This window comes from Streptomyces aurantiacus, assembly GCF_027107535.1.
Taxonomy (GTDB): domain Bacteria; phylum Actinomycetota; class Actinomycetes; order Streptomycetales; family Streptomycetaceae; genus Streptomyces.
On the sequence record NZ_CP114282.1, the window covers coordinates 1 to 230686 of the forward strand.

191 protein-coding genes, 13 pseudogenes, 4 CRISPR repeat arrays and 1 riboswitch (1 of these 209 cut by a window edge) are annotated in these 230686 nt (G+C 67.8%); of the genes and pseudogenes, 98 read left to right on the plus strand and 106 right to left on the minus strand.

Annotation, left to right across the window (positions count from 1 at the left end; translation table 11 throughout):
• From O1Q96_RS00005 to O1Q96_RS00015, 3 genes and pseudogenes are all read left to right on the plus strand, one after another.
• Positions 1 to 1179: ISAs1 family transposase (locus O1Q96_RS00005; protein WP_269246216.1), on the plus strand; the 1179-nt coding region annotated here is incomplete at its 5' end.
• An 18-nt stretch (positions 1180 to 1197) separates the two neighbouring features.
• Positions 1198 to 1554: pseudogene (locus O1Q96_RS00010) on the plus strand (transposase); the annotation flags it as partial.
• A 62-nt stretch (positions 1555 to 1616) separates the two neighbouring features.
• Positions 1617 to 2036, plus strand: a complete 420-nt coding sequence (locus O1Q96_RS00015; RefSeq protein ID WP_269246217.1) for a DUF4259 domain-containing protein — start codon at positions 1617 to 1619, stop codon at positions 2034 to 2036.
• A 336-nt stretch (positions 2037 to 2372) separates the two neighbouring features.
• Here O1Q96_RS00015 and O1Q96_RS00020 read toward each other — a convergent pair.
• Positions 2373 to 2641: pseudogene (locus tag O1Q96_RS00020) on the minus strand (ISL3 family transposase); the annotation flags it as partial.
• On the opposite strand from O1Q96_RS00020, the gene O1Q96_RS00025 reads away from it, so the two are divergent.
• Complete coding sequence (locus O1Q96_RS00025; RefSeq protein ID WP_269246218.1) at positions 2634 to 2783, plus strand: hypothetical protein; 150 nt, start codon at positions 2634 to 2636, stop codon at positions 2781 to 2783. The pseudogene O1Q96_RS00020 and the gene O1Q96_RS00025 sit on opposite strands and share 8 nt — an antisense overlap.
• A 173-nt stretch (positions 2784 to 2956) precedes the next feature.
• Here O1Q96_RS00025 and O1Q96_RS00030 read toward each other — a convergent pair whose 3' ends face one another.
• The 11 genes from O1Q96_RS00030 to O1Q96_RS00080 all read right to left on the minus strand — a co-directional run bounded on the left by O1Q96_RS00030 (position 2957) and on the right by O1Q96_RS00080 (position 24391).
• Positions 2957 to 13726, minus strand: a complete 10770-nt coding sequence (locus O1Q96_RS00030; protein ID WP_269246219.1) for a non-ribosomal peptide synthetase/type I polyketide synthase — start codon at positions 13724 to 13726, stop codon at positions 2957 to 2959.
• The gene (locus tag O1Q96_RS00035; protein WP_331276005.1) at positions 13686 to 14963 is read right to left on the minus strand and encodes an MFS transporter; all 1278 of its coding nucleotides are present in this window, start codon (positions 14961 to 14963) and stop codon (positions 13686 to 13688) included. Before O1Q96_RS00035 ends, O1Q96_RS00030 begins: the two co-directional genes overlap by 41 nt.
• Before the next feature lie 846 nt (positions 14964 to 15809).
• A complete protein-coding gene (gene aepY, locus O1Q96_RS00040; RefSeq protein ID WP_269246221.1) occupies positions 15810 to 16976 on the minus strand; it encodes a phosphonopyruvate decarboxylase in 1167 nt (388 codons plus the stop codon).
• Complete coding sequence (gene aepX, locus O1Q96_RS00045; RefSeq protein WP_269246222.1) at positions 16973 to 17884, minus strand: phosphoenolpyruvate mutase; 912 nt, start codon at positions 17882 to 17884, stop codon at positions 16973 to 16975. The genes aepY and aepX overlap by 4 nt, the downstream gene beginning before the upstream one ends.
• A 2-nt stretch (positions 17885 to 17886) precedes the next feature.
• Entirely contained in the window at positions 17887 to 18795 is a 909-nt protein-coding gene (locus O1Q96_RS00050) for a transketolase family protein (RefSeq protein WP_269246223.1), read from the minus strand.
• Positions 18795 to 19595 (minus strand): transketolase, encoded by an 801-nt coding sequence (locus O1Q96_RS00055; RefSeq protein WP_269246224.1) that lies wholly within the window; start codon positions 19593 to 19595, stop codon positions 18795 to 18797. Before O1Q96_RS00055 ends, O1Q96_RS00050 begins: the two co-directional genes overlap by 1 nt.
• Entirely contained in the window at positions 19592 to 20356 is a 765-nt protein-coding gene (locus O1Q96_RS00060) for an aminotransferase class IV (protein ID WP_269246225.1), read from the minus strand. The genes O1Q96_RS00055 and O1Q96_RS00060 overlap by 4 nt, the downstream gene beginning before the upstream one ends.
• A 273-nt stretch (positions 20357 to 20629) precedes the next feature.
• Positions 20630 to 21814 carry an MFS transporter gene (locus tag O1Q96_RS00065; RefSeq protein ID WP_269246226.1) on the minus strand — a complete coding sequence of 395 codons (1185 nt, stop codon included), beginning with the start codon at positions 21812 to 21814 and terminating at the stop codon, positions 20630 to 20632.
• 65 nt (positions 21815 to 21879) lie between these two features.
• A complete protein-coding gene (locus tag O1Q96_RS00070) occupies positions 21880 to 23127 on the minus strand; it encodes an enolase-like domain-containing protein (RefSeq protein ID WP_269246227.1) in 1248 nt (415 codons plus the stop codon).
• Positions 23128 to 23186: 59 nt separating this feature from the next.
• Complete coding sequence (locus tag O1Q96_RS00075) at positions 23187 to 24059, minus strand: phytanoyl-CoA dioxygenase family protein (RefSeq protein WP_269246228.1); 873 nt, start codon at positions 24057 to 24059, stop codon at positions 23187 to 23189.
• Between the two features lie 173 nt (positions 24060 to 24232).
• Positions 24233 to 24391 (minus strand): hypothetical protein, encoded by a 159-nt coding sequence (locus O1Q96_RS00080; protein ID WP_269246229.1) that lies wholly within the window; start codon positions 24389 to 24391, stop codon positions 24233 to 24235.
• Positions 24392 to 25336: 945 nt separating this feature from the next.
• Here O1Q96_RS00080 and O1Q96_RS44380 point away from each other — a divergent pair.
• The 3 genes and pseudogenes from O1Q96_RS44380 to O1Q96_RS00095 all read left to right on the plus strand — a co-directional run.
• On the plus strand, positions 25337 to 25537 hold the full coding sequence (locus tag O1Q96_RS44380; protein ID WP_419586403.1) for a hypothetical protein: 201 nt from the start codon (positions 25337 to 25339) through the stop codon (positions 25535 to 25537).
• Between the two features lie 132 nt (positions 25538 to 25669).
• Positions 25670 to 25939, plus strand: a pseudogene (locus O1Q96_RS00090) (helix-turn-helix domain-containing protein); the annotation flags it as partial.
• A pseudogene (locus O1Q96_RS00095) lies at positions 25918 to 26583 on the plus strand (transposase); the annotation flags it as partial. The pseudogenes O1Q96_RS00090 and O1Q96_RS00095, both read left to right, overlap by 22 nt.
• Positions 26584 to 26684: 101 nt before the next feature.
• Here the strand turns inward: O1Q96_RS00095 and O1Q96_RS00100 are convergent.
• Complete coding sequence (locus O1Q96_RS00100) at positions 26685 to 26987, minus strand: transposase (RefSeq protein ID WP_269246497.1); 303 nt, start codon at positions 26985 to 26987, stop codon at positions 26685 to 26687.
• Between O1Q96_RS00100 and O1Q96_RS00105 the strand changes: the two genes are divergently transcribed.
• The 6 genes and pseudogenes from O1Q96_RS00105 (at position 26889) to O1Q96_RS00130 (ending at position 30433) form a co-directional block, all read left to right on the plus strand.
• Positions 26889 to 27134 carry a hypothetical protein gene (locus O1Q96_RS00105; protein WP_269246513.1) on the plus strand — a complete coding sequence of 82 codons (246 nt, stop codon included), beginning with the start codon at positions 26889 to 26891 and terminating at the stop codon, positions 27132 to 27134. The genes O1Q96_RS00100 and O1Q96_RS00105 overlap by 99 nt on opposite strands.
• A gap of 28 nt (positions 27135 to 27162) precedes the next feature.
• Positions 27163 to 28285 (plus strand): annotated as a pseudogene (locus tag O1Q96_RS00110) (IS630 family transposase).
• Between the two features lie 55 nt (positions 28286 to 28340).
• Positions 28341 to 28910, plus strand: coding sequence for a maleylpyruvate isomerase N-terminal domain-containing protein (locus O1Q96_RS00115; protein ID WP_269246230.1), 570 nt, complete (start codon positions 28341 to 28343; stop codon positions 28908 to 28910).
• Positions 28911 to 28970: 60 nt separating this feature from the next.
• Positions 28971 to 29399, plus strand: coding sequence for an NUDIX hydrolase (locus tag O1Q96_RS00120; protein ID WP_269246231.1), 429 nt, complete (start codon positions 28971 to 28973; stop codon positions 29397 to 29399).
• Positions 29400 to 29537: 138 nt separating this feature from the next.
• A complete protein-coding gene (locus O1Q96_RS00125) occupies positions 29538 to 30227 on the plus strand; it encodes a hypothetical protein (RefSeq protein WP_269246232.1) in 690 nt (229 codons plus the stop codon).
• Positions 30224 to 30433 (plus strand): hypothetical protein, encoded by a 210-nt coding sequence (locus O1Q96_RS00130; protein WP_269246233.1) that lies wholly within the window; start codon positions 30224 to 30226, stop codon positions 30431 to 30433. Before O1Q96_RS00125 ends, O1Q96_RS00130 begins: the two co-directional genes overlap by 4 nt.
• A 66-nt stretch (positions 30434 to 30499) precedes the next feature.
• Here O1Q96_RS00130 and O1Q96_RS00135 read toward each other — a convergent pair whose 3' ends face one another.
• From O1Q96_RS00135 to O1Q96_RS00160, 6 genes are all read right to left on the minus strand, one after another.
• Positions 30500 to 35584 carry a S1 family peptidase gene (locus O1Q96_RS00135; protein ID WP_269246234.1) on the minus strand — a complete coding sequence of 1695 codons (5085 nt, stop codon included), beginning with the start codon at positions 35582 to 35584 and terminating at the stop codon, positions 30500 to 30502.
• A gap of 46 nt (positions 35585 to 35630) precedes the next feature.
• Positions 35631 to 35945, minus strand: a complete 315-nt coding sequence (locus tag O1Q96_RS00140; protein WP_269246235.1) for a trypco2 family protein — start codon at positions 35943 to 35945, stop codon at positions 35631 to 35633.
• A 163-nt stretch (positions 35946 to 36108) separates the two neighbouring features.
• Positions 36109 to 36531 (minus strand): hypothetical protein, encoded by a 423-nt coding sequence (locus tag O1Q96_RS00145; RefSeq protein ID WP_269246236.1) that lies wholly within the window; start codon positions 36529 to 36531, stop codon positions 36109 to 36111.
• Entirely contained in the window at positions 36528 to 38657 is a 2130-nt protein-coding gene (locus O1Q96_RS00150) for an integrase (RefSeq protein WP_269246237.1), read from the minus strand. Before O1Q96_RS00150 ends, O1Q96_RS00145 begins: the two co-directional genes overlap by 4 nt.
• Positions 38654 to 40402, minus strand: coding sequence for a hypothetical protein (locus O1Q96_RS00155; protein WP_269246238.1), 1749 nt, complete (start codon positions 40400 to 40402; stop codon positions 38654 to 38656). The genes O1Q96_RS00150 and O1Q96_RS00155 overlap by 4 nt, the downstream gene beginning before the upstream one ends.
• Positions 40399 to 41982: a site-specific integrase gene (locus tag O1Q96_RS00160; RefSeq protein WP_419586404.1), complete on the minus strand. Its 1584-nt coding sequence runs from the start codon at positions 41980 to 41982 to the stop codon at positions 40399 to 40401. Before O1Q96_RS00160 ends, O1Q96_RS00155 begins: the two co-directional genes overlap by 4 nt.
• A 31-nt stretch (positions 41983 to 42013) precedes the next feature.
• On the opposite strand from O1Q96_RS00160, the gene O1Q96_RS00165 reads away from it, so the two are divergent.
• On the plus strand, positions 42014 to 43240 hold the full coding sequence (locus O1Q96_RS00165) for a hypothetical protein (RefSeq protein ID WP_269246240.1): 1227 nt from the start codon (positions 42014 to 42016) through the stop codon (positions 43238 to 43240).
• A gap of 520 nt (positions 43241 to 43760) precedes the next feature.
• Here the strand turns inward: O1Q96_RS00165 and O1Q96_RS00170 are convergent.
• Positions 43761 to 46292: a tetratricopeptide repeat protein gene (locus O1Q96_RS00170; RefSeq protein WP_269246241.1), complete on the minus strand. Its 2532-nt coding sequence runs from the start codon at positions 46290 to 46292 to the stop codon at positions 43761 to 43763.
• Between the two features lie 235 nt (positions 46293 to 46527).
• Here O1Q96_RS00170 and O1Q96_RS00175 point away from each other — a divergent pair, with 235 nt between their 5' ends.
• Positions 46528 to 46959 (plus strand): hypothetical protein, encoded by a 432-nt coding sequence (locus O1Q96_RS00175; RefSeq protein WP_269246242.1) that lies wholly within the window; start codon positions 46528 to 46530, stop codon positions 46957 to 46959.
• Positions 46960 to 47491: 532 nt separating this feature from the next.
• On the opposite strand, the gene O1Q96_RS00180 is transcribed toward O1Q96_RS00175, so the two are convergent.
• Positions 47492 to 47737 (minus strand): hypothetical protein, encoded by a 246-nt coding sequence (locus O1Q96_RS00180; protein WP_269246243.1) that lies wholly within the window; start codon positions 47735 to 47737, stop codon positions 47492 to 47494.
• Entirely contained in the window at positions 47734 to 48021 is a 288-nt protein-coding gene (locus O1Q96_RS00185; RefSeq protein WP_269246244.1) for a hypothetical protein, read from the minus strand. The genes O1Q96_RS00180 and O1Q96_RS00185 overlap by 4 nt, the downstream gene beginning before the upstream one ends.
• 232 nt (positions 48022 to 48253) lie before the next feature.
• On the opposite strand from O1Q96_RS00185, the gene O1Q96_RS00190 reads away from it, so the two are divergent.
• The 4 genes from O1Q96_RS00190 to O1Q96_RS00205 all read left to right on the plus strand — a co-directional run bounded on the left by O1Q96_RS00190 (position 48254) and on the right by O1Q96_RS00205 (position 53298).
• Positions 48254 to 50248 (plus strand): ATP-dependent nuclease, encoded by a 1995-nt coding sequence (locus O1Q96_RS00190; protein ID WP_269246245.1) that lies wholly within the window; start codon positions 48254 to 48256, stop codon positions 50246 to 50248.
• Positions 50235 to 52103 (plus strand): ATP-dependent helicase, encoded by a 1869-nt coding sequence (locus O1Q96_RS00195; protein WP_269246246.1) that lies wholly within the window; start codon positions 50235 to 50237, stop codon positions 52101 to 52103. Before O1Q96_RS00190 ends, O1Q96_RS00195 begins: the two co-directional genes overlap by 14 nt.
• A gap of 210 nt (positions 52104 to 52313) precedes the next feature.
• Entirely contained in the window at positions 52314 to 52868 is a 555-nt protein-coding gene (locus O1Q96_RS00200) for a hypothetical protein (RefSeq protein ID WP_269246247.1), read from the plus strand.
• A 70-nt stretch (positions 52869 to 52938) separates the two neighbouring features.
• A complete protein-coding gene (locus tag O1Q96_RS00205; protein ID WP_269246248.1) occupies positions 52939 to 53298 on the plus strand; it encodes a hypothetical protein in 360 nt (119 codons plus the stop codon).
• A 15-nt stretch (positions 53299 to 53313) separates the two neighbouring features.
• On the opposite strand, the gene lexA is transcribed toward O1Q96_RS00205, so the two are convergent.
• Both lexA and O1Q96_RS00215 read right to left on the minus strand, forming a co-directional pair.
• Positions 53314 to 54018, minus strand: a complete 705-nt coding sequence (gene lexA / locus O1Q96_RS00210) for a transcriptional repressor LexA (protein WP_269246249.1) — start codon at positions 54016 to 54018, stop codon at positions 53314 to 53316.
• An 818-nt stretch (positions 54019 to 54836) separates the two neighbouring features.
• The gene (locus O1Q96_RS00215) at positions 54837 to 55469 is read right to left on the minus strand and encodes a hypothetical protein (RefSeq protein ID WP_269246250.1); all 633 of its coding nucleotides are present in this window, start codon (positions 55467 to 55469) and stop codon (positions 54837 to 54839) included.
• A gap of 356 nt (positions 55470 to 55825) precedes the next feature.
• Between O1Q96_RS00215 and O1Q96_RS00220 the strand changes: the two genes are divergently transcribed.
• Both O1Q96_RS00220 and O1Q96_RS00225 read left to right on the plus strand, forming a co-directional pair.
• Complete coding sequence (locus O1Q96_RS00220) at positions 55826 to 56680, plus strand: IS5 family transposase (protein WP_269246251.1); 855 nt, start codon at positions 55826 to 55828, stop codon at positions 56678 to 56680.
• A complete protein-coding gene (locus O1Q96_RS00225; RefSeq protein ID WP_269246252.1) occupies positions 56677 to 57075 on the plus strand; it encodes a hypothetical protein in 399 nt (132 codons plus the stop codon). Before O1Q96_RS00220 ends, O1Q96_RS00225 begins: the two co-directional genes overlap by 4 nt.
• A 33-nt stretch (positions 57076 to 57108) precedes the next feature.
• Here O1Q96_RS00225 and O1Q96_RS00230 read toward each other — a convergent pair whose 3' ends face one another.
• The 4 genes from O1Q96_RS00230 to O1Q96_RS00245 form a co-directional block, all read right to left on the minus strand.
• Positions 57109 to 58692 carry an IPT/TIG domain-containing protein gene (locus O1Q96_RS00230; protein WP_269246253.1) on the minus strand — a complete coding sequence of 528 codons (1584 nt, stop codon included), beginning with the start codon at positions 58690 to 58692 and terminating at the stop codon, positions 57109 to 57111.
• A 910-nt stretch (positions 58693 to 59602) separates the two neighbouring features.
• Entirely contained in the window at positions 59603 to 60823 is a 1221-nt protein-coding gene (gene fxlM / locus O1Q96_RS00235; protein ID WP_269246254.1) for a methyltransferase, FxLD system, read from the minus strand.
• A gap of 94 nt (positions 60824 to 60917) precedes the next feature.
• Positions 60918 to 62078, minus strand: a complete 1161-nt coding sequence (locus tag O1Q96_RS00240) for a lanthionine synthetase C family protein (protein ID WP_269246255.1) — start codon at positions 62076 to 62078, stop codon at positions 60918 to 60920.
• Positions 62078 to 62860, minus strand: a complete 783-nt coding sequence (locus O1Q96_RS00245) for a thiopeptide-type bacteriocin biosynthesis protein (protein ID WP_269246498.1) — start codon at positions 62858 to 62860, stop codon at positions 62078 to 62080. The genes O1Q96_RS00240 and O1Q96_RS00245 overlap by 1 nt, the downstream gene beginning before the upstream one ends.
• A gap of 224 nt (positions 62861 to 63084) precedes the next feature.
• Between O1Q96_RS00245 and O1Q96_RS00250 the strand changes: the two genes are divergently transcribed.
• Positions 63085 to 63888: an HsdM family class I SAM-dependent methyltransferase gene (locus O1Q96_RS00250; RefSeq protein WP_269246256.1), complete on the plus strand. Its 804-nt coding sequence runs from the start codon at positions 63085 to 63087 to the stop codon at positions 63886 to 63888.
• 217 nt (positions 63889 to 64105) lie between these two features.
• Here O1Q96_RS00250 and O1Q96_RS00255 read toward each other — a convergent pair whose 3' ends face one another.
• The 28 genes from O1Q96_RS00255 to O1Q96_RS00390 form a co-directional block, all read right to left on the minus strand.
• Positions 64106 to 65980 (minus strand): DNA/RNA helicase domain-containing protein, encoded by a 1875-nt coding sequence (locus O1Q96_RS00255; RefSeq protein ID WP_269246257.1) that lies wholly within the window; start codon positions 65978 to 65980, stop codon positions 64106 to 64108.
• A gap of 428 nt (positions 65981 to 66408) precedes the next feature.
• Positions 66409 to 67299: an IS3 family transposase gene (locus O1Q96_RS00260; protein ID WP_269246499.1), complete on the minus strand. Its 891-nt coding sequence runs from the start codon at positions 67297 to 67299 to the stop codon at positions 66409 to 66411.
• 23 nt (positions 67300 to 67322) lie between these two features.
• Positions 67323 to 67610 carry a transposase gene (locus O1Q96_RS00265; RefSeq protein ID WP_269246258.1) on the minus strand — a complete coding sequence of 96 codons (288 nt, stop codon included), beginning with the start codon at positions 67608 to 67610 and terminating at the stop codon, positions 67323 to 67325.
• A 170-nt stretch (positions 67611 to 67780) separates the two neighbouring features.
• A complete protein-coding gene (locus O1Q96_RS00270) occupies positions 67781 to 69583 on the minus strand; it encodes a DNA cytosine methyltransferase (protein ID WP_269246259.1) in 1803 nt (600 codons plus the stop codon).
• Positions 69583 to 69714 (minus strand): hypothetical protein, encoded by a 132-nt coding sequence (locus tag O1Q96_RS00275; protein WP_269246260.1) that lies wholly within the window; start codon positions 69712 to 69714, stop codon positions 69583 to 69585. The genes O1Q96_RS00270 and O1Q96_RS00275 overlap by 1 nt, the downstream gene beginning before the upstream one ends.
• Before the next feature lie 156 nt (positions 69715 to 69870).
• Positions 69871 to 70245, minus strand: a complete 375-nt coding sequence (locus tag O1Q96_RS00280; protein WP_269246261.1) for a hypothetical protein — start codon at positions 70243 to 70245, stop codon at positions 69871 to 69873.
• The gene (locus O1Q96_RS00285; RefSeq protein ID WP_269246262.1) at positions 70223 to 70528 is read right to left on the minus strand and encodes a hypothetical protein; all 306 of its coding nucleotides are present in this window, start codon (positions 70526 to 70528) and stop codon (positions 70223 to 70225) included. The genes O1Q96_RS00280 and O1Q96_RS00285 overlap by 23 nt, the downstream gene beginning before the upstream one ends.
• A 149-nt stretch (positions 70529 to 70677) precedes the next feature.
• Complete coding sequence (locus O1Q96_RS00290; protein ID WP_269246263.1) at positions 70678 to 71169, minus strand: WhiB family transcriptional regulator; 492 nt, start codon at positions 71167 to 71169, stop codon at positions 70678 to 70680.
• 61 nt (positions 71170 to 71230) lie between these two features.
• Positions 71231 to 71512, minus strand: coding sequence for a hypothetical protein (locus tag O1Q96_RS00295; protein WP_269246264.1), 282 nt, complete (start codon positions 71510 to 71512; stop codon positions 71231 to 71233).
• A complete protein-coding gene (locus tag O1Q96_RS00300; protein ID WP_269246265.1) occupies positions 71509 to 72210 on the minus strand; it encodes a GGDEF domain-containing protein in 702 nt (233 codons plus the stop codon). Before O1Q96_RS00300 ends, O1Q96_RS00295 begins: the two co-directional genes overlap by 4 nt.
• Before the next feature lie 218 nt (positions 72211 to 72428).
• Entirely contained in the window at positions 72429 to 73370 is a 942-nt protein-coding gene (locus O1Q96_RS00305; RefSeq protein WP_269246266.1) for an ATP-binding protein, read from the minus strand.
• Between the two features lie 113 nt (positions 73371 to 73483).
• Positions 73484 to 74008: a hypothetical protein gene (locus O1Q96_RS00310; RefSeq protein WP_269246267.1), complete on the minus strand. Its 525-nt coding sequence runs from the start codon at positions 74006 to 74008 to the stop codon at positions 73484 to 73486.
• 109 nt (positions 74009 to 74117) lie between these two features.
• Positions 74118 to 74516, minus strand: a complete 399-nt coding sequence (locus tag O1Q96_RS00315) for a Pycsar system effector family protein (protein WP_331276016.1) — start codon at positions 74514 to 74516, stop codon at positions 74118 to 74120.
• A gap of 121 nt (positions 74517 to 74637) precedes the next feature.
• On the minus strand, positions 74638 to 77859 hold the full coding sequence (locus O1Q96_RS00320; protein WP_269246268.1) for a patatin-like phospholipase family protein: 3222 nt from the start codon (positions 77857 to 77859) through the stop codon (positions 74638 to 74640).
• A 451-nt stretch (positions 77860 to 78310) separates the two neighbouring features.
• Positions 78311 to 78475 carry a hypothetical protein gene (locus tag O1Q96_RS00325; protein WP_269246269.1) on the minus strand — a complete coding sequence of 55 codons (165 nt, stop codon included), beginning with the start codon at positions 78473 to 78475 and terminating at the stop codon, positions 78311 to 78313.
• Positions 78476 to 78489: 14 nt separating this feature from the next.
• On the minus strand, positions 78490 to 78951 hold the full coding sequence (locus tag O1Q96_RS00330; RefSeq protein WP_269246270.1) for a DUF6197 family protein: 462 nt from the start codon (positions 78949 to 78951) through the stop codon (positions 78490 to 78492).
• Positions 78948 to 81164: a type IV secretory system conjugative DNA transfer family protein gene (locus O1Q96_RS00335; protein ID WP_269246271.1), complete on the minus strand. Its 2217-nt coding sequence runs from the start codon at positions 81162 to 81164 to the stop codon at positions 78948 to 78950. Before O1Q96_RS00335 ends, O1Q96_RS00330 begins: the two co-directional genes overlap by 4 nt.
• A gap of 13 nt (positions 81165 to 81177) precedes the next feature.
• On the minus strand, positions 81178 to 81570 hold the full coding sequence (locus tag O1Q96_RS00340) for a hypothetical protein (protein ID WP_269246272.1): 393 nt from the start codon (positions 81568 to 81570) through the stop codon (positions 81178 to 81180).
• Positions 81571 to 81587: 17 nt separating this feature from the next.
• Entirely contained in the window at positions 81588 to 82058 is a 471-nt protein-coding gene (locus tag O1Q96_RS00345; RefSeq protein WP_269246273.1) for a hypothetical protein, read from the minus strand.
• A gap of 685 nt (positions 82059 to 82743) precedes the next feature.
• Entirely contained in the window at positions 82744 to 82962 is a 219-nt protein-coding gene (locus tag O1Q96_RS00350) for a hypothetical protein (protein ID WP_269246274.1), read from the minus strand.
• A 1-nt stretch (position 82963) separates the two neighbouring features.
• A complete protein-coding gene (locus tag O1Q96_RS00355; protein WP_269246275.1) occupies positions 82964 to 83599 on the minus strand; it encodes a hypothetical protein in 636 nt (211 codons plus the stop codon).
• Between the two features lie 169 nt (positions 83600 to 83768).
• On the minus strand, positions 83769 to 85964 hold the full coding sequence (locus tag O1Q96_RS00360) for a coiled-coil domain-containing protein (protein WP_269246276.1): 2196 nt from the start codon (positions 85962 to 85964) through the stop codon (positions 83769 to 83771).
• Positions 85965 to 86004: 40 nt separating this feature from the next.
• The gene (locus tag O1Q96_RS00365; protein WP_269246501.1) at positions 86005 to 86235 is read right to left on the minus strand and encodes a DUF5999 family protein; all 231 of its coding nucleotides are present in this window, start codon (positions 86233 to 86235) and stop codon (positions 86005 to 86007) included.
• A gap of 133 nt (positions 86236 to 86368) precedes the next feature.
• Positions 86369 to 86584 carry a hypothetical protein gene (locus tag O1Q96_RS00370; protein ID WP_269246277.1) on the minus strand — a complete coding sequence of 72 codons (216 nt, stop codon included), beginning with the start codon at positions 86582 to 86584 and terminating at the stop codon, positions 86369 to 86371.
• Positions 86585 to 86747: 163 nt separating this feature from the next.
• On the minus strand, positions 86748 to 86924 hold the full coding sequence (locus tag O1Q96_RS00375; RefSeq protein WP_269246278.1) for a hypothetical protein: 177 nt from the start codon (positions 86922 to 86924) through the stop codon (positions 86748 to 86750).
• Positions 86917 to 87039 (minus strand): hypothetical protein, encoded by a 123-nt coding sequence (locus tag O1Q96_RS00380; protein WP_269246279.1) that lies wholly within the window; start codon positions 87037 to 87039, stop codon positions 86917 to 86919. The genes O1Q96_RS00375 and O1Q96_RS00380 overlap by 8 nt, the downstream gene beginning before the upstream one ends.
• 141 nt (positions 87040 to 87180) lie before the next feature.
• On the minus strand, positions 87181 to 87477 hold the full coding sequence (locus O1Q96_RS00385; RefSeq protein WP_269246280.1) for a hypothetical protein: 297 nt from the start codon (positions 87475 to 87477) through the stop codon (positions 87181 to 87183).
• A 576-nt stretch (positions 87478 to 88053) separates the two neighbouring features.
• Positions 88054 to 88866, minus strand: a complete 813-nt coding sequence (locus O1Q96_RS00390; RefSeq protein WP_269246281.1) for a hypothetical protein — start codon at positions 88864 to 88866, stop codon at positions 88054 to 88056.
• Between the two features lie 345 nt (positions 88867 to 89211).
• On the opposite strand from O1Q96_RS00390, the gene O1Q96_RS00395 reads away from it, so the two are divergent.
• The gene (locus O1Q96_RS00395) at positions 89212 to 89760 is read left to right on the plus strand and encodes a GntR family transcriptional regulator (RefSeq protein ID WP_269246282.1); all 549 of its coding nucleotides are present in this window, start codon (positions 89212 to 89214) and stop codon (positions 89758 to 89760) included.
• 3 nt (positions 89761 to 89763) lie between these two features.
• A complete protein-coding gene (locus O1Q96_RS00400) occupies positions 89764 to 90528 on the plus strand; it encodes a GntR family transcriptional regulator (protein ID WP_269246283.1) in 765 nt (254 codons plus the stop codon).
• Positions 90529 to 90611: 83 nt separating this feature from the next.
• Here O1Q96_RS00400 and O1Q96_RS00405 read toward each other — a convergent pair whose 3' ends face one another.
• On the minus strand, positions 90612 to 90902 hold the full coding sequence (locus O1Q96_RS00405; RefSeq protein ID WP_269246284.1) for a hypothetical protein: 291 nt from the start codon (positions 90900 to 90902) through the stop codon (positions 90612 to 90614).
• 222 nt (positions 90903 to 91124) lie between these two features.
• Between O1Q96_RS00405 and O1Q96_RS00410 the strand changes: the two genes are divergently transcribed.
• The 6 genes from O1Q96_RS00410 (at position 91125) to O1Q96_RS00435 (ending at position 97640) form a co-directional block, all read left to right on the plus strand.
• Entirely contained in the window at positions 91125 to 92447 is a 1323-nt protein-coding gene (locus O1Q96_RS00410; RefSeq protein WP_269246285.1) for an NsdA family TPR-like regulatory protein, read from the plus strand.
• Between the two features lie 10 nt (positions 92448 to 92457).
• Positions 92458 to 93000, plus strand: coding sequence for a GNAT family N-acetyltransferase (locus tag O1Q96_RS00415; protein ID WP_269246286.1), 543 nt, complete (start codon positions 92458 to 92460; stop codon positions 92998 to 93000).
• Complete coding sequence (locus O1Q96_RS44385; RefSeq protein ID WP_419586405.1) at positions 93000 to 93638, plus strand: GIY-YIG nuclease family protein; 639 nt, start codon at positions 93000 to 93002, stop codon at positions 93636 to 93638. Before O1Q96_RS00415 ends, O1Q96_RS44385 begins: the two co-directional genes overlap by 1 nt.
• Positions 93639 to 93708: 70 nt before the next feature.
• Positions 93709 to 93987: a helix-turn-helix domain-containing protein gene (locus tag O1Q96_RS00425; protein WP_269246288.1), complete on the plus strand. Its 279-nt coding sequence runs from the start codon at positions 93709 to 93711 to the stop codon at positions 93985 to 93987.
• 1435 nt (positions 93988 to 95422) lie between these two features.
• A complete protein-coding gene (locus O1Q96_RS00430; RefSeq protein WP_269246289.1) occupies positions 95423 to 96967 on the plus strand; it encodes a helix-turn-helix domain-containing protein in 1545 nt (514 codons plus the stop codon).
• Positions 96968 to 97067: 100 nt separating this feature from the next.
• Positions 97068 to 97640: a transcriptional regulator gene (locus tag O1Q96_RS00435; RefSeq protein ID WP_269246290.1), complete on the plus strand. Its 573-nt coding sequence runs from the start codon at positions 97068 to 97070 to the stop codon at positions 97638 to 97640.
• Between the two features lie 293 nt (positions 97641 to 97933).
• A CRISPR array of direct repeats spans positions 97934 to 98813; the repeat unit is 25 nt; unit sequence CCATCCCCGCGGGTGCGGGGAGCAG.
• 168 nt (positions 98814 to 98981) lie between these two features.
• Positions 98982 to 99678: a CRISPR direct-repeat array (repeat unit 25 nt; unit sequence CCATCCCCGCGGGTGCGGGGAGCAG).
• Between the two features lie 127 nt (positions 99679 to 99805).
• A CRISPR array of direct repeats spans positions 99806 to 100379; the repeat unit is 25 nt; unit sequence CCATCCCCGCGGGTGCGGGGAGCAG.
• Positions 100380 to 101849: 1470 nt separating this feature from the next.
• A CRISPR array of direct repeats spans positions 101850 to 102119; the repeat unit is 25 nt; unit sequence CCATCCCCGCAGGCGCGGGGAGCAG.
• 1019 nt (positions 102120 to 103138) lie between these two features.
• On the opposite strand, the gene O1Q96_RS00440 is transcribed toward O1Q96_RS00435, so the two are convergent.
• From O1Q96_RS00440 to cas3, 4 genes are all read right to left on the minus strand, one after another.
• Complete coding sequence (locus O1Q96_RS00440; RefSeq protein WP_269246291.1) at positions 103139 to 104341, minus strand: hypothetical protein; 1203 nt, start codon at positions 104339 to 104341, stop codon at positions 103139 to 103141.
• The gene (locus O1Q96_RS00445) at positions 104338 to 104949 is read right to left on the minus strand and encodes a DUF4365 domain-containing protein (RefSeq protein WP_269246292.1); all 612 of its coding nucleotides are present in this window, start codon (positions 104947 to 104949) and stop codon (positions 104338 to 104340) included. Before O1Q96_RS00445 ends, O1Q96_RS00440 begins: the two co-directional genes overlap by 4 nt.
• Before the next feature lie 332 nt (positions 104950 to 105281).
• On the minus strand, positions 105282 to 105479 hold the full coding sequence (locus O1Q96_RS00450) for a hypothetical protein (RefSeq protein WP_269246293.1): 198 nt from the start codon (positions 105477 to 105479) through the stop codon (positions 105282 to 105284).
• A 1523-nt stretch (positions 105480 to 107002) separates the two neighbouring features.
• Positions 107003 to 109969, minus strand: coding sequence for a CRISPR-associated helicase Cas3' (gene cas3 / locus O1Q96_RS00455; protein ID WP_269246294.1), 2967 nt, complete (start codon positions 109967 to 109969; stop codon positions 107003 to 107005).
• A gap of 194 nt (positions 109970 to 110163) precedes the next feature.
• On the opposite strand from cas3, the gene O1Q96_RS00460 reads away from it, so the two are divergent.
• The 8 genes from O1Q96_RS00460 (at position 110164) to O1Q96_RS00495 (ending at position 116866) form a co-directional block, all read left to right on the plus strand.
• Positions 110164 to 111636, plus strand: coding sequence for a type I-E CRISPR-associated protein Cse1/CasA (locus O1Q96_RS00460; RefSeq protein ID WP_269246295.1), 1473 nt, complete (start codon positions 110164 to 110166; stop codon positions 111634 to 111636).
• Positions 111633 to 112172, plus strand: coding sequence for a type I-E CRISPR-associated protein Cse2/CasB (gene casB, locus O1Q96_RS00465; protein WP_269246296.1), 540 nt, complete (start codon positions 111633 to 111635; stop codon positions 112170 to 112172). The genes O1Q96_RS00460 and casB overlap by 4 nt, the downstream gene beginning before the upstream one ends.
• Positions 112169 to 113497 (plus strand): type I-E CRISPR-associated protein Cas7/Cse4/CasC, encoded by a 1329-nt coding sequence (locus O1Q96_RS00470; protein WP_269246297.1) that lies wholly within the window; start codon positions 112169 to 112171, stop codon positions 113495 to 113497. The genes casB and O1Q96_RS00470 overlap by 4 nt, the downstream gene beginning before the upstream one ends.
• Positions 113494 to 114324 carry a type I-E CRISPR-associated protein Cas5/CasD gene (gene cas5e / locus O1Q96_RS00475; RefSeq protein ID WP_269246298.1) on the plus strand — a complete coding sequence of 277 codons (831 nt, stop codon included), beginning with the start codon at positions 113494 to 113496 and terminating at the stop codon, positions 114322 to 114324. The genes O1Q96_RS00470 and cas5e overlap by 4 nt, the downstream gene beginning before the upstream one ends.
• Entirely contained in the window at positions 114321 to 115031 is a 711-nt protein-coding gene (gene cas6e / locus O1Q96_RS00480; RefSeq protein WP_331276007.1) for a type I-E CRISPR-associated protein Cas6/Cse3/CasE, read from the plus strand. Before cas5e ends, cas6e begins: the two co-directional genes overlap by 4 nt.
• A gap of 410 nt (positions 115032 to 115441) precedes the next feature.
• Entirely contained in the window at positions 115442 to 115675 is a 234-nt protein-coding gene (locus O1Q96_RS00485; protein ID WP_269246300.1) for a hypothetical protein, read from the plus strand.
• Positions 115675 to 115947 carry a hypothetical protein gene (locus O1Q96_RS00490; RefSeq protein ID WP_269246301.1) on the plus strand — a complete coding sequence of 91 codons (273 nt, stop codon included), beginning with the start codon at positions 115675 to 115677 and terminating at the stop codon, positions 115945 to 115947. The genes O1Q96_RS00485 and O1Q96_RS00490 overlap by 1 nt, the downstream gene beginning before the upstream one ends.
• A 151-nt stretch (positions 115948 to 116098) precedes the next feature.
• Positions 116099 to 116866, plus strand: coding sequence for a hypothetical protein (locus O1Q96_RS00495; RefSeq protein WP_269246302.1), 768 nt, complete (start codon positions 116099 to 116101; stop codon positions 116864 to 116866).
• 434 nt (positions 116867 to 117300) lie between these two features.
• On the opposite strand, the gene O1Q96_RS00500 is transcribed toward O1Q96_RS00495, so the two are convergent.
• On the minus strand, positions 117301 to 118524 hold the full coding sequence (locus O1Q96_RS00500) for a C40 family peptidase (protein ID WP_269246303.1): 1224 nt from the start codon (positions 118522 to 118524) through the stop codon (positions 117301 to 117303).
• A gap of 711 nt (positions 118525 to 119235) precedes the next feature.
• Here O1Q96_RS00500 and O1Q96_RS00505 point away from each other — a divergent pair.
• Positions 119236 to 119622 carry a DUF6009 family protein gene (locus O1Q96_RS00505; protein ID WP_269246304.1) on the plus strand — a complete coding sequence of 129 codons (387 nt, stop codon included), beginning with the start codon at positions 119236 to 119238 and terminating at the stop codon, positions 119620 to 119622.
• Between the two features lie 264 nt (positions 119623 to 119886).
• Here the strand turns inward: O1Q96_RS00505 and O1Q96_RS00510 are convergent, their stop codons facing one another.
• The gene (locus O1Q96_RS00510) at positions 119887 to 120336 is read right to left on the minus strand and encodes a DUF4231 domain-containing protein (RefSeq protein ID WP_143644703.1); all 450 of its coding nucleotides are present in this window, start codon (positions 120334 to 120336) and stop codon (positions 119887 to 119889) included.
• 451 nt (positions 120337 to 120787) lie between these two features.
• On the opposite strand from O1Q96_RS00510, the gene O1Q96_RS00515 reads away from it, so the two are divergent.
• A complete protein-coding gene (locus O1Q96_RS00515; protein ID WP_269246305.1) occupies positions 120788 to 122161 on the plus strand; it encodes a hypothetical protein in 1374 nt (457 codons plus the stop codon).
• A gap of 244 nt (positions 122162 to 122405) precedes the next feature.
• Here the strand turns inward: O1Q96_RS00515 and O1Q96_RS00520 are convergent, their stop codons facing one another.
• The 4 genes from O1Q96_RS00520 to O1Q96_RS00535 form a co-directional block, all read right to left on the minus strand.
• Positions 122406 to 123593: a phosphotransferase family protein gene (locus tag O1Q96_RS00520; RefSeq protein ID WP_269246306.1), complete on the minus strand. Its 1188-nt coding sequence runs from the start codon at positions 123591 to 123593 to the stop codon at positions 122406 to 122408.
• Between the two features lie 200 nt (positions 123594 to 123793).
• Entirely contained in the window at positions 123794 to 124651 is an 858-nt protein-coding gene (locus O1Q96_RS00525) for a winged helix-turn-helix domain-containing protein (RefSeq protein ID WP_269246307.1), read from the minus strand.
• Between the two features lie 388 nt (positions 124652 to 125039).
• Positions 125040 to 125780, minus strand: a complete 741-nt coding sequence (locus O1Q96_RS00530) for an HAD family hydrolase (protein WP_269246308.1) — start codon at positions 125778 to 125780, stop codon at positions 125040 to 125042.
• A 395-nt stretch (positions 125781 to 126175) separates the two neighbouring features.
• Entirely contained in the window at positions 126176 to 126796 is a 621-nt protein-coding gene (locus O1Q96_RS00535; protein WP_269246502.1) for a restriction endonuclease, read from the minus strand.
• A gap of 494 nt (positions 126797 to 127290) precedes the next feature.
• Here O1Q96_RS00535 and O1Q96_RS44725 point away from each other — a divergent pair.
• The 3 genes and pseudogenes from O1Q96_RS44725 to O1Q96_RS00550 form a co-directional block, all read left to right on the plus strand.
• Positions 127291 to 127438 (plus strand): annotated as a pseudogene (locus O1Q96_RS44725) (Tn3 family transposase); the annotation flags it as partial.
• 1039 nt (positions 127439 to 128477) lie between these two features.
• A complete protein-coding gene (locus O1Q96_RS00545) occupies positions 128478 to 128930 on the plus strand; it encodes a MarR family transcriptional regulator (RefSeq protein WP_269246309.1) in 453 nt (150 codons plus the stop codon).
• Entirely contained in the window at positions 128927 to 129238 is a 312-nt protein-coding gene (locus O1Q96_RS00550) for a replication initiation protein, RepL2 (RefSeq protein ID WP_269246310.1), read from the plus strand. The genes O1Q96_RS00545 and O1Q96_RS00550 overlap by 4 nt, the downstream gene beginning before the upstream one ends.
• A 285-nt stretch (positions 129239 to 129523) precedes the next feature.
• On the opposite strand, the gene O1Q96_RS00555 is transcribed toward O1Q96_RS00550, so the two are convergent.
• Together O1Q96_RS00555 and O1Q96_RS00560 are read right to left on the minus strand one after the other, a co-directional pair.
• Positions 129524 to 132778, minus strand: a complete 3255-nt coding sequence (locus tag O1Q96_RS00555; RefSeq protein ID WP_269246311.1) for a tetratricopeptide repeat protein — start codon at positions 132776 to 132778, stop codon at positions 129524 to 129526.
• A 105-nt stretch (positions 132779 to 132883) separates the two neighbouring features.
• On the minus strand, positions 132884 to 133213 hold the full coding sequence (locus tag O1Q96_RS00560) for a trypco2 family protein (protein ID WP_269246312.1): 330 nt from the start codon (positions 133211 to 133213) through the stop codon (positions 132884 to 132886).
• 245 nt (positions 133214 to 133458) lie between these two features.
• Between O1Q96_RS00560 and O1Q96_RS00565 the strand changes: the two genes are divergently transcribed.
• A complete protein-coding gene (locus O1Q96_RS00565; protein ID WP_269246313.1) occupies positions 133459 to 134031 on the plus strand; it encodes a transcriptional regulator in 573 nt (190 codons plus the stop codon).
• Positions 134032 to 134126: 95 nt separating this feature from the next.
• A complete protein-coding gene (locus tag O1Q96_RS00570; protein ID WP_269246314.1) occupies positions 134127 to 135164 on the plus strand; it encodes a hypothetical protein in 1038 nt (345 codons plus the stop codon).
• Between the two features lie 181 nt (positions 135165 to 135345).
• Here O1Q96_RS00570 and O1Q96_RS00575 read toward each other — a convergent pair whose 3' ends face one another.
• The 5 genes from O1Q96_RS00575 to O1Q96_RS00595 all read right to left on the minus strand — a co-directional run bounded on the left by O1Q96_RS00575 (position 135346) and on the right by O1Q96_RS00595 (position 141917).
• A complete protein-coding gene (locus tag O1Q96_RS00575) occupies positions 135346 to 138567 on the minus strand; it encodes a tetratricopeptide repeat protein (protein ID WP_269246315.1) in 3222 nt (1073 codons plus the stop codon).
• 57 nt (positions 138568 to 138624) lie between these two features.
• Complete coding sequence (locus O1Q96_RS00580) at positions 138625 to 138954, minus strand: trypco2 family protein (protein WP_269246316.1); 330 nt, start codon at positions 138952 to 138954, stop codon at positions 138625 to 138627.
• A 713-nt stretch (positions 138955 to 139667) separates the two neighbouring features.
• The gene (locus O1Q96_RS00585) at positions 139668 to 140261 is read right to left on the minus strand and encodes a hypothetical protein (protein ID WP_269246317.1); all 594 of its coding nucleotides are present in this window, start codon (positions 140259 to 140261) and stop codon (positions 139668 to 139670) included.
• A 270-nt stretch (positions 140262 to 140531) separates the two neighbouring features.
• Positions 140532 to 141224, minus strand: a complete 693-nt coding sequence (locus tag O1Q96_RS00590) for an NYN domain-containing protein (protein ID WP_269246318.1) — start codon at positions 141222 to 141224, stop codon at positions 140532 to 140534.
• A gap of 246 nt (positions 141225 to 141470) precedes the next feature.
• The gene (locus O1Q96_RS00595) at positions 141471 to 141917 is read right to left on the minus strand and encodes a hypothetical protein (RefSeq protein WP_269246319.1); all 447 of its coding nucleotides are present in this window, start codon (positions 141915 to 141917) and stop codon (positions 141471 to 141473) included.
• Between the two features lie 431 nt (positions 141918 to 142348).
• Here O1Q96_RS00595 and O1Q96_RS00600 point away from each other — a divergent pair, with 431 nt between their 5' ends.
• The 9 genes and pseudogenes from O1Q96_RS00600 to O1Q96_RS00640 all read left to right on the plus strand — a co-directional run bounded on the left by O1Q96_RS00600 (position 142349) and on the right by O1Q96_RS00640 (position 150350).
• The gene (locus O1Q96_RS00600; protein ID WP_269246320.1) at positions 142349 to 142630 is read left to right on the plus strand and encodes a ribbon-helix-helix domain-containing protein; all 282 of its coding nucleotides are present in this window, start codon (positions 142349 to 142351) and stop codon (positions 142628 to 142630) included.
• Positions 142631 to 142842: 212 nt separating this feature from the next.
• Positions 142843 to 143208, plus strand: a complete 366-nt coding sequence (locus O1Q96_RS00605) for a PadR family transcriptional regulator (RefSeq protein WP_269246321.1) — start codon at positions 142843 to 142845, stop codon at positions 143206 to 143208.
• Between the two features lie 873 nt (positions 143209 to 144081).
• Positions 144082 to 144807 carry a hypothetical protein gene (locus O1Q96_RS00610; RefSeq protein ID WP_269246322.1) on the plus strand — a complete coding sequence of 242 codons (726 nt, stop codon included), beginning with the start codon at positions 144082 to 144084 and terminating at the stop codon, positions 144805 to 144807.
• A 451-nt stretch (positions 144808 to 145258) separates the two neighbouring features.
• Positions 145259 to 146058, plus strand: a protein-coding gene (locus tag O1Q96_RS00615; protein ID WP_269246503.1) for an IS5 family transposase whose coding sequence is annotated in 2 segments (ribosomal slippage) — positions 145259 to 145598 and positions 145598 to 146058 — 801 coding nt in all. Because the reading frame shifts where the segments join, the coding sequence is not laid out codon by codon here.
• 122 nt (positions 146059 to 146180) lie between these two features.
• Positions 146181 to 146804 (plus strand): RNA polymerase sigma factor, encoded by a 624-nt coding sequence (locus tag O1Q96_RS00620; protein WP_269246323.1) that lies wholly within the window; start codon positions 146181 to 146183, stop codon positions 146802 to 146804.
• The gene (locus O1Q96_RS00625) at positions 146801 to 147469 is read left to right on the plus strand and encodes a hypothetical protein (protein WP_269246324.1); all 669 of its coding nucleotides are present in this window, start codon (positions 146801 to 146803) and stop codon (positions 147467 to 147469) included. Before O1Q96_RS00620 ends, O1Q96_RS00625 begins: the two co-directional genes overlap by 4 nt.
• A 335-nt stretch (positions 147470 to 147804) precedes the next feature.
• Positions 147805 to 148025 (plus strand): annotated as a pseudogene (locus tag O1Q96_RS00630) (transcriptional regulator); the annotation flags it as partial.
• A 262-nt stretch (positions 148026 to 148287) separates the two neighbouring features.
• Positions 148288 to 149469, plus strand: coding sequence for an ISAs1 family transposase (locus O1Q96_RS00635; RefSeq protein WP_269246325.1), 1182 nt, complete (start codon positions 148288 to 148290; stop codon positions 149467 to 149469).
• A 275-nt stretch (positions 149470 to 149744) separates the two neighbouring features.
• A complete protein-coding gene (locus tag O1Q96_RS00640; protein WP_269246326.1) occupies positions 149745 to 150350 on the plus strand; it encodes a DUF6461 domain-containing protein in 606 nt (201 codons plus the stop codon).
• A gap of 57 nt (positions 150351 to 150407) precedes the next feature.
• Here O1Q96_RS00640 and O1Q96_RS00645 read toward each other — a convergent pair whose 3' ends face one another.
• The gene (locus O1Q96_RS00645; protein WP_269246327.1) at positions 150408 to 151763 is read right to left on the minus strand and encodes a hypothetical protein; all 1356 of its coding nucleotides are present in this window, start codon (positions 151761 to 151763) and stop codon (positions 150408 to 150410) included.
• 276 nt (positions 151764 to 152039) lie between these two features.
• Here O1Q96_RS00645 and O1Q96_RS00650 point away from each other — a divergent pair, with 276 nt between their 5' ends.
• Together O1Q96_RS00650 and O1Q96_RS00655 are read left to right on the plus strand one after the other, a co-directional pair.
• On the plus strand, positions 152040 to 152495 hold the full coding sequence (locus O1Q96_RS00650; protein WP_269246328.1) for a hypothetical protein: 456 nt from the start codon (positions 152040 to 152042) through the stop codon (positions 152493 to 152495).
• Positions 152496 to 152564: 69 nt separating this feature from the next.
• Complete coding sequence (locus O1Q96_RS00655) at positions 152565 to 152936, plus strand: hypothetical protein (protein ID WP_269246329.1); 372 nt, start codon at positions 152565 to 152567, stop codon at positions 152934 to 152936.
• A 2-nt stretch (positions 152937 to 152938) separates the two neighbouring features.
• On the opposite strand, the pseudogene O1Q96_RS00660 reads toward O1Q96_RS00655, so the two are convergent.
• A pseudogene (locus O1Q96_RS00660) lies at positions 152939 to 153241 on the minus strand (transposase family protein); the annotation flags it as partial.
• A gap of 107 nt (positions 153242 to 153348) precedes the next feature.
• Here O1Q96_RS00660 and O1Q96_RS00665 point away from each other — a divergent pair.
• Positions 153349 to 153624, plus strand: coding sequence for a hypothetical protein (locus O1Q96_RS00665; protein WP_269246330.1), 276 nt, complete (start codon positions 153349 to 153351; stop codon positions 153622 to 153624).
• Between the two features lie 304 nt (positions 153625 to 153928).
• Here the strand turns inward: O1Q96_RS00665 and O1Q96_RS00670 are convergent, their stop codons facing one another.
• A complete protein-coding gene (locus O1Q96_RS00670; RefSeq protein ID WP_269246331.1) occupies positions 153929 to 155200 on the minus strand; it encodes an acyltransferase family protein in 1272 nt (423 codons plus the stop codon).
• A gap of 232 nt (positions 155201 to 155432) precedes the next feature.
• On the opposite strand from O1Q96_RS00670, the gene O1Q96_RS00675 reads away from it, so the two are divergent.
• Positions 155433 to 159125: an nSTAND1 domain-containing NTPase gene (locus tag O1Q96_RS00675; protein ID WP_269246332.1), complete on the plus strand. Its 3693-nt coding sequence runs from the start codon at positions 155433 to 155435 to the stop codon at positions 159123 to 159125.
• 531 nt (positions 159126 to 159656) lie between these two features.
• Here O1Q96_RS00675 and O1Q96_RS00680 read toward each other — a convergent pair.
• Both O1Q96_RS00680 and O1Q96_RS00685 read right to left on the minus strand, forming a co-directional pair.
• Entirely contained in the window at positions 159657 to 159986 is a 330-nt protein-coding gene (locus tag O1Q96_RS00680; protein WP_269246333.1) for a hypothetical protein, read from the minus strand.
• A 76-nt stretch (positions 159987 to 160062) separates the two neighbouring features.
• The gene (locus O1Q96_RS00685; protein ID WP_269246334.1) at positions 160063 to 160932 is read right to left on the minus strand and encodes an IS5 family transposase; all 870 of its coding nucleotides are present in this window, start codon (positions 160930 to 160932) and stop codon (positions 160063 to 160065) included.
• Positions 160933 to 161016: 84 nt separating this feature from the next.
• Here O1Q96_RS00685 and O1Q96_RS00690 point away from each other — a divergent pair, with 84 nt between their 5' ends.
• Positions 161017 to 161856: a pentapeptide repeat-containing protein gene (locus O1Q96_RS00690; protein ID WP_269246335.1), complete on the plus strand. Its 840-nt coding sequence runs from the start codon at positions 161017 to 161019 to the stop codon at positions 161854 to 161856.
• A gap of 310 nt (positions 161857 to 162166) precedes the next feature.
• On the opposite strand, the gene O1Q96_RS44395 is transcribed toward O1Q96_RS00690, so the two are convergent.
• The 3 genes from O1Q96_RS44395 to O1Q96_RS00710 all read right to left on the minus strand — a co-directional run bounded on the left by O1Q96_RS44395 (position 162167) and on the right by O1Q96_RS00710 (position 164198).
• Positions 162167 to 163239 (minus strand): IS630 family transposase gene (locus tag O1Q96_RS44395; RefSeq protein ID WP_419586407.1). Its coding sequence is split into 2 segments (ribosomal slippage): positions 162167 to 162759 and positions 162759 to 163239, totalling 1074 coding nucleotides; the frame shifts between segments, so codons are not numbered across the junction.
• A 372-nt stretch (positions 163240 to 163611) separates the two neighbouring features.
• The gene (locus O1Q96_RS00705) at positions 163612 to 163827 is read right to left on the minus strand and encodes a hypothetical protein (RefSeq protein ID WP_269246338.1); all 216 of its coding nucleotides are present in this window, start codon (positions 163825 to 163827) and stop codon (positions 163612 to 163614) included.
• The gene (locus O1Q96_RS00710; RefSeq protein WP_269246504.1) at positions 163827 to 164198 is read right to left on the minus strand and encodes a DUF6233 domain-containing protein; all 372 of its coding nucleotides are present in this window, start codon (positions 164196 to 164198) and stop codon (positions 163827 to 163829) included. Before O1Q96_RS00710 ends, O1Q96_RS00705 begins: the two co-directional genes overlap by 1 nt.
• On the opposite strand from O1Q96_RS00710, the gene O1Q96_RS00715 reads away from it, so the two are divergent.
• The 4 genes from O1Q96_RS00715 (at position 164079) to O1Q96_RS00730 (ending at position 165327) form a co-directional block, all read left to right on the plus strand.
• Positions 164079 to 164345 carry a hypothetical protein gene (locus O1Q96_RS00715; RefSeq protein ID WP_269246514.1) on the plus strand — a complete coding sequence of 89 codons (267 nt, stop codon included), beginning with the start codon at positions 164079 to 164081 and terminating at the stop codon, positions 164343 to 164345. The two genes, O1Q96_RS00710 and O1Q96_RS00715, sit on opposite strands and share 120 nt — an antisense overlap.
• A gap of 17 nt (positions 164346 to 164362) precedes the next feature.
• Entirely contained in the window at positions 164363 to 164602 is a 240-nt protein-coding gene (locus O1Q96_RS00720) for a hypothetical protein (protein ID WP_269246339.1), read from the plus strand.
• Positions 164599 to 164823 carry a LexA family protein gene (locus O1Q96_RS00725; protein ID WP_217459455.1) on the plus strand — a complete coding sequence of 75 codons (225 nt, stop codon included), beginning with the start codon at positions 164599 to 164601 and terminating at the stop codon, positions 164821 to 164823. Before O1Q96_RS00720 ends, O1Q96_RS00725 begins: the two co-directional genes overlap by 4 nt.
• Positions 164824 to 165000: 177 nt before the next feature.
• Positions 165001 to 165327: a hypothetical protein gene (locus O1Q96_RS00730; RefSeq protein WP_269246340.1), complete on the plus strand. Its 327-nt coding sequence runs from the start codon at positions 165001 to 165003 to the stop codon at positions 165325 to 165327.
• A 265-nt stretch (positions 165328 to 165592) separates the two neighbouring features.
• Here the strand turns inward: O1Q96_RS00730 and O1Q96_RS00735 are convergent, their stop codons facing one another.
• On the minus strand, positions 165593 to 166483 hold the full coding sequence (locus O1Q96_RS00735; RefSeq protein ID WP_269246341.1) for a replication-relaxation family protein: 891 nt from the start codon (positions 166481 to 166483) through the stop codon (positions 165593 to 165595).
• Between the two features lie 527 nt (positions 166484 to 167010).
• On the opposite strand from O1Q96_RS00735, the gene O1Q96_RS00740 reads away from it, so the two are divergent.
• Positions 167011 to 167664, plus strand: a complete 654-nt coding sequence (locus O1Q96_RS00740; RefSeq protein ID WP_419586408.1) for a hypothetical protein — start codon at positions 167011 to 167013, stop codon at positions 167662 to 167664.
• Here the strand turns inward: O1Q96_RS00740 and O1Q96_RS00745 are convergent.
• Positions 167615 to 168414 (minus strand): IS5 family transposase gene (locus O1Q96_RS00745; protein ID WP_269246503.1). Its coding sequence is split into 2 segments (ribosomal slippage): positions 167615 to 168075 and positions 168075 to 168414, totalling 801 coding nucleotides; the frame shifts between segments, so codons are not numbered across the junction. The genes O1Q96_RS00740 and O1Q96_RS00745 overlap by 50 nt on opposite strands.
• 135 nt (positions 168415 to 168549) lie before the next feature.
• Here O1Q96_RS00745 and O1Q96_RS00750 point away from each other — a divergent pair.
• Positions 168550 to 169350 carry a pentapeptide repeat-containing protein gene (locus tag O1Q96_RS00750; RefSeq protein WP_269246342.1) on the plus strand — a complete coding sequence of 267 codons (801 nt, stop codon included), beginning with the start codon at positions 168550 to 168552 and terminating at the stop codon, positions 169348 to 169350.
• A gap of 215 nt (positions 169351 to 169565) precedes the next feature.
• Positions 169566 to 169673, plus strand: a pseudogene (locus O1Q96_RS44150) (transcriptional regulator); the annotation flags it as partial.
• 45 nt (positions 169674 to 169718) lie between these two features.
• Here the strand turns inward: O1Q96_RS44150 and O1Q96_RS00760 are convergent.
• Positions 169719 to 169874 (minus strand): hypothetical protein, encoded by a 156-nt coding sequence (locus tag O1Q96_RS00760; RefSeq protein ID WP_269246344.1) that lies wholly within the window; start codon positions 169872 to 169874, stop codon positions 169719 to 169721.
• Positions 169875 to 170109: 235 nt separating this feature from the next.
• On the opposite strand from O1Q96_RS00760, the gene O1Q96_RS00765 reads away from it, so the two are divergent.
• The 5 genes and pseudogenes from O1Q96_RS00765 to O1Q96_RS00785 all read left to right on the plus strand — a co-directional run bounded on the left by O1Q96_RS00765 (position 170110) and on the right by O1Q96_RS00785 (position 173394).
• Positions 170110 to 171384, plus strand: a complete 1275-nt coding sequence (locus O1Q96_RS00765; RefSeq protein WP_269246345.1) for a hypothetical protein — start codon at positions 170110 to 170112, stop codon at positions 171382 to 171384.
• 392 nt (positions 171385 to 171776) lie between these two features.
• Positions 171777 to 172010 carry a hypothetical protein gene (locus O1Q96_RS00770; protein WP_269246346.1) on the plus strand — a complete coding sequence of 78 codons (234 nt, stop codon included), beginning with the start codon at positions 171777 to 171779 and terminating at the stop codon, positions 172008 to 172010.
• The gene (locus O1Q96_RS00775; RefSeq protein WP_269246347.1) at positions 172010 to 172282 is read left to right on the plus strand and encodes a hypothetical protein; all 273 of its coding nucleotides are present in this window, start codon (positions 172010 to 172012) and stop codon (positions 172280 to 172282) included. Before O1Q96_RS00770 ends, O1Q96_RS00775 begins: the two co-directional genes overlap by 1 nt.
• Positions 172283 to 172307: 25 nt before the next feature.
• Positions 172308 to 172454: pseudogene (locus tag O1Q96_RS00780) on the plus strand (transcriptional regulator); the annotation flags it as partial.
• 277 nt (positions 172455 to 172731) lie between these two features.
• Positions 172732 to 173394: a hypothetical protein gene (locus O1Q96_RS00785; protein WP_269246348.1), complete on the plus strand. Its 663-nt coding sequence runs from the start codon at positions 172732 to 172734 to the stop codon at positions 173392 to 173394.
• Between the two features lie 282 nt (positions 173395 to 173676).
• Here O1Q96_RS00785 and O1Q96_RS00790 read toward each other — a convergent pair whose 3' ends face one another.
• Positions 173677 to 176142: a preprotein translocase subunit SecA gene (locus O1Q96_RS00790; RefSeq protein WP_269246349.1), complete on the minus strand. Its 2466-nt coding sequence runs from the start codon at positions 176140 to 176142 to the stop codon at positions 173677 to 173679.
• 161 nt (positions 176143 to 176303) lie between these two features.
• The gene (locus O1Q96_RS00795; protein ID WP_269246350.1) at positions 176304 to 178460 is read right to left on the minus strand and encodes a P-loop NTPase fold protein; all 2157 of its coding nucleotides are present in this window, start codon (positions 178458 to 178460) and stop codon (positions 176304 to 176306) included.
• 250 nt (positions 178461 to 178710) lie between these two features.
• Between O1Q96_RS00795 and O1Q96_RS00800 the strand changes: the two genes are divergently transcribed.
• Together O1Q96_RS00800 and O1Q96_RS00805 are read left to right on the plus strand one after the other, a co-directional pair.
• Positions 178711 to 179997, plus strand: coding sequence for an ATP-binding protein (locus O1Q96_RS00800; protein ID WP_269246351.1), 1287 nt, complete (start codon positions 178711 to 178713; stop codon positions 179995 to 179997).
• 82 nt (positions 179998 to 180079) lie between these two features.
• Complete coding sequence (locus tag O1Q96_RS00805; RefSeq protein ID WP_269246352.1) at positions 180080 to 181030, plus strand: hypothetical protein; 951 nt, start codon at positions 180080 to 180082, stop codon at positions 181028 to 181030.
• Here O1Q96_RS00805 and O1Q96_RS00810 read toward each other — a convergent pair.
• The 4 genes from O1Q96_RS00810 to O1Q96_RS00825 form a co-directional block, all read right to left on the minus strand.
• Complete coding sequence (locus O1Q96_RS00810; RefSeq protein WP_269246353.1) at positions 180981 to 181511, minus strand: hypothetical protein; 531 nt, start codon at positions 181509 to 181511, stop codon at positions 180981 to 180983. The genes O1Q96_RS00805 and O1Q96_RS00810 overlap by 50 nt on opposite strands.
• A gap of 157 nt (positions 181512 to 181668) precedes the next feature.
• Positions 181669 to 182412 (minus strand): AAA family ATPase, encoded by a 744-nt coding sequence (locus O1Q96_RS00815; protein WP_269246354.1) that lies wholly within the window; start codon positions 182410 to 182412, stop codon positions 181669 to 181671.
• The gene (locus O1Q96_RS00820) at positions 182412 to 184235 is read right to left on the minus strand and encodes a transposase family protein (protein ID WP_269246355.1); all 1824 of its coding nucleotides are present in this window, start codon (positions 184233 to 184235) and stop codon (positions 182412 to 182414) included. Before O1Q96_RS00820 ends, O1Q96_RS00815 begins: the two co-directional genes overlap by 1 nt.
• 82 nt (positions 184236 to 184317) lie before the next feature.
• On the minus strand, positions 184318 to 185604 hold the full coding sequence (locus tag O1Q96_RS00825) for an ATP-binding protein (protein ID WP_269246351.1): 1287 nt from the start codon (positions 185602 to 185604) through the stop codon (positions 184318 to 184320).
• Between the two features lie 250 nt (positions 185605 to 185854).
• On the opposite strand from O1Q96_RS00825, the gene O1Q96_RS00830 reads away from it, so the two are divergent.
• The 3 genes from O1Q96_RS00830 to O1Q96_RS00840 all read left to right on the plus strand — a co-directional run bounded on the left by O1Q96_RS00830 (position 185855) and on the right by O1Q96_RS00840 (position 191314).
• Complete coding sequence (locus O1Q96_RS00830; protein ID WP_269246350.1) at positions 185855 to 188011, plus strand: P-loop NTPase fold protein; 2157 nt, start codon at positions 185855 to 185857, stop codon at positions 188009 to 188011.
• A 161-nt stretch (positions 188012 to 188172) separates the two neighbouring features.
• Positions 188173 to 190638, plus strand: coding sequence for a preprotein translocase subunit SecA (locus tag O1Q96_RS00835; protein WP_269246349.1), 2466 nt, complete (start codon positions 188173 to 188175; stop codon positions 190636 to 190638).
• Between the two features lie 289 nt (positions 190639 to 190927).
• On the plus strand, positions 190928 to 191314 hold the full coding sequence (locus tag O1Q96_RS00840; protein WP_269246356.1) for a helicase associated domain-containing protein: 387 nt from the start codon (positions 190928 to 190930) through the stop codon (positions 191312 to 191314).
• Between the two features lie 104 nt (positions 191315 to 191418).
• On the opposite strand, the gene O1Q96_RS00845 is transcribed toward O1Q96_RS00840, so the two are convergent.
• On the minus strand, positions 191419 to 191598 hold the full coding sequence (locus O1Q96_RS00845; protein WP_269246357.1) for a hypothetical protein: 180 nt from the start codon (positions 191596 to 191598) through the stop codon (positions 191419 to 191421).
• A gap of 608 nt (positions 191599 to 192206) precedes the next feature.
• A complete protein-coding gene (locus O1Q96_RS00850; RefSeq protein ID WP_269246358.1) occupies positions 192207 to 192734 on the minus strand; it encodes a hypothetical protein in 528 nt (175 codons plus the stop codon).
• A 327-nt stretch (positions 192735 to 193061) separates the two neighbouring features.
• Here O1Q96_RS00850 and O1Q96_RS00855 point away from each other — a divergent pair, with 327 nt between their 5' ends.
• Both O1Q96_RS00855 and O1Q96_RS00860 read left to right on the plus strand, forming a co-directional pair.
• On the plus strand, positions 193062 to 194429 hold the full coding sequence (locus O1Q96_RS00855) for a tetratricopeptide repeat protein (RefSeq protein WP_269246359.1): 1368 nt from the start codon (positions 193062 to 193064) through the stop codon (positions 194427 to 194429).
• Between the two features lie 597 nt (positions 194430 to 195026).
• A complete protein-coding gene (locus O1Q96_RS00860; protein ID WP_269246360.1) occupies positions 195027 to 195920 on the plus strand; it encodes a replication-relaxation family protein in 894 nt (297 codons plus the stop codon).
• Positions 195921 to 196128: 208 nt separating this feature from the next.
• Here O1Q96_RS00860 and O1Q96_RS00865 read toward each other — a convergent pair whose 3' ends face one another.
• Entirely contained in the window at positions 196129 to 196650 is a 522-nt protein-coding gene (locus tag O1Q96_RS00865; RefSeq protein WP_269246361.1) for a hypothetical protein, read from the minus strand.
• Positions 196651 to 196930: 280 nt separating this feature from the next.
• Here O1Q96_RS00865 and O1Q96_RS00870 point away from each other — a divergent pair, with 280 nt between their 5' ends.
• Genes O1Q96_RS00870 through O1Q96_RS00880 form a run of 3 tightly spaced genes read left to right on the plus strand, consistent with a single transcriptional unit; the run spans position 196931 to position 198812 of the window.
• The gene (locus tag O1Q96_RS00870) at positions 196931 to 197176 is read left to right on the plus strand and encodes a hypothetical protein (RefSeq protein WP_269246362.1); all 246 of its coding nucleotides are present in this window, start codon (positions 196931 to 196933) and stop codon (positions 197174 to 197176) included.
• Positions 197173 to 197748 (plus strand): RNA polymerase sigma factor, encoded by a 576-nt coding sequence (locus tag O1Q96_RS00875; RefSeq protein WP_269246363.1) that lies wholly within the window; start codon positions 197173 to 197175, stop codon positions 197746 to 197748. The genes O1Q96_RS00870 and O1Q96_RS00875 overlap by 4 nt, the downstream gene beginning before the upstream one ends.
• Positions 197745 to 198812 (plus strand): hypothetical protein, encoded by a 1068-nt coding sequence (locus O1Q96_RS00880; RefSeq protein ID WP_269246364.1) that lies wholly within the window; start codon positions 197745 to 197747, stop codon positions 198810 to 198812. Before O1Q96_RS00875 ends, O1Q96_RS00880 begins: the two co-directional genes overlap by 4 nt.
• Positions 198813 to 198850: 38 nt before the next feature.
• Here O1Q96_RS00880 and O1Q96_RS00885 read toward each other — a convergent pair whose 3' ends face one another.
• Positions 198851 to 199258: a DUF6292 family protein gene (locus O1Q96_RS00885; protein ID WP_269246365.1), complete on the minus strand. Its 408-nt coding sequence runs from the start codon at positions 199256 to 199258 to the stop codon at positions 198851 to 198853.
• Positions 199259 to 199334: 76 nt separating this feature from the next.
• Positions 199335 to 200348 carry a DNA polymerase Y family protein gene (locus O1Q96_RS00890; protein ID WP_269246505.1) on the minus strand — a complete coding sequence of 338 codons (1014 nt, stop codon included), beginning with the start codon at positions 200346 to 200348 and terminating at the stop codon, positions 199335 to 199337.
• A 92-nt stretch (positions 200349 to 200440) separates the two neighbouring features.
• On the opposite strand from O1Q96_RS00890, the gene O1Q96_RS00895 reads away from it, so the two are divergent.
• A complete protein-coding gene (locus O1Q96_RS00895; RefSeq protein WP_269246366.1) occupies positions 200441 to 200815 on the plus strand; it encodes a DUF6233 domain-containing protein in 375 nt (124 codons plus the stop codon).
• Between the two features lie 58 nt (positions 200816 to 200873).
• Positions 200874 to 201086 (plus strand): hypothetical protein, encoded by a 213-nt coding sequence (locus tag O1Q96_RS00900; protein WP_269246367.1) that lies wholly within the window; start codon positions 200874 to 200876, stop codon positions 201084 to 201086.
• Between the two features lie 108 nt (positions 201087 to 201194).
• Here O1Q96_RS00900 and O1Q96_RS00905 read toward each other — a convergent pair whose 3' ends face one another.
• The gene (locus O1Q96_RS00905; RefSeq protein WP_269246368.1) at positions 201195 to 201572 is read right to left on the minus strand and encodes a hypothetical protein; all 378 of its coding nucleotides are present in this window, start codon (positions 201570 to 201572) and stop codon (positions 201195 to 201197) included.
• Between the two features lie 122 nt (positions 201573 to 201694).
• Positions 201695 to 201781, plus strand: a riboswitch (ZMP/ZTP riboswitch).
• A 21-nt stretch (positions 201782 to 201802) separates the two neighbouring features.
• Between O1Q96_RS00905 and O1Q96_RS00910 the strand changes: the two genes are divergently transcribed.
• Entirely contained in the window at positions 201803 to 202669 is an 867-nt protein-coding gene (locus O1Q96_RS00910) for a bifunctional 5,10-methylenetetrahydrofolate dehydrogenase/5,10-methenyltetrahydrofolate cyclohydrolase (protein WP_269246369.1), read from the plus strand.
• A gap of 37 nt (positions 202670 to 202706) precedes the next feature.
• Here O1Q96_RS00910 and O1Q96_RS00915 read toward each other — a convergent pair whose 3' ends face one another.
• The 4 genes from O1Q96_RS00915 to O1Q96_RS00930 are packed head-to-tail and all read right to left on the minus strand — an operon-like array spanning position 202707 to position 205039.
• Entirely contained in the window at positions 202707 to 203564 is an 858-nt protein-coding gene (locus O1Q96_RS00915; RefSeq protein ID WP_331276009.1) for an IS5 family transposase, read from the minus strand.
• A gap of 40 nt (positions 203565 to 203604) precedes the next feature.
• Entirely contained in the window at positions 203605 to 204018 is a 414-nt protein-coding gene (locus O1Q96_RS00920; RefSeq protein ID WP_269246370.1) for a hypothetical protein, read from the minus strand.
• A gap of 3 nt (positions 204019 to 204021) precedes the next feature.
• Entirely contained in the window at positions 204022 to 204669 is a 648-nt protein-coding gene (locus tag O1Q96_RS00925; protein WP_269246506.1) for a DUF6192 family protein, read from the minus strand.
• The gene (locus O1Q96_RS00930; protein ID WP_269246371.1) at positions 204563 to 205039 is read right to left on the minus strand and encodes a hypothetical protein; all 477 of its coding nucleotides are present in this window, start codon (positions 205037 to 205039) and stop codon (positions 204563 to 204565) included. The genes O1Q96_RS00925 and O1Q96_RS00930 overlap by 107 nt, the downstream gene beginning before the upstream one ends.
• Before the next feature lie 1123 nt (positions 205040 to 206162).
• Here O1Q96_RS00930 and O1Q96_RS00935 point away from each other — a divergent pair.
• The 4 genes from O1Q96_RS00935 to O1Q96_RS00950 are packed head-to-tail and all read left to right on the plus strand — an operon-like array spanning position 206163 to position 210883.
• Positions 206163 to 208367: a hypothetical protein gene (locus O1Q96_RS00935; protein ID WP_269246372.1), complete on the plus strand. Its 2205-nt coding sequence runs from the start codon at positions 206163 to 206165 to the stop codon at positions 208365 to 208367.
• Positions 208367 to 209512, plus strand: a complete 1146-nt coding sequence (locus tag O1Q96_RS00940) for a hypothetical protein (protein ID WP_269246373.1) — start codon at positions 208367 to 208369, stop codon at positions 209510 to 209512. The genes O1Q96_RS00935 and O1Q96_RS00940 overlap by 1 nt, the downstream gene beginning before the upstream one ends.
• A 31-nt stretch (positions 209513 to 209543) precedes the next feature.
• A complete protein-coding gene (locus tag O1Q96_RS00945) occupies positions 209544 to 210416 on the plus strand; it encodes a hypothetical protein (protein WP_269246374.1) in 873 nt (290 codons plus the stop codon).
• Between the two features lie 47 nt (positions 210417 to 210463).
• A complete protein-coding gene (locus O1Q96_RS00950) occupies positions 210464 to 210883 on the plus strand; it encodes a hypothetical protein (protein ID WP_269246375.1) in 420 nt (139 codons plus the stop codon).
• Here O1Q96_RS00950 and O1Q96_RS00955 read toward each other — a convergent pair.
• Both O1Q96_RS00955 and O1Q96_RS00960 read right to left on the minus strand, forming a co-directional pair.
• Positions 210880 to 211443 (minus strand): annotated as a pseudogene (locus O1Q96_RS00955) (integrase core domain-containing protein); the annotation flags it as partial. The gene O1Q96_RS00950 and the pseudogene O1Q96_RS00955 overlap by 4 nt on opposite strands.
• 231 nt (positions 211444 to 211674) lie before the next feature.
• Positions 211675 to 215022 carry an nSTAND1 domain-containing NTPase gene (locus O1Q96_RS00960; RefSeq protein WP_269246376.1) on the minus strand — a complete coding sequence of 1116 codons (3348 nt, stop codon included), beginning with the start codon at positions 215020 to 215022 and terminating at the stop codon, positions 211675 to 211677.
• 38 nt (positions 215023 to 215060) lie between these two features.
• Here O1Q96_RS00960 and O1Q96_RS00965 point away from each other — a divergent pair, with 38 nt between their 5' ends.
• Both O1Q96_RS00965 and O1Q96_RS00970 read left to right on the plus strand, forming a co-directional pair.
• Positions 215061 to 215228 carry a hypothetical protein gene (locus O1Q96_RS00965; RefSeq protein ID WP_269246377.1) on the plus strand — a complete coding sequence of 56 codons (168 nt, stop codon included), beginning with the start codon at positions 215061 to 215063 and terminating at the stop codon, positions 215226 to 215228.
• Positions 215229 to 215662: 434 nt separating this feature from the next.
• Complete coding sequence (locus tag O1Q96_RS00970) at positions 215663 to 216871, plus strand: GTPase (protein WP_269246378.1); 1209 nt, start codon at positions 215663 to 215665, stop codon at positions 216869 to 216871.
• Between the two features lie 358 nt (positions 216872 to 217229).
• Here O1Q96_RS00970 and O1Q96_RS00975 read toward each other — a convergent pair.
• A pseudogene (locus O1Q96_RS00975) lies at positions 217230 to 218235 on the minus strand (IS5 family transposase).
• Positions 218236 to 218332: 97 nt separating this feature from the next.
• Between O1Q96_RS00975 and O1Q96_RS00980 the strand changes: the two are divergent.
• A complete protein-coding gene (locus O1Q96_RS00980) occupies positions 218333 to 218515 on the plus strand; it encodes a hypothetical protein (RefSeq protein WP_269246379.1) in 183 nt (60 codons plus the stop codon).
• A 32-nt stretch (positions 218516 to 218547) separates the two neighbouring features.
• Here the strand turns inward: O1Q96_RS00980 and O1Q96_RS00985 are convergent, their stop codons facing one another.
• Positions 218548 to 219234, minus strand: a complete 687-nt coding sequence (locus tag O1Q96_RS00985; RefSeq protein ID WP_269246380.1) for a hypothetical protein — start codon at positions 219232 to 219234, stop codon at positions 218548 to 218550.
• An 807-nt stretch (positions 219235 to 220041) separates the two neighbouring features.
• Here O1Q96_RS00985 and O1Q96_RS00990 point away from each other — a divergent pair.
• The 3 genes from O1Q96_RS00990 to O1Q96_RS01000 all read left to right on the plus strand — a co-directional run bounded on the left by O1Q96_RS00990 (position 220042) and on the right by O1Q96_RS01000 (position 223340).
• The gene (locus O1Q96_RS00990; RefSeq protein WP_269246381.1) at positions 220042 to 220287 is read left to right on the plus strand and encodes a hypothetical protein; all 246 of its coding nucleotides are present in this window, start codon (positions 220042 to 220044) and stop codon (positions 220285 to 220287) included.
• 213 nt (positions 220288 to 220500) lie between these two features.
• Positions 220501 to 222033, plus strand: a complete 1533-nt coding sequence (locus tag O1Q96_RS00995) for a pentapeptide repeat-containing protein (protein WP_331276010.1) — start codon at positions 220501 to 220503, stop codon at positions 222031 to 222033.
• Between the two features lie 437 nt (positions 222034 to 222470).
• The gene (locus O1Q96_RS01000; RefSeq protein ID WP_269246383.1) at positions 222471 to 223340 is read left to right on the plus strand and encodes an IS5 family transposase; all 870 of its coding nucleotides are present in this window, start codon (positions 222471 to 222473) and stop codon (positions 223338 to 223340) included.
• Between the two features lie 111 nt (positions 223341 to 223451).
• On the opposite strand, the pseudogene O1Q96_RS01005 reads toward O1Q96_RS01000, so the two are convergent.
• A pseudogene (locus O1Q96_RS01005) lies at positions 223452 to 223679 on the minus strand (transposase); the annotation flags it as partial.
• Between the two features lie 494 nt (positions 223680 to 224173).
• Here O1Q96_RS01005 and O1Q96_RS01010 point away from each other — a divergent pair.
• The 4 genes in view from O1Q96_RS01010 to O1Q96_RS01025 are tightly spaced (at most 9 nt apart) and all read left to right on the plus strand, a layout consistent with a single transcriptional unit that may run on beyond the window.
• Positions 224174 to 225100, plus strand: coding sequence for a hypothetical protein (locus tag O1Q96_RS01010; protein ID WP_269246384.1), 927 nt, complete (start codon positions 224174 to 224176; stop codon positions 225098 to 225100).
• A gap of 9 nt (positions 225101 to 225109) precedes the next feature.
• Positions 225110 to 228178, plus strand: a complete 3069-nt coding sequence (locus O1Q96_RS01015; RefSeq protein ID WP_269246385.1) for a hypothetical protein — start codon at positions 225110 to 225112, stop codon at positions 228176 to 228178.
• Positions 228178 to 229827, plus strand: a complete 1650-nt coding sequence (locus O1Q96_RS01020; protein WP_269246386.1) for a hypothetical protein — start codon at positions 228178 to 228180, stop codon at positions 229825 to 229827. The genes O1Q96_RS01015 and O1Q96_RS01020 overlap by 1 nt, the downstream gene beginning before the upstream one ends.
• A gap of 4 nt (positions 229828 to 229831) precedes the next feature.
• Positions 229832 to 230686, plus strand: the 5' portion of a protein-coding gene (locus O1Q96_RS01025) for a hypothetical protein (RefSeq protein ID WP_269246387.1). It continues 180 nt past the right edge of the window; the window shows 855 of its 1035 coding nt (coding positions 1-855); its start codon is at positions 229832 to 229834; its stop codon lies off the right edge, out of view.

Genomic DNA, 230686 nt, shown 5'->3' on the forward strand with positions numbered 1-230686 from the left:
ATGTGCCGCCAGTCTGCCACTGTCTGCCTGACCAAGTCGCCCACCGCCGTCCAGCGCGGCGCGAACGGTGTTGCCGAACGGCTGGCCGTTCTTCGTGATCCACGAGATCGCCGGGGACGGCGCCATTCGCTGGTATCGGTCCTGCTCACCGCCTGCTGCGCGGTGCTGGCCGGGGCTCGCTCCTACCTGGCCGTGGGCCAGTGGGCCCGCCACGCGCCCCTGGACGCACTCGCCCGCCTCGGCGTGCGCGCCGCCGGCCCACTGGGCGTGCGGCGCGCACCGTCCAGCTCCACTATCCGCCGTCTCCTGACTCTCGTATGTCCCGGCGGGCTTGCCGACCTGCTCGGATGCGACCCTGCAGGCAGTCGGCACCTGGCCGTGGACGGCAAGGTTGCCCGCGGCTCGCGCACGGACACCGGCCCGGCCGCCCACCTGCTCTCCGCCGTCCTGGAAGACGGACGCACCGTCAGCCAGCTGCGGGTGCCGGACAAGACCACCGAGGTCACCGGCTTCACGAAGCTGCTGTCCCCGTTCGACCTGGCCGGTGTCGTGGTGACCGCCGACGCCCTGCACACCCACCGTGACCACGCCAGGTGGCTGGTCGAGGCGAAGGAGGCGCACTACCTGTTGGTGGTCAAGCGGAACCAGCCGACGCTGCACAACGCGTTGCGGTCGCTGCCGTGGAAGAAGGTGACCGCCCGCCGTTACGACCGCGAGGCGGGGCACGGGCGGCGTGAGACCCGCTCGATACGCACGCTCACCGTCACTGGTCTCGGGCTGGACTTCCCGCACGTGGCGCAGGCCGCGAAGATCCACCGGCACCGCACCGACCTCAAGACCGGCAAGATCACCCGACAGACCGTCTACGCCATCACCGACCTGACGGCGCGTGCAGCCTCTCCCCAAGCCATCGGCCAACTCGCCCGCGCAATGGGGCATCGAGGCCGTGCACCACGTCAGAGACACTACGTTCGGCGAAGACGCCTCGAAGATCCGCACCGGGCACGGACCGGAGAACATGGCTACACTGCGCAGCTTCGCGATCAGCATCCTGCGCACCGCCGGACACCACAGCATCGCCGCGGGCCTGCGCGAGGTCTCCTACGCACCCTTCACCCGTCCGCTGGACTTGATCGGACTGCCCTGACCAGCAACACCGCACGACCACCAGGACTTTGAATCAGCCCTGTCACGCACCCCGACGCGCTACCCGAAGGCGACCGGATCCACCTCAAAGCCGCCTTGGCCAACTGCCCCGAACTGACAGCACTCGCCGAGCACGTGCGCTCCTTCGCCCACATGCTCACTCACCTGCAAGGCGACCGACTCCCCGAATGGATCGAAGCAGCCAGCGCCACTACCGAACTGCCCAGCCTCCGCCACTTCGCTCAGCACCTCCTGCGCGACCTCGACGCCGTCACCGCCGGTCTCACCCTCCCCTGGAACTCCGGCGTCGTGGAGGGCCATGTCAACCGGATCAAAATGCTCAAGCGCCAGATGTTCGGCCGTGCGGGATTCCCCTTGCTTCGCAAACGAGTCCTCCTGGCCACCTGAGCGTTTGTCAGTGTCTGCTGGAATGCTGGCTTCGTCCGCGAGAGCGATACCAGGAGCCGTGCATGGGAACGTGGGGAACAGGCCCATTCGACAGCGATCTCGCTGCCGACTTCGTCGATGAACTCGAGGGACTGACTTCTCAGAAGGTCGTCGAAGTGCTCGAGCGAGCATTCCAGCGAGTCACGGATTCCGGAGCACGCGTGGATGGCGGCGACGGCACCGAAGCGGTGGCCGCCGCGGCTCTCGTTGCCAGCACAATCCCGGGCAGCGGAATTGTGATCGACCCTGATGACGGACCCAGAGAACCTCTGCCGCAGCTTCCGTTGGCTCTCCGCTCGTCGGCCGTGCTCGCTCTGCAGCGTGTACTCCAAGACGGATCGGAACTGCTGACCGGCTGGGTGGACAGTGCCGACGCCGCTCAGTGGCGCCACGAAGTCCAACGGATCGCGGAAGCCCTGGGAGCGATCGGGCACGAGCAGTAACCGCGCCACAAGAATTGGACCAGAGCCAGTTCGGGTTCTGGCCCACTTTCTGTGGAGCAGGCCGAGCACGTGCTCCCTCGGCAGCGGCAGAACCAGTGCGGCGCAGGTCAGACGCGCCCACCAGACTCACGCAGCGGAGTTCCTGCCCTGCTCCACAGAAAGTGGGCCAGAACCTGACTTCGGGAGTCACTGCGGCTTCCTCGCCGGCCGAAAGCGGCCGCCTCTCGCCGCTGCGAAATTCGGGCGGATAGCTGCGGGGCATCACGGCCTCCGAGGGGTTGCTGGATCGTCAATTGTCCAGCAACCCGACTCCATCAGAACCGGGGCATACCATCCCTACCGAACCCGGAACGGTTCAAGGACGCGTTTGCGAAGTAAGGCGCATCCCGCACGGCCGAATCTCTGACGCTTGAGCATTTGATCCGGTTGACATGGCCCTCCACGACGCCGGAGTTCCAGGGGAGGGTGAGGCCGGCGGTGGCGGCGTCGAGGTCGCGCAGGAGGTGCTGAGCGAAGTGGCGGAGGCTGGACAGTTCGGGAGTGGCGCTGGCTGCTTCGATCCATTCGGGGAGTCGGTCGCCTTGCAGGTGAGTGAGCATGTGCGCGGACGGTCTCGTCTCGGCAGACGACGCCTTCGCGCCTGCGGCCGGCGTGCTGCATGTCGAGGGCGGCCTCGCCAAGTCGGCCGTGGAACTGGCGCTGCTGCCGCCCGTGAGCGGCAGCAGCGCCAGCCGCTCTACTCCATAACGGCGTGCAGGGTGGTCACGGCCGTGCCGAACGCTCCGAGTGCGGCAAGCGGTCGGGCGAGACGGTGCTGGGTGTGGGCGACGACGACCAGGAGCCAGGTCCAGCGGTGGTATGCGCACGGGCGGGGGTGGCACCACCGCGCGCCGACCGCTGTACGGAGGCTGCTCCTCCGCTCAGCGGAGGAGCAGGGTCCGCAAGTGGAGTCCTGGGTCGTCCATTGCGACTCGCAGGAGTTCGGTGAAGGCTCTGCCCCACTTCTCGACGGTGGCACGGGTGAACAGGTCCGTGGAGTATTCGAAGGTGACGGTGATGTCCTCCTCACCGGGTACCAGGACCACGTACAGCTCGTTGCGTGCCACGCCCGCCACGGGAAGGCTTCGCACCGAGGCAGACACTGATCGCAGGTGCAGCGCGGGCGGTGGTGTGGTGACGACCGTGAACCTCACGGTCGGGAACAGCGAGTCGCCGATCTCTGGGGAGACGAGTCCGACCACATCGCTTAGCGGCAGTTCCTCGTGGTCGAGCGCGGTGAAGAGCGTCTCGCCGAGCTGTGTCACCAGGTCGGCGAAGGTCTCGGACTCGCCGATTCGGGCGCGCAGCAGGACGGCGTCGCCCAGCAACCCGACCACGTCAGACCGTTCGTGCCGCATACGGTTCGCGCTGGACGCGGCGAGCACTATGTCTGCGGGCTCGTCGCACAGCCTGGCCAGCCAGGTTGCGAAGGCCGCGGCCAGTACTGAGTACGGGGTCGTGCCCAGGCGGGCAGCGGTGTCTGCGACTCTGTGGGGGGTGTCGTCGTCGATGACCCAGGTGTGCAGGGCGCCCCGTCCAGACAGCTTCTGGGGCCGGGGCTTGTCGTACGGGAGGGTCGGGCGCAGGGGTACGCCGTCGAGCTCGGCGCGCCAGAACCGTTCGAGTTCCGCCCTGCGGTCGTCGTCCAGCACCCGCTCCGCTCGCGCGAAGTTCGTGAACTGTGCCGCGGGCGGAGGAAGCTGGCCGTTGTTGCCGTCACAGCGGGTGTTGTACAACTCCTGAAGCTCGCGCCAGATGATTCCCATGGACCAGCCGTCGCAGACCGCGTGGTGGAAGACTGTCATCAGCACCCAGTGGTCGGGTTCGAGCTTGGCCAGCCGGAAGCGGAACAGGGGTGCGCGTTCCATCGCGAACGCCTGGGAGGCGTGATCCTGACACCAGCGCTCGACGAGCGCGGCGTCTTCTGCGTGTGCGGAGAGATCAGTGACCGGCAGGTCCACCGGCACGCCGGCCAGCACCTCGACGAGGTACTGTCCGTCACGCGTCGCGGCCCGGCTGCGCAGCGCGTGATGGCGCTCGACCAGGTCATAGAAGGCCCGTGCCAGGACCTCGGGCTCCAGTGCGCCCTGCAAATCGATGCGGTGGGCCACGTTGTAGACGCTCGGGTCGGTGCGTTCGTGCTGGCGGTGCCAGAGTCTGCGCAGGGTGGAGGTCATCGACACGGTGTCCACCACATGGTCCGTCGCTAGGGGCCGTGCGCAGTGTGCCGCTACCCCCCTGATGGTGGGGTTCCGGAAGAAGTCGGCCATGGACAGGTCGACCTCCAAGTGGTCCGTCATCCGGTTCAGCAGTCTGATCGCGCTCAGGGAGTGGCCGCCCAGTTCGAAGAACGACCGGGTCACGGGCACCTGGGGTGTGCCGAGTTCCTCGCACCACAGTTCGTGCAGCGTCTTCTCCAGCCTGGTGACGGGCCAGGCGTCCGGCTCAGGGGACACGTCGTCGGAGCCGGGTTCGGGCAGCCGGGCCCGGTCCAGCTTGCCGGAGGTGTTTACCGGGAGTCGTTCCAGCCACACCCAGCGGCTGGGCACCAGGTGGTCCGGGAGCCGAGCGGCGAGCGCGGCACGCGGCTGGTGGAAGTCGCTTGCCGGTGTTGCGGGTACGACGTAGGCGACGAGTTCTGTGTCGCCGTGATGGTCGCGGCGGGGTACGACCGCCGCGTCACGGATGCCGGCAAGCGCGGCCAGAGCGCTCTGGACCTCGCCGAGTTCCACCCGGTGGCCGCGGATCTTGACCTGATCGTCGGCGCGGCCGCAGTACTGGAGGGTGCCGTCCGTACGCCATCGCGCCAGGTCCCCCGTGCGGTACAGCACGCTCCCAGAGCCGTCGTCGATGAAGGCCGCCGCTGTCTCCTCTGGCCGGGTGTGATAGCCGTACGCGACGGGCGTGCCGCCCACGTGGATCTCACCGACGGCGCCCACGGGCACCTCCCGCCCGGACGCATCCAGCAGCCGGATCCGTGCGCCCGGCACCGGAGTGCCGATCGGCGGCCACTCCTCGCCGTCGGGATCGACCGGGTGAGAGGTGACGATGATCGAGGCCTCCGTGGGCCCGTACTGGTTGTACAGCGCGCAGCGTGGGTGCGCGGCGAGGAAGCGGCGGAACGCGTCGGTGACTTGAAGCGCCTCACCGGCCGAGAACAGCTCGCGAAGGGACGGGAGTTCGGGGCCGGTTTCGATCAGATACTTCAACGGGGTGCAGGGCATGAACATCCGCTGCACCCCGTGGCGGCGTACCGTCTCAGCCACGGCCGCGGGGGCGTGCCGGGCCTCGTCGTCGATCAGTACGAGGGCGGCTCCGGAGGCCAGCGTAGTGAAGATCTCCTGCACGCTGACGTCGAACGCGGGTGAGGTCCATTGCAGGGTGCGCAGCGCGGAATGTCGCTCGAGGTGTGCGCGGACGAGGCCTGCCGGGCCGCGGTGGGGTACGACGACGCCCTTGGGGCGGCCGGTCGAGCCCGAGGTGTAGATGCAGTACGCCGGATCGTCGGGACGCGCCCCCTCGTCCAGCGGACCGTCCGCCAGGGTGGGGTCTGTTTCCTCCACCAGGTGCACGGCCGGCAGCGCCGCGAGTTCCGGGTGCCGGGTGAGAACAGCCGCCGAGGTCAGCAGCAGGACTGGGGTGCTGTCGTCTAGGAGCGATATGAGCCGCGGGGTCGGCACGGCGGGGTCGAGGGGCAGGTACGCGGCCCCGCTCTTGAGTACGCTTATCAGGCCGGTGATCAGTTCCGGGCCGCGTGGCAGCAGCACCGCCACGCGCTCTCCGCGTGCCGCGCCCCGGTAGTGCAACTGCCGGGCGAGCCGGTTCGCGTGCGCGTCCAGGTCGCCGTACGACACGTGCTGTGCGCCGCTGATCAGCGCGACGGCGTCCGGTGTCCGCTGCGTCTGCTGCTCGAACAGGCCGTGCAGGGTGTCCTTCGCGGAGGGTAGCGGCTTGGCCAGGCGCCCCAGCCGGACCAGGGCCGTGTGGTCGGAGTCCGTGACGGCGGTCAGTACGCCGAGTGAGGTGCCGGGGGCGTCGAGGGCGCGGCGCAGCACCTGCTCCACGTAGTTCACGAGGCGGCGCACGGTGCTCTCGTCGAAGAGCGCCGTGTCGTACTCGACCACGAAGCGCACGCCATCGCGATGGTGCGTCAGATAGATGCTGAGGTCGAACGGGGCGCGGGCGCTCGGTACGTCGAGCAGTGTGGCCGTGAGCCGGGGCGGGGCGAAGTCCACCTCGCTCTCGTTCTCGTACTCCACCATGACCTGGAACAGCGGGTTGCGGCCGGGGTCCCGGCGCGGGTTGAGCGCGTCGACGAGTTCGTCGAAGGGAACCCCGCGGTGCTCGTAGGCTGCCATGCTGCCGTCGCGCACCCTGTGCAGCAGCGTCGGGAAGTCGGGGTCGTCGGTGAGGTCCACGCGCAGTGGCACGGTGTCGAGGAACAGGCCGACGTGGTCCTCGGCACCGGCGGGGCGGGCGGCGACCGCGGTGCCGAGCACCACCTCCTCCTGTCCCGCGAACCGGCCGAGCACCGCGCCGACGGCACTGGTGAGCATCATGAAGAGGGTGGCGCGATGCGCGGCGGTGAACGTGCGTAGCCTGCCGACGAGTTCGGCGTCTAGGGAGTGAGTGAGAATCGCGCCCGTTCCTGTCCTGACCGGTGGGCGGGACCGGTCGGTGGGCAGGTCGAGGTCTGGGGCGCCGTAGAGTTCACGCCGCCAGAAGTCGAGCGAGACGGCGAGTTCGGCGGGGTTCGGCCGGTCGGCCGGGGGCAGTTCGGTCAAGGGCGACAGCCCGGGGTCGCCGTGCGACCAGGCTCGGTAACAGGCGGCGAGGTCACGGGCGAGCACCGCCGTGGAGGATGAGTCGAAGACGATGTGGTGGGCCAGCAGGAAGAGCAGATGCCGCTCCTCGGACAGGCGCAGCAGCCGAGCAGTGACCAGCGGCCCCGTGCCCAGGTCGAGGATCCGGCGCCCCTCGGTGTCGAGTACGGCATGCAGGGCCTCTTCCTCTGTCGCCCCGGTGCGGTCGTCGACCGGGCAGTCGAGCCGCATGTGGTCGTGTATCTCCTGGTACGGCACGCCGTTGGTGTCGCCGAACACTGTGCGCAGTGCTGGATGCCGGTCCGCGGTCCGCTGCAGCGCCCACCGCAGCGCGGGAACGTTCAGCGCGCCGTCGAGGCGGATCGCCTTGGGCTCGTGGTACATGCTGGTCCTCGGATGCAGTTGTTCCAGGAACCAGATACGGCGCTGCGCTGGCGTGAGCGGCATCCGCTTGGGCACACTTGCTGTCCGCTCCCCCGTCCCGCGTTGCCTGCGGCGGCGGAGACGGTCGAGCACCGGCAGCGCCGCCAGGACCTTGTCCTTCGGCACGCCGAAGTCCACGAAACAGGCAATCTCGTCGGCCCCGGCCTCCACCAGGCGACCCACGGTCTCGGCGGCCGTGTGCTCGTCGCCGATGAGGGCGCGCGAGGCGCAGTAGCGCTCATAGGCACGCCCCAGCAGGAACTCGACGTCCTCCTCGGGAGTGTTCTCCAGATCGACGTCGAAACCGAGGCTGTTCGTCACCTGGTCGAAGAGGGAGAGCGAGGACCGCAGGTACGACACGAACGGCGGGTACGCCTCGGCCCGCGCCCGCTCCTCGTCCTCACCGAGGTACGTGTGCACCAGGACCACCACCCGGCCCGCCGCCGGGTCGAGGCCGTGCTCGGCGCGGGTGCGCCGGTACAGCGCGATGTTGTCCGCCAGTTGTTCGACGGTCTGCGTCATCAGGTTGGTGACCACACCTAGGTCCTCGGCGGCCGCGCGCCGGTAGCTCTCCGGGTTTCCCACGACGGCCGCGTACAGGGGGAGTCGCTCCTGTACGGGACGGGGATGCAGTCGTATCTCGACGGGCTCGCCGTTGCCCGCGGTCATCCCGAGCGGTTGCCCCGACCACAACTGGCGTACGGTCGCCAGCTGCTCGTACATCGCCTCGCGGTGCCGTCCGAAGTTCTCCGGGGCGAGCGCGAAGTCGGTGGCGTGCCAGCCGCTCGCGACGCACATTCCGGCCCTGCCGCCGGAGATGTTGTCGACGACCGACCACTCCTCAGCGACCCGCACCGGATGGTGCAGCGGCAGCACGACGGAACCCGCCTGCAGCCGGATGCGCCGGGTCCTCGCCGCGAGCGCGGCGGCGAGCACGGAGGGGTTGGGGAAGAGCGCACCGAAGGAGTTGAAGTGGCGTTCGGGGAACCAGAGGGCGTGGAAGCCGTGCCGGTCGGCGAACTCCGAAGCCTCCATGATCAGGGCGTACTTGTCGTGGTCGGCGTCGTCCGGGTAGTCGCCGAAGAAGTACAGGCTGAAGTCGCAGTCGGTGGGGAGTGCCGGGCCGGATACCGTTGGTACGGCGTCGTAGGCGGGCACTCGGGCCAGCGTCGTCTCCGGTTCGGGCACGGTTGCGGACATCGTTGTGGGCTTCGCCGGTGGGGCGGGCGGTGCGGAGGCCGAAGTCAGGATGTCCAGCTGGCGGGAGAGCACGCCGCCCACTTCGTCGACGAGTCGCTGGGCCAGTTTCAGTTGCTGGGCGAACAGGTCCTGGAGCTCCGGCGAGGTCCCGGGCTGCGGTGTAGGTACGGACGCGGGGATGGGCGGCACGGGCTCCGACGTTGCCGGCGCCGGTGACTCCTGCGGCGGTCCGGCCGTGTCGCCCCGCAGCCGCGCCAGACGTTCGGCCAGCAGGCGCGGGGTGTCGACTGAGTCGAACAACTCCCGGACCGGGACACGTACGCCATGGCGCTGTTCGAGCTCCGTCGTCATGCCCATCAGCGACAGGGAGTCCGCGCCCAGCTCGAAGAACGAAGAGTCGGGCGTGACGTCCGTCATCTCCCTGCTCAGTTTGGCTGCAGTCAACTCTCGTACTGAGTTGAGCAGTTCACTCGAAACAACGGACCCGTGCACCGTGGCGGGGGCGTCCGCCGCGGCGTGCGGGTTCGGCGGGAGCTCAGGAACCCGGGCGGCCTGGAAGGCCACGGGGCGCCGTCGCAGCGGATGCCCCGGCAGTGGCACCCGGCCCCCGCCGCTGGTGACCGTGTGCCACTCCAGCTCGGCGCCGGAGCGGTAGAGCGAGCCCAGCGACATCAGGAACCCTCGCACCTGTTCGATCGGGGTGCCCTCGCCCTGCCCGCTCAGCCAACGGCTGGCGGGGACGCAGTGCCTGCCGAGACCGGTGAGGGTGTCTCCGGCTCCGATCTCGACGAAGTCTTCGCACCCCTGCTTGACGGCCACGCTCAGGGCCAGGCCGAAGCGGACCGATCGGCGCGCTTGGCGGCACAGGTAGTCGACGTCGATGGTCCATCCCTCGGGGCGCGGCTCGCCATCGGCCGCCGTAACCAGCGGCGTGTGCAGCGGACGATACGTCACTTTCTCGGCGTGGGAGCGGAACTCACGCAGCGCCGGTTCGACGGCGGCCGAGTGGAACGCCCGGTCCACGGGCAGCGCCCGCCACCGCAGCCCCTCCTCGTCGAGCAGTCGCGCCGCCTCTTCGATGGCTTCGGGCGGGCCGGAGATCACCTGGGCGCGTGGTCCGTTGAGCGCGGCCAGTTCAGCCCCGGCGGCCCGCGCGATGCGCTCTGCGTCCGCCCGGCTGGCACGGACGGCGAGCATGCCTCCGGGCGGGCAGGCCGTGTGCATCAGCCGCCCGCGCCACGCGGTGAGCCACAGCCCGTCCTCCAGGGTCAGGGCTCCCCCCGCGTACAGGGCCGCGTACTCGCCGATGCTGTGCCCGAGCAGCAGCGCGGGGCGGATTCCGGCGGCACGCCACTGCTCGGCAAGCGCAGCCTGGTGGGCGAACAGGGCGGGCTGGGCCGACTCCGTGGGCCAGACACCGTCGCTGACGGCGGGCTCGTCCGGGCCGTCCAGCAGGAGCGGGAGCAAAGTGCCCCCGAACTCGGCGGCGTAGATCTCCTCGCACCGGTCGAGCGTGCGCCGAGCGGTGGGATACGCGGCGTACAGACCGCTTGCCATGCCGGGGCGCGCACTCCCCTGCCCGGAGAAGGCGAAGGCGAGCGGCCCGAGGGGAGCGTGCGCCGCGGGTTGGGGCTCCGCCAGCGCGTCAGCGAGTTCCGCGGCGGTGCGGCCGACGGCCGTGGCCCGGGCCGCGCGGTGCGGCCTGCCGAGGGCCAGGGTGGTGGCCACGTCGGTGGTCGCGGGTTCCGGCCGCTGCCGCAGGCGTTCGCGGAGCCCGCCGGTGAGTTCGTTCAGGGCCTGCGGGTCGTGGGCCGACACCGGTACGAGCACGGGCAGTTCGGGAGTGGGCGGCCTCGGGGACGTGGGTGGGGCTTCCTCTAGGACCACGTGTGCGTTGGTGCCGCCGACGCCGAGTGCGCTCACCCCGGCCCGGCGCGGCACACCGTTCTGTGCGGGCCACGGCCGTAGCTCGGTGCTCAGGGTCAACCCGGCTTCGCCCAGGCGGAGTTCGGGATTGGGCCGGGTCAGGTGCAGCGTGGGCACCAGGGTGCGGTGCCGCAGCATCAGAACCGCCTTGATCAGTCCGGCCATGCCGGCGCAGCTGTCGAGGTGCCCGATGTTCGGTTTCACCGAGCCGACCGCGCAGGAGGCCGCGCGCCCGGTGCCCACGCGGAGGGCCCTGCCCAGCGCCTCGAACTCCACCGGATCACCGAGCGGGGTACCCGTCCCGTGCGCCTCCACGTACGAGATCGTGTCCGCGGGGATGGCTGCCCTGCGCAGCGCCTGCCGTACGACCTCGACCTGCCCGGCCATGCCGGGGGCGCTGAAGCCGACCTTGCCGCCGCCATCGTTATTGACGGCGGAGCCGAGGATCACCGCGTGCACGGTGTCGCCGTCGGCCAGCGCCCGGTCGAGCCGTTTGAGCAGCACGGCGGCCACGCCGTTGCCGCCGACCGTGCCGTCGGCTTCCGCGTCGAAGGCCCGGCAGCGACCGGTGGGCGACAGGATGGATCCAGGGTGGCTGCGGTAGCCGGTCTCCTGGGGCAGGTGCACGGCCGCGGCGCCCGCCAGCGCCAGGTCCGCGTCGCCGTTCAGCAACGCCTGGGCCGCGAGGTGGACGGCGACCAGTGAGGTGGAGCAGGCCGTCTGCACGCCGATAGCGGGGCCGGTGAGGCCGAGCCGGTAGGCGACCCGGGTGGCGAGGAAGTCCGGCTGCTGTCCGATCGCGGTCTGCATACTGGTGGCCGGGTCCGACCCAACGCCCCGGGGACCGGCGGCAGGCGGCTGCTGGTGGTCGTACAGGTTCATGCCCGAGCCCGCGAAGACCCCGATCCTGGTGCCCGGTTCGCAGGCCTCGTATCCCCCGTCCTCCAAGGCCTGGTGACAGCACTCCAGGAACAGCCGGTGTGCGGGATGCGTGAGCCCGACCTCCTTCGGGCTCATGCCAAAGAAGTCACCGTCGAACGCGTCGACTCCGCCCAGGACTCCGGCAACGGGCACCAGGTCTGAGGCGCGTCGCTGCTCCGGGGTCAGGCCCGCTGCCGCCAGCTCCGCCGCGCCGAAGACTTGGACACTGTCCACGCCGTCGCGCAGGTTGGCCCAGAACTCCTCGGCCGAGTCCGCGCCCGGGAAGCGCAGCGACAGTCCGACGACGGCGACACGCTGATCGGCCGGTGGCCCGGAGGAAACGTCCTTCGCGGGCGTGGCGGCGGGCACGGACGTCGGCCGGTCCTGCTGGGCCCCGGCGGACAGCCGCGCCCCGAGTGCGGCGGCCGTCGGATGTTCGAAGAACGCGGTCTGGGCGATCCGTGTCCCGAGCCGTTCCTCCAGGCGGGCCCGCAGACGGACGAGCAGCACGGAGGTCAACCCTAGTTCGTAGAACGGCAGGTGGGCGTCCACCCAGCGCCCCAGTACGGCGCTGATCTCCTCCTGCACCACTCGTGTCACCGCGTCGGGAACCGTCTCCGCACGCGGGGCCGGATCGGTGCCCGGGTCGAATCCGCCATCGATCAGTCGGTCCCGGAGCTCGGCGCGGCGCACCTTACCCGCGGGAGTCCTCGGGAACTCGTCCTGCGGAACGGGCAGGACGCGGGCCGCGGTGAGACGGAGCCGGGTGAACAGGGCCGCCTTCACCTCGGCGGCGATCCGCGCGTCTGCGGCGGCGCCGCAGCTCACGAAGAACACGGCCAGTTCCTCTGTCCCCCGGTCCGAGTCCGGAATACCGCACGCGGCGACCCCACCCTGCTGGATGCCCATGACGGTGGCGGCGGCCTCCTCGACCTCGTGGCAGTACACGTTGTGGCCGTTGAGAATGATCAGATCCTTGCGCCGGCCGGTGATCACGACCTGGCCGGCGTCGAGGAAGGCCAGATCCCCGGTGTCCAGCCAGTCGCGTCCGGTGGGAAACGCCGCGGCGTCCGCCTCCGGGTTGTTCACATAACCAGGGGTGAGACGGGCGGGCGAGTGGACCTGGAGGCGGCCGATCCTGCCCTCGGCGGCGAGTTTGCCGCCGTCGTCCACGATGCGAAGGGTGGCGCCGTGCGCCGGAGCCCCGGCCGCGACAAAGGTGACGCAGTCCCCTTCCGGGGTCCGCTCGTCGGCCCGTACCAGGTCACCACTCAGGCTGCTCTTGAGTAGGCGGTGCACCGTGCCCGGCCGGTCGAACCGTCCGTAGGTGACGGCCGTGACCGTCTCGGCCATTCCCCAGACGGGAACGATGTGGTCCTCACGGATCCCGTAAGGCGCCGTCGCATCGAGGAAGCGGCGCAGCACCGGCAGCGTGATCTGTTCGCCTCCGCACACCAGGGTTTTGAGGCCGCCGAGGTCCCAGCGGCCGTCGGGGTTGCTCTCGGCAAGTGCGTCCGCGACAAGCCGGTAGGCGAACGTAGGCGCCCAACTGTGCTGCGCCCGGTGCTCGTGGAGGAGGTCGAGCCAGCGCAGTGGGTCGGCCAGGACGCTCTCCGTCGGCGCGTGAACGTTCGTGCACCCGGTGAAGACCGCGAGCAGGTGGTACAGCAGGAACGCACCGCTGTGGTCGACCGGGAGCCAGTTCACCATGGTGTCGCCGGGGCGGACGTCCAGGATCCGCCGCGAGCTCGCAGCGAAGTCCGCCAAACCGGCGTGCGTCAATCGCGCGGCCTTGGGCACTCCCGTGCTACCGGACGACAGCATCAACAGGGCAGTGTCAGACTCGTCCGGCTCAATGTGGTGAGCAGAGGGCGACGCGCTCAGGCAGTCCTGCGCGACCGCAACGCGCAGTTCGGGATCGACGGCCATGAGCACCACTGCCCCGTCGGCGTCACTCAGCACCAGCGGCCGGTCCAGCAACGCGCAGGCGTGCCGTAGGCGTTCGAGCGCCGGTGAACCCGGCGCCGGGTGGTCCGCGATGGCCACGGGCCGGGCACCGCCGAGGACGCAGGCCCAGAAGGCGGGGAAGAAGTCGGCGAGCGGTAGCCCGCAGAGCACCACCGCGTCGCCGGTGCGCAGCCCGTGCTCACGCAACCCTGTGAGTAATCGCTGTGCCGTGTCGAGCAGTTCGGGGTAAGACTGGGAGGTCGACGATCCATCCGCGTCGACGGTGACGACAGCCGCGTCCGAAGCCGAGTCGGCCGCCCGCAGCAGCGCCCGAAGCGCGTCGCGCGCGTCGTCCTCCGTGCGGTTCGGCTCAGGGCCCCGGCAGAGAGCTTCGCCGCGTACGCGTTCCATGCGTGTCCTTTCCTTCTCCCTGTCGTCCGCCCGGGGGCGGCTTCTTCGGCCGACCGGTGCGGTGACGACCGACGGTGAACAGCAGCAGAACCAAGGCCCCGCACACCGCCGCACCATGGAAGGCACCCACGACGGCCAGGGCTGGCAACGTCTCGAGAGCCGCTGCGGCGGCGACCGTGCCCAGCGCAAAGCCCGACTGTTCGGCGGTGGCCGACAGCCCGAACAGCCGGTTGCGCTGCCGGTCGGGGGCGGCCTGTAAACGTGAGGTGTAGACGATCTCGGTACAGCCGTCCGCGAAGCCCGCGGAGACGGCTGCGGCCACCAGGGCCCAGGCCGGCGGTCCGGTGAACGCCGCCACGAAGGACAGCGACATCGCACAGGTGCCGACGGCGAACACGCGCTCACCCCACGCCGTGCCGCCCTGCCCGCGCTTGAGCACCTGGTGGGCCAGGATGGTGCCTACCGCCCATGCGACCCAGAACCGGGTCATCAACACCGCCGGCCCGGACGGGGCGGTGTCGTGCGCGACGACGGGCAGAGCGACGTTGTGAGAGGCGGACGCCAGGGCGTCGACGCCTCTGAGGAGGATCATGCCGAGCAGCACCGCGGGGAGCCCCACGACGCCGCCCCACTGGGAGCCCGTTCGTGAACGGGATGCGGTGCTCTCGCGGCTGCCCGCCTCGGCCGGTGCGTCGTCTCCCTCGCCGTCCGTGCGGGACCGCAGCGCCAGCAGTGCCGCGGCGGATATCGCGAAGCTCACGCCGTTCACGGTGAAAGCGAGCGTGTAGCCGCCGAATGCGACGACCGGAGCCGCCGAGGCGAATCCGAGCACCGTCGCCGAGGATCGCGCCGTGACCAGCAACCCGTTCGCGCGCGCACGGGCCTCCCGGCCAACCATGACCGGCACCGCGCTGCGCAGGGCCACGGAGAAGAACGTGTTGCCCGCACCCAGGACCACGACCGCACAGGCGAGCAGCCACAGCGGTGTGTGTGGGGCACTGAGCGCCAGTACGCCCATAGCGATGCCCTGGGCGACATCCGCGCAGATCATCACGGTCCGGCGGGTCACTCTGGCCGACAGCGCCCCGACGACGAGCCCGGCCAGGAAACCCGAGCCCAGCCGTGTCGCCATCAGCGCACCGACACCGAACGCGGTGCCGGTTACTTCGTAGGAGAACAGGCTCAGCGCGATCAGATTCAGGTAGTTCCCGTAGGCGGAAACCGCGGTGGCGGACACGAGCACACGAAACCGGCGTTCCACACCCCCCACAGCTCCCCCTCACCGATCTGCACGGATTACCGGCCCAGCATTCGTATGATCGCAACCAGCATGATGATCAGCGCAGCCATCCACTTTCAGACACACAGCTCCAAAGCCCGGTGGTCTGTCGGCGATCGTGATGGACCGCCTGCGCGTTTCCGCGATGGCGGCGCCCCAGCGCCCGGCCCAGACGGGCATCCCACCCACGTGTCTATTAGCTTGGGATGCATGAGGTTAGATAGACAGGTCTAAGCGAAAAAAATTTGTCAGAAACTCGATCAATACAACCGGAAACGCCGCCCCATTTCCAGTTGACGCAATAGATTCGCTTCTAGCGGATGAACTCAAGCCCTTACGGCATGTCAAGTCCGGGAACCCCAGGGCTGGTTGTCTCGGTGGAAGAGCGAGCGGCGACCCATATCGTCCATGCCGAGTCGCTTACCCTGTGCGCCCACTTGCGACCGAAAGCCCCTGGCCAGCCCACCCCTTCCTCGTGCGGGGCGAAGGCATCGATTGCGTCTGCCAGGTCCTGCCTGGGCTCGAGGAATGTCATCCAGGTGCCAGCGGCCAAATCACGAATCGCGGTTGCACTTCCGGCCGCTGCGGCACGTTGTGTGAGGGCGGCTCGGAGCACATCCCGCGCTTCCCCAGTCTGATACCGCTCAATTGCCTTAAGGAATCTCTCCAGGCGCTCACCTCCTGCAGCACAGCCGAGGGCTGCGTAATGATCCATGAGTGATGTGAGGGCGTTCTGCACATCACTACGCGCAAGCCAGGCTTCCCCAGACACAACGGCACGCTCCTTCCGGCAGCTCAGTCGCTCTAAGAGGTTCGTGAGGGCTCGGCCACAAGTTCGTTGGTGAGGAATTCCTGAAACCGACGGGCGACATCGCGGGGGTGGACGTCGGGGCGAGCCAGCTTGGGAAGCGAGCCCGGGCTGATCTTCATGTACACCAACGAAGGGCCAGCGTCGCGCAGACATTCCTGCAGTGCTGCCATGAACTCACCTGTGTCGCCGCAGTCGTAGACGCGCCGGTAACCGCAAGCTACGGCTATGGCGGGGAAGTCGGCATACGCGGCAAGACTGAGCTGACCGCCGGTCGAATCGTGTACGCCATTGTCGAGAAGAACGTGCGTCAGTCCCGGGCCAGCCTGTGAGCCTATCGCGGCGAATGTACTCAGACGCATGAGTGCGGCACCGTCTCCGTCGACGACGACAACGGGTCTCGTTGTGTGCCGCGACACTCCCAGACCCACGGCGCTCGCGGACCCCATGGCGCCGACCAGATAGAAATTCTGGGGTCGGTCGGCGATGGTGAAGAGTTCCCTGCTGGTCTTACCGGTGGTCGAGATGACTGCAGCGTGCTCCGGAAGCGTTTCCAGCAAGGCGTTTAGCACTGCAAATCTGGTGGGGCTTTCTGCTGGCGCATCCTTCACCACCTTGTGAGGGGCAGGGAGGCGAATAGGCGGCGGTTCGTTGAGCTCTTCGGCCACTACGGTGCCATCGCGCAGTACGAACGCGAACGGTACGGAGTTGTCTTCCATTTCCTCCCACCCTTGCCGTAGCACCTCTTCCGCCTCGGATACCGCGCTAGGCAGCACGGCGTTGGGGACGCGCATCAAGGACAGCAGATCCGGCGTGATTTCGCCCATGAGCTCGTGCTGTGGTTCGTCAGGACGGCCGGGCTCGCCGCGCCATGTCACGATGATGGGCACGGGAATCCCTGCGGGGCTGTTCAGGGACGTCAAGGGATTGACCATGTTGCCCAGCCCCGAGTTCTGGGCGATGACGCATGTCGTGGCACCAGCCAGCCAACTGCCCGTAGCTGACGCCACGGCTTCTCCCTCGTGCGTCGCACGGAGATAGCGCACCGCAGGGTCCGTCGCCACCTTGTTGATCACTGGGGTGAGGTAAGAGCACGGCACACCTGTGATCTCCGAAACCCCGCGTTTCGAGAGCTGTTTGAGGAGGAACCTGGCAGAAATCACAGCTGATACCGTTCCTCATCCTTCGCCAACTGGTCGTACTCCAGTAGCTTGAACACCTCAGCGAGAGGGGCAATCGTATCCTCCAGGGCGGTCGGTCCTTTCGCGTACATCAATCGGCAGGCCTCGCGCATGGCCGTCACCGCAGCACGCATGCTTTGATTGGCCCAGATGACGCCACCTATCCCCATGTCCTCATAGGTTTGTTGCGGGGTGCGGTAGTAGGTGGTGGGGGCTATGACGACCGGAAGACGATCGCTCCACTCCCGCATGAAGGCCGCTATTTCATCGACCGTCGTCTTGCGCGAGTGGATGAAGATGGCGTCCGCGCCGGCCTGACGGTAGGCCTCAGCCCGGTGCAGTGCCTCACTGAGGTCCAGCCCTGCGATCAAGGCTTCCGTTCGGGCCACGACAACAAACGACGGATCACGCAGGGATTCACGGCAGGCGCGCAGTTTGCCGCAGAACTCGGGAACCGAGGCGAGTTTGTGGTCGTTCCCGACGAACGAGTTCATCTTCGGGAAGACCTTGTCCTCGAGGCAGATACCCGCGGCCCCGAGGCGCTCCGCGTGGCGGGCGAAGCGCCGGGCAGTGTTGAAGTTGCCGTAGCCGGTGTCTCCGTCGACCAGGACGGGTACCGGGGTTGCCTCGACGATCCGGGAGGCTACGGCCAGCAGGTCGGTCCAGGAGGCCTCGTCGCTGTCGCGCACGCCCAAGGCCGAGGACATACACAATCCCGAAGCCCAAAGGGCGTCGAAACCGGCGTCGGCTGCGATCCGTGCGCTCAGGCCGTCATGTGCGCCCATGATCTTCGCTGGGGTGCCCTTAGTGAGTAGCTGACGCAACCTCACTCCAGGGTGGATGGTGCGGGCGATGCCCTGTTGGTCGATGTAAGAGGGGAAGATGGTCATGGTCACCTGCCGATGTCGTTGACCGCAGAGGCAATGTTCTGGGGAGTGAGGCCGTAGCGGGTCATCAGGTCGTTATAACTGCCGGAGACTGTGAACTCGTGAGGGAGTCCGATGCGGCGGCATCGTGGGCCGCCGTGCTCGGCCGTCCATTCGGCTACGGCGCTGCCCACGCCGCCTCGCAGTGAGTGCTCTTCAACTGTCACCAGAGCCCGCGCCCGCGCGGCCACCATCCGCAGCGCGTCGTACGGAAACGGGGAGAGCACCAAGGGGTTGAAGACGCCGGTGCGTACGCGGGTCAGCCTGAGGGTTTCGAGCGCAAGGCTTGTGGTCGGCCCAGCTGCCACCACGATCGCCTCGGGTTCGTACGGCCCCCAATAGCGCCAACCGGCGGCGATGCCACCACAGTCGGGGAGCGGCAGATCTGCAAACGCCTCCCTGCTGAGTCTCATATAGTGGGGTGTACCTGACGTGAGCGCCTGCTGCAGCAACGGCTCGGTGTCGCTGTCGCAGGCAGGGGCAAGAAGAGTCAGGTGCGGTACGCCGCGCAGCGCCGCGATGTCGCTGATCGAGTGATGACACGCCCCTTCTCGACTTCCGGAGATGCCGGCATAGTGGCCTGCCAGCACCACACCCAGGTTCTGATAGGCCACCGAGTGAGTGATCTGGTCCAGTGCCCGGTTGACGAGCATGGAAGCGAAGGCGCAGACCACTGGCCGGCAGCCGGACAGGGCGAGCCCGGCCGCGACGCTCACCAGGTTCTGCTCGGCGATACCCACGTTGAAGAAGGACTGCGGGTGCTGCGCGGCGAATATGTCAGTCCTGGTCGAGGTCGCGTTGTCACTGTCCAGGACGACGAGGTGCTCGACCTTCTCCTTGAGCACGATCAGCGAGTCGCCAAATGCTGCCCGCATCAGTCTTCCCCCTTCGTGTCGAGCTGACGGACGTAGCGGCGCAGCAAGTCGGCGTCCCTAACCGAGTGCCAGGGGGAATCGCCCTCCATGAAGGGCACCCCGTGCCCCTTGTGTGTGTGAGCAATGACCACGCTGGGCCCACATGGACGGGCGAGCGCAGCGGTCTTGATGGAGGGTCCGTCGTGGCCGTCGATCTCCTGCACGTGCCAGCCGAATGCCCTCCACCGGTCCGCCAGGGGCTCAAGCGCCATGACGGCTTCGGTGGGGCCGTCATGCTGATGGCGATTGCGGTCGACGATGGCAGTGATGTTCCGGAGGTTGTAGTGGGATGCCGCGGCTGCGGCTTCCCAGACCTGTCCTTCCTGGAGTTCGCCGTCGCCCAGGAGGACGTAGATATGCGCAGGGTTGTCGCGCAGGCGCATGCCCAGCGCCAGCCCGACGGCTTGAGACAGCCCTTGGCCCAGGGAACCCGAGCTGGCTTCGACGCCCGGCGTACGCAGGCGGTCGGGGTGGCCCTGAAGGATCGAGTCGGGTTCTCGAAGTCGGCGGTCCCCATCTTCCGGAAACAGTCCTTGCTCTTCGAGGCAGACGTACAAGGCTGGTGCTGCGTGGCCCTTCGACAGCAGAAATCGGTCGCGTTGTTCGTCCTGCTCTCGAATGCCGCGCAGGACCTGCCGGTACAGCACTTGGAGGATATGCAGGCAGGAGAGGGAACTGCCTGGATGCCCGGAACCTGCGGCGGCGATGAGTTTCAGGACGCGGTGTCGGAGGTCCGTGACATCGTTTTCGGTGTCCGTCACAGAGCCCCCTCGAGTGACGACGCCGACTCGCCGTGTAGGGACGTGAGGCATTCGTGGTCGGGGTGTTCCCCGGGCAGCCGCGTGTAGCGCCGCTGCATTCGTTCCGCCAGAGGGGAGGGGGCGAAGCGGCGTCCGTCCAGGGAGTCAGCCACCACCACGCCTAGGGAGGAACTGGTGAGCAGGAGCGCCTCTGCGTGTTCCAGTTCCTCGCGATGAATCGGCCGCTCCTCCCAGGGGATTCCGTCCTCGGCAGCGAGCCGCCGCAGAATCCGTTTGGTGATGCCTGGCAACGCGCCCTCATTGAGTGGCGGCGTGCACAGGCTTCCATCCTTGACCATGACGATGTTGGAGCGCGTGGCTTCGGAAACCCGCTGGTGCTCGTTGAGCACCACGAGGTCGTCGTATCCCGCTTCTCGTGCAGCGACCACGTCACGCCGCACGCGCAGGTACGTACTGGGGCTTTTGAGGGCGCGGGGTAGCTCGCCTTCGGCCCTGCGGACGGTTTTCGCGGTCATGAGGCGCGGTGCGGCGGATGCGTAGCCGGCCACGGGCAGGGCGAAAACGCTGAGCGAGGCTCGCCGCGATCCGATGTCTTCGCCTGTCCCGTAGGCGAGCATGCGTACGCGGACGAACGTGCGGCCGCGGCACCGGCGCAGCACCTCCCGGATGCCGGCGCGGATTTCGGCGTCTGAGGGCAAAGCCAGGAGGGCTTCTTCCGCGGATTTTCTGAAACGTTCGATGTGCTCGGCCAGTCCATACACGAGGCTGGTCGTATCAGCGTGCCAGGCCCGGCAGTTGTCGAAGGCCGAGGCGCCGTAGAGTGCTGCGCTGGTGTGCAGCGCCAGAGTGGGCTCCCGAACCCATCGTCCGTCTACCCAGGCTCCAGCCTCTCGGTGAGCGCCTGTCACTGGCTTCGCAGTTTCGTCCGCCTGCACGTCGTCCTTGCCTCTCAATTGTTCGTCACGCCGCCTCACCTGCCGCCTCCCGTGCGAGTGGCGCGGCTTGTTCCTGCCTGCGCCACCCGATAGGAGTGCTCACGTTGTCGCCTGGCGCGGCTCCGTGGTCTGCGCGTCGCCCAGTACCTGGGCTCCCGCATCGGCGGAAGTCCAGTCGAAGGGGCGCCTACTCAAGGCCAGTCCGAGAGCACAGGCAACGCCCAGCAGGCCGACTCCGAGGAGCAGCCAGCTCACACCCAGCTCGGCGATGGCGGCGCCAGAGAGCATGGTGCACACGATGACGAGAACATCCTGACCACTGCGGGTGCTGGCGGTGACGCGTCCGCGCAGGGAGGGAGGCGCGCCCTCATGCAGGGTGGCCATCAGCAAGATGAACAAAACATTGATCGACCATCCCGTCGCCGCGCGCAGGGGCCCGGCCACAAAGAGCGAGCTAACCACCGGCAGTACAGCGATGGCGAGGGAACCGATGCCCATTGCGAGAGCGGCGCCGAACTGGACCGGCAACCGTTTGCCAAGCCACCCGGCGGTGAGCGTGCCCAAGACCGCTCCGACTGCACTGAAGGTGGTGAGAACGCCGTAGTCCTCGGCTCCGCCGTGGAGCACCTCGCCGGTGAACACGACGATGGATACGCTGCTAACCCCCGCCAAGACGCCGGTGACACTGTTCACAATGAACGAGGTGCGAACGGCGCGATTGTGCAGGATGTAAGACACGCTGCCGCGTTTGGAGGCGCCGCGCTCGATGTCCAGGGAACCTGGAGGTACGGCGATGTAAGCGGTGATCCCCGCGGCGATAAAGGTAGCTGCGTTGATCGCGTAGACCCAGTCAAGGTTGTCCGTGGCGACGAGGACTCCGGCCAGGCCGGGACCAGCGAGTTGGCCAATACGCCGGAACAACATGACGGTGGAGTTGGCCCGCAGACTGCTCTCAGGGTCAACCAGGGGCAGACAAGACTGCTGGCCAACGAGCATGGCTCGCGATGCCATGCTCACAAGCCCCGCAAAGAGGATGACCACAGGCAGACGGTCTGTGAGCGTGTTCGACAGTACGAGGCATGCCGCCAGCACGTTCCCCACGAACATCCAGTTGCGGGGCGTGAGCTTGTCGATCAAGGTGCCGCCGGCCCAGGCTCCGGCGAGACTCCCCAGTCCATAGGCGGCCATGCCGTAGCTGACGTGTGTCGCGGAGCCGCCATTCATGTACAGCGAGGCGGTGAGACTGACGAGGAATGCGATGTCGCCAAATTCCGCGATGCCCATGCCAATGGAAGCGGTAAGCAGCCGTGGGTGAAGGGCGAAGCGGCTTTTTGCTGGCCTAGGTGGTGTCATGCCGTGGCCCCGACTCGTAGGAGTTCGTTGATCTTGGCGATTCGGTCGATCCGGGTGGGGCCGCCGACTTTCAGGTAATGAGCGCCGGCAGCTAGAGCCAAGCTGCTGATGAAGGATCCTTCGTTTTCGCCGCTGCGCTGGGAAATAAGGAGCGTGGCTCCGTAGTCGAGGGCCGCGCGTGCTGCCTTGAGCGTGTCAGTGACGGTGCCCGCTTGATTGGGTTTAACGACCGCCGTGTTGGCCCAGTGGCGCAACGCACCTTCAGTGATGCGGGCGGTGTTGGAGGCGTAGAGGTCGTCTCCTGCCACCATGATGTCGTCACCGACCGCCTCCATGAGCTGAACGAACCAGTCGGTTTCCGATGAGGCAAAGCCGTCTTCGATGTAGCACACCCCATACTCCTGGACCCAGGACCGGTATCGCCTCAGGAGATCCTCAGGCTTCAGCGGACTTTCCGCCCAGGGAAAGGCGTAGAGCCCGCTGTCGTGCACATCGGACGCAGCCATGTCCAGGCCCAGTCGGCAGCCTTCGGCGTCCTCCAGGTCTGACAGGACTTCGAGTAGGAGCTCGAGCCCTTCTTCACACGACTGCAGCGGGGCAGACACTGCTCCCTGCTGACTCGCGCCCCCCTCGTATCCGCGCTGGTAGCAAGCTTCGAGAACACGATCCCGGGCGCGAACGCCCGTTTCGACCACCTCTGCGAGGGGGGCACCAGGGGCGGGAAAGAGCAGGAATTCGATGTGAGGAACCTTCGACTTAGGCCCGAGGCCCCCGTCTATGAGGTTGAACGCAGGTCTGGTCGGTGCACTCGCAGTGGGGCGCCCGGCCACTGCCTGCAGATACGTATGGAGAGGTATCCCCTGCTGCAGCGCGCCGAGTTGTGCCACGGCCATGGAGGTAGCGATCGTGACATTGCCCCCGACACTGTCCCGGCTCAGCCGAGGGTCCAGTTCGTTGAGAACGGTGTCCACGCCTGTCAGGTCGGAGGCGTCCCGACCCCGCAGCGCTGGTGCCACTCGCTCGGACACGCAACGGAGTGCCGGTGTCGCAGCGGCCAGTCCGGGCTGGACTCCGGCGTCTTCCAGCTGCCGAGGTTCGTAGTCCCCTACGCTGGAGCCCCGTTGGGCGATGGCGCGAGCTGTTCGACCGGCTTGGTCCAAAACCTCGACCTCCAGCGCGACTCGCCCGTTAGAGTCGTACAGAGCCCGTGAGATGACATCGACGATGGTGCGATCTGTGCTCACAGTTCTTCCTCATTCTCCGTGCTCTTGGCAGCTGGCCAGCCGACGATCCTGTGACGGGGCTACAGCGGAAGAGCCTCGCCCGCCATCACGTCACCCTGGCCCACCGGCTTGTAGAAGTCAGAGGGATGAGGGCGCTCGCCAAAGTCTCCGAACATCCGACGCAGCCGCGGCGACATGCGCTCGAGTACCGGGGCGGGCTGCGTCAGGTAGTCATGCGGCCGGTGCCACAGATTGCCGTACCGGAAGATGAAGGTCTTCCGCACCCGCTGAGTGTTCGGAGCTACCGCATGCCACAGGGAGTACGGGAAAAGCAGCACGTCACCGGGGGCGGCCTTCACCTCGATCGCGTCGTCGGGGAGGACTCCCCGACGCAGCGGCTCGTCGAGGTCCTCCATGTAGCACAGCGCATTCTGCTCGGCGGGGACACGGAGATGACTGCCAGGTATTAGCAAGAAGTTTCCGCAGTTCGGTTCCGTAACGTCGGTGAGGAATATCTGCGCCTTCACCTGCAGGCTTGGGCTTCCCGGTGTGAGCTGAATACCCTGCATGTACTCGCCACCGTCGGTGTGCCAGTATTCCAAGGCGTGATCCGCCAGGGACCGAACGAAGACCTCAGTGCCCAGCACCTGCACACTATTGTTGAGCAGCGACATGAGAGGGCCGATTAGTTTCGGGTGATCGAGGAAGTAGTCGAGACCCGGAAGGAAGCTGACAGCGTCGCGCACCCGGACCGTGTGGTCATAGTCCGCGAAGGATGCGTGCTCAGAGACATGAGTGTTGTCGGCGGCCAGCGCCTCGTCGACCACCTTCAGCCCGCGATCTACTTCATCTGCAGTGAAAAGGCCCTTGAGGTGGAGGTAGCCCTGCTCTTCGTAGAGTTTTCGCTCTTCGTCGCTCAGCGGTGACCAGTCCCGCTGGCGGCTCGTCTCCATGGTAGAACCCTGGGAAGCCTGCATCATCCCCATAACAAACACCCTCTTCTTCTCGCTTTAGCGCTCACCAGCCGACGGGACGACTTGAATAGGAGGCAGCGGACCTCACCGCTGTGGAATGACAAGACGGTGGCGTGGGGGCCGACCGAAAAGGTCGGCCCCCACGCGTCAGGTCACTTGGCGATGACCTCGTCGTACTTGCCGGCCTTGACGTCCTGGATGAGCGCCTTGAAGCTCACACAGTTGACGCGGAACGGGCCCTGGTCGCCGAACTCGCCCGAGTCCTCGCGCATCTCGTAGGCCTCGTCCGTCTTCGCCACGGTCATGCTCATAGCAATCTCCTTTTCCGGACTGGTAATCAGGGGAATAGCGTCACGGACAACACCTGTACCAAGGGAGGAATTCCGCTCAACGCATTTCCCTGATCGCTTACGATCTCGATCCTTGCACCCCCGATCAATCTCGGTCAAGCCCCTCTGGCAGATTCACAGGGAATGCATTTTTATCGAATTTGGGCATGCCAAAGTTGCGACCCTATTTAGGCCGCCAAGACATTCCGCAGGAGCGCCTACCGACAGAGGTGGTGCCACTGTCGCACTTGCTCTTCAACACGTCGACGTGCAGGCCGACCGAGAGCCTTTAGGACACGCAAGGCGAGCATTCGGTGAGCGGCCAAACGCGAGCATGACGTGGAACTTGTTAAGTCTGCGTTACCGAAAATATCGACGACACGAGTAATGCGGATAGGTCGATAGTTAACTTCTCATGGAGTATGCATGGCTGCAACACCCACTCGATCGTTTGGCTTGAACAACGCCCACCCAGGCCACAGTGACAGGCCGCTCCAGGCTGCCCACTCGGACGTTTCGACCTGCAAATCGCCTGGTCGCAGTAGTCAAACTGTGGGTTTACATCATTGGGAGCACTTGAGGTTGAATGCCCGTTTGGTGTCGATTTATCTTGGCTTTGTTTTCGCCAAGACGCCTGGCAAGCAATGCCCTGGCCATGCAGGGCCGCACACTTTCGGACTGCAATCCTGCATCCGGACTGGAGGGGCAGCGTGTAAATCTCGCCACGATGGGGCTGGATTCCATCGGAACCCTGATGTAATCCCCTAGTTCGGTAAAGCTATTGCCATCTATTGATCCGAGATGGTAAGCGTTCCGGATCGTTGAATGCTGCGTCAGTGAACTGATGGGGGGCGCACGGCAGTTTCGCCGTAGTCACAGGCAGCGTTGCGGCTGCCCGTCTGCGTGGGTGAGCATTAGGGTGCGTTGGTGGCCGCGCTCGGTGTAGTCGACGTGCAGCACCCGTTCAAGGAATGCGGTAACTGGGCCGTCAACTTCACGTACCACCAGATCAGTGGCTACTACGGCGCGGATCGTGAGATCACTGTGCTGCCACCACGACATCTGGATCCCCTGCACCAGCTGAGTACCGCGTGGGACCCTAACGAGCTCGTGCACGACAAGCGGTGAGACGTCGGGCCCGCGATGGTTGATCATGGTCGGGTGGTGGAGAACAGGGCTCGCGCAGTGATCATCAGCAACCGTCGGATCACGGGTCTGACAAGCGATGTGGTCGCTGAACTCGTAGCCGAGATAGGTCCGTTGTGGCATGAGCGTCACCAGGCCAAGCTGGCCTCCCGGCCGCGGAGGCGGGCCGTGGGCGGCGGGCCGAAACACCGCCTGGTGTTCGTCGACCGCTTGCTGGCCACCCTCGTCCATCTTCGGCACGGCGCCACCCACGACGTACTGGCCTGCTGGTTCGGCGTTGACCGCTCGACCATCACACGAGCTGTCAACGAGGTGCGGCCTCTGCTCGCCGAGCGAGGCTGCACCGTCAGCCCCGACATGCGGCTGCGAAGGTGCGGCGGGGTCGGCCGTGGAGGCTGCCGCTGGAGGATCGGGTGTTGCTGGTCACGGCTTACTGGCGCACGAACTTGACGCTGCGCCAGCTTGCCCCACTCTTTGGGGTATCGAAGTCCGCGGCCGACCGCGTCATCAGACACCTCGGCCCCCTGCTCGCGCTCAGGCCGCGCAAGCGGTTCCGCAGGAACACTGTGCTCATCGTGGACGGAACCCTGGTCCCCACACGCGACCACACGGTGGCCGAGCAGTCGAAAGACTACCGATACTCCACGAATCACCAGGTCGTCATCGACGCCGACACCCGTCTCGTCGTGGTGGTCGGCCGGCTCGTGCCCGGCAACCGTAATGACTGCAAGGCATGGGACCTGTCCGGCGCGAAGGCCGCCGTCGGCAACACGATGGTGATCGCGGACGGCGGCTACCGGGGCACCGGTCTGGTCATCCCGCACCGTCGCGAACGCGGGCAGCACGAACTGCCCGCCTGGAAGGAGGAGCACAATGCCTCCCACCGCCAGGTCCGGGCCCGCGTCGAGCACGCCTTCGCCCGGATGAAAACCTGGAAGATCCTTCGCGACTGCCGATTGAAGGGCGACGGCGTACACCACGCGATGAGCGGCATCGCTCGCCTGCACAACCTCACCATCGCCGGATAGGCAAGCGGACCGAACACCGGCCGGCCTCGCCGCACCCGTCCGAAGATCCTTTACGGGACAAGCCTTAGCTTGACTCTGTCGGGGATCTTGGGCCACCGAGATCAGCTGCCCAGGGTTCGCCAGGACTTCGGCCGGGGTATCTCGCGCTGGTCGAGGTAGTTCTGGAAGGCAGTCGGCCGGCGGGGCGCTTCCTCAGCCGGTGGCAGTCCGCTGAGGCGCTCGATGTTGACGGCGATGGCCGTCAGGACGTGCTGGATGTGGGCCTTTCCCTGTCCGCGGCAACGGCAGCGCCGCATGCCGTGTCCGTGGGCGAACTCGTTGACCGTCCCCTCCACTCCGGAGCGGACCGCATAGCGGGTCTTCCACTCGGGTGTCTGTTGCTCGGTGCGGACGCGAAGTTGCAGGTCGCGGAGTTCTCGTGGGGAAAGCCCACGATGCGGGTGCTTTCGCGGGAGGTAGTGCACTGGGTGCGGGCCGGGCAGGGCTGGCACTGGCTTTTGGTGAACCTGGCCACGATGAGCGGGGCCGCGGTGGGTGAGGAGGTCGGGTAGGGGCTCCGATCCGATCGTTGGAGGTGCGGTGGCCGAGCCTGTCCGTGTGCGCAGACTGACCGACCGGGAGGGGCAGAAGCTGCAGCAGATCGTGCGCCGGGGCAGCACCAGTTCGGTGCGTTACCGGCGGGCGATGATGCTGCTGGCCTCGGCCGGCGGGAACCGGGTGCCGGTGATCGCCCAGCTGGTGCAGGCCGACGAGGACACCGTCCGGGACGTGATCCATCGGTTCAACGAGATCGGCCTGGCCTGCCTGGACCCTCGATGGGCGGGAGGCCGTCCCCGCCAACTCAGCGATGACGACGCAGACTTCGTCATCGCGACGGCCACCACCCGACCGGTCAAGCTCGGCCAGCCCTTCACCCGCTGGTCGCTGCGCAAGCTGGTCGCCTACCTGCGCAGAGTGCACGGCCGGGTGATCCGTTTCGGCCGCGAGGCGTTACGGTGCTGCTCGCCCGCCGCGGCATCACCTTCCAGCGCACCAAGACGTGGAAGGAGTCCCCGGACCCCGAGCGCGACGCCAAGCTCGACCGCATCGAGGAGAAGTCCTGGACCGCTTCCCGGACCGGGTCTTTGCGTTCGACGAGTTCGGCCCGCTCGGGATCCGGCCCACCGCGGGCTCGGGCTGGGCCGGACAAGGGCGTCCCGACCGGCTGCCGGCCACTTACCACCGCACCCATGGGGTCCGGTACTTCCACGGCTGCTACTCGGTCGGCGACGACACGTTGTGGGGCATCAACCGCCGCAAGAAGGGCGCCGTGAACACACTGGCCGCACTGAAGTCGATCCGCGCCGCCCGCCCGGACGGCGCCCCGATCTACGTGATCATGGACAACCTGTCCGCCCACAAGGGCACCGACACCCGACGCTGGGCGAAGAAGCACAAGGCCGAGCTGTGTTTCACGCCGACCTACGCCTCGTGGGCGAACCCGATCGAGGCCCACTTCGGACCGCTGCGGCAGTTCACCATCGCCAACTCGAACTACCCCAACCACACCGTGCAGACCCGGGCCCTGCACGCCTACCTGCGCTGGCGCAACGCCAACGCCCGCCACCGCGACGTCCTGGCCGCCGAACGCAAGGAACGCGCCCGTATCCGCAGCGAGAAGGGCATCCGCTGGGGCGGACGTGCCAGATCCCTGGCGGCGTGAAGGAACGACAGCCGCCACAGCCCAGTCTCACAGCACGAACCGCGAGGAGTTCCGCATGAACCATCAGGACGTCGACGCCGCCGTGGCAGAGATGCTGCGGATACTCAGCCCTCATACCGCCGCGGACTGGACGGTGCCGGCGGGGCCGCTCGAATGGACCTGCTGGCAAACAGCAGCGCATATCGGCCATGACCTGCTGGCCTACGCAGGACAGTTGGCAGCACAGCCCGCCGATGCCTACCTTCCCTTCGATCTGAACGTCCGCCCCACAGCCTCACCGGCTGAGGTGCTCCAGGCCGCCACCGCCTGCGGCAGGCTACTCAGCAGCGCGTTGGCCGCGGCCGACCCGACCTTGCGTGCCTGGCACTGGGGTCCGTGCGACCCCGAGGGGTTCGCAGCTATGGGCGTGGCCGAAACGCTGTTGCACACCCACGACATCACGCAGGGGCTGTCCGTGGACTGGCTACCACCAGCGCCGCTGAGCGCAGCCGTACTCAACCGGCTCTTCACTGCCGCCCCACCCGGAGACCCCACCCAGGTACTTCTCTGGTGCACCGGTCGCGGGGACCTCGACGGCCTCCCTCGCCAAACCTCATGGCGGTGGGAAGCAGCACGATCGGACTGATCAAGTGGCCCCGGCGAACCTATCCGGTCACAGCACTAGCCCACCAACCGAGAGGCGAACATGACCGAGACCGAGACCGAGTCGTTCGAGACGATCCGCTACACCGCCGACGTGGTGGCCCTGACGCCCGACGGCAGCGTCCTGCTGATCAAGCGCGGATGGCCGCCGCACGAGGGCACCTGGGCCTTGCCCGGCGGCCACGTCGACCCCGGCGAGACGAGCCTCGCGGCCGCGGCCCGAGAGCTCGCTGAAGAGACCGGCGTCCACGTCACCGCCGACAGCCTGCGCCCGATCGGCGTCTGGGACGCGCCCGACCGCGACCCGCGAGGCCGGTACGTCACCGTCGCGTACGCGGCCGTCGTCCCCGCCGACACCCAGATCGTCGCCGGGGACGACGCCCGCACCGCCCGCTGGTGGCCCCTGACCAACCTGCCGGAGCGCCTGGCGTTCGACCACGCCGACATCCTCCGCGCGACCAGGGCCTCCTGAGACACCGGCACGAGACACCACAGCGCCGCGCCCCGGCCTTCCGGTCGGGGCGCGGCGCTTCCCCGTTCTCCCCCTTCACCAGCACTCCGAGGAGCCCCGCGTGTTAGCCACCCTCATCACCGACCAGGAGACCGCCCGATGACCCGTCGTATGTTCCGCCGCTGTGGCCACGCCCCCGGCGCCCTCACGCCCGAGGACCAGGCCGTCGTCGACCAGTTCCGCGCGATGCTCACCGCCATGCGCAAACCGCAGCCCTGGACGCCTGGCCACGCCCAGGCCACCGCCGTACGGGTCGGCCCGTTCCTCGAGCGCGCCCAGCCCCGCCCCGGCGACGACCACGCCCCCGACCTGATCGCCGTCTCCCTGGTCCACCCCGACACTCCGAACGCCGCGGCCTACCTCCACGGCCACCAGCTCGGCTACACCAACAGGGGCTGGCTGCGCTGCGAGACGGCCGCGATCCTCGGCATCTGGCAGCCGGCCTACGCGATGCTCACCCACGCCGCCGCGAACCTGCCCCTGCCCGACGACGTCGGCATGGACCCGGCGCACTACGCCCTCTACGTCGAGGCCCGCAAACGCGACGACAGCCTCGACGGCTTCACCCTGCTGCGCCTCGGTCCGTACACCCAGACCCGGCACGCCCAGCAGGACTACGACCGGCTCACCGCCGCGCTGGACGGACGGGAGACCACCCTCGTGCCCGGGTTCCGCGTCTCCGCGCGGTACGCGCCGTTCGACGTCAGTGACCATCAGCTGTTCGCCGACCCGTACGAGGCCGACGCCGTGGCGCTCCTGGACGCCGCCGTGGCGGGAGTGAGCGCGTGACCGCCCCCGCCCTGTACGAGATCGAGACCAGCGAAGCCGACGACGGCACGACGGTCCCCGCTGAAGGCATCTGGACGCCGGGCGAGGACGCAGCCGACAACAGGTTCGTCGTCCACCACGGCCTCTACGTCACCGGCATCGCAGCTCCGAACGACGACGGCCTTTACCCGGACAGGTTTGTCTTCCTTGGCAAGTCAGCGTGTTGAGTCGGTATGCCGGAGCTGAGTGGCAGGTGACCTTACGGCGGCTCCAGGGGGCCGCTGTCGCATTTTCTACACGAGTTCTCCGAGGACTCGCTGCGCGGCCTCGGAAAGGGCACGCGGCGCGACGCGCCCGACGGCCTTGAGTAGTGGCGTTACGCCGAACCTGGGTACCGGACGAAGCCAAGTAGGGGCGGTCAGGGCTTCGGTGAGCAACAGCCGACGCTTGCTTTCCGACAGCCCGTCGCGGGTGGCTATGGAGGCCAGGGCCTCGGCGCGCTCTTCCGGTTTGGTGATGGTGCGGGCAAGAGTGACTGCTTGCTCGTGCCGTCCTGCCTGGGCTAGGGCGCGTGCGATGTCGCTCAGGGCCTCGGCCTGGTGCTCCTCGTTGAAGGAGGCGGCGAAGTCGACGGCCTCCTCGTATTTGGCCGCAGCGGTTAGAAAGCCAATGACCTGTCGCTGTCCCAACCACTTCTGGGAGTGCGTGTCAGACATAGTGGTGGTGATGTCTTTGGCCTCCTGGCAGCGGTCGGCACGGACCCAGACTTGAGCCAGAGCGGTAAGCACACGTGCACGGTCGTATGGCTCGACAACCGTAGACACCAGATCAGTGATCTGTTCTGCCAGACCGATGGCCTCGCCATGCTGGCCCTGCAGCGCGAGGATGTTGGCGATCTCGGCCGTTACCCACAGGCGGTGGCCGACATCGGTGATCTTCCTAGTGAGGTCCGCGGCTTCCTGATGGCGTCCAATGTGAGACCACGCCATCGCCACTTGCCCAAGAACGTTGTCCCGTTCATCGGCGCTGGTGACGGCGCCGACCACCTCGAGGGCTTGCGCGCTGAACTCGGCCGCTTCGGGAAGCTGGCCCCGCTCAGCCACGGTACGGGCGAGGTAGGCGAAGATCCACGCCCTGAGGTCAGGAAAGGAGATAGTGTGCGCCAGGTCGACCGCCTTCTGGTACTGGTCTGACCGCGTCAGGGATTTGGCCACCTTGGCCAGTGCAGCCTCCTGCTCGCCGGGGTCGGCGATGGACAGCGCGAGCTCGATTGCCTGCTGGTCCTTCTGTGCGTAGGTGAGAACTTCCGCGATCTCGATCAGCGAACGGTCCCGCTCTCGTGCGTCGGTGAAGGCACGCGCCCGGTCGACGGCCTGCAGGGCCACCTCACTCGCTTCGGGAAGTCTGCCCTCCTCGGCCATGACATCCGCGATGATGATCATTGCCTCGACGATTTCCCGCTCGCCTGCGCCAGAATCGCGTACGAGGTGAAGGGCCTGCGTCTCGTGTCGGTCCCGGGCGAGCGCTTGCACCACCTGCTCCGCCCCCAGCTCGTTGAAGAAGCCTGGAACGATCTGGGCGATTCTGACTGCCAATCCGCTCATTCCGGCTTCGGCCAAGGCGCCGGCCAGGGCCATTAGCTCGCCGCTGCGTCGGTCCGTGTTCGTGATGCCCAGCGAGGCCGCTGCGGCGGCTTGGGCAAGGTCGGCGCCGAGCTGCGGCTTACCAGACTGGACTGTGACGTCCGCGATGGTGGCTAGGGCATCGGCCCGTTCCTTTTGGTCGGTGATGGTGAGGGCCAGGTCGGCAGCCTGTTGATGTTCACCTGCCTCTGCCATGGACTCCGCGATGGAGGCCTGTGCCCAGGCCTGTCCTGCCGGGTCCGTGATGCTACTGACCAACTCCAGAGCCGGTTCGAACGCTCCGCTGGCTGCCCAGGCGGCGGCGATGCGGGTGAGGGCATTGGCCTGCTCCTCTTGGTCGGTGATGGTGAGGGCCAGGTCGGCGGCCCGCCGGTGTTCACCTGCTTCCGCCACGAACTTGGCGATGGAGCCCTGAGCTTTGGCCTGCCGCGCTGGGTCCGTGATCTTGCTGGCCAGCTCCAGCGCCAGCTCGAACTGCCCGGCAATGGCCAAAATGTCGATGATGCCCACGAATGCGCCGTCCCGCTCCTCGGGAGCGGACATCGTCAACGTCAGATCGACTGCTAGGTGTTCTTGCCTTGCCGCGGCCAAGGCGTGCACGAGGTGCGTTTTCAGCAGAGTCGAATTCTCGACAGCCAGCTCAGCACTGGCCATGGCGCGGGCCTGCTTGTACTGGCCAGCTTCGACCAGGTGCTCCACTGCTGAGGAAACGTCGATTGCCTCGAGGCGACCGGTACTCTCCTGTACCGCGAGAGCCGCCTCCTTGGCCAGGGCGGCGGCCAGATCGTCCTGGCCTGTGCAGGCGGCAGTACGGGCGGTCTCGGCGAGCATCCGCACCCGCTGCCCGAGAGGGCCTACATCACGGGCGGCCTCTGCTGCCTCAGTGGCGATCTGGGTTGCGAATTGATCCTCGCCCGAGTGGGCCAGACAGGCTCGGCCCTCGCCCATGTGAGCCAGATGATCAGCGAGATCGGCCAGGGCCGAGGCCCTGAGGAAGAGATCGGAAATGCGGCGGGCCATCTCAGCGGCGAGCGCGTAGTCGCTCGCGCGTGCCAGTCCGAGGGAAGCCTCGAGCAGTGCGGTATCCGCCCACTTCAAGTCACAGGTCGTGTCTGCCACGTCGGCGAGTCGGCCTGCGAGGTTGACTGCCTGCTGACACCAGCCCGCCTCGACCGAGCTCAGGAGCATGGCCGCCAGTATCGGCACCTGCTCCTCGGGGCCGGTAACGCTGGCCAGCAGGTTCAGGGCGTCCGGTTGACAACCTGCCTTGGTCAGGCTCCCCGCCACGTTGGCCAGCGCATCTGCACGTGTCGTGGGGATGCCTATGAGCTGTGCAGTGGCCGCCGCTTCCCGGTGCCTGCCTGCGGAAGCGAGTGCCTCCGTAACTCCGGTCAGGGCATGATCTTGCGACTCCCGGTCGGGGATGATGCCAGCGAGGTCGGTCGCTTCCCGGTAGCGCTCAATCATGGCCCAAGCCTGGGCGACGCCGCACAGTGCCCACGACCGCGCCTCAGGATCGGTGATGCCTTGCGCGAGAGCGATTGCACGGTCGTCATCGCCAATGCGGGCGAACAAGCGCGCCATGTGGGAGTGGAGATCGTCGCCCGGAACCTCCCTGGCTGCCTTTTCTGCCTCGACCAGCACGGGGTGCGCCGCACCTGCGTGACCGTGGGACATCAGGGTCTCCGCGAGTTCGGCCAGCTGCCTAGCTCTGGTCTTTGGATCAGGGTGGCTCTGCGCCAGCGCTACAGCCTTCTCCGTTGCCCCGAGCCTGGCCCACACATCCAGCAGTCCCGACGGCACCTCTGTGATCTTGTCGTGGAGGGTGTTCCGGCACATTGCCAGGCGTAGCGCGGCGGCCAGATCGGGGCCATCCGCCCCGACCGCCGTGGTCTGCTCATCCGACGCGAGCAGGAGGTCGAAGGCTGAGGAAATCTCCTCCAGTGCCGCCTGGTGTCCTCCGCTACGCTGCCACAGGCGCTCGTGCCGCCGAGGATCGGTAGCCAGCTCGACCAGCCGAGCCGTATCACCTTGTACACGCAGCATCTGAGAGTAGCCGCGCAGCGCGTAATCCGGCGTGCGAAGTGGCCAGCCATCCTGGCGATGGCGGGCGACGAAAGCGTGGATGCGGTCTCGGGCAGCGTTGAGGGCATCCGGGGCCAGCAACTCAAGGGCGCTGGCGAGAAGCTGCTGGTGTGCGAAGGAGAAGAGGCCGTTGTCCAGGCCGGGCGTGGGGGCGACACGACGTTGGAACACCCGGCCGGCAATCCCTCCGAGTTCCAGCTCGACCTTGCGTGCTGACATCCCCGTGAGTTCGGCGAGGTCGGCAGCGCTCAGGCCTCCGCTGGCGGCCGCCGTCAATGCAACCAGTTCCTCGCCGAGCCCCCCGCCAGCCAGCAGTGCGTCGAGGCTTCGCTCCGCCTCCTCTTGGACAGCCTGGGCCACTGACGACTTTTCCAGCCAGTGGTCGATCGCGTGGCTCCGCAGTGGATGGCCCGCCGAGACGTCACCTGGTACCGGGGGGTTGGGCCGTCCCGCCACGAGAACCCTTAGCTCGGAGGGCACCTGTCGGGGCAGCAAGGCCGCGATACTGTGGCCGGATACAGCGCTGACGACCCCGGTGTCCTCGTCCAGTCCGTCGACAAGCAGAACCAAACAGTGGCCGTTCTCCTCGGCATGCTTGGCCGCCCGCCGCAACCCGACCAGGAACTGTCCCTGGGTCCTGCACTCAAGCTCGCGGTCGTGCAGGTGTTCACGCAGTTGCCGCTCCATGGCGGAGAGGAAGGCAGTGCGGTCGGAATTTCCGCCGTGGCGGTGGGTGATGAAGAAGGCGAGCACGCTCACACCCGGTGGTGGCTGCAGCGCGAATTGGGCCATCAGCGCCGTCTTGCCCGACCACGGCTCGGCCAGCCACCGCCAGTAGGCACTTTCACCCTTTGGCGACTCAAGGGGCTCGGCGCAGAACGCAGCCATCGCGGCCAGCTCCTGCGCACGGCCCTCGAAGCGCTCTGCGGCGAGTTCACGAACCTCCAGAAGGTATCCGGAGCTCGGTACCGCAGGCTGTCCCCCTACCCCCACAAGAGCGGGCGCCACGCCCCCGTGACAATTCAGCAGTTCGACGAAGGCAGAGTCTGTGGCGAACTTGCGGACTGGCAGCGCGTGCAGGCGGCGGTTCTCGTGCTCCTCGTCGTCCTGCAGAACGACGCCCACGAGGTGGCCCTGACAGAAGACCGCTGCCCCGGAGACCCCGCCCCACGCTTGCCGCTGGTCCGTCCTCAGACGTGGGGCGGCATCCTGGTCAAGGGTGTGCAGGTCGTGCCTGCCTTCGCCCCCAGCCAGGGGGGAGAGCATGCCACGCAGGTGCTCGACCCGGCGGTGCCCGTCTGTGGCTCTGGTCTGAAGCGGGTACCCCAGACCCGCATACGGGAGGGCGTCGCTGCCCACCGGTCGGCCCCAGCGCACCGTTCCCGGAACATGCACGGGCGCGTCCAAGCGCAGCAGGGCCACATCCAGGTCGTCGGAGCCGGTCCAGCAGACGGAGGCTTTCCGGCGGTACACGCTCCCGGACTGCGGGTGACCCACCCGAACGGTGATCCTGGGCCAGACCTCGCCGGCTTCGTCGACGAGGACATGGCGGGCGGTCAGCACCAGCTGCGGAGCGACGAGATAGCCAGATCCAGCCTTACGGCGGCCCCTGCCATCGCAGCGGACATCAGCCAACCTGCGCTCGTCCACGGAGTTGTCTCAGCCCATCCCCTGGTCAGCCTTCCGCCTGCCCGAATTAGTCCTCGTCCCAGGAGCCGGCTTCCTCGACCCCGACGTCGACCTGCCCATCTCCGGTGGCGCGGTCCTTGACTTTCAGTTTGAGGGTCAGCTTGTGAGCGCGCGTCGATCCCACCGAGCCGCTTGCGTCCACAGTGGCCACGCCAAACGTCAGCTTCCCCCCACCACGGCCCTCATTGCGCAGCTCCAACAAGAGCTCAAGCTGCGCCTCCTCGATCTCGAAGGCGAGCTGCTGCCCCGCTCCCGCGCTCTGGGCCAGGTACAGCTCCTGCCTTAGCTCCTCGATCGCTACAGCCAGCCCGATATCCGCCACCGTATGCCCGCGCCCCTTGTCCAGCGAGGCCGTCTGTGCGACCCCGGACCGATCCCGACGGCCGATGGTCTCAGCCGATCCGGCTAGTCTGCCCAAAAGGCCTACGCCGAGCCAATAGCACCCTCGTCGCGGTCAGTTGGTGGGAGGGGAGTGAAGCGCTCAGTCACAGCTGATCGTCAAACATGCGTTTCGGCCGAAGGGGGACGACGTTCGGCGTCGGCAACTGCAGCTGTTCGCGGAGTACTTCGTTCTCGGCGGCAAGCTGGTTGAGCACTCGGACAAGCGCGGGCACGTCCACCCGCAGGCGGCCGAGTTCCTCGTTCTTGTTCGCGATGGTCTCCTTCAACTGGACGATCTTCGCGCGGAGGCGGGTTTCAACGTCGGGGACAGCACCTCGCTCCTTGACCTGTGTGTAGAACTCATTGCGCAGGTCGGGGTGGCGCTGGGTGAGGGCGTTGCGGGGAACCTGAGCCTCGATGGCGAGGGCGACGACGGTCAGAGCGCCGTTGGAATGTTCGGGGGTGCCGGTCAGGATGCGGTGCATGGCCGCACGGATGCGGTTTCGTTCATCGTGCGCTGGGCTCACGTGTGCAGCTCCTGGCAGGTGAAGCGGGCGCGGTCGTGGGTGTCGGCGAGGCTGCGCAGCCGGTCGGCCGCAGTGAGGAGGCGGCTGGAGATCGGCTGGGGGTGATGGAGCGCCTGACGGGCGAAACTGTCGGCCCGGGCGCGTAGCTGCTGGGCGTGGAGATCAGTGCGGACCGTGTTGCCGCAGCCGGGAACGCAGCGGTCCAGGGCTGGAATGTTGCTGTCGGTGGGGCGCTCGCACAGGGCCAGGTCGCGTTTGTAGCGGCAGAGCAGCAGGGCGTGGGGGTTGTCGTAGAGGACGGTCCCGTCGCGGGCGAGGTACTTGCGGGCGAAGTCGGCCTTCACGGTGGTGCCTTCGAACCGCAGGACGGTGCTGGCCTGGTGCAGGGCCTGGCGGGCGGCGGGTCCGGAGACACCTTCCCCTCGGTTGTAACGCTCGTTCAGGTCGGCCGCGGTCTCGGCGGTGCTCAGGGCGGTCTCGATGTCGATGAGGTCGTGGATGCCGCGGCGGGAGCGGGTGCCGTAGCCGCCGGCGACGTCGGTGTCGAGGACGGTCCGCAGGTGGCCGTACTGGATGGCGAGGGCGACTAGGCCGCCGGGCTGGCGGGCGATGTGCCAGGCCAACGACCGGCGGAAGCGCACCGCGGTGATGGGCCCGGCGGGGTCCGCGGGGATACCTTCGTGGCTGAGGTTGTGGCGGGCGGCTTCCTGGTTGGCCCAGGTGATGAAGTCGGTGATGCGTTCGCGGATCCCGTCGCTGCCCATGGCCTTGCCGCGGTGTCGGACGGCGCCGCGGTGGTAGTCGCTGGCGAAGAGCAGTTCCCCTTCGGGGACGATCTGTTCCAGGACGCGGATGGCTGCGACGACGGGGGCGATGGCGACCCAGGGGACGTCCCGCTCGACGCCGGCGGAGAGGTGGTTGCCGTCCTCGTCGACGGCGGTTTTGAACTGGCGGGTGCGGATCAGATGCCAGGGCTCCTTGCGGCCGTCGGGCGGGTCGGGACAGCAGCCCGAGCGCATGGCGAGGACTTCTTCGGGGCGCATGCCGGTCAGGTAGGCGCAGACGATGAACGCGGCGGTTCCCAGATGCCGCAGGAGCGCAGAGGCCTCGGTGAAGTCGAAGCGGGGGCGCCACGGTCTGCTGGCGATGGTTGCCGTCACCGGCACGTCCAGGGGGCACGGACCGGGCCGCTCGGCTGCCGCCCGCGTCAGCCCGTGCACGCGGGCGATCCGGTCGACCTGAGGCATGGAAACGCCTGCGAGGCCGGCCAGATAGGCACGGGCCACGGTCGTTTTGCCGCCGTTGCGGACCGCGGGGACCGGTCCGCCGGCGGTGAGAGCAGGTTCCAGAATCTGTTCGAGCGCGGCGCGGCCCTCCCCGCTCGCGGGGTTGGCGACCGCTGCCTTGGCCAGGCGGGACGTTTCGGCCGCAGCGGCCAAGATGTCACCGGCGAGGTCTTCCACCAGGCGCACCGCCCAGGTGAGCAGGGGCGCCATGGTGGCCGTGGCGATGGGTTCCGTGGTGTTCTCGCCCCGCTCGCTTCTGTCCGCGGGCAGATAGTCGGCGACCAGGTCGGGTTCGTCCCACGGCGGGCGGGCCAACCCGGTGGGGCGGGCGGTGATCTGGTCGAAGGCCCACAGGCGGCACACGTCCCGCAGTACGTCCCGTGTCCGGTCCGCGCTGGCCCCGACGTCCTTCAAATACCGGCCGTAGGCGTCAAGGAGTGGGATGTCGCAGTCCGTCAGGGAGGTGATGCCCCGTTCGCTCAACCAGCGGGCCATGCGCATCCACTGCAGCACGGTGCCAGCGGTCGAACTGCCGCTCTGGCGGCTGCGCATGCGGATACCGCGCTCGCGCAGATACGTCGCCGGAAGCTCCCCGTTGATCATCGTCCATGCGATCAGCCGCAGCTGAGGACGCATCGGCGCCGGGCAGTTGCGCCAGTGGATGGAGCTCCGGGTACTGCTCGGGTTGGCGATCAGCGGCGCCAGGGACCACGACCCGTCTCCGTAGCGGCTGTTGAGATGGGCGTGCTGGGGCGCCTGGACGCGGTGGGCAAGAACCACCGGGCCGGCCGCCTCAGGTACGGGCAGAGCATCGGGTGCGGGCAGGGCGTGGGCCGTCACGGGTTGAGGGCTCCGTTCAGCAGAAGGTCGATGAGGGCGCGGTCCGTGTCGGTGACCTGCGCCAGAGCGGTGCGCTGCTGGCCCGCGCCCAGGCGCCGCCACAGGTCCTGAAGGCGTTCGTGGTGCTCGGCCCACTCCCTGTGCCACACCGGCGCGGGCAGGACGGAGTGCAGGTGGGACAGCGCCGCCTCCAGGTGGGCGAGCCGCGGATGATGGCCGGTGTGGACACGGGCGTTGGGGCAGCCCAGGCACATCAGGAACGACGCTCCGCAGCCCCCGCCGGCGTCGGGCCAGGGGCTGGCCTCGGCGTCATGGCAGTCGGCTGTCGCGGTCGGGGCGTCCGCCGGATCGCCGGTCTTCCGTAGCTGCGCGGCCAGCACCGCGGTGCGGGCATGGTCGAGAGCGGCCAGCGCCCCGGCCGCGATCACCGGCCGGGCCTCCTCCTGGACCTGGGCGTCGGGCAGCACATAGCGCCGGTCATGGGTGGCTTGCGAGTGCTGGAGGGGGCCGCGGTGCACGCGGGTCACTACCGTGCGCCGACCGCGCTGGAACGGTGAGCCGGTCAGCTGATGCTGGCGTGCCCAGAAGCGGACGTCGTCATGGCAGATGCCGAAGGCGAACCGGCCGACCGGAGCGCGGCGGTCCTTGTCGCCGCTGGGCAACCCCGTCTTCGCGGTGCGCGAGACGATCAGCACGTCGGCCTCGGGATCCATGGCGGCGACGGCCGCCCGGGCGAAGCGGGTGGCCGCCAGCGCCTGCGTGATCAGCCGCCCGCTAGAGCCCGCTCCGGTGTCGGTGACGTTCTCCGTCTCGTACCAGCGTCCCGCCCCGCGACGGCGCTTTTCGACCGGCACCCGATAGGTCGGCCGTCCGTCCCGGCCGGGGTCGGGGCTGGCCCGGGGGACCTTGGCCCGGTCGATGACCGAGAGGTTCCACCCGAACTCGGCAAGCAGAAGCACGCTGAGCGACACCGCTTCGGACCGGGACAAGAACAGCCGCTTCCAGGTCTGCACCCGCGCGCCCCCGCCCAGCGCCCGAAGCCACTTCGCCGGAATGTACTCGCGGCCGCTCGCATCGATCGCACGGGGGACATCCCCGGTACGGGCCAGGAAATCCAGCGCCTCACCCAGCATCCAGCGGTCGTCGTCCGGGCCGATCACACCGCTTCGCCACTGCTCCAGCAGGCGGCTGTTGTCCTCGATCCGCAGCAGCGCAGACCTGAAGTCCTGGCGGGCAGTGCGGACGATGTGATTGAACGAGGCCGTGTCGTAGGACTGGACACAGCCCCGCGAGCCGGGCACCCGGCGCGCGAGAAGCTCGGCCACCGGCCCGCTCTGCAGCCGGCCGTCCTCGCGAAGGAGATTACTGACCGTGCGGACCTGCTGCCGGCCACCGGGCGAGGCGAGCTTCGCCAGCCGCCACCGGCGCAGCAGATCGGCCGTCACCCCACCGAGATCGCGCGGACAGTCCGGCTGGTCCGCGAGGAACGCTGCGAACCGCCTGATCTCCCGCCACACCCCGCGGGAGGTGGAGTGCGCCGACCAAGCCGTGGAACGGCACTGACCGGCGAACAGAACCGCCAGAGAATGCTGCAACGGCTCTGCCACGGGCAGGAGAGCGAAGTCGTAGGCGGCGGTGTGTCCGTCATGGTTCCGATGCTCCACCACCAGCCCGTCCGGGACGGACGGTTCGGGGAAGTCCAGGTCGCCGGGAGGAAGAGCCGCCTTGCGGCCGCGCCCGCTCACACCCCCTCCCCCGCCGGAGTCAGCGCGGCTTCGATGTCCTGGACGCCGCTCGCCGCCCGCGCCACCTGGGCGAACAGGTTGTCCATGTCCGGCACCGGGCCGCCCATGGGCGTCGGAGCCGAGCTCAGCAACGACTCCAGCTGCAGATGACGCACCGGCGCGAGATAGTGCCTGATCGTGGTCTCCCGGGAGGAATGACCGAGGAGACCCTGCACCATGAACCACGGATCGCCGTACAGCAGCCGGAAATCACGACGCTCCTCGGGACTGAGCCCGTACCGTCGGTCCATCACATGGTTCAGCACCACCAGCATGAACAGCGCGAAGGAGTGACGCCCGGCATGCGGAGTCGCATACGGGGCGTACGCCCGGTGCGGATCCCGCCGCCCCGGCGGCGTGAGCACCTGCCGGCACCGCTGGTTCGCCGTACGGAAAACCCCGTTCCACGAGTGCGGATAGAAGGGCAGCCCCCGCTCGCTCAGCCACAGCCACAGCGGTTCCGGACCCTCCGGCCCCTCAATGAACAGCGTGGCCCGCTCCTGCCAGGTCAGCAGATCCAGCGCCCGCTCCCCCCGCCCACCAGGCCCCTGCCAGCGCACCCGCGGCTTCAGCCCTCCAACAACCTCGGAGACCAGCCGCATGGGCGCCCGGTCATACCTCCCGCGCGCCTGGGCCTGCCGAACCGCCCACGCCCGCGAGGAGTCCACATAGTCCTGTATCTGATCAACCACCCGGACCGAGGTGTAGAACGACCGGGACCTCTTTCCTCGAGAACTCTCCGACGCCACCGTGCCGTGGCAGTACCGACCGCCGGCCAGGCGCTGCACGGGTATCTCGATCGTCAGCAACGCAGCCGCTTCCTGGCGCCGCAACCCGGACGAGGTGAGAAGGTCGACGAACGAGGTGTTCCGGTCCTCCAGACGCCCCGCCCACCCGGGTGCCGGCGTCCCGTCCCGGTCGAACCCCCGCAGCCCGACGTCCGACCACAGCCGCCAGGTGCGCGGCGTCAGCCAGTGCACATTGCTCGGCCGACTGTCCTTGGCCCGAGCCACCGGTACCGCCACCAGATGACCGCGATACCCGACAACCTGCCGCGTGGCGACCGGAGACCGCATGATCAGCCGTTCCCGCAGCGCCCACCGGTACAGGCCGCTGAACGCGGCCAGCTCACGGTTCCACTTCGACCCGCCGACCCGCTCCGGATTCTCCGGAGCTCGGGTCCGCCAGTACTCGAAGTCCTCCAGATCCCGGTCCAGGGCCTCACACCAGCTCTTCCCTCTGCCCCACAGGAACGTCAGGAGCAGAGCAATGTCAGTCGCGTAGTTGAGCTTGGTCGACATGGCATGCGAACGGAAAGACCAGGACCGCACGTACCGGGTCAGCAGCGGGTCCACTCGATAGTCTGGCGACAGGAAGACGGGGTCGCCGGGCCGAACCCCCGACTCCTGCTCCCGTTCCGCCAATCCCTTCAACCAGGTCTGCAGCTCGGCTGACACTGCTTGCGGCCCGGCCGCCCGTACCCAGAAAACACGCCATGCCTTCACAGACCAGCCCTTCAGCAGCCGCTTCAACACGCGCATTCAATAGGGAATTTGTCGCACTGGGGGCCCGATGACCGGCTCCGGGAACGCCCGCAACATGGCCCCACTCGTCGCCGCGTGGAAACAGGCCTTCCACTTGGCCACCGGCGGGTCCGGCTCCTACGGCAAGGGCCTCAACCTCTCACGCAACGGCGCCGTCGCCCAGATCCATGCCCAACCCGGCCGCCTCGCCGCTGCGGTCGCCGTGAAGAGGGCCACCCACCACGCCATCCTGTTCGTTCCCGAGCTGGCCGCCACACAGTGGGACGCCCTGGCCGGCCGCCTCGCCGGCAGCCCCCAAGCCGTCGCCGACCTCCTCGCCAACCGGGTTCCCGCCGCCATCGCCGATCCCGGGCACGCCGGCGGCATCACCATCGTCCCCGGAGCCGAAGAGATCACCTTCTCCTGCTCCTGCCCCACCGGTCATGCCGGCCGTCTGTGCGACCACAGCGCCGCGCTCGGCCACGCGGTCACCGAACGACTCGCCACCGCCGCCTCCGTTCTGCTCGGCGCCCGCGGCATGACCGCCCGCACCCTCGCCTCCCTCGTGCGCGATCTCGTGGCCGACACCGATCCTGGCGCCCTTCCGGCAGACACCGACGGAACAGTCCGTGCCGACCAGCTCTACTCCTTGTCGGCCCACCGATCCCCGCCGCCCGCGCCCCGGTTCCGCCTCGACACCGTCACCCCGATCACCGCCACGCTCGACGACCCGCCCATTCCCGGCCCTCGGGCCCAGGACCTGACGTGGATGGTCGAGGACGCCGCAGACCGCGCCCGCGCGCTCTTGTCCGGAGGCCCAGGCCACCCCCACGACGACCTCGCCGACACGGTGCGGATCCTCGCCAGCCCCGACGGCGTCGACCGGCTCCCGGCCGCCGCCCACGCCACCGGCCATACCCAAAGCGCTCTGCGCGCCATGATGATCGGCTACCGCCACGACGGGCCGGCCGGCGCCCATGCCACCCTCGCCGCCGCCCCGGCCCTGCCGGGCACGCTGGAACAGGCCCGAGAGGCCATTCGCTCCTCCCGGGCCGCCACTCTGGGCATCTTCGAGATCGATGGCGACGCGCTGACCGATGCGACCGCTGGCATCCAGATCCGGCTGGGGCCCGACGGCCGTTGGTTCCCCTTCACCCTCTACCAAGGAGACTGGCGCACCGGAGAGTGGCGCCCCGCACCCGGAGCCTCCGACGATCCCGCCCAGGCATACCGGGCCGCCCGACGAGCCCGCGCCGCACGACCGGCCAGGAGGTGACGCGCCAGCTCCGTGTGATGAGGGGGGTAGACCAGCCGCTGCCGGCAGCGAGACCGGTTATGTCGACTGGCAGTTGAAGGCGAGGCGTGGAAGAGAATGGGCAAGGCACGGAACGCTCGTGAGCTGCCATGTTCGGGGACATGGCGCGCAGCAGGTCCCCGATCCCCCGCAAGGACATCGTGCCGCCGAGGGTATGCCTGTATCGGCGACCGAATCCTAGATAACCTGGTGTGAGGCGGCGCAGCACGCCAATTCGCTGCGCACCCAGCCGACGCGGAGGAGCGGGCAGGCGGACGCCCCGGCGGTCGCCGCCTCCTGACCTACTTGCCCCACGTCAGCCCGCCCGCCCGGGCGCGCGGCCCCGACGCCACTGGTCACGATTGCCGATCCACCCGTCCCGGAACGGATCACTGCCCCCAGTAGACGCAGCAGGCGTCACTTTCCGAACCGGGGCAGACGACGACGGACCACCCCAGGCCCGCCGGGCAACCGGTTGAAGTTGAGCCCGCGGCGTGCGTCCTTACTGGTCAACGCTTTCGTCGACCTCGTCGAAGACGCGCTGCAGGGCTTCGACAGCACGGTGGTGTCCGGCTGCCGAGAGTTCGCTGGCCATTCCCTGGACGACGAAGGCATCGCCGCCGTCGATCACTGTGCGCGCGAGAGCCGTTCCGAGGACGAGCGTGTCTGGCCGTTGCAGCCGATGCCACAGCAGGAACTGAAGTGGCCCCACAGTACGGCCGCGGTCACGGGCGGTGAAAGCGAGCTTGTCGGCCTTGGCGTGCTCCCCCTTCTCCTCGGCCCGCATCATGGGAGCACTGGTCTCGCCCGCCTCGATCGCCTCCGCGCACAGGCGGCAGGCCCCTTCGATGTCCCCTTCCTGGTAGTGCAGTCGGATCAGCTCCTGGTAGCAGTCCACGAGCCCTGCGTCGATCGCCTTGCGGAAGTAGACCTTGGCCTGCGCGAGATCGCCTGCCCGCTCATAGCGGTAGGCCAGCCGGGAGTAGGCGTAGATGTCTCCGCTCTCTGCGGGCCGTGCGATCCGTTCGGTCCACTCGGCGGCTTCGTCGAACAGCCCGTCCTCGGCTAGCAGGAACACCAGTTCCTGCATGGCGTCGTCGTCACCGGCCTCGGCACCGCGCCGGAACCACCGCTCGGCTTCCGTCCGCCGGCCGAGCTCCAAGTGATAGCCCCCGACGTGCACGTAGGCATCTGGGTGGCCCTGGTCTGCGAGCTCACGCCAGACGGACACGGCCTGCTGGTGCTCCCCACGCTGGTGAAGGTGGTGTGCTTCCTCGCGCCGGTAGAAGTAGGCGAGGACGGCATTGCGCTGGAGTTCCCCGGATGCCCGATGCGCGTCGATCGTGGCCAGAGCGCTGTCCGTACGTGCTCTGTCGGCCTCCTGCCCCAGCAGGTAGGAGGAGCCGCGGTCGTACAGACCGAACAGGTCCCTGCCGTCTGAGACCGAAGCGGACAGGCGTACCCGCCCTCGCTCGTACGCGGACGTGGCGAGGGCCCGGCGGTCCTCGTCGGTGTAGGCATGCTGCAGGGCGGCTGCCCAGAACGCCGCGGGTGGGCAGTCGTGGCGGAACTCGTAGCGGCCGATTTCGAAGAGAGTGCCGGACAGCTGGTAGAGCGGCTGGTCCGGTGGGGGAGTGCCGGGCCTGGGCCGGACCGGGCTCAGGAGGCCGGGGACGCCCCGGCACGGGGCGGAAAGGTACTCCAGGGCGCTCTCGAAGCACCCAGGATGACCGTGTTCATTCCAGATGTGGTCAGGGGCGAGAGAAGCCGCAGTTGCTTCCAGCCCGCGCAGGGGCAGCATCGGGCCGTGGCCGAGGCGGCGCAACTGCACCGCGGCGATGACGAGATACCGGGCCATCTGCGAGGCGAGCCCGACGCGCTCCAGGAGTACCGGCACGCCCGCGAGGTACTGGGTGAGCCGCCCGTCAATGGCGAACGCGGAGGCCTCGGCGACACGCGGATCGGCTTGTGCCGCCTCCTCAAGGGCCGCGGGATCACAGACGAACTGGTCCGGGATCCGCGCGCGGACGCAGGCTCCGGTGAGCAGGGCCCGGGCCTGGGGGTAATCATCGCGGGGCGCAGAAGTGGCGGTGAGGCGGGCCCAGTCCTCTGGGTGGGCGGTCGCGAGCGCGAGGACGGGACGACGCTCAGGCGTGCGCAGCAGTTCACGCAAGCCGGCAGCGACCCGCTCGCCGACGGCCGGATCGCTGGTCAGGAGATAGTGCTGGACCTCGTCGAGCCAGAGCACGGTGTGCGACCCGACCTCTTCCAGGCCCGCGAGCACCGCATCGGTGTGGCTTGGTGCGATCGGATGCCACAAGCGCCACTCGTCCGGCAGAAGTTGGACCGCCTCCCAGCAGGCTCGGGTCTTCCCGGTGAAAGAACCACCAATCAAGGTCACCAACGCGCTGCGCCCGTCCGCGGCGCCGAGAACCGCCTCACGCAGCAGCGCATCGTGTTCGCGCTCCACGTACACCGGCAACACCGGCAACACCGGCAAAGAGTCGGAGACGTCATCGCTGGAGGCGTCGATCGCCCGCTGGACCCCCAGATCGAATGGATCACGGAGATCGCGCACCAGCCAACCCGCGAGCCGGGCGACCTCTTCGGTACGAGGGACGGATGCCGGTGCCTCAGGCCGACGCTGCGCACGCTCCTGCGATCTGCTGTCGACGAGCTCGTCGAGGAGGCGGCAGGCTTCGGTGCACCGCCTCCGGAACTCCTGCTGGGACAGGCCGGCTGCCTTGGACGTGATGAGCAGGAATTGACGGGTGAAGGGCTTAGTCGGACGAGGGATATCCCCTTTTAGGAGGCGGTCGATGGTGGACTTCGAGTAGCGCATGCCACTGACCGGGTACTGAGGAGAGGGCTTGTCTGTGGCTGCGTCCTCCTTTTGCTTCCTCGCCTCCTCCTCGAAGCGGTCGGCGATGGCACGGGCTCCGAGTCCCGCTTCGTCCGCCTGCCGCGCGAGGAAGCGGGCGTACCGCTCCTGCGGCGTTCCGCCATGCTCTTCCCGCCCCTGAATCACCGTCATTCCCACCCCGTCCCCGCGCGGTTCGTCCCAGGACCGCCCGCCATGTCCCACAGCGGAAGACACCGTACTGCGATCACCAGCCCCCTTGCGACCGCCTCTCACTGTCCCACCGTGTCCCGACCTGTCCCAGCAAGTTCCAGGCGCAGTTGGGGACACGACGACGTCGGCTCATGGTCTGTCTCACCACGCCGGGCCGATTCAAGTGCCCGGCCTTACGGGAGCGGATAACAACACCGTGTTCACCTGTTTCTCTTTCCGTCCTGCGGCCGCCGAGGCATCCGCCTCCCCCGGACTGGGCCAGGCTGCGGAGTCCCTGCTGATGGCCGCGATGCCCGAATTCCTCGGAGCCCTCGGCGCCGGGCTGGTGATCGCCATCGTCACCACCGCCTGGCGGCGTCTGCGCCATCGCACCTCCACGCCCGATGAGAGCCGGCCAGGGCCTGGACGCCCCGGCCATCACCCCGCGTACATCCAGTCCTGGCGCGATGCCCACGAACTCAGCCAGGAGTACGCCACCGCTGTGCGGGCGGGCAACACCGATGAGGCCCGCCGCTGCCTCGACGCGCTCATGACCGTGGCCGACCAGTGGAAGAGCCACTCTGACTTCCCCGCCGCAACCAACGCCGTCCGCGCTGCACACGACGCGGACCTCATCCCGGAGCGGTGACCGTGAAATCCTTCTGGTTCCTCATGTCGGGCATGGTCAACTGGGTGGGTTGACACCCCAGATGCTTACGTGTGTGCACCGTCAGTGCACACACGTAGGGTGCCTAAAATGGATGCACATTCCGCTGGTTCCTCGGACACCCCCATCTACAGCCAGCTTGTCGCCGAGCGAGGTGACGTGCCCAGCCGGACACGCGATGAGGCCGAGCGACTGCACCGCATGCTGGAACCCGTTTTCGGCACGAGTACCCCTGAACGTCCGCAGAGGGCCATACCGCAGGGTTCCTTCTTCGGCGCTGGACCTCGTCCGTGACGGCGGTGCGAGAAGGCCGGAGCGGGTCTCGTTCAAGAACGGACGGTACGCGACGAAGCGGCGGGACGTATGACAGGTGGCGGATGCAGATGACGTGAGGCGGCCACCGCCGCCTGACCTCTAGCGTGTGCCGGAACCAGGCTCACTCGACGATCACAAGCCCCTGAGCCCCGTGTCCGGCAAGAGGCACCGCGTCCGGCTGGACCTACGCCGCCTTGGCCTAGCCGGCGTAGGCGATCGCCAGGACCGTGATGTTGTTCGTCTGCTCGTTGACCAGGATGACGATCGCGGCGCGGCCGCGGGCGACTGTGCGGACGATTCCATCGTCCTCCCCATATGGCTCGCTAGCAGCGAGAGGGTCCTGGACGGCATCGACGAGGCAGACCGCGATGTCACGGCGAGCCTCGTCGGGCAGGTTCTTGTAGATGTCGTACTGATCGGCGGGGATGTGGAGCCTGAAGGTCACGCGGCGCCCCGCCGCCCTTGCGCGTCATCCACGACGGTGTCGGTCATGTCGGGGGCGGTCTCGTACTCGGGCGGCACAGTGCCGTGCTCCTTGACGTACGCGCGTGCGGCTTCGATGCGCGGGCGGGCTGCATCAAGCGTCTCCGCGGCCGTGGCCCATCCCTCCAGCCGCGCGGGCAGCTCCTCGAGAGGAGTCAGGTTGACGTCCGCCAAGAGCTGCTGCCGAAGAGAACTGTGCGGCAGGGCAACGTGCAGCTGGTCCACGGTCCACTCGCGCGGCGCCATGTCCTCACCCTCCTTCGACGGCGGTATGCCGGATCCCAGCCTAGCGGTACAAGCCGAGTGCGGGGAGGCGCCCATCCTCTTCGCTCGGGTCAGGGGTGCCGTCCCCTGTCCCGCCCCCGGACTCATCGAGACGATCATCGGAGCGCGGACTGTCTGGCGAAAGGGCCTGTCCTGCGCGGAGGGCCCTGGAATGATGAATCACCACATCACACCAGATCGCCAAAGGGGACGAATGGGCCTGCACATTTCGCGGATCGAGATCCGGAACTTCCGGAACTTCCGGCATCTGGTCATCGACGGCTTCCCCGCCCACGCCGTGATCGTCGGCGAGAACGGCGTCGGCAAGTCGAACTTGCTGGAAGCGATCCGCCTGGTCCTCGACCCGTCTCTGTCCGACGCCCGGCGGATGCTGCGCGAGGAGGACATCTGGGAGGGAGACCCAGCAGGCCTGGCCGGCGGTGCCGAAGTGAGCATCGTGGTGGAGCTACGGGGCTTCGACGAGGACGCTGACGCCAAGAGCATCCTGTCGACCGCCGTCGTGGCCTTTGACCCCTATGTAGCCCGGCTGACCTACCGCTTCACTCCCCGGGCCGAGGTGGCGACCGCCGCCGGCCCCCGGGTGGAGCCCACCGGCCGGCCGCTGACCGCGAAGGACTACGACGCCGTCGTCTTCGCCGGTGCCAGCGAGACCAACGACGTGCGCGCCATCCGCCGCGAAGTCGCCCTGCGCGTCCTGCCGGCTCTGCGCGACGCCGAGGCAGACCTGCACAACTGGCGGCGCAGCCCCTTGAGGGATCTGCTGGAGCGACTGCCTCTGGACCCGGTGAACCTGGAAGCCACGGCCTCGGCGATCGCGACCGCAGTCGACCAGCTCACCAAGGACGACAACATCACCAAGCTGGAGGGGCACCTGACGGACCGGCTGGGAGCCATGTTCGGGCCACGCCTGGCCGTACAGCCCACCCTCGGCTTCGCCTCCTCCAAGCCGGACGAACTGATCCGCGCCGTCCGCCTGTTCTTCGACACGGCCCGCCGCAGGGGCATCTCCGACGCCAGTCTGGGCAGCGCGAACGTCATCTACCTCGGCCTGCTGCTGGAAGCCCTCAGCCAGCAGCAGCTGGACGAGGAATTCATCGCCACGCTGGTCGCCGTGGAAGAGCCCGAAGCCCACCTCCACGTCACCCTCCAGCGGCATCTCTTCAAGTACCTGCTGCGCACCGGACCGTCACTCATCCTCACCACCCACAGCCCGCACATCGCCGCCGTCGCCCCGGTCCGCTCCTTCATCGTGCTGCGCGCGACGGAGGACGGCACGACCGGCGCCACGACGTCCGCCCTCCCCGTCAGCAGCGAGGAGGCCGCGGACCTGGAGCGCTACCTCGACATCAGCCGCGCCGAGATCCTCTTCGCCTCCGCCGTCGTGCTGGTCGAAGGCCTGGCAGAGCTGTACATCCTTCCCGCCCTGGCGCAAGCCGCGGAATTCGATCTCGACGCCTACGGCACCGTGGTGGCCAGCGTCCACGGCACCGACTTCAAGCCCTACCGCGCGTTCCTCGGTCCCAAGGGACTCAACACCCCCCACGTGGTCATCACCGACGGAGACGCCGCCCGCGACAAACTCGGCCGGCGGGAAGCCGGCCTCAAGCGAGGCGCGAACCTCCACCCCGAGGAAGCCCGACGAAAGGCCCTTCTGGATCAGATCGCCCAACTGCCGGGACCCGATCAGACCAGCTACCACACGGCCCGCGATCCCCTCGCTGCCGATCTCCTGGGCATCGGCGTCTACGTCGGCGCCCAGACCCTGGAGACCGACCTCTGCCCCCTGTTCGGCGAGGAGATCATTCAGGCGTTCAAGGAACTGAGCGGCAACGCCACCGCGATCGACGAGGTGACCCGCGGCGTCGCCAACGAGCGGAACGCGACGATCGACCCCGACATCCGCAAGCAGATGCTCAAACGGATCTCGGCCCTCGGCAAGGGCCGCTTTGCGCAGCGCCTCGCCGCCCACATCGCCCAGGTGGACCTGGACGCCCGCATCCGGGCCGCAGCCCAGATCACCAGGGACGACGTGCCACTCGACGAGCAGGCTCTGCGCCGCCTGGGCACCGCCTCCTACCTCTTCCTGGCCATGGAGGCCATCAGCCGCGCGGCCCGTGGAACCTCCTTCCTGACCAAGCACGCGACCCCGTCAGAGGTCAGCCGGCAGGGCAACGATGCAGATCAGTGACACCCTCCTCGCCGAGCTCGAGGAGCTGCACCTCAAGCAACGCACCGCCGTCCTCCACGACGGCAACGTTGTTCTGAGGGCCGGGCCCGGCAGCGGCAAGACCCGCACCCTCGTCGCGCGCATCGCCTACCTGCTCCAGACCCAGATCTCTGCGTTCCGCGGCGTGGCCTGCATCACCTACACCAACGCGGCCGCTGAAGAGATCCGCCGCCGCGTTCTGCGCAGCGGCGTGCGCGCCGAAGGGCGGATCACCTGTTCCACCGTCCACGCCTTCTGCCTGAACGAGATCCTGCGAGCCTTCGCCCACCTGACCGGCCAGCCGGCACCTCAGGCAGGACAGGTCCTCAGCAAGACGGCAACCGAACTGCTCCTGCAGCGCTGCTTCGACCAGGCCGGCATCGGCGAAACCCTCGCCCAGCACCGCGTGCCCCAGAGCACCCGCATCCGCCGCGCCCTGGCCTGCAACGAGAACCTGGACAGCTTCGACCCGCGGGAAGTCCAGGCGGCCCGCCTCTACGAAGAACAGCTCCTCGTCAAAGGAGAGATCGACTTCGAAGCCATGGTGACGCGGGCCGTACGCACCGTCCGCGAGCACGAACACGTCCGCGACATCCTGCGTGCCCGCTTCCCCCACCTCATCGTGGACGAGTACCAGGACCTCGGCGGCGTCCTCCACGAACTCGTCGTCGCCCTGCGCGACCTGGCGGGCATCACCGTCTTCGCCGTCGGGGACACCGACCAGTCCGTCTACGGATTCACCGGCGCCGACGCCAAGTACCTGACAGAGCTGGCAGCCCGGGAAGACTTCCGTGACCTGGAACTCAAGGTCAACTACCGCAGCGGCCAGGACATCATCACCGCAGCCGAAGCCGCCCTCGGACTGCCCCGAGGGCGCCTGGCACGCGAAGGCGCACCTCCCGGCGACGTCAATCTCGAACAAGTCGAAGGAGGGCTCGCGGACCACGCCCGCGTGGCCTGCGACCTCGTCCAGCAGGCCCAGAACAGGCAGATCAGCCCGGAGCAGATCGCCATCCTCTACCCCGCACGCGGCCCTCTGCTCGACGCCGTACAGCGCGAGCTCACCCGACGCGAACTGGACTTCAGACACGAGGGCGACGACAAACTGCCCGCCGGCAGCCTCTCTCGCTTCATCCAGCGGTGCGCGAGCCGCGCCGTCACCAACTACCAGATCCACATTGCACCCGACACCGTCCGCGCCGACATGCTGCGCCGGACGCAAGCACCGTCCCTGGCCGCCTTGGCCCGAGCGCTCACCACGCTGCGCACCGACGCCCAGCTCGCTCCGCCCTCCTCGCGACTGTCCCTGCCCCGGGCTCTACAGAACTGCCTCGATCCCGAGTCGCTGTACCCCGCCGACGCACCCGCCCTCGACTGGCTGCAGCATCTGCGCACCGGCCTGGCCCTCGACGAGGTAGCCGCGGCGCACCCCGATCAGGACAACACCAGCAGCCTCGATGCCCTCGCCAGCCTGTGCAGGTCCAAGAATCTCCTGCTGCAGGACCTCGCGCGCGGCGAGGAAGTCATCGGGAAGGTCCTCCTGGCCACCTACCACGCGGCCAAGGGCCGCGAGTTCGACACCGTGATCCTGCCCGGCCTGCTCAACGGGCTCATCCCGCGGGACATCCGTGACCGGGGGCGATGGCGCAGACCCACGGAGACGGAACTCGCAGAACAGCGCCGTACCTTCTATGTCGCCCTCACCCGTGCGGAGTCGAGCGTGAACCTGATCGTCGGCCCCGGGTACGAGACGAAGAACGGATACTGGATGTCCTTCGGGCCTTCACCTTTCGTGATCGAGATGGTGCGTCGACTGTTTCCGCCAGAGCAAGCATGACCACACTGACCCACCTCTCGTGGACCGGCTGGCATCGTCCAACCTCTGCTCGTGCCCGAAATAGAGGAGTGAAACGCACTCATCTGCGGAATTGTCGGATGAACAGCCCGTCGCCGTTGTACGTTGACGCACAGTCCTCCTGGGCGTCGCGTCCCCCCGTGCGCGGCGCCCAGGAGCACTCCCTCCACGGGCGGTGTCTACGCTGGTCCGATGCCCGAGTCACCGATCCCTCTCGCCTACCAAGATGCCGTCACCGACCACCCGGCCATCGAGCAGTGGTGCTCCACCGTCCTGGCCGGCCACAGCGCCCGCCTGCTCCTTCTCGGCCCGCACTGGTCCGGCAAGTCCCACGCTGCCTACGCCGCCCTGAGCCGGCTCATCGCGGCCGGGTACGCCAGCGAGAGCATCACCGTGCACCAGGCCCACGATCTGAGCCGTACCTACCAGCCAGACATGGTCGAGTACGCCACCCCGGTGACGGTCGTTGACGATCTGACCCTCTCCGTCGACCTGGCGCGCGAGCCCGGCGGGCCTCGGCAGGCGGACACCGTCGAGGTCCAGGCGATGATGGCGCTGGAGGCCGGCGCGCTGGCCGAAGCGGTCGACCGGCTGACCGCCCGACCCAACCGCTCGTGGATCCTCATCGCTTCCTGCGCCGAGCACCTGGTCGAAACGGTCGGTCACGAAACGGCACACCGAATCCTCGCCGTCGCCGAACAGGCCGAGTTGCCCCCGCGCGCCCGGCCGACCCTGCCGTCATGGTGAATGCCGTCCGGATCCAGGAACCTGATCGCTAGGCTGGCCGGAGACCAAGACCAAGGAAGAAGGGGTAGCGGTGGGGGAGCGTCAGCCGTTCAAAATGCGGCAGGCCAGGGACGCCACCGGCCTCGTGGTCTCGGCCCGTCAGATCGGTCAGAAGCCCGAGCCGTTCACCCGGCCCCTGCGCTGCCCTTACTGCGAACACGAGGTCACCGCACAGCCGGAACAACCGCGTGTCTCCACCAAGGGCAAGGCCTTCACCCGCGGCGCGCACTTCGCGCTGGCCAAGGAGAAGGAGAAGGGCCGCACCGCCGAGCATCTTGCAGGCTGCGCCCTGCGCACCGATCACACCCTCCACGCCATCGCTCGCCGCTCCCAGGGCCTGGCCGAGCTGGGCCCGAGGTACCTCCAGACGCTCTGGCCCTGCCTCCGGTGATTTCGTACCCCATGGTCACAGGCTGCGCATGACCGCTACGACCTTGCCGAGGATGGTGGCGTCGTTGCCGCAGATCGGCTGAAAGGCGTCGTTCTCCGGCATGAGCCACACGGTCGAGCCCTCCCGCTTGAGCCGCTTGACCGTCGCCTCCCCGTCGATCATGGCCGCGACGATCTCGCCGTTCTCGGCGTCCGGCTGCGCCCTGACGGCGACCGTGTCGCCGTCCATGACGTGGGCTTTGATCATCGAGTCGCCGGACACGGTGAGCGCGAACAGCTCGCCGCTGCCCACAAGTTGCTTCGGCAGTGCGAGTACGTCCTCGACATGCTGGTCGGCGGTGATGGGAGCGCCGGCGGCGATGCGGCCGACGAGCGGGGTGTGGACGACCGAGGAGTCGGACGCGAGGTGGTCGGGGCCTGCGGCCAAGGCGAGGGCGGCCTCTGTGCCGACGGTCGTGGTGGGGACGTAGGCGCGCGGGCGCTTCGGATCCTGACGCAGAACGCCCTTCTTCACCAGAGCGCCGATCTGGTGCGCTACGGACGACGTACTGGCGAGCCCGGCGGCCTGCCCTAGTTCCCGCATCGAAGGCGGGTAGCCGCGGTCCCTGATGCTGGACCGGATGGCGTTGACGATCCTGCGCTGGCGATCGGTCAGCCCGTCTTCACGGGTCACGATGCCCGGCGGGCGTCCGAGGTACCGGGATGCAGCAGTGGCCTCCATGATGTCCCCCTTCGTCCACTACAGAGTTGAACCGTAACCCGAGATTCCGGACAAGGGAACGGATATTCGACCTTTGTCCGCTGGTCAGGTCGGCGTCTCGCGGCACCACCAGCCCGCCACAACACCACGGATCAACTACCCATTCGGGGCGGCGTGGCGCCCCGCCACGTGCAGCTTCCCGCCGCTAAATTGCCGCACTGCGGCACCGGTCTGCTGCTCCTCACGCGAACCTCGGCCCCACGGGTTCCAGGCGGAGGCGAAGAAGCAGGGCTTCGACCAGCTCCACCCCACCGACCACCAAGCAGCACACCGTGCCTGTTCCTCATGCTCCGCGGGCCGACGGAGCAGAGTGAGAGGTGCTTGAAGCCATGTCAGCCACCCAGACCAGCAGCCGGGCCCGGACGTACGCCCTCTACACCGGCGCCCCCCGCCAACTCGCGTGCGACGTTGTCGCTGCCCTGCCACCAGGTGCGCCCCTCATCCCGGCACCGGCCCACCAGACGCAGCTCCTGCTCGAGTCTGAGGCGTTCTACTGGATCCTCAACTGCCAGCGGCACTTCTTCGAGTACCCCTTCGGTATCCGGTACGTGCAGCCCACCACCCAGGGCGTGAGACTCCACCTGGAGAGCCACGCGAGCCTGCTCGGCGGACTGCTGATGCGGATTCTTGAAAACGGCCAGAGCTGGTCGTCGCCCCACTCCGTCCGGGGTTCAACGGGCTGGGGAGCTTCAACGAGCGTCGCGCGGGTGGTCGGCCGGGGCCGCCGCTCGCGATCTCAACGTCGTGCGCGGCACTTGGCGTGGTCGCCGTGGCAAGAGCTACACGGACTCGGGGGACTCGTCCGCGTCAGGTTTGTCCTTCTCCTCGGGCAACGGCCAATTCTGCAGGATGGAAGTCCAGCGTCGCGCTCGTTCCTCCCTCTCGTTATCGCGCACCCATTTGACGGCCCTCTCCCAGTCGTCCGATGCTTTCGGGGGAGACTCACCGCGCAGGTTGGCGCCAAGGCAACCCAGGACATCCCTGCATGCCACGTACACCGGGTCGTCATCCATCAACTGTCGGAGCCAATGTGGGATCAGGTCCGCCTCTGTGATCAGTAGGAATGACTCTGCAAGCCGCTGGCGAAGCCCAGAGTCGCGGAACACCAGCACTGCGGGCTCAGCATCCCCGAGCACACTCCAGGCGTGTTCCGGCCAGTCATAGACATGCTCGCTGCGGCGGTCTATCCGGTCGGGCCCCAAAGGAAACTCATGGCGCAATTGGATGCAGGCAGCACTGACCACCGCCGTCGCCTCGCGCTCCTCCGTCCGCCGTCGCGCCTTCTTCGTGTCCGAGAGAGTTCTCAGTGCCGCCACAGATGTTGCGGAAGCACCGACGGCTGCGCCGACTCCCCCGAGGAGAGCGTTGACCCACCAGCTGCTGCCTGCTTGAGCCGCGATAAGCCATTCCATGACACCACTGTGTATGCAGCGGACTGACGTCGCCTGTTGGGATTCTGGACTGGCCACCATGGTCCTGGTGCTGGTTGGCTATCGCCCCTCCTTTGTGGCGCCCGATCGCAGGGCAGCGCTTGGTCTGCCTGGGGAATCAAGCCGAGCGACTCCGGGGCCACCCTGATCAGGGGGTGGGGAGATTCAAATATCCCCATCAACTGCTGCCCTGCCGCGCCCCAATGCGCACCGGACGGGACCAGATCTACGGTCTCAGTGGACGTTAAGTCCGATCTTCCTCGGTTCGTGATCGCTCGATCGAGGTACTGATCGTCGGGCAGGCCATCCGCTGGGCATGTGCATGCTGAGATGCGGGCATGGAGCGAGAGCCGTACCCCAGCGACTTAGCGGACGAGCAGTGGGCGTTGATCGAGCCGATGATCACGGCCTGGAAACAGGACCGGGTGGCACGGTCAGCGACCGGAGATCCCGGATCCTGCGATCTGCGGGAGGTCGTGAACGCGATCTTCTACCAGAACCGGACGGGCTGCCAGTGGCGCTACCTGCCCCATGACCTGCCAGCCTGGTCGGCGGTGTTCTACTACTTCACACTCTGGCGCCAGGACGGCCTTGACCAGCGGATTCAGGAACTCCTGCGCTGCCAGGTACGGGAGAAGGCCCGGCGATTAGAGGACCCGTCCCTCGTGATCCTCGATACCCAGTCCGTGCGCGCGGCCGCGGGTGTCCCGAAGACCACGACGGGCCTGGACGCCAACAAGAAGGTGTCGGGCCGCAAGCGGGGCCTGGCCGTCGACGTTCTGGGGCTGATCATCGGCGTCGTGGTGCTGGCCGCATCCGCCCACGACAACACGGCCGGCACAGCCCTGCTCGACCAGGCCGCCGAGCGGTGCGGGATGCGTCTGGAGAAGGCTCTGGTGGACCAGGGCTTCAAGGACGAAGTCCTCATCCATGGCGCGTTGTTGGACATCGACGTCGAAGTCGTCCGCCGCAACCCGGCCGACCAGGGCAAAGGCTTCGTCCCGCAGCCGAAAAGGTGGATCGTGGAGCAGGTCAACGGCACGCTGATGCTGCACCGCCGCCTGGCCCGCGAGTACGACCACCGCCCCGAAACCTCCACCTCGCGTGTCTACTGGGCTTCCATCGCGAACATGACCCGCCGCCTCACCACACCGAGTCCAGCCTGGCGCGACACCCTCGGACTGGCCGCGTGAACGTCATCGAGCTCCTGGCCGACCTCCAGGCCCAGCACGACAAGACCGCAGCCCGTGCCGACGAACTGCGTGACCAGATCCATCACTTGACCGCCGCCCTGACCGAGACCGAAGCGCGACTCGCGAATCTGGTTACCACCCGGAAGGTCATCGCCGAACTGGCACCGGCTTCAGGCCAGCCCGCACCGTCCGAGACGAACACCGCCTACCAGGCCATCGTGAACACCTTCAACCAGCATCCCGATCAAGAGTTCCGAGCCCGTGAGCTGCACGAACGCATCGGCATGCCCATCGACGAGGCATCCGTCAACATCACCCGCAGCCGCCTCGGACGCCTCACCCGCCAAGGCTTCCTCACTCAACCCGGACGTGGCCGCTACCAGAAGCGGACTTAACGTCCACTGAGACGGTCGGGAGACCGGTTCCTTCTACGGGGCCTGCAGGATGGGTGCAAGTTCAAGCGTCGCGGCATCGCTGGCCAAGCCGTTCCACCGCAGCGTTGCCTGGGTGGGGCCTTCGACATCTCCAGGCACCGTGAACACGATCTCGGAGGCATCGCCGTTCGTGACGGTCGCCATTCGAGCTCGGCCGCCGACTACTACGGTCACAGGCGCGGTGATTTCCTGCTGGGGAGGCAGTCCGGTGACTTGCAGGTGGCCGACTTTGCCGGGCTGCGGCGCGGCGCCAGCCCATCCGATGATCTGCAGCCCGACCACGGCCACCGTGTAGCTGTCCGACTCCGTGCCCGTCGCCGTGACGATGCTCAATGTGCTGATGTTGGGGTCCATGCCAGGTGGTGCAGTGAACCGGACGGTCGTTGCGTCGCGCTTCGTGCCCGCTGTCTGTGCGCCTCCCACTTTGATCTGAACGGTGTTGTTGGTGGAATCCGGGAACAGGTTCTGTCCAGACACATCGATGGGTGCGCCTGGGGTGATTCGGGATGGTGCGACCGCGCGGATGGTGGGCCGATTCGTTTGCAGCGACTTGTTGAGCACGAATGCGCCAGCCGCTGTGCTGGTCAGCCCGACCAGCAGCGGGGGAATCGTTGGCAAGGTCCCCCGCCCAACGAAGACGGCCGCGACATAGGCCACCGCGATCATGTTGAACAGGAGGTACTGGATGTCGGCGAGGTCAGCGTTGCCGTGATCGTCGCGAGCCAAGTCTGCCGGGTTAACTCCAGCGTTCTCGGTGGCTTCGGTCTTCTGCACGATGCCGTTGGCTACCTTGTAGGCGGTAATACCCTTGGTGACCACCGCGGCTGCTGCTGGCACCCCGAGCAGCAGCAGGTAGGTGTCCCAGTGCTCCGGCGGCACACAGTTCTTCGTTGACGCTCCGGGGCTTTCGGTTTTGCACGCGAATGGTGTGCCCGCGGTCGAGGATCGCGCCGCAATGTAGGCCAGCACGAAACCGATCAGGAACGTCCAGGCCACGTACTGGAACTTTGAAGTAGAAGCCCGCAAGTCCGCGCCGACAAAGAGCGTGACCAACCCGCTCTTTCCTTCGGCGGACCCCTTGCCAAGAAGATGCGTCAGACAAAGGAAGACGACCAGAGTCAACACCGCAAACCCGTAGCTGCGCACGGTGTACAAGGTCTGTGAGTTCCACCAGTCGCCCCCGCCCCAGTTGACCAGTAGCCCACAGGCCGCTGCAACGTAGCCGACGAGCAAGGTCAGGAGGCGAGCCGCGTGCGGTGTAGTGAACCACCATCGCGGGCGGGCCGTTAGAACGATCTCAGCTGGCTGGTCCACGACGCGCTGATCGTCAGGGACGAAGCGGTAGGCGCCGCTTTGCGCGAAACTGCGCGCCATAACCACCGACAGTTCGGCTCCTGTAGACCCGTCGAGCGTGCTGCTGGCTGCGGAGCCGTTCGGCAGGTGTGTCCAATGTCCGGCAGGAGGTGCGTCGGGCGCTGCAGTGTCCTTGGCGTGTAGCGTCACCGCATCTCCGGCGCGAACGGCCAGCCGTGCCCCGCTCCGGCCGTTTTCGATGTTCGCCGACAACTGGATACTCACGGACGCTTTCCTTCCGGATAGCCCAGGCGCCCATTTTGACAGTTCGGCAGCGTGAGGAGAGTCGACAAGGTCGCTGCCATCCGGGTGATTGAGCAGTGGCGCCGTTCGACGTCGTCGTGAGTGAGTAGTCGATGCCCATGTCAGCTGCGCCGCGTCCAAGCGCGGCGATCATAGTGCCGCTCGCTTGGACACGAACATCCTGACGAAGGCCGACATCGGTAGCGCCACCCTTCACGGGGAACACGTTTGTGGCATGGGCGAGGTCAGCACCTGCGATGCCACCACGCCAGCTCTGGGTCTGCCATCGGCTCGTGATGTGTGCGCCCGAGGAGCACCACGTCCAAGCGCTCCACCTGCACCCGGAGTTCGGCGGCGGCTCTTGGCGGAAGCATGAACAGAGCGTCTTGCAGTTTGTCCCGGGCCCAGCCTTCACCGCAGCAAGGGCAGGTGAACTCAGCCTCCCACCGTCTCCAACGGCGTTTGGTGCCATGGACGCGCACGGACCACACGCTCAACGCCACTGCCACGACGCCCGGAGACAATCGTTCCCGTTCGAGCACCCGGACGGCGGCATTTGCTGCTCCCGACAGTCTGGGGACATCGCGATACCGCACGCAGTGTCTTCCCCAGCCGCGTTCCCGCGACCGAAGTGAAGCTGGTGTTCTACGCGGCACGGCCCCTTCGCATGCATGTCATGGACCGCATCCTCCCACAGGCCATGATCAGCCGGGCAGGATCCTTGGAGGCGGCAGTGGAACGGGCCGGGTACTCGTCGGCCACGTGGAGGTCTTTCCCATGAAGAACGAGGGCCGCTCGAAGGCCTTTTGCATACGGGGAGAGCCGCGTCAGCCGCGGCGTCTGCTGCAGCTTCGGCCGCCGATTGCCTGCTCAGCGGCCGAAGCCGGGTCGTTCAGTAGGTGATGACGAGGCGTACGGAAGGCTTGTTGATGAGGTGACCGCTGGCCAGTTTCTCGTCGGGTGTCCCGTCTGGGTAGGCGATGATCGACGGGGGCAGGGTGCGGTCGAGGTCCCATGCGCGTAGTTCCTCGCACAGCCGCTCGGTTAGTTCGGCTCCTGTGGGTCCGTATCCGGCCGCGCCGAGGCGGTATCGCTTGTTGCCTTGGACTTCTACGGGTTCGAGGATCAGGTAGGCGAGGGAGTCGCCCTCGACGAGTGCGGGGCTCAGGGCGGGGATGGCGGGGCGGTGTAGGCTCCCGGCGCTTGCGAAGGCTTCGGGGCGGACGGTGATGCGGCAGGTCGCTGGGTCGGAGGCGCTCAGGCGGAGCCAGATCCCATCGAGCGGTTCGTCCGGGGCGACTGCAACGTTGGTCCACAGGAGGTGTTCCTTCACCTCGGCGAGGCTCTGGCGCAGGCTCAGAGGCTGAATGGTCTGATCCGCGTCCCAGTAGAGCTTGATTGAGCGGTCCGGGTCGACGTAGCCCTCACGCTCGCCGTCCTGGCCGATCATCGGGAGGAAGCCGCAGGTGGCGACGGACTCCGAGCGGAGGCAGTCGGCTTCACGGACGAAGGCGACACTGCGCGTCAGGCCGCGCCAGCGCAGGGGGAGAACGAGCCGGCCGCCGATGGAGAGCTGATCCCACCAGGTGGCGGGCAGGTCCCAGATTCCGACGGTGGCGATGATCCGGTCGTAGGGGCCGTACTCGGGGGCGCCGATCGCGGCGTCGCGGGTCAGGACGCGGACGTCGGTGAAGCCGGTGTTGTCGAGCCGGTGCCGGGCGTGGGCGGCGACGTCGTCGTGGATGTCGAGGGTGGTGACCCGGCCGGAGGGGCCGGCGAGGTGGCGCATGAGGGCTGCGTTGTAGCCGGTGCCCGCGCCGGCTTCGAGGATGTTGTCGCCTGGCTGGATGTTGAGCTGGGCGAGCATGAAGAACACGACGTCGGGCTGCGAGGCGCAGCTGAGGGGCAGGGCGTCCGGGTTGGGGTTGTCCTTGATGGTGACGGCCTGGTTGGCGTAGGCGTCTTCCAGTGAGGCGCCGGGGATGAAGTCGTGCCGGGGCACGGTGCGCATGGCCTGTTCGACACGCGGGTCGTAGAGGCCGGCGACGTTGGTCTTCACGATGCGGTCGACCAGGCGGTTGCGCAGTTCCTGTGGGGTGTTCGGTTCGGTCATGTCGATTCCTTCCGGGGATGCCCGGCCGCCTCGTGGAGCGGGGAAGGGGCAGAGCCTAGCTAGGTCGTGGTGGTGCACTGCCTGTTTGCGTGGGTCAGCCGCTCAACAGCAGGCAGAGGTCCCAACTGGTGTCGGGCGTGGCTGAGTTACGGTCGGGCCGGATCAATAGCGGTCCGGCGTTTCCCTCCATGAGGCCGGGGCTGTCGGGCATTCCGTGGCGCTTGAGATGCGCGACGGCGCCGGCCTGTACGCGGGGGAGAAGCTCTGAGAGCTGGCCTCCTTTCTCATCGTGGGCTGCGCGTCGTGTGACCTGTAGGAGTCCGGCCCACCCGTGGCAGAGGGAGGCATCGGTGAGCAGGGCGAGCTGGTGTTCGTTGCGGAGGCATCCGGCCAGTGCCAGCCCTGCCTGGTCCTGGATGGCGGTGTCGCCGAGGGCGAGTCCGGCGAGTTGTTGGGCGCGTGCGATCCCGGGAGTGCCGTAGCACCACGAGGGGCGCCGGGGGTTTGTCTGCTTGCTCTGGCCGCGGCGGAGCTCGGCCCTGCTGATCCACTCCGGCCAGCGCGCATCTTCGCGAAGGCCGATCTGCCACTGGTCGAGCCAGTGGCAGATCCGGGTGATGGCGCTCTTGTGGCCGGGCGCCGTGTAGCCGTGCCGGGCGGTGGTTGCCAGGAGTGCGAGAGGTCCGGCGATGCCGTGGGCGATGCCGAAGTTGCCGTGGCCTCCAGTGTCTTCTGGTCGTGGTGTTCGGATGCTGCCGGTGCTCCACCAGCCGGGCAGCGTCTGCCGTTGGGCGGTGATGGGTTCGGTGAGCCGGATCAGGTAGGTGAGGATGTCGCGGACCTCGGTCTTGTTGTTCTTGCGGAGGTGGTAGACGCCCAGGCCGGTGAGTCCGCTGATGAGGTCGAATTCGCTTGTGTCGGCCAGGGCGGCGCGGTCGATGCGTGCGTGGGCCCGGTCAAGCCGCTGAGCGGTCAGCCGCCGTACGTGGCCGTCGAGTTCGGCAAGTCTGCGGGCTGCGGCAGGGCTGTTGAGGAAGGTGAGTACGTAGGCGACGGCGGGAGCGCCCTCGTACAGGCTGGTTGCTTCGGTGGCCACGATCGGGCTGCGGAGCATGGCCGTGGCCCACGGCTGCATCGTCTGTGTGCCGCTGGCATCGGTGCGGGCGGCCGTCGCGGCGTGCATCAGTGTGATGCCGGCGGCGCCGTAGTACAGCGACTGTCCCCAGCCGGGAGCTTCATCGTTGGGGCGGTTCATCAGCTGTCTGTCCCCGTCCAGGCGAGGCAGGAGAGGGCTGCCTGTCGGGCGATGCGGCGGCACGCTTTCTCGTCGTCGCGATTGACCCCGCGCAGTCGGTTGTGGTGCATGTGCAGCAGGGACTCCAGAACTGCGTTCATGTCCATAGCGCCGTAGCGTTCGCGGTACATGGCCAGGGCGCCGGCGCGGTGGTGCCAGGCAGTGGTGAGCGCCGTCTGCCAGCCGCGGGCAGCGGGCGTTTCCGCGCGGACCAGCGCGACGGCCTGATCGGTCACCGTGCGCGCTGCGGCGGGGGCCTGCACGGTGCGCTCGGCCAGCCAGCGCAGCCCGTTGTCCGGCCCGAGGAGGTTGCGGGCGATGTCGACCAGGCCCGTGGCCACGAGCGCCTGGCCGTTCACGCCGGTCAGCCCGGAGCCGGTGAGGGCTGCCGCGGCGAAATACGAATCGGCGACGAACACCGCCTCGGCGCCGGACAGCGCGGGGCCGGAACCATAGCGGCCGATCTCCGGTGAGTAGGTGTTCAAGCTGAGGTCGCTGATCAGACCAGCCTGGCGCAGCACCGTGCCCCAGGCGCCGACGGCGGCCGTGTAAGCGCCGCGCTGGGCCGGGCCCGCAACCTGGATCCGCATCCGGATGTGGTCCGCGTCGTGAGGGCTGCGGTAGCGCACGAACCACCACGCGGGGGTCCCGGGAAGTTGGCCGGCCAGGACTGCCAGGTGGTTGGAGATCAGGTCGTCGTGTTGATCGGCTCGCTTGGGCGTCGTAGGCCTCGCCCAGGACATCAGCACCGTGCGCGCTCCACGTCCCCGCATCGAAGAGGTCGCGCACAAGGCGGCCCAGCAGCCCTGCGTCACGGATGTGGTTCTGCGCACCGGCGAAGACGCCATCCAGCACTGTTCCGGTACATGGACCTCATTGACCCGGTGTCCTGCCGCAAGGCTGCCGGGCCCTTTGAAAGTCTGCCTCCCGGCACGGTGCCCAGGTCGTCGAGGTAGCCGGTGCGGATGTGCTCGGCCCGTCGGTGCTGTGCCGCGCCAACTCCCCTGACCATGTCGGCGCGACGGTCCAAGTCGTAGCATGCCGCCCGCGCCTGGCGCACAAGGGAATCGCAACGTGGACCGATGCAGCCCTCTTCGTCGGCGTGAACGAGAGCGTCGCCCACAGTGATCAGTGCCGGCTGCTCGGCAGAAGCGCGCGAGCAGACTTCGTGACCGGATCGATCGACAAGCAGGTCAACTTCCTGCAACACGTCATGTCGCTGACAGCGAGGCCGGGGCGTGCAGCCATCGTCGTACCGGACAACATTCTCTTCGCCACGGGCGCAGCCGAGACGGTGCGACGGCATCTGCTCGAGCACTTCGACGTCCATACCGTGCTCAGGCTGCCTGCCGGGATCTTTTACAGTGGCGGGGTCAGGGCGAATGTCGTTTTCTTCGACCGACCGTCACACCGCACGGACGACCGCCCCCGAACCGCCAAGGTCTGGGTCTACGACCTGCGCTCGGGCCGGCAGTTCGCACCTGACCACGCCCCACTTCTCCGGACTGACCTGGACGATTTCGTTTCTGCGTATCTGCCGGGCCGACCGCGTACGGACCGGGTGGAGACGGACCACTTTCGATGCTTCGACGTCCAGGATGTGCTGGACCAGGACCAGGCACGCTTGGACCTCACGTGGTCCCCGGAGCCGACCGGCGTTGGTCGGCCGGCGCCTCCCGAGGAGATTGCCCGGGACGTGGTACATGATCTGCGCATGGCCCTCAAAGAGTTCGAAGAGCTCGCCGCGGAGTTGCGCGACGAAACCGACTGATCCCCAACTGGTGGTTCTGCAGGTTGCCGGGTCTGTTGACGGTCCGCGAGCCGTCCACGGCGGCGCGCAGGCGGTCATCGCACGTTGGCCAGAGCCTTTTGACACCGTTACTGGCAGCATGCGAGAGCCACCGGCGACAACTACATCCAGAGTTCTGACCCTCGCGCTGGCGTCCTGCCGACGACGAGCAGCGCCGCCACGGCCGGGAACGGAGGCCTCAGATCTTGGGAACGCCCAGATCAGCGAAGAGCTGACGGGTGGCCGGATCTACTGAGTACAGCACGGTGCCGCGAATGGAGCGGGTCATGAGAACCCCGTACGCGTTGCGGACCCGCTCCGCCAACTCGTCGTCGGAGCGGACCCGGCTGGCCTTGCTGTGCACATGCTGGCGGTTCAAAGCCCAGGAGTCTGAAGTCCAGGTGAGATCGGGTCCCATGATGACGCCGCCCCACTCGTACTCGAGGCCTTGTGCCGTGTGGACACAGCCGATCTGTCCGAAGCCCCCCGGGTCCGTGGCCCAGAACCGGCGCTTGGGCACACCGGGCGTCCTGTGGTTGTCGCCGGCATTCCATGGCCTTGCCCAGCCCTCCTCCGGCGCGACATCCGGGGCAGTGCCCGTGTCATCGGTCCACTTCCAGCACATCCCGGCAGACATCCGGGCACTCAACCCCGCATCCAGCTTCGACTGCAGGAACTTTTCCATACGAGCAGCGCTATCGGTGTAGTACAGCTCGAACGGTTCCCGGTCCTCTCCTGCATCGGGGTTCCACAGCAGGGGATCGCCGAGAACGAGACGCTGAACCCAAGTGTCGTAGGTGGAACTTCCGACCGCGCGCAGGGCGCGATCGAGATGAATCGGCACCACCTCCGCCCTCAACTCATGGATCGCGTCGATGAGTTCCCTCTCGGACCAGATCTCCTCCGCGAACAGTCGCTGGTCGCCGTCGATGAAGAAGACGGGAACCTTGGCACGGCTCACGATCACAGACACCGAGGATTCGCCGGGCCGCATGGAGAACGAGCCCGTCATCGGGCGTTCGGTAAGCCGGTGCGCTTCATCGCACAGCAAAAGGTCAAGTTCGTTGGGGCCCAGCTTGTCCGCCGCCTGGTTCAAGGTCGTAAAGGCCTTGCCTTTGCCCCGGACGCCGCGTTTGAAGTTCTCCCGCGAGGCCACGCCCCCTGACACGAAGCGGGCGTCGGCGCCCTCGTTGAGGGCTTGGCCCAGCACAGTCAGTGCCACCAGCGACTTCCCCGTGCCTGCCCGGCCGCTGACGACATACACCTTCTTCGCGCCGGGTGACGGGGTCCGGACCGCGGCCATGATGCCATCGACTGCTTCGCGCTGCTTCTCCAGCAAGCTGAACTTCGTGTAGCCGTTGACGATCGCCCCTGCTTCGGACGTCAGCAGCGAAGTCGAGCGGCGCCTGGCCAAGAGCTCCTGCGCCGCTGTTGCGTCCGGCGTAGGGCTGAAGTGGCTTTTCAGGAACTTGCGAAGGTCCGCCGGCTGGCGGGCAGTGAACGTCGAAATGCCTGCAGCCGGCCGGACCCTGCTGATCCACTGGGACTGTGGGTCCTTGAGGTTGTGCAGGTATGCGGCCCCGACAAGGTGTACGTACCGGTCGTCGAACATGCTGTGATGGCGCCTGAGTGCGTCCAAGTTGTCTTGGACCTGTATGGCAGGGTGCTTCTTGTGGCGACCGTAGAAGGGCGCAAAGACTCTCTCCACGGCACAGTCGTCGCACAGCGACGCCGTGACGGCGCTCCTGCACTGGGCGCATAGCCCGTCCTTCGCCTTGGATGGATCGGGACGTTCGGCCTCGCTCCACTGCTTCAGTTCGATTGCGGCAAAGCTGAGCCCACCGTCCGGATGACCACCGGCGAGCACCACGTCGATCGGGTTCATACTCGGATGGACGCGGTACTCCACGAAGACGTACACCTGCCCGAGCCCGAGATCCGACAACGCCGTGGCCAACTCGTAGACGCTTTCCCGCCACGAATCCTTGTCGCTCGCTGAGGGCTGCTTCCCCTGAGGGTGCGCGGCCTCGTAGCAGGCCACAATCTTGGGTATGAGCCGGTCCCGGTCCCGCACCAGCTCCTCAGCCGGCCAGAACGCCTCTAGTTCTGACCATTTACCCCCGCCAGCCATACCCCTACCTGCTTCCGATGCCCACCGTCTGCCCCGGACCCCCACGCTCTTTGCAGCAACGATGCTAGGGACCAAGAGGTGGACCAGTATCTCAGGGGCCCAAGCGAGGACAGCGATAACCGGCCGAACAGCGGCCTGCTACGGTCGCGTTACGGTGGCGCGGATATGCGACCGAGCGCAAGCTCACCGACTCGCTTCCGCGCCGCCGGCACCCCTGAGGGACCGCAGAGCCGGCCATGGCCGCAGCACCGCAAAGCCACGCCCGATCGCTTGCGACCTGTACGGATCGTCAAGAAGTCCTGCGGGCATTCCGTTGAAGCGATGCCTCTAGGAGCGATTGAAGTTCCCCCCGCGAACTGGACAGCGGGTGTTTACGCTGCCGGGACGAGGCTCTGCCTGAGCAAGGATCTCGTTTCGAGCGGGGTGACGTACCCGTAGTCGGGGTGCCCACGGAGCCGACTGCGGTTGTACTCGACCTCGACGTAGCGGAAAACGTCGGCCCGGGCGGCCTCGCGGGTCTCCCACATGGTCGTCCCGATCTCCGCTTTCAGGAGGGCGAACCAGCTCTCCGCGGCGGCATTATCGTAACAAGAGCCGACGCGCCCCATCGACTGCTCCATGCGCAACTTGCGTATTTCTGTGCGGAATTCGTCACTCGTGTACTCGCTGCCGCGATCCGTATGCATGATGCAACCGTGTTCCAGGCCGCCACGCCCGGCCGCCATCCGCAGGGCATTGACCGGCAGCTCGGCGCGGTGGTGGTCGGCCACCGCCCAGCCGACCACCTCCCGCGTCGCGAGATCGATACAGGTCGCCAGATACAACTTCCCTTCCAGCGTGCTGAGTTCAGTCATGTCGCCGACGAGCCGCATCCCGGGCCGGGGCGCGGTGAAGTCCCGGCCGATCAGGTCGAGCGCGAACACCGCCCGCTTCGCCTGCCGGGTCAGGCCCCGCCGCCGGCGGCGGGTGATCCCGACGATCCGGTGCCTGCGCATCAACCGCTCGACCTTCTTGGAGTTCACCACCCGCCCGGCCCGCCGCAGGGCGGCGTGGATCCGCGGGGCCCCGTAGGCACCGCGAGATCCGGCGTGAAACACCCGGATCTCGCCCACCAGTACCTCCTCGGCCCGCTCCCGCACCGTCCGGGCCGGCCGTGACGCCTTGTGCGCGTAGTAGGTGGAACGGGGCACTCCCAGCACACGGCACAGAAACGCAATGCTTTGACCTGCAGGATTACCCTCCGATGCCTTCTCCGCATCGATGAAACGACACCGTGCCGCGGTGTCTACCTCATCTTGTCCTGAGCGAAGAAGGCGGTCGCTTTTCCCAGAACCTCGATCGTGGCCTCCTGCTCGCGAACCTTCCGCCGCAGCCGGACCAACTCCTCACGCTCCGCAGTGGTCAAAGCCCCGGCGGGCCCCTCACCGCGGTCGGCCTTCGCCTGCTTCACCCACCCGCGCAGCCCTTCCGGACTCACGCCCAGATCCCGCGCGACCTCAGTGACCGTCTTCTCCGAGGACAACGCCAGGGCGACCGCGTCCCGCTTGAACTCGGCCGTGTACCGCTTGCTCATGTTGCTCTTGTTACCCACTACCTCTGACTGCTTCCTCCGGGACCATCCGTCCCAGTATCAAGCTGTCCGGCCGACAGGGGGAACCTCACTGTCCCGATGGACGATGAGCAGGGCGGACCGCGCTGGTACGGCGGTGGGCGCGGCCCGTTGGGGGCGGGTGGTGAGGGTGGTCAGCCGGAGGTAGGGGCGGGGGTGTGGAGGACGGCTCGTAGCCGGGTCCCGATCCAGGTTCCGACCTGCGGGGATACGGCGTTGCCGAATCCGTCCACCTGGTCGCGGGCGGAACCCCAGACGGTGAAGCTGCCGCGGTAGTCGCGGAAGTTGACGTCGAAGCCGCAGCCGCGGCCGACTTCGTGCGCGGCCATCATCCGGAAGTAGCAGTCCTCCAGCGGCAGGCCCGCGAGGACGGCCCGCCACTCGGCCCTGAGCTGCGCTTCGAGCCCACGGTTGATCGTCCCGGTGGCCGTGAGCAGCCCCGGAATCTGGTCCGCGGTGACCGTGGGCATTGCTTCGCCGTGCACGGCGGGCAGGGTGTTCTGCCGGTAGGGGATCACTCCGGAGGACACCACGGCCAGGGTCTCCGAGCCGACCTGGGTGGGCAGCGGGCTGCCGACACCACGCGGGCCGCCCTGGTAGTTGTCCACCGCGAGCAGGACCGCCTTCTCGTGCGTGGAGGTCACGGTGTCCATCGGCCGCGTGATGTGCTGCCCGTCCCCGTTGTGCCGGTGCGCGGCGATCACGCTGCCGGTGGCGACCGCGACCGAAGGCGTGATCAGGCCGGTGGTGTTGGTCGCGGGCTGAGCCCACAGCGGCTGGTCGAAGCCGCGCGAGCGGCAGTTCGATCCCGGGCGCTCGAACGTGTTGCCCGCCGCCGCGATGATCGCGCCGGTCGCCAGGATCGAGGCCCCCGGCCCGCCCGCCTGAACCGCCGCCGGCTGCCAAGGATGTTGCTGCGCACCGTGCACGGTCTCCGTCGGCAGGAGCACCGCGGGGAAGTCGGCGAACCGCTGACGGCAGCGCTCCGCCCGGGCCATCGTCGTCCCGGCGAGCGGCTTCTTCCGGTCACCGATACGCGTCCCGAGGTCGGCCAGGTCGAGCGCGGCCAGCGACGGCGGCATCGCAGGAACCACCGGAGTGCGGCACGAGGGACACCGGTACTCGTACTGCTTGCCGTAGCGCACCGACCCGGACGGCGGCACCCCGGTCTTCCACGACCACACCGCCTCAACGTCCCTTTCGCAGCGCAGGCACCGCGACACCGGTCGGTGCTCCAAGTCCGGGGCGGGCAGGGACTGGTCCCAGAACACGAGGTACAGCCGGTCGCGGGACTGCGGCACGCCGAAGAACTGCGAGTTCAGATACAGCACCTTGTGCCGGTAGTTGAGCAGGCCGAACTGCTTGAGCCACCACCGGTAGGTGCTGCCGTCGCCGACCTTCGGACGGTTCGGCAGTGCGGGCCCCCACGAGGTGAGCTCGGTTGTGCACTCGATGAGGATCAGCCGCGGGTGGTGCTGCGCCGCGTAGTGGAGCACACAGCTTGCTGTCGCACGGTCGCGCTCGGAACGTGTGACCCGCTCCTCGAAGTCGGGATCATCCATGCCGAACAAGGTCAGGCCCTGCGCGTAGGCCTTCACGGTGTTGGCGATCGAGTGGTTGGTGCAGCTCACGCCCGCAACCAGCAGATCGGCTGCGGGAAGGTCCCGGGCGGAGTGGTAGTCCGCCGCGTCGGGGTCGACCAGGTCGGCGATCCAGTGCTCGGCTTCCGGGTGGTTCGCCTCGTGGACCTGGACTTTGTAGGGATTGTGGTTCGCGGCCATGATCGTGGTGAAACCGGCCCGCTTGACGCCCTCGGTAAGCCCCCCGAAGCCACTGAAGAGATCAACTGCAACGTAGTCGTCGTGACGGAACCGGCGGCGCCTGGCGGCCGGCCGGTGCGTGGCGGTACGGCTCCTCTTCCTGGACGCGAGGGCCATCAGACGGCACTCCTCTCGATGGCGTCCAGGAGCAGTGCAGCCAGGACCGGGACGGGCGGCCGGGCGGGGAGGCTGTGCGCGGCGTATCCGGCGGCAGCGGCATGGTCAGTGTGGTCGACGGTGAACTGCACGAAGGCGTCCTCATCTGTGGCGTCGGCGTGTTTGTCGGTGCCGGTGGCGAGTTCGTTCAGGGCTGTCCGTCTCGGCCGTGGGAGCGTGAAAGGGCCCGGGTGGGCTGCCTGGGTGCAAGGCAGCCCACCCGGGCCGTGAGAGCCGAGGCAAGTGCGTCAGGAGTCGTGGGGGTCGCTGTCCGGGTCCGGACGCATCCAGCACCACTGCTCCAGCTCGTAGGCGGCCAGCGCGCACAGCGGGATCTGGTGGCGCTGTCCGTACGGGTCTTCGACGGTGAGCTGGTCGGTGTCCCGGCGGATGATGACCAGCAGGGCGGGGGCCGGTTCGGTGACGTCGGAGCGCAGTGCCCATCCCTGGCCGGGCTCTGCCAGCAGCCACGGGTCCCCGGCGAGGACGCCTTCGCAGACGATCCGGTACGCGACGGTCTCCGGCAGCAGATCGTCCGTCATCAGTTCGCGGACCAGAGGCTGAATGACGCGGGCGGCACGCTCGGGGCCGATGAGACGGTCAACGATGGAGAGCGTGCTCATGGGCGGGTTCCTTCCTCGATGGCGGCATGTGCTCATGGGCCGATGGGAGGCGGGGCGAGGGGATCTCGCCCCGCCTCCCGGCTGCTGGCACGGCGGGGCCGGTGGGTGCGGGGTGGGGGAGTTGGAGGTGCTGTGCGAGGGCGTGGCGGGCGGTCAGGTCGTGGGTGGGGTCGTGGATGAACGCGGCGACCGCGGCCATGTGGCCGCGCAGGCGCTGGAGTTCGTCTTCGGCGATGCGCAGGAGCTCCGGGGCGGTTGTTGCCCGGGCAGCGCGTGTGGTCATCTCGTGGGGCCTCCCTCGTGAGGGCGGTGGTGGGGCGTGCCGGTGCTGTGGTGGCGAGGCGCGCCCCACGTGTGTGAACAGGGGTGGCAGCCGGGGCAGCCGGGCGCGTGGCCGGCGGCTGCCCCGGGCCGGTCAGAGGGGCGGGCCGGTCAGGCCTGGAGGTGCAGCAGTTCGCGGTTGCGCTGCTGTTGGCCGGGGGTGAGCGGCTCGCGCCAGGGCTGGTAGTGGCTGGTCCACATGGGGCTCGCGGCCGGTACCGGGTCGGGGGCCGGCGGGCGTGCCTGGTTGCGGCGGGCGCGGTCGCGGTCGGCCGCTGCGACAACGCCGACCCAGTCGAGTCCGTGCCGGATCTGGAGGCGGCGGCGCAGCCCGGCTCGGTCCCAGGAGGTGGTGGCAGCCCAGATGCCGGTGGGGGTCAGTTTCGGGTTGGCGAGCGCCCACTTGAGGCAGCCGGCGGCGATGGGGCAGCCGCGGCATGCGGTGCGGGCGCGCTCGATGCGGTCCCGGTCTTCCTTGCTGCTGGTCTGGCCGTGCTCGTGGACGAACAGAGCGGGGTTCGTGCGGCAGGCCAGGACCGTGTTGGTGTGGGGGAAGGGGATCCGGGGGTCGGCCTCGGGGGCGGGGGTGGTCGCAGTGCGCATGGATGAAGCCCTCCTTGCGGAGTGATCGAAACGGGGGAGAGTGCAGGGGGACGTCGTGCCGTCAGGCGTGGTCGTCGGAGGCGTTGCCGCGCTTGGGCTGGTCGTCGGAGGCGAACCGGCCCTGCCGGGCTTTCACCGGATTCGTGGTGATCCAGTCCTCAGCGCAGGTCTTGTGAACGGGCTCGCTGAGGTGGGAGCGCATCGGCGTCGGCTTCTTACACAGCACGCAGGGCAGGTCCTGCCAGCGGTCGAAGTGGCGGCCGTCCCGCCAGTCCAGGAGATCGCCGGGAGCCGGGACCAGACCCGGCTCGAACGGCTCCGGCTTACGGGCCCGGGCAGTCATGCGACGGGCAGGTGGGTGCCGGGACGGCCTGGGCGGCGGCCGTGGACCGCGGGCGTGTAGGCATCCTGCCGGGTCGCCACATAGCCGGGCGGCTGCTGGCCGGTCTTGACCCGGTACATCGCCACGTCCGCACCCCGCAGAAGCCGCGAGGCACCGGCCCCGTCCGGCAGATCGGATGCGCAGGCGATACCGATCGACACCGCCGGACGCAGAATCCGCCCCTCAAGGTCGCGCAGCGGCTGCCCGTCGTGATGGACGGGCTGCGCCAGCAGCTCGCGCAGCGCGAGGACCTCACGGACCGCTGCGGCGCGCGGCAGCAGCAGAGCGACGCCGAACTCGTCACCACCCAGGCGCGCGGCGAGCCCGCTCCGGGCGGCGGCCCAGGCGCTCAGGCGACGGCCGGTCGTGGCGATCAGGGCGTCACCGGCGGCATGCCCAAGGGTGTCGTTGACGGTTTTCAGGCCGTCGGCGTCGGCGACCAGGACGTGCAGGAGCTCGCGGCGGGCTCGGGCGAGCCGGTCGATGCGGTCCATGAGGATGTCGCGGCCGGGCAGGCCGGTGAGCGGGTCCCGGCGGGCGGTGTGCAGCTGGCGGCGTACGCGGACGTCGTCCGCGAGGACCGCCAGGGCCAGCGGCACGGCGGCCGCGGTGATGACGAGTGTGCGGGACGGCAGCCGTAAGGCGCCGGATCCGGGCATGATGGTCTCCGTTCTCGCCCCTTTGCGGGCGGGCATGGGAGAGGCGCACCCCGGGCTGTCCAGGCGGTGGGGTGCGCCTCTTGTCTTTGATCATTGATTCCTGGTCCGACCAGGCGGTCGGGCATGCTGGATGGTGCGTCCGTCTCGTGACGGGGACGGGAGCATCCCCGGGACGGCCGGCCTGCCTCTTAGCCGATGCTGCGGCCGCCCCGGGGCCCTCAGACAGGCATCGCCTCGCGGGACTCCTGCAGGGCGTGGTCGTCGTCCTGGTCGTCGTCGCTATTCGGGCCGTGGACGGTGCAGACGATGTCCTCGTCACCGTCCAGGTCGCCGTTCAGCGCCCGGAACAGGCAGGTGACGCTGTAGGCGGGCGCCCACGCGTAGCCGGTGCATTCGTCGTCGTGCGGGCACGGCAGCATCACGTCGAACCCGATGTCCCCCTCACCGTCCACGTCGGTGCGCAGCGCGAGGGTGAGGTACATCTGACCGAGGCGGATCTGCGCGACGCGGTCACCGCCGGCGGCGTTCGAGCCGGGCTTCCACCGCCACAGCGGCACGATCTCCGGTCCGAAAATGCGGCGTACCAGCAGCAGATCGCCCAGGCCGTCGCCGTCGCCCTGCCCGAGGTCGGCGGCCCGGACGCCGCTCAGCCGTTCCAGGAACGGCAGCAGCCGGTAGAGGCTGTCCGCGAAGACCACCGCGTGGAAGCCTTCCGCCCGCAGCGCTGGATGGGCGTGGACCATCGCCTTGTGCTGCTGGTGGACCGTGTCGTCCGGCACGGTCCGGTTGGCCGGGCGCGGGCCCTGGCGCTCCACACACACGGAGGCCGGGGTCGCTACGACCACGGCGGTGGCTGGCATGCCATGCCGTTTGGCTGCGGCGACCAGCGGCGCCCGGGCCTCGCGGCTGACGTTCGTCGCGTCGATGACCGTGAACAGCCGCCGGGCCATCCGGCGTTCCAGGAGCAGGTGCAGGGCATCGACCGCGTCGGCGGTCGCCTCCTGGTCGCTGGCGTCGTCGCTGACCGCTTCACGCAGTGCGTCGAGGGACAGGACCTGCGAGGCGGGCCAGGTCGCGGCGAGCGTCGACTTTCCGGCGCCGGCCGGACCGATGAGCACCACCAGGCCGTCCGGTAATTCGGGAGAGAGCAGCGAGGTCATGCGTGCTTCCTTTCGCGTCGTGCGAGGGACATGGAAAGAGGCGCACCCCCGGGACTGTCCCGGCTATGTGGGTGCGCCTCGTGCTGTACGGGCTGTGAGCAGGTGTTCTGCCCCTACTCGGGTAGTCCGCGGTGGCCACCCAGCGGAGGCAGGGACTGCACGCTTCGCCAGCCCGGCGTGCGGTCGTCGTGCAGGGACAGGCCGTGAGTGGGCCGGAGCTCCGCGAGCAGTTCCATGAGGACGTCTTCCGTGTCGAGGACGATGTCGGTGTAGCCGTGCCCGCAGGTGCACGGCACGATCAGCGTCAGCACGTCGCGGGCGCCGTCGTCCTCGCTGATGCGCAGGGTGTGGTGCAGCCACAGGCCGCCGTCCAGCCAGGCCACCGCGCTCGGCTCGAACGGGCCAGCGCCGGTGCCGGTGCCTGGCAGGGCCGGGTGGCCCTGCCAGTCCAACGCGTCGACCACCGTGGCGAGGGTGTCCGGGTAGGCCGTGTAGACGTGGTGCGCGGCAGTGGTGACGGCGTCCTCGCGCTGCTCGTCGGCGTCGGGTGCGTCGAAGGCCTGCGCCATGTCGAGCAGGTGCGCCAGCGGGGAGTCCGCCGCGTAAGCGCGTGCGGGCGAAGTCAGGGTGTCGGGCATGTGGAGCTCCCTCCCAGAAGAGGTGTGCCGGGCCGGGCTGTCCGGTCCTGCGCCCCGTCCCGCACCAGCCGCCCTGATGGGGTGGGGTGCGGGGCGGGACGCGGAACCGTCAGGCCAGGGCGCCGAGCGCGGCCAGGAGCAGCAGGGCCAGGGCGGTCAGGATCAGGTCCACCGCACGCCGGAGACGGCGGTACTTGCCGAGCGCGATCTGGGACAGGACCCGGATCCGGGCGGCCCGGGTGTCGCCGTGCATGCACGCGCGGATCTCGGCTTCCGTCAGGCGTGCCCAGTACGGGAACGAGGCCCGGTCACTGCCGCCTAAGCGGGGGCGGACGACCAGGAGCAGCAGCACGGAAGCGGCGGCCAGGGCGAGGGCGCCGGCTGCGCCGAAGGCCTGCGTGACGGCGGGCAGTTGGCGGTCGGCGAGCGAGGCAAGCCCGGCGAGGGCCGCGCCGGTGAAGGCGAGCAGCAGGCTGGACTTGCCGTCGGTGCGGGCGAAAGCGCACAGGTTCGCAGATTCTCACGCTTGAGAGCAGCGGAACCTGCACGCGGTCAGCTTCTAGGGGCCGACAACGCGCGGGTTCGAGAGCTGCGAATGTGTCGCCGCGTCAAGCAGACCGCGTGGCCAGCTACGGCTCGCGGGGCGGGCGTGGAGTCAGGTCCGCCGCCTGCGTTCCCATGAAGTGGCCGAGCGCCCGGTATGCGTCGAACTGGGTGTGGTCGAACCACTGGTCCATCGTGGAAATGCGCGGGAACGCCTCTTCCTCCACGGCGTAGCTCAGCAGCTCGTAGGGCATGTCTGAGGTGAGGTTGGCCTTGGCGAAGATGATTGTGCCCTTGTCGTCGGGCGGCTTCCCCTCGGAGAACGGAAGCCGTTCGGGGTAGGTGATCGTCCCGCGTACCGCGCACCGCTTGGAGAACCTGGCGTTGAGTGCCTTCATGGGCTCCTCGGGTCCCCGGGGTGTGCCGCTGCCCGGCACCAGGTCCAGCGGGTCGAGGTCGTCCGGGCCGTCGAACGTGATCCGTACGCCGAGCTCCTCGTAGGCCAGGGTGACGGCCTGGGCCAGTGTGGTGGCCAGTGGCGGGTCGTCCCCGCTGGCGTCGATCACGAAGACCGTCCGGCAGCGTAGCCGGAGTAGCTCCACCAGCCCCAGGTTGTCGAAGTGGCCGCCGTCGGTGCACAGCAGCAGGGGGGTGGTGTCGGAGTATCGGTTGACCAGTTCCTGGAGCTGGTATCGCAGCCGCCGTACCCAGGGCAGCCGGGGCAGCCTGTGGTCGGGGCCCTGCGCAACCAGCTCCGCGAGGTAGAGCGGATTGGGGATCCAGGTGCCCAGCCGCAGGTTCGTCAGCGCTAGGAGCCGCTCCATGAACGTGGTCTGGGTGCCCATCGCGGAGGCGAACGCGGCCCCTGAGGCGGCCACGGCGGACTGCACGGTCAGGTCCCGGGCGATCAGCGGCGGAGCGGTCTTCTCCATGGTGTCGGTGCGCACCCAGCCGGTGTCGGGGCCGCCCACGTAGTCGGCGGCGAAGGTGAAGGGCACCGCCGGGCGGCCGGGTGCGGTCCGGTTGCGGGTGGACACGGCCGCCGAGGCCACGAACAGCACCTGCGGGAAGGTCTCTTTCTCCTTCTCCACCCGGGCCGCGTACCGGCTGAGCGGGGTGCCCTCGGCAAAGTAGTCGTATGGGAGCACGCCGACCGAACCGTCCCGGAGCACTGCCCGCCGCAGGGAGAAGGCCCCGGCCAGCCGCCGCCGGTAGAAGGGGTGCAGGCTGAACACGGTCTGGTCGATGCTCACCGCCAGCACGATCAGCACCACCGGCACTCCCGCCTGCCAGGCCCAGTGCCACCGACCCGAGTGGACCACGGTCCAGGACATCAGCGCGAGGCCGAAAAACGCCACCAGCAGCAGGACCAGCCAGCAGACCACGGCACGGATCCAGCCGCGGGAGCCCACGCTGGCCAGCAACGTCTTACCGCCGCTGCGCAGCGGCGCCTTCTCCCCGGTGGGCAGCACCTTCTTCACACCGCGGTAGGCGGTAACGAACAGGGTGCCGAGCGCGGTCGCCGCGGCGGTGACCGCGCCCAGCAGCCCCAGCGCCCGTCCGCCGTTCCCCGGCACCCACTGCCAGCCGGCCAGCCAGGTGAAGAACCAGATCACCGCCGGCAGCACGATCACGTAGATGGACACCGCCGCCGCCAGCCCGACCACCGCCGTGACCGTGCTGCGCTGCCAGGGCCGGCGGGACTTCACATCGCGCAACTGTGATCGGCCGGAGGCGTGCCAGGGCCGGCGGAACATCAAGCCGTAGACCTGCCACAGTGCGAACACCACCGAGAGCACCCCGGCGAGCCCGAGCAGGGCGAGGACCGATACCCAGGCATGCGGGTACAGCTTCAGGGCTGGGAACACCAACTGCTCGCGGAAACAGGCGGGTTCGACTGGCACGCGGCAGGTCGGGGTGAACTTCGGGGCCCGCCAGATGAACCGGCTCAGGTCGGTGAGCGGCAGGTGCGTATAGAAGAGGCGGAGGTACTGGCCGAGCGCGGCGAAGGCCAGGGTCAGCAGGCTGAAAGACAGGGCCAGACCGCGCAGCACGGTGCCGGCGGCCACCAGGTATTCCTTGGGACTGTCCGCCAGGTACTTGGCGTGCCGGCGGACGTGGTCTTCCTCCGGGCTGCCGGCCGCGAACGCATCCGCGAGGGTGGCCAGATGCTCCTGCGGCCGAATCGGGTTGCCGTCCTGGCCGGTGGGCTGTGGGGTGAGGGCGAGTTGCAGTGCGCCAGCCGTATAGCCGCCGCCGGACACCGCCACCAGATACCGGGACTTCAGCAGGTGTCGACGCAGGGCTTGGAGCGCGCCCATGGTGACGGCGGCGGAGCGGATTCCGCCGCCAGAAACGCAGAAGCCCGACTCGGCCGGCTTCCGTCCGGGCAGTCGGTAGGCACGGGTGCGCCAGCGGGCCAGGGCACTGTCGCCCAACTGTGTACCGCTGTTTCCCGTCGGAGGCTCGCTGTCTTTCGCGACGCCCGGATTTGTGCTCCTGTCCCCGGTCTGCGGTGTGCTGTCCGTCGGTTTCGCGGCGTCCGGCTCCGTGCCGCTGTCCCCCTTCGGCGGCGGGGCGGTCCATTTGCCGCGCGGTACCCAGTCGTGCGGGGCCAGCGGCGGAACGATTACATCGGGCCTGTCTTCGCCGCTCGCCGTGTCAGCGGCGACATCGTAGGTGTACGAGATCTTCGGTTTGGTCCGGCCCGTCTTTCCGCTGATGACCTTCTGCGGTGGGCGGAGGCCTCTGGCCAGCAGGAGCCCCAGGACCCAAAAGGCCGTGACGGCCAGCGGCACTGCAAGAGTCCACTTCAGCAGGGCGAAGCAGGCGGCCGCCGCGAGTGGCAGATCGGGATATGTGTCGTTCTTGATTCGGCCGAGGGCCTCGGCGAGGAACAGGTTCTCGCCGGCCGCGTCGGCCAGTGCCATGACCCCGGTCAGCACGAGGCCGCGCAGCGCCCACAGCCGAGCGGAGTCGCGGTAGAGGAGGAGGCGGCCCAGGCTGAAGGCCCCGGCGAGGAGCAGGGTGTACCCGGGGATGAACATCACCCAGTCCTGCCAGATGCCCTCCAGGAACAGTGGCGCCTCCTGCTTGGTGAGGACCTCCCGGGCCCTCGCACCGTTCCCGGCGAGCTGCAGGCCCACCTCCCCGGCCTTCGGCCGGTTCCACCAGAGCGGGTGGCACAAATAGACCAGTGCCCACCCCAGCCCCAGAGCGGTCGCCGTGGCGCACAGTCCTACCTGCAGCTTCGAAACATCAGGCAGCTGCTGCGTGTACCGCGTCGGCTCCGTCGTCCCACTTGGCATCCATGCACGGTAGTGAGACGCGCACAGTATGTCAGTGGACGCGCGGGGGCTTTCACGATTGCCATGACACCGTCCAATCGGTCGCCCTAATCCTTGAACTTTAGACATTGACACACCGTTGAAGCCCAGTGACGACAGCGACGCCCGGTAGCCCGTCCTTGCTAGCCGCCGCTGCCCGGAGAGGCAGCGATGGGTAGCACCGCGCGCGGGACGGGGAGAGTCTGCCGGTGGGTCTCGCCCACGGCGGTCAGGGCCTCGATTTCGTGGACGACGGGGCTGGTGGTGCGGCAGACGGTGCAGCGGTAGCGGTATCGGCGCACGGTGGTCGGTCTCCCGAGAGATGGTTGATGTGCGGGCAGGGAACAGCGACGCCCCGCCCGGAGGGATCCGGGCGGGGCGCGAGGTTCGAGCTGGGTGGGGTCTGTTCTCCGCGTTCTGGGCGGGGAGGCGGTCAAGTGTTGATCTGACTGCGGACGTTCGCGACGAGGCGGAGAATCTCGTGGGCCATGTCGGTGATCGTCTGGAGCTGCCTGTCGATGTCGGCCGGGTCTGAGCCGGTGAACGAGAACGACTGGTCATCACGGTCTGGCTCGGGGTTGGTGAACGAGAACGACACGGGCAGCTCCAGCGTCAGATGTTCATGTGGTGGGCGCGCCGGATGGCGGCCTTCCACACGCTACGCACCTGCGCTCCGGTGTGGGAGTCGTTCCAGGAGGGGATCGACTGCCACCGCTTGCCGTGCTGGCGGCGAGCCTCGTCTAGGAGGAGATTTCCGGCATCGCAGTAGGCGGCGTTGCGGGCGCCCGCCGCGGCGCGCAGCGCGCCGATGGAACAGCGGGCACCCTCGGGGTGGATGAGGGTGCGCCTGGCCCAGCCGTGGGTGTCGAGGAAGGTGAGGGCGTCGGTGAGGGTCTTCTCGACCGGCCCGGTCAGGCGCATTGGCGGGGCGGCGGCGTGGGTGAGGTGGACCTGCGCGGGAGCCGCAGGGGCCGCAGGGGCGGTGGGTTCCGGGGTGGGGTCGAGGAGTTGGAATGCTTTCGCGTACAGGTCCTGGTCGACGGGGGTGAAGTCGGTCTTGGTAGGGGTGTTCATGCTGCCCTCCACAGGCCGTTCTCGTTGGTGACCTCGTCCCGCTTCTTCAGCTCGGACAGGCGCGGCTTGATGTTTTTGGCGGAGGTGCCCAGCTTTCGGGCGATGGTCTCGGCGGTCATCGGAATGGACTGCTCCCGCAGGAGTTCGATGATGCGTGGCTTGATCAGCTCCTGTCCGTCAGGCGCCCCCGCGGCTGCGCCAGGAGCACCGGGCCTGCTGGGTCCGGCGGTTGGCTGGGGGCCGCCGGGGTGGTGGGGCGCCTCCTGCGAGGAGGGGGCGCCCTCCGCTGCGGCGAGGAGGTCGGCGAGGCTGCCGATCAGGTTCTTGCCGCGGCGGTCGACCATGGGGGTCTGGGTGATCGCGTCGCGCTCCCGCCAGGCGTCGCAGTCCTCGATCCCGACCGGCTGCTCGCCTCCGGCGAGGGAGGCGGGTGCGACGTTCAGGTGCAGGGAGCGGAACTGGACGGCCTGCGAGCCGGGGGTGAGGAGGTAGCCCAGGCCGAAGGTGCCGTCCTCGGGGGCGGCGGCGGCCTCGGTGGCGAGGCCGCTCATGTCCCGGTCGGCGACCTTGGCGTACTGGCCCGGCCACTGCGAGGGGATCATCGACAGGTCGATGCCCTCCGCGCCCTCCACTGCGTTGGCGCCGACCAGGGAGCCCTGGCCCCTGGCGCAGCGCAGGAACACTGCGCCGCCGCCGATCAGGAGTTGGGAGCGGATGACGGTGGAGTTGCCGAGGTCTTCGGCCAGCGGGGTCTGGGTGGCCAGGACGACGCCGATGCCCCGCTTGAGGGACCGGCGGGTCAGCTGCTCCACGATCGCCTTCGCCTCCAGGTGGTAGGGCGAGGAGGCCGAGAGCAGCATGTGCGCTTCGTCGATGACGACCAGGACCAGCGGGTCGGTGAAGGGGAAGGCGGGGGAGCGGTAGCGGGCTTCGCGGTCGAGCATCATCGCGTAGGCCAGGCGCAGTGCGCCCATCGCCTCGTCCAGGCCGTCCCCGAGGTAGGCGGACAGCGAGGCGCCTGCGATGGTCCCGGCCTGCGGGGAGGCGAGGATCACCGCGATGCCGGAGCGGTGGGCGGAGAGCAGGATCTGCTCCAGCAGTCCGGACTTGCCCGACCTTGATCCGCCGACAAGGTAGAGGTGGCGGGCGCCGGAGCCGGGCTGCGCCAGCGGCAGAAGGGCAGCCCGGCCATCCACGTAGGTGCCGGCTCGGACGTAGCCGCGGGAGTCCATGGGCAGTTCGTCCAGGACCGAGGAGAGCATCGTGCCGTGCATCAGGGCGTGTTCCCTCATCACTCGGATGCCCATCTGTGAGGGCTTGTCGCCGGGTGCGAGGGCGATCTGGATCGTCTCCAGGTCGAGGTTGCCTGCGAGGTCCTGGAGGTTGACGGTCCCGATGGCCCTGCGGTCGCGGGTGGCGATCCCTTCCCAGTCCAGCGGCCCGTCGTAGCGGGTGACGGTCAGGGTGGTGCCGGGCATCGCGCCCTCCGGCACGCCCACGTACGCGGCCCACATCTCTGCGGGAGTCGTCGGGGTGCCGGCCGCGATCTGCGGCTGCACCGCCGGCACCTTCAGGTGCACGGTGACGGGCAGGGCGTTCGGCGCGTAGTGCTTGGGGTCTCCCATCTCGACCTGGGAGACGGGGATCTGGTAGACGGCGGCGATGTCGGCGGCCCGGACCCGCACCTGCTGCCCCTGGGGCAGGGTGATGATCCCGGTGAACGCCACGTGGTCGTCGTCGGCCTCGAGGGCGAGGTGCTCCAGGTTGGCCCCGGGCTGGATGAGCTTGCGGTCCTCGGTCTGGGTGGGGCCGGAGATGAACTCCTTCCACCAGGCGGTGATGAGCTGTGCCTGCGATGTCAGCCCGCCCGCCGCGCTCGTGCCCGTGGTCGCGGGCGTGAGCGCGGCTGCGGGGAGGTGGCCGGCGATGTTGCGGTGGTGGGCCAGGGCGGCCGCCCCGGCCGGGACCGCGAGCCCGAGGGCGATCAGCGGGTTCCCGCCCGCGGCGAGGACCTCGTTGGCGGCGATGCCGCATCCGGTGGCCGTGAATCCGCATGCGATCAGGGACCGCAGAACGGGAGCGGAGGTGTTGACGGCCCACGCTCCTGCTCCGGCCGCTGCGGCGGCGAGGGCGGACCAGGGGCCGGCGACGAGAGGCACCACCGCGAGAGCGGCGGGTGTGTACTGGATGAACTGTGCTCGGGTCGGCCCCACGGTCCTGATCTCCTTAACTCTGGGTGTAGAAGGCGGCTTCGGCCATGTCGACGGGGGAGGAGTCCACCGCGTCGGCGATCCCTCCGTGGTCGTTCTCGGTGGTCGTCTTCGCGTCGTCGGCGGCCGCGGAGGCGCTGTCGGCGGCGGAGGTGTAGGCGCCGGCCGCGTCCTTGACGCCGGTCATGGTCAGCGCGGCGTCGGCGAACTCGCTGGTGGTCGCGTCGTCGACGGCCAGCGCCTTCATCGTCTCGGCGGCGTCCAGCATCTGCTCGGCGGCGTCGTCGACGTCGGAGGCGAGCGTGGTGACGGTCTGGGCGTGGGCGTGGACCTTGTGCGTGAGCCAGGCCAGCTTGGTGCGCAGGGCCGCGTAGTTCGCGGCGTCCTTCAGGGTCTCGGTGGCGCTCATGCGGGGCCTCTCCTCTTCTATCGGGCGTTGTAGAAGTCGCGTTCGGCGGGCTTGGTCAGGGGGGAGTCGGCGACGGCCCGAAAGATCGGCCCGTGGCGGAGCTCCGCGTTCGCGGACGCGGTGCGGCACGCTTCCTCGCCGCCCTGGATCTTGTCGTGGAGGTCCTTGGCGGCGGCGGCCTGGAGGTCGAGCTGCTCCTTGAGCACCTCGCACTTGCCGATCAGGTTCGCGCCGACACCCTTCGCGGTGATCTCGGCGATGAGCCCGTCGCAGTCTGTGGCCAGCTCCGCGGCCTCGTCCGTGAGGTCCAGGCAGGTCTCGGTGCTGGACTGGCACAGGGTGGCCGAGCCTTCGGCGAGGTCGATGACCTGGGTGAGGGTCATGACTTCACCGCCGCTGTAGGTGCGGGACTTGCCCGCGGCGGTCGTGACGTGGATGCCCTTGTCGTCGACGGTCGCGGAGTGCGGTACGGGCGGGTTGGGCTGCATCGCGGGGTCCTTCCGGATGTGTTCGGGCAGCGGGACGGTGCGGGGCGGCGGGACAGTGCCCGCCGGGGGAACTGCCGACCCCGGCGCTCCCACCGTCGGCGGGGTCGTCGGCGGCGGAGGTGTTGTCGGCGGGGCAGTCGTTGGGGGCGCCGTCGGTGCGGTCGGCGGGGTGGTCGGGGGCGGGGGTGCGGTGGGCTTGGGCGGCACGGTGGGCTTGGGCGGCACGGTGGCCGCGGAGGGCCCTGGAGTGGGCCCGGCAGAAGTGGAAACGGAAGGCTTCCCACTCGGCTTTTTCAGATATGCCGAGCGCCATCCGTCGCGCAACCCACCGGCGACATGGGCACCCGCCATAATCCCGTAATGCGTTTTCGCCGCGAGATTGTACGGCGCGTTCCGGAATGTTTCCGGGGACCGGGTCGGTGCCCATTTCTCTTTCGGTTTAGCAGGGGGTTTTTTGATTCCCGCCTGCTCATATTTCCCGTGCGTTTTTTCCACGCCGAACAGGTAGCTGATGGCGAGGAGTACGAGGAGTTCCACGGCCCTCCCTTCTGTGACTCTGTGTGGTTCCGGACGGTTACCGGTTACCGGTTACAGCCCAGTAGGACACCGGTTCGCGCCGCCTGGCGGGCGGTTCCGAGGGTGTCCTGGGGGCTGTAACCGGTAACCGGTAACCGCTGGCATGTACTCAGCGTGACGAATAGCCGATGTTGTTCACGGTCGTGTTCGCCGTGTTGAACACCGACTCCAGCGTGGTCCGGATCTCCTCGCTGAACGGCGTGTACGGCAGGAAGATCCCGGAGACGATCAGCATGATGCTGATCGCCATCTGCTTCCCCTTCGTCTTCTTGAAGGTGAAGAACAGGGCCCAGCAGAACAGGGCGAGAGCGAAGAACTGAAGCGTCATGTCATGCGCCCTTCTCGAAGGTGAATCCCTTGTCGTTCATGGGGGTTACCGCGCCCGAACCGGAGGGCACGGAGAGCCTTTTGTAGGCGATGAATCCGCCGCCTCCGACGAGCGCCACCCACAGCCACGGGCTGGAGGTGATGCCGCCGCCGGAACCGTCACCGGCGGACTCCTGGGCCTTGGAGGCCGCACCGCCGAGGGCCGGGGCGTCGCATTCGGGGATCTTCGCGATGTCGTACGAGGCCGCCTTGGCGACCGCCTTCGCGCGGAGCTTCATGCACTCGCGGTAGACGGTCATCTCCCGCTCGTACGTGACCTTGGCGGCGGCCTCCTCGGTCTGCGCCCGCTCCTTGTCGGCCTCCGCCTCGACCAGGGCGTTCGCGGCGTTCTCCTTGGCGCGCGCACGCTCCTGGGCGGCCTGCTCGGCCTGCATGCCGGTGACGGCAACGACCGTGCCGCACACGGCGACGACGGCGATCGTGCCGCACACAGCGAGCGCCGCCGTGTTGCGGCGCATCCCTCCGACCGCGGCGGACAAACGCGAGGTCGCGGGCTTCTCCGGCTTCTCCGGTGTCTGGGGGGCGGGGCTCTGGGGGTCCATGCGGCTGAACTCCTTGTCCCAGTCGATTCCGGACATGGGCAGCTGACTCCTTTTCGGTGTGGTTCGAGCCCGCCCAGGCATGCCGGAAGCGGGTCTGATCAGGGGAAACGTGCTGTACTGGACGGGTGGCTGCTTCCGGCAGTCGCGGCAAGGGCCAGCCCACTTCCGATGGGCTGGCCCTCACTGCTGTGTGCCGGACGGTGCATCACTTCAGGTACTTGTCCGCGTCGTCGGGACGCAGCAGGCCGGCCTCCTTCAGCAGCCGGACTGCGCGGGGCTGGTTGACGCTGAGCCTGGTGCGGGCCTGGTAGAGGGTGACGAAACCGTCCTTGTCACGCGGGAGGTTCTGTACGAGCGGCAGGAGTTCCGCGTCCGTCCGTACAGGCGTACCAGTACGGTCCGTGCCCGCCGTACCGCCGGTTCCGGTTGCGGGAAACGGTGCGGTGGCTGTACCTGTACGGGCACCCGGTACGCCGTCGCGGCCGGACTGTGTACGGGCGCTGACCGTGCCGGTACGCCCCTGTACGGCCGCACCGGCTGTACCTGTACGCCCGGCAGCCGGTGTACCTGTACGCGAGCCCCCGTCAGGGGCGGTATGTACGCCACCTGTACGGCCACTGTTCGCCCTGGTCGCCGCCGCTTGGGTGCCGCTGTCGTACGGCGGGTGGGAAGCGGCGCGTCCAGGGTCCGCACTGCCGCGTCCGGCGCCCGTCCTGTCCGCCCGTACCGAGCCGGGAGCTGCGTACAGGTCATGTCCGCCAGCCCCTGTACGGCTGGACGAGGTGCCGTCCGTCCCGTCTGTACGGTGGTGCGTACCGGTACGGGCGGGCGTTCCGTTTCCGCTGTCCGTACCGGTACGGCCGCCCGTACCGGTCGTCGTGTCCGTACGGCTGTGTCCGTCCGTACCGGTGCCGTGCATGAGGGCGTGGACACGCCAGATGACCGCCACGAAGATCAGCACGACGAAGGTGGTCAGCTGCCACGGCGCCGGGTGTCCCTCCCTGACGACCTCCGCCTGCTCGCACAGGTGGTAGATCACGTTCGCCGACGCCATCAGCGCGAGAGCCGCGGGGATGTCCTTCTTGGCACGGAACGCAGTCACGCAGTAGATGTCCAGCGACACCGGCAGCAGCGGGGCCACATACGGGTTGATGCCGACCATGGTGGCCAGCGCGTACTCACCCGAAGCGGCGAGCCCGACGCCGGCCGCGAGCGCGACCCACGGCGCAAGCGTCCACGCCTTGCGGCCGATCCTGCCCTGCCAGCCCCGGAATCGGGAGTTGGCCTTCTTCGCCTCGCGGGCTTCGTCCAGCATCCGGCGGGCCCGCGCCTCATCGGCCTGCGCCCGGTCGGTGACGGCCCGCGCCTTCCTCTCCGCGTCGCTGACGATGCGCACGGCCTCCTTCTCCGCAGCCTCCTTCAAGGCGGCGGTGACTGTGACGGCCTCACGGCGCAGCTTGTCGCGCTGCTGGTCGCACGCCGTGCGCAGCTTCGCGAGGTCGGCGTCCAGGGCGGCACGCTTGTCGGCGGCCTGACGGTCGAAGGCCTCGCCCATCTCGCGCAGCTGCTCGCGCAGGGCGGTGCGGGCTTCTTCCACCTCGCTCTGCGCGGCGGCGACCTGCTGGTCGGCCTCGCGCCGGCGGGCGTCGGCGGCGGCGAGGGTGTCGGTGTAGAGGGTCTCGGCTTCCGCGCGGCGGGCGTCGTAGGCGGCGGCCGCGGTGCGGGCCAGCTGGTCGGCCCGCTCACGTGCCTGCTCGACCTCGCCCTGCGCGGCGGCCACCAGGAGGTCGGCCTGCTCGCGGGCACGGGTGAGGATGGCGGCGGCTTCGGTGCGCCGCTGGTCGACCAAGGCGCCGATCTCAGCGAGGTCGCTCTCGGCGAGACGGCGCAGTTCGGCGACCGCGGTGCCCATCGCCTGGTGGTCGGCGGCAGCCAGCTCGGTCAGCTCGGCAACCTGCCTACGGGCCTCGGCAAGGATCGTGGCAGCGCGTTCGCGGGCATCAGCCAGCAGCTGGTCGGCCTCGCCGCGCGCGGCCGCCAGCTGGCCGTCGGCTTCGCGCCGGCGGGCGGCGGCGTCCTGGTCGGCGTCGGCAGTGATGCCCGCGGCGCGCATCTGCGCATCGGACATCAGCACGGTGACCTGCTCGTGAGTGTCGGCGATGGTCCGCGCGGCGTCGCGTTCGGCCTGCGTCTGCAGGGCAACAGCCTGCTCGCGGGCGAGGTCGACGACGTCTGCGGCCCGGTCCCGAGCCTCCGCGAACAGGGCCTCCGGAGCGGTGTGGCTGGCCGGGCTGTCGGCGAGGGTCAGGGAGATGGTGGCGGGGGCGGCAGGTGCGGAAGCCGGCCCCTTGCGGGTGCGGGCGGGGGCCCTCTTGCTGTTGCGGGGGCGGTTGGCGGCCACGGCGGGTCCTTCCAGGTCGGCGTGCGGGGGCGAGCGGCCGTCAGGCGGTGGCTGTGAGGGGACGGTGCGGGGCGATGACCTGGCCGTCGGGCAGCAGCTCGCCGGTGTCGTCGAACAGCAGGACCCCGTTGCACAGCAGGGTCCATCCCTGCTCGGGGTGGGCGGAGACTGCGACCGCGGCTTCGTGGTCGGGGCTGTCGGCACTCGGACAGGGCTGCTTGTGCGTGCACCGGCTGCGGGGCTGACGGGCCTGTGGGGTGAGGGTGCGCATCAAAACCTCCGGGAGGTCGACGACGGGGGGCGAGGTCGCGCGTGGCTGCACGGCTCCCCTGGACCGCGCACGGACCGACCGCTGCGCGCAAAGCAGCGGCAGGCCCATGCGGATCAGGCAGCCGACAGACAGGTCAGGGGCGCTGCTGGCGCCGGGACGAGGACGGGGCCACAAGGCCGGTGCGTCCCGACTGATCGAGCCAGCGCTGAGCGTGCTCTCGGTCATGAGCGCCAGCGATCGGGGCGAGGCCGTCAGCGGCGGTGACCAGCACGGACCATGTCGTACCGTCACCTTCGGTTTCGGCCTGGGCAGCGGTGATCTGGCTGTTCAGCCAGGGAGGCAAGGGCATGGACATCTCCTCTTCCGGAGTGCTTCAAATTCCAAGACGGTGCGCGGCTGCGCAGCTCCCCTGGACCGCGCACGGCCCGGCCACCGCGAAGAGGGGTGCGGTGGCCGGGCCGTGCGGGTCAGGCAGCCGACAGAGGTGGCGGTGTCGGGCTGTGCGAAAGCCGTCAGCGCCGTTGCGCGCGCTGACGGTTGAGGTAGGCGTCCTGCAGTTTGGTGAAGGAGGCGTACAGCCGCTGCCCGACAGGGCAGCGGCACGTGTCCGAGCACGTGGTGCAGGTGCCGCGGTGAGAGCGGTGCGCGGCGTACGCATTCTGGTAGCGCTGGTACAGGTCCTCAGCCACGCGGCCGGTCCTCAGACCGCTTGTTGGCTTCCTTGACCTTGCGCGACAACTCCTCGCGCTCCGCGTCGGTGAGGCTGGTGACAGCACGGGGCCGTGTCATGATCTGAGCGGTCATTAGGGACTCCGAATCCTGAGTGACCGGACGGTCCCGGAGTTGCACCTCCGGGGCCGTCGCCTTTGGCGGGCCGGACGGCCGGCCACGGCCCGTCTCCCACCCGTGTGTGGAGCGGAGGGGGAGAGGGACCGTGGCGGACCGTCAGGCCGCCGCCACGTAGACCGGAGTCGGCTTGCCCTCGCGGATCAGGTGATCGCTGGTCGTCCAGACCGACCCGATCGCGAAGGGCTGCCCGTCCGGGCGCAGCGTGTCGCGCACAATGACCGCCCACCGCGCACTGTCGCGGCGCAGCAGCTTCGCCGCCTCGCGCGGATCGGTGACGAGCGCCAGGACCTCGAAGCGCCCGTCGATGTTCTGGTAGATCGCGCCGGGGCGGCGGGGGCCGACCTCGCGGTCGACCGAGGCGGCGACCAGGGCGGGGATGACGGTCGGGTTCATGCTGCAACTCCGATCAGGCGGGGGCGGTGGCGCACGGCGAGGTCCTCGCGGACGGTGACAGCGGCGCGGCGTGGGTGAGGGCGTGGGCTCGACGGCGTGGGGCGGTCCGGTGTCCGCTCGTGCGGGACAGGACGCCGCGGCAATGGCGGGCGGGTCGCAGCAGTGACGGCCACGGAAGCGACAGTCATGATGGGCATGCGGTGGGGTCCCTTTCTGTGCCAAGGGGCCCGCCACACCAAGAACCCCCAGGGGCGCAATCCCTGGGGGTTCACCAGTGCGGCGGGGCAGTGCGTCCTGCGCACTCCGCCGCCGACCGAGCCCGCGGTGAAACGGGGCCGGTCGACGACGGGCAGCACAGGCTGCGCTCAGCTCTCCGGGTCGTCGGTCTCCTCCATGAACTGCACGTACTCGGCCTGGTCCGCCTCCTCGTACCTGGCACACAGTTCCTCAAAAGAGAGGCCGTCTTCTTCTGCGGTCATCTGGTGTCCTCCACTTCGTGGCCGTACGAGCCGCCACGGCCCCGGCCGTCCCCTCTACTGCGGGGCGACCGGAGCCGTGGTCGTTCGTCAGGCGGTGCTACCGGCTGAGCTGCTCCTCTTGAACCGCAAGGAGCGTGATCGCGCTCATGAGGTCGGCGCGCTCCCAGTCGGTGAGCTGCGGTGCGTCACGCTTTGCCGGGTTGAGCGTCTTGATCAACGCGGCCAGAGCGTCGCGAACCCGCTGGAGATCGGCGTCGGCGACCGGACCCGAGACCTTGTCCCACTGCTGCCCGTGCAGTAGGCGCAGGCCCCACTCGCGCCGGTCGTTCCAGTCCTCCAGCTCCATCTGCTTCTTGCGGCGGGCGGGACCGACGCGCTTGGTGTGCGCAGCGAGCTGGGCGAGACGACGGCCGTCGGCACAGCGGGATTCGGCGCCGGGAGAGCAGTCCCTGCAGCCCTTGACGTGCGCTTCGTCCAGCTTGCGCGCGGTTTTGTCGTCGACCAGGGTGCTCACCATCTGCATGACGGCGGGGACGGAGCTGGTCTTCGGCTTGCGTACCACGCGGGTGGAGCGGCGTCCGGTGGTCTCCGCGACACCCTCTTTCAGGCGTCGGCGCCAGCGCTCGACTTCGACGTCGATGACGACCAGGCGGTGGCTTCCCGGACAGCGGACCGCATCCTCAGCGCCGGCGGTCTCCGTGTGATGGGGAACCAGCTTCGGCCGTAACGTCCCGCTGATCGGCACCCAGGTCCGGCAGGTGGGACAGATTAGTGAGATGCAGGCGGGCTCAAGGTCGTACTCGTGCGGCTTGAGGCTGGAGACCGAGACGGCGGGGAGATGACTGACTGTGCGGGACCGAGTCCGGCGTACACGCTTCTGAGCGGTGCGTTCGAGGGTCTTTGCAGACATAGGAGCTCCTCAGTGCGGAGTGACAGGGGGCGTCGCGGGTGCTCTCTCCGCCCGCCAGGCGCATGGGTTGCCCCGGCGTCCTGGAGGACGGACAGCGCATCAGCGCTGCGACGTGCAAGCAGGAAGTCGAGAACCCGGAGGATTTGGTGGTGCATCAACCCCGGCCGCCCCGAGGGGCGGACAACTTCCCGCGGTCTTGCGTTGTTCAGTCCGCCCCTTGCAGGGCGGCACATGTGAGACCATAAGGCCTTACGCCTTAAGGTGACAAGCCTTAAGGTCGAACCATGCGGGCTGAAGTCGCAGGGCACTAGGGTTGCGGCAGGTCACGACAGACCGAGGGGACACATGGTGAGCAGCAACGACGCTTGGATGGGTGAAGCCCAGCCGTATCTCGCACCGCGCCGGACAGGGGAACGTGACGCCTGGAGCGCTGAAGCCGCAGCGCACAACCGACGCGGCAGCCAGCGTCTGCTTGCAGTCGAAGACGTGGACCCTCCGGGCCCCGTGCGTGACTTCCTCAATGTGGGACCGGGCGAGAAGGTCGTAGTCCGTCGACGACTGATCCTGCTCGATGGCGAGCCAGTTGAACTGGCCGACTCGTACTATCCGGCCCACATCGCCCATGGCACCCGCCTGGCCGAGCGCGGCAAGATCCCTGGAGGTGCGGTCACACTGCTCGCCGCACTGGGATTCATTCCCGAAGACGACCCGCTCGAAGATGTCTCCGCAGATACGGCCACGCCCAGCCAATGCGAGGCCCTGGGCTTGGCGTCCGGCGCGCCCGTGCTGGTACTGACGCGATTCACCACGTCCGCTGCCGGAGAACCGATGGAGGTCAGCGTTATGACCATGACGCGACACCTTCAGTATCGACAGAGGAAGCAGGCCGTCTGAGACATGGCTAGATCGTTCGAAGACAAGCGGTCGGCCCACCAGAAGATCGCTGCGGGGCTGCGGCGCCAGATCACACGAGGAGACCTCGCGCCAGGGGCGCAGCTTCCATCCACTCCCGTCTTGATGGAGCAGTACGGGGTCGCCGGGACCACAATCCAGAAGGCCCTCCTTATGCTGAAAGAAGAGGAGCTTCTGCTTGGGCAGCCAGGCAAGGGCGTTTTCGTCAAGGGGAGTACGCAGCAAGCCATTTCGCCTGCGGTCTACATGCCACCCGCTTCTGCAGGAGAGCCTTACCGGTGGATCAGCGAGGCCGAGAAGCGTTCGCAACGCGGTTCGTCGAAGCTGCTCGAGGTGGCAGTGGTGACCCCGCCCTACGAGGTGGCGCGGGCGCTCGGGCTGGAGGAGGGCGGCCAGTCCCTGCTTCGGAAGCAGATTCTGCTCCTGGACGAGGAGCCCACCGAGCTGACCCGGTCGTACTACCCGCTTGAGCTGGCCGAAGGCACGGCCATGATGGAGCACCGAAGGATTCGCGGAGGGACACCTACGCTCCTCAGTGAATTGGGCCACCCACCTCGGGAATTCGTGGATGAAGTTTCCTCGGAGATCCCCACGGAGGAAGAGGTGGTAGCCCTTGAGCTCCCCAAGGACATGCCCGTGATGCTGACGTTTCGCATCGTCTTCTCGGATGATGAGCGCCCGATCGAGGTGTCGCTCCTCGCGAAAGCCGCGCACCGGTACCGCATGCGCTACCGGCTGGTCGTTCCCTGATCCCATGCCAAACAGGTTGACGCTCTGGGCAAAATCACCAGTCGGTTGTCTGCCTTCGTAATGCCGTACCCCAACCATCGCGCTCACCGGTCCTGCTGGGCAGACGATGCGAAAAGGACCTTGAGGAGCCAGCCCGTGACGCCGCTTCCGGCCACCGCCACGGCGATGTCCCGGACCACGAGGAGCAGGACCGAGAGGAGCAGCCCAGTGGTCAGGATCGCGGCGATGGCTACAGCTGCCCTGGCCCAGTGCCGCTCCCGCGGCGCGGCCGCATCTGCGCGCCCGCCACACCGGCAACCGGTGACTGGGGCTGTGGACGTGAGGTCAGTCCGGCGACCGTGTGCGTCGGTCACCAAGCGCCGTTCGTCGATCATGGTGCCCCTCCTCAACTCGCCGTCGGATCATGTGAATTTGCTGATCACAACCGTCGGATGGGAGAGCATGACCAGACGAGGTCCCTCAGCGGCCCGGTCCGGGACCTGGGCCGGACATGAACCGGACCAGAGGGGGACCAGGCCCTGTGCACTGCTGATTTGTTGTCGTGACGGCACGACACTGAAGTCCGCAGAGCACGATTTCGTGACTCGGGAGGAGCGGTGGCCGGAAACGCCCATCAGGGAGATCCGCGCACCACGTTGGAGTTTCTGCTGCGGGAGCAGCCGCGGACGTACGACGAAGTCACTCAAGACTTCGCTCGGCTTGCGGGGGAGTTAGGGGAGGACGTCACCCTCAGCACCCGGCATCTGCGGCGGCTGGCAAGCGGCGAGCGCACCAACACGACTCCCGTCATGCGTCGCGTCCTGCAGGCCATGTTCGGCAGGCCGCTGGAGGATCTCCTCGCTCCATGGGACGGGGTCCTACCAGCGGCGACTGCCGGATCGACCGGGCTGGTCCTGGCCACGGGTCAGCCCACCGCGGACAAGGAGCTCATTGAGATGGCTGCGCGACGTGCGAAGAGCTTTGCCCTGGCAGCAGGCCAGACCGACCTCACCACCGACGTGCTGGAGCAGGTACACGAGGACGTGCAGCGGCTGGCGACCGACTATCCCCAGAGGCCACTCACTGAGCTGCTTCCTGACCTGTTCACCACCCAGGACACCCTCTTCACCCTTCTTGAGCAGCAGCGCCGACCGACCCAGGCCCGTCAGCTCTACTTCCTGGCCGGAGTGACCGGCGGACTGCTCGCGAAGGCCTCACACGACCTCGCCGACCCGTACGCCGCGCTCACCCAGGCCCGGACGGCTTTCGTCTGCGCGGACAACGCGGACCACAATGGCCTGCGCGCGTGGATCCGCGGCATCCAGAGCCTGGTCTCGTACTGGGCAGGCCGCACCCGCGAGTCCGTCAAATATGCTCAGTCCGGTGCCGCGTTCGCACCGAACAGCACCGCCAGCGTGTGGCTCCCCGTCAGTGAAGCCCGCGCCTGGGCTGCCCTCGGCAACGCCAACGCAACCAGGGCCGCCATCGAGCGTGCCGAGACCGCCTGGGATTCCGTTGAGGAGGACGAGGTCGACGAACTGGGTGGACTCTGCACGTTCGGCCGAACCCGTCAGATCTACTACGCGGCCGAAGCCCTCTCCTGGCTGCCCTCCCAGACCGCGGCCGCAGCCGACTACGCCGCCCGGGCCGTCACCGCATACGAGGACACCAGCTCTCCCGAGTGGGCATTCGGAGACCAGGCCGGCTCCCGCAGCGCCCTGGCCATCACCCGGATCCGCACCGGCGAACTGGAAGGCGCCACGGAGGCGATCCAGCCCATGCTCGAACTCGTACCGGAGCAGCGGATCAACGGCATCGTCCACTGCGCTCAACGCGTTCACCGGGCGCTGGGGGAGTCACCGCACGCCGAAGCCGGCGGGGAGCTCCAAGAGCAGATCGAGGCTTTCACCCGCACGCCGCTCAAGTCCCTCCCCAGCTAGGAGTTCACCGGTGCCGTATCCGATCCGCATCGTCGGTGACCAGGTCGTCCTGCGCGAGGTCACTCTCGATGACGTCGACGATGTCCTGGCAATCATCGGCGACGACGCCGTCACGACGTGGCTGAGCTTCGACAGCCGCGACCGTGCTCAGGCCGTCACCATGATCGAGGGCGTGATCAAGCGCGCTCAGCAGGAGCCCCGGACCGAGTTCTACCTCGGGGTGACCAAGCACAACGACGACCGCGTGATCGGATTCGCCCGGATCGGGCTCAGCGGCGTCCAGGCCGGGAAGCTCGGCTACGCCATCGCAGCAAAGGAGTGGGGCCACGGCTATGCCACGGACGCAGCCCGCGCTCTCGTCACGTACGCGGTCAAGGAGATCGGTCTCCACCGGATCAGCGCGGCGATCGGGCCGGACAACGCCGGCTCGATCTCCGTCGTGCAGCAGCTCGGTTTCACTCGCGAAGGCACGCTGCGGGACCACGTCTTTACGAACGGACAGTGGCGCGACAGCGTTCTGTTCTCTGTTCTCGCCCACGAGTGGAGCTGGTGATGACCCGGTCAAGGGCTCTCTTCCTCTACGCCATCAGCAGCGCTGAGCAACCAGCTCCTGTCAAGATCGGCAAGACGGTTGATGTCGCCAAAAGACTTCAGCAGCTGCAGACAGCCTCGCCGCTCCCGCTGCAAGTGTGGTGGAGTCGGGAGACGACTGATCCAACGCTCGAAGCCAAACTGCACCGTCACTTCGCCGATCGTCGGATGTCTGGTGAGTGGTTCCGTCTTGAAGGCTCTGACTGGCCAACGCGGGTTGCTGAGATAGCTGAGTTCCTTGAAGAACCTCACGACGGCCCCCTCGAAAGGCCCTCACGTCGGCCTACGCGCCAGGAGATGGGCATCACCGTGACACACGGCCATCGCCCTCCCAGCGGTCTTCCCGAGTACTCCCGGGAGGGAGCAGGCACAGGAGATCGCTGCCTTTGCGGCCACTCTGTGGCCTCGCATGTCGGCTCCTCTCCCTACACCTGCACCTCTACGAACACGGGGTGGGCGGCTTGCGACCCGTGTGAGTGTTCGTCGTTCCGAAGCACCGTGCCGTGGTCGCTCGCAGCCTGGTTGGCATACACACAGGGCTGCCTTCGATGTCAGGCAGCCCTGGAGAGCTCTCAATCCGAACGAGCCCGCCTCGGCTGACACAGCCTCATATGCACCATCAGGCGCAGCAATCCATGTACAGTTTGGCTCTCACGTGGAAGGGGGAGTGGTGACCGATCTGTTTGAGGCCGTGGACGCGCTGCTCAGCCGACCCGCGGATGTTCTTCCTCCGCCTGATGTTCGGGCCCGGCTTCGCAAGACGTCCGGTCTGACGCAGGAAGAGGTTGCCGACGCGTTCGGTGTCCATCGGATGGCTTTTCTGCGTTGGGAGAACGGTCAGTCCATGCCGCGTCCCAAGCACCGTGCTGCTTACCTGCGACTGCTCAAGGGGTGGGCTGCAAAGCATCCTGAGGCCGCAGAGGGCTTCACGCTCACGGAGGCGTGCTGACGTGTACGTAGCTGCCCGATCACCGTAGAAACGCCGAAGCGGCCCCGTCGCCACAACGGGACCGCTTCCCAGCATTCGACTCGCGCCCGCTAAAGCTTCGAGTCGTGAGCAGCGAGGTGACCTCGTCTGCCGGGTGATGCCCGTAGGCCCGAAGGCCTGCGTGGTCACCTGTACCCAAGGATAAGCGCGTTATCTCGCGCTACGCCACTATCCGCGTGTACTACCAGGTCACATCTGCTGATCGCGGCTCCCCGACCTGGGGAGATGACCCAGTTGCACCGCCCGTTCTATCGTCCGCCAAAGTCGACCGCCTCGCCCGGTCGCAGCGTGCCGCCGCTTCGAGCCTTCTGCCTCAGCAGCGCCGCCCGCCCCTCCCCGGCTTCTGCCGACGTCGGGATGCCGGAGGTTGGCCTGTGATTCAGCACATGAACATGGTCTTCCAAGCCGGGAAGCTGAACGTGGGAGAGGGTGCCTTTCTGATGGCGTGCTGCAACCACACCGACGCGAAGGGGTATGTCATCGCGTCCATGCAGCAGCTGGCGGACGAGGCGAACATGTCGCTCCGGTCCGCGCGAGACCAGAAGGCCCGCCTCACCGAGCGCCAGCTCCTCAAGTCCTCGCCGCGGTACAACCCGAAGAACAATGCGCAGATCGCCAACCTCTTCCGCGTGAATCTCGACCTGCTCGCCAGTTTGAAGAGGCCGCGCAAGGACTACGGTCCGACCTTTGTTGAGGAGTTGACTTTCGAAGAGGTCCCCTCAGAAACAACCAGGTCAGACCCCCCTGCGAGATCTGCCGCCCCCCTCGCGGCCCCCTCGGCAGGTCTCGCAGCCCCCCCGGCAGATCTCGCAGGGACAGGGGGTGCGAAATCTGCACCCCTTCTCCTTCCTTCTTCTGAACCCTCTTCTCTCCCTCCCCGTACGCGTGAGGCTGCCCGTGCGAGAAACGCCCCCTCGGACGAAGAGAGAGAGACTCAGGCTCCCTTCGAAGAACATGACCACAACCACCCCGGTACCGAGCTGCCACAGCAACGGGAACGCACAGACCAAAACGCAGCAGCACGAGACCGGATCGTGGCCGCGTACACCGCTGCCCTCGGACGGCCCGTACTGAACGGGACCCGGGCAAAAATGGAACGCGACGCCACCAAACTGCTGGCTAAGGGCCTGCCGGAAGCCTGGCTGTGCGATCGGGCACGAGAAATGCCATCACGCGGTTGGAAAGACCTCATGCACCACGTGGACATGTCTACGGAACCGCTGACGTCGGTCGCCACCAAGCCTCGCCGGTCCGGTCTGCCTGAGTGGTGCACCCAATGCGGGCCCGGCTCACCAGCGGCACGCCTCAACCCGCGGTTCCGGACTCTTGGGGAAATGGGCAGCGGGGAGAAGTGCCCGCGATGCCACCCGGCCCGAGTCAACGAAGGGTGATCACGGTGAGTGACTTCCATGCGATCGATACCCTGCTTGCGGCCTCGCCCTCGGACCTAACCCCGTTGCCGCCAGCTCAGGAGCGGCGCCGGCTGCGCGAAGGCCTGCACCTCACGCGCGCGGAACTCGCGCAGGCCCTGAAGGTGAGTCCGTCGGCCGTCGGTGGATGGGAGGCAGGCCGCGACCCCAGCGGCAAGGAGGTGCGGGAGGCGTACGCGTACTTCCTCGAGGGAGCCCGCACCAAGCTGGACGCCGCGGCAGCGGCCGACGGCCAGCTAGAGGACGACAAGCTGGCGGAAGCCGAGCAGACCGCCGGCCAGGACGACGCCGCCGTTGACGTCCTGGCCGCCCCTCAGCCGTGTGTGCTGTGCGGGCAGCCGGCCCGGCATCAGGTCGAAGGGTTCCCCCAGCACTTGGATCCTGCTGAGTGCGTCCCGGCCGCGTCCGCGTCTGCACCCGCGCAGGCACAGAAGCCCGCGCCCCGCCCGGCATCGCAGAAGCCGGCTCAGGCCAGGAAGCCGGGGCAAGCAGCTGGCAGTGTGAAGGTGATGCCGGTGGGCCGCCGGGCGCAGGCGGCCTCCGACACCCCGGACCTGATCGGCTCCGCGGTGGCGGCCGCGCTCGCCGAACACGCTGGCGACGTTGACGCCGCGACGGCCGCGCTCATCAAGCGGGCGATCCCGGACGCGATGGCGCTCCTGGATCACACCCGTAGGGGCGGACGCTACGACGTCGTCGCCCATCCGTGGCTGCCCGACATCCTGCGCAAGCAGACCGCCCGCGGCGCCGACCAGGTCTGGGAGGCCCGCCCGAAGTGGAGCCGGCCGGAGCTCCCCGCGGGCGAGCACGAGATCACGGCGCTGGACATCAACGGCGCCTACCTCTCCGCGTGGAAGACGCACCTGCCGCTCGGCCAGCTCGAACACACCACCGGCAACCACCACGACCGCCGCCGCGCCGGCCTGCACCTGATCACCCCGCCCGTGTGGGAGCACGAGGCGGTGCTGCCGAACCCGGTCGGCAACCGCGACGAGCCGGGCCCCCTGTGGGTCACCGAGCCCACCCTGCGCCTGCTGCTGCGCCTGTCGGGGCCGAAGTACGGGCTGTGCGACCCGCCTCAGATCCACGAGTCGTGGACGTCCGGGGCGACCGAGGGCCTGCTGGAGAAGTTCCGCATCGCACTGAAGGACGCCCGGGACCGGGCCATCGCCGAGGACGACACGGTCACCCTGGAGTACGTGAAGGCGATGTACTCGAAGTTCGTCTCGACACTGGGGGAGTCGAACTACAACCGGGAGCTCTACCGCACCGACTGGATGCACCTCATCCGCTCCCAGGCGTTCGCCAACCTGTGGTGGAAGGCCCACCGCGCCTACGACCACGGCCTGATGGTCGTCCGCGCGATGGGCACCGACGAACTCCACGTCACCGGCGACTGGCGGGCCGTCTTCCCCGAAGGCCGCGGCGTCACCGAAGTGAAGGTCAAAGACGTCTACACCGTGGGCACCGGCAACGGCCCGGCCCACGAGCCTCCTGAGGGCGTCTCCTAGCGTCGATCACCCGTCCTGGCGTCAAATTCCTTCGCCGGGACGGGAGAACGCCGTTCCCAGCCCCGTACAGTGATCCACCACTCTGGATTCGGAAGAGACCATGCCTGAGCGGAACATCGAGTTCGGCAAGTACGGCGCCCACGGCATCAAAGGCCACGAAGCCGTCGCCCGGCAGCTGGACGCCCTCGCCGGCTACATCGCCACCCCGGTCACCGCACGGCGAGGCCTGCTCGCCCGGCTCCACTACCTCACCCGTACTGACCACGCCCGCCAGGCCGCCCGCGCGGCCGGACTGACCGTCACCGACCGCACCCTGCGCGCCTGGCAGACCGGAACCCGCACACCCTCCCGCCGCAACCTCGCCGCGCTCGAGCAGGCCTACCGCACCGTGCGCCGCGAAAACGTCGCCCGCTACCTCACCGCCCGCCTCAACAAGGACGGCCGCGGCACCCGCGTGGAAATCCACCCCATCAACCAGTCCCGAGTCGACCGGCCCCGCCAGCGCGCCGTCGAGTTCCGCACGATGAACGTCCGCCGGTGGGAGCGCATCGTCGCCGCGTGGGCAGCCGGCAACAACCAGGAACTGGACGAGGCGTGGGTGGACCAGGTCGTCGACCTCGGCTCGCAGTGGGGCCAGTACGAGTACGTGACCAACGTCGGCTTCGCCGCATGAAACGGTGACTCGGGGTTGCTGGTGAGCCATCGATTAGCGATAGCCGCAGAGGCCAGCCCTAATTCGGTACTGCCGGGGAACATCCCCGCAGGTACGGGGAGCAGCACCGTTCGTGCGAAGGCGAGATCGGCACAGCGGGACCATCCCCGCATGTGCGGGGAGCAGACTGCGTCACCTGCGAGTTTCCCTCAAGACCGGGCCCCCTTTCATCACTTCCGCAGATTCCGGCATTGCGGTCAATATCTATATTTAAGCTCCGTCGTGTTGGCCCCGCCGACGGTAGCGCGCGGGAGCCATCCCCGCGGGTGCGGGGAGCAGCTCGACGTCCGCACCGACGGCTACCTCGAAGTGGGACCATCCCCGCGGGTGCGGGGAGCAGGCTCACCGGGAGTCCACCATCCGGTATTCGCGGGGACCATCCCCGCGGGTGCGGGGAGCAAACGGCGCCTGGCATGGCCTTGAGCTGCCAGCCGGGACCATCCCCGCGGGTGCGGGGAGCAGGTGCCTGCGGTGAGCAGGACGGTGGCCGACTTGGGACCATCCCCGCGGGTGCGTGGAGCAGTTGCGGAGGCGGGTGCCGGCGGATTCCCAGTCGGGACCATCCCCGCGGGTGCGGGGAGCAGAGCAGGGTCTCACCGGGCGAAGGGACCTTGCTGGGGCCATCCCCGCGGGTGCGGGGAGCAGTCCGCGGCGCGGGCGACACGCCTTGTCACCGTGGGACCATCCCCGCGGGTGCGGGAAGCAGGTGAAGGGCGAGCTGTCTCGGACGTACGTTCCGGGACCATCCCCGCGGGTGCGGGGAGCAGGAGGAACGCGGCCCCGTCGCCGACGGCCCACAGGGGCCATCCCCGCGGGTGCGGGGAGCAGCCGCTGCCGGCGACGCGGACGGTCACTGCGTAGGGACCATCCCCGCAGGCGCGAGGAGCAGGCTGGCTGCCGCCCGGACGCGCTGCTCACCCGGGGACCATCCCCGAAGGCGCGGGGAGCAGAGGCATCGACGACATCGGGCGGGAACCAACTCGGGACCATCCCCGCAGGCGCGGGGAGCAGCAGACCGAGAAGATCCGCGGGACAGTCGAGGAGGGACCATCCCCGCAGGCGCGGGGAGCAGGACGAGTACCCGGGCCTTGAGCCCCTCGACACGGGACCATCCCCGCAGGCGCGGGGAGCAGACTGCGTCACCTGCGAGTTTCCCGCAGGACCGGGGCTGTTTTCATCACTTCCGCCGATTCCGGCATTACGGTCAATATCTTCCCCTTACGCCCCGTCACGTTGACCCAGCGGACGGCAGCGCGCGGAGAGCAGCCGTGCCGGTCAAGGAGCGGCGCGAGCAGTGCAGGACCATCCCCGCGGGTGCGGGGAGCAGGTGTTCTCAGGCTAAAGCCTGGTGGGGCAGGTGGGACCATCCCCGCGGGTGCGGGGAGCAGCTGCTGCGTGGCGACTCCAGTGCACGGGCGACGGGACCATCCCCGCGGGTGCGGGGAGGAGCTGGAACCGGTGCCGTCCCAGTAGCTGTGGGCGGGACCATCCCCGCGAGTGCGGGGAGCAGCAGACGAGGGCCGTGTACGCGATGTCGATGTAGGGACCATCCCCGCAGGCGCGGGGAGCAGACCCGGGTGGTGCGGCGGGACTGGGTGCTCGGGGGGCCATCCCCGCAGGCGCGGGGAGCAGGGGTTCGGCAGGCTGGAGATGTCGCCCGATGCGGGACCATCCCCGCAGGCGCGGGGAGCAGGCGGTGGCGACGTCCGTGACGTAGGTGAGCGGGGGACCATCCCCGCAGGCGCGGGGAGCAGGGCGGCGGATCCGCGTACCGGCTCACCAGCCAGGGACCATCCTCGCGGGTGCGGGGAGCAGCACGGCGGCACGCCCGGGGTCGACAAGACGTGGGGACCATCCCCGCGGGTGCGGGGAGCAGGCAACCTTGTTCCAGACGCCGACGATGCCCTTGGGGCCATCCCCGCAGGTGCGGGGAGCAGGAGCCGCACTCACGCCGTTGGCTCTCGTCGCTGGGACCATCCCCGCAGGCGCGGGGAGCAGACTTCGTCACCTGCGAGTTTCCCGCAGGACCGGGGCTGTTTTCATCACTTCCGTTGATTCCGGCATTGCGGTCAATATCTTCCCCTACGTCCCGTCATGTTGACCCAGCGGACGGCAGCGCACGGGGGCCATTCCCGCGGGTGCGGGGAGCAGGGCCGGGAGATCGAGGGCTTCACGGCCCGCATGGGACCATCCCCGCGGGTGCGGGGAGCAGAGCGTCGCGGCGACGATCAAGCGGGCGAAGGAGGGACCATCCCCGCGGGTGCGGGGAGCAGCAGCTGTCGTCGGACGTCGGCCGCACCACCCAGGGACCATCCCCGCGGGTGCGGGGAGCAGGTCGACGGGCAGCTGCGCCTCCTCGACGAGCCGGGACCATCCCCACGGGTGCGGGGAGCAGGCCCGGTACCGGCGCGCCTTGGCCACGGCCTCGGGACCATCCCTGCGGGTGCGGGGAGCAGGCTTGCAGCCCTTTCCACTCCAGGCCCCAGTTGGGACCATCCCCGCCGGTGCGGGGAGCAGCTCGCGGCACTTCCGGCAGGTGGGCGGGCACTCGGATCATCCCCGCGGGTGCGGGGAGCAGGCCACTCCTGCGTCGTATGGGGGTGTGGGGGCGGGATCATCCCCGCGGGTGCAGGGAGCAGGCCAGGCCGGTGCGCATCATCTGCGACACGGCGGGACCATCCCCGCGGGTGCGGGGAGCAGTCCGCGAGCTCCCGAGTGCTACGCAGCTTGTCGGGACCATTCCCGCGGGTGCGGGGAGCAGGGCTACGGCGAGGATCAAGCGGACTGCTACCCGGGGCCATCCCGCGAGTGCGGGGAGCAGCCTTTCAAGATCGTGGATGAGGGTCGGAGACCGGGACCATCCCCGCGGGTGCGGGGAGCAGCAGCACGTGCTGGCGAAGGGCTGGACGCTGCAGGGACCATCCCCGCATGCGCGGGGAGCAATCGGCGGCGTCCATCCTGTTGCCCGTGCGACGGGACCACCCCCGCGGGTGCGGGGAGCAGCGGTCGAACCTGATCGTCCGGGCGCTGGAGAAGGGACCATCCCCGCGGGTGCGGGAGCAGACTGCGTCACCTGCGAGTTTCCCTCAAGGCCGCGGCTGTTTTCACCACTTCCGCCGATTCCGGCATCGCGGCAATATCTGCACTTACATCCCGTCACATTGGCCCCGCCGGCGGTTGCGCGCGGGAGCCACCCCTGCGGGTGCGGGGAGCAGTTGTAGACCCGGGCCGTGGCTTCGAGGAGCCGGGAGCATCCCCGCGAATGCGGGGAGCAGATCCACTCCTCCCGGGCGCCGCTCATGCCGCGAGGGCCATCCCCGCGGGTGCGGGGAGCAGCAGCACACGGGCCGGTGCGAGGAGCACCTGTCGGGACCATCCCCGCGGGTGCGGGAGGCAGGCCGGGCGCAGGGCGAACTCGCCGCTGACCGGGGACCATCCCTGCAGGTGCGGGGAGCAGACGAAATTCGCGACCAACGACTACACCGCCCTGGGACCATCCCCGCATGCGCGAGGAGCAGACTGCATCACCTGCGAGTTTCCCGCAGGACCAGGGCTGTTTTCATCACTTCCGCCGCTTCCGGCATTGCGGCAATACCAATACTTACGCCCCGTCACGTTGACCCCGCCGACGGCAGCGCGCGGGAGCCATCCCTGCGGGTGCGGGGAGCAGCCTCCCACGCGGCCTGGGGCACGATCCGCCACGGGACCATCCCCGCGGGTGCGGGGAGCAGCGCGTGGCCGACCTCGACCTGGACCTCATGGTGGGACCATCCCCCACGGGTGCGGGGAGCAGGACCTGCGGTCAAGCAGCGGCGCGTTCCTGTCGGGATCATCCCCGCGGGTGCGGGGGTCAGAAGCCGCTGCACCCGCACCAGTTCCGGCACACGGGACCATCCCCGCAGGTGCGGGGGGGGGGGCAGCCACCCAGGCCAAGGCCCGCGCCCAGGGCCTGGGGACCATCCCCACAGGTGCGGGGAGCAGGAACTCGCCTCAGCGATCCCCGGGCATCCCCCGGGGCCATCCCCGCAGGCGCGAGGAGCAGACTGCATCACCTGCGAGTTTCCCGCAGGACCGGGGCTGTTTTCATCACTTCCACAGATTCCGGTATTGCGGTCAATATCTATATTTACGCTCCGTCGTGTTGGCCCCGCCGACGGTAGGGCGCGGGAGCCATCCCCGCGGGTGCGGGGAGCAGCACACGAGCCATCTACTCAGCGCTCGCGTCCAGGGGCCATCCCCGCGGATGCGGGGAGCAGGCTGGCCTTCACTGGTGGTGCCGGACGAGGTGGGGACCATCCCCGCAGGTGCGGGGAGCAGCAGTCCACTGAGATCAACTCGTGGGAGGGCACGGGACCATCCCCGCAGGCGCGGGGAGCAGCCACGCTTCTCCAGGCCCACAGCCTTCCCCACGGGACCATCCCCGCAGGCGCGGGGAGCAGGCTGCGTCACCTGCGAGTTTCCCTCAAGGCCGGGGCCGTTCACCACTTCCGCCGATTCCGGCATTGCGGCCAATATCTGCACTTACGCCCCGTCACGTTGACCCCGCCGACGGTAGCGCGCGGGAGCCATCCCTGCGGACGCGGGGAGTAGGCCGACAGCAACGGCGGAGACGGCCTGGAGCCGGGGCCATCCCGCGGGTGCGGGGAGCAGTTCGCGTTCGTGCTCGCCCTCGTCCTGGGCCTGGGGTCATCCCCGCGGGTGCGGGGAGCAGAGTCCGACCTTCGGTGGTGTGGATGACGCCGCAGGGGCCATCCCCGCGGGTGCGGGGAGCAGGGAACGACCGCCGGGAACTCGGCAAACACGACGGGGCCATCCCCGCAGGCGCGGGGAGCAGGCGGGCAGGAACGGGGGCAGGCCCAGCATCCAGGGACCATCCCCGCAGGCGCGGGGAGCAGACTGCGTCACCTGCGAGTTTCCCGCAGGACCGGGGCTGTTTTCATCACTTCCGCAGATTCCGGCATTGCGGTCAATATCTATATTTACGCTCCGTCGTGTTGGCCCCGCCGACGGCAGCGCGCGGGAGCCATCCCTGCGGGTGCGGGGAGCAGAGGGTCGCCGCGACCAACGGACTGATGTCGACGGGACCATCCCCGCATGCGCGGGGAGCAGTGCAGTTTCGAGAACTGGCATTTCGTCGGAGATGGACCATCCCCGCAGGTGCGGGGAGAAGTAGCAGAAGAGGACGCCAGCGTCGAAGACGAAGCAGGCGGGGTGCGGGGGAGCAGGTCATCGAGGGCTCGGCCGACCTGCAGGGACCATCCCGCGGGTCCGTGAGCGGGGCCACATGGATGCCGCCGGGAGTGCTTCCGCTCCTCTGCTGCTGGGCCCCGACACCATGCGGCGCAACGCCCAGCTGGGCGACGGCATCATGGAATATGCCTACGGGCCGACGTCTTGCGGCGGTGAATGGGGGCATTCGCGGTAACCCGCACCCCCACTCTGTCGATTGCCCTTATCCGCTAGGAAGAGTTCTCGGGCCCTGGCTGACCCCTCGTCGCGTGACGCAGGAAACTCGAGTCGACCACGAGGTCACCCGTCAGGTGCCACGCTCGCCGTTCGAAGCCCAACATCCCAGTAACGGTGAACGGCAGCTTGCGCTGGTACGCGATGACGGCCCAATTGTGATCTTCACCGGACAGGGTCATGTGGACCCTGCGCAGCTTGCCGTGCACGTCGGCGGTCAGCACGACTGACGCAGTCTCTTCGTCATCAGTGGACGCCTCATCGCGGCTAAGTGTCTTCACCAGCCCCACCAGCGTCTCTTGTCTAGGTGGCTCTTCCTGTCGGACGAGACGTTCCCGGACCCTGGGCAGTTCTGCCATGACGTCGCGATCAAGCACGATCGTGGCCAGCCCCACATCAGGCCGTGGCGCGGCAGCAGCCCACTCGAAGGAGAGGTCTACGGAACGCAGGTGCGGCGCGGCGATGTCTTCAAGCGATTCGATCAGACTGGCGCTTACTCCCTGGCTCCCGGGGGCGTCAATCACTCGCTCATCCCACTGTCGACTTAGCCGTTCAGTGGTCTCCAGCCCTCGGGCCAGTGTTTCCATGACTCGCCTAGGAAACCGCTGGGGGGCATCCGCTGGCTCGACGTCGCCCTCGACCTCAGCCGGGAGTAGGGACTCGCCCAAACGAGTCACGATCGTGAATACGAAGCTTCCGCTCTTGGTGTGCCCAAGTCGCACGTCCTCGTCCAAGAAGTCCGAGACCCCAGACGGCAGCCGGCCACGATGTGGATGCGAAGGAGAGGCAGCGGTGGTCGCTGCCGCCCTCATCATCTTGTACAGCGCTTGGATGGTCTTCTCGGCCTGATGGAACGGGATCGTTCCATCCGTCATAGTTTGGTCAAGCCGGACGAAAAAGAGATCCGCGTGAGTACCGATGATGTGCTCGTGAAGCTCTTGAGCATCCCAGTTATGGATGTACCCCAGCGACTCCAGGGTCTCCTGGAACCGCTGTTGGAAGTCTGTGTACGCAGTGGCGAGCGGGACCATGATGCGACCTTCTAGAGCGCCGCTGCTGGAAGTGAGGCGCCAGATCTCGCGGATCTGTTCCTGACGGGTCTCAAGTTCCCAGTCGTGCGCGGCCAGGAACTGAGACACCGCGCTAGGCGTAAGCGTCGAGGCGGCCTCACGGTAGCTGCTCAGCTCAGCAACGCTCACCTGGCACCTCCCTCGTTGTTCCCGATGGTCTCCATGATGCGGAGCAACTGCTCAACCGTGAACAGGTTACTTCTGGGTAGGTGGACTGTCTGGGTCAACTGCGACGTCGTCTCGCCCGGGAACTCTGACGCTGCCTGCCAGAACATGCGACTCTCGGTGATCAGACGGTTCTCATCGACGTCTACCCACTTGGTCGCGTCTTCTGGAAGTAGTAGCACTCCCAGATATGCAGGGATGTGCCGTTTACCGTTGTTACCCCTCACCAGCTTGCGAAAGGGCTTGACCTTCATCGGCCACGCCAAGTGCTCCTCGGCGAGGCGACTGTGCTGGATCGTGGCCTTCAGTTGCAAATCAAACTGCGGACCAAGGATCCTCTTGTACTCCACAGACGACGTGATGGTGAGATCCACGCCCTCATAGTCCGTATCGTGCGTCTTGACGGCACAGCCAGCGGCGTACGTGATCATCCGAGTGAACGCGAGGCTGATCTGCTCTTCCCGCGCACTCATGGGCAGCTGCCCATCTACCAAGTCTCGCTCATCACTCTCGCGGGCATCGAGGCGCGCAAGACCCGCCGGGGTCGACGGGTCATCGATGTCGCCTGCCATCTCCCCCCCTGCCGTGAGGGGATGAATCTAGCGGGACTCCTGACATATGGGGAAGCTGCTGGACCGTGTCGGACCTCAACTGGGCGCATAGCAGAGCCTGAGAGGCCGACGCAGGCAAGCGTGGGCGGATTGCGACGAGCTCTCAGTGCCCAGCGAGCCCAACGACGGCGCCTTCGGGGAAGCTCATCTGCGCCTAAGCTACGGCCCCGATCAGCTCACACGACCCATCGGACAGCCCCTAGATCGGTACAGGAAGTCCTCAGCCGCCTTTTCCTGCATACACGGCCGCCATACTGCCGCGCAGAACCGTACGGCGGCCGGCTGCCCCGGGATCAGGGCCCATCCTGCAGCGTCGATAGTGCCGCAGGGCAGGTCAAGTTTCGCTCCAGCCAGGTCTTCGTGGCAGCCTTGATCTTGGTGTCCTGGTAGAGCTGGTCAGGGGTGCCCGTGAAGTTGCGGACGGCGTCGAGAAAGGCGCGGTCGCCGCAGCCGGTGAGCTTCGGGTCGATTAGGTCGAGCAGTCCTCCCACTTCTTTCGCGGCAGGCCGTCCTGGAGCCTGAGCCTGATATGCGAGTGCGCGAAGCTGGGACCATCCCCGCAGGCGCGGGGAGCAGCAGCCGGCCAGGAAGACGAAGATCAGCTTCTTGGGACCATCCCCGCGGGTGCGGGGAGCAGCCGGACTCGGCACAGCCGTCCGAGATCATCGAGGGACCATCCCCGCGGGTGCGGGGAGCAGCTGGCGACCGACAGGGTCTGCGTCTCGTCGCAGGGACCATCCCCGCGGGTGCGGGGAGCAGCTGGCGACCGACAGGGTCTGCGTCTCGTCGCAGGGACCATCCCCGCGGGTGCGGGGAGCAGGGGTCGATGGACTCCGTCGTCGAGCTGAGGAAGGGACCATCCCCGCGGATGCGGGAAGCAGGTTTGCTTGTCCTCCGCCGCGGCCACGGCGATGGGACCATCCCCGCAGGCGCGGGGAGCAGCAGTCCAGCGACGCATTGCCGAAGCTGGGGATGGGACTATCCCCGCAGGCGCGGGGAGCAGCCACGCTTCTCCAGGCCCACAGCCTTCCCCACGGGACCTTCCCCGCAGGCGCGGGGAGCAGACTGCGTCACCTGCGAGTTTCCCTCAAGGCCGGGGCCGTTCACCACTTCCGCCGAGTCCGGCATTGCGGCCAATATCTGCACTTACGCCCCGTCACGTTGACCCAGCCGACGGCAGCGCGCGGGAGCCATCCCCGCGGGTGCGGGGAGCAGCTCACTGAGGGCGGGATGACGTTCCCGCTGATGGGACCATCCCCGTGGGTGCGGGGAGCAGCGGTCGAACCTGATCGTCCGGGCGCTGGAGAAGGGACCATCCCCGCAGGTGCGGGGAGCAGACTGCTTCACCTGCGAGTTTCCCTCAGGACCGGGGCCGTTTCATCACTTCTGCCGATTCCAGCATTGCGGTCAATGTCGCGGGTGCGGGGAACAGTTGAGGTTCGCGAAGAACCCCTTCACGGGCTGGGGACCATCCCCGCGGGTGCGGGGAGCAGCGGGAGCGGATGCAGGACCTGCGCGCAGCCGGGGGGCCATCCCCGCGGGTGCGGGGAGCAGGTGGCGCCTGCGGACTCCACACCGATCAGGACGGGACCATCCCCGCGGGTGCGGGGAGCAGCCGGTCGGCTCGGCAGGCTGGTCGTCCGGGTTGGGGCCATCCCCGCAGGCGCGGGGAGCAGACTGCGTCACCTGCGAGTTTCCCTCAAGGCCGGGGCCGTTTTCACCACTTCCGCCGATTCTGTCATTGCGGTCAATCTCTACACCTATGCCCCGTCACGTTGGCGCAGTGGAAGGCGGGTTGGGAAGCCGGCGGCCTCACCATGGGGCCGTCCCTGCGGTGCAGGGTGCTATCGACTGTTTCGGTGCGGGGTGGATGGTGGCGGTGCCCAGGGGGGTGGCCTTTAGGGTGGAGGGGTCCCGCTGGTGCGGGTATGGCTCTCATAACTACAACGGAGTGCCATTGCCCCGCGTGTGCGGGGATGCGGGGTGTCTCTTCCTCTATTTCGGTGTTGTGCTGTCAGTGCTTGGAAAGGCCGGTGGTGGGGTTGTACGTGATGCGTCCGGCCGGTCCGGATATGCAGGTGCCGTCCGGGGCCAGGAGGATCACGTGCGCGCGGGTGAGTGTCGGCTCATTGGGGACCGGCCATGTCTCGGGTGAGGGCAGGGGCCGGGTGCCGCGGAACCAGGTGGCGGGGATGGCGAGGGTGTTGAGGAGCAGGTCCCGCTGTTGCTGCCGGTGGGCTGCTGTTCCGCTTGCTCGTGTGTCGGTGAGGTTTGCGGGCAGGGAGCCGGCGGGGTCGTAGCTGAGGCTGCTGTTGGGCTGTTGGTAGAGGCAGATGGCGGTGATGGATGGGTCGCCGAGGCGGGAGACGGCGCGGATGCCGGCGAGTCCGCCTTCGTCGCCGTCGCCGTGGGCTGTGCCGGAGGCCAGCTCTTTGATGCCGACGGGTGTTCGTTTCCGGGCGGTGTAGGGGTGGACGGCGCGGGCAGTGGCCTCGGCTTTTTCTGCGCTGAGGTTGTTTTGCCAGTTGGTCCAGGTGCGGTCCAGCAGTGGTGCCCAGGCGTGTTCGGGTTCGGGGCGGGGGCCGTAGACCGCTTCGATGAGGGTGCTCGAGTCGCGTGGGGTGGAGAGGTGTACGCGGTTGTCGGGTCCGCGGCGGTTGTGGAGTTGGCGGTAGGTCGCGGCGAGTGTGTAGGGGGAGTAGACGTATCCGTCGGCGTTTCCGGGTTTGCCGGGGGCTGGGGGTTCGACCTGTGGCAGGCCGGGGGCGGTGGGGTCGGGGAGGTAGAGGATCCGCATGCCGGGCTGGTTGCACCAGTTGGGGCGGTGGGGGTCGTTGACGGGGTGGCGGTGGACTCGGCCGCGTCGCTGGATGAGCAGGTCGATGGGGGCCAGGTCTGCGGTCATGTGGTCGAAGTCCAGGTCGAGGGATTGTTCGATGACCTGGGTGGCGATGACGAGGAGGCGGTGGGGGCGGTGCGGGTTGGGCTGCTGCTGGCGGCGGGCTGTTTCGGGGCCGGGGCCCAGCAGGTGGGTGAGGTGTTCTTCGATGGGCTGGCGGTGGCGGGGCATGAGCTGGCCGTGCAGGAGTATCAGCTCGTCGTCGTGCCAGCCGTGCTGGGCGGCTTGGGCGCGGACTTGCGCGTAGAGGGCGACGGCTGAGGTGACCCGGGTACGGATGACGCCGGTGCAGCCGCCGTCTGCGGCGTGGCGCAGGAGCTGGGCGGCCAGTTTTTGGGGGCCTGGGTCGTTGTCCAGCTGGATGGCGGTGTGGAGTTGTGGGCTCTGGTCGGCTGGGGGGCCAGTGCGGCGGAGGCGGCCGGTGCTGTCGACGACGGTGATGGGCCCGCGTTCGCCGGTGTCCTGGAGGGGGTTGCCCAGGCCGGTGCACCATGCGGTGGTGAGGGCCTGGCGGACGGAGGCGGGCAGGGTTGCGGACAGGACGACGACGGAGGCACCGGCGTCGGCGAGCCATTCGATGGCGGTGGTCAGCAGATCTTGCTGGTAGAGCTCGTAGGCGTGAGCTTCGTCGATGATGACGGTTTTGCCCATAAGGCCGAGCATTCTGAGGAACCAGTGCCGGGATTTTTGGGTGGCGAGGACGAGCTGGTCGATGGTGCCGATTCCGAAGGTGGCGATGAGGCCGAGGCAGCGGCGCAGGTACCAGGGGTCGAGGACGGCCCGTCCTGCTGGGGTGTGGTGTTGGGGGGTGTCGGCGGGGCGGGTGCAGGTGTCGAGGGTGTCCGTGACGAATCCGAGGAGGTCTTCGATTGCGCTGCCGGCGGCTTCGTCGGGCGGGGCGGGGCGGGCGGCGTCGATGAGGCGGTGCACGGTTTGTGTGGCGGCGGCTGTGCCATGCACGATCGCCAGATTTGCGGTGTCGGTGTGGACGGACCGGTTCATGAACGCTTCGATCTCGGCGGCGGTCTGGTTGGTGGCTGCGCGGGTCGGCATTGCCATGTAGAGGCCTTGGTAGCCGTTGCGGACGGCCAGGTGGTGGGCGCACCACAGGGCCAGGCGGGTTTTGCCGGAGCCGGTGTCGGATTCGACGATGACCAGGGCCGGGCCGGTGGTGGGCATGATCTGCATGGCTTCGGCCTGGAAGGGGCGAGGGCTGGTGCCCGGCCACAGGTGTTCCCACGTGGTGTCCGATGTGTGCCAGCGGTCCAGGCGCAGGCTGGTGAGTGCGGCTTCCGCCTCGGCGCGTGACTTTTTGAACCATTCCGCATCAGTTTCTGATGTTTTGCGGTAGGTGAAGTGGGTTTCGTTGGAAGCGATCCAATCGCTGAGGACGACGAGGCCGGTGAAGGCGGTCAGGGCGGAGGGCCGCCGCGGCTGGACGATGCTGATGAGCCGGGCGAGGTCGACGTCTGTCGCGGCGGCGACTGCCTGGACGATCTGCTGGTGCACCGGTGTCCACTCGGCCGGTGCCGCGCCGAGGGCTTTGCTGACGGTGTCGGTGTCCGGGATGTGTCCGTGGTGGCCGGCCAGGCTGTAGGCGACTGCGAGCAGCTGGCGGTGCGCATGGTGGTGGCAGTCGGCGGGACTGCAGTCGCAGCCTGTCAGCCGGGGCAGGACGGCGGCGGTGACGTGCTCGTGGCGTGCCCATCTGGCGGCGGCCCAGTCGGCGGGCAGGGGCAGGCCGCCTGCTCGTGCTGCCGTCTCCCACAGCCGGCGGGCTCTGCGCAGCCGGGAGGTGGCGTAGCGGCCGCGGCCGAACTGGCCTAGGAATGCGGGGGATGCCTTCCCGAGATCGTGGAGGGCCGCGTAGAAGGCGGTGACGGAGCGCGCCAGCTGTTCGTCGCCGGCGCCGAACGCGTCGGCGAGCCGGGTGCGCAGGGCGGGGGAGAGGTAGCGGTCCCACAGTTCCAGGGTGGTGGCGGCGGTGTCGAAGAGGTGGGCGGGCAGGGGGTTCCAGTCGGGGCCGCCGCGGCGGTGTGACGCTCCCCGCTGATCGGTTTTCGCCCAGGGAAGTCGATACATGACCGGTTCCTGATGTTCCGTCATATTGTCATCCCGTTCCGTGTTACGTTCCCTGCCCACAACCTTCAACCAACCATAAATACAAAGGAGTTGAGCTTGATCTGATGGCTGGTGAGAGTCACACCGGAGCCCCCCGTCCGCGTTGGGATGTCCGCACCGAAGCATGCACCCCGGCACTGACAACGGCGGGCGGCATGGTCACCCGCAGCACGGCCGAAACCCTGGAATCCGCAGACGAACTGCGCTGTGTCGCCGCTCCCACGCCTGGTGAGACGGTGGCTCTGATCGAGTTCTTCCTGGCCGTCTGCTACGCCTCCGGCTGCTATCCGGAGACCGAGGACGAATGGCAGGACTGGGTCACCGGCCGGCAGCCCCTCACGGATGCCGCTGCCTGGCTTCGCGCCCAGCCGGCACACGAATGGGACCTGTTCGATCCGGCCGCCCCGTTCGGGCAGAACTCGCTGCTCGCGCCGTTCCTCGACCGGCACGGAGCCGGTCCCGCCCAGCTCGTCATCGAACACGTCGGCGACTACAACCAGTTCTTCGACCACCACCACCTCGAGCACCCCGCTCCGCTGGCGGCCGCGGCAGCGTTCCGTGCCCTGCTGGCCCAGCACACCTACGGGCCGGGCGGCCGCGCCCGGATCTCGGGCAAGGAGACGCTGGGGCCGACCATCACCAATCTCGCCGTCACCCGCCTCGGCTCCCGTGTCCGGGTCATCGCCCAGGGCGACACCTTCGGCGACACACTGCGCCTGAACCTTGCTCCGTACCCGGACGGACCGGGAACGCTCAACCGCACGTGGACCCAGAAGGAACGCCGCGGATTTCGCACCAAGCCCACGGGCCGGCCCGTCGACGGGCCGGCCGACCTGCACTCCCTGCTCGGCCGTTCCGTCCTCATGCGCCCCGTCACCGGCCCGGACGGACAAGCAGCTGTGGACCAGGTGCTGATCGGAGCCGGTGAACTCCTGGCCCCGCTCGCCGCCCCGTACATGCAGGACGCCGTCTACGCCACCACGGCAGCAGGCGCCACGAAAGCCCTGTGGCCCTCCGCCACCCGCGCCCTGTGGCGCGAAGCCCACGCCCTGTACGCGGCAGTCGCCGACCGGAAAAAAGGCACCGACCTCTACGGCCGCATCGCCACTCTTCCCGCCGGCCGGAACGTGACCTTGTGGGCTGTCGGCCTGGTCGCCAAGCAGACCACCGCCATCACCTGGGTCTCCGACGTCTTCCCCTTCGTCCCCGGCCGGGAAGCGGCCCTGCGTCACGCCGCCGAAACCGGGGCACGCATCGCCGAACACGTGGCGGCCTGCCTGAACAAAGCCGCGTACACGGCGTGGGGCGTGGCCTACCCCAACCCGAAACCGGCCGACAAGAAAGCACAGCTCGCACGGTTCGACGCCCGCGGCGAACACTGGGCAGCCACCGCCCAGCCCTTCCACACCCTGCTGGACGAAGCAGCCGGCGGCGGTCCGCTCACCGACGCCCTGCGCGCCTACGCCTCCACGCTCCACACCACCGCCCAGCAGCTGCTCGAGCAGCGCCTGGCCTCCCTGCCCCCGAACAGCCGGGGCTTTCGCGCCCACGCCGAAGCAACCGAGCGCCTCAGCGCCGAACTCGGCAAGAACAACCCCGCACCCGCGAAGGAGGACGTACCCGCATGAGCACCAACGACAGCACCGTCCGGCCGGATTCCACCCCCGGCGACCAGCTCACCGGATGGCTCACCGGACTCGTCCGCTCCCGCGACTACGGCCAGCTCGCCTCCCTGCGCCGCCCACGAGCCCTCACCACCAGCCACATTGTGGCGGCCGCCCACGCACCCACCGAAGAACAGCGTGAAATATTCGAACAGGTTGCGTTCCTGTTCGCCATCTACCACCGGGGCGCCTCACGCCCCTCCTACGGCTTCGGCACCGTGGGCCTGGCCGCACGGCGCATCGGCAGCCCAGCCGCACGCGGCCCCAAAGATCCCGGCGCCTGCCGGCTGGTCGACCGGCTCGTCTCCAGCCGCCGCATCCCCTGGCGTCACCTGCAGCACACCGTCGAACGGCTGCGCGTGTGCGAGGTGCCGCCACCAGCCTGGCGAGAGCTCGTCGACGACCTGACGGCCTGGAGCGACAAAGGCCGGCGCGTCCACCGCCAGTGGGCCTCCGACTTCCACATCAATCCCTACACCCCGAAAGGGACGGCAAAGTGACCACCAGCGCACCCGCGTTCACCGGCCCCCAGTACCTCTCTTTGCACCTGCTGGAAACCGTCGTCGCCGTCCTGCCCGTACGGGACGAGAACGGCTCGCCGAAAGCCATCGTCTACGGCGGAGTCGAACGGCACATGATCACCAGTCAGGCGCGTCGCCGGGCCGAGCGCGTCCACTCCCGTAACCGGGCCAACGCCGGTACAGGGGCGCTGGCCGGCCGCACCACCGGTGTCCGTACCCGGGAGTGGGCCCTCATCACCGCGCGCGCCCTGAAGGACCAGCACGACTGGGACCTGAGCGAGGCCATCGTCACCGCCCGGGCGGTACTCGAAGCCCTCGGCCTGAAGTTCAGTGACCCGGCAAAGAAGACCGTCGCCAACCTCACCAAGGTCCTGGTGTTCGCACCGGCAGACGCCGGACAGCAGATCGCCGGCCACATCCACACCCACCGCGACGACCTCACCGCATGGATGGAGGTCTACCTCAAGGCCAAGGAAGGAGCGGACAAGCCGAAGGGGAAGAAGGCTGCTGAGACTGCCCCCGACGGGGACGCAGCACCGGGCACCGAGAAGATCCCTGCCTTGCCGAAAGCCACCCGTACCGCGGTGCTCACCGCACTCGCACCCCGCGACGCCATCGACATCGCGCTGTATGGCCGTTTCCTCGCCGAGATCGCCGAATCGCCCAACGTCGACGGCGCCATCCAGACCGCGCACGCCTTCACCGTCCACGAAGCCGAACAGATCGACGACTTCTACGCCGCGGCCGATGACGCCAAACTCGACCGGAAGAAGAACGCCCTGGACTTCCTCGACTCCGCTGACGACTCCGGCGCAGGCATGACCGGATACCAGTCGCTCATCTCCGGCACCTTCTACCGCCACGCAGTCCTGGACCGCCGGCAGCTGCGCACCAACCTGCGGGCCGCCGGCATGAGCCAGCCGGACGCCGAGGCCGCCGCCGTAGCCGCGGAGAAGGAGTTCGTCACCGCCTTCGTCGACGCCTTCCCCGAAGCGAAGAAGAACAGCACAGCCTCGACCGGCACGCTGCCCAGCCTGGTCCTCTCCTTCGAAGGAGACCGGCCATTCAACTACGCCGCGACATTCCAGAACCCTATCGACGAGATGGCAGACGGCCCCGCAGCGCACGCCGCCGCCCGCCGGATCCTGGCCCACCACGCATTCGTCGCCGCCCGCCGCCCCGACATCACCGCAGGCCGCGTCCTCACCTACGACATGGACACGCACCACATCATCAGCGAACTCGCGGCCAGCGGAGCCCTCCTGGCGAAGGAAGCCGCCACCGTCGAGGAGCTCATCGCATGACCTTCACCCTCCTCGCACGGCTCGCCGCCCCCCTGCAGTCCTGGGGGGCGGTATCCCGCTTCTCCCACCGCGACACCCACTCCCGCCCCACCAAATCCGCAGTCATCGGCATGTGCGCCGCAGCCCTCGGCCACGACCGCACCGAACTCCTCGGCCCACTCGCCGACATCCGCTTCGCCGTACGCGCCGACCGACCCGGAACACCCGTACGCGACTACCACACCGTCGGCGCCGGCACCTACCCCGTACGGCCCCGCGACATCATCACCGACCACCGCCGCGCCGCAGCCCTCTCCGCTTCCCTCGAAGCCGCCACCGGACCGTCGTTCGGACACCACCCCCTCAGCAACTGGTACGGAGCACCCAAAAAGATCAGCAGCGATCCCGCCTCCGGAACCCTGATCTCCGCAGAGCTCTCCCGCACTGCGCTGATCACCGAACGCTGGTACCTCGCCGACGCCTCATTCGTGGCCGCCCTCGAACACCCAGACCGTTCACTTCTGGACAGCATCGCCCACGCCCTGGAACACCCCAAGCGCCTGCTATGGCTCGGCCGAAAGTCATGCCCACCGTCCGGAACAATCGCCGGCGCTGTCCAAGCAGCAGCCCTCGAGGAAGCCCTCACCGCCACAGCCCTGCTGCCCGACGCCACCGACTCCCGCCCCTGGGCCTGGATCGAAAGCCCGCAAAGCACCACAGGCACCACGCCCATCACAGACCAGCCCGTCAGCTTCCATCCCGACCAGCGCTCCCACACCAACCGCTGGGAATACCGCACCCGGATCAGCCCCGAACCCACCGCTACCAAATGGGACGTGATCCAGTGAGCAGCACCGCGCACTTCGTCACCTCGCACAGCGTCCTCACACTCGACGCTCGGCACCCCTACACCGCCAAAGCGATGATCGACGCCCAGCACATGCACCGCAACATCATGAGCGGCTTCTACCACTGGGTCCCAGACGGACAACCAGACGCACGCGCCCAGATGGGCGTCCTGTCCACCTGGTCCGTCGACCTCAAAGCCGGCGTCCTCATTCTCGTCGTCCAAGCCCGCGTACCAGCCGACTGGTCCGGCATTCCCGCCGATGCCCTGAAGGACAAACCTCACACCCTCACCGTCGACCGCACCCTCAACACCGGGGACGTCGTGTCCTTCCGCACCGTCGTGAACCCCACCAAAACCATCTCACCGGGGAAAGAAGCGGTCGAAAACAAAATCCGCGGCAAACGGATCCCCCACACCGCCCCCCACCACGCCAAAGACTGGTTCACCCGACGCCTTCAGCCCGAAGGCGAACCGCCCACCGGCCCCAGCGGCGTGTCCAGGATCGGAGCAACTACGGACTCCGACACCCTCAACATCCAAATGCTCGGCAGCCTCAAAAGCACCAGCCGTAAAGGCTTGGTCGTCGCCCGCGCAGAAATCAAGGGCCGTCTCACCGTCACTGACCCTCATACCTTCGTGAACGCGCTGAACGACGGCATAGGCCGTGCCCGCGCCTACGGCTGCGGCCTCCTCCTCATCCGTTAAGTTTCCTACCCGCAGGACGGTCCCAACATGGTCCGGGACAGTCACTCCCCGGCTTCCCCCGCACCAGCGGAGATGGTCCCGATCGCCCTTGCGGGGACAACGGCGGCCCCGCTGCTCCCCGCACCCGCGGGGATGGTCCAGCGGGCGGCGACCAGGTGCCGGTCACGGTCGGCTGCTCCCCGCACCCGCGGGGATGGTCCCTTGGTGACGGCGGCCTTGATGGCCTTGTCGTCCTGCTCCCCGCGCCCGCGGGGATGTTCGGCCGACCATCGGCTCGTTCAGCGGCGGGCGACCCACCCGTGCCCAGCCGAGGGAGTCGCAGGACGCCCGGATTCTCCGGAGGAGTGCAGGGCCAGCCTGCCCGGCGATACCGTGGTGCGACACGCCAGTCCGCGCTTGGGGAGTCCTCGATGAGCGAACAGCCGACACTTGCTGACCACGCCCGGCAGCAGCTGGAGCCCGCGGCCGCCGACGGGCTGCGCGCGTACGCGGCCAGGACCCGCGCGAACGCCGACCAGTTCGCCGCCGTTTTGGAGGACATCGCCGAAAACGGGCTGCCCGCGGTGGAGGACTGCACGCCGTGGGAGGACCTGCGCGAAGCCCACCTCGCCCGCCTCGCCGCACAGCGCCCCGCCGTCGCCTGATGCCCCCACAGCACAGCCCACGCCGCGCCCGCATCGCCTTCTCCGACGCCGCAGCCAAGCAGCTGGAGAACCTCACCACCGAGGCAGAAATCCACGCCCTGGACCGCGCCCTGGTCGTCATCTCCGTCGACCCCGACGCCGGCGAACCGCTCCCCGGCAACACCACCGGCCCCCAACTGCGCCAGTACACCGACGAAGTCGAGCAGGTACGCGTTTTGTACTTCGTCACCGCTCTGCGCACCGTGGTGGTCGTGGCCTACATCGAGGTATGACGCGGGAACGGGCCCGGCTGGCGCGGCCGATCCTCGGGGCGGACCGGATCTCGGATCTCATCACGGTCATCATCCCCGCTCGGGAGTGCTCCATCGCTGTCACCGCTGCCTCCCAGCGGATCTCTGGCCGCGGGCGGACGATGGGGGCGAGATGGTCAACGAAAGCGGCGCGCAGAGTCTCCAGCGCTTGGTCCATATGCTCGACAGCCTGGTCGACCGGCTCGCCCGGCGCCTGGAGGAGCAGATGCGTCTGGGTGCGCCAATCGTAAACCCGGTGGGTTCGCTGGTCAGCCGGGCTCTGCCCCAACGCCAGGAGTGCGGCGACACGCTGTGCGATGAAGGCGTGCTGCTCGACGCGGGCCGCGAGTGCCCGCGGTGCGAGGACCGGCAGGCCGACCGCCGGGCCCAGCGCCACGCGGTCGCGGCCGCCGTCGACGCCGCAGTGCCGTACGCCTCGCCGGAGGAGCGCCGTTCGGCGACCGAGCAGCAGCTGCACGAGACCGTGACCGCCCAGGCATGGGGCCGCGAGTACCGGTGGGCGCAGGTCCGGGCCCGGCAAGCGGCGGCAGCCAAGGGCCGCGCCGAAGCCGCAGTTGTGCGCCCCGCCGTCGATGAGCCAGCTGCGCCGCTGGCCCCGATCGTGCCGTCCGCTCCCCGCCCTGCACCAGCCAACACACCGGAGCGGGAAGCCGACGGCGTCGACCAGGCGCCGCTGGTACTCGAGGAACTGACCCGCGAGCAGGTCCTGAGCTGGCGCACCCGCGCCGCGAAAGATCACCAGCTGGCGATCGACCGCATCGACCGGTACGGCGAGATGTCGGCACAGCGCCTGTTCACCAGAGCCTTCGTTGAGCAGGTGACCCGCCTATCGCGCCTGGGGCACGTGTCACTCGGCTACACCACCTGGGAACAGCCATGAGTGGCGGCGAGCTGTTAGGGGTCGACCTGGCCCGGGTCGCGCTGCGGGCCGCGCCGGAGACTGCGAGGAAGAACGGCGACGAACGTACGGCGCAGCCCAAACCGCGCACGACCCGGGTGATCCAGCACGACGGTCGGGGCCCCATAGGGCTCGGTGCCGCTGGTGACCGAGCGAGCCTGGTAGCTCCCGGACGTCGGCGCGTCCCTGCGCCCGCGGTGGGAGGTCATCGCGCCGAGTTCGCCGGGCACGTCGTCGCGGTCGGGTACGACGCAGACTCTGGTCGACTCACCGTGTGCCCGAAGTCGGTGGCCTGAGCGACGAAGCGGCGCCTGGAACAGACCATTGACCAGCTTGTTCGGTCAGCTCATGATCGCACTGGTCCGCGCGGCGCTGGGGCGCCTCCCTCTCCGTCGTCTTGCCGCGCTTACCCAGCATCATCGAGGGGTGGAGGGGCTGTCCGGCTCACCGTCTCCCACGGCGGCATGCAGCAGTGCCTCGCCCTCTCGCGCCCGCCGGGCGTACGGTTCGGCCAAGTTCGGATTGCTGGCCAGGTGGTGGGCGATGTCCGCGTAGATCTTGGCCAATAGGGCCACGCGTTCGGTACGTGCCGGTTGCAGCAGCTCTAGAACCGTGGCGAACTGAACCCCGTCCACGCTGTCGACGGTCCGGACCAGTTCGTCCAGGGCCGGCGGTGGTGGCGCCTCGCCTTCGCGGAGCATTCCCAGGGCGCATGCCTCGACGGACGCGCGTGCCTGCCCGGCCAGCTTCCCGGCGGCCAGCAGCAGGCAGGCGGCGATCCGGTGGGCCACGGGGGCGTCCCCGGGGTGGGGCTCGCGCGCGGACAGCGCCCAATGGCCATCGGCCAGCAGGACGAGCAGGCCCCACAAGCCTTCGGCGGGTGCGGGTTCGGTGCTTTGCTCCGCCTGGCCTGTGTCTCCCCCTTCCTGCGACAGCATCAGGAAGGCCGCGTAATGGCCGCCGAGCATCCAGCCGACCGAGGGCATCGGGTACTGGGCCTCCCGCACGAGGCGTGCCGCTCGGGTGAGGTTCACCCCTAGGACCAGGACGTAGCCGAGCGCCGCCACTCCCACGGCGTAGGGCGGGAAGAGCGTGAGGCCGGCGATGCCGAACGTGGTCAGGACGTCGGTGTAGAGCCGCCAGTTGACGGGGCTGGTGTCGCGGCCGAAGCTCAGCAGGTAGCCAGGGTTCTCCCGGCCGACGAGGTGGCCGAGTCCCTGGCGGATCGTCGATCTCCAGTTGTAGCGGAGACCGCTAAGCCCTGTCATGACGGTGCGCGTTCGGGCCTGCTCCTCCTCCGTCATGACTACGGGGAGAGACCGTACCTTGATCAGCGACTGCCCGTCGAGGAAGCGCGACAGGGGCTGCCGCAGCACTCCGGCCGTGGTCGAGTGGTAAACGTCTCCGTCACCGACATAGAGGCCCACATGGGAGGCCGCATTGTTGCTGATGTACATGATGAGCCAGCTGACGAGCGAGTGGCGGGGGTGAAACAACAGCGCTTCGACAGGCGCCGGTTCGGCGGATCCGGAGAAATTCTCCACCACGGCGCTCCGCCATCCCCGCTCCTGCAGTCGGTCGTTCCGGTAACGACCTTTTCCCCACCGGTACTGTACGAAATCGATCGCGGCGAAAAGCATCGTGATCCCCCTGTCGGTCACGGTGTGCGGTGCCGGACTTTCCGTGAACCGTCGTGATTGTGCCAGTGTCTCGACGGAGTCGGCCAGGCCTGCCTAGCATGTTGTGGCCGGTGACGGCATGAGAGCGGCAAGGGGGTGCGGTGTACGTCCTGGAGTGGACAACTGTCAGCTTGGGCACCGGAGTTCTCGGTAGTGCCGGGTACGAGGCGGCCAAACACGCATTCGATGTAGCCCGTGGGCGTAGAAGGCTATTCAGGTATCCGCGGATTTCCCGGGACAACGCGGTGCTTCTGGGGCGTGCCGCTGTCGCTGTCTACTGCGCCGAAAGGCGCCTCCCCGTCGATCAGGATTCCCTGCGGGAGCGCGACGTCGACGAAGGCCGTTCCCGTTCCTGGTACATGGTGTTCGAACAAAATACGGCGTCGGACCCTCAGCGCTCGACGCAAGCTCCCAGGGTCTTCCATGTCCGTGTGTACGGAAATCCGAACAGGGTGGACGTCGCCCTGGGCTGACGTGCACGGCCGGGGCAGCTGCACTCGCAGAAGCCGCTGCCCCGCTGGAGCTCGGCGGCCGCATCACGACGTGCGCTCGGAGCCAGGTCGAACACCAGTACGTTGAGGTCGTACGTTCAACCTGAACAGTTCGAAGTACTCCGCTTCAACGCGGCACCCGAACATGGTGAAACCCTCACGAATGGTGACGGCAATAGCTATGGGGGGAACGCACTTTGAAGAAACTGGCGGCTCCGGCCATGACCGATGCCATCGTTGGCGACAGCCTGCTGGTCACCACGACACCTGCCGCAGCCACCGACAGCTGGCGTGCTTACGGCATCACGAACCCGATCATCTCCACCACCTGCCCGCCCCCAACATCCCTGCTGCGCGCCCGGTCCCACCGCGCGCGCAGCAGGCTGTCCGGGCCGCGGGCGGCGGCCGCGACCGCATCCAGCACTCCCTCGCCGCGATCCTGGCACCCGTCGAAGCCGTCGACCCGCGCACCCTCACCGCTCGCGTCACGGGCTACAAGACCGAACGCTCCGAAGGCGGGCCGCCTTCCACCGCCTTGCAGGAACTCGGCATAACGCTGCCACTGTGACCATGACGCAGAAACGATTCGGGCAGCCCGATTCCTACCGGGGACTCCGCAAAAAAGAGGGCTCGCGCGTGTGAGCGGTTGCGCAATTCGTCTCTGTCCCTGTTTTTGTGATGCTGGCGCTCTGAACTGGGCATCTACCAGGTATGCGGTTCAACGGCTGGGCCCCTCTCGAAACCGGGGTCACACGACCTGGCCCGACTGAGCCTCGATGGACGGCGCACTGACCCTGGCACCTGGACGGATGGCCCCGATGCTGTCCTCGGCTCACGCTCCCCCGGATTCGACGGGCGGGGGCGGAATGGCGGCAACACGTCGCGTGGCCCACCGTTCCACACCTGAAGCGGTCAATTCCTCGACACGAGCGACGATCAACTGGACGCCGGCGTCGCGGTCGTACGGCGCGCAGGCATTCAGGTACAGCGCCATCTCGCGCTCGATGCCGTAGCGGATCTGACTGAACTCGACCCAGGCGTCGTGCGAACCGAAGAGCACACGTGTTCCCGAGGCGACCACGACGATCGCACCCAGTACGGCGATGACGGACGACCCCAGCCGCATCGCAACCGCTGCCGGAACGGCAGCGGCGCTGACGAGTCCCAGCAGCTCGGTAACCATGTACCGCCACCGATGGCGGGCACAAGCAGTCTTGTACCACTGCCATCTGGTCATCACCACGGAAGGCACCGTGCGCCCGTCCTGGCCGGCGACAACCATCCAGCGGGAGTCGGAGGAGTTGCTTTGTTCCTGTGTCAATCCGAGGCCTCCTCAAATGATCTGGCTCGCGCCATTCAGCTCCGCCACGGCGCCGTGAAGGGGCCGAAGGTCACCGCACTCGGCCAGGGCGCCGGCCAAATGAGAAGAAAGGGCTCACAGCTCGGCGAACTGCATGCCTGGCATGGTGTCAGGTTGCCCCGGCGCTACGGGCCCGATCACAAGATCTTCGACAGACCCGCAGTGCGCGACCGTCGACGGTTCTGCGACGGCGGCTTCATCCCAGCCGTTGCGTCCACTCCTCGATCACTCCTCGATAGCTTGCGCAGCGGACCCACACAGCCGTCGATCGGTGGATCCGGGCGCAGAACGGCTGTTTCCGTCCCTGCCCGATGTCAGTGGTGCCTCGTACCGTTGTTTTTGACGGTATTTCATATGGAGAGGCGGGTAGTGGGTGGCCAACGTGGTCTGGCACACGAAGCTGCGGATTTACCTTGATCTACGCAAGAGTGACCTTGATCATCCGGAGTACGAAGATCTGTGGGACATGGTCTACGGGATGGACAAGATGCTGGCGGCGCGGAATGTGCCGGTGGCGGAGCGGGAACTGCAGTGCGGGGGAGTGTGCCAGGAGGCCGGCGTCGTGGCGTGGATGCATCTGCGGATGCGCAACGGCCGGCGCGAGGCGGTCCACGAGCGCCGTGAGGACGAAGAGCGCCACATCACGCCCATGAGTGACGAGCACAAGGCGTACCAGGAGCGCATTTTGCGGGCTGCTGAGGAGGCGGGGTTCAGCGGCGACAGCGAGGTCCGTACCCGGGTGGGCCGCAGCTGGATCCAGACGGACACCTTGGTCGAGGGGGTCGACGGGCGCCGTATCGGCTGGGAGGTGCAGTTGTCCACTGCCGGCGGTGAGGGGCCGCGCAGTGTCCGCGCCCGCGCCGCGAAGGCCGAGAAGAACGGCATCACACCGGCCTGGCACACCGACCGGGCGGCCTACGCCTACCGCAACGACACGCAGTGGACCCGCAGTGACAAGCTGCCCGCCTACATCATCGCCCGGACCGGCGATCTGAGGGTCGTGTCCGGGTTCCGTGCCATGGACTTCTGGATCTGCGACGTCCACGCCGACTATCCCTGCCCGAACGGCGTGCGCCGCTGTGGCAAGGCTCATGCCACGCCCAAGCCGCGGGATGTCCTCTTCGACGACCTGGTGCGCCGTACGGCCGAAGGCAGCATCGTGCCGGTTCAGTTCCGCGTCGGTACCAAGGTGCACCGCTTCTGGGTCACCGGCGTCGACCGTGACCGCCTCGAGGACCTTCACGGTGACGACACCCGTCTGCCTCCGCTGCAGGAAGAGGACCGGCCGGCGGCCACCGCGAGCCCGAACCGCCCCACCTGCCGAGTCGACGCTGCCACCGCGACCGCGGCAGCGGCCCCGGTTCTGCCGGATCCTGCACGCCCGGCATCGTTGATTCCCCTCCAGCCCGCAGCACCGGCAGTCGAGACGACAGCTGCGCGTGCGGAGCACGGCATCTCTGGCAACGCGCTCAGCCCGTCGGCCGCTTCGCACGTCAGCGATCTCCGGACCGGCCTGCCTGCAAGCATGGTCGCCTTGCAACGGGCCTCCGACCGTGAACGCCGAAGGCTTGAACACTTGGAGGACCACGCCGAACGCACCGAACAACGGCGCATCTGGTTCGATGCCGCAGCCGCCGTGCAGGACGAGGTCACCCGTTACGCCCGGGCGAAGCGCCTCAACCGGGCTGAAGTAGCGCTGGAACTGCGCAGGGTCGTCGGGCGCTACCGCAAGGACGGCACCCTGTAGGGCGCGGCTGCTACGACGTGGTCGCGCTGCGGAGGGTGCGAAGCCCCGGTCGGCTGGGGAGGCTTGGGTTCTAGTGGTGGTCGCAACAGTCCAGCTCAAGTGGAGCGGAGGGCGGTGGCCTCTCGGCGGGGTGTTCCATGGGCTTCAGTCGGACGGTTGTCCTCATGGGTGGGGCCGCGCGGGCGGCCTTTGACCAGGTGCGGGACGGCGTGTGGGGTCGGCCAGGTGTTCGCCGTGGGGGACGTCAGCTTCTGGCAGTTCGGTGGGTTTGCCTCCGGCCTGTGGCCAGGGGCGAGGGTGCTGGGGTTTCACGTCGGTGCTCAGTTGGCTGGACTGTTCTGGGCGGCGACCAGGTGTCCGGAGAGGGTGCCTGCCACTGGTGCAGGAGGTCTCTCACCCTGGGCAGGCTGGGAATGTCCTTCAGTCCGAGGGGTTTGGCGGCATCCTCCAGCGCCCGGTGCACGCCCGACGCGGCCTCGTTCAGGCGCTCGTCATGGTCGTCCGGGTATGGACTCCATGCCAGGGAATTCACGGCCCTTATGACGTCGGGGAAGATCGACTGAGCCTGCTCGAAGGCGATGTAGTGCGCCAGGTCCGTGTCTAGACCCTTGAGGGCGGCTGGGGTGACCGAGTCAACGGCTCCAGCCCATGCATCGATCACCTCCTGTTTCTGGGACTCGGGGTATTGCATGCGGATCAGGTGTGTGGCGAGGTCGTGCAGGGGGTCGCCGTAGGTGGCGAGTTCCCAGTCGACTGCGATCAGGCGGGGGGTGCCGTGCTCGGTGACGACCAGGTTGTCGCGGTGGAGATCTGCGTGAAGCAGGCTGTACGGACGGTGTGTCATGCCTGGTACGCGCTCGGCCAGTCGGACCAGCACGTCTTCAGCAACGCCCAGGGCGTTGAAGAGATCGCCGTACACGGGCCAATTGGGCTGTCGGATTTGGCGGTCGGCCGACAGCGCCAGGGTCTGCAGATAGCTCTGGCTGTCCTCGTCGTCCTGAGGCCAGTAGTCGGGTAGCGGGGGCAGTGCTTCGCGGCGTACAGCGGTTGTCTGAGCCAGAAGGTGAGCTATATCCGAGATCTGCAAGGGGTCGACGGGTTTGCCGGCCGGGCAGAAGCGGGAGAACGGGGTGCCCGCTACGTAGGTGAGGACGGTTGCCGTTGCAGTTCTGGCCAGACAGCGCGGTACATGGGGCAGCAGGTCTTTCAGGGCTTCCAGTAGATCTGCTTCGCTGGGCCAGGTCCTGATGACGACACGGACGGATTCAGCCTGCGGAACTCTGACCAGGACAGGAGCGCCTTGCTCGGTCCCGGTGAGCTGCGCCGCACGCTCGGACAACGGGAAGACATAGTTGAGATTGTGATAGCCGTTGCTGGCTGCGCCGGACCGCTGGGCCTGGCAAACAAACTCGTCGATGGCATCGACTCTCACGGGCACGCTGCTCCTGGGGGGGAACCTAGAGCAAGACGTGCTTTCGCCAGCCGCTCATGTCACTCAAAGCAAATGTGAGCACACCTTAGACCTGCAGAACCGGCAGCAGGCCATTTTGACTGCATCGCAACGAAGGCGGCCCCCAACGGGTTCAGCCACGGCAGTGGGTGGACATCTGGACAGAGGGAGGCATCCCTCTGTCAGGTGTGTTCCCAGTGGGAGTTAAACCAGGTCTGCTGCTTCTCTACCCACGCGGACTCTGCATCGTCCGCTTCGTCGTTTTTGCTGAAGTACGTTCCGGCGGCACCGACGCTGAGGACGTCGAGTGCGTCGACCTCCTCATCGCCCAGCGGGATGCGCCGTTTCTCCACCGTGTACATGCTCAGGAAGAGCTCTCTCCCGTTGAGCAGGTACGACTTGAACATCGGCGCCACCGGAACGTACTTGACTCTGAAACCGATATCTCGGACCGAGCCGTTGGCGCGCAGGTTCTGGAGGGTGTCCTCCACAGAGGACAAGCATCGGGCAGAGATCTTCCGCAAGCGCTGCACCACGCGCGCGTCACCAGGGTCACCATCGTTGCGCGGGAAGGGGAGCAGCAAGTCCTCGGTGGGCAGCATGATGCGCAGCTTGATCTTTCCTGGGCCCTGAGTCGCCCCTGTCAGGATGCGCTCCGCCTGAAGACGAAGATGGATGTCGAGCGACTCGGACGTGAGGCAGTAGACGTCAAGTTGGACTTCGTTTTGCTGCAGGGCTTGTTCGACGAACCATCCGAGCTCCGCAGTTCGCATGCGAGAGATACCGCCGGTGGCGGACGCAGCCGGGGCCTTCCTGATCACGCGCGAACCGCTGCCTTGTCGTGACTCGATCCAGCCCTCCTCTACGAGCTGTCCGAGAGCTTTCTGCACGGTGGCCCGAGAGACCCCTAGGTCCTCGGCAAGATCGCGTTGTGTCGGCAGATTGCTGTTGAATGGGTACGCCTTGGCAAGCAGGCGGGCACGCAGTTCCGTCAGCACGTACTGGCTTGCTCCGCGGCCACCGCTCGGTCCGTCACTCACATACCGACCGTATCGCACGGGACCAGCAAGGGCACCAATTTGCGCCAGTCTGTTGGTCCAATTGACCTGCGAGTTACAGGATCAAGCTGGGCGGGGATACCGACAGGGAGCAATACAGTCCAATTGGCATAGTGGTAGCCAAATTTACCGAAGTGGACGGTGGTATGTATGGTCCTCTGGGAATTAGTGTGGAACTTTGCCGTCTCGAGGCAGGGTGAATCATGGTACGGAGTCGTGAGCCTTGCACTCGAGGCATTGGTACTCACACTGATCGCGCTGTGTCACAAGGAGACTCGCGAACGTCTGATGACGAGGTTCCGGCAGATGCTGGAAGCCTTGCTCTCGGTCCTCTGGTGGGGGGTCCTGCTCTTCCTACTGGTGGCGGCATTCAGGGCTGGTATGTGAGCGCGTCACAGACCTCTTTCAGAGAGCGCACGATGCATGACGCTTCCACGCCTGCCTGCCGGAGAGCGTCAGCCTTCAGTGCGTCGTCCGCGTAGCCCATAAAGCGCACGTCAGCTGCCTGCGCCGCCGCGTAGTCCGTTGGTGCGTCACCGAGCATCAACGTCTCAAAGGGGGCGGCCCTCATTGCGTTGAGTGCCTGCAGCAGGGAGTGCGGATGAGGCTTCATCAGGCTGAGGTCGCGTGTGCGCCCGTAGACATGAGGGAAGTGACTGGCAACGCCCTGGCTGCTGAGATAGGCGGTAGCTGCCCGAGCTGAGTTGTTGGTGACGAGGGCGAACCGGGCGCCCTGATCCGACCATGCCTTGATGAGGTCCGACGCGTGGGGTGTCGGAAGGGCACGGCGTACAGCCAGCAGTTCCTGTTCGGTGAGCCAGTCCTCCCATTTCGCGACCTGCCTGCTGCCGGGATGTCGTCGGCTGATGCCGACCAGCATGGCGTGCGGATCTTTAAGCAGACGTTCCTCCATCGTCAGTAGTTCGGGCTGGCGGCCCTCTTCGATGGAAGCGACCAGTTCATGAGCCACTTTGCCCGCGGGGTGCCCTGCGAACAGTTGGCACATCGGACCGTCAAGATCCCACAGGACGTAACGAACTGGTGAGATCAGCTTCCGTATGCCCTCCGGCGAGGCTGCTCCTGGTTCGATCGGCGTTGTATTGGCGGTCACAAGGAGAGTGTCAGGTCCCTGGCGAAGGTTTCCCAGAGGGCCACAACGCTGCCGCCCTGTTGGAAGTTCTCTCGTCTGAGAGCCCGCGCTGCTCGGCACGGCCGTCCGTGCCGCTGCTGGACAGCCGGACCGCGGATCTGCCGACGACCATCTCAAGCGTGCGCACGCCGCTGCCTACGCCCTGCACCCCGAGCCGGGCCACGCCTACAACGATGCGGTCAAGGCCGTCGAGCGTGTCGCGCACGCCACCGTGGAGGCGAACAACACGATGGCCACGCTCGGTACGATGCTGCGCGTCCTGCGCCAGTCCCCCGGTCAGTGGGACGTTGCTCTTCCGGGGAGACCGGCGCTGCGGGAGAAGAGGCGGTCCGGTCGCTGATCTCCCTGCTGCACTCTCAGGACAGAGCCGAGGGACGATGCGGCGGCGGCACCGCCCGCAGCAGCTCCCACAGCGGCTGTGACCCCGCCGCCCACATCGCGAGCAGGCGTCGGTCCACCAGGTGCAGTCGCTGCGTCTCCGCGAAGGTCACGCCCGGCTTCGTGACCCGCCCGTTCGTCACCAGCACCACCACATCCGCGCCGTGGACCGGACGAGCCGTCCCGTTGAGTACCTGCAGATCCGGAGTCCCCACCGCCGAGCCGCGGTCCCCGCCACGACGGTGCTTGCACTGGATCACCCAGCGCCGCCCGAACGGGTCCGTCGCCTTCACATCCGCGCCCAGATCGCCGCCCCCGCCGACCCGGACCGCGTCCCGGCAGCCGTCCCGGCGCATCAGCTCCCGCACCGCATGCTCGAACTCCCTGTGGTGCAGGGCATCCAGCTGCGGCAGCGCATAGCGCAGAGCACGCGCTTGCACCTGCTCCCACCGCGCCCGCTGCTGACGCTGATACACCCAGCCGGCGCCCGCCAGGCCCGCGAGCACCACCACAGCGATGAGCACCCACCAGTGGGCCAGCAGCCAGTTGACCACCGTCACGAACAGCCCGATGACGATGACTGCCCCGCCCAGGGCCATCAGGAGCTGTTCGTTCGCGTGCTGCTGACGCTTGCCCCTTCGCCGGGTCCGCCGCCGCGTCACCGGGCACCGCCAGATGCCCACGGAATCGGATACGACACAGTGGACTGGGGCCGCTTCACCTTCGTCGTACTGGTCTCGAACTTGATCGGATACTGCGCCGTCGTAAGCGGACGAGGGGACTCGCCGTCGCGCCGGCTCGACCCGGCACCCCCGCCGTTGCCCATGCCGACGACAGCCAGCCCGACCACGGCTAATATCGCCACGTCCCGGCGCGCTCCCGGAGCCCAGCGGGAGTACCCGCGAACCGGCGTCCCGTCAGAGCGCACATACGGTTTGACCCAAGGCACCGTTTCTCCCCCTCGTCGTGTGTCCCCGCACAACTGCCCATCGTTGCAGCGGCCACTGACACTGGGTTAGAGAAGCATCACCCCGTGTGATCACGCTAGGCTCGAACAGGCCAGGCCAGAACCCTTGTGAGGCTCTGCCCCACACCCCAGCCACCCGCGCTCGAAGAGCTCGGCCGCGCGGTGCGCACGATCTTCGCGTGCGACTACCTTGCCGGCCCCGGCCTGCGGCGCGAGAGCCACGGCGGCCTCCAAGGTCGTGGAGAACTGGAACAGCGCGAACACCGTGCTCCACTGAGGCAAGGACGGCGCCCTGACCGGCTCGGACAAGGACAAGCGGTGACCATAAGGGAAAGCGGCAGGGCCGTACAGCGGGAATCGTGACAGGAGTGAAGGTGAGAGTGTTTTCCCTTCTCTCACCTGCAGGGACCGCTCCCAGAGATCTCCTGCAGGTCGCAGCTCACCTGCAGGTCACCGAAGCCCCAGACCGTCAGGGCAGAAGCCGTGACGGGGTGTGAGGTTGCGACAGCATCGGGGAAGTGGTCGGGCTGCGTGGTACCAGGGGCCTTCGCCGGCCCCTGGACCCCGCTGCCCCGTCACTTCCCGGCGCGAAACGGTTTCAGAGTGGCGCAGGCCCGTCCGCGCCGGGAAGCAACAGGGATGTGTGCAGGTGACCGGCCGACTTGCCAAAGGGAGCCGTCATCGTTGAGTCCGAGCACTCACGTCAGCCGGAGTGCACATGCCGGGCTTGGTGTTCGGTGTGTGGTCTTGGTTCAGCCGGAGTAAACACTGGTACAGGCCACGAGCCGGGACGTAATCGCTTCAGTAACCGCTGCATGCTCCGGCGACACCGGGTTGCGCCCTCACCCTTAGGTAAGAGAGCGCACCTGTCAGAAGCCCTCTGACCTGCTGAAATGCACGGGCTGATCAAGATCCGGGGGACTGGCTGGCAGTTCGGGCCGCCGCAGAGAGCGATTCCCTGATCTGCCTGCCCGGTTTCCCTGGCAGTGTCACGCCGGTTCACAGATCTGGCATCGCGCTTCATAGAGCTGGGAGCAGGCTCGAAGGAACTGGGCACCACTGCTGTCAGAGCTGCTACCCAGGTTCCAGGGTCTGGGTAGGCGTTCCTGGAACCGCTGTTCATTGACGTGAGGTGCATATCTGAGAGCTGGGACGGACCCCGCCGGACCGGCCGCCAGTCGGGGAAGGAGCGGGACGACACGACTCCCAGGCAGGATCAATTGACCTTGTGCTCATGTACGTTAAGTTCATCTGGGCGGCCTGGCGGTCGCCCCTCATGAACCATCCGTCAATGCCCAGGCACGGAGGGCCCGTTGGGAGCAGTACGCAGACTGGTCGACGCCGATACAGGTGAGCCGGTCCCCTATGCGCCGTACGCCTTCTCCGGCAGGCACACGCAGGTCGACAAAACGCGCGTCGCGGCCATCACGGAATCCAAGGCGTTCACGCCCAGCCAGAAGTTCCTCGTCCTGTGGTGGATCGGGGTCTCGCCCGAAGGCTTGGAACCGCTCCGGGCCACTGGAGCGGACATCGCCCGACAGGTAGGGATGTCAACCGACGCTGTCGGAAAAATCAACAGGAAGCTGGCCAAACACCGCATCCTGATTGTCCGAGGGCGCATCGGCAACTACAACTTCTACCGAATCAGCCCCTACATCGCCTTCCACGGCACGGGGCTTGAGCAGCGGGAAGCAGTGAAGACGTGCAACCCGCCCGACATCCCCGGATTGGTCGACAAGACCCCAGCGCTGTGGGAGGCCCAGTGACCAACGCCGACAAGCAGACGAACCTTGAGCTGCTCGAGGCCACGGCCGGCATGACCGCCAACCAGCGCCTCGTGGTCATGCTGTACGCCCTGCACCCGACGGACCGCTCCGGTGCGGTACTCGAGACTGCAGCCAAGCTGGCCAAGCTCGTAGGCATGGCGCCCACCGTCTTTTCGCGCACTCGTAAGCAGGTCATCGAAGCCGGCTGGCTTCAGGAGACCGAGAGACTCGGGCACATCAAGTACTACCGGATCGACCCCAAGCGACTGGGTGAATGCGTCGTCGTGCCCCTCCGTCGCGCAACCTGATGCGTCCCGCAGACCGCTTCTCATGCACGCCACGTGCATGAGAAGCGGTTGTGAGGACGCCCTTGATGGCACCAGCGCAATCTGCCCCCACCGCCAGCAAGTCTGACGGCATCCGCCGCCCTGGGGCGGACCCGGCGCATGGCGACGGGCTGGGCGTGTCCACCACGCAGTTCACCGTGCGCGAGGGTCGTATCGAGGTAGGCGAGCCTCCCGGTCGATGGCCTTCCCACTCTGAAAAAGTATGCGAAAAGGCATATATTACGCATCAGGAGCACTAGTCTCGGTTTATGCGTAGGAATCTGATCCACCTGCGACATCGTCCTGCAGCCGGGTCAGTGTCTTAAGGGAATGGTCAAGATCTCTTTGGCGGACGTCGGACTGTGTCTGGGCCAGTTCTCGGCGGATGTTCACGGCTTCGGTGACCGCAACAAGCGCTTCCTCCCGCCGCCCCAGACTCCCCAGATGAACGGAGAGGTTGTTCAGGCTCGTGGCGAGGTTGGGGCGGTGAGCGTCGGGTTGTGTTCGTGTGAGCTCCCGGTAGACCTCTACAGCCTCGGTGACCGCAGTGAGCGCCTCCTCCGGCTGGCTTGCGTTCCTCAACTGAACGAAGAGGTTGTTCAGGCTCATGGCGAGGTAGGGGCGAAAGGCGTCGGGTTGGGTTTGGGCCAGTTCTCGGCGGATGCTCACGGCTTCGGTGATCACCACAAGTGCTTCTTCCTGCCGCCCCAGACCCCCCAGATGAACAGAGAGGTTGTTCAGGCTTCCGGCGAGGCGGGGGCGGTGGGTATCCGGTTGTGTTCGTGCGAGCTCTCGGTAGACCTCTACGGCTTCGGTGACCGCGGCGAGTGCTTCGTCCTGTTGTCCCAGTTCGCCTAGCCGGTTGGAGAGGTTGTTCAGGCTTGCGGCGAGGTCGGGGCGATAGGCGTCCGGTTGGGTTTGGGCCAGTTCTCGGCGGATGTTCACGGCTTCGGTGACTGGGGCGAGTGCTTCGTCCTGCCGTCCCAGTTCGCTCAGCCGGTTGGAGAGGTTGTTCAGGCTCGTGGCGAGGTCGGGGCGATAGGCGTCGGGTTGGGTTTGGGCCAGTTCCCGGTAGACCTTTACGGCTTCGGTGACTGGGGCGAGTGCTTCGTCCTGTCGTCCCAGATCGCTCAGCCGGTTGGAGAGGACATTCAGGCTTGCGGCGAGGCCGGGGCGGTGGGCGTCGGGTTGGGTTTGGGCCAGTTCCCGGTAGACCTTTACGGCTTCGGTGACTGGGGCGAGTGCTTCGTCCTGTCGTCCCAGATCGCTCAGCCGGTTGGAGAGGACATTCAGGCTTGCGGCGAGGCCGGGGCGGTGGGCGTCGGGTTGGGTTTGGGCCAGTTCTCGGCGGATGTTCACGGCTTCGGTGACCGCAACGAGCGCTTCCTCCCGCTGCTCCAGATTCCCCAGCCGAATGGCGAGATTGGTCAGGCTCGTGGCGTAGCCAGGCAGATGGGCGAGATCGTTCTCGACGAGCGTGCGATGGCGGTCAGTAATGAACTGGGTGAGTTTGGCGGCCCAAGGAGCGAGGTTGTGACTGGTACGGGGCAGCTCATTTCCCAAATGCATCAAGTCTGAGATCTGAACGTCTGGGCGATCGGTGATCTGGTGCAGTGCGTTGAGGAGGGGCTGGGGTGTTTCGGTCTGGGTGGCCACACGAATGGCCGGGACAGCGAGTGTGGTGGCGTGGCGCGTACACAGGACGGTGAGGTGCTGACCAAGGTCGGGCTGGAGGACGGAGTGGCTGGCCGCTCGGGTGTAGATGGTCAGGAGCTGGGTGGCTTGGTGGGCGGTGGCGCCGATGATGAGGCGGTCGACGAGGTCAGGGTCGGTTTGCAGGTGCCGACCGATGAATCGTTCGGTCAGGCGGTCGGGCTGCAGAGTGTCCCAGGGCCGGGTGTCGGTGATGGGTGGGTAGAGGGTAGCGATCCAGTCGCGGACGGCGCGGCGTCGGTCCTCGGGTTGGTCGGCGAGGCCAGGGACACGGTCCAAAAGCTCGTCGGCCTGGCTGCGGTCTTCTGCTCCGAGAAGGAAGGCAGCTGCCAGCGCGTCGGTGAGAGTTCCCATGGTCAGTGCCGGATACAGCCCGTGGGTTGCGGCGGCGGTGTTGGCCCAGTAGCGGCGTTCATGGGCTAGTAGTCGGTCTTCAACGCCCGATGCCTCTGCAGCTTTTGCCCCGCCTTCGACTGGTGCGTGATTGTCGGTTTGCGGCTGGTCGAGAAGATCAGCGAGGGCGGTCATGTGGAGGCTGAGGGCCGTCTCCAGGCCCAGCCTGGTCTTTGCGGGGGTGATGTGGGTGAGGCGGTCGGCAAGAGCGGGCCAGTCATGGTGTTGCCAGCCGCGTACTTGCGGCAGATGGCGGGCGTAAGCGTGCAGGGCCTCCAAGTAGGCCTTGCTGCGGGAGACTTCCGGTTCGAGTCCGAGTGCGGGAAGTTCGATGACGCCTGCACCGTCCAGCAGGTCCTCTGCGATGGAGGTGCTGGCTTGCAGGGTCTGCCACCAGTCGCCAGCGGTCCGGGCCAGCAGCAGCATCTTGAACGGGCTGCTGCCACTGTGTCGGGCAGCAGCATCCAGGAGCGTGGCCACCTGATCGGGCCGGGTTTCCGCATAGTCGACGACTACCAGGAGGGGGACCGCGGCGCCCGCCAAGACTTCGAGGGTGTCGGGCGCCGTATCGGGGCGCAGCCACAGCACGGCCCAGCGCTGGACCGTGAGCAGGTCGGCGAAGTGTTGCGCGAGGCGGGTTTTGCCCTGGCCGCCGGGCCCGTGCAGCAGTAGAGCCCCGAAGCCTGGTTCGCTGGTCCACGCGTCAAGGTACTGCAGGTGTGAGGTGCGGCCGCTGAAGGGGACGATCTGGCGGCGGGCGCGCAGCAGTGCGGCGGGGGAGCGGACCGGACCGGCGGCGGCGGTGGGTTCGGCCAGGTGCTGCCATTCGACGGGCTCCAGCAGAGTGTTCACGAAGCCGTGTTTGGCGAGTGCTGCGCGAAAGGTGGGGTCGTGCAGCAGTACGTAGGCGGGCACGGCCTCCAGGTGCCCGTGGCTGCGGCCGGCCGGGTCGGAGGCGATGACGCCGGCCAACAGGTCTCCGCAGAACAGAGCAGCCCCCGACAGGCCGCCCCACGGCGACTCACCGCCCGGGGCGGAAGCGGGAGCGTGCTGGTCGAGGTTCATCACGTAGCGGTTGCCGACGTGCCGGTCCCCGGGGTTGAGGGTGCCGGAGGGCTGCAGGGTGTCGGTGGCCCGCCCGGGCCGCTGCACAAGATCGGGGATGCCCCAGGCCTCGCCCGCTGTTCCCGGCCGGTTGGTGACCAGGCGACCCCACCGCACCGACGGCCCGGCCGGAGGCTCCCAGTCCGCGGCGCCGATATGGAGCAGCGCGGCGTCGTCCCGGCCCCCGGGCCTGCCGCGCAAGATGACCGTGCCCGTCCAGCTCTTGGGCCGTCCGGGGTGAAACAGCGTCACCGTCTTGTCCACGTCGGGTACGACATGAGCCGACGTCAGCACCAGCCGCGGCGCGATCACATACCCGGATCCTGGCCCGTCGGGGCCCTGTACGGCGACGACACGTCCGCGCTCCACCCCACACCCCCGTCCTGTACGAGCTGCTCGGCCGTTGCGTCAGGTGCGTCAGGGCTCGATGTGCTCGGAAACGTCGCCGGGGCCCTGTTCACGGTCCGGACGGCCGTGGATTAGCAGGTCGCCGCCGCCCGGCTGCTGCGGGGTGAGCGCAATCTTCACCCGATGCGTCCGAGTCCGGGCCACACCCGCTTCCACATCCGCGGTGGCCACCAACGCCTTGAAACCGGCCTTGACCTTGGCGTCCGCGCGCAGCTCTACCGCGAACTCCAACTCCACCGGCCCCACCTGGAACGCCAGATCCTGGCCCGCGCCGCGGGCCGCGGCCGCCAGCAGTTCGTCCCGCATCGCCGCGACCGCATCCGCCAACTCGATCTCCACGCATATCCCCTCACGAAACGGCCGCGTCTGCCTGACCGCAGTCGCGGAAGGACCCACCGTAGAAGAGGACATCGCTGCAGCGCAGCTGGTTCTCCACCCTGCTGGCCAACGGCCAAAGCAGGGGGACGAATCCCCCTTTGGCTGACGTAGTCCGGTTGTCTGGCGCGCTCTGTAGATCGTCGCTGACGCTAGACGGCGCTCACAGCCCGGTACAGTGATCCACCACTCTGGATTCGGAATAGCCGATGCCTGAGCGGAACATCGAGTTCGGCAAGTACGGCGCCCACGGCGTCAAAGGCCACGAAGCCGTCGCCCGGCAGCTGGACGCCCGCGCCGGCTACATCGCCACCCCGGTCACCGCCCGGCGAGGCCTGCTCGCCCGGCTGCACTACCTCACCCGCAGCACCCACGCCCGCCAAGCGGCCCGTGCGGCCGGACTGACTGTCACCGACCGCACCCTGCGCGCCTGGCAGGCCGGCACCCGCACACCCTCCCGCCGCAACCTCGCCGCGATCGAGCAGGCGTACCGGACCGTGCGGCGCGAGAACGTCGCCCGCTACCTGCTCGCCCGCCTCAACCGCGCCGGCCGCGGCACCCGCGTGGAAATCCACCCCATCAACCAGTCCCGCGTCGACCGGCCCCGCCAACGCGCCGTCGAGTTCCGCACCATGAACGTCCGCAACTGGGACCGCATCGTCGGCGCATGGGCGGCCGGGAACGACCAGGAGCTGGACGAAGCCTGGGTGGACCAGGTCATCGACCTCGGCTCGCAGTGGGGCCAGTACGAGTACGTCACCAACATCGGCTTCGCTGCCTGAACATCGTCATCACGCAGGGCCCGACATTGAAGCCGTGGGAGAAATCTTGATGTAGACCAGTCATGGCAGCCATGACTGGTGCACTATTCACATTCATGGGCATACGCAGCAGTCTCGACATGCAACAGCGATGGCGGGACACAGCGATCCGCCGCGTGAATGATCTGTGTAGGGCATCTGAGCGTCTGGGTATTGGTCCTGTTGCTTTTATCGTGAAGCACGGGATCCTCATGAATCGGCGATGGATAATTTTTGCTCTTATTCTGCCAGTCCAGGTGCTGTGCGGTGTTTGTATTTGTTTTTTCGGCTGGATGGTATTGACTGCCTTTTTGTTGGCTATTACTCTGCAAGGTGTTGAGATCGCTTGGCAGGAAGGCGAAGTCCCGGCATTTTTCGCAGTAGGACCCGATCCGTTTTCCGACGGTATAGAACCGGTTGCCATTATTGCTGGGCTTGTCGCATTCTGTATCGTCACTCCTTTGCTATTTCGTTTGGGTCGGCAGTTCGTGTCACGCTCCGCACTCGATAACCGGCGTGCTCGATGGCATAATTACAATGCTTTGTGGTCCTTGACTGAAGCAGTTATCGGGTGTTCCGAAGTGTATAAAAACCGTGGTTGGCGTCGCGATAAAGCGCTGACTGCTCTTCCGGTTCAACTGACGCGTGCGCGGAATGTAATCTTGTTAAGTCATACTTGTCGTGGCACGGTGCCGTTGTTCTCGGCTCGCCAACGCCAGGTGAAGCGTCACGCTGGCCAGGTGGCCGCAGTGCTGAAGAACTTGGAGGCCCGGCTCGACACTGACCCAGATAGTGCAGTTCGGGAACTTGGAAGTGCATTGCTGACGATCGCAGAACGTTATGCCCAAGGACGAGTCGGGGCGCTCCTCAGTGAAGAACAGATTGGCGACATCCAGCCCGTGCAGGATCACGAGGCCCGGAGACTACTCGCAGCAGGAGCAATGACGTGCCTCCTGACGGCTGTCCTATTAAAAATCGTGGAAGTCGCAAGTCTTCCCTCTGCGATGGAACCGGTAGTCATAGCTATCTCGGCTCTCACGGCGCTAATGGCAGCCTACGGTCACCGAGCCACGCATCGATTGGACATCCTGGGTATCTTGGGGGGTAGCCGATAGGCGCTATACGGCCCATGCACGTTGCTCACCGTGCATGACTGGACAAGTGGAGCGCATGGAGCAGGCCGATAGCCTCGTGCGGAGAATGTCGCCCGTTACCTGACTGTCCGCTTCAACCGGGCCAGCCGCTCCATGCCCGCATCTCAGCATGCATATGCCCAGCGGATGGCCTGCCCGACGATCAGTACCTCGATCGACCGATCACGAACCGAGGAAGATCGGACTTAACGTCGCTCTGAAGCCAAGCCAGGATTTGGAGAGCCTCATCAAGTTCAGTTTGGTGGACCTCCGGCCGTGCTCTGGCAAGGTCCTGATAGATCTGCACGGCTTCGGTGATTGCCTTCAGAGCATCTTCCCGTCGTTCTGCGTTTCCCAGGTCGATGGAGAGGTTGTTCAGGCTCGAGGCGAGGTTGGGGAGGTAGGCGTCGGGCTGTGCTTTGGCGAGTTTGCGGCGGATTTCCACGGCTTCGGTGATCGCGTCCAGCCCCTCTTCCCGTCGTTCTGCGTTTCCCAGGTCGATGGAGAGGTTGTTCAGGCTCGAGGCGAGGTCGGGGAGGTAGGCGTCGGGCTGTGCTTTGGCGAGTTTGCGGTAGGTCTGTGCGGCTTCGGTGATTGCGTCCAGAGCCTCTTCCCGTCGCCCCAGATCCGCCAGCCGGTTGGAGAGGTTGTTCAGGCTCGAGGCGAGGTTGGGGAGGTAGGCGTCGGGCTGTGCTTTGGCGAGTTTGCGGCGGATTTCCACGGCTTCGGTGATCGCGTCCAGCCCTTCCTCTCGTCGCCCCAGATCTCCCAGCCGGTTGGAGAGGTTGTTCAGGCTCATGGCGAGGTTGGGGAGGTAGGCGTCGGGCTGTGCTTTGGCGAGTTTGCGGCGGATTTCCACGGCTTCGGTGATCGCGTCCAGCCCTTCCTCTCGTCGCCCCAGATCTCCCAGCCGGATGGAGAGGTTGTTCAGGCTCATGGCGAGGTCGGGGAGGTAGGCGTCGGGCTGTGCTTTGGTGAGTTTGCGGTAGGTCTGTGCGGCTTCGGTGATCGCGTCCAGCCCTTCCTCTCGTCGCCCCAGATCTCCCAGCCGGATGGAGAGGTTGTTCAGGCTCATGGCGAGGTCGGGGAGGTAGGCGTCGGGCTGTGCTTTGGTGAGTTTGCGGTAGGTCTGTGCGGCTTCGGTGATCGCGTCCAGCCCTTCCTCTCGTCGCCCCAGATCTCCCAGCCGGATGGAGAGGTTGTTCAGGCTCATGGCGAGGTCGGGGAGGTGGTCGGAGCTGGTGTGGGTGAGGGCGCGGTGGTGTTCGGTGATGAGTTGGGTGAGGTGGGCGGCCCAGGGAGCGAGGTTATGGCTGGCATCCGGTAACACGTTGGCGAGCTGTTGCAGTTCGGCCAGTCCGATGTCGGGGATGTCGGTGATGTGCTGGAGGGCGTCGAGGAGTGGTTGGGGGGCTTCGGTCTGGGTGGCCACGTTGATGGCCGGTGTGGCGAGGGCGTAGGCGTGGCGGACGCAGAGGGCGGTGAGGTGCTGGTCGAGACGGTGGTGGAAGACGGCGTGGGCTGCGGCGCGGGTGCAGACGGTCAACATCTGGGTGACTTGGTGGGTGGTGGCGTCGGGGAGAAAGGTGTCGGCGAGGTGGGGGTCGGCTTCGAGGCGGCGGCCGATGAACCGTTCGGCGAGCCGGTCGGGCTGGAGTGCGTCCCATGGCCGGCCTGGGGCGGCGGGAGGATACAGGGCCGCAATCCAGTCTCGGACTGCTCCCCGCCGGTCCTTTGGCTGGCCGTTAAGGCCGGGGACGCGCTCCAGGAGGGCGTCGGCCTGGTCGCGGTCGTCGGCGCCGAGAAGGAACGCTGCGGCGAGCGCGTCGGTAAGGGTGACCATGGTCAGTTGAGGGTGCAGCCCGCGGGTGGTGGCGGCGTTGGTCCAGTAGCGTTCTTCGTGGACTAGGAGCCGGTCCTCAACGCCTCGCTTCTCCGGCGGTGTGGCCACTACCTCTGATCCGGAATCCGCCACTGCGGATGGGCCGGCGGTTTCCAGCAGGTCGGCTAGTGCTGTCATGTGCAGCGTCAGTACTGTTTCCGCGCCGGGCCGGTCCAGGAGGCGAGCGGATCCGCTCCCGTGTGTCTGGTCCTGCAGGCGGGCGGCCAGGGCGGGCCAGTCGTGGTGCTGCCAGCCGCGTACGTGCGGCAGATGGTGGGTGTAGCCGCGCACGGCCTCCTGGTAGGCCTTGGTGCGGGATTGCCCGGGTTCAGGCTCCAGGGCAGGCAGAAGGATGATGTCGGCGCCGTCCAGCAGGTCTTCGGCGAGCGGGCTGGTGGCGTGCAGAGTGGTCCACCAGTCGCCGGCGGTACGGGCCAGCAGCAGTACCTTGAATCCGCTGCTGGTGTGGTGACGGGCGGCTGCTTCCAGGAGCGCGATCGTCTGCGGGGACCGGGTTTCGGCGTAGTCAACGACCACCAGCAGGGGCACCGCGGCGGCTGCGAGGACGTGGAGGGTTTCGGGCGTGGCGTCGGGGCGCAGCCACAAGATGGCCCAGCGCTCGGAGGCCAGGGTGTCGGCGAGGTGCTGGGCCAGACGGGTTTTGCCCTGCCCGCCGGGGCCGTGGAGCAGCAGTGCCCCGAAACCGGGCTCCTTGGTCCAGGCCTCGAGTTGGCTGAGAAGTTCGGTGCGGCCGCGGAAGGGCACGATCTGGCGGCGGGCGCGGAGCAGGGCGGCGGGGGAGCGGGCGGGCCCGGTGGTGGCGGGGTCGGCGGCTTCGGCCAGGTGCTGCCATTCGACCGGTTCCAGGACGCTGCCGGTGTTCTCACCGTGCTCGGTGAGCGCGGCAACGAAGCTCTGGTCATGCAGGAGGACATAGGTGGGCACGGCCTCGAGGTGGGCGTGGGCTCGGCCGGCCGGGTCGGAGGCGATGACGCCGGCCAGTAGATCGCCGCAGAACAGGGCGGCTCCCGACAGTCCGCCCCACGGAGATGCACCGCCCGTGGAGGAGTCCGGCGGGTGCTGGCCGAGGCTCATCACGTACCGGTTGCCGACCTGGCGGTCGCCGGGATTGAGGGTGCCGGACGGTTGCAGCGTGTCGGCCGCCTGCCCCGCCCGCTGCACCAGCTCCGGTAGTCCCCAGGTCTCGCACGGCGTGCCGGACCGGTCGGTTGCCAGTCGGCCCCAGCGCACCGACACCCCCGGCAGCGGCACCCACGCCGGGTCCTCGATACGCACCAGCGCGGCGTCGTCCCGGCCGCCGGGCGTGCCGCGCCACACCACCACGCTGTCCCAGCTGTCCGCCTGCCCGGGCCGGAACAAGGACACCGCACCCGTCGACGGCGGGACGACATGAGCGGACGTCAGTACCAGCCGCGGCGCGATCACATAGCCGGATCCCGGGCCGTCCGGCCCCTGGACAGCGACGACCCGTGCACGCTCCACCTCAACAGCACCCCCGTACCCGCCCGCAGTTCAACCGCTCACCCGCACCCACCGGTCTCAGGGAGCGATGTGCCCCGACACATCGCCGGGCCCCTGCGGACGGTCCGGCCGGCCCTGGATCAGCAGATCCCCGCCGCCCGGCTGCTGCGGAGTGAGCGCGATCTTCACCCGGTGGGTCCGGGCCCGCGCCACACCCGCCTCCACATCACCGCTCACCACCCACGCCTTGAACCCAGCCTTCACCTTGGCGTCCGCACGCAGTTCCACGGCGAACTCCAGCTCCACCGGCCCGACCTTGAACGCCAGCTCCTGGCCCGCCCCGCGCGCGGCGGCCTCGAGCAGCTCGTCCCGCATCGCCGCCACCGCATCCGCCAACTCAATCTCCACCAAGTCCCCCTCGCCACCCACGGCCCCAGCAGAGCCCGGTCTGGCCCACTGCGGAATCACTCACCGTAGAAGAGGACACCGAAGCCCCGCAGCCGGTTCTATGGACGGCCACACTCTGCACGTGCCCGGGCTGTCCCCGTGAGTTCCCAGGTCGGCCGCTGGGACCGGATCGGCGGCCGCTTGGGCGGGGCTGGCGACGACCAGGAACTGGGCGATGCGGCCAGGTCGTAGCTGCTATTCAGGAAGCGGGTCTTCGGCCAGGTACTGGCGTTGTGCGAGATGGACGATGAGCTCTACGTCGTCGTCGGCATTGGTCAATGCCCAGTGCATCTCCGGTGCCGCCGTGGCCATGTTCCTGGGGCTGCTGTGCGAGAACGGGGTCTGCTCTGGGTCCGCTTCCGCCCAGCGGGTGGGCGGCTGGACGGAAGCGGGGCGGTCCCCATCGGTCGTTCTTCAGCACACGGGAGCCGCGCGGCCTTCCAGACAGGAAGGTGCGACGCCGGGGGAGGCGTCCGTCTTCCATGGTGCGCCATCCCGCCGGTGCCGCAACGAGAAGTACGGCTTCGCCACTAAAAGTGTTCATTCAGCCATGGTTTACCGCCGTTGGTGACCGTCATGGAGTAACGGGGTGGCGGAGCCTGGCGGGTGATGCGGTGACATTGTTCCGTAATTTTGAGATGCGACGACAGCCGAACCTGTATCGTTCAGTCTCTTCACTGGCCCGTGTGATCCAGCTTTGTTGCTTGTCGCGATTCCAATTCCTGGCGATGGTGTTCGTGGCGTTCGCGGTCTTCTGTGCGCCACGTTTCGTAAACGTTGTCGAGCAGTTTCCTCTGGTGTTTGCGCACCTTGCGGTCTTTCGAGTACACCCGCCACCAATCGGGGCGCCAGATGTGCCACCACCGCGGCACGTAAATCAAGTCGTGGCGGCAAGCAGAGACGAATGCGCTGCGTGCCCGGTCCAGATTTGATCGGAGTTTCTCCGAGCATGGCTTTCCGTGCAGATAGTCGTCTAAAAGTTCATAGACCAGTTCTGAGTAGCGGGCGCCCACCATGGCCGGTTCAGGGTTTCCGATCATTGCTACTTCTGCCATTGCCTGGTTGATCTCTTTGCGCAGCTTGTACAGAACGGCGGGGCGGACGCGATGCGAAATCCGGACGCGCAGGGGGCGGTTGTAGGTTTCTGTCTCGAGCTGGATGGCTGCATCGAACAGTCGAGCATAAGCGTTTCGGCGTTCCTCGCGTCCGCCGAAACGTGTCTTTTGCCGCTGGGACGACAGCGCCTTGCCCGCGGCTGAACCAACCATGCGGGCGCCACTAGCCGCGACTACGGATCCATCTACCATGAACTCATCGACGCTCTGCGGCTCACTACAGTTCCGTACAGCTGTGAATGATCAAAGAAATTCAGCAGCCAGCCGCTTGTAGGCAAGAGGATGTGCTCGCGCAGGTACTTCAGCCAGGCACGCTGGTAGGGCGGATGGCTTGCGGTAGTGACCCGATCGAGGAGCTCGCTCCGCTGAGTCGGGAATTCGAACACCTTTCCTAACGGTTACGGACTGCAAGCCGTGCATCTACTAACGGGATGCCGGGTGGGCGCAGTTACTGTCTGCGGTTCCTCTGCGGTGGGGGATCTGCGATCGGTTGCCGTTCGGCCGCCATTTGCTAGGTCGGTGGAACACCGCGCCGGTCGCTGGGTCATGGACGGTGTCGGGTAGCTGTGCGTCCTTGATTCGCCCCCGTCCGATGACCAGGGAGCCAGGCAGCAACTGCTGTAGTTCGCTGGAGATCCTCTTGGGTGGGAAGGCTGCCACGATCCGTACCTCCTCGCTGAATTCGCGGGCGCGGCGGACAGCCGGGCATAGGTCGCTGTCACCGCTGATGATGACAGCCGACGTTGCAGCCTTGGTGGCAACGTCGGCTACAAGATCTACGGCCAGGTGGACGTCTGTCTCCTTCTCCTCATAGGTGCGCCACTGCCGGCCGCACCGGCAGGTGACCGTCTTTGACTGGTACCTGGCTTCGTAGACGGTGAGGGTCTCCCCGCTCACCGCACGCAAGGCTGACAGGTAGGTCTGCTGCCGTTGCACAGCGTCCGAGCTGCCCTGCAGCGGAGCGGTGTAGTACTTAACACTGACCAACTTCTCGTGCCTGCGCAGTGAGGCAGCTAAGGCAGTGATGTCGAGCCACTGGTACCGGTCGTCCTTGTACTTGGCGCGCAAGCCGTGGAAGAGGTTGTAGCCATCGATGTAAACGATCAAGGCGGACACGGGGGCTCCTCGGTACGCGTCAGGTTCCGCATCATGATGCCGGTGTTGCGGTATGCATTGTCGAATCGGCGTCCGCCTCGAGTTCCCCTATGTAGAACTCGACATAGGGGGGTCTGCTCCACTACATTGGACTCATACCCGCTGGGCTCAGCCCGGCACGACGGCCCCCTTGCGGGGCCGTTTTTCTTGCAGCAAAGAAGGCCCCCGAAAGGGGGCCTTCTTTGCTGGGGCACGGGACCTTGCGTCTTAGAACGTCTCGGAGGCGTCCTCCGCCGAGGTGTCCCGCTTCGGACCTGGCCGCAGCACGAGGTACCAGCTCAGTGCGATGCCAGAGACGGCCATCAGTCCCGACAACGCGAAGACATGCGTGTCGGGGACCGCGCTCTCCAAGAACACCCAGCCGAACACCACGGCGAAGAGGGGACCCAGAGCGGCCGACAGTAACGCCAAGAGCCGGCGGTCCGTCGGCGACCTTTCGTCCGCGCCGGTCCATCCGCTGTCGTGTGAGGCCACGTTGAACGGATCCCGGAACCACCCGCTGACGTTGAGTCCGGCCTCGCTGCCCTGCTGCAGCTTGGCTATCCCCCCTCCGTCGACCGAGCGGCCGCGCTGGGAGGGAAGGCCCTCGGAGCGGGTCAGGTCGGTCTCGACGACCTCATCCCACCGACCCGAGGACCCTTCGGCACTGGCCATTGGCGGCTCCTATCTCGTCATGATCTATGCGGGAACAGATTTCGTTCTGATCTTGTATGGCTGTGAACTGCATCGACTGTCGTCGTACAGCATACCCTTCGCGTACTTGTGCTGTTACTCACCGGTGCGATGGCTGCGGAAGATTCGCATCAGCGCTGGTCGGGGGAGGCGCTCCTAGATGTGGCGAGGCATGTGCCTGCGGAAGGTGCCTCTCTGTCCGCATGATCGATCAGCCTGAATAGTGCGCGGAAGCTGCATCTTAGCTGTACCATCTGGGTAAGAGGTGCAGCGATGGCATGCGTATGTCGTTGCTGTGCCGCTCATCAGGATGCTCATCGGCATGACAGGAGACCACTATGCCCATACCGACCGCTTCGAGCGATCGAGTCCGTTCCGGGGGTGAAAAGACGCAGGGAGGAGAGGATGAAGCCATGGCCGGAGGCAGCAAGCCTGACGCCAAAGGGCGCAGCGGAGGCCGCTTCGAACGCGTCACCGTGAACCTCGCGCCGGCAGCGTCGCATGCGTTGGAGCACGCTGCTGCGCTGACGGGCGATAGCAAGACCGACACCATCAACCGTGCACTGCAGATTTACGCGATGCTCGCAGACGCTGTTGATCAGGGTGCGGCTGTTTACGTGCGCTCCCCGGACGGTGAATTGGAGCGACAGAGGCTCTTCGCGGAGCGGTTCAACCGGGTGCCGTTTCGGCAGTAACGCCACCAGGGACACTCCTGCGCGCCGCCCAACTTCAGTCGGCGTAGCAGCGTAGAAACACCGCCGTGGGTACTCCCCACCGGCGTATGGCGGGGAGTACCCACTTCCAGCGACGTCTTCCACTCTTGGGCGGTTCCAGGTGGCGATACGCAGAAATGGAACACTCGTGCCAGGTGCGGATTCCTGTTCGATAAACCATGTCGCGGCTCCCAATGAGAAGTCGCGTCGCGTATGGCCAGAAAGGGACCTGTGCGGTGCCCATCAGGATAACCACGGCAACCTCAACCGTTCTGCACATTCTCCTGGAGGACCCCACCCAAGCGCACTACGGCTTCGAGATATGTGAAAAGACCGGCCTCCTCAGCGGAACCGTATACCCGGTTCTCGCACGGCTGGAATCGCATGGCTGGCTGGAGAGTTCCTGGGAAGAACAAGACGAGACTGAACCGGGATTGGCACGCCCAATCCGCCGGTACTACCGCTTCAGCGTCAACGGAGCCGCTGAGGCTCAGGCTGCAATGGCAAAACGCAGGGTACCAATTCGGTACGCGCCTGAGGGGGAAGCATGGACCAGTTGATTTTCTGTGCGACGATCATGATTCTCTTCGTTGTTTTTGTCATTCCATGGCGCAGACTATCTCTGGCCGACTTCGAAGACCCTCCCTGGCTGCAGAACCGCAGGCGGTCCCGTATCCGGAAACAACCGGACACTCCAGACCTGGTAGTTCCCCCAGGGAAACGATCCAAAAGTCTGAACCACGCCCTGAAGAGGGTGCAGCAAGCGGCGCCGGATGCAGTCCACCGGGAACAAGGGGGAGCCCGCCGCTACGCTCTGGTTCCTCGGGTCCGCCAAGAAATTTCGGCTGTCCTGGAGGATAGTGCATTGGCCGACTCTGAAGCGCTAGAGCTGCGGCGCGCCTTCGAAACCAAATGCACGTACATCCTGGGAACGCATTCACCCGTTACAAATCAGCGCGTGAGCCTTCTCGGTGTTTCACTGCTGAAACTTGCAGCGGCGACCATTCCTGATGGAACGCGCTGGAGGGAAGAATGGATGGCCGAGTATCTATCGATGGCGCATTATCCGGCCTACGCTCGGAGTCGGTTTCTTGTCGGATTATTCATCGCAGCTCCACGCCTATCGAGAGAACTCAGGCGCAGTAGAAGCGTGAGTAACGCAAGGTGAGTCGGCGCCCGGCTCTGCGTCACTGGGGTCGGGCGCCAGGTGCGCCACTGAATGGCCGCCTCGATGCCGCACCGTCAGTAGGCACCCGCCACGCCGATGATCGCAAGTAGCGGTCCTCGTGCTCACGATTGCTGCCGAACCAGCGGCGGCAGCCGGACACCGCGAGCCTCCCACTGCGTCGGCGTATGTCACCGTGAACGCCCCGGGTTCGCTCCGTCGGCGACCTGGGCGGCCACGCGCAGTAGAGCCCGGCATGTTCCGGGGCGTGGGGGATCCAGGCCTCGGTGGGCTGCTGGTGCTGCCCGAGCCGGTCGTGGTCGTCAACCGCACCGGATACCTGTCGGACACCAGGGCGTTCGGCTGGCAGTTCATCACCCAGCACCAGATCCTGCCCGCTGCCCAGTATCCGGGTGTGCGGGTGACGACGTTCATGGACCGCGACGGGCCCGTCCAGCCGGCCGACTGGCGCCTTGCCGTCTCCCAGGCGCGTGCCTCCGGCAGCCCGCTGCCTCCTCTGGTGCCCGACGGCGAGTACGGGATGCGAGGGGACGCTTGCCTGGCGGAGGAGAGCTCCGAAACTCTCGCCGGGCTGTCCGAGCAGCACCGGCATCTGCAAAAGGCCCTCACCCAGGCCTCCCAGTGGCGCTCCGAACCTGTTCCCGAGATGGGCGAGTGGAGCGGCGGCCAAGTCGAGGACCCTTACGACGACTTCGTGGGCCGCTACATGTTCGCCTTGTGGCGGCTCATCACCCAGGGCGTCACAGCCGCCGGCCCTTCCCAGGCCGGAGCCGGAGCCCGCACACTGCCCGGTGATGAAAGCTCCCTGCCCCGGGACCCCGATGTACGCGTCATCCGGCTCGCCGCGCCCTCGCCTCGCCCCTCGGATCCGGCGGGGGAGATGAAGCGGGTGTATCACCACCGGTGGCCGGTGCGGATGCACAAGGTCCGGCAGTGGTACCCCAGCCGCCAGGAACACCGCGTGATCTGGTGAGGCCCCTACATCAAGGGGCCCTCCGACGCTCCGAATGATGGTTGGAGAGAAGGCGTACCTCGTGGATTCCTAGAGCGTGCCTCTCCACTGCGTAGCCACCTGAACGACGGCAGCGATGGCCGCACTGACGAGGAGCGAGGGCCTCGCAGCCGGGGGAGGGCAAGCCGCATGGGGGGCGTGGCGGGGGCGTGTGGGGTGGCGGGTGCGCCGGGTGGGGCAGGTGTGTGACGTAGAACACGATGGCGATACGGAGAGTTGTTCGCAGCCTCGCGCGGGTGGGTTAGGCCTGGTCAGGGGACTACTGAGGGTGACTAGCAGTGCTTGTTGAAGGTTGCACAGTGCTGCCGAGTGGGAACCGTCAGTGATTTTCTGCGGGACGCATGAGTGTTCCGGCCCCTAAATCACTTAGACGTCATCTCATTTGGGTGACTAGACTTGTGGCGTGTCAAAGATCGTTGAGCGGCTGGTGCCGGACGAGTTGTGGGAGCTGTTCCAGCAGGTGGTGCCCGAGGCGCCGTCGCGGCCTCAGGGTGGTGGCCGGCGTCGGCACGGCGACCGTGAAGTGCTGGCCGCGATCGTCTTCGTGGCGACCTCGGGCTGCACGTGGCAGCAGGTGCCGACCGCCTCGTTCGGCCCGTCCGGCGCGACGGCCCATCGACGCTTCACCGAGTGGACGAAGGCCCGTGTGTGGGCCAAACTCCACCGCCTGGTCCTCGATGAACTCGGATCCCGCGGCGAGCTGGACTGGTCCCGGTGTGCGATCGACTCGGTCAACATGCGGGCCCTGAAAAGGGGGAGCTGACAGGCCCGAATCCTGTAGACCGGGGCAAGTACGGGTCAAAGATCCACTTGATCACGGAGCGGACCGGACTGCCCCTGTCCATCGGCATCTCGGGCGCCAACACGCACGACAGCCAGGCATTGATCCCGCTGGTGAAGGGCATACCGCCGATCCGCTCCCGCCGGGGACCCCGGCGACGCAGACCCCACAAACTCCACGCTGACAAGGGCTACGACTACAACCACCTGCGACGATGGTTATCCAGCCGAGGAATCCGGCACCGCATCGCCCGCAGAGGTATCGAGTCCTCGGCCCGCCTGGGCGCCCACCGCTGGACCGTGGAGCGCACGATGTCCTGGCTCGCCGGATGCCGACGCCTACACCGCCGCTACGAACGCAAAGCCGAGCACTTCCTCGCCTTCACCAGCATCGCCTGCACCCTGATCTGCTACCGCAGACTCGCCAAATGAGATGACTTCTTAGGTAGGGGTCAGGCCGAACGGCCTGTCGGCGCAGGCGAGTTGGCGCCGGGTCCCTGCTGAACCCCCACGAGAGGATCTTCGCTCATGTCCCCTGTCCATGGGAGGCACGTGTGAGGTACGACGACGCTCCGAACGGCGCCCAGCCTGAGGAGTACGGCGCCGGGCTGTCGCAGTCCATGTACGTGCCGCTGGAACTGCCCCTGGACTTCGAGGCCTTCTACCTCGGCCACCAGGAGCCCTTCCACGCCTACGCGGAAGTCCACTTCGGCACCCGGGCCGCGGCCGAGGAGGTCATACACGAGGTCTTCCTGGAGATCCACGCCGGCTGGACGCAGCTGCTGAGCGCGGGCAGCCTCGAGCAGGGCGCGTGGGCGATCGTCCGGCGGGCCGTCCACGACCGCCTGGAACTGGAGGGGCGGGCGCCGGCCTTCGTCATCAACGGCCCCATCGCCCAGGCGCTGAACAAGGCGCTGACCACGGCCCGGGAAAAGCTGCAGAAGATGGAGTCCAGCAGCGGCCTGTACGAGGCGATCGCCGAACTGCCCGACCGGCAGTTCGAAGTGATCGTGCTGCGCCACGTCCTGGGCTACTCCACCGCCAAAGTCGCCTGGTACATCGGGATCGACGAACGCACCGTCGGCCACCACCTGCGCCGCGCCAAGGAACGCCTGCGCCTGCGGCTGGGCCTGCCCGCCGTCGACCGGAAGAAGCCCAAGAAGGGAGAAGGATCATGACCACCATCGACACCCTGCTGGCCGAGGCCCGCATCCCGGTCTCCGCACCGCGGCGCTTCGACGTCGCCGCCGGCCTGCGCCGGCTGGCAGCCGACGCCTCCCGCCGCACCCCCACCACCGAAGTCACCCGCTCCGCCCAGGCCGCCCAGCGCCTGGGTGTGGTCTGCCGGTGGGTTCTCAACGAGCCCGACGCCGCCACCCACGTCGCGAAGATCGCCGAAGGCCCGGACTGCGGAGCGCTGACCGAGGACGAGCTGGACGTCGAGGGCGCCCTGGTCTTCGCCTGCCTGCTCTACCTGACCGGACACCAGGAGTCCGCGCAGTTCTGGTGGCAGCTCGCCGCAGGAGCCGGCAGCCGCGCCGCCGCCTACTGCCTTCACCTGCACCACCTCGCCCTCGGCGAATCGAGGCGCGCCTGGCACTGGTTCCACCAGCTCACCCACTCCATGGCCGACACCACCCCGCCCGACCAGGCGTTCCTCACCGGCCTGGAACTCTTCGCCCGCTACGTACGCACCAACGGCTCACGCGCCCTCGCACCCAGCGACCGCCTGGAGAGCGAGGTCGACCGGCTCGCCGCGCGCACCCCCGGCGCGTCCGTCATCGTCGCCCGGCCCGACCGGCAACTGGTCGCCAGCCTGCGGGAATTCGGCGCGGAACGCTGACCCGCCCGGCCCCGGACACAGAAGAGGGGGAGTCCTGCCCTGGCCACCGGTTCCAAGGCCCCGGCCAGGCGGACTCCCCACCACGACACTGCCCAGAAAGGCACGTCCTGTCATGCACCCTAGCCAGCACCCGCCTGCCGCGGGGATGAAACCGCGCAGCCCGGCCATGCACTGGATTGTCCGCCGCCGGCGGACTGCGCTGGCCCACATGTGGCGCGGCGCCTGCTACGGCATCGGCACCGGTCTGATCGGCCTCGGCTTCCTATGGGCCGAGCGACTCCTGTGACCACGGACCGCGTGTGATCACCGGCGGTGGCTGCCATGTAGGGGCCACCGGAGAGGGCCTGCGCGTGGAGCCCCCCGGTCAACCAGCGCGCGTCGACCGGCCCCATCAGCGGGCAGTGGAGTTCCGCACGATGAACATCCGCCGGTGGGACCGCATCCACGACGCGGCGACGACCAGGAGCTCGAGGAGGCTTGGGTGGACCAAGTGGTCAACCTCGGCTCGCAGTGGGGCCAGTACGAGTACGTCACCAACGTCGGCTTCGCCACCTGACAGCGCATTAACCGGGCCTGCCTGCTAAGCGGGTTGACTTGAGGAAGCACCGGCTGCGGCGGCGGCAAGACAGTTTACACATCTTCGGGGGACCAGAGGAGATGCGGCGGTTCACCGAACTGGGTGGAGCCGCAGGGCTTCGGCGTAGTCGCGTGACGCCCGGTTCGTGATGTTCTGTCAGCTCGGCGATGCCCTGGAACGTGACAGGCACGGCTTCCAAGATCATGGAGTTCTCTACGCCCCGTGATTCGAGTGGAAGACCGTGCCTGCCGACGCATCATCGCTGATCCCGCCTGCCCTTGACCAGCTCCGCGAGTATCCCGAGGTCGTGTCCGACGAGGTCCCGCGCCTGCTGGATCGGCTGGCCGAGGTGCCCGACCCGAGAGACCCACGCGGCGTACGGCACGCTCTGGCCGCCGTGCTCGCGCTGACCGCTTGCGCGGTTCTGGCGGGGGCGACCTCTGTACTGGCCGTCAGCGAGTGGATCGCCGACGCCCCGCCGCACATCCTTCAACGCCTGGACATACGCCTCGACCCGCTGTTCCCGAAGCGGTTCCTGCCTGCGGAAACGACGGTCCGGCGGCTACTGGCCCGCATCGACGGCGACGCGCTGGACCGGGCGGTCGGACGCTGGCTCGCCGACCGCCGCCCCAAGGCGACCGGGCTGCGCGGCCTCGCAGTGGACGGCAAGAGCCTGCGCGGCGCGGCCAAAGCGAAGGGCCGCAAGATCCACCTGCTCGCCGCACTCGAGCACACCACCGGCCTGGTCCTGGCCCAGCTGGACGTCGGCGAGAAGACGAACGAGATCACCTGCTTCAAGCCGCTGCTGGACACTGTCGCCGACCTGGCAGAAACCGTCGTCACCAGCGACGCGATGCACACCCAGCGCGAGCACGCCGACTACCTCCTCGGCCGGGGCGCCCACTACATCGTGATCGTCAAGGGCAACCAGAAGAAGCTGCGCCAGCAGCTCAAGTCCCTTCCCTGGAAGGACATCCCGCTTCAGGGACGCACCCGGGGCATCGGCCACGGCCGCTCGGAGATCCGCCGGATCAAGGCCGCCACCGTCAACAGCCTCCTCTTCCCCGGCGCCCGCCAGGCCGTCCAGATCAAGCGCCGGCGCACCGACCGCAAGACCGGCAAGACCACCGTCAAAACGGTCTACGCCGTCACCAGCCTGACCGCCGAGCAGGCCACCGCGGCCCAGCTCGCCGAACTCGTCCGCGACCACTGGAAGATCGAGGCCCTGCACCACGTCCGCGACACCACCTTCGCCGAGGACGCCTCCCAGCTGCGGACCGGCAACGCGCCCCGCGCGATGGCCACCTGGCGCAACCTCGCCATCGGAGCCCTTCGCACGGCCGGAGTGAAGAACATCGCGGCCGGCCTCCGCCGCAACGCCCGCGACCCTCGCCGCCCCCTCGCTTTCCTCGGCCTCGGATGATCACGAACCGGACGTCATGCGACTACGCCGAAGCCCTGGGTGGAGCCGTGGCTTGACGCGTTCTTTGGACTTGCAGAGAATTAACTTGCAGGCATCTGAGCTTGACATCCCAGGTCAGCGCGCCGCCCGCCCGCAGGTTGTTCTTCTGCAAGCGCTTAGTGAACACGTCCGGTGACACTTGGTCGTCGCGTAGGTCGCACAGACCGCCGTGACAGGGCAGGATGCCTCTGTGAGCCAAGAGGTCACGGCAGGCGAGAATTTTCACGAGGAGATACATGAGTGACGGAGTGCAATGGCTTCCGAATTCTTTTAGCAACGGGTTCTGCGTGGCCTTCTGCGAAGAAGTAACACCCAACGACTTCATCTTCAGGCTTGGGGGGAGCCCGGACCGGTCTCTTATGCTGACAAGAGAACAAGCGGAGGCGATTGATCTGGCCAGCCGATATCCTGACGAGAACGATCTGGAATCTTACGATCTCAACGAAGATGAGTTGAAAGAGACTGGCTTTCTGCGATCCGACGCCGAGGTAATTCGCGTGGGGAGTGCCAACGGATGGGCATTCGCGATTCAGTCATTCGGGTCGTTCCTATCAGATTCTTCAATCGCGCGAGAGGCTTCCCGGGACGGGCGTTACATTTCATTCAGTCGGACGGTGAATATGGCCGCGTGGGTGCAGTACGCACTCCACGGGGAACTGATCAACTCATTCGATCCCATTCATCCCGACGCGGGAGGAGGCGAAGGAATCCAGACTGAAGGATTGGACCTATCCGACGATCCCGCCTCTGCGATACTGGCGCAACTGGAGGGACGCTTTAACCTTGAAGTGCCAAGAACCATTGAAGTTCAACCGTTGACAACCATTTCTTTGCACCGATAGGAAACTTGTCGGTGGACTCACCGCAAAGGCAGCGGAGAGTCCACCGTAGGGGCTACCTCAGCACCCGCAATAATCCCTCCACGACATGGCGTCTACCCAGAATGCGTCGTTATCGAGCATTCGATTCTGGACATAGAACCGACCGAGGTCTCCCCCGATTCCTTCGTTATCCGCTTTGATCATGCTTGCCCTGGCACAGTTGGCCGGTCCGTTCGGGCGATAGGAGCCCTGAATGTGATTCTTTTTAGGCTCCTGATCGGGATAGCCTGGAACAAGCATGAACTGCTTACATTCGCTGCCCGAGGCGATTCCTAGCTGTGCCCCGCTCTCTTTGGTTCGAGCGAAGGGATATTCGTCACACTGAATCTGATACTTGCCGTCGAACCAATCCTCGACCTTGAATGTGCTATCGCATACCTTGTTTCGATTCTTCGTGGCCGTCGCATCGTCAGCCTCGCGACGCAGGGGCACACCTTTATCGTTATCCCTCCAGCGTCCTGGCTGCGTCTTGATGTAAAGTTGCGCGTTGTGGATGTAGTCACTACCACCTGGGTACTTTAGGTAGTCCACGACAAACGTCGGAAGAAAAGCTGGAACGATGCAGCCGATGGCTGTGCCGATTTGCTTATCACAGCGCACCTGCCAGGCGGCGGACTCATTGACGCCCCAGCTGTGACTGGCCTTGTGTCCACCCTGCGAGACCGTGACCTTGTAACCCAGCAGCATGGTGGCGTTACCGACCGGTTCCTTCCACACGCGGTTCCAGGTCCCCTCCAGCTCGGACAGGACGGTGACGGGAACCGGTCCGGTCCAGGGGTCCTCACCCTGCTGACACTGGGACGTGGGAGCGCAGTCTGAGTCGATCTCGACGTTAAAGCCTGCTGCAAGCGCGCCGGAAGCGCCTTGCACCTGCATGTAGAAGTCCTCATGGAACGATCCAGCCAGAGGCAGGGGCTTGCCGTCCACCTCGCGCGTGTTGACCTCCTGCTTGACCGTCAGGAACGCGATACCGAGCGGCGCTCCCGTCTCGGTATTGAGGAGCATCACCTGGAGCACCTGATTCTCGCAGATGGACACGCGAGTGACGTATACCTTTCCCGCCTCATTCTCGTCGCACCAGACAGCACTGTCTGCCGAGTCTGCGCTCGTCGAATTGAGACGCTTACGAGCTGTCGCAGCATCCACGATTTCGACGCACATCGCCTGCTTTTTACCGTCGGCGGCAGCCTCATGCTGTACTTCTTCACAGGTTTTTCGCTTTTCCGCATTGGCGCGGTTCGCTACGACACGCGCCCCGTTGAGGGCTGCTTCCCTTTCCTTCTGTAGAGTGGATGGTGACGTGCCAGATAGGCCAGCATCGTCGGGCGGCGTGGCGGCGGCCGCAGTCATTCCTCCCATGACCGTGAGCGCCACAGCAAACGCAGCGCTCCCTCGTCTGAATCTCAAAACGATCCTCCCGGTGACTGAAGTGACTGAATGCTGGGACCACGCGAATGTAATTCTCGAACTTTTCCGTGCGAACCGGAGCGGCGATTCGATCATAGTGGCGCCATCCGGTCAAGGACGAGGCGGCGATCAAGTCAGGAGGAATGGCTAAAATTAGACTTGCGAGATCTCGCTACATCTGGTGATATTCCAAATTAATTCCGATCCCCTTAGGGCTTGCCGGGAATCAACACGTTGGTTTGAATGCCGGCACCGCCCTCGGACCCGGAGGCCTGGCACGTCCGTGAGTTCCGCCGCGTCATCCATCCTCTGACAGGACGAGCGTTGTCCGCTGGCTGGCAACGCAGCCTTGACGAAGCGGAGCGCCTTGCCTACGAGGCCGCCAAAGGCGATGCCCCGTACGCGCTGGCCCGGGTCGCCCTGATGCGGAAATGGCAGGGCGACGAGCAGGGCGCAGCCCGGATGTACCGGCTCGCCGTCGACGCCGGGCACCTTGGCGCTCTGGGAGGACTGGCCCGGATCCGCAACGAATCCCCGGCTGCTTACATGCGCCTCGGGTTCGAAACGGACGGCTCTCTCGCCGACCCGTGGACCTGGCAGGATCCGGACTCACCCCCGGATCGGCCCGAGAAGGGCACGGTCCCGGTCCCAGCTAGTGTCCCTGAGCGTGTGAAGACAGCTCAGGCGCAGACCAGTTGACTGAGCCCATTCCAACTTCAGGCGACAGCCAATCGGCGCTGTGTCACGGACGTCTGGTAGACCCTGGCTATGACGTTCTTGGCGGTGGTCGAGGGTGATGCGGGCGGTTGGGGCATCGATCGGAAGGCGCTGACCGACGCGATCCGTAGCCGGTGGTCCGGGGTCGAGATCGACTCGCTGCACCGCAGCGAAGTGCGCAGCCTGATATGGCAGTTCGAGACGGAGAACGGCCCCGGTGAGGCGTATCTGCACGAGGACGGTACCTGCCTGTACATGGACGTCTGGCAGGAAGACGCCATCTGGTTGGCGACCGTCTTCCGCGGGCTGACACCCATGGACCTCGACCTGGTGTTCTGCGATGAGGGTTACAACTTCGACGTTCGTCTGCAGGCCGGGACGACCGAGGCCGACTTGACGGACTTGGTGAATGCTGCGGGTTGATCTCAGCCCGTGGCAGCGAGCTGGAGGACCAGGACGGCTTGGACGAGGCTGGTGATCCGGGTCGTCGAGCAGCGGAGTTTACGGAGGAGGCGCCAGGACTTGAGGGTGACGATGGCCTGCTCTACCAGCGCGCGGATCTTCACATGGGACCGGTTGACGGCCTGCTGACCGGTGGAGAGGCTGTCCCATCGGCCGCGGTAAAAGAGACGGACCGTGCCGCCTGCACCCTGGTAGCCCTTGTCTGCCCAGCAGGTGATGCCGGCCTCGGTGAGTGCCTCGATGATGCCGTGCTCGCGCACAGCCCGGGAAGTGCGCCGGCTGCTGTACGGCGGCCTGGAGGGCTGCGGGCCCGCGCGGGGGGAGCCGGTTCTGCAGCTGCTCGAACGCCAGACGCCCCGCGATGTTCCACACGATGAGTTCGCCGTCCAGGGCGGTGGCGTCAGGCAGCTGTCCGGCCCCGGCCACGACCCCCGGGAAGGCGGGCGCCATCTGGGTGCCGCGCCGGGAGCGCAGCACCCAGATGGCCGCCGTCGACGGAGAGGGCGGCCGGAAGCCGTCCCACTTCGGCTCCGCGACGCAGGCCCGTGGCAGGGCGGGGCTGGGCACCGTCTGGGTGAGCATCGGCTCGGGCAGGGTCCACGTCACGGGGCATGCCTTCCACCCGGCCGCTGTGCCATCGCGCCGTTGAGCCGCACCCGCATCGGCTTTGCGCTCCCAGCCATGGCTGGGAGCGCAAAGCCTCATCGATAGTGCGAGACGCCACCTGGTTAGCGAACCCGGGCGGCATCCCTGCGTCAGACGTGACCAGGAGGAGCGTAGGTGATGCCCGCGTCTCCGGCAGAGGTTGAGGTGAGGGCCACGACGAGGCCCACGCGTTGCTTCGGCGACAGTCGCGGCCGGGACGGATGACTTAGTCCGTGGAGCAGCGCCACAACGACTGCCCCAACCGCTACGGCGACCCCGAGGGCAGGGCGGTGCGGAACGGGCGCTCATCACGGCGGCTGCATGTAGCGGGCCAACCTGCGGCCCAAGGCCTGGCCAGGCGCTTCAATGTAACGGTAGGTCAGCAGACACAGAGGCAGTAACACGGTGAAGAACGCCGCTTCGAGCGCGAGATTGTCCTGCCGCCGCCGGCCGATGGTGCTGTCGATCACCGCCAGCAGCACAGGATGCATCAGATAGACCGAGTAGCTGATCGTTCCCAATCCGGTCAGTAGCCGCGGTATGCGCCGGCGGCGGGACAGCAGTCCGGCGGCGAAGGTGAGTACAGCCAGCAGGAATGCGACGATCCAGCCGCGCCGTGTGAAGTGCTCGTCGTCGCCGTACCAGTACGCGCTCCCCACGGCACAGGCGACAACCACGACGGCGGTGTCGGCCGAATGGCGCCAGGTGCTCTGACCGTTGGCGGCGCGGTAGACGGCGGTGCCGAGGAACATCACGGCGAGGAACACCAGGCCCTCCCACAGCGGGACCGTGCTGTTGAACGCGATCAGTGCGAGCGCCAGCACGCCGCCCAGCACGCCCCCGAACACCCGGAGCGCGGGTGATCTGGCGCTCGCACAGCAGATGGCGACCCCCATGGTGATCGAGGCGAAGGCGATCAGCGGGCCGCTGCCGGCCAGGCCGGACAGGGCAGAGGTCGGCAGTGCTACCCCTACCGTCACGCTTACAGCGGCGAGCACGGCCAGGATGACCGCGACCGCCGCAGACTTCTGATGAAGACGGACCGTGAAGAGAGCGACAACGAGCAGATAGAAGGACATCTCGTAGGAGAGCGTCCACAGGATGAGCAGGAGACTGGGTGTCCCCAGCAACTCCTGGAGCATGGTGGCGTGGGCGACAGCCACGGCGGCCGCGCTCTGCTGACCGAAGTCACGCAGCTGCGCGATGCCCAGGAGGTTGAGGGCAAGGAGCACCGTGAGGACAGCCGCCCAGAGCGGGTACACGCGGAAGATCCGTCCGATCCAGAACGTCCGGACGCAGCCCCGGCGCTCCAGCGACGCGGGGATGATGTAGCCGCTCACCAGGAAGAACACCATGATGCCGTACCGGCTGGTGTTGAACTGCGGCATCAACTCCCGCCGGAAGTCGGCCATGAAGGTGTACGACGAGTGGTCGAAGACCACGACGAGTGCGGCGATACCGCGCAACGCGTCCAGCCAGCCCAACCGCGACGGACCTGCCGTCGCAATGGCATCCAGTAATCGCGATGCAATGGATGGCGGACGCGCCGGTGAGGCGGGCACGAGAGGTGGGGATTCCATGCGTGGGCAGCGTCCTCTTCGGTGAGGTGTTCGTGGCGTTGTCGTGAGGCAGATGCCGGCGCCGGAAGGCAGGCCGCGCTGTTCACATCACCGAGTTCAGCGGCTGCAGCATTGTTCGGCAGTACCGATCCGGCGGCCGAACAATGACGGGGTACGCGAACCCTTCTGATGTCATGGAGACGCATGGGTGGCTGCCCGCTCTGGTGCAGGGGCGGCTGGAGGGGGTGAAGGTGTGGCGGGGCGTCGTGAGGTGCCGGTGGATCCGGCGGCAGGTCCGGTGCAGCGGTTCGCGTTCGGGTTACGCAAGCTGAGGGCGGAGGCGGCCGGAATCACCTACCGGTCGCTGGCCCAGCGGGCGGGCTACTCGGTGACCACGCTCTCCCAGGCGGCGGCGGGCGAGCAGTTGCCGACGCTGCCGGTGGCCCTGGCCTACGTGGGGGCGTGCGGTGGAGACCTGGCGGACTGGGAGGCCCGGTGGAAGGAGGCGGTGGAGGAGTCCGCCGGTGACGGCTCCCGGGACGATGACGGATCGCTCACGCCGTACCGTGGCCTGGCACGATTCGAGACCGGGGACAGCAGACTGTTCTTCGGCCGGGAACAGCTCACCGCCGACCTGGTCGACCTGCTGCGCCGCCGGCGGTTCGCCGCGGTCTTCGGTCCCTCCGGCAGCGGCAAGTCCTCCCTGCTGCGTGCCGGCCTGATACCCGCCCTACGGCAGGCTCAGGAGCCGGACCTGCGTCCGGCCACGATCCGTATCCTCACCCCGGGCGAACGCCCCGCCCGCAGCCACGCGCCCCTCCTCACACCCGCAACTCCCCGCGACGGCAGCACCGTCGCGGACACGTTCGTGATCGTCGACCAGTTCGAAGAGGTCTTCACCCTCTGCCACGATGCGGCCGAGCGCGCTCACTTCATCGATCTGCTGCTGACAGCCCAGCAGCCCGAAAGCCGCCTGCGGGTGCTGCTGGCCGTACGAGGCGACTTCTACGGCCGCTGCGCCGAGCACCGTGACCTGGCCGAGGCACTGCGCGATGCCAACCTCCTGGCCGGAGCGATGAGCCCGACAGAACTGCGTGACGCTGTCGTCAAGCCGGCCACGGCCGCCGGACTGACCGTGGAACGCGCCCTGACCACTCGGCTGGTCAAGGAGGTCACCGACGCGCCCGGCGGGCTGCCGCTGCTGTCCCACGCGTTGCTGGAGACCTGGCACCGCCGCCGCGGCAAGACACTGACCATGACGGGGTACGAGGCGGCCGGATGCCTGGACGGCGCGATCACCAAGACCGCCGAGAAGGTCTACGGCCGGTTCACCGAAGACCAGGCGGCCGCCGCCCGCCGGGTGTTGCTGCGCCTGGTCGCCCCCGGCGACGGCACCCCCGACACGCGCCGTTCTGTCGAGCGCGCGGAACTGCCGGGCACCGGCGAGGACGACACCGGCCAGGTGGTGGAGGCACTCGCCGGGGCGCGGCTGCTCACCCTGGACGGCGGCACGGTCGAGATAGCCCACGAGGCACTGATCACGACCTGGCCCCGGCTGCGCGGGTGGATCGAGGAGGACCGCGAACGCCTGCGTGTGCACCGGAACCTGACCGAAGCGGCCCACGCCTGGCAGGAACTGGGACGCGAAGAGGGCGCTTTGTGCCGGGGAAGCCGGCTCGCCGCCGCCCAGGAACACTTCGGCGGCGCAGCGCGCGAAGACCTGAACGACCTTGAGCACGCCTTCCTCGCCGCCAGCCGCAACCACGAGCAGAAGGGCCGCCGTCGGTACCGGCTGGTGCTCACCGCGGTCACCGCCGCCCTGTGCCTCGCCCTCGTCGCCGCCGGCCTCGCCGTGGGGCAGTGGCAGAGCGCGGTCACCGCCCAACACCTCGCCCAGTCCCGGCAACTGGCCGCCCAGTCCAGCGCACTGCTGGACTCCGACCCCGACCTCGCCTCACTGCTCGCCGTCCATGCCTACCGGACCAGCCCGACCCGCGAAGCCACCGCTGCCCTCTATGCCGCCGCGGCCCTACCGCTGCGCAAGCGCCTCACCGGCGGTACCAAACCCGTGGATTCCATCGCCCTCAGCCCGGACGGACACACCCTCGCCGCCAACAGCCGAGACGGCAAGGTGCGGATCTGGAGTCTGCCAGGGGGGCAGCTCCGACACACGATCGCCGGCTACGACAGCGGCGAAGTCATGGCGTTCAGCCCCGACGGACGCACCCTCGCTGTCGCTGCCGTCCGTGGCGCCGACGGGATGGTAGGGCTACTGGATCCAGTCACCGGCAGGGAACTCAGAACCATCGCCGTCCCCGACGGCTCGGTACGCGGGATTGCCTTCAGCCCTGACGGTCGCTCCGTGGCCGTCTCCTCCGCGAGGGCTGTACGTGTGTGGGATGTGGCCACCCGCCGCCTACGGCACAGTTTCACCAGCGACCCAGAGGCGGTCGCATTCGGCCTGGACGGACGAACGGTCGCCGTGGCAGGCCGCAACGGACGGGTGCAGCTGTGGGACGTCGGCACCGGCCGCACCCGGACCGCACACGACAGCCAAGGCGAGGGCGAGGCGGTGGTCTTCAGCCCTGACGGACGGACATACGCGGATGTCCGCACCGACGGTTCGGTGCAACTGCGGGAGACGGCCACTGGCATCCTCCGGCGCACGATCAGGGATGCGCCCATCGGGTGGAACAAGGTGGCCTTCGCCCCGGACGGGCGGACCCTCGCCATCCCGGTTCGTGGGGACACGGTACGGCTGTGGAACACCGCCTCCGGCACGGCGCAGACCACCGTGGCCGCCGGGCATCACGGACGCGGGTCCTTGAAAGTGGCCCTCAGCGCGGACGGCCGCACCCTGGTCACCGGCAACTTGGACCCCACCGTCCGCGTTCACCGCCTTACCGCTGATCTACCGCAGACCACTCTGCGAGGCCGTGCCAGCACGTCCGTTGACGACATGGCATTCAGTTCGGACGGACGCACGGTGGCCACGGTTCACCAAGGCCCGCCCGGCCGTGGGGCGGTACGGCTTTGGGATGTCAGAACCGGTGATCATGCAGCCACACTGGCGCTCGACACCGGCCTGGCACTCCGGGGAAAGCAGCTGCCTTTCCCGGGTTGGCGCCTCGGAGCTGTGGGATTCAGCCCGACAGGGCGAGCCCTGGCCGTCAGGGCCATAAAGAACGGTGGGGTGATCGAGGTCCGGGACGTCGCCACGGGCCGTCTTCTCAAAAGCCGTGCCCTGGGCAGCAGCAGGGCGGCCCTCAGTCCTGACGGGACGCGGCTCGCCATCGCCGGCGGGAAGGGGTCGGTCAGGATCTGGCACCTTTCAACCGGTGCACTGCACACCGTCCACACCGACCACGGCCGATCCGTCAGAACGTTGGAGTTCAGCCCGGACGGCCGCACACTTGCCGTCGCAGGGATCGGGGCCAGCGACGAACAGGTCACGCTGCTCGAGTCCGCAACCGGCCGCACACAGAACTCCATCAAGCCGAACGGCGGCCTGCAGTCCCTCGCGTTCAGCCCGGACGGGCACACCCTGGCCACGGCAAGCGGCAGCAACGGAGTCGTGAAGACGTGGAATGCGCGCACCGGCCGGCTGCAAGACAGCTTCCGTGTCGGCAGTGCGGTGGCGTCGCTGGCTTTCAGCTCCGATGGACGCACCCTGGCCGCAGGCAGCGTACGAGGAGTCCAGCTGTGGGACCTCGCCACCAGTCAGATCAGAAGCACCCTGCCGGCCAGCCCGCTGCCATCAGTGGCGTTCAGTCCGGACGGACAAACCCTGGCCATCAGCACGGGCAGCTCCGTCGGGCTGTGGAAAGCCGACCTGCCCGACCCGGCCCGCGCAATCCGCAACATCTGCCAGGCCATCGACACCACTCTCACGCCTCTGGAACAGTCCCGCTATCTCCACGGCCAGTCAGCTGAAACCGGCTGCTAGTCGGCCGCGCGATAGGACCTCGCTTCAGGGTCTCCTTGGCGTGCTGACTGTCCGTGGCTGCGGCGCCCAAGGGCCAGGGTGAGTACTCAGGTGCTGAGTCGTTCCCGACAGATGTCCTGCAAATGCGATACCTGTCGTAGCCAGCCTCAAAACACCAGCTAAAGAGGTTCAATGACCGGGGTTACGGGCTGGCCAGGAACCGGCACTCCACTCCTGTGACGGTTCGGTCGGTGGTTCACCGTGCCGTGCTTTGCGGTGTGGACCTCACGTCCCGGCCTGTGAACGCCCGTTCGTGTGCTTTGGCGGTGTGGCGCCGTAACTGCTTCGGCCCTATGGCGTGCCATGGGGAAGGTGACCAGGAACATTGGCGTCGGACGGCTCCGGCGGATCGCAGATCGGCGTGCTGCTGAACGACGACGGCGGCAACGGAACCGGCGTTTGGCCGCGAGTGGTCCCACAGGCGGCAACCGCATGCAGTGGGTCGGATTGGTGGCGGTCAGCTTGCCGGGGCTGGCTGCACTAGGCCGTGTTTTAGAACGGGCTGGTCTGCCGAGTTGGCTGTCCGGGGAAGTCGCGGGCGGCCAGCCAAATGATGAGGTCGCCTGCGATCCGGCCGATGCTGGTGTCAGTGGTGACCTCGTGTTCGCGGCGGGCGGTGTCGCGGCGGACGGTCTCGTAGCCGCCTTCGTCGAGGACGGCCACGGAGGCGAACCAGGCGGGGTCGTCCTGGTCGGGCTGGATGACGACGAACGTGTTGTCCGCGTCGTTCAGTTCGCTGATGAGGTCGAACAGGGCGTCCTCGGACGGGTCGTCGATGTGATGGCCGTTCTCGCTGTCGGCGCAGTAGTACTCAGCCGCCATTGGTCCGCTGTCTCCCTTGTGCCGACGTGCTGCGGGTTGCCGCCGCCAGGATGGCATGCGGTGCGGAAGCGCCAAGTCACAGCCATTCGTTGATGGCGGCGATGTGGACGGTGGCCTCGAAGCGGACGGCGAGCTTGTCGAACCGGGTGGCCACCGCCCGATTGCGCTTGAGCCGGTTGATGCCGCACTCGACCGCGTGCCGGGCCTTGTAGTCCTCGCGGTCGAAGGCCGGCGGTCGCCCGCCGTTGCTGCCGCGGCGTCTGCGATGGCCGGCCTGATCGGCCGGTTCCGGGATGGTGGCCCGGATCCCGCGTCGGCGTAAGTAGGCGCGGTTGGCGCGCGATGAGTACGCCTTGTCACCACGGACCCGCAGCGGCCGTCTGCGCGGTCGCCCCGCGCCGAGCCGGGGCACACGGATGCCTTCCAGTACGGCCACGAACTGCGGGCTGTCACCCCGCTGCCCTGCCGTGACCAGCAACGACAAGGGCCGTTGGCCTTGTTCGCACGCCAGATGAATCTTGGTGGTCAGACCGCCTCGAGACCGGCCGAGTGCGTGATCGTCCGGCTCGGCGACGATCCCGCCGGGCGGCTCCTTCTGAGTCTTCCCGTCCCGGCGGGCGCCGGCCGCGTGCTGGTGAGCCCGGCAGACCGTGGAGTCGACATTCACCTCCCACGTGATCAGCCCGCCGGCATCGGCCCTGGCCTGCAGCCCGCTCAGTACTGCTGCCCAGACACCGGTGCGTTGCCAGCGACGGAACAGCCCGTAGACCGTCTGCCACGGCCCGTACTGACCCGGCAGGTCCCGCCATGGGGCACCAGTCCGTACCCGCCAGCGGATCCCATCGATCAGCCTCCGCCGGCATGCTGACGGCCTGCCGACCTGCGCGACGGGCAACAGCGGTTCCAGCACTGCCCACTGCTCATCCGAGAGATCCCCACGTCCCACACCGAGATCATCACGGCATCAGGCGCGGCAACAAACCCCGTTCTAAAACACGGCCTAGCCGCGCTGCTGTTCACCTGGATGCAGGTGGGGCAGGCCAGCAAAGAACTACGGATCAGTGAGCAGGGACAGATCACCAACCGGTACAACGCCGCGATCACTAATCTGGGATCAGAGTCCGTGGACGTGCGCCTGGGAGGAATCTACGCCCTACAGCGCATCATGCAGGACTCCTCCCGCGACCACCCCACGGTCGTCTCGGTCCTAGCCGCCTACGTACGCCAGCACGCCCGCCTTCCGGCGAGTGGCACCGAGCCGACACAGACGAAGCCGACAGAGCACTCGGCGCCAACCGATATCCAAGCCGCGATGAACGTGCTGGCCGACCGCCTCCCCGGCCGCGACAAGGGGACGGCGATCGATATGAATCGCACCGATCTACGCGGGGTGAAGTTTAGGTTCATCAAAGGACGCAGCCTCGACCTACGTGGAGCGGTCTTCTCTGAAGCGGACCTCCGTGGCGCAGCGATGGCCAATTCGGACCTGCGCGAGGCGCAACTGGACGGCGCTGACCTCCGCGAGGCGCAACTGTTCTTGACGAATCTTGCTGGCGCGTACTTGTCCGAGGCAGATCTAACCGACGCGTTCATCTGCGTGGAGCTCACAGCCACGGGCGTGACCGAGAAGAGCGAACACGCGTGCGCGGATTTGGAGGGCGCAACAATGGAGGGCGTGACACTGACCGGCGCTGATCTGACCCGCGCGAAACTGGCCCGCGCGAAACTGACCAACGCTGACCTGGCCAACGCTGTCCTCACGGGCGCTGATCTCACGGGCGCTGACCTCACCGGCGCTGACCTCACGGGGGTGAAGCTCGATGGAGCGAAGTTGGACGGGGTCCGTGGGCTGCCGCCATCGAGGCGCTAGAGATTCTCATGGCTCGCCTACCGCCACTTAATCGGACCTGGAACGGCGGCTTCTGCAGCGGCGACCGCCTCCGCAAGTGTGTGAAATCCTTGCGAGTCCGGCCAGAATGAACACCCGGGGGCAGGCCATCCTGGCCGATACCGCACGTAGTAGAGGCGACTCTCCTCGTTCAAGTCCGGGGTCTCTCCCGGCTCAAGGTCTCCGTCTGCGGCTGCGACGGCGAACCAAAAGTCACAGTCCAGCATGACTACGCGCACCGTCGTGGGCGCAGCGTCGCCATAACAGCCATGCACATCTTCGATAGCTGGGGCTATGGCAGGCTGAAGTCCAGCCGGGTCTTGGTGATGAATCCGTCGATGAGGCCGGGCCGGTACTGCATCCGTTTGAGCCGGGTCTTCACGAGCGCGGTCAGTTCGTCGATGCCGTGTCTGGCGAGGTTGACCAGGGACCGTTTCAGGTGTGACCAGACTGCTTCGACCGGGTTGAACTCTGGTGCGTAGGGCGGCAGCTGGTAGACGGTGAGCCAGGGGCGTTGCGCGACCAGCTGTCTCATCCGGGCGCTGACATGAGTGTTCAGATTATCCCAGACGAGCACGACCGGACCGCCGAGCTGCTGGTGGGCGGCGTCCAGGAGCCGGGCGTAGTCGGTCTCGGTGAACCCCTTTCGGCGGCCCTTGCGCGGTCCTCGGTCGACCAGGGTGCGGTAGATCAGCCGGGCCGGGCGGCCGGGTTTCGTGCAGACGAGCGCGGCCATGGACACGCGCCGGGTGCCGGCTGAGGTCACCCGCACCACGGGGGTGCGGCCCCTGCGTCCCCAGGTCCGGCCTTTGGGCGGCCTCAGCCCCTGGCCTGCCTCGTCCTCGAAGCACAGCCAGGCGCCCAGGTCCGCCGCAGTCTTTTTATGGCGGGCCACTGCTCGTCCTTCCACTGGGCGATCTTCGCCTCGTCGCGCTCGGTGGCCCGGCGGGAGGGCATCTGCACGCTCCATCCCATTCGGTGCAGCAGCAGGTCGACCCCGGCCAGGGTGTAGCTGACACCGAACCGTGTGCGGATCACCTCGGCGATCCGTGCCAAGGTCCAGCACTGATCCTCGGTCCAGCCGTGCGCGGCCGGGCCGGCGTCCAGCAGGCCCTCCAGTTCCCGTAACTGGCCGGGGGTGAAACGGCAGCGGACACCACCGGGCCCCTTCGAAGCCAGAGCTTCCCTCCCGCCCGCAGCCAGGGCTCGGCGCCAGCGGTTCGCCGACATCCGCGTCACCCGGAAACGCCGGGCAACCTCACGGTCGCTGGCGCCAGCCTCGATCAAATCAGCTGCTGCTAACCGGGCTTGTTCGCGTCGGGCCCGTTCCTCAGGAGTCAGCCCGCCACCGTCGGGATACCTCATGACTAAGACATAGCGAACACCACATGAGCTGTCACCAGCCCGGAACCTCCATGGTTAAAGATCTCTAGTCGCACCGTATGAGACACAGCCAAGTGTCTGGCGAACCGTCCCACTTGGGCTCTGCGGCGCAGGCCCGTGGCAGGGCGGGGCTGGGCACCGGCTGGGTGAGCATCGGCTCGGGCAGGGTCCACGTCACGGGGCATGCCTTCCACCCGGCCGCTGCGCCATCACGGTGGCGTCGGAGCCCGCAGTCGGCCGTGGGCGCATCCAGACCACAGGCCCGACCACAGGTCTGGGGCACCCCGACCATAGACCCGACCATGCAGGTCAGCGCGCCGTTGAGCCGCGCCCGCATCTGCGTGGTCGTGTCGGTCAGCCGGCCTGTGTGCGGGTGTTGTTGAAGCGGACAGCGGTACCCCAGTTCTCCTGGACGGGAGTCAGACACCACTGGCAAATGGGCAGTCCTCCGCTGCCGTATTTGTGGGTGCTGCGCTGGCAGCCGGAGCAGGGCCCGACCAGGCTCCCGGAGCAGGTGAAGGTGGAGGGGTCCGGCTCGCTGATCGGCGGCGGGAACGCACTGCTGGTCATCAGGGACGTCCTGTTCCAGAGGGAAGAGAGCGGAGGGAAACGCGGGGAGCGAGGCGAGGAGGCGCAGGGGGGCGGGGCCCGGTCAGTGCGCCGCACTGGCGAGGGCCGGCCGGACGGGTAAGTCGAGGATGTCCAGGGGCGGTGTCGGGCTGGCAATGGCTGCACGCCTGCACTCCTGAAGCGAGGAGCCGGCGGGCCTCGTCACGGACGACCGGGCGCCGTCGCTTGCCCGCCGCGTAGCAGCCGCCCGCATGGACCTCGATGGGCGGGCGTCCGTCGCCGATGCCGAGTTCGGCGAACCATTCCGGCTCCGCGGGCCGTCTCTGCCGCCCGCGTTCCTGCTCGGCTTCCCGCTGCTGGACGGTGGCGATTTTGTCGTCGATGCGCTGCAGCCACATGGCGTGCCAGGTCCTCAAGGTCAGCAGTCGTGCCAGGTCAGCGGGCAGGTCGTCGAACATGGTCTCGCTCCGGATCCGGCGGGCCGCGAAGGGCCCGCCACTCGCATATTCGAATTCTAGTTCGATAACGTGGCGGGATGAAATCCGCGCCCTTCCCCCACGACCTGGTCCGCCTCCAGGCGGCCTGGATCCGCACCTACGACGACCTCGCCGCACCCCGCCCCACCCCTGCGCACACGGAGCTCCGGCGCCGCCTGCTGATGCTGTCGACGCGCCTGTGGTGGCACCCGTTCTGGTCGGGCCCGGGCAGCGCGCCGGCCGCGCGTGCGCAGCTGCGCAATCAGGCCCGGGCTCTGAGCAGGGATGCGCAGTGGTGAACCGGCGGCCTGCGCACCTGACCGAGCGGGAGGAACAGATCCTGCGCTGCATCCGGCAGACGATCGCAGACCGCGGGGAAGGCCCCACCCTGACGGAGATCGGCACGATGGTCGGGCTGCGCAGCAAAGGCACGGTCGCCTACCACCTGCGCAACCTGGAAAAGCGCGGTGCGCTGGTCCGTGACGGGCACGGCTCTCGCATCTGGCGTCCGGCCCGCTGACGACTTCGTGGCCAGGATGAGAGGGCCCCGCCCCCCGGGCGCCTGGTCCTCGAGCAGGCGGGCCAGGCAGGCCTGGCTGCTGAGGTGGGCGTGCCGGTCGAAGTGGCGGTCCTTTTCCCGTCTCATCCTGGTGGGCTTGATCGCGCCGGGACTGGGCAGGCGGGCCCTGTGCCATCTGTGCCGTCCGACCTGCTCGTGCAGGTTCGGCATGCCTTGATCCAGGCGGGTTTTCACCTGGTGGGGGAGGCGGAGGATGGCGGGCCGGGGCTTGCGGTGACGGACGTGCCGGCCGGGGTGCTGGTGAGGTGGACGGCATCGGACGGGTTCGCCGCTCTGGCGAAGGAGCAGCGAGGAGCCCTGGGCGACGGCATGCAGGCGATCGTGCAGGCGGCGGTATCGGGCCTGCTGGTCCAGCAGGGACACACCGTCACGGAATTCTCCGACAGCGGTGATCTCCTGGTCCTGGGGCGCCGAGTGAGAGCGGCTGCGGGCCGGGTCTGCTGAGCGGTATTTCTGCCCTGTCGTGCGCAAAGGACGCTCCTCTACCGCACGAAAGTCCCCCAGGCCGGGGCCCGGGAGACTCCGTGGGGGCTGCTCTCCGAACCCCACGGTTGCCGGGTGACCACATCGGCATCAGGTAGTCCGGTCCGCGTCCGGTGTGTGAGGGGAAGGCTTGCGCTTGTTCGAACCACCGCCTCGGTGCACCCCGCTGACCTGCATGGTCGGGGCTGTGGTCGGGGCCGACCACAACACACAGTCAGGTCGGCGGTCAGGTCTCCCGGTGCGTCCAGTCCACGTGCCGACTCAGGTCCTGCACCGGCCGCCACACGGGCGCTGCAGGCCCGTCGCGCAGCAGGTCGGCCATCGCCGCGACCAGGACCGGAACCGCGCGCAGAAAGCCCGCCACACCCGTACCCCGGGCCGCTGCGCGCAGGGCCTGGGCACGGTTCTGGATACCGGCCACGCCGGTGTTGTCCAGGATGAACAGCAGCCGCGGAAACACCGGATAGCGCCGCCGCCAAGCCTCTTCCAGCGGTTCCATGAACGCCTGCCGGGGCCGTCCGACCGGCACGGGTACGTAACTGTGGAGCCGGGCATAAGCGCCGATTTTCGCTGCCAGGCGCTCAGGCCCCATGGTCGCCCGGTCGACTTCCACGAACGCCCGCAGCATCGACCACTCCTCATCACTGCCGGTGCGGTAGTACAGCAGCCCGTCAGGAATGACCGCCTCGCCATTCCCGAGGGGGTGGTAGACCTCAGGGATCCAGTCCAAGGGCCGGCACACTTCACCGCGGCGCCGGGCATCCTGCACGAACGCCAGCCCCACCTCCGTCACCGTCAGCCCGTGCCCCGCCTTCAGCCGCACCGCCGTCCTGTCCGACGCCAGGCGCGGCGCCTGCCAGCCCCGCAACTCGGGCAACTGCGCGGCCACCCGCGCCCCGTACTCGGTAACGAACCAGACCCGCGTCCGGCCGGCCTGCGCAAGCGTGACCCGATCCACCAACCCCTCCAGACGCAGCTTGGCCATGCGGCGGCGTGTCTGCTCGATCCGCACCCCGGGGGCGGTCAGAAGGTGCAGCTGCTCCGTTGTCGCCATCCGGTACTGCGCCAGCACCGCCAATGCCAGCCGGTCCCCGCCACCCGCATCCACGTTCACCATCGCCCAACCTCCGCTGCCGGCCCACAGCAGCACCCCCCTTCTCCCGGGTGCCGCGTCTTTCCGCCAGCGCAGCAGCCGGCCCCGACCACCATCCCGACCACCAGAGCCCGACCACGGTCACGAAGCGACAACACCACCCCCGACCAAGCCCACAACCCCACCGACAACCCGGCCGACTACCCGGCCCGCAACTGTCCGCACTCTTCCGACGTCTGACGGTGTATCCGCAGCTCACCACGCCCTTGCGTCCTGGTCGTCAGCCCGACATCCCCCTCTGCACACCCCCACGCCCCCGTCAGCCAGGAAAAAGGGAAAGGGAGGGGCGGGGACGGGGTGGGCGTGCCTCGGGGGATCGAGGCGCCGTCCTCTTGTTGCGCGTCGGCGGGGCCTCCGCGCTGTGCCCGGCAGAGCCCATGCGAGGGACGCTCGGCAGGAAGCTATTGAGGGCCGGTCGTGTGAGCGCGGCCGGGGCGCACTGTTAGGTGGCTGGTTGCAACCGCTGACCCCCGAGCCTTGTCTTCGTCTTCATGGCACCCAGGCAAAGGCCGCGATCGCCGAACGAACGAGAGCTTCAGCTGTCGAGGATCGGCCGGGCGCTGACCTTCACCTTCGCCGCCGCGGTCCTGGTCGCGGGCGGCGTCTTCTACGGGCTGGTGGTGCTGCTCGACTTCCAGGAGATCGACAGCACCGCCAAGCTCGACGCGAAGACGCTCTTCGATCTGGTGAAGCTCTCCTTCGGGGTGGTCGCCGGAGCCGGAGCGCTCGTCGCCCTTGTCGTCGCCTACCGCCGCCAACGCGTCGACGAGGCCGGCGCCCACCGAGAAGCCACCCGCCTCCACACCGAACGCTTCTCCCAAGCCGTCGACAAACTCGGATCCGACTCCCCAGCTGTCCGACTCGGCGGCATCCACGCCCTCGCAGGCCTCGCCGACGACGCCCCCGACGACAACCTGCGCCAGACCTGCATCGACGTCCTGTGCGCCTACCTCCGCCTCCCCTTCTCTCCCGACCCCGGCGATCCGCCCGCCGACACCGCCACCGAAGAACAGCGCGAAACCCACCAGGACAAGAAGCACCGGTACCGCGCACTACGCGAGGTCCGGCACACGATCCTGCGCCTTAGAAGTCATCTCATTTGGCGAGTCTGCGGTAGCAGATCAGGGTGCAGGCGATGCTGGTGAAGGCGAGGAAGTGCTCGGCTTTGCGTTCGTAGCGGCGGTGTAGGCGTCGGCATCCGGCGAGCCAGGACATCGTGCGCTCCACGGTCCAGCGGTGGGCGCCCAGGCGGGCCGAGGACTCGATACCTCTGCGGGCGATGCGGTGCCGGATTCCTCGGCTGGATAACCATCGTCGCAGGTGGTTGTAGTCGTAGCCCTTGTCAGCGTGGAGTTTGTGGGGTCTGCGTCGCCGGGGTCCCCGGCGGGAGCGGATCGGCGGTATGCCCTTCACCAGCGGGATCAATGCCTGGCTGTCGTGCGTGTTGGCGCCCGAGATGCCGATGGACAGGGGCAGTCCGGTCCGCTCCGTGATCAAGTGGATCTTTGACCCGTACTTGCCCCGGTCTACAGGATTCGGGCCTGTCAGCTCCCCCTTTTCAGGGCCCGCATGTTGACCGAGTCGATCGCACACCGGGACCAGTCCAGCTCGCCGCGGGATCCGAGTTCATCGAGGACCAGGCGGTGGAGTTTGGCCCACACACGGGCCTTCGTCCACTCGGTGAAGCGTCGATGGGCCGTCGCGCCGGACGGGCCGAACGAGGCGGTCGGCACCTGCTGCCACGTGCAGCCCGAGGTCGCCACGAAGACGATCGCGGCCAGCACTTCACGGTCGCCGTGCCGACGCCGGCCACCACCCTGAGGCCGCGACGGCGCCTCGGGCACCACCTGCTGGAACAGCTCCCACAACTCGTCCGGCACCAGCCGCTCAACGATCTTTGACACGCCACAAGTCTAGTCACCCAAATGAGATGACGTCTTATTGGAGACCACTACCGCATCCCACGAGGCACTCACCGCACCTGGCAGGGCTGCAACCTTGATCTCACCGGGGTCACCATCGACGGTGACATGGACTTCCGCGGCGCGGTGTTCTCCGGCGGCGTGGTGTCCTTCGGCGACGCGACCTTCTCTGGCGGCACAGTGTCCTTCGGCGACGCGACGTTCTCCGGTGGCACAGTGTCCTTTGACGACGCGACGTTCTCCGGCGGTGCGACGTTCCCCGGCGGCATGGTGTCCTTCGACCGTGCGACGTTCTCCGGCAGCGCGGTGTCCTTTGACGACGCGACGTTCTCCGGCGGCAGGGTGTCCTTCGGCGACGCGACGTTCTCCGGTGGCACAGTGTCCTTTGACGACGCGACGTTCTCCGGCGGTGCGACGTTCCCCGGCGGCATGGTGTCCTTCGACCGTGCGACGTTCTCCGGCAGCGCGGTGTCCTTTGACGACGCGACGTTCTCCGGCAGCAGGGTGTCCTTTGACGACGCGACGTTCTCCGGCAGCACAGTGTCCTTCGACCGTGCGGCGTTCTCCGGCAGCGCGGTGTCCTTTCTCGACGCGACGTTCTCCGGCGGCATGGTGCTCTTCGAGCATGCGACGTTCTCCGGCGGCACGGTGCTCTTCGACCGTGCGGCGTTCTCCGGCAGCGCGGTGTCCTTCCTCGACGCGAGGTTCTCCGGCAGCAGGGTGTCCTTCGACGCTTCGGCGTTCTCCGGCGGCACGGTGCCCTTCCACTACGCGAGGTTCTCCGGCGGCCTGGTGTCCTTCGACCGTGCGACGTTCTCTGACGGCCTGATGTCCTTCGACGGCGCGGCGTTCTCTGACGACGTGGTGTCCTTCCTCGACGCGACCGGTTCGATTCCTCCGCTCCAATGATCCAGGGAGGCGAAAACGGTCGTTACGCCTCCCCGGGATTCATCGTCGTGCCAGGCTCCGCGAGCTTTGCGGGGCGGGGCATTCTTCAACTGCACGGGATCGTCTACCAGCGCATCCCCAACTCATCGAGCGCCGCGCGGCGCTCCGGGCTCAGCTTCGCGGCCCTCTTGCGGGTGTTGTCCAAGAACGCCCCGAGCTTGACCAGCTCACCGTCGGCCGGCGACGACCAGGAGCTCGATGACGCCGGGGTCGACCAGATTGTCGACCCCGGATTCCAATGGGGCCAGTACGAGTACGTCACCAACATCGGATTCACTGCCTGACGTACCCCAAGCACGTCAGACGCCAGCATGTAGCTGGAGTAGGAGTCAGCGGCCCAGCCACACTGCGCTCCCCAGGGAACCGGCGATACCGGTCGCCAGAACAAGCACCGTGTACGGGATGCGCTGGACCGTCAGGCGGACCCCGCCGATCCGCAGATCAAGAAAGGGCCGCGGTCCGGTCGTGCGGTGCTTCGTTGCCATGGCTGCTCTCCGGTTCGACTCACTCCCCGAGCGATTCGGGGGTCTGACTTCGAGCTTCGACAGATCCCGACGTTGCGGAAGCGGGAACACCCTGTTCCCGGATATCGGCAACGCACTGCCCCGCAGCACAATCGAGGGCGAGCCGCCGCGCGCCAGGAAAATCAGCCCGACCACATGCAGCGGGGCACCAGAACGCGGCATCATGTAGACCTGGGGTGGGGTGGAGGGGGCGCGCATGGGCGTAGAACCTGGCAATGACGCGGCCCGCCGGTATGCTGCAGCCCTCAAAGCAGCAGTGCAGCCTCTCTTAGAGGCAGGGGTCACACAGAAGCGTCTGGCTGCCGAACTCCACTTCGCCGAATCCACGGTGAGCCGCTTCCTGAACGGAGGGCGGATCGCCCCCAAGACGTTCATCGAAGGCGTGGCGGACTTTGCCACCCGCAGGGGGCAGTCGCTGCCGGACCTCGACAACCTTCTTAAGCTGTGTGAACAGGCTGAGGAAGAAGGCTCGATCACGGTCAGGCTCCGTTACGCCGACGAGCAGATCGAACGGCTCAAAGATGAACTCGCTCATGTGGAGGAGACCGCACGGAACAGCCTCAACGGCGCCGTTCGGGAAGCGATCCAAGGGATGCGCAGCGACACTGCCCAGCAGTTGGCCGGCATGGATCAGCAGCTGCAGGAATTGAACGAGGAACTCACGCAGGAACGGCAGCGCGCGGAAACGGCCGAAGCCGAACGAGACACCCTGCGCACGACAGCAAGCGATCAGCAAAGGCGTTTGGGCAGTGCCAGCGACCTTGTACGTGAGATGAACACCGATCTGGAACGCCAGCAGGAAGAGATACGACTGCTGCGACAAGAGATCAAAGTCCTGCGTGGGCAGGTCGGTCGACTCACCGAAGAGAAGACGGTTCCCGGGGTGTCAACGCAGGCCAGCGCCGCGCATGCCACCTTCCGGACCGGTACCCGCGACGCTGGAGCCCAAATGCCTCCGCTCTGGCAGGCGGCACTGCGCGCCGAGCATGAAAAGAACCGACTGGCGGAAGCCGGCTGGGGGTCGCCGCTACCAGAACAGCCGACCCCTGCAGCCCCCAACCCGACGCTCTCCCCTGCGTCCAGCAAACTATCGACGTTCGCGAAGTTTGCCATAGGCGTTATCTGGCTCATATGTCTTCTTGCCCCTGTCTTTGTCTACTTGAACGGCGCGGCATTCGCAGCTGCATGCGCCTCTGAAAAAGGGCCACCGTGGTGGGGCCTCGCCCCGCTAGCAGTGGCCGATCTCCTATTCACTATTGTTGGCTTGCTTATCATGGTGGCAATCGGCTACTTTTTCCTATTCCTCGCAGAAAGTGAGATCAGCGAAGACGATGATGGAATTAACATCCCCTTTGTTTGTTCCTGTGTGTTCTCTTTTTGGGGCATGATCGTAGGCTTCATTCATTTCTGTGGCGGCCATGTAACCTCGCCGGGCCTGTGGTGGCTGCACACCTTCGGCATCAGCGGCTGAAGCCCGCAACGCAACGGCCTGACGGACTGGAAGTTCCGACCTGCGCCTTGCGGCGGCCGTACGCTCTGCCGCTCTGAACTGAATCGCTATGTCGGGGTCGGCCTCGGCGAGCACTGGCACGGCCGCCACCATCGCCCCCGCATCACTCACCTGGCCGTGGAACGACAGCACCCGCCGGAACCGCTCCGCATCAACCCTGTCTGCACCGCCGCCAGTCGCGACCTTCGTACCGCGTCCGAACCGGTCGCCTCCGTCGTCAGCGCTGCGTACAGCTCGGGGTCACGAATGTCCAAGCACAGCAATCAAGGACCCGGGGCCGCCGAACGAGGTCCCCGCCCCGTCCGCCCGGCGCTACCGTGGTGCTTCTGCCGCATTCCCCGCTGGAGGCACCGATGAGCGACCAGCCGGCCCCCGCCGCCGCCGTCCCGCAGCCGTTGGAGCCCGCGACGGCCGATGCCGTTCGCGCTGTCGCGGCGCAAGCCCGGGAGCGCGCCGACCAGTTCGCCGCGATCCTGGAGGACATCGCCGCCAACGGCCTGCCCGACCCCGAGCAGTGCACCCCGTGGGAAGAGCTGCGTGAGCAGCACCTGGCCCGTCTCGCCAAGCAGAGGCCGGCCGTCGCCTGATGCCCCCTCACCACCGCGGCCGGCGCGCCCGGATCGCCTTCTCCGACGCTGCCGCGAAACAGCTGGGGGCCATCACCTCCGAGACCGAGCTGCACGCCCTCGACCGCGCCCTGGTCGTCGTCAGCGTCGACCCCGAGATCGGCGACCCGCTGCCCGCGACCGCCGGCGCATCACTCCTGCGCCAGTACACCGACGACGTCGAAGCCGTCCGGATCCTGTACTTCGTGACCGCGCTGCGCACCGTCGTGGTCGTCGCATATATCGAGGTCTAGCCCGCGAAAGACCTCCGCGGGGCGCGTGCGTCAGTGGGACCGCAGCATCGCCGCGTGGGCCAAGCCTGGCGACAGCCAGGAGCTGGACAGCGAGTGGGGGGACCAAGTCGTCGACCTCGGATCGCAGTGGGGCCAGTACGAGTACGTCACCAACGTCGGCTTCGCCGCCTGACGCAACTTCCGGTGGGTGCTGCGCTGGCGCCATACGATGATCGCCGTGACCACCCGCCGCACGCTCGGCGCCGGCCCCGAGGCTCCGGCTCAGGGCATCCGCGCCACCCAGGCCGACCTTCTTGACGAGCTCCCCGGGGTCCGCATCGCAGATCTCGGCGAGCTGCGGACCCGCGGGGTCGTTGGACACCTCCCCCCTGCACCACCGAGAACCCGGCGCACCCTGGGAGTAGGTCGCGCAGCCCCTGCCTCGCCCGACACCTCCAGCAGATCTGTCCGTGGAAATCTCTGAGAGCGTTGCAGCTCTATGGGCTGCTGGTATCGGTGTGGCGGCTTCCGCCGTCGCTTCGGTGATCACATCCCGAGCTGCTCGGCAGCAAGCAGAAGTTGGGGCACGAGCCCAGATTGAAGCGGTCAAGATTCAGGCAGCTGAAGCTCACTCACAGGAGAAAAAGCGGCGACAGCAGCGTGTCTACGCCGATTTCCACACAGCAGCGAACATTCTTCGGGCAGCATGCGTAGATGCAGAGTTGACACTGAACAGCATCTCCGACGATGCAGATCCGTCTGAACTCGAAGAAGCAGATGCCACATTCTCTGGCCGTGAGACAGAGATGCTGGATAGAACCAGAGACCTTTGGCACAGCTACGCTGCAATTGGACTTGAAGGCCCAGAATCTGTTGACGATGCAGCCGAAAGCCTTTTTGGAACTTATGACCTCTGGGTCAAATGCATTATTGAATGGGCATCACAGATTTTGGCGGAGAATGTACGGGACCCAGCGAAAGAGGAGGAATTCTACGTGCGATGTTCCGATATTGAAGAAGCAGTGAAGTGTGAGTGGGCGTGTTGGTGGCAGCGGTTGTGCGTCAGCCGTGTTCGGTTGTTGATTGCCTGGTCATGCGCTGTGGGCGTGGGCTGGTCTGCTGTCATGAGGTGACCAAGTGGCTGCCGTTTAGTGGCTGGGGCGGGGCGGGTTGGCTGTCGTGGGGGTGGCTGTTCCTACCGGGGTTCTTTGTAGGCCGGTGCTGTCGGCATACCGCGACGGAGATCTGTCCAGACGCTCCGGGACGAAGCCGAGGGCCGCAGGAAGGCGCACAAGCCTGTCTCGCGGATTCGGCTGCTCACCGACGGGTGCGGCTCCGTGTAGTGGGGCCAGATGTGACGTCGGCCTGATCGTCGGCGCTGGTGCCTTTGGAGGAGCTTCCGGCGAGGATCGTCCCTACCGCTTCCGCTTGTGCCGTGCTGCGTTCCTCGTGCCGCTCTGCGGCCGCTTGGCGTTTGGGTGGATCGAGCGATGAAGCTCTGAGGGTGGCCGCAGGGACGACAAGCTGGCCGTCAGCGCAGCATCAAGCGGCCCGGTGTGCCCTTCGTAACAAATGTCGAGGAGCTCGCGGGTCGGTTGGTCGTAGAGGAAGACGACGCCTCTGGGCAGACCGAGCTGGTGCTTCTTGGCCCGGAGGTAGTCGCGGAGCCTTCTGTCGGTCTCGTCGGGGTCGGCTCCAGCCGGGCGGGTGGCCCACACGAACAGCCAGCCCTCTGCCGGGTCGACGCTGGCCGTGAGCGGCACGGTCAGGCTACGGCCCTTGGGGCTCGGATTGTCGAGGAGTTCATCGCCGTGGCGGGCGAACTTGCGCTGCACGTCGGTTGCCCCAGACAGCAGGGTGGCGCCGATGCTCAGCCATCCAGTGACATTGCGGGACTGCAACTCGTCGACCAGCGGCGCGAGCGGCGATGGCACCATTGCCGGCTTGGGCGCCAGTGCTGAACGCGCGCCGTCGCCCCCTTGGGTGTGGAACCACTGGTCCAGCGCATCGGTTCGGCTGGTCAGGAACGCAGGCTTTCGTGTTCGGTAGCGGCGCAGTTCGGCTGTGGCTGGCTCGGGCAGGAAGGGGAACGCCGCACGTACCTGCACCGGGTCGGGTTCCACCCAAAGGCCAGCCTCGAAGAAGTATAGGAACAGATCCATTTCGTCGGGCGCACGGAACATCACAGTGACGTCGGGGTTACGGCGCCGACGCAGGTACAGCAGGAACTCGGCCGGACGCGCCACCAGTTCGGTGATCAGCTCGAGATCGTGCAGGGACACCGTCCATGGAATGTTGCCCGCGGCCAGCAGGCCGGCCCGCACCAGCTCGGCGGTGGCAGTCAGGACCGTCGATATGTCATCGAGACTGACGGCGATGGTGTGGATCTCACGGATTTGGCTGAGGTCGATCCATCCCTCGTTTTTGCTGCGGAGGCCGCCGTCCCGCTCGATGGCGTCGCGCATGCGCCCGGCCTGTTCGGCTGCTTTGGTGATGATGCCGGTCAGGTCGGTACGGATCCGTGCCGTCTTGCCCCCGCGGGATAGCGCGCTCAAGGCGACGGCCTTGTCCTCCACGATGATGGCGACATCGTCGAGGACGATGAGGTGGTCGCCCTCGGCGCGCTTGGTGTACTTCGACGGGTCGGCGGCCTTGGCTTCATCCTCGCTCGCGGGTAGGTAGTACTCCAACCCGTCCCGGAATCGGGCGCCGGGAAGGACACGCTCCAGCGCGGCGTGTGTGCGGGATTCGAGAAGGTCTCCGCGGTGCTTGGCGTACTGGCTCCACACCGGGGCCGTCTTCTTCAGGTGTTCCTCGAGGTTCTCCCGCACAGCGAACACGTTCAACGCCGGGTGTGGCAGCATCAGACGCCCGTCTGCGCCCACGATAAGTGGCCGCGTTCGCAGTGGGTTCCTTCCGCTGGTGAACGCCTCGACGACATCCATCGGACTGTCCGTCCCCAGGTCCAAGCGGAACCGCTCGACAACGGCCCGGACACACTCTTCGGCCAGGCTCGTATGCGCAACGATGTCGTCGATCGTGACAGTGGCCTGCTCGGCAGGTGGCTCGAACATCGACGTGACGCTGAGCATGGCCTGTTCCGTCAGATGTCTGTCCGCCCGGCCTTCCTCCTCCGCCGCCATCGCGTCCAAGACCGCATTGCCCATCGTCTCGATACGGTCGTTCAGCCTGTCCTGCTGCAGGTCGTGGCAGGCGTCGAGGACGGCTACTGCATCCGTGGCGTCGAAGCCCAGTTGCGCCTGCAGGGCTGCGCGGACGCTCTCAACGCCGTCAAGGAGCGCCAGATTGGTTTCCTCTACCATTTCAGGATATGACGGATTGCGCATCCATACTTCGGCACCCCGAATGAACAAGGACACCATGGCGAGTTTGTCGGTCGGGTCAGCACGTGCGAATGAACGCAGCTGCGCAAGGTAGAGGACCTTGCTCAGTCCCTTCTTCGCGCTGGAGACGAAGTGGCTCATCTCCTGAAATCCGGCATCGGACGCGGCCGCCGTCCCTGTCTCCTGCCGGGCGGTCAGAGCAATCAGCGCCAGCAGTTCGACATAGACCGCGCCCGCTTCCGCAGTGACAGGTATCTCGCCCTCGCGGGCCATCGGCAGGAATTGCTGACGAGCCACCTCGATAAGCCGGATCGCGTCAAACCGCGGCACCTCCACGACGAACTCCTCGATCGCCGCGGTGAAGGCCGCGTCAGCCTCAGACGCAGGGTCGTCGCCAGTGAAGGAGGCCATGAGTGTGGTCATGGTGATCAAGGAATCCGCTATGACCTGCGCGTGCGGATCGAGCACCGGCGTCCCCGACACGGAACGGCGATGTCTCTTGTTGCGCGATTCGCGTCGCTTCGTGCGGGAGCCCATGGGGCACTTCACCACGCAATACGGGCGGCCAGCAAAGGGTTTGGCGTTGCACAGCCTCCACTGGCAAAAGCTGCCTGCGCGAGGCCAGGCGAAGTAGGGGCGGTTTGGCTGTCGTGGGGTGGCTGCTCTTAGGGGTAGACCCGAAGGGCACGGTCAGACCATCACGAGGTTTCGGGGGTGGTGGGGGTGGCTTGGGGCTGGTCGGGTCGGCGGTCGCGGAGTGCTTGGAGGATTTTGGTCTGGTGGTGGTCGGTGGGGGGTGTGGTGTCGGGGGAGGTGTTGAGGTGGGGTGTGAGGCGGGTGTAGAGGTCGGCGTGGGTGAACATGGCGTCGAGGCCGGCCCAGGTGTCGTTGTCGATGAGGGGGAAGGGGAACTGTTGGGGTGGGATGAGTGCGGCCAGGAGCGGGAGGAGCTCCCATCCGTGGTCGAGGCGGTCGCGTAGCCAGGTGCGGAGGCTGGTGGGGTCGGTGTGGCGCCACATCCAGATCAGGGTGTCGTCCTGCTCGGTGATGTCAGAGGCGGGCCGTCCGGCGGCTGGTGTGAGGTGTTCGGCCAGGCGGCCGGTGAGGGCGTCGCGGGCCTGGGCCGCCCACGGTTCCGTGGTCGTCACGTGTTCGGAGGCGGTGTCGTCGGGGTTGGTGGCGCTGTGGAGGGTTCGGGTGGCGAGGACTGCTCCGTCGTAGGTGGCGGCCATAGCGGTTACAGCGGCGGGTCGCTGGTCGGGAGGCAGGTCGAGGAGGAGGCCCGGGGTCAGGGAACGCAGCCGTCGATCGGACCCCAGAATGCCCATCACTTCCGGTTCGGCGGTCAGTTGGCCGTAGTTGTCGGCCATGGCCTGGAGCAGCGCGGCCGCGGGTACCGGGATGCCGTCGGCGCGCAGTTGGTCGATGCGTCGGACGATGCGGTGGGTGTCGTCTCTGAGCCGGGCCAGCAACTGTGCGGCCTCATCGCCCTCAGCTCCTGATGCCAGTTGGGCGAGGGCCTGCTGGAAGACGGCTTCTGGGAGGTCGTCGGCGGGGACGGTGAAGACGATATACCGGTCGAAGTAGTCCTGGCTGCCGATCCCGCGTCGGCGGGCCGTGGCACGGGGGTCGCTGCCGTTGCCGACGGCCTGCTGGACTGCGGGGAACAGCAGGGCCAGTAGTGCGAGCATGCCGTCGAGGTTGTCCTGGGCCACGCCGGCCTGGCGCAGGCGTTCCTTCCATCGTTCGGCGTGTTCACCGGGTCTGGAGTCGCGGTGCAGCGCCGGGTCGGTGCTGGTGCCGGTCAGTTCGGCGCGGTGGCGTCCCAGCATCCGGTAGGCGCCGGGCTCGCTGGTCCGCAGGAAGGTGACGATCAGGAAGTCGACGATGTCGACCTCCCCGGCCAGAGAGCCGAGCGTCGCGCCGGCCTGGCCGAAGTAGCGTTTGATGGACCGCGGGGTCCTCAGCCGGTCCTGAAGGTGCCGGAAGTACGCCTCGGAGAAGCGCCGTTCCTGGTCCGGAGTCATGGACACCTGGTGGGAGTCCAGCAGGGAGTTGAGGAGTCGATTGGTCATGGCGGTGATGTCGCGGTCGCGGAAGGCCGGGAGGTCGAGCCGGACCTGGATGAGCTTCTCCAGGAATTCCTGGGCGCGCTGGTCGTTCGAGCCGACCAGGTCGGTCCGTTTCAGGACGTCCAGGAGGGTCTGTTCGTCGAAGCTGATCAGGTAGTACACGTTCGGCAGGTGGCCGACCAGGCGGATGAGCTTGAAGACGACCAGCAGTTCCTCGGGGGTGAGCCGGTCCAGATCGTCCATGATCATCAGGACCGGCAAGGCTGCCTGTCGCAGGGCCGCTTCGGCGGTGTGCTTGGCGGCCGAGGCGCTGGTGTCTCCGGCTATCCGGTCGGCTACGTGGTTGATCAGCTCTGAGGAGTCCAGGCCGAGCAATCCCGTGAGCTTGCCCAGTGGACTGATCGACTGGCCAAACGCCCCGATTTTCCCGCGTAGCTCGGACCACTGGTTCCCGCTGGGGAGGGCGGCGCGGATCTCGCTGAACAGGGCCAGCGTCAGGGATTCGAGGTCCGAGTACATCCACGGGTTCAGTTCAGCGACCGACCACCGGGTGGTGTTGGTGGCGCCGACCGTGTTCTTGAGATGCTGGATCGTCATCTGCAGGACGGATGACTTGCCAGAGCCCCAGGGGCCGATGAGTGCGAGGACTCCGGACTCGCTCTGCTCGCGCACCTGGTGGAGAAGTTCGACGGCATGCCGGGCGTACTGCTGGCGCCCCAGCAGGTCAGGAGCGTCGGCGCTCCCGTCGACGGGGTCATCGTTGAAGAAGCGTTCACCGGGCATCGGCCCATCCTGCCCGACAGCGCAGCTGCTTCGGCCTGGGATCGGTGACGACGTGCAGACCGGCTGCTGTCATGGGGTGACCGGGTGGCTGTCACGGTGTGGTTAGCAGGTCGTGGTCCCGGCTGCGTTGGGTTTGCCTGTTTCTGTGCGGGTGGGCGGCCGGGGCGGTGGGGTTGGCCTTGTGACGGTTTCGGGGACCCCGGTGGGGGAGGCGGTGTCGGGTCCGGCTGGTTCGGCGGAGGCTGGGCGGGTGGAGCGGGTGGTGGTGGTGCGGCGGCTGCTGGCGGTGGACCGGGGTGAGGGTGGTCTGTCGGCGTTGCATGTGCGGATCGCGGCCGGTTTGGCGGGGGTGACGGAGCGGACGGTGTGGCGGTGGCTGGCTGAGGGTCGCGAGGGGCGGGTGGAGGCGCGGCCGCGGCAGGGCGGGTTCACGGTGGGCGACGCCTTGTGGGAGGTGCTCACCCAGTCCGGCGGGAACGTCGCCGAGTTGCGCCGCAGGATGCTCCGGGCGCAGGACGAGGGCGTGCTGGAGCGCTGGGGTGTCGAGGTGGTGCCGTCGTTGGCGACGCTGCACCGTGCGGTCAAGGACGAGTTGCGGGCGGGCCGGGTGCTTCAGGTCGCCCGCGTGGCGTCGGGCCGGGTGGAGCCGAGCCGGTACGACCGGGCACTGGCCGAACTCGGTTTCATAGATGGTGCGAACGGTCCGCCGGTGGTGGACGGCCCGGATACCGAGCTGTCCGGTACGGATGGTGAGGAACGGTCCGGCGTGGTGAAGGGTGCTGCGCGTGTCCGGGTGTCGGGTGGGGTGCGTCTGTACGCGCCGGGGGCGCGGCTGGTGTCCACGCGGCAGGTGGCCGCCGTGGTGGAGGCGGTGGGGCACACGGTCGCCGCGCGGGGGATCGGCTGCGTGTACGGGGACACGGGGCTGGGGAAGACGGTCGCGGTCGAGCAGGCTCTGCATCTGCTGCCCGGCCGGGTGCCGGTGTGGCGGGCGGTGGTGGGGGTCGGGCCCGGGCTGCCGCAGGTGCGGGCTGCGTTGTGCGAGGCGCTGGGGCTGCCGTCGGGGTCTTTGACCCACCGAGCCGGACCGGCCGACCAGGCGCTGGCGGAGGCGCTGGCCGAGCCGGGTGTGCTGTTCCTCGACGACGCGCAGCGTCTGTCGCCGCCGGTGCTGGACTACCTGCGGCAGCTGTGGGATTCGCCGGACTGTGCGGCTGCCCTGGTGCTGTGCGGGGCCGGCAGCGAGCGGGCGCTGGCCCGGGCAGCGGCGATGCGCTCGAGGGTCCTGACCTGGCACCAGGTCAGCCGCCTCGACACGAAGGACGTGCCGCGGACGCTGGGTCTGTTCCACCCGGTGTGGGAGGACGCTGATCCGGCCGATCTGGTGCGGGCGGATGAGCAGACCGCCCGCGGCAACTTCCGTACCTGGGCGAAGATCACCTCGCATGTCTGCGCCGCCCGGGGCCGCGACCTCGGCGCGGGTGTGGATCGGGACGCGATCGACCAGGCCTGCGCCCGGCTCGGCCCCTACCCATGACGGCCCCTCTCACATGCCCGGAGCACACAGGTTCCGACGGCAGAGAACCTCACCCCTCTCGGCGAGGAGGAGAAGCGGCGCGATGACGGACAGCAGACTGCAGGACACCAACGGCGGTCAGGGCGTTGACGCGGGAGGGCAGTGGCTGCCACCGCCGGGGGATCCGGAGGGTGTGCTCGGGAAGCAGTCGCTGGTTGCGCTGCGGGCGCCTGCGGTGCGTCGCCTGCTGGCGCTGCGGGCCCGGGGCGGTCTTTCGCGGCAGCACGTGCGGCTGGCGGGGGAGTGCCTGGGGGCATCGGAGCGCACGGTGTGGCGGTGGCTGGCCGAGGCGTCCCAGAGCCCTGCGGCGGCTGCGCACCCCGGAGCCCGCCACACGAGCAGGTTCGAGATCACCGCGGAGATCCGGGTGCTGCTGGCGTACTGGCACGGCAACGCCTCCGCAGTCCACCGCCAGCTCATGGAGCGCGCCGCGGCCGAGGCCGGAGACGTACGCGCGCAAACGTCCGGCGCTGCCGTGCCCGTCCCACCCGGCCTGGTGGCTGTTCCGGGCGGGGCAGCCCTGTCGCAGGTGCCGCTGCTGGATCCGGTCCCGTCCCTGTCGACGTTCCTGCGCGCGCTGCGCCGTGACCTGACGGCGGGGGAGCGCGCCGGGTTCGCCACCGGACCGGAGGCAGCACGCGCCCATGACGTATTCGGCAAGCGACCGCTGTCATGGCGCAACTACGCCTGGGAGACCGACCACGTCCAAGCCCCGCTGCTGGTCGATACCGACGGCGACCTGGTGCGCCCGTGGATCACCTGGTTCATCGACACCGCCACCAAGGTCATCACCGGCACCGCTGTCACCCCGGGCCATCCCTCCCGCGCGTCGGTACTGGCCGCCTTGCGCGCCGCAGTGGTGCGCGACGAGCCCTACGGCCCCGCCGGAGGAGTGCCGGAGCTGGTGAGGATGGACCGGGGCAAGGACTTCCTGTCGGCCGCCGTCACCACCGCGCTCGGCGCGAGGTCAGCGTGGTCAGGGCCGGCAGGCTGATCCATTCTGCGGTGTCCGCAGCGGCCTGCCGTGTCCGCGGTGGGGTGTGGTCGTCCTGGCTCAGGACGGCGCCTGCGTCGGCCATGTCGTAGCCGGTGCGTGCCAGGGCCCGCTCGAGGGCGGCGGAAAGCTTGGGTTGGTGGCAGACCAGGTAGAGGCGCACGCCGGTACGGGCGCGCAGGGCAAGCAGGTCGTCCAGGCTGCGGGCCGACAGGAGGTGTGCGCGCAGCACGGTCAGGCGGCTGACGGGCAGCGCCAGGATCCAGGCTGCGGCGAGAGTCCAGGCCGGGGCGGGGTGGGTGGCGCGGTAGCCGGGGACGGGTGTGGTCTTGCCGAGGGCGTCGAGGAGGTTGTGGGCGAGGGTGAGCGTGGAATCGGTGCCGGGGGTGGGGTGGATGGTGGCGCGGCCGGCTGCCGGGTGGTGCATGGTCAGGGCGGCGCGGGTGTGGGCGGCGTCGTCGCCGGGGTCGAAAACCACCACCGGGGGCGGCGGGTGGGGGCAGGTGAGCACGGTCAGGCGCTCTGGTGGGTGCGGAGTTTGCTGGAGGCCTGGCGCAGCAGGTCTTCGTCGGCACGGAGGCGGCCGCTGGCGGAGGTTCCGGGTGGAGGGGCGGGTACGGGAGACGGTTGTATGCCGGTCATGCGAGGCGGCTGAAGGCCCAGCGCAGCAATTCCCGGTCCGCCCGGGGCCGGCCGGTGCGGGCGAGTGCGGTACGGGTGTGGGCGGTCAGCTGGGCCCAGGCGCGGAAGTTGCCGTGGGCTGCGTGTTGGTCGGCGAAGGTGATGTCGTCGGGGTCGGTGTCGGCCCAGATCGGGTGGAAGAAGGGGATGGCTTCGAGGACCTCGCCGGGGGTGAGGCGGGTGAAGTGCTGCCAGATGAAGATGCGGGAGGAGAGCATCGGTTCGCGGCGCAGCACTGTGTGGCAGCCCTCGCCGCCGACGAAGATGATGGCGAGCTGGGTTGAGGGTTCGTCCCACAGGTAGCGGAAGTATTCGAATGCTTCCCCGTTGAGCCATTGGGCCTCGTCGACGAGGAAGGTTCGGGGGCGTTCGGCCAGGGCAGTTTTCAGCAGGCGGTCGAACTCGCTGGGGTGGCGCGGTGGTTCACCGGCCAGATCGAGGGCCGTGAACAGTTCGTAGCGCACGGCCCGGGCGGTGGGGCGGGCGCGGAAGGTGACCCGTCGGACGTCCTCGCCCGGTTCCAGTTCGCGCAGGCAGGTGTTGACGGCGAGGGTCTTGCCGTGGCCGGCGCCGCCGTGGATGCACATCATGGCGCGTGCGGCGACGGTGTCGGTGATGTTCTCCCGTGCGGTGAGCAGGGCGCGGGTGGTGACGACGGCTGCGTCGGGCAGGTCGACGTACTGGTAGGTGGCCGCGGTCATCAGGCGTCTCCTGCGGATCGGGAGTCGGGCTCCGGCACAACGTCCGCCGACGGGTCGGCTGGAACGGAGGCGGGCGGGGGCGGTGCTGTGCCGGCAGCGAGGGCGGGCGGGGTGCGCCAGTGCGCCGGAGGCGGGGCGGGCGGGATCAGGTCGGGCAGTGCCAGCCGTGCGACGTCGGTGTAGTCGGCGGCGGCGAGTTCGCGGTCGGCCTGGGCGGCCGTGACGGCTCCCAGCCGCTGGGCGGGCTCCGCACTGGTGGTGGGGGCGAATCGCTGGCGGCGCAGGCGTTCGGCGGCCTTCGCGTCGGCGCGCAGGCGCCGGGCGCGCTCCGCGCGTGCCTCGCGCAGCGCCTGCAGTTGCTCGGGGGTGGCCGCGTCCGCGAGGTGCGCCGGGCCGAGGTGGCGGCCTCGGGCGTCGCAGACCTCGATCTCGTGGTCGTGATGGGGCATGTAGCGCACACGGACCTGGCGGCCGGCCTGGCCGGTCATCCACGCGGCGGTGTAGGTGCGGCCGCGCCAGCTCACGCCGTGGCTGGTCAGCTTCCGGGGCCGGCCGTCGTCCTCGAGGGTGAAGGCCCACAGGTCGGCGGCGGGGATGTCGGTGACGGGGGTCGGATCGGCCTGCCACGCCTCCAGTGGCGTACGGCCCGACAGGGCTTTCGGGCGGTGCGCGGTGTTCCACCAGTTCGTCCACGTCAGGACCTCCGCGGTGAAGTCCTGGAACGACAGGGCGGACACCGCCCCAGCAGTACGTCCGCGCCGTTCCGAGCGGGGCCCGGTGGGCCCGGCGGTGTAGCCGGGCAGGGCTGCGAACAGCATCCGGTCCGCGGCCCGGTTGAGGTTCTCCACCGTTCCCTTCAGATGCGGGCTGTAGGCGGGCAGGTCCTTGACCGTCACTCCCATCGCGCCGAGCGCGGTGGTGACGGCGGCCGACAGGAAGTCCTTGCCCCGGTCCATCCTCACCAGCTCCGGCACTCCTCCGGCGGGGCCGTAGGGCTCGTCGCGCACCACTGCGGCGCGCAAGGCGGCCAGTACCGACGCGCGGGAGGGATGGCCCGGGGTGACAGCGGTGCCGGTGATGACCTTGGTGGCGGTGTCGATGAACCAGGTGATCCACGGGCGCACCAGGTCGCCGTCGGTATCGACCAGCAGCGGGGCTTGGACGTGGTCGGTCTCCCAGGCGTAGTTGCGCCATGACAGCGGTCGCTTGCCGAATACGTCATGGGCGCGTGCTGCCTCCGGTCCGGTGGCGAACCCGGCGCGCTCCCCCGCCGTCAGGTCACGGCGCAGCGCGCGCAGGAACGTCGACAGGGACGGGACCGGATCCAGCAGCGGCACCTGCGACAGGGCTGCCCCGCCCGGAACAGCCACCAGGCCGGGTGGGACGGGCACGGCAGCGCCGGACGTTTGCGCGCGTACGTCTCCGGCCTCGGCCGCGGCGCGCTCCATGAGCTGGCGGTGGACTGCGGAGGCGTTGCCGTGCCAGTACGCCAGCAGCACCCGGATCTCCGCGGTGATCTCGAACCTGCTCGTGTGGCGGGCTCCGGGGTGCGCAGCCGCCGCAGGGCTCTGGGACGCCTCGGCCAGCCACCGCCACACCGTGCGCTCCGATGCCCCCAGGCACTCCCCCGCCAGCCGCACGTGCTGCCGCGAAAGACCGCCCCGGGCCCGCAGCGCCAGCAGGCGACGCACCGCAGGCGCCCGCAGCGCAACCAGCGACTGCTTCCCGAGCACACCCTCCGGATCCCCCGGCGGTGGCAGCCACTGCCCTCCCGCGTCAACGCCCTGACCGCCGTTGGTGTCCTGCAGTCTGCTGTCCGTCATCGCGCCGCTTCTCCTCCTCGCCGAGAGGGGTGAGGTTCTCTGCCGTCGGAACCTGTGTGCTCCGGGCATGTGAGAGGGGCCGTCATGGGTAGGGGCCGAGCCGGGCGCAGGCCTGGTCGATCGCGTCCCGATCCACACCCGCGCCGAGGTCGCGGCCCCGGGCGGCGCAGACATGCGAGGTGATCTTCGCCCAGGTACGGAAGTTGCCGCGGGCGGTCTGCTCATCCGCCCGCACCAGATCGGCCGGATCAGCGTCCTCCCACACCGGGTGGAACAGACCCAGCGTCCGCGGCACGTCCTTCGTGTCGAGGCGGCTGACCTGGTGCCAGGTCAGGACCCTCGAGCGCATCGCCGCTGCCCGGGCCAGCGCCCGCTCGCTGCCGGCCCCGCACAGCACCAGGGCAGCCGCACAGTCCGGCGAATCCCACAGCTGCCGCAGGTAGTCCAGCACCGGCGGCGACAGACGCTGCGCGTCGTCGAGGAACAGCACACCCGGCTCGGCCAGCGCCTCCGCCAGCGCCTGGTCGGCCGGTCCGGCTCGGTGGGTCAAAGACCCCGACGGCAGCCCCAGCGCCTCGCACAACGCAGCCCGCACCTGCGGCAGCCCGGGCCCGACCCCCACCACCGCCCGCCACACCGGCACCCGGCCGGGCAGCAGATGCAGAGCCTGCTCGACCGCGACCGTCTTCCCCAGCCCCGTGTCCCCGTACACGCAGCCGATCCCCCGCGCGGCGACCGTGTGCCCCACCGCCTCCACCACGGCGGCCACCTGCCGCGTGGACACCAGCCGCGCCCCCGGCGCGTACAGACGCACCCCACCCGACACCCGGACACGCGCAGCACCCTTCACCACGCCGGACCGTTCCTCACCATCCGTACCGGACAGCTCGGTATCCGGGCCGTCCACCACCGGCGGACCGTTCGCACCATCTATGAAACCGAGTTCGGCCAGTGCCCGGTCGTACCGGCTCGGCTCCACCCGGCCCGACGCCACGCGGGCGACCTGAAGCACCCGGCCCGCCCGCAACTCGTCCTTGACCGCACGGTGCAGCGTCGCCAACGACGGCACCACCTCGACACCCCAGCGCTCCAGCACGCCCTCGTCCTGCGCCCGGAGCATCCTGCGGCGCAACTCGGCGACGTTCCCGCCGGACTGGGTGAGCACCTCCCACAAGGCGTCGCCCACCGTGAACCCGCCCTGCCGCGGCCGCGCCTCCACCCGCCCCTCGCGACCCTCAGCCAGCCACCGCCACACCGTCCGCTCCGTCACCCCCGCCAAACCGGCCGCGATCCGCACATGCAACGCCGACAGACCACCCTCACCCCGGTCCACCGCCAGCAGCCGCCGCACCACCACCACCCGCTCCACCCGCCCAGCCTCCGCCGAACCAGCCGGACCCGACACCGCCTCCCCCACCGGGGTCCCCGAAACCGTCACAAGGCCAACCCCACCGCCCCGGCCGCCCACCCGCACAGAAACAGGCAAACCCAACGCAGCCGGGACCACGACCTGCTAACCACACCGTGACAGCCACCCGGTCACCCCATGACAGCAGCCGGTCTGCACGTCGTCACCGATCCCAGGCCGAAGCAGCTGCGCTGTCGGGCAGGATGGGCCGATGCCCGGTGAACGCTTCTTCAACGATGACCCCGTCGACGGGAGCGCCGACGCTCCTGACCTGCTGGGGCGCCAGCAGTACGCCCGGCATGCCGTCGAACTTCTCCACCAGGTGCGCGAGCAGAGCGAGTCCGGAGTCCTCGCACTCATCGGCCCCTGGGGCTCTGGCAAGTCATCCGTCCTGCAGATGACGATCCAGCATCTCAAGAACACGGTCGGCGCCACCAACACCACCCGGTGGTCGGTCGCTGAACTGAACCCGTGGATGTACTCGGACCTCGAATCCCTGACGCTGGCCCTGTTCAGCGAGATCCGCGCCGCCCTCCCCAGCGGGAACCAGTGGTCCGAGCTACGCGGGAAAATCGGGGCGTTTGGCCAGTCGATCAGTCCACTGGGCAAGCTCACGGGATTGCTCGGCCTGGACTCCTCAGAGCTGATCAACCACGTAGCCGACCGGATAGCCGGAGACACCAGCGCCTCGGCCGCCAAGCACACCGCCGAAGCGGCCCTGCGACAGGCAGCCTTGCCGGTCCTGATGATCATGGACGATCTGGACCGGCTCACCCCCGAGGAACTGCTGGTCGTCTTCAAGCTCATCCGCCTGGTCGGCCACCTGCCGAACGTGTACTACCTGATCAGCTTCGACGAACAGACCCTCCTGGACGTCCTGAAACGGACCGACCTGGTCGGCTCGAACGACCAGCGCGCCCAGGAATTCCTGGAGAAGCTCATCCAGGTCCGGCTCGACCTCCCGGCCTTCCGCGACCGCGACATCACCGCCATGACCAATCGACTCCTCAACTCCCTGCTGGACTCCCACCAGGTGTCCATGACTCCGGACCAGGAACGGCGCTTCTCCGAGGCGTACTTCCGGCACCTTCAGGACCGGCTGAGGACCCCGCGGTCCATCAAACGCTACTTCGGCCAGGCCGGCGCGACGCTCGGCTCTCTGGCCGGGGAGGTCGACATCGTCGACTTCCTGATCGTCACCTTCCTGCGGACCAGCGAGCCCGGCGCCTACCGGATGCTGGGACGCCACCGCGCCGAACTGACCGGCACCAGCACCGACCCGGCGCTGCACCGCGACTCCAGACCCGGTGAACACGCCGAACGATGGAAGGAACGCCTGCGCCAGGCCGGCGTGGCCCAGGACAACCTCGACGGCATGCTCGCACTACTGGCCCTGCTGTTCCCCGCAGTCCAGCAGGCCGTCGGCAACGGCAGCGACCCCCGTGCCACGGCCCGCCGACGCGGGATCGGCAGCCAGGACTACTTCGACCGGTATATCGTCTTCACCGTCCCCGCCGACGACCTCCCAGAAGCCGTCTTCCAGCAGGCCCTCGCCCAACTGGCATCAGGAGCTGAGGGCGATGAGGCCGCACAGTTGCTGGCCCGGCTCAGAGACGACACCCACCGCATCGTCCGACGCATCGACCAACTGCGCGCCGACGGCATCCCGGTACCCGCGGCCGCGCTGCTCCAGGCCATGGCCGACAACTACGGCCAACTGACCGCCGAACCGGAAGTGATGGGCATTCTGGGGTCCGATCGACGGCTGCGTTCCCTGACCCCGGGCCTCCTCCTCGACCTGCCTCCCGACCAGCGACCCGCCGCTGTAACCGCTATGGCCGCCACCTACGACGGAGCAGTCCTCGCCACCCGAACCCTCCACAGCGCCACCAACCCCGACGACACCGCCTCCGAACACGTGACGACCACGGAACCGTGGGCGGCCCAGGCCCGCGACGCCCTCACCGGCCGCCTGGCCGAACACCTCACACCAGCCGCCGGACGGCCCGCCTCTGACATCACCGAGCAGGACGACACCCTGATCTGGATGTGGCGCCACACCGACCCCACCAGCCTCCGCACCTGGCTACGCGACCGCCTCGACCACGGATGGGAGCTCCTCCCGCTCCTGGCCGCACTCATCCCACCCCAACAGTTCCCCTTCCCCCTCATCGACAACGACACCTGGGCCGGCCTCGACGCCATGTTCACCCACGCCGACCTCTACACCCGCCTCACACCCCACCTCAACACCTCCCCCGACACCACACCCCCCACCGACCACCACCAGACCAAAATCCTCCAAGCACTCCGCGACCGCCGACCCGACCAGCCCCAAGCCACCCCCACCACCCCCGAAACCTCGTGATGGTCTGACCGTGCCCTTCGGGTCTACCCCTAAGAGCAGCCACCCCACGACAGCCAAACCGCCCCTACTTCGCCTGGCCTCGCGCAGGCAGCTTTTGCCAGTGGAGGCTGTGCAACGCCAAACCCTTTGCTGGCCGCCCGTATTGCGTGGTGAAGTGCCCCATGGGCTCCCGCACGAAGCGACGCGAATCGCGCAACAAGAGACATCGCCGTTCCGTGTCGGGGACGCCGGTGCTCGATCCGCACGCGCAGGTCATAGCGGATTCCTTGATCACCATGACCACACTCATGGCCTCCTTCACTGGCGACGACCCTGCGTCTGAGGCTGACGCGGCCTTCACCGCGGCGATCGAGGAGTTCGTCGTGGAGGTGCCGCGGTTTGACGCGATCCGGCTTATCGAGGTGGCTCGTCAGCAATTCCTGCCGATGGCCCGCGAGGGCGAGATACCTGTCACTGCGGAAGCGGGCGCGGTCTATGTCGAACTGCTGGCGCTGATTGCTCTGACCGCCCGGCAGGAGACAGGGACGGCGGCCGCGTCCGATGCCGGATTTCAGGAGATGAGCCACTTCGTCTCCAGCGCGAAGAAGGGACTGAGCAAGGTCCTCTACCTTGCGCAGCTGCGTTCATTCGCACGTGCTGACCCGACCGACAAACTCGCCATGGTGTCCTTGTTCATTCGGGGTGCCGAAGTATGGATGCGCAATCCGTCATATCCTGAAATGGTAGAGGAAACCAATCTGGCGCTCCTTGACGGCGTTGAGAGCGTCCGCGCAGCCCTGCAGGCGCAACTGGGCTTCGACGCCACGGATGCAGTAGCCGTCCTCGACGCCTGCCACGACCTGCAGCAGGACAGGCTGAACGACCGTATCGAGACGATGGGCAATGCGGTCTTGGACGCGATGGCGGCGGAGGAGGAAGGCCGGGCGGACAGACATCTGACGGAACAGGCCATGCTCAGCGTCACGTCGATGTTCGAGCCACCTGCCGAGCAGGCCACTGTCACGATCGACGACATCGTTGCGCATACGAGCCTGGCCGAAGAGTGTGTCCGGGCCGTTGTCGAGCGGTTCCGCTTGGACCTGGGGACGGACAGTCCGATGGATGTCGTCGAGGCGTTCACCAGCGGAAGGAACCCACTGCGAACGCGGCCACTTATCGTGGGCGCAGACGGGCGTCTGATGCTGCCACACCCGGCGTTGAACGTGTTCGCTGTGCGGGAGAACCTCGAGGAACACCTGAAGAAGACGGCCCCGGTGTGGAGCCAGTACGCCAAGCACCGCGGAGACCTTCTCGAATCCCGCACACACGCCGCGCTGGAGCGTGTCCTTCCCGGCGCCCGATTCCGGGACGGGTTGGAGTACTACCTACCCGCGAGCGAGGATGAAGCCAAGGCCGCCGACCCGTCGAAGTACACCAAGCGCGCCGAGGGCGACCACCTCATCGTCCTCGACGATGTCGCCATCATCGTGGAGGACAAGGCCGTCGCCTTGAGCGCGCTATCCCGCGGGGGCAAGACGGCACGGATCCGTACCGACCTGACCGGCATCATCACCAAAGCAGCCGAACAGGCCGGGCGCATGCGCGACGCCATCGAGCGGGACGGCGGCCTCCGCAGCAAAAACGAGGGATGGATCGACCTCAGCCAAATCCGTGAGATCCACACCATCGCCGTCAGTCTCGATGACATATCGACGGTCCTGACTGCCACCGCCGAGCTGGTGCGGGCCGGCCTGCTGGCCGCGGGCAACATTCCATGGACGGTGTCCCTGCACGATCTCGAGCTGATCACCGAACTGGTGGCGCGTCCGGCCGAGTTCCTGCTGTACCTGCGTCGGCGCCGTAACCCCGACGTCACTGTGATGTTCCGTGCGCCCGACGAAATGGATCTGTTCCTATACTTCTTCGAGGCTGGCCTTTGGGTGGAACCCGACCCGGTGCAGGTACGTGCGGCGTTCCCCTTCCTGCCCGAGCCAGCCACAGCCGAACTGCGCCGCTACCGAACACGAAAGCCTGCGTTCCTGACCAGCCGAACCGATGCGCTGGACCAGTGGTTCCACACCCAAGGGGGCGACGGCGCGCGTTCAGCACTGGCGCCCAAGCCGGCAATGGTGCCATCGCCGCTCGCGCCGCTGGTCGACGAGTTGCAGTCCCGCAATGTCACTGGATGGCTGAGCATCGGCGCCACCCTGCTGTCTGGGGCAACCGACGTGCAGCGCAAGTTCGCCCGCCACGGCGATGAACTCCTCGACAATCCGAGCCCCAAGGGCCGTAGCCTGACCGTGCCGCTCACGGCCAGCGTCGACCCGGCAGAGGGCTGGCTGTTCGTGTGGGCCACCCGCCCGGCTGGAGCCGACCCCGACGAGACCGACAGAAGGCTCCGCGACTACCTCCGGGCCAAGAAGCACCAGCTCGGTCTGCCCAGAGGCGTCGTCTTCCTCTACGACCAACCGACCCGCGAGCTCCTCGACATTTGTTACGAAGGGCACACCGGGCCGCTTGATGCTGCGCTGACGGCCAGCTTGTCGTCCCTGCGGCCACCCTCAGAGCTTCATCGCTCGATCCACCCAAACGCCAAGCGGCCGCAGAGCGGCACGAGGAACGCAGCACGGCACAAGCGGAAGCGGTAGGGACGATCCTCGCCGGAAGCTCCTCCAAAGGCACCAGCGCCGACGATCAGGCCGACGTCACATCTGGCCCCACTACACGGAGCCGCACCCGTCGGTGAGCAGCCGAATCCGCGAGACAGGCTTGTGCGCCTTCCTGCGGCCCTCGGCTTCGTCCCGGAGCGTCTGGACAGATCTCCGTCGCGGTATGCCGACAGCACCGGCCTACAAAGAACCCCGGTAGGAACAGCCACCCCCACGACAGCCAACCCGCCCCGCCCCAGCCACTAAACGGCAGCCACTTGGTCACCTCATGACAGCAGACCAGCCCACGCCCACAGCGCATGACCAGGCAATCAACAACCGAACACGGCTGACGCACAACCGCTGCCACCAACACGCCCACTCACAGACGCTCGGCATCGAACCCGCCGCGGAGGGCGAGGCGGCCGGGCCGGTACGGCGGTCGCAGGACGAACGCTGGAACACCAACCTCGCCGCCGCCCGCCAGTTCCGGGACCGCGAAGGCCACCTGCGGCCCGCCCGCAAGCACGTCGAAATGATCAACGTGGGCGGTGGTGGGGAGGGCGATCAGGAGGCCGTGAAGCTCGGGGCATGGCTCGACAACACCCGCCGAAGGGCCGCCAAGCTCAGCCCGGACCGGCGAGCAGCACTCGACGTCCTCGGCATGCGCTGGTAGCTGCCGCGGCGCCCCGCGGGGTATACGGGGCGCCGTGGCTGTCCGAATCGGGACCTGTTGCAGTTTATTGGCTTATTTCGGAGAGGAACCAGCCATGGTCTCTGTCACTGCTGAGCGGCGTCGGTGGCGAGATGCCAGACAATGCGGGCGAGGGTGTAGAGGGCGGGTCCCCAGCGGCGTGCGGTCGTCGCGATCCGCTGCTTCATGCGGGCGGGGCGCTGCTGCTGTTCGGAGTCGTCGTTGGAGTGATCGGACTTGTCCTGAGGTGCTTCGTTCGAGGTCATGTAATTAGTGCGTCGCGTCCGAGTTCGGACGTCCGGGAACTCGGACATCGAAGTCAACGTCCCTGCTGGCAAGGGATATCCGAGATGCTCTGAGCTATCCGAGATGTCTCAGACGTGCTCGTATTTGGATGCGGGCCTGGTAGGAGATGCGCCTGACTCGCTCATGCGACGGGCAAGGGGGCTGCATGCATCAGGTAGATGCTTTCGACGACTCGTGGACGGCATTCCGCGCAGATCTGCGTGCGTTGCACGAGGACGCTGGCAAGCCCAAGTGGGAGACAGTACACAAGGGATCTGGAGTGGCCCGCGCTACAGCGAACAGTTATGTCCGCCCCGGGTCGGGGCGTGTCGGCAACGGCGAGTGGGCGCCTGTGGGAAAGGTCATTGCGGCTCTGGTGGAGTATGCCGACAGGAACGGGCGGACTGGGCAGATCAGCGTTCAGCAGCGAGATCTGAAGCAATGGGAGCGGCGCTGGACCGCGCTGGACACGAAGGGATCGGGGCATCGACCAGCGCCACCGCGTACGGTTCCGCAGGCGCAGCCGGTCGGGGTAGGGATGATGGGCGGGTGGGACGGCGCGGGAGACGTGGTGCTCTCGCCGGAGGTATCAGCGGAGTTCGCGACGTGGGCGGCTAACCACCCTCACCTTGATGGACTCGCCGACGTCGTCGCACGCGCTGGCGCGCAGGGCTTCCCCCGGCAGGCGTCGAGCCTTACCGGGGAACTTGTTGCCCGCGCCTCTACAGCTCTGGGTCCAGGGCATCCGGCGACGCTGGCGGCTCGCCACGCTCACAGTTACTGGGTGGGGCAAGCCGGCGATATCCGAAGTGCTTTGGAGACGGTCAGTGCCCTCTACGAGGATTGTGTTCAGTATCTGGGACCAGTGCATGATCTGACTCTGCTGGCCCGTCTGCGTCAGGCAGCTTGGCTGCATCACAACGGTCTGGGGCAAGAGAGTCGGCGTGCGTATGCCGAGCTTGCTCGTCTCAGTCCTGCGCCATCCGATGGACGGTTCGTTCTCCTTTCCCGGCTCGGTCGGGCGCAGGCGCTCGCCGCGACCGGTCAGCATGAGGAAGCACGCGACCAGCTTGCAGAGCTCCTTGATCCCGTCGGCTATACCTTCGGCTCCCATCATCCCGTCACTTTGCAGGCCCGCAGCGCTCATGCCGATGCCACTGGCCGCGCAGGCCAACCGAGCGCTGCATACGTGCTACTTGCTGATCTGGTTCGCGCTGCGACGCAGCACTTCGACTCTGTGCATCCCGAGGTTCTGCGGCTGCGCAGCGGCCAAGTTTTCTGGAGCTGGCGAGTTGAACCGCTGAAGGAGGCCCTACGTCAAGCTCGTGCACTCAACAGGGACTGCACCCGCCAGCTGGGGGAGAACCATCCCGACACTCTCACCGCCCGGTATCTGCTGGGCAAAGTCCTCTATGACACCGACCGCAGCGAAGCACGGTCGTTGATGGCTACCGTCCACGTAGGCCGTGAGCGCATCTTAGGCTGCGACCACCCCGACACCCTGCGCGCCCGCAACGTCCTGGCCGCAGTCATCCACAGCACAGAGGGCCCAGCTGCAGCCCTTCCTGTCTTCCGCGACATCCTCGCCGCACAACAACGCGTCCTCGGCCCCGACCACCCCGACACCCTGCTCATCCGAGCCAACCTCGCCCTAACGCTCCATGACGCAGAGGGGGCGGCCGCAGCCCTCCCTCTCTACCGCGACATCCTCGCCGCACAACAACGCGTCCTCGGCCCCGACCACCCCGACACCCTGCGCACTCGCAGCAACCTCGCTATTGCCATCGACAACACCGAGGGGGCGGCCGCAGCCCTCCCTCTCTACCGCGACATCCTCGCCGCACGAGAACGCGTCCTCGGCCCCGACCACCCCGACACCCTGCGCACTCGCATCCACCTCGCTGGCGCCATCGACAACACCGAGGGGGCGGCCGCAGCCCTCCCTCTCTACCGCGACATCCTCGCCGCACGAGAACGCGTCCTCGGCCCCGACCACCCCGACACCCTGCGCACTCGCAACAACCTCGCTGGCGCCATCGACAACACCGAGGGGGCGGCCGCAGCCCTCCCTCTCTACCGCGACATCCTCGCCGCACAACAACGCGTCCTCGGCCCCGACCACCCCGACACCCTGCTCACTCGCAACAACCTCGCTGGCGCCATCGACAACACCGAGGGGGCGGCCGCAGCCCTCCCCGTCTACCGCGAGACCCTCACCGCACAACAACGCGTCCTCGGCCCCGACCACCCCGACACCCTGCTCACTCGCAACAACCTCGCTGGCGCCATCTATCACACCGAGGGGGCGGCCGCAGCCCTCCCCGTCTACCGCGAGACCCTCACCGCACAACAACGCGTCCTCGGCCCCGACCACCCCGACACCCTGCGCACTCGCAGCAACCTCGCTGGCGCCATCTATCACACCGAGGGGGCGGCCGCAGCCCTCCCTCTCTACCGCGAGACCCTCACCGCACAACAACGCGTCCTCGGCCCCGACCACCCCGACACCCTGCGCACTCGCAACAACCTCGCTATTGCCATCGACAACACCGAGGGTGCGGCCGCAGCTCTCCCTGTCTTCCGCGACATCCTCGCCGCACGAGAACGCGTCCTCGGCCCCGACCACCCCGACACCCTGCGCACTCGCAACAACCTCGCTGGCGCCATCTATCACACAGAGGGTGCGGCCGCAGCTCTCCCTGTCTTCCGCGACATCCTCGCCGCACGAGAACGCGTCCTCGGCCCCGACCACCCCGACACCCTGCGCACTCGCAACAACCTCGCTATCGCTACTCAATCAGTGGAGAGCTAGGACCTCGATCCTTACGGGCAGGGAGAGTGCCCGGGCAGGCTGTGCCATCTCATGACATCGATTTAGGCGGTTGCTCCGCTACCCAGCGGAACGCCCCGGACCGGTCAGTCGGCGGCGGGACGGGCGAATGACCTGAGGTGCTACGCATGCGCAGGTGCCCGCGCAGGATCCCATGAGAGCAACCAACAGCTGGCTTGTCCGCCCCGCGTCGCGCGCGGCCTCGCCGTCGCGCGCGAGCAACACCGGCGGCGCCTGATCCCCTCGCCCGCCGCCCGGGGCCTGTCCCACCCACCCACTTCTCTTTTTCTTCCTGCTGTGGGGCGTGGACTCGGGGGCGTAGAGGGGATGTCGGCCTCCCGACCATGGCCGGGCAGGTGTGGTGAGCTGCAGTTTCGCGGTCATGCGTGCCAGGGGGTGCGGACGGTTGTCGGCCGGGGTGTCGGCGGGGATATCGGCCTGGTCCACGGAGGCGTTGTCGCATCGTGACCGTGGTCGGGCCTTCGTGGTCGGGTTTCTGGTCGGGGCCGGCTGCTGGCCTGTCCGGTACGCGCGGCGTCAGAACGGCGTTGTACCGGACAGGAAGCGGGCGAATCCGTGATGACGAACGTGAACGTGGATGTGGGCGGGGGTGACCGGCTGGCGCTGGCGGTGCTCGTCCAGTACCGGATGGCCACGACCGAACAGATGCACTGGGTGATCGCCCCCGGGGTGCGCATCGAGCAGACCAGGCGGCGGCTGGCCCGGCTGCGGGAGGCAGGGCTGGTCGACCGGATCACCCTGCCGCGGGCCGGACGGACCCGGGTGTGGTTCCCCACCCGGTACGGCGTGCAACTCGCCTGTGAGTGGCCCGAGATGCGCGGGCACCGGCCCTCCAGGACGGTGTCCGATCCGACCGCCGTACGGCTGAAGGTCGGCCACGCGCTGACCGTGACCGAGACCGCTCTCGCTTTCCTCCAAAACGCCCGCCGCCACGGCGACCTGTGCCGGCCACTGGACTGGATCCCTGAGGTCCACCATCCGATAGGCAGCGGTGAGGCAGTCATCCCTGACGCTCTCCTGTACTACCGGCGTGGTCCCGACGACGACGACGGGGCGATGCTGCGGGCGTTCGTGGAAGTCGACCGGGCCACCATGGGCCCCGAACGCCTCGCCGCCAAACTGACCGCCTACGCCCGTCTTCACAGCTACGTGCCCACCGTCCCGGGGCGCCGACCGACCATCCAGGAACCGGCACTGGAGGACTGGCGGCGGCGTTACCCCCTGTTCCCTCGGCTGCTGTTCGTCCTGGACGGCACCGGCCCCACCGGTGCCAAGACGCGTATCCGTGCCCTGCGTGCGGCCGCCAGGGAGCTGCCGTCGTTCAGCTTCCTGCACGACGTGCCCGTCCTCGCGGCCCCGCTGAGCGACCTGCTCCGTGATGGGCCCTCCGCGCCCGTCTGGCGGCCCGTGCAGGATCCCGCCCAACTGGTCGCCTGGCACAGCTGGCCCTGATCGGCGGCTGCGAGACGGCGTCCCTCTTCCTGTGGCTGTCGCGCAGGAAGAGGTGTCGGCGTACGAGGCGGGCTTGCCCACGTGGTGTGACCTGGTGCAATCCGTGCTTCTGGGATGGGTGGGGTGCAACCTTCGGTGCACCTCTCGGTGCAACGGCTGACGCAACCGTCCAGGCAACGGTGGGGCCCACCAGGGAAGCAACCCTGTATCAGGAGCCGTCAGGCTCCGGCTGGGTCGGTTCGGGGGCACTGGCACGCAGCGCGAGGGCGGCCCGTTCGCAGGCCCGGGCGACCTGTTCACGGAAGGGGTAGATCTGCGGGTGGGTCACGTTGCGGCGCAGGGCCGCCAGTGCTTCCACCCACTCCACGGCGTCCTCGGGCAGGGTGTAGGGCTGGCCGCTCAGCCGCTGTGCCGGGCGAGGCGCCGGCGGCGCCTGGGCAGCCTCCTGGAGAACGATGGTGCGCTGGACGACCTCCCGCACCGGTGCCTGGTTCCGGCCGCCGTCGTCCACGGGACGCTCTGCCCGGTCCTGCGCGGTGCGCAGCTCCCAGCCGCGTCGGCGGTGCGCAGCAGTGCAGTAGCGCGGGGGCCGGCCACGGCCGCTGTACGCGACCGGTTCACCGCACCATGCGCAGGTGCGTTCCACCAGCCGCTCACTGGTGGTCGGCGTCTCAGGGCCGGTACTCCGGCCTGGCTTGCCCTGTCTGCCCTCGGGCCGCATTTTCGTCACAAACGAAACTCTAGAACCCCGATATTGCAGGGCTGACACCGCCGTCCCGGCCGTGGTCGGGCTCGTGGTCGGGGTACGACCATGAGACCGACCACGGCCTTGATGCGGCTGCCGCAGCCGACGGGCGAAAGCCCTATGGGGATCGGCCCGCCCGGGAGCGTTCGAAGACCCGCGGTATCAATTGTTCGGCCCACGAGTTCACGATCATGAGCTCCTTGCCCCCTTAACTCTTGCCCGGCCTCAAGGACGGGTCCGTAGTACGAGCAAGGGGGGATCCCTGATGGACCCGACCACGGCCGTCATCGTCTCGATCGTCATCGCCAAGGCCTGCGCGCTGCTGGCGCTCTGGATCCGCCTGCGCTGGCGGGCACGCCGTGAACAGCAGCGGCAGCGATACCTTCTCCAGGTCACCGAGACCGTGGCATCGGACGGCCAGGTGGAGCTCGATGACCGGGACGGCGACGGCCACCGCCTGCACGTGAAGATCACCCGTACTCCGGTTCCAGGGGAGGACCAGGCAGCGTGAGCACCCATGACCCGGCGGACAGTGTCGACCGCCCTGCGGCCGCGCCCGCACCCCCCGGCCCGCCAGGCCAACGCCACCGTGCCCGGCAACAGGCAGACAACGAGTTCTCCGCCTTCTACCGCGAGAACATCCGCCCCCTGACCGGCTTCCTGATCAACCACGGCGCCGCCGTTCACGTGGCCGCAGACATCGCCCAGGAGATCATGACCGATGCCTACCGGAACTGGGACCGCATCACCCATCCGAAGGCCTGGGTCCACAAAGCCGCCTCACGCGCGCTCGTGCGCAAAGTCGCCTCCGTCGAAGAACCCGTCGGCGACGTAGCCGAACCCACCTCCCTGGTGCCCCGCCCCGACGCCATCGCGGAATGGGAGGCCCAGCACGACGCGCTACCCCTGCTACGCAGTCTGCCGATGAAGCAGAGCCAGGTCATGGCCTGGACGCTGGCAGGCTTCACCCCCACCGACATCGCCGACCACCTCGGCCTGCCGGCCGAGAACGTACGCGCCAACCTGAAACTAGCCCGCCGCGCCGCAGCCGCCTACCTCAAGGCACGGGAGGGGGACCAGTGACCCGCCACTTCGGACCCAACGACCACGATCAGGCCGCGCATCACTGGCTCAACCAGCATCAGCACGCCTTGCCCTACGCCCTCGACGACCTCCTCGACACCGAGGCAGGCCTGCGCGAAATCCTCCTCCACTCCCACCACGACGCTGCCACAGACAACCTCGACACCGTCCTCGACACCGAAGCCGGCCTTGCCGCCATCCTCCCCGCCCCTCCAACCCCACCGGCTGACACCCACGACACGCCGCCCCACCACACCGACACAATGGAACTCCTCCGCGCGCTCAGCCCCGCAGACCGCATGACCCTGCGCAACAACCCCGACGTCAAAACTGCCAGCCAAGCCCGCACCCGCGACCTCGACCGCGTCGACCACCGCGACCTCGCCCGCGACCTCGCCCGCGACCTCGCCGACGCCCTCGACCTCGACCTCGACCGAGCACGCGCCCTCGCCCGCGACCACGACCTCGACCACGCCCTCGACCGAGCAAGCGCCCTCGACCTCGCCCTCGACCGCGCCCTCGCCCTCGACTCCGCCCGCGACCGCGCCCGCGCCCGCGACCGCGCCCGCGTTCTCGACCTCGCCCTCGCCGGCGCCCTCGACCGAGCACGCGCCCGCGACCTCGCCCTCGTCCTCGTCCTCGACCGAGCACGCGCCCGCGTCCGCGACCTCGACCGCATCCTCGCCCGCGCCCTCGTCCGCGCCCGCGCCCTCGACCTCGACCGCATGCGCGCCCGCGTCCGCGGCGCCCTCGACCTCATCGTCGAAATTCGTACCGCCGAGGTGGGCCGGGCCATCGGCCTAGCACTCCGCCGGGAACCCCTCGCGCTCGACAAGGATTCGCTGCACGCACTCCTGGACGATTTCACCGCCACAGACCTGAGCAACGCCGACCTGACCGGCATTGACCTCAGCGGTGTCCACTGGTCCGAACACACCACGCAGTGGCCGCCAGCCATCAACGTCGAAGACCTCAAGACCCGCTCGGACGAAACCCCGCCCGGCAGCGGTACCTGGATCGTCCGGTCCGGCACCGCGACCATCCGCGACCTAGCCGAACGCTGAGATTGGAAGCTGGCCACGAAGAGGATGTGACAGCGCTTCTACCGGACCGACTGCCGGAACGCGTCGATCGCGGTGCGCACCTGGTGGGCCTGGTCCCACTCCGCGCCGTACTCGCCGGTGGGCGTACGCCAGGACCGCACCAGGCTCTCCGCGGTGTCCGCTACCGCCTCCGGAGCCGCGAAGACGCGTTGGAGCGGGACCAGAGGACGGCGCGGGAGGGTGCCGTCGCGGATGAGGCGGACCGTGGCGTAGGACCAGCCGGTGTCCTCATCCCAGTGGAACTGGACGCCTCCTGGACCGGCGGTGCGGCTGACGTCCCAGCTCAGCTCCATGGACATGATGTCGCCGTGCGCGCGGCCGGCCCGGTCGATGCAGACCGCGCCGGGCGGGATCCCGCGGCCGGTGAGCGCCTCGTCGACGGCTTGGAGGTAAGGCCAGTGCGGCAAGCTTTGAGCGCAGCCTGGCCAGCCGGGCGGATCGAGCAGCATCCCTCTCACCTCCACCTGCGGGTCGGATGCCGGGTCATGAGACGCGCAGGAACGTGGCGGCCGGGCCGATCACGCCGGGCCCGAACTTCGCGCGGATCCGATCGCTGACCTTCTCAGCGATCAGCCGGTCCTCGCGCGCCTGGTCCAGGCTGATCTGCTGGGCAACCTGGTCGGCGTCGACCAGGTCCTCGCCCTTGAGGACCAGTCCGGTCAAGCGGCCTCGCTGCAGGCCCGCAGCGTCGACGATGCGATACGCCAGGGTGCGCAGGTCGTCGTCGTGCGCCGAGGCCTCCGGCAGGCGACGCGTCTTCTCCCACGAGGCCCCGCCGGCGAACCGCAGTACCAGGGTCAGGCCGCGGGCCACCTGGCCGCGCTGGCGCAGCCGGTGGGCGAGCTGCACGACCAGGTCGAGCAGGGCCGCGCGGACCAGCGCGCCGTCCAGGGTGTGTTGGGCGAGGGTGTGGCGCACGGTCAGGGTGGCGGGCAGGGCGCGCGGGGCGACGGGGCGGGGGTCGATGCCGCGGGCCCGGTCGGCGGCCATCCGTCCGGCGCGGCCGCCGAGCAGGCGCTGCACGGTGGCCGGCGGGACCGCGGCGAGCAGGCCCACGCAGTGCACTCCGAACTCCCGCAGCGCTGCCGCGTGCTTCGGGCCGATGCCGTGCAGGGCTTCGACGGGCAGCGGACCGAGCCAGTCGACGACGTGGTCGGGGTCGATGGCGAGGACGCCGCCGGGGGTGTCGATCTGGCCGGAGGCGGTGGCCGCGACTGTGATCGTTTGCCCGATCCCCACGCGCAAGTCGACACCCAGCCGAGAGAGGGTCCGTATCCGCAGCACCTCTCCCAGCCGCCGGGCATCGGTGCCGTGGTAGCGCAGGGCGCCCTTGAGCTCCACCAGGGCTGCGGACGGTGGCAGCGCCTGAACGACCGGGGAAAACTCCGCGAGCAGTTCCAGGACCTGCCGGAAGACGTCCTCCGGCAGACGGTCGGGGCAGCGCACATGCATCACACTCGACACCCGCTGATCTCCCGACACCGCTTCCGCCGCCATGGCACCCACCTCCACTACACTCACCTTATAGAACTAGTATTCGAACACGCGAGGGATGCAGCCCTCTCAGTCGAAGATCCCCGGGACGGACCATGCTGGACGACCTGCCCCCTGACCTGGGTCGACTCTTCGCGTTGAGGACCTGGCATGCCATGTGGCTGCAGCGCATCGACGACAAGATCGCTGCCCTCCAGCAGCGGGAAGCCGAGCGGGAACGCGGACGGCAGGTCCGGCCTGCGGAGCCGGAGTGGTTCGTCGAACTCGGCATCGGTGACGGACGGCCGCCCACCGAGGTCCACGTGGGCGGCTGCTACGCCGCGGGCAAACGACGGCGTCCCGTCGGCCGGGACGAAGCACGCCGGCTCCTCGCCTCAGGAGTACGGGCCTGCAGCCATTGCCAGCCCGACACCGCCCTGGACATCCTCGACTTACCCACCCGACCGGCCCTCTCCGCTGCGGCGCACTGACCGGCCCCCTCCGGTCACGTTCGCTGCCCTGCCCCTCCCCCAGAACAGGCTGTCCCTGATGACCAGTAGTGCTTTCCCGCCGCCGATCAGCGAGCCGGACCCGTCCACTTTCACCTGTTCCAGCAGCATGGTCGGGCCCTGTTCCGGCTGCCAGCGCAGCACGCACAAGTACGGCAACGGTGGCCTGCCCCTGTGCCACTGGTGCATGGCCACCGCCCGGGAGGGCTGGGGTACCGGCATCCGCTTCAACAACACCCGCACACAGAACTGACCCGCGCAACTGACCTCGAAGTGCGCAAGCGCCCGACCACGGTGGTCGGGTCTGTGGTCGGCGTTAGCCAAACCGGTGGCCGGGGCACCACCACCGGGCCGTCGGTTGTCAACGGGCACGCCGACCGGGGACGGGCGCGGCCTGCAGGAACACCCGAGCCCGCGCCAGGAAAATGCGGCGTCTGCTGTTCAGCTGGGCCCGCACCCTACGGTAGTCGTCCCAGGTTGCTTCGCTGTCGTCGGAGAGCATCTCGGTGAGCCGATCACAGTGGAGGCCAAGTGCCAAAGCCATAGCTACGGCGCCCCCTTCCATGCTGTCCGGTCCCATCAGCTCCACACGCTCCACCGCCGACTCAAGGCCTGCTTGGGCGGTATCGAGATGGTCGACGACGTTGTTGTAGCGGATTGTTTCGGGATCCCCGTCCTCAGCCGGAGGGAGCTGAGCCCAGGACTCCCAGGCTCTGACCATCGTGTCGATCTGGGACACAGCCTGGTCCCACGCCTTGAGGAAGTCGGCGTACGCCTCCAGGCGCTGGCCTCGCAGCCACTGCTCAGTAGGTGTTTTTCAACTTCCCGCTCCTGATCAGCGGAAGAGTGCCACTAGAGTGGTGCGTGGGCCGTGACTGGCGCTGAGGTGGAGCACCACCGGGGAGCGGTCTGACGAATCGGTCGATGCCGTGCGCCTGGGCGAGTGGTCAGCGACGCCTGGAGGCGACCATGTCCCAGACACAGACAGCCCGGCTCATGGACGGCGTTGGCCTTGCCCGGCGCATCGTTGAGGAGACGTCAAGCAAGGCGACAGAGCTTGTGCGACGTGTCGGCGTGACGCCTTGCCTCGCAACGGTGCTGGTAGGTGAGGATCCGGCTTCGGTGACGTACGTCCGGATGAAGCGGGCCCGTTGCGCGAAGGCGGGCATCGAGTCCCGACTTGTCAGCCTGCCGGCCACCACTACAACCGCTGAGCTGGTGGAGACCATCCAGTCCCTCTCGCAGGACGCCGGAGTGCACGGCATCTTGCTTCAGCACCCCGTAGGCCCTCACATCGATGAGCGGGCGGCATTCGAGGCCATCGCGCCGGAGAAGGACGTCGACGGGGTCACGATGAGCTCCTTCGGGGCGATGAGCTTCGGACTGCCTGGATTCGCATCGTGCACCCCGGGCGGGATCATGCGGCTCTTGGACGAGTATGAGGTCGATCTTGCAGGTCAGCACGCCGTTGTCGTGGGTCGCAGTGCGATCCTCGGCAAGCCCGTCGGAATGCTCTTGCTCGCCCGGGACGCCACTGTCACCTACTGCCACTCCCGTACGACCGATCTGGCCGCGATCGTGCACGAAGCGGACGTTGTTGTGGCGGCCGTGGGAAGGCCTCGGCTTATTCGCGGCGAAGACGTCAAACCAGGGGCCGTCGTGATCGATGCCGGATACAACCCCGGCAACGTCGGCGACGTCGACTTCGACACTGCCCGCACTCGTGCCCGCTTGATCACACCGGTCCCCGGCGGGGTCGGACCCATGACCATCGCAGTCCTGCTGGCGCAGACGGTCGACGCGGCATCCATCCAGCTTGGGCTGGCCGGCCGATGAGGAGGTCACCCTTGATCTTGGCGTGGCCGACGAGCGGCTAGCCTGCTGACCTGACCTTTTTGGTCCAGTTGGTGCGGGGCTTCTTGCGGGTGAGCCGCCGGGTCATCGTGGTGATGAGTGCCCAGTTCAGGTGTGCTTCGGAGTGCTGAGGCAGCCGTTCGTAGTCGCGTGCGTTGCGGCGGGCGTTCATGCACCAGCCGATCGTGCGCTCGACTTTCCAACGGCGGGGCAAGACGACGAAGCCCTTGGTGCCCTTGGGCCGGGAGACGATGCGCAGGGTGAGCCAGAGGCGGTCGCGGGCCCAGTCGACGAGGTCGCCGGCGTAGCCGCGGTCGGCCCAGACCTGGGTGATCTGCGGCTGGGTGAGACGCAGGCGCCAGAACACGTCGCGGGCGGCGTCGCGGTCCTGGATGTCGGCGGGCGTCACCGTGATCATCACAGGCAGGCCGAGCGTGTCCACCGTGATATGTCGCTTGCGGCCGTTGATTTTCTTCGCGGCGTCGTAGCCGCGGCTGTTCCGGCCGACGGTGGAGGCGCCCTTGACCGACTGGGAGTCCACGATCAGCGTCACCGGGTAGGGGCAGCGGCCCTTGCCGGTACGGATCCGGCGCCGGAGCTGGTCACGGATGTAGGTGACGACGCCGGCCCGGTTCCACCTCCAGAAAAACCCATAGACCGTCTCCCACGGTGGGAAATCCGCAGGCAGAGCCCGCCACTTCGCGCCGTTGTCGACGATGTAGCGGATGCCGTCGACGATCTCGCGCCGTGGCCACTTCTCCGGGTGTCCGCCGGTCTTGGTCTGGCAGGCCGGGACCGGCAGCAAGGGTTCCAGGAGGGCCCACTCGGCGGCGGAGGTGTCGGACGGGTAGCGGCGGCGACGCGAGGCAGCGGGCATGGCGAGGCTCGGCAGACGAGGTGAGTGGCGGTAGCCGGGGCTATTTGGCGAGCTGGGCGAGGGTGGCGCGGACGCCGGTGAGCTGGGCGGTGGCGAGCTGAGCCCATTCGTCGTCGGGGTAGCGGGCCAGGTGCGGATCGAGCGTGCCCGTGATCACCCGGGTGAGCCGGCCGAGGATCTGCCGGAACTGCCGCTTGTCGTACTCGATCCAGTCCGCGGGGTCGTCGGAGAACATGAACCCGTCCCGACGCGTCCAGGTGATCGGCGTCAGGTTCTCCGCGGCGACGACGTCGCGGACGTGCCGGATGCCGCGGCCGACCTGCGAGCGGGTGAGGCGGGTGGCGGCCATGAGCTGGTAGGTGTCCAGGCCCGCGGGGCGTGCTTCCATCAGGGCGACGCGGACCAGGTCGCCGTAGTGCTCGGCCAGCGGCCGAGCCTCCCGGCGTCGCGGCATGGCCTACTCGCCCTTGAGCAGCTGGACCAGCTGCTCGTCCAGGGTGAACTCGCCGTTGTCGAGGGCTCCTTCGAGCCAGTCCGCCGCCGCGCGGACCCGGCCGATCTGCCGGCGCACGGTCTCGCGTTCGTCCTCGGTGAACTCCTGCCCGCGCATCTGCGGGACCAGGCGGCCCAGGGTGGCCACGAAGCCGTGGCAGGAGCCGACCAGGTCGAGGTATTCGATGGTGTGCTCGATCGCGCGGACGGCAGGCGTGCGTTCCCGGATCCGGTCACGGGTCTCGTTGGAGTTGTCGAACTGGGCGCGGTTGACGAGCATCCGGGTGGTGTCGTCCCGCATCGTCTTCCGGGCGACGGCCGGGCGGCGCAGCAGACCGGTAGTGACCTCCTGCGCGACGGTGTCGTCCCTGGTCAGCTCCGTGACGACCCGGACCTTTTCGGCCGGGGTGACGTGCTCGGTGACCGCCGGCCGCTTCAGCAGGTCGGTGGCTACTTGGGCGGCGACCTCGTCGTCCCGGGTCAGGTCGGCCACGGCCTGGACCTTCTCATCCACCGTGACCGGCCGGTCGACGCGCTGGCCGACGACTCGTTTCGCGCCGTCCGGCGTCCACTGCCGAGCCCCGGTGCGCGGGTTGAACGGCGCGTCCTCGATCGCCGCCCACCGCTCGTCCTCGTCCACGACCGAGGCGAGGATGCGGTGAACGGTGAACGGTGAACGACACACCATCCTTGCGGTGCCCCTCGGGCCAGCGGTTGGCGGTGTATCGCCAGTCCTCCACCGTCCGGCGTTCGACGCCGATGTCGTCGGCGAACATCTGCAACGACTCAGTGACGGTGAACAGATCGTCCGTGCCGTTCGGCATCGACCCGCCCACCGCCCTCATCGGCTCGATCTCCAACGCCATGTCACCCAGGGAGAATTGAGAGCGGGCGATCTGCGCGATCAGTTCCTTGGCCTGGGTGACGAGCTGTTCGTAACGCTGCCGGGTGACGTTCCCGATCCGGTCGGTCACGTCGGTCATGATGACCACCGCCCTCGCCCGGGTCCGGCCCGGCCACCACGACGTGACCGGTCAAAGGGGCGCCGGCCCCGGTCACTGTCCACCGTGACGCGCGCGCGACACGCCGGGGCAGGGCGTGAACCAGGGGCGCTCGAAGCGCTCGGGAGTCGGTCCCAACTTCCCTGCAAATCAAGGGGTGTTCGAGGTGTTCGCGAGGCGTTCGGCTATGGCGTTTCCGTAACGTTGTTCCGCGACGCCCGCCTCTGGCGGCAGGCCCGCACCCGGCAACGGTCCGAGCAGTACACCGCAGCCCTCGACCGCTCCACCCCCACCGTCCACGACCGACCGCAGACCGGGCACTCCGCATGCTCCCCGCGCTGCATCGCAGCCACCCGCTGGCGAGTCTGCTGAAGCCTCCTCCACCGCCGTGACCTGCACCGACCCGAGCAGAACACCGCCTCCGCCGCCATCGTCTGCGGCAGCGGATCACCACACTCCCGGCAGTACCGCCGAGCCGTCCCGCCAGCCCCCACAACTCAGATCATCCATCCGTACCCACCTCACGGCCAGGGATCAAAAACACCTACTGACCGGCCCGACACAACCTCGACCACACGCGAGCCGATCCCTGCACAAGCCAGGTCCATGACCAGGCACAACACGCCTGACCAGCCAAAACACACCCCGGACCATTAGACGCAGAAGCCACCCACAACACCCCGACCAGTCCCACTACAACCCGCACAACCCCAGGTCAGAACCGCCTACCGCCACCAGGCCCCGTTCTCAGCCAACACCCAACCCCGCAGCTCACACCCCGCCCAACGCACCAACTGCCCCCCGGATCGACAAAATGTCACCCGGGAAGGGTAGTGCTCACTCGTGCGTCATATCTGGCATCTTCCTCCGGGGAGGACCACACGCTGGCTGACGTGAGGGCACGGCCCCACGCGCCCGTGCGGGATTCCCCGAACCCCGGACGGCGTACGGCCCCACCCACTACGTTGCCTGCCATATCGGGAGTGGTTTCCCGAACCGGTCCGGAGGGGTAGGGAACCGGCACTGCATGCTGGGGGGGGATATGTCAGACATATCCAGGGCAATCGACGCCCTGTTAGAAGCACGCCTGCGTCAGCTTCCGGCGGTGGAGCGTGAGAGCGCCCGCTGGAAGACGCTGGGCGAGCGGCTGGACGAGCTGGACACGGCCCTCGCCGACCTCCGCGTCCACACCGCCGTCGATCCGGACCTCGCCGCCTCTCTGACCATCCCTCAGCTGCCCGAGATCCACGCCGGTGCGGCCGAGGTCGCCGACTCCTTCCGGACGGTCGCCGCGCGCTTCACCCGGCCCACCGTCAACCTGGGGGTGAGCGGGGCTGCCCGAATGGGCAAGAGCACCCTGCTCCAATCGGTTTCCGGCCTGGACGACCAGCAGATCCCGACCGGTCACGGCATCCCGGTCACCGCCGTACGCAGCCGGATCTTCCATTCGCCCACGGTTCGCCGGGCCGAGCTGGAGATGCACAGCCCGGAGAGCTTCCTCGCCGAGGTGATCGGCCCGCTGCACACCGCCCTCGGGCTCGCCGCGCCGCCGCGTTCCCTGACAGAGTTCGCCGCCTGGAAGTACCCGAAGGCGGACGAGGAGACCCGCAAGCGCCTGCTGCTCACCCGGTTGCGGGACCTTCAGAGCGCACTGCCCTCGTACAAGCACCTGCTGACCGGCGGGGTGAAGTCCGTACCGCTGGAGGAGATCCGCCCCTACGTCGCCTATCCGACCAGCGAGGAGATCAAGGCCGCAGGAACGGACGGAGTTCCGCGCACCTACGCCGCCGTCCGCGAGGCGCGGATCGAGTGTCCCTTCCCGCACGAGCACGTGGCCCGCATCGGCATCGTGGACCTGCCGGGCCTGGGCGAGGTCACCGCCGACGCCGAGCAGCGCCATGTGGACGGGCTGCGCAACGAGGTCGACGCGGTCCTGGTGGTCAAGCGCTCCTCCGACACCTCCGCGTTCTTCGACGAGACCGACACCTCCGGGATGTCCCTGCTCGACCGGGTACGCGGCTATGTGCGCAGCATCGGGGAGTTCACCTACGTCGTGCACAACATCGACCCGGACAAGCCGCATCTCGCCGAGGACCTCCGGGGGGATCTGCTGCGCAACCTTAACGGCGGGGAGGCCGACCGCTTCATCACCGTCTTCGAGACCGACGTACGTGATCCGGGCCGGGTCGGCCGTGAGGTGCTCACGCCCCTGCTGACCAAGTTGGCCGACGGGCTGCCGGTGATGGACGCCGAGGTGCTCTCCGGCACCCGCGGCCGCGCCGCCGCGGTACGGGACCGGATAGGGCTGCACCTCACCGACGTACGGCGGGTGCTGGAGCAGGTGGCGCGGCGCGCGGGAGTGCCGGAGGAGGTCAACGACGCCAAGGCCGAGCAACTGCGCAGTGGGGTCGCCAAGCGGCTGCGGGTGCTGGTCGCCGAGCTCGCGGCGGAGGCGAACCATCCCGCCGACCCGGGCTTCGTCCAGGCGGTCGAGTCCGCCTACCAGGGCATACTGGACTGGATCGACGACGGTTTCGGGCGCGGCGCAGAGGGCTGGCAGGAACTGGCGCTCTCTCGGATGATCACCGAAGGGCATCCGGCGGACTTCGCCGGACCCGAGTTCAACCGGATCCGGGTCGAAATCAGCCGCCGTTTCGCGGCACTCGACGACTTCTTCACCGAGCGGCTCACCGACGCGTGGGACCGGGCGGCGGCGGCCGTGGCGGCCGAGTGCGGCGCGCTGTTCGCCGAACCCGCCGACGGCGAGACTCCCTCCGGCCGGATCTTGCTGAGCCGCCTCGCGGAACTGTTCGAGGAATCCCCGCAACCCTGCCCGGGCCTGGCCGCAGCGGTCCACGACCTCCTCGACGTACGCCTGGAGTACCGCACCCTCCTCCACCCCCGGGTCCGTCCCGACCTCGCCCCGCTGAACCTCCAGGTCACTCACCCCGACACCGGAGAGGAGATGCAACAGGTGGCGGTGCCGCTGACGGAGGAGGGCGCCAAGGAGCTGTACGGCATCTTCAACGGCCTCGCCGAGCAGGCGGCGTTCCGCATCCAAAAGTCGCTGCTGCGGGAGGCGGCCATCCCGACGGCCGTGGTGCACGCGCTCCTCGAGCAGTTCGAGGACACCCTGATCCGGTCCGGCACCTCGGCGCAGGAGTTCCGCCGCTTCGTCCGCAGCTACCGCAACGACCTGTGGCCGGAGGAGTTCCGCGGCATCGACGAGGCCAACAGCCGCTTCGCGCGGGTGGTCAGGGTGGTCAACGAAATCGCCGTCGTCACGGAGCGGGAAGGGGAGGCGCTGTGATGAACGCCCAAGGCCCGGTTTTCGAGTACAAGATCGGCCTGCTGGCGCCGAGCCAGGCGGGCAAGAGCACCTTGATCGCCGGCCTGCTGACGGAGGGGCAGCGGCTGCTGAACCGGGAGACTGCGGTGCAGCTGACCGCTGCCGACCGGCCCACCCGCAACCGGATCGCCACCACCGACAACCTGGTCAGCGGGGCGCTCAAAGCCCGGCTGTTCCAACCGAAGCTGATGCCGAGCACGAGCGACCCGTCGTGGTTCCGGCTGCTGCTGGAACCCCGGGGCCGGGACTTGCCCATCAGATTCGACATCCTCGACTATCCCGGCGGCTGGCTGGAGAACGGCGGCGAGAGTTCCGAGCACGAGCACAAGTGGAACGAGTGCGAAGCGTTCCTGGCCGACAGCTCGGTGCTCATCGTGCCGATCGACTCGGTGCTCCTCATGGAGGCCGGCGCCGAACACGCCCCCCTGCTGACATCCCAGCTCAGGGTGTTCCAGATCAAACAGGTTGTGCTGCGCTGGGCCAAGAACCGCCGAGAGCGGACCGGCGAGCCCGCGATGGTGATCTTTTGTCCGGTCAAGTGCGAGACGTATCTGCCGGACAGTGGCAGTCTCCAGGACCAGTCCGCGGAGCTGAGGCACCAGGTCGTCGACCAGTTCAGCGAGGTACTGGAGACCATCCGGGAGGCCGCCCCGCATGCCTCGATCCGCTATCTGCCGATCGACACCTACGGGTGCGTGGAGCTGGTCTCGGCTCGCTGGACGCCACACGCCGACGCCCCGGGCGGGGTCATCCTGGTCCCCAAGTACCGGGTCCGGCCGCCCGGCACCATCGTCAGAAAGGGCCTGGACGACCTGATCAGCCTGCTCTGTCGCCAGTTGGTCGACAGCGCGCGCATGCAGAGCGAGCAGACCACCGCCCAGCGCCAGGCAACCGCCCGGCACTCCAGGGAGTATGCCGACCTGCGCGAAGGCTTCTTTCGCGACCTGTGGCTCATGGTCAACGGGGAGCGCAGCCGTCGCGAGCGCGTCGCCGACGACCACCGAGAGCGCTACCGGGAAGCACAGAAGACCACCAAGTCCCTCTTCGACGTGCTGGCGGCCTTGGCCGAGCGGCAGAACGGCCCCCGCCTGCACCACCTGAGCTGACCCGGCCCGCTGAAGGTAAGGGACCCTCCTCGTGCGAATGCACCTCCGTACTCGCGGCACACCACGCGGACTTGACTACGGATTCATCAATTCCGCACCCGACACCCGATGGTGGGACGCATACAGCGACTGGATCGCCACCGAGCGGCCCTGCCTGCTCGCTGTCGCCGAGGACGGCCAGGAGCACTGGCGGGTGCTGCTCAGCGGCATCCCGTCAGCCCGCACCGACTCCGGGGGCAGGCTCATCTACTACACCCTCGTCCTGGAGGGGGCGTACGACACCCCGGAGGAAAACGAGGGGGTCGTCCTGAGCCTGGCCTCCCACATGCTGGCTGATCTCGCGGTGGACAAACAGGGCCGTGGGGAGCTGTCCGGCCTCCTCGACGGGCTGTGCCCGGCCGAAAAGGTGGACCCACTGCTCGCCGCCCCCGCTGAACACACCGCGGCCCGCGTGGCACTGACTGGCCAGCTGTTCACGGCGATCACCGCCCTGGAGCCCGTACGGTACGAGGCCACCGCCGGGCACACCGGGAACGCCGACCGGTGGATCGCCGGACGGGCGGCCCCTGGGGCCGCGGCGGCTTTCCTCACCCGGCTGTCAGCCCTGCTCTGCGGCACGGAACGGGGACAGACGCATCTGCTCAACCTGGTGTCCGAGGCGGAGGACGTGGTCGACCTGTTCCCGGGACGACTCGCAGTCCTGGTTGAGGGAGGCCAGCTCGGCGATCCGGCCATGCCCTTCGAAACGCTGCCGACGCTGGGGCCACCGCGGCCTCTCGTTGCTGCTGCCCTTGCGGGACCCCACCCAAAAGCCTGGTGGCGGACTCCGATCGCCCGGGCGTCGGTGGCTGCCTTGCTCCTGCTGCTGGCCGGGGTCCTCTGGATCTCGGGGGTGATTTCCTGACCCCCGGCAAGGCACGCGTTCTTCGGAAGATCCCGGTCGGCGTCAGCGTGCCGCTACCCGACCACGAACTCGACTTCGAGAGTACGCCGGGATTCGAGGAGAGCTGGCTGAAGGAAAACCAACTCCTGGAGTTTCGCTGCGAGTTCCGGCCGACCGGGCAGCGAGTCCGGGCGCGGCTGCGAACAAGGCTTGCCGTCGCTTGGCGGGACGCCCTCCGGATCCCTCGCCTGGGTGAGGTCCTCCCTCCAAAGTTCAAGCTGATCACAGTGGAGAACCTGGACTTTGTGGTGGCACTGGACGGGAAGAGGGTTTTCGACGTTGTCGAAGCTCGCCCGGAACAGGACGGTCACTCACTCGTCGTCCCGGTCCGCTTCGGCGGCAGCCTCCGAATCTCGAACATTGTCTACAACATGAACAAGTCCGTGGAGCGTATGACCGACCTTCGCTCTGGCCAGGCACACGGCTAGATGTGCTGTTTGAGCAGGTTGGTGACGCGGTGCTGGCTGGGGTGTGGCCGATGATGCCGGTGTGGGGGTCGGTGGGAGTTGCACCAGTCCAACCAGTTGGGAAAACGCGGCCTGACGTTCGGCATCTGAGGCGTAGGGCCGCGCTGGTAGACCCATCCGTCGAGCAGGGTGCGGTGGAAGCGTTCCACCTGCCGTTCGTCTGCAGCCGCCAGGGCCGAGCCCAGCGCGGACTGAAGCCCAGTCGGCAGGTGTCGCGCCAGGTGTTCTTGGTGTAGGCCCAGGCGTTGCCGGTCAGGACGCGCTCGATGGTGACGTCTTGCAGGCCGTGACGGCGCAGGATGCGGTGAGCGGCGGAGGCGGCGATGCCGCATCGGGCGGCCAGCCGCACCGGTCCCATGCGGTGCTCCCGGCGCAGGCCCACGACCTGCTCCTCGATGACGGCCGGGGCACGACCAGGCTGGTGGTGCGGGCGGCTGGAGCGGTCCTGCATCCCGCCGGCTCCCGACTTGCCGGTAGCGGTCTGCCCAGCGGGCCGCGGTGGTATGGCTGACCTGGAAGCGTGCCGTCCTTGGCCCCCGGCAGAAGCGGGTATGCAGGGTGGCCCACGAGCCGTAGCGTTCCGGCCCCGGAACTGCCACACGATCCCGTTCAAGATCCTGAGGTCATCCGACCAGCTACGTCCTCAACTCGACCGGGTCAGTAACGGAAGGATGAACTCCCGCTCAGCATCGGACAGTTCATGGACACCACTCATCCATAATGCGTAACTCGGCATCATTTGACGACACTGACTAGGGTGTTGGCGCCGCAGGCAGCAGCAGACTTCGGCGTTCCTCCGCGGTCAGCTCCCGGAACACACGGGACCGAGCCTGTGCCACCAAGGCGTCGACATCCGTCGCCGTCTCCCAGGTGCGGACCGTCCCGTCCCGCGACCCGGTGGCGACCCAGGTGCCGTCCGGATGCCAGGCGAGGGCGTTGACCTGGTCGTCGTGGACTCCCAGGACCATCCGTTCACGACCTTCGTCCGGATCCCAGAGGCGTACGGTGCCGTCCCAGGACACGGTGGCGACCTGGCGGCCGTCCGGGGACCAGCCGACGCCTTGCACACGGTCCACGTGGCCGCGCAGCACGCACAGTTCCGCGCCGCTCCCGGTGTCCCAGACGCGGGCCGTGCCGTCGCCCGAACCGGAGGCGACCCGGCGGCCGTTTGGTGACCAGGCGGCGCACCGCACGCGGTCGCCGTGCCCCCGGAACTCCGCCACGACCACCTGCTCCTCCACGTCCCACACGCAGAGGCCGTTGCCGGTCGACGAGGTCGCGAGGAAGCGGCCGTCGCGGGACCACGCGCCGCCGCCGGTCCAGTACGACTCCTCGGCGCGCAGCACCGCCGACTCGTCACCCGTTTCGGCGTCCTGGACCCACGTGGTGCCGTTCCGGACGGTCACGGCGACCCGCGTACCGTCCGGGGCCCAGGAGATGCCCGTGACCCGGTCGTCATGGGCGAGAACGGTGAGGGGCGCGGTGCCGGGGGTGGCCGCGTTCCAGACGGCGACCTGAGGGCTCCGTGCCGCGCTGACCAGGCGCGTGCCGTCGGGTGACAGGGCGACGGTGACCAACTGCCCCGACCAGGAGAACTCCACCGGCGCGCTCCCCTCACCGAGGCCCCACACCCACGCGCTGCCCTGTTCCGTGCCGGCCGCGCACCGCGAACCGTCCTCGGACCACGTGACGCTCGTGACCCCGCTCCCGCACCACGCCAGCGACGCGCTGGTCCGGCCGCACATCCCCGCGGCGTCCCAGAGCACCGCGGTGCGGTCCCTGGACACGGACGCGACGTGGTGCCCGTGCCAGGCGAGGGCGTTGACGGTGTCCGTGTGGCGGCCCAGGACGGACTCCTGGCGCGTGGCCACCTCCCACACCCGCACCGTGCGGTCGGCGCCCACCCCTAGGCGGCGGCTGTCCGGCGACCACGCCGCGCAGGTCGGTTTCTCCCGCGCGGGGAAGCTCTGGCGTGCCTCCCCCTCGTACTGGGCGTCCATGGCCCACACCTGTACGTCCTGGCCGTCCAGGAGCAGGGCGCGGAAGCGGCGGTCGGGAGACAGCACGGCTTGCCGGGGCGGAAGCCCGGCCTCCGGGAAGGCGTTTCGGCGGGTGTACGTCGCGCCGTCCCAGGAGTGGGTCGTACCCCGTGCGTCCGTGCTGCGGAGCACCTCGTCCTCCGGCCGCCACTCGAGTCCCTCGACCGGCTCGTCGTGCCCGGCCGGCTCCGCGAGCACGGCCCGCGTCGCCACGTCCCAGACCGTGACCCGGCCGTCCTGTGCCCCGCCGGCGACTCTGTGGCCTTCCGGCGACCAGGCGAGGCACCGTATCCGTACGCCGTCACGCGTGAGGACGACCGGCTCGCGGACGGTGTCGGGATGCCCGTCGCGCACGTCCACGACGCGCACCGTCCCGTCGACCGACGCCGTGGCCACACGGGCGCCGTCCCGGGACCAGGCCACCGCGGTCACGCCCTGGTCGTGCCCGCGCAGGACCGCGCACTTCCGGGACGCGTTGAGCCCCGCGTGCAGCGCCTGCTGGACCAGGGACGTCGGGGCGCATTCCGCCACCGCCGCCAGCGCCGCGAGGAGAGCCAGCTCCGGGTCGTGCGCGACGTCCTGGAGGGCCCGCCGCGCCACAGCGTCGGCTACGCGCACCAGGGCGGCGCGGTCGCGTCGTAGCGAGGCGTCGAGGAACTCCACGACCAGCGGCACTCCCCCAAACACCCCGGGCGCCCGGTCCGCCCACACGCGGGCCGACGCGAGCCGCTCCCCCTCGAAGAGATAAGCCTCCGCCCGCCCCGCGCGCACCCAGTCCCGCGCCGCCCGCTCCACCTCCGTGCGGCGCCGCAGCGCCTCCGCGTCCGCCTCCACCGCCTCGCGCAGGGGCCGCCACCGGCGGAACAGCGCCTCGTGCGCCACATCGAGCACCCCGCCGTCCCCGGTGAGCAGCCGCCCGGCAACGAAGGCGTCCGCGACGGCACACTCCCGGTCCGTCAGGTCGGCCCGGCGGACCCGGCGCCGTGTCGGCTCCCCGTGGTCCAGGCTCACGAACTTCAGCAGGACGTCCATCACCGGGGCATTGGGGTCGGCAGCCCGTAGACCCGCGCTGATCCGGTCCGCCTGTTCGGACAGCGCGCCCTCCACGCCGCCCAGCGTGAGGTAGTCGCCTTCCGTGACCTGGCCTCGCCCGCGGGCCCGCAGGTAGAGGGCCTGAAGCAGGTAGGCGAGGAGCGGCAGCGCGTCACCGCCACCCGTGTCGTCGACCATGCGGGCTACCAGGGCGGGCGGGAAGGTCAGACCGGCCTTCGCCCCGGGCTTCTCGATGACGTCGACGAGAGCGGCGCGACCGAGCACGCCGATGAGCAGCGGTTCGCGCACCAGATCCGTACGACCGGCTTCCAGGAGGTCGGTCAGGAAGTCCGAGCGCAGGGTGGCCACCACCCAGAGGCGAGTGTCGGCCGCCAGGGCCTCCTCCACCCGCGTGAGGAACGCCTCCCCCTCGCCCGTCAGGAACGGCAGTTCCTCCAACTGGTCGACGACCAGCAGCAACCGGCCGCCCGAGCGGTCCCGGGACACGTCCTCAAGGGCTGTGGCCAGAGCGCCCAGCGGGTCCGTCCCCGGTGTGAGGAAGGCCGCGACGCGCCACTTCTGCCGGCGCGCGCCGAGCGCGGGGACAAGTCCGGCCCGCACCAGGGACGACTTGCCGCTGCCGGAGGGACCGATCACGGTCACGAAGCGGTGCGCGGTGGCGCCGAGGGGGTGCAGTCGTGCCACCAGCTCCCGTACCTCGCGGTCTCGGCCGAAGAACACCCCCGCGTCCGCTTCGGTGAACGCCTCCAGGCCCGGATACGGGGGCTGCGATGGGTCCCAGGCGGGCCGCGGGGCCACCGGCCGGTTCAGGCGGTACAGCGCCAACTGCCCCGCAACGAGCAGCAGCACCGCTCCGCCGAGCAGGGGCAGCGACCAGTCCTGGAGTACGCGTAGCGGCCACGGTACGCCGTCCGTGCGACTGGTCACGTAGTTGGCGGTCAGCCCCAGCAGGACACCCACCAAGACGGTCAGCACGTCGACGCACAGTCTCAGACGGCGGTGGTCCACGCCAACACCCTAAATGTGACGTCAAACGATGCTGAGTCATGACCGCGCACCATGTGGATTACCCCGCGCCGCAGAGCAACGTCACGTTGAAGGTGCTGGGCCAGGATGAGCTGGCGATGCCCCTCAACGTCCTGGATTTCAGTCATGGCATCGGCATTGATAGCTGCACGCGCAGCGAGGTACAGCAAAGGATTGCCGACAGCTGACCGGAAGCACCGGTGATGCGCACCTTCATGCATCAGGGTAAGGACGTGACCAGGCATCCCGGTGCAACTGGGCCCCACCCACGGGCGCGGATCCTCATCCTCTGGCCGGGTTATACCTGTGGTGTTGGTGAGCAAATCCGTTACGCCCCAGCGATCGCCACTGCAATGCCGATCTTCAGGCAGGACGTCAACCATGCCACCCCCTGATCCGGCGCCTGGCTAGAGACTGCCATTAGGGCTCGCCTCCCCGCGCGGGGGGTGCAGGGCCTTTCCCTTCCAGATGGAGTGTGCGGCGCGCACGGGGCGCGCATTTCTGCTCGCGCGCCGGTGACAGTCGGTCGTGCGGCTTGTATTTTTCAGGCCACATCGTGCCGCGACCTGAGACTCAAGCGCAGAGTGGGAGAGCTTCTATGGCTAATGAGGAAATCCGCTCCTTGGATGATGCCCTCACGACGCTCCTTTCGATCATCGAGACCCTCCCGGAACCTGTGCGTGCCAGGACGCAGAAGGAGATCGAGCAACTCCTGGGCATGCTTCGTGACCGGCGCAGCCCCCGAGTGATGCTGCTGGGCAGGCGAGGGGCTGGAAAGTCAGGTCTGACCAATGCGATATTCGGGGCTCGCGTCCGGGGCCTGGGAGCCGTGCGTACCCAGACAGGGCGAGCAGAGTGGGAGGTATGTAACTTCGCGGGACGGGAGATGGAGATCCTGGACACCCGGGGTGTCCAGGAGGCATCCCAGCCGGCCGAATACGACTCCGAGCGATCGGCCGAAGGATCCCTGATCTCCGCAGTGCGTGAACGATGCCCTGACGTCATCCTTTTCCTCGTGAAGGCCAAGGAGGTGGATGCGGCGATCACGGGTGACCTGGCCGCCCTGGAGCGCGTGCACAGGGAAGCATTTCAGGTGCACGGGACAGAGGTAAAGATCGTTCCGGTACTCAGTCAGTGCGACGAACTCGACCCCAGTTACCTCAAGTCTCCACCGTACGATTCCAAGAAATTGACCTACGTCCGGGAGGCGTCCGCTGTTTTCGCGGAACATCTTGCCGAAAACTCCTACCTGGCCCGGTTCATTGCCTGTGATGTCGTCCCCACCTCCGCGCTCGCCGACTTTGACGAGAAGAAGCGGATCCTCCCCGAGCGGGACTATCGCTGGAACATCGAATTACTCGCTCTGAGGATGCAGGAAGTTCTTCCCGATGTGACGCAGCTCGCATTCGTCAGGGCCGCGCAATTTCGCAAAATTCAGAAAAGGGTCGCCCGGAAAATCGTAGTCGTAACGGCCGCCATCTGCCTAGGCGTCGGGGCGCAGCCGATACCCCTCGCGGACATGCCCTTCATCACCTCGCTACAGGTATTCATGGTAATGATCATTTCCTACATCTCCGGGCGTCCGGTCACAGTTGAACTCGCGCGCGAGCTCAGTGTCGGGCTTGGATTGAACGTTGGCGCAGGAGTGGTATTCCGGGAGCTCGCAAGAGCGCTGCTCAAACTCATACCCGGCCCGGGAAATTTTGCTTCTGGAGCAATGGCGGCTGCCGGCACGAAAGCCATTGGGGAAGCCGCGATCATCTACTTTATCGACAGGAAGGGCATGGAAGCTGCACGGCGCCGCTTCGAGGAGGAGGGCCTAGCGCAATAGCCGTTCATCTCGTTTCTGATCAGTAACCTTGTGGATAGCGGTGACCCGGGCACTCCTTCGTGATGGCGGACGACGATTTACAGAAGGACAGTGGGTATGCGGACGCCGGTGAGCTGCTCGGCGTGCCGCTGCAGCGGCTTCGGGGTGGCCGCCGCGGTGTACCACTTGTAGAAGCTGAGCGACGGCGACGAGTTCACCGATGCAGCCGGCCGGGGTGGTGAGGATGTGGGTGAACTCCTTGCGGATCCGCTCGGCGGTGGAGGGGGAGGGAGCTGTAGGCGTGCAGGAGGCCGACGCCGAAGCCAACCGGCATGTTGCCCCCCAGTCGAGGATCACTAGGGCCTGTGTGATGTCGTGATCAATCAGTCGCCTTCAGCAGGTCGTTGATCCAGATCATGGAGGCGCGGAGGTGGAGGCCGGCGAGGTAGCTCTCGGGTGTCTTGTCGTATCGAGTCGCGATGCCCCGCCAGGCCTTCAGCTTGTTGATCAGGCGCTCGACGCTGTTCCGTTCCTTGTAGAGATCGGCGTCGTGGCGTGTGGGCCGGCCGCCGCGACTGCCCTTCTTCTTCCGGTTGGCGGCCTGATCCTTCTTCTCGGGGATGACTGCCTTGATGTTGCGTTTGCGCAGGTAAGAACGGTTGGCGCGCGATGAGTAGGCCTTGTCCGCGGCGACAGCGTCAGGCCGGGTCCGGGGACGACCGACCGGCAGACGGATCCGCACCTTCTGCAGCACGGGGACGAACTGCGGGCTGTCGGCTGCCTGTCCCGCAGTCAGGACGAACGACAACGGACGGCACCGGCGGTCTGCGGCGAGATGAACCTTGCTCGTCAGCCCGCCACGGGACCTGCCGAGCAGGGCTTGCTTCAAGCGGAGCTTGCGCCGCCGCCTGATGTGCCGCCGCTCTTCCCGCTCGGGGTCGTGACCTCCGTCCTGTCCGTTCTGTTCTGGCGGGGGCCGCCCCCTTTTGCCGGGCCCGCTCCTGCTCGGCGGCGGCTTCCTCGAGGGCGTCCATGACCTCCTTGCCGATGCACATCCCAGCGGCGTCGTGGTGGGCGCGGGCGGTCGTGGAGTCCACGCTGAACAGGGACAAGTCCGTCTGCCCCTGGCGGGCGGCCTCGGCGATCACGCCTTCCAGCAGCGCGGTGAAGACGCCGGCGTCCCTCCATACCCGGAAGCGGCCGTAGACCGTCGGCCACGGGCCGAACTCGCCTGGCATCTCCCGCCACTGGCTGCTGGTGCGGAACCGCCAGATCACCCCTTCGAACTGCTCCCGCAGCCGCTCGGGGTACGGGCCGTACTCGCCTATCGGCAGGAACGGCTCGATCAACTTCCATTGCTTGTCGGTGAGTTGCCTGCGCGTCACGATCGTCTTTCTACCGGATCCGCCTTCCAGGCGGATCCGGATCGACAAGATTGATCACGACGTCACACAGGCCCTAGAGGCGTTGTCCGGACAGCTCATGAAGCGCGGCCTGCCCACCATCGCCGCCCGCAACACGGCCTTGTTCGGCATGGCCGGTGAACTCCCGCCGATCATCATCAGCGACCTCTTCGGCGTCCACCGGAACACCGCGACCCAGTGGGCGGCGCTGGCTCAGGACAGCTGGGCCGGCTACCTCGCGGCCCTCAGAATCACCGAATAACGCACGGTCAAAGTTGTTTTAGGGTTGGTCGGTTAGCTCGGAGCGTGGTCCTGCGCGTTGCCGTCAGCACGGGGCTTCCTGCTGGGGTGTTTGGCGCGGTGGGGTCCGGCGGCGGTGCGGGTGTCGGCGTAGGTCCAGATGTCGGCACGGCGGTACCAGCGCCGTAGGCGGCCACTGGGGAGTTGCTCCTCTTCGGCAGGCTGAGGCCAGCCGCGCGGCATGCGCTTGGGGTAGTGGGTGATGCTGACGGGTGTGACGCCGAGGACGCGGGCGGCCTCTGCCAGGGTCAGCAGGTCATCGGGGTTCCCGCTGCGGTCGACGTGGATCTCGCGTCGCTGGGTGCGCTTCTTGTAGTCGGCGTACCAGGCCTCCCACTGGTCGTGGTCCCAGTACATGACGCGGTCCAGTGTCTTCACGGGTGTGGGATGTTCGTTTTCTTCCCTTAGTGCCCACAGGCGCTCGAGGGTGCTGCGGGCAAGACCGTGGCGTTCTTCAAGGTCAGCGCGTGTGACCAGGCCTGCCGTGTTCTGCCGCTCCTGGTACCAGTGGTCCCATTCGGCCGCGTCCCAGACGCGCTCACGACCTGTTGTGCCAGCCGCTTCCGGGTGGTCGGTCCACCGGCGGTTGCGATACCACTCTTCCAATGCGGAGAGCGCCATGCCGTACTTGGTCATCAGGTCACGGCGGGTGTAGACCTCGCGGCCGTCAAGTGTTGTCACGGTGGTCCTTTCCGATCTGCCAGGTGAAGGGGCCGAGACGGCGCACCAGCGTCGCCAGGTAGAGCCTGGCCGTTGCCTAGGATGTCGGTATCGCTTTCTGGAATGGGCTTGTTGATTGTGCCCTCGGGCCAGGAGGCGTAGGGCGGCTGGCGGGCTGCCAGCGTTTTTCCCGCCAGCCGCCAGCACAGTTCGTGTCCCAGATGACTGAGCAGCCAGGGAAACCCCTTTCGTTTTCCTTAATTGTGTCATCTGCATCGGAGGATGTACCCCAGGCAGCTGGCCCCCCCCCCCCCCCCCCGAAGGGGGCGTCCGCAACAACGCCTCTTCACCTGTTTGTAGGGGTGCTTGTCGTAGCCCGTGGCCACGGGCGGGAGTGACCGAATAGCGCAGGGTCAGAACACCGCCTCTTCACCAGTACGGAACCCCCGAGCCCGGCCGCCAGGTCGCTGCCGGAGTCGCGCTCCTGGCCTGGGCGGCCCTGTCCGGCCTGGCGCTGCGCGGTCTGCGTCTTCGGCCGGCCGCCGTCCACGTCGACGTGCACAACGAGGCGCCGCCCACTCCCGACGTGGAGGTCCGCGCGGAGATCCAGATGCCACGGACCGAGACGCCCCCGCACATGCCCTACTTCCCGTTCGTGCCGCCGTCGCCGAACTGACGTCTGTCTGTCCGCCCTTCGGGCCCGGCCACCGGGTCCGGGGGCGGTACAGGGGGCCGGAACAGCCAACGCGCCGCTGCTACCCCCGCCGCTTGGCGTGCCGGTCCCGAGCACGGCCAGCATCCCCAACCCCAGCACAGAAAGGACCCGTCGTGCTGCTGACCCTTTTCATCGCGATCATCATCGTCGGCACCCTCTTCGTCCTGACCGGCCGCCTCCGCACGACCCAAAGCGACAAGGCCAACATCGCCGCGATGGAGGAAGCCGACGCCACATTCAACGCCAACCTGGATCGTGAGCGCACCGCCGGCATCACCTACGAGACCACCGAGTACCGGCGCCTGAGCCATGCCGCGAACGAGGCAACTGCTGTCGGACCGCACCCAAGATCTCAGTAGCGCACCAGAGCTTTCAGTCCCCTGCCCCCTGTCACCTGGTCCTGCAACTGCTCCACGGCACCGGTACGTCCCTCAGGCATGACTACTGCTGCACCCGAACCACCGTCCAGCACGCAGCCGTACTGGCCGCACTGCGGCCACGGCGCGACCCTGGCCGATCCGGTCGGCTGCCACGGCATCCGCGTCGGTGACCGCACCGCCTGCCTGGCTCACTTGGAAGAAGTCGACCGCGCCGCCTACCTCGCGGCGTTGCCCCCCGGCGCCGACATCGACCACCGCGGCACCCCCTTTACCACTGAGCTGCTGGACCAGCTACTAACCGCCCTACGCGAGCCCTCCACCGGTCAGGCCCACATCGGCGTCGCCATGTTCGCCTGGGCCTCATTCTCGGGCGACGCCCAGTTTGACAAGGTGTCCTTCTCCGGGGACGCCTGGTTCGCGCAGGTGTCCTTCTCCGGGGACGCCCTTTTCAGCGGGGCGTCCTTCTCCAGCGACGCCTGGTTCATTGGCGCGTCCTTTTCCGCCGACGCCTGGTTCGGAAATGTGTCCTTCTCCGGCGACACCCAGTTCGCCTGGGTGTCCTTCTCCGGCAACGCCCATTTCCATGGGGCACGGTTTGAACTGGCACCACGCTTTGGGCCGCTGGTGTGCGGTAAGCGAGTGGCATTGGACGCTGCGGTGTTCCAGCAGCCGGTGACGATGAAGATTGCCGCCCGCCAGGTGAGCTGTGCGCGCACCCGGTGGGCATCGGCCGCCACGTTGCACCTGCGCTACGCCGAATTGGACCTGCAAGACGCCGTCTGCGAGTACCCAGTGATGGTTTCCGCCCGCCCCACCCCTTTCCCCATACACGACGAGGCTGGTTCCTGGTCACCGGAGTCAGAGTTGTCCGATCTTGAGGCCGAGGTGGGCGTGACGTCGGTGGGCGGGGTGGATGCCGCGCACTTGGCGCTGCACGACATCGACCTGAGCAGGTGCCGGTTCGCTGGCGCCGTCCACCTCGACCAGCTGAAGGTCGACGGCTGGTGCACCTTCGCCACCACCCCCACCAACTGGAGCCGACGTTTCCCCTGGCGATGGAGCCGGCGCAACACCTTGATCGAGGAACACCATTGGCGCGTCCGCACCGCCCGCCACCCCGGCCGGGCCACCGCCCGTGGCTGGACGAGCCAGCCACGGGACGCCCCGGAGCTGAAGCCGGCGGCGGTGGCATCGCTGTACCGGCAGCTGCGCAAGTCCCTGGAGGACGGCAAGAACGAGCCGGACGCCGCCGACTTCTACTACGGCGAGTGCGAGATGCGCCGCCATGACACCGGCCGACCCTGGGGGGAGCGGGCGCTGTTGAGCGCTTACTGGGCCCTGTCCGGGTACGGGCTGCGCGCCACCCGTGCCCTGGCCTGGCTGGTGGCGGCCATGGCCGCCACCATTGCGGTGATGATGCTGTGGGGCCTGCCCACCGACGACCCGAAACCGACCACCACCGGCCGCCAGGTCACTGCCGGGCAGAAGATGGTCCTCACCACTGATACTCCCGACCCGGTCAATCCCACCGGCCCGCTGATCGAACGCGTCACCACCGAACGATGGGAGAAGAGTCTGCGGGTGGTGATCAATTCGGTGGTCTTCCGCTCTTCCGGCCAGGACCTCACCACCACCGGTACCTACACCGAGATGATCTCCCGGTTGGCCGAACCCGTCCTCCTGGGACTGGCCGTCCTCGCCGTCCGCAGCCGCGTCAAACGCTGACCCGTCCCTCACACGGCAGAGAGACAACGCGACGTCTACTGGGCTGAAGTGATCGGTGCGTTCGCACCGCCCCGAGGTGCCGCACGGAAGATTTCAGTACCCCCAGGTCACAGGGCTGCCCCTGAAATCTTCCGTGCAGTCCGACAGCTGCCAAGGTCCCGTTCCGCTACGGCGGCACCAAGCACCGCTGAACCTCTACTGCTCTAAGAGGTCGTTTTCATCCGTACTGCTCATATATAAACCGGTTCCCAGGGCGTGGGACTGTGGTGCGGAAGGGGCAGCGGGAGTGATTGGGGCCTGTGAATCGGATGGGGTGACGGGCGGTGCGGGATGAGGCTTGTTCCTGTCTCATCCCAGGACGCCCGGTTCTTCTGCGTGCTTCCGCCGTCACCGATGTGCGCCTGGGCGCACTTGGTCCGGAGCGGTATGCCGGAAGCATGTCTGCGCGACGTCCGTATCCGAGTGATCTGTCCGATGCCCGCTGGGGGTTGGTCGAGCCGGTGTTGTCCGCCTGGCGCTTCGAGCGCCGCGGCAGGGCCCTGGACTTCGGCCGGCCGCCCGAGCATGATCTGCGCGACATCATGGACGCGATCTTGTATGTGGACCGGACCGGGGTTCAGTGGCGCTACCTCCCGCACGACTTCCCGCACTGGAACACGGTTTACGGCTACTTCACGAAGTGGCAGCAGGAAGGTGTGTTCGCCCAGCTCAACGGTCTGCTCAGGCAGCTGTTGCGACAGAAGGAAGGACGGGAGTCCGAGCCGTCGGCCTGTGTGATCGACGCTCAGAGCGTCAAGACCTCCTCCAGCGTTCACGCCTCCAGCCAGGGCATCGACGCCGGCAAGAAGATCGTGGGCCGAAAGCGGAGCATCGTGACCGACACGCTCGGCCTGCTGCTGGCGGTGCTGGTCACCGCGGCCAGTGTCCAGGACTCCGTGGCCGGCACTCAGCTCCTCGACCAGGTTGCCGCCGGCCATCCCGGCATCCGCAAGGTGTGGGTCGACGGCGGCTACCGCCAGCACCTCGTCGAGCACGCCGCCACCCTCGGCATCGACATGGAAATCACCGCCCGCACACCCGGGACCAGGGGTTTCACCCCGATCCCGAAGCGGTGGGCGGTCGAGCGGACCTACGGATGGCTCATGCTCCACCGCCGCCTGGCCCGCGACTACGAAACCCTTCCCGCCCGCTCCGAAGCCATGATCCATCTCGCCATGACCGACCTGATGGCCCGCCGCCTCACCGGCGAGAACACCATCTCCTGGCGCGACCCGACACCGCAGACCAAACATCTGATTCCGGGATAAAACACTGGAAGAAAACGACCTCTTAAAGGCCCTAACAAAGCCGTTGGACGTGGCGGTGGGTGATCAGGCAGACGGCGAGTCCGAGGAATGCTTCGTGGATGTCATCGCGTCGTCCCAGACGCCGGCCTCGTTCCAGGCCGCCAGACGGCGCCAGCAGGTCATGCCGGATCCGAAGCCCAGCTCCTGCGGCAGGTACTCCCACTGGATGCCGGTGTGCAGGACGAACAGGATCCCGCACAGAGCCTGCCGGTCCGGCACCCGCGGTCTGCCCTCGACCAGCTTCGGACCTGGTCCGGGCAGTAACGGCTCGATCAGCGACCACAGTTCATCCGACACGATCCACGGCCGCGGCTAACGTTTCGCCACAACCAGACCAACGAGCAGACAAGCCAACAGTCACATGATCAACAGCTTTTGTTAGAGCCAGTAAGAGGTAGACCTACGTGCCGGTCGTGGACCCGTGGCATGCAGCCAGCGGGCCCACCCTAATACGCGGCCGGGATCAGGCAGCGTCTTCCTCCGTGATCGGCGGCGGGATGTGGCTGCTGGACGTCCGCCCGATGAAGCTGATCAAAAAAGAGGACGCGCTGAAGTTCGAGGCGGCCAGGGCAGTGGCGGCCGCCTACGGCTGGCGGTACTCGGTGGGCACACATCAACGCGGCAGCTGGAGCGGCGGCGAGGCTCGAACTCGTTTATGTAGCACGCATGTCGACGCCTGCCAGAGAGGCACGACCCGGGGGAATCACCCAGTCGCACCCTGACGCGCCCGGCTTCCCCCGGCTCTACGGTCCAAGCACCTCAGCCGCCTCCACGCACAGTGAGGAAGGTGCCCCATGACCACCCCGTCCCGTGCCTCAGCCGCCTCCGCCCCAGCGGCGGACCCGCACCACCGCATCACCGACGAGGCCGGATTCACCAAGGTCACCTCGGACGCACGGCAGGTCGCCGCCGTGTACTTCTATCTCCAACTCGACCCGCTGATCGACTGCGCGCACCACGTCGCGGCCGACTTCTTCCGCCGTCCGCAGCTATACACCGCGCTCGGCCGCCAGCCTTTGGCGCCGCGCCTCGCGGAACTGCACGCCCGGTACGGCACCGACGAGCGCATCCCGTCTAAGGCGCAGCGCGATGTCATCTACCAGGCCGTGTTCGGCCGCACCGTCGGCGGCAACCAGTCCGCCGAAGGCGACTTCGCACGGCTGAGCGCGGATCTGATCTCGGCGGCGGGCGCGTTCGCCGAGCGGGTCTTCGACACGGGCGAGGAGATGCTCCGCGAACGGGTCCGCACCTCGCACCGCCCGCTCAAGGACTACCTGACAGGCCTGGCCGGCGACGCCCTGGAGTGGGCGGCCGCCGACGCACTGGCCGGGATCGCCCGCGACCGCGCGTACACGATCCTGCGCAACGCCGGGGTCTGCTCCGTCTTCGGCATCTCGACGCCGCCGCGCAAGGAATGGCCGTACGTCCCCGACGCCAACGCCGACAAACTCATCGAGGCGATTGGACAGCAGCTCGGCACCGGCGAAGGGCCCGCACTGACCCGCGAGAGCGTCAGCAACCGTCAGCGTGCGGCGCTGCGCGGCACCGAGGCGCTGATCTCCGTACTCGACTTCCAGGAGGACGGCAGCAACGAGGAGCTGACCTCGCTCATCACCCGCTGCTACACCTGGGGTGCCGCGCTGAGGAGCCTGGGCGACGCGTCCTGCGCGCAGCCGCTCGGTCTCGGTCCGGGCACCTCCGGCCGGCACGACAACGGGTGAGGCCAGGACATGACCAGTGCCCAGGAGCCCGTGTTCGATTTCATGGTCGTGCGTGCACCCGAATCCCCCTCCGCCACCACCCTGGCCAGGCATTACATCCAGGACGAGGCGTTCGTCGCCGTGGGCGCCGACGATAGCGCGCCCGTCATCCGGTGCCGTGCCGAGGATCTGCACAGCGACAAGAGCCAATCGGTCGTCGGCAGGCTCGTGTTCGGCAAGGTCTTCTGCGACCCGGCAGGCGAGGACGACCCGGCCGAGCTGCGCACACAGGAGCTGATCGACTCACTTCTCAATCTGCTGCCGCACTACTTCCCGTGCGTCGAGTCACCGGACGAGGACACCGAGGGCACCCACGCCACGTCCTCCCGGGCGGACAACCGGCTGCCGCTCGACGACCTCGCCAGGCTCACCGTCGTCGCCCACAAGAACTGGCACGTCCTGCTCCCCGACCGGCTCGACTCACTCCCACAGGACAACCCGCTGATCGAGGGGCTCATGCGGGCCCTCTCCGTCATCAGCGAGGAACAGAAGGCGACGCCGTGGAAGGCCGGCCGGCTCCGCGAGCGACTCGCCGCGGTCTTCGGCGTACGGTGCGACGCCCTGCACACGCTCGTGTTCACGGCCGACGGGGCCCACACCGCCGACTACCGCAAGGCCCGCCGCACACTCTTCGACGCCCTCTGTTTCCTGTACGTGGTCCGCCGGCGCCATCTCGTCAACCTGGAAGCGATCATCGACGGGCTGCGCGTCCTACACCTGCTCCATCTCCTTGCCGTCGACGCCCTGTTGGCACGTGCGCGCGCGAACAAGAAGGTCACGCCCGGCGAACGCGCCCTGCTCGAAGCCCTCTGCACCTTCCATCCCCAGCTGCAGGGCTGGGACCTGGCCGCACCGGTGCGCGGTTTCCCGCTATTCGGCTCGGCCGCGGACCTCAGGGAGTGCATGCGGGCCTCGCCCGTGGTTCATCCGGTGTTCGCCCGGCTCTTTTGGTACGTGAAGCCGTTCAACGACATCAAGCCCATCGGTGTCGGCGACCTCAAGGTGGTACGCCAGTGGCTGACGGCGTATCTGCCCGGGGAGATCTCGCACATCCACAACGTGATGAAGGGCGAGACCAAGACCAACGACCACCGGCGGCTGGAGAAGTCCGACCAAACCTTCTCATTCAGTGACACCAGCAGCGAGGAGTCCACCCGGGACGTCCAGACCACCCAGCGCTTCGAGGTCAAGAACGAGGCCGAGCAGGTAGTGAAATCCGCGCTCGGCGTCACCGCGAACGCCTCGGTCAGCTACAAGAGCGACATGGTGCTCGCCACGGTCGGCGCCGGGTTCTCGTACAACCGGACCGCGGACGACACCACCCGCACCGCGCAGAACTTTGCTCGCGAGGTGATGGACAAGGCGGTGCAGCGGGTCACCAGTCAGACCGTCTCGCAGCGCAGCTCGGCGCTGCACCTGGAGACGGAGGAGAAGAACCTCCACACGTTCACCAACGACAAGGCGAACGCCACGCACGTGTCCGGTATCTACCGGTGGGTCGACAAGCAGTACACGGCCCAGGTGTTCAACTACGGCAAGCGCCTGATGTTCGAGTTCCTGGTGCCCGAGCCCGCCGCGTTCTGGGCCGCGTCCCGGCTGCGCGCCGTCGCCGACACACTGGACGTTCCGCAGCCACCGTGGCCGAAGCCGGTCGAGAAGGAGGTGGATCTCGGGTTCACGTGGCAGGAGGTGCCCAGCCGGTACGCCGCGCTGAGCATTCGCTACGACCTGCGCCATCTGCCGCGCCCCGAGCTGCTGCGCAAGATGGTGCTGCGGGACGCGGAGACCCGTATGAGCGTCTTCACCGCCAACAGCTTCGAGGAACCGCTCAACTACTCGAAGGTCTATTCCTGTCACATCGACGGCGCCAAGGGCTACCAGGTCGCCACCGCGGAGCTGACGGCGAACTACAACTTCGAAGGACGCGACAAAGACAAGAAACGCAACGGGCTCGCGGTGCAGCTGGACCAACGCCTGGTCTGGGAGCGCTACGACGAACCGATGATCTACACCGAGCACCACACCGTGCAGCCGATCGAGCCCGTCCTGCCGACCTCGGACGAGGTCGCCCTGCAGCTGCGCTTCAGCGGCAAGCTGGAGTACTACTCAGTCTCCCTCGGCATCGAACTCGTCCCCACCACCAAGACCATGGAGGACTGGCAGCACAACGTCTACGAAACCGTGCGCGAGGCCGAGCAGCGCAAGCTCGACAAGCGCTACGAGCAGGAGGCGGCCCGTTACGAAGCCGAACTCTCCGAGTACCGGCAAAAGATCGAGGAGCTGAAGGCGCTCACCGTCCACGACGTGTTGCAGGGCCGCGCGAGTGCGGTGAACAAGGCGGTGATGGACGAGGAGATCAAGAAGCACTGTCTGACGCTGATCACCAAGGAGTTCGACACCGACGACACCGACGACCTGCTGCAGGGGGACGACCCGCTGACCGGCCGCACCACCAAGATCGACCGCACTCTCTTCAAGGTCCACCGCAAGGCGGACCACTCGCCGCCGACCACCGCCGGCTTCGAGGCCTCCTCCGAGGAGGAGCAGTCCTATCCGTCGATCAGCATCGACGCCGCCAGGAAGCGCGGCATCCATGTGCAGTTCCTGGAGCAGGCCTTCGAGTGGCACCACCTGTCGTATCTGTTCTATCCGTACTTCTGGGCCAAACTCCCGCGCTGGGTCGAGCTGATGAACCGCTCCGACGACACCGACCCGAACTTCACGGCCTTCCTGCGCGCCGGCATGGCACGGGTCCTGGTCGCGGTCACTCCCGCGTACGAGGACGCCGTACTGCACTATCTGGCCACCAGGCAGCCGTGGGCCGGCGGGCCCGCGCCCGTCATCGGCGATCCGCTGTTCCTGCCGCTGCACGAGGAGCTGCGCAAGCAGAGCGACGACCGGCTCGGCGGCGAACCGGACGGCGCCCCCTGGACGTTCGTGGTGCCTACGTCCCTGGTGAAACTGCACGGCGGCCCCGACACGCTGCCCGACATCAAGGCCGAACGCGCGGCCCTCGACAAGCAGCCCGGGGAGGCGTGATGCGCGCGGTCCTGGAGCTCGACCCTGGCCCGGGCGTAGACCCGCCGCTCGTCACGGGGGGCGGCGGGTCCCTGTCCGATCCGAGGATGGCGCTGGTCGGGGCGTGGTGGCAGGCGCAGGTGTACGAGCCGTTCCGTACCCACGACGGAGCGCTGCTGCCGCACGACATGGTGATCGTGCCCGCCTCGCTCGACGGACGCAGTACCGTGTGCGGGCTGCGCTTCGACGAGCGGCTCCTCGAGGACATGCTGCGGGCGTATGGGCTGTTCGGCTGGGAGACGCTCAAGGCGGGCTACAGCCGGATGACGGCCGACGGCACCTGGCCGTGGCAGGCGGTCAAGCTGTACCTGGACACGATGAAGGTGGTCTCCGTGCTCGTCACACGGGCGCTAATCGGAATCGAGCACGCTGCCGTGCAGTTCGCCCGTACGAGCTGGGAAGCCGCAAGGGTGCAACTCGTCGGGTACCGCGACCTGTTCAGCCGGAGCGAGATCGTGGGCGCGGGCACCGAGCCCGAGGACTCGGGGCCGCGCATCATCGACGCCGAGATCGAGCGCGCCACGACCAGGCTTTGCCGCCGGTACGCCGTCGAGTCGGCCGAGGCCGAGCGGCTCGCCCGTCAGATGAACTGGCGCAACCAGAAGGTGCCGACGAAGCAGCGGGACAAGGGCAGTGGCGCGGACCTCTGGTACGAGGCCTTCGCCGCGCCGCACCGCGAGAAGCTCAAGGCCATCGAGAAGATCATCGCCGAGCTGCACACGGTGTTCCCCTCGGCCATCCTGGTCCTCGGCGATCTGCCCGTATCCGTACGGGAGTTACCCGAGTCCTCCGAGGATCCGCTTGCGGTGCGAAAGGCGGGCCTCGACCTCGCCCGGGCGATCACCGACAGGATCACCGCTCTCGTCGCCGACCTCGACGGGCAGCTCGCCACGGTCGGTCGGCCGAGGTCCACCGTCTGGCTGGAGTACACCCAGACGTTTCCACCCCCGCCCATCGATCTGCCCGAGGGCGGCCCCGAGCAGACGGTCCTCGACATCGTCCTTGCCCGTACGGACAAGGAGCAGCGCCTCCTCGCCAATCCGCACCTGCTCGCCGACCTCACCTTCGAGGACGAGAGCGAGGCGGAGATCTGGCGGCGCAGGGTCCTGCTGCGCTACCGCAAGCGGCTCGCGCAGCACTTGGCGGAGAAGGCGCGCTCGACGAAGGAGTGGCAGACCCTCCTGAGCCTGCTCGCAAAGCTCGCCGCCGCTCTGTCGATCCTCGCGTTCCTCGCCTTCTTCCCGTTCGGCGCCGGCGCGGTGGCGGTGGCTCCCCTCCTTGTCGCCGCTCTGGATCTGGCCGCGGGCGCCGCCTTCTGGCTCGGTCTTGCGCTCATGACGGTCTCGGTCGTCCAGCTCCTTGGGGCGGCCGGGGACGCCGAGGACGAGGCCCGCGACCTGCTGCACGTTCTCGCCCAGGACGACCCCGACGGGCTGCGCGCCGTGGGCGAACTGCTCGGCCACGCGAAGATGTTGCGTCAGTCGCTGGGCCCCATGTTCCTGGAGCTGGTCGTTCGGATCGGCGTGTCCAAGGTCGAGGGGCTGAACGCGGCATTCGAGGTGGAGGGGGCCGTGAGCGACATGGAGAGCCTCCTGGGGCCGGAGGGTTAGCGGCATGGCGGACAAGGTCGGTGGTGGCAAGGCGGTACGGACATCCCCGTGGTCGCCTACGAAGGGGTGGGACCGGAACAGGAAGGGGTGGGCGGCCGACAGCAGGTGGAAGCCGGCCGACCCCCCGCTCGCCGCCGGAAAGTTCCTGGTCGACAAGGTGCTTGCCTCGGCTGGCATCAAGATGGATCGCAAGCAGTACCTCCATGGGCCGCATCCCAAGGGCATCGGCTTCACCGAGGCCACCATCAGGAGCAAGGACCTCATGGAGGCGCTCCATGAGTCGATCACCCGCGTGGGCCTGCCCCATGCGCAGATGCCGCCCGGCGGAATCGTCCGGTTCGAGGAGCAGGTGCTGCGGACGTTCCTCGAGCTGAAGGACACGAAGATCACCGCATCGGCGCTGGTGGGTCAGTACTTCGAGTTCGAGGGGCCCCGGATGCCCGGGGCGATCATGGTCCTGCACATCTTCGACACCAATGTGCGTCTGCTCGCCGACGACGCTGTCGCCAAGGGAACGGACGTCTTTATGGACGGACGGATGCGCCCGGTGAAGGTGACCAAGCCGTTCGATGCGGAGCTGATGGCCGTACGCGATCTGAGGATCCGGCTGAAGGGACAGGCCAAAGGGGTCAAGTACTGCGACCATGCGGCGATCAGCCACAACGCCGACGACCAGCATCTGCTCCGGTTCGGCGAGGACAAGACGCGCGGCGCCAAGGAGGAGATCCCTGGACAGATGGCCAAGGTCTACGAGCGCATGGACGAAGTACGCGACGAGGAGGGGGCGATGCTCACCTTCACCGTCGTCGACCCGAAGACCGGCGTGGAGACTCCGGGAGAGCTGCCCCTCGACAAGGTC

Coding starts and splice junctions, on each gene's coding strand:
- O1Q96_RS00305 (WP_269246266.1), bottom strand. CDS start 73,370: ATGACCTCGCTGCTCTCTCCCGAATTACCGGACGGCCTGGTGGTGCTC.
- O1Q96_RS00535 (WP_269246502.1), bottom strand. CDS start 126,796: ATGGCCCTGGGCGGGGCAGTCATCGTCATCGGGCTGTTCGTGACGGTG.
- O1Q96_RS00980 (WP_269246379.1), top strand. CDS start 218,333: ATGAAGCGCGGCCTGCCCACCATCGCCGCCCGCAACACGGCCTTGTTC.
- O1Q96_RS00270 (WP_269246259.1), bottom strand. CDS start 69,583: ATGGCCCTCGCGTCCAGGAAGAGGAGCCGTACCGCCACGCACCGGCCG.
- O1Q96_RS00080 (WP_269246229.1), bottom strand. CDS start 24,391: ATGAGCATGACCGTGGCGAAGACGGACGAGGCCTACGAGATGCGCGAG.
- O1Q96_RS00160 (WP_419586404.1), bottom strand. CDS start 41,982: ATGCGCGTGTTGAAGCGGCTGCTGAAGGGCTGGTCTGTGAAGGCATGG.
- O1Q96_RS00855 (WP_269246359.1), top strand. CDS start 193,062: ATGGCTACCGTCCACGTAGGCCGTGAGCGCATCTTAGGCTGCGACCAC.
- O1Q96_RS00490 (WP_269246301.1), top strand. CDS start 115,675: ATGCCCCCACAGCACAGCCCACGCCGCGCCCGCATCGCCTTCTCCGAC.
- O1Q96_RS00930 (WP_269246371.1), bottom strand. CDS start 205,039: ATGACCGACGTGACCGACCGGATCGGGAACGTCACCCGGCAGCGTTAC.
- O1Q96_RS00495 (WP_269246302.1), top strand. CDS start 116,099: ATGGTCAACGAAAGCGGCGCGCAGAGTCTCCAGCGCTTGGTCCATATG.
- O1Q96_RS00595 (WP_269246319.1), bottom strand. CDS start 141,917: ATGGCCAGTGCCGAAGGGTCCTCGGGTCGGTGGGATGAGGTCGTCGAG.
- O1Q96_RS00895 (WP_269246366.1), top strand. CDS start 200,441: ATGCTGGACGACCTGCCCCCTGACCTGGGTCGACTCTTCGCGTTGAGG.
- O1Q96_RS00290 (WP_269246263.1), bottom strand. CDS start 71,169: ATGCGCACTGCGACCACCCCCGCCCCCGAGGCCGACCCCCGGATCCCC.
- O1Q96_RS00125 (WP_269246232.1), top strand. CDS start 29,538: ATGACCCGTCGTATGTTCCGCCGCTGTGGCCACGCCCCCGGCGCCCTC.
- O1Q96_RS00370 (WP_269246277.1), bottom strand. CDS start 86,584: ATGCCCTTGCCTCCCTGGCTGAACAGCCAGATCACCGCTGCCCAGGCC.
- O1Q96_RS00835 (WP_269246349.1), top strand. CDS start 188,173: ATGGGCTCCCGCACGAAGCGACGCGAATCGCGCAACAAGAGACATCGC.
- O1Q96_RS00680 (WP_269246333.1), bottom strand. CDS start 159,986: ATGGCGGCTGAGTACTACTGCGCCGACAGCGAGAACGGCCATCACATC.
- O1Q96_RS00850 (WP_269246358.1), bottom strand. CDS start 192,734: ATGATGGGAGCCGAAGGTATAGCCGACGGGATCAAGGAGCTCTGCAAG.
- O1Q96_RS00815 (WP_269246354.1), bottom strand. CDS start 182,412: ATGACCGCGGCCACCTACCAGTACGTCGACCTGCCCGACGCAGCCGTC.
- O1Q96_RS00845 (WP_269246357.1), bottom strand. CDS start 191,598: ATGACCTCGAACGAAGCACCTCAGGACAAGTCCGATCACTCCAACGAC.
- O1Q96_RS00760 (WP_269246344.1), bottom strand. CDS start 169,874: ATGGCAACGAAGCACCGCACGACCGGACCGCGGCCCTTTCTTGATCTG.
- O1Q96_RS00705 (WP_269246338.1), bottom strand. CDS start 163,827: ATGACCAGCAGTGCGTTCCCGCCGCCGATCAGCGAGCCGGACCCCTCC.
- O1Q96_RS00355 (WP_269246275.1), bottom strand. CDS start 83,599: ATGTCCGGAATCGACTGGGACAAGGAGTTCAGCCGCATGGACCCCCAG.
- O1Q96_RS00915 (WP_331276009.1), bottom strand. CDS start 203,564: ATGCCCGCTGCCTCGCGTCGCCGCCGCTACCCGTCCGACACCTCCGCC.
- O1Q96_RS00505 (WP_269246304.1), top strand. CDS start 119,236: ATGGGGGGAACGCACTTTGAAGAAACTGGCGGCTCCGGCCATGACCGA.
- O1Q96_RS00195 (WP_269246246.1), top strand. CDS start 50,235: ATGCAGATCAGTGACACCCTCCTCGCCGAGCTCGAGGAGCTGCACCTC.
- O1Q96_RS00775 (WP_269246347.1), top strand. CDS start 172,010: ATGCCCCCTCACCACCGCGGCCGGCGCGCCCGGATCGCCTTCTCCGAC.
- O1Q96_RS00870 (WP_269246362.1), top strand. CDS start 196,931: ATGGACCCGACCACGGCCGTCATCGTCTCGATCGTCATCGCCAAGGCC.
- lexA (WP_269246249.1), bottom strand. CDS start 54,018: ATGGAGGCCACTGCTGCATCCCGGTACCTCGGACGCCCGCCGGGCATC.
- O1Q96_RS00395 (WP_269246282.1), top strand. CDS start 89,212: ATGGTGAGCAGCAACGACGCTTGGATGGGTGAAGCCCAGCCGTATCTC.
- O1Q96_RS00185 (WP_269246244.1), bottom strand. CDS start 48,021: ATGGCGCCGCGCGAGTGGACCGTGGACCAGCTGCACGTTGCCCTGCCG.
- O1Q96_RS00075 (WP_269246228.1), bottom strand. CDS start 24,059: ATGGAGACGAGCCGCCAGCGGGACTGGTCACCGCTGAGCGACGAAGAG.
- O1Q96_RS00350 (WP_269246274.1), bottom strand. CDS start 82,962: ATGACGCTTCAGTTCTTCGCTCTCGCCCTGTTCTGCTGGGCCCTGTTC.
- O1Q96_RS00460 (WP_269246295.1), top strand. CDS start 110,164: ATGGTCACCCGCAGCACGGCCGAAACCCTGGAATCCGCAGACGAACTG.
- O1Q96_RS00340 (WP_269246272.1), bottom strand. CDS start 81,570: ATGAGCGCCACCGAGACCCTGAAGGACGCCGCGAACTACGCGGCCCTG.
- O1Q96_RS00920 (WP_269246370.1), bottom strand. CDS start 204,018: ATGCCGCGACGCCGGGAGGCTCGGCCGCTGGCCGAGCACTACGGCGAC.
- O1Q96_RS00605 (WP_269246321.1), top strand. CDS start 142,843: ATGAGAAGTCGCGTCGCGTATGGCCAGAAAGGGACCTGTGCGGTGCCC.
- O1Q96_RS01000 (WP_269246383.1), top strand. CDS start 222,471: ATGTCTGCGCGACGTCCGTATCCGAGTGATCTGTCCGATGCCCGCTGG.
- O1Q96_RS00830 (WP_269246350.1), top strand. CDS start 185,855: ATGCCCGGTGAACGCTTCTTCAACGATGACCCCGTCGACGGGAGCGCC.
- O1Q96_RS00015 (WP_269246217.1), top strand. CDS start 1,617: ATGGGAACGTGGGGAACAGGCCCATTCGACAGCGATCTCGCTGCCGAC.
- O1Q96_RS00405 (WP_269246284.1), bottom strand. CDS start 90,902: ATGATCGACGAACGGCGCTTGGTGACCGACGCACACGGTCGCCGGACT.
- O1Q96_RS01020 (WP_269246386.1), top strand. CDS start 228,178: ATGCGCGCGGTCCTGGAGCTCGACCCTGGCCCGGGCGTAGACCCGCCG.
- O1Q96_RS00770 (WP_269246346.1), top strand. CDS start 171,777: ATGAGCGACCAGCCGGCCCCCGCCGCCGCCGTCCCGCAGCCGTTGGAG.
- O1Q96_RS00585 (WP_269246317.1), bottom strand. CDS start 140,261: ATGGTTGGTTCAGCCGCGGGCAAGGCGCTGTCGTCCCAGCGGCAAAAG.
- O1Q96_RS00790 (WP_269246349.1), bottom strand. CDS start 176,142: ATGGGCTCCCGCACGAAGCGACGCGAATCGCGCAACAAGAGACATCGC.
- O1Q96_RS00215 (WP_269246250.1), bottom strand. CDS start 55,469: ATGGAATGGCTTATCGCGGCTCAAGCAGGCAGCAGCTGGTGGGTCAAC.
- O1Q96_RS00840 (WP_269246356.1), top strand. CDS start 190,928: ATGACAGCAGACCAGCCCACGCCCACAGCGCATGACCAGGCAATCAAC.
- O1Q96_RS00165 (WP_269246240.1), top strand. CDS start 42,014: ATGACCGGCTCCGGGAACGCCCGCAACATGGCCCCACTCGTCGCCGCG.
- O1Q96_RS00965 (WP_269246377.1), top strand. CDS start 215,061: ATGACCGCGCACCATGTGGATTACCCCGCGCCGCAGAGCAACGTCACG.
- O1Q96_RS00365 (WP_269246501.1), bottom strand. CDS start 86,235: ATGCGCACCCTCACCCCACAGGCCCGTCAGCCCCGCAGCCGGTGCACG.
- O1Q96_RS01010 (WP_269246384.1), top strand. CDS start 224,174: ATGACCACCCCGTCCCGTGCCTCAGCCGCCTCCGCCCCAGCGGCGGAC.
- cas3 (WP_269246294.1), bottom strand. CDS start 109,969: ATGTATCGACTTCCCTGGGCGAAAACCGATCAGCGGGGAGCGTCACAC.
- O1Q96_RS00670 (WP_269246331.1), bottom strand. CDS start 155,200: ATGGAATCCCCACCTCTCGTGCCCGCCTCACCGGCGCGTCCGCCATCC.
- O1Q96_RS00200 (WP_269246247.1), top strand. CDS start 52,314: ATGCCCGAGTCACCGATCCCTCTCGCCTACCAAGATGCCGTCACCGAC.
- O1Q96_RS00795 (WP_269246350.1), bottom strand. CDS start 178,460: ATGCCCGGTGAACGCTTCTTCAACGATGACCCCGTCGACGGGAGCGCC.
- O1Q96_RS00245 (WP_269246498.1), bottom strand. CDS start 62,860: ATGTCCTGGGCGAGGCCTACGACGCCCAAGCGAGCCGATCAACACGAC.
- O1Q96_RS00650 (WP_269246328.1), top strand. CDS start 152,040: ATGCCGGCACCGCCCTCGGACCCGGAGGCCTGGCACGTCCGTGAGTTC.
- O1Q96_RS00170 (WP_269246241.1), bottom strand. CDS start 46,292: ATGACGGTGATTCAGGGGCGGGAAGAGCATGGCGGAACGCCGCAGGAG.
- O1Q96_RS00280 (WP_269246261.1), bottom strand. CDS start 70,245: ATGAGCACGCTCTCCATCGTTGACCGTCTCATCGGCCCCGAGCGTGCC.
- O1Q96_RS00345 (WP_269246273.1), bottom strand. CDS start 82,058: ATGCAGCCCAACCCGCCCGTACCGCACTCCGCGACCGTCGACGACAAG.
- O1Q96_RS00380 (WP_269246279.1), bottom strand. CDS start 87,039: ATGACCGCTCAGATCATGACACGGCCCCGTGCTGTCACCAGCCTCACC.
- O1Q96_RS00445 (WP_269246292.1), bottom strand. CDS start 104,949: ATGGCAGGCGACATCGATGACCCGTCGACCCCGGCGGGTCTTGCGCGC.
- O1Q96_RS00940 (WP_269246373.1), top strand. CDS start 208,367: ATGAACGCCCAAGGCCCGGTTTTCGAGTACAAGATCGGCCTGCTGGCG.
- O1Q96_RS00805 (WP_269246352.1), top strand. CDS start 180,080: ATGACGGACAGCAGACTGCAGGACACCAACGGCGGTCAGGGCGTTGAC.
- O1Q96_RS00735 (WP_269246341.1), bottom strand. CDS start 166,483: ATGGTGAACGTGGATGCGGGTGGCGGGGACCGGCTGGCATTGGCGGTG.
- O1Q96_RS00500 (WP_269246303.1), bottom strand. CDS start 118,524: ATGCTTTTCGCCGCGATCGATTTCGTACAGTACCGGTGGGGAAAAGGT.
- fxlM (WP_269246254.1), bottom strand. CDS start 60,823: ATGACCGAACCGAACACCCCACAGGAACTGCGCAACCGCCTGGTCGAC.
- O1Q96_RS00285 (WP_269246262.1), bottom strand. CDS start 70,528: ATGACCACACGCGCTGCCCGGGCAACAACCGCCCCGGAGCTCCTGCGC.
- aepX (WP_269246222.1), bottom strand. CDS start 17,884: ATGACCATCTTCCCCTCTTACATCGACCAACAGGGCATCGCCCGCACC.
- O1Q96_RS00910 (WP_269246369.1), top strand. CDS start 201,803: ATGTCCCAGACACAGACAGCCCGGCTCATGGACGGCGTTGGCCTTGCC.
- O1Q96_RS00720 (WP_269246339.1), top strand. CDS start 164,363: ATGAAATCCGCGCCCTTCCCCCACGACCTGGTCCGCCTCCAGGCGGCC.
- O1Q96_RS00625 (WP_269246324.1), top strand. CDS start 146,801: ATGACCACCATCGACACCCTGCTGGCCGAGGCCCGCATCCCGGTCTCC.
- casB (WP_269246296.1), top strand. CDS start 111,633: ATGAGCACCAACGACAGCACCGTCCGGCCGGATTCCACCCCCGGCGAC.
- O1Q96_RS00050 (WP_269246223.1), bottom strand. CDS start 18,795: ATGCGGGCAGCATTTGGCGACTCGCTGATCGTGCTCAAGGAGAAGGTC.
- O1Q96_RS00390 (WP_269246281.1), bottom strand. CDS start 88,866: ATGTCTGCAAAGACCCTCGAACGCACCGCTCAGAAGCGTGTACGCCGG.
- O1Q96_RS00750 (WP_269246342.1), top strand. CDS start 168,550: ATGGACTTCCGCGGCGCGGTGTTCTCCGGCGGCGTGGTGTCCTTCGGC.
- O1Q96_RS00265 (WP_269246258.1), bottom strand. CDS start 67,610: ATGAGCAAGCGGTACACGGCCGAGTTCAAGCGGGACGCGGTCGCCCTG.
- O1Q96_RS00240 (WP_269246255.1), bottom strand. CDS start 62,078: ATGAACCGCCCCAACGATGAAGCTCCCGGCTGGGGACAGTCGCTGTAC.
- O1Q96_RS00820 (WP_269246355.1), bottom strand. CDS start 184,235: ATGACGGACAGCAGACTGCAGGACACCAACGGCGGTCAGGGCGTTGAC.
- O1Q96_RS00600 (WP_269246320.1), top strand. CDS start 142,349: ATGGCCGGAGGCAGCAAGCCTGACGCCAAAGGGCGCAGCGGAGGCCGC.
- O1Q96_RS00890 (WP_269246505.1), bottom strand. CDS start 200,348: ATGGCGGCGGAAGCGGTGTCGGGAGATCAGCGGGTGTCGAGTGTGATG.
- O1Q96_RS44385 (WP_419586405.1), top strand. CDS start 93,000: ATGACCCGGTCAAGGGCTCTCTTCCTCTACGCCATCAGCAGCGCTGAG.
- O1Q96_RS00320 (WP_269246268.1), bottom strand. CDS start 77,859: ATGCCAAGTGGGACGACGGAGCCGACGCGGTACACGCAGCAGCTGCCT.
- O1Q96_RS00220 (WP_269246251.1), top strand. CDS start 55,826: ATGGAGCGAGAGCCGTACCCCAGCGACTTAGCGGACGAGCAGTGGGCG.
- O1Q96_RS00740 (WP_419586408.1), top strand. CDS start 167,011: ATGGCACCCAGGCAAAGGCCGCGATCGCCGAACGAACGAGAGCTTCAG.
- O1Q96_RS00765 (WP_269246345.1), top strand. CDS start 170,110: ATGGGCGTAGAACCTGGCAATGACGCGGCCCGCCGGTATGCTGCAGCC.
- O1Q96_RS00300 (WP_269246265.1), bottom strand. CDS start 72,210: ATGCCCGGATCCGGCGCCTTACGGCTGCCGTCCCGCACACTCGTCATC.
- O1Q96_RS00485 (WP_269246300.1), top strand. CDS start 115,442: ATGAGCGAACAGCCGACACTTGCTGACCACGCCCGGCAGCAGCTGGAG.
- O1Q96_RS00715 (WP_269246514.1), top strand. CDS start 164,079: ATGGACCTCGATGGGCGGGCGTCCGTCGCCGATGCCGAGTTCGGCGAA.
- O1Q96_RS00120 (WP_269246231.1), top strand. CDS start 28,971: ATGACCGAGACCGAGACCGAGTCGTTCGAGACGATCCGCTACACCGCC.
- O1Q96_RS00860 (WP_269246360.1), top strand. CDS start 195,027: ATGACGAACGTGAACGTGGATGTGGGCGGGGGTGACCGGCTGGCGCTG.
- O1Q96_RS00665 (WP_269246330.1), top strand. CDS start 153,349: ATGAGTTCGCCGTCCAGGGCGGTGGCGTCAGGCAGCTGTCCGGCCCCG.
- O1Q96_RS00190 (WP_269246245.1), top strand. CDS start 48,254: ATGGGCCTGCACATTTCGCGGATCGAGATCCGGAACTTCCGGAACTTC.
- O1Q96_RS00570 (WP_269246314.1), top strand. CDS start 134,127: ATGGGCATACGCAGCAGTCTCGACATGCAACAGCGATGGCGGGACACA.
- cas5e (WP_269246298.1), top strand. CDS start 113,494: ATGACCTTCACCCTCCTCGCACGGCTCGCCGCCCCCCTGCAGTCCTGG.
- O1Q96_RS01015 (WP_269246385.1), top strand. CDS start 225,110: ATGACCAGTGCCCAGGAGCCCGTGTTCGATTTCATGGTCGTGCGTGCA.
- O1Q96_RS00030 (WP_269246219.1), bottom strand. CDS start 13,726: ATGGAACGCGTACGCGGCGAAGCTCTCTGCCGGGGCCCTGAGCCGAAC.
- O1Q96_RS00025 (WP_269246218.1), top strand. CDS start 2,634: ATGTGCGCGGACGGTCTCGTCTCGGCAGACGACGCCTTCGCGCCTGCG.
- O1Q96_RS00640 (WP_269246326.1), top strand. CDS start 149,745: ATGAGTGACGGAGTGCAATGGCTTCCGAATTCTTTTAGCAACGGGTTC.
- O1Q96_RS00295 (WP_269246264.1), bottom strand. CDS start 71,512: ATGACTGCCCGGGCCCGTAAGCCGGAGCCGTTCGAGCCGGGTCTGGTC.
- O1Q96_RS00510 (WP_143644703.1), bottom strand. CDS start 120,336: ATGGTTGTCGCCGGCCAGGACGGGCGCACGGTGCCTTCCGTGGTGATG.
- O1Q96_RS00400 (WP_269246283.1), top strand. CDS start 89,764: ATGGCTAGATCGTTCGAAGACAAGCGGTCGGCCCACCAGAAGATCGCT.
- O1Q96_RS00435 (WP_269246290.1), top strand. CDS start 97,068: ATGCCTGAGCGGAACATCGAGTTCGGCAAGTACGGCGCCCACGGCATC.
- O1Q96_RS00655 (WP_269246329.1), top strand. CDS start 152,565: ATGACGTTCTTGGCGGTGGTCGAGGGTGATGCGGGCGGTTGGGGCATC.
- O1Q96_RS00565 (WP_269246313.1), top strand. CDS start 133,459: ATGCCTGAGCGGAACATCGAGTTCGGCAAGTACGGCGCCCACGGCGTC.
- O1Q96_RS00385 (WP_269246280.1), bottom strand. CDS start 87,477: ATGAACCCGACCGTCATCCCCGCCCTGGTCGCCGCCTCGGTCGACCGC.
- O1Q96_RS00065 (WP_269246226.1), bottom strand. CDS start 21,814: ATGGGCATCGCGGAATTTGGCGACATCGCATTCCTCGTCAGTCTCACC.
- O1Q96_RS00115 (WP_269246230.1), top strand. CDS start 28,341: ATGAACCATCAGGACGTCGACGCCGCCGTGGCAGAGATGCTGCGGATA.
- O1Q96_RS00310 (WP_269246267.1), bottom strand. CDS start 74,008: ATGCCCGACACCCTGACTTCGCCCGCACGCGCTTACGCGGCGGACTCC.
- O1Q96_RS00900 (WP_269246367.1), top strand. CDS start 200,874: ATGACCAGTAGTGCTTTCCCGCCGCCGATCAGCGAGCCGGACCCGTCC.
- O1Q96_RS00330 (WP_269246270.1), bottom strand. CDS start 78,951: ATGAACACCCCTACCAAGACCGACTTCACCCCCGTCGACCAGGACCTG.